Annotated in this window: 208 protein-coding genes, 1 tRNA gene and 1 pseudogene (2 of these 210 running past the window's edge); 133 read left to right on the forward strand and 77 right to left on the reverse strand. The window is 36.7% G+C overall.

Features of this window, described 5'->3' with window-relative positions; genetic code table 11:
• Both AB1278_RS08035 and AB1278_RS08040 read left to right on the forward strand, forming a co-directional pair.
• Positions 1 to 1,172, forward strand: partial view of an alginate export family protein gene (locus tag AB1278_RS08035; protein ID WP_429813576.1) — the 3' portion only. It extends 196 nt beyond the left edge of the window; only the last 1,172 of its 1,368 coding nucleotides appear in the window; its start codon lies off the left edge, out of view; the stop codon is at positions 1,170 to 1,172.
• Positions 1,173 to 1,444: 272 nt separating this feature from the next.
• Positions 1,445 to 2,173: a M17 family peptidase N-terminal domain-containing protein gene (locus AB1278_RS08040; RefSeq protein ID WP_343639191.1), complete on the forward strand. Its 729-nt coding sequence runs from the start codon at positions 1,445 to 1,447 to the stop codon at positions 2,171 to 2,173.
• A gap of 37 nt (positions 2,174 to 2,210) precedes the next feature.
• On the opposite strand, the gene AB1278_RS08045 is transcribed toward AB1278_RS08040, so the two are convergent.
• Complete coding sequence (locus tag AB1278_RS08045; protein ID WP_429813579.1) at positions 2,211 to 3,431, reverse strand: hypothetical protein; 1,221 nt, start codon at positions 3,429 to 3,431, stop codon at positions 2,211 to 2,213.
• A gap of 453 nt (positions 3,432 to 3,884) precedes the next feature.
• On the opposite strand from AB1278_RS08045, the gene AB1278_RS08050 reads away from it, so the two are divergent.
• From AB1278_RS08050 to AB1278_RS08060, 3 genes are all read left to right on the forward strand, one after another.
• Positions 3,885 to 5,498 carry a reverse transcriptase domain-containing protein gene (locus AB1278_RS08050; RefSeq protein WP_429813582.1) on the forward strand — a complete coding sequence of 538 codons (1,614 nt, stop codon included), beginning with the start codon at positions 3,885 to 3,887 and terminating at the stop codon, positions 5,496 to 5,498.
• Positions 5,499 to 5,615: 117 nt separating this feature from the next.
• Entirely contained in the window at positions 5,616 to 7,742 is a 2,127-nt protein-coding gene (locus tag AB1278_RS08055; protein ID WP_429813585.1) for a DNA topoisomerase 3, read from the forward strand.
• A gap of 270 nt (positions 7,743 to 8,012) precedes the next feature.
• Complete coding sequence (locus tag AB1278_RS08060) at positions 8,013 to 8,207, forward strand: hypothetical protein (protein ID WP_343639187.1); 195 nt, start codon at positions 8,013 to 8,015, stop codon at positions 8,205 to 8,207.
• A 7-nt stretch (positions 8,208 to 8,214) separates the two neighbouring features.
• Here AB1278_RS08060 and AB1278_RS08065 read toward each other — a convergent pair whose 3' ends face one another.
• The 4 genes from AB1278_RS08065 to AB1278_RS08080 form a co-directional block, all read right to left on the reverse strand.
• Complete coding sequence (locus AB1278_RS08065; RefSeq protein WP_429813588.1) at positions 8,215 to 8,706, reverse strand: hypothetical protein; 492 nt, start codon at positions 8,704 to 8,706, stop codon at positions 8,215 to 8,217.
• Positions 8,707 to 8,899: 193 nt separating this feature from the next.
• Positions 8,900 to 9,751 carry a helix-turn-helix transcriptional regulator gene (locus tag AB1278_RS08070; protein WP_411414036.1) on the reverse strand — a complete coding sequence of 284 codons (852 nt, stop codon included), beginning with the start codon at positions 9,749 to 9,751 and terminating at the stop codon, positions 8,900 to 8,902.
• Between the two features lie 259 nt (positions 9,752 to 10,010).
• Entirely contained in the window at positions 10,011 to 10,433 is a 423-nt protein-coding gene (locus AB1278_RS08075; protein WP_429813591.1) for a hypothetical protein, read from the reverse strand.
• A 94-nt stretch (positions 10,434 to 10,527) separates the two neighbouring features.
• Positions 10,528 to 11,397 (reverse strand): helix-turn-helix domain-containing protein, encoded by an 870-nt coding sequence (locus tag AB1278_RS08080; RefSeq protein WP_429813594.1) that lies wholly within the window; start codon positions 11,395 to 11,397, stop codon positions 10,528 to 10,530.
• Between the two features lie 102 nt (positions 11,398 to 11,499).
• On the opposite strand from AB1278_RS08080, the gene AB1278_RS08085 reads away from it, so the two are divergent.
• From AB1278_RS08085 to AB1278_RS08100, 4 genes are all read left to right on the forward strand, one after another.
• A complete protein-coding gene (locus AB1278_RS08085) occupies positions 11,500 to 12,906 on the forward strand; it encodes an aldehyde dehydrogenase family protein (RefSeq protein WP_429813597.1) in 1,407 nt (468 codons plus the stop codon).
• Between the two features lie 11 nt (positions 12,907 to 12,917).
• Positions 12,918 to 14,417 (forward strand): GMC family oxidoreductase, encoded by a 1,500-nt coding sequence (locus AB1278_RS08090; protein WP_429813600.1) that lies wholly within the window; start codon positions 12,918 to 12,920, stop codon positions 14,415 to 14,417.
• A gap of 122 nt (positions 14,418 to 14,539) precedes the next feature.
• On the forward strand, positions 14,540 to 14,962 hold the full coding sequence (locus tag AB1278_RS08095; protein ID WP_202839222.1) for a PaaI family thioesterase: 423 nt from the start codon (positions 14,540 to 14,542) through the stop codon (positions 14,960 to 14,962).
• Between the two features lie 117 nt (positions 14,963 to 15,079).
• A complete protein-coding gene (locus tag AB1278_RS08100; protein WP_114821738.1) occupies positions 15,080 to 15,424 on the forward strand; it encodes a phage holin family protein in 345 nt (114 codons plus the stop codon).
• Between the two features lie 49 nt (positions 15,425 to 15,473).
• Here AB1278_RS08100 and AB1278_RS08105 read toward each other — a convergent pair whose 3' ends face one another.
• Entirely contained in the window at positions 15,474 to 16,340 is an 867-nt protein-coding gene (locus tag AB1278_RS08105; RefSeq protein ID WP_120231785.1) for a chitobiase/beta-hexosaminidase C-terminal domain-containing protein, read from the reverse strand.
• A 205-nt stretch (positions 16,341 to 16,545) separates the two neighbouring features.
• Here AB1278_RS08105 and AB1278_RS08110 point away from each other — a divergent pair, with 205 nt between their 5' ends.
• Both AB1278_RS08110 and AB1278_RS08115 read left to right on the forward strand, forming a co-directional pair.
• Positions 16,546 to 18,540 carry a S9 family peptidase gene (locus AB1278_RS08110; protein WP_120231784.1) on the forward strand — a complete coding sequence of 665 codons (1,995 nt, stop codon included), beginning with the start codon at positions 16,546 to 16,548 and terminating at the stop codon, positions 18,538 to 18,540.
• Positions 18,541 to 18,689: 149 nt separating this feature from the next.
• On the forward strand, positions 18,690 to 19,184 hold the full coding sequence (locus AB1278_RS08115) for a DNA-deoxyinosine glycosylase (protein ID WP_202839224.1): 495 nt from the start codon (positions 18,690 to 18,692) through the stop codon (positions 19,182 to 19,184).
• A gap of 184 nt (positions 19,185 to 19,368) precedes the next feature.
• On the opposite strand, the gene AB1278_RS08120 is transcribed toward AB1278_RS08115, so the two are convergent.
• From AB1278_RS08120 to AB1278_RS08145, 6 genes are all read right to left on the reverse strand, one after another.
• A complete protein-coding gene (locus tag AB1278_RS08120) occupies positions 19,369 to 20,427 on the reverse strand; it encodes a phosphotransferase enzyme family protein (RefSeq protein WP_429813605.1) in 1,059 nt (352 codons plus the stop codon).
• The gene (locus AB1278_RS08125) at positions 20,418 to 21,332 is read right to left on the reverse strand and encodes a nucleotidyltransferase family protein (protein WP_202839227.1); all 915 of its coding nucleotides are present in this window, start codon (positions 21,330 to 21,332) and stop codon (positions 20,418 to 20,420) included. Before AB1278_RS08125 ends, AB1278_RS08120 begins: the two co-directional genes overlap by 10 nt.
• Positions 21,322 to 22,719: a Gfo/Idh/MocA family protein gene (locus AB1278_RS08130; RefSeq protein WP_202839230.1), complete on the reverse strand. Its 1,398-nt coding sequence runs from the start codon at positions 22,717 to 22,719 to the stop codon at positions 21,322 to 21,324. The genes AB1278_RS08125 and AB1278_RS08130 overlap by 11 nt, the downstream gene beginning before the upstream one ends.
• Positions 22,720 to 22,943: 224 nt before the next feature.
• Positions 22,944 to 23,126 carry a hypothetical protein gene (locus AB1278_RS08135; protein ID WP_202839232.1) on the reverse strand — a complete coding sequence of 61 codons (183 nt, stop codon included), beginning with the start codon at positions 23,124 to 23,126 and terminating at the stop codon, positions 22,944 to 22,946.
• Between the two features lie 71 nt (positions 23,127 to 23,197).
• Positions 23,198 to 23,890 (reverse strand): AIM24 family protein, encoded by a 693-nt coding sequence (locus tag AB1278_RS08140; protein ID WP_062672057.1) that lies wholly within the window; start codon positions 23,888 to 23,890, stop codon positions 23,198 to 23,200.
• Positions 23,891 to 23,926: 36 nt separating this feature from the next.
• Complete coding sequence (locus tag AB1278_RS08145) at positions 23,927 to 24,640, reverse strand: hypothetical protein (protein WP_202839234.1); 714 nt, start codon at positions 24,638 to 24,640, stop codon at positions 23,927 to 23,929.
• Positions 24,641 to 24,793: 153 nt separating this feature from the next.
• Here AB1278_RS08145 and queA point away from each other — a divergent pair, with 153 nt between their 5' ends.
• The 6 genes from queA (at position 24,794) to AB1278_RS08175 (ending at position 31,223) form a co-directional block, all read left to right on the forward strand.
• Positions 24,794 to 25,843, forward strand: coding sequence for a tRNA preQ1(34) S-adenosylmethionine ribosyltransferase-isomerase QueA (gene queA / locus AB1278_RS08150; RefSeq protein ID WP_034696367.1), 1,050 nt, complete (start codon positions 24,794 to 24,796; stop codon positions 25,841 to 25,843).
• Positions 25,844 to 25,913: 70 nt separating this feature from the next.
• Positions 25,914 to 26,948 carry a 23S rRNA (adenine(2503)-C(2))-methyltransferase RlmN gene (gene rlmN / locus AB1278_RS08155; RefSeq protein WP_202839242.1) on the forward strand — a complete coding sequence of 345 codons (1,035 nt, stop codon included), beginning with the start codon at positions 25,914 to 25,916 and terminating at the stop codon, positions 26,946 to 26,948.
• 74 nt (positions 26,949 to 27,022) lie between these two features.
• Entirely contained in the window at positions 27,023 to 27,973 is a 951-nt protein-coding gene (locus AB1278_RS08160; protein WP_411414040.1) for a sterol desaturase family protein, read from the forward strand.
• Positions 27,974 to 28,210: 237 nt separating this feature from the next.
• A complete protein-coding gene (locus tag AB1278_RS08165; protein WP_343639157.1) occupies positions 28,211 to 29,119 on the forward strand; it encodes a hypothetical protein in 909 nt (302 codons plus the stop codon).
• 72 nt (positions 29,120 to 29,191) lie between these two features.
• Positions 29,192 to 30,169, forward strand: coding sequence for a polyprenyl synthetase family protein (locus tag AB1278_RS08170; protein ID WP_429813609.1), 978 nt, complete (start codon positions 29,192 to 29,194; stop codon positions 30,167 to 30,169).
• A gap of 259 nt (positions 30,170 to 30,428) precedes the next feature.
• Complete coding sequence (locus AB1278_RS08175) at positions 30,429 to 31,223, forward strand: hypothetical protein (RefSeq protein ID WP_137904696.1); 795 nt, start codon at positions 30,429 to 30,431, stop codon at positions 31,221 to 31,223.
• A gap of 207 nt (positions 31,224 to 31,430) precedes the next feature.
• Here AB1278_RS08175 and AB1278_RS08180 read toward each other — a convergent pair whose 3' ends face one another.
• On the reverse strand, positions 31,431 to 31,724 hold the full coding sequence (locus tag AB1278_RS08180) for a hypothetical protein (RefSeq protein WP_227941821.1): 294 nt from the start codon (positions 31,722 to 31,724) through the stop codon (positions 31,431 to 31,433).
• A 137-nt stretch (positions 31,725 to 31,861) separates the two neighbouring features.
• On the opposite strand from AB1278_RS08180, the gene AB1278_RS08185 reads away from it, so the two are divergent.
• On the forward strand, positions 31,862 to 34,294 hold the full coding sequence (locus tag AB1278_RS08185) for an alpha-ketoacid dehydrogenase subunit alpha/beta (RefSeq protein WP_429813612.1): 2,433 nt from the start codon (positions 31,862 to 31,864) through the stop codon (positions 34,292 to 34,294).
• Between the two features lie 55 nt (positions 34,295 to 34,349).
• On the opposite strand, the gene AB1278_RS08190 is transcribed toward AB1278_RS08185, so the two are convergent.
• A complete protein-coding gene (locus AB1278_RS08190; RefSeq protein WP_202839251.1) occupies positions 34,350 to 34,766 on the reverse strand; it encodes a carboxymuconolactone decarboxylase family protein in 417 nt (138 codons plus the stop codon).
• Between the two features lie 108 nt (positions 34,767 to 34,874).
• Positions 34,875 to 35,267, reverse strand: coding sequence for a winged helix-turn-helix transcriptional regulator (locus AB1278_RS08195; protein ID WP_047388122.1), 393 nt, complete (start codon positions 35,265 to 35,267; stop codon positions 34,875 to 34,877).
• Positions 35,268 to 35,435: 168 nt separating this feature from the next.
• Between AB1278_RS08195 and AB1278_RS08200 the strand changes: the two genes are divergently transcribed.
• A complete protein-coding gene (locus tag AB1278_RS08200) occupies positions 35,436 to 36,497 on the forward strand; it encodes an NADH:flavin oxidoreductase (RefSeq protein WP_202839253.1) in 1,062 nt (353 codons plus the stop codon).
• A 183-nt stretch (positions 36,498 to 36,680) separates the two neighbouring features.
• Here AB1278_RS08200 and AB1278_RS08205 read toward each other — a convergent pair whose 3' ends face one another.
• Positions 36,681 to 36,839 carry a bacteriocin-like protein gene (locus AB1278_RS08205; RefSeq protein WP_429813616.1) on the reverse strand — a complete coding sequence of 53 codons (159 nt, stop codon included), beginning with the start codon at positions 36,837 to 36,839 and terminating at the stop codon, positions 36,681 to 36,683.
• A 200-nt stretch (positions 36,840 to 37,039) separates the two neighbouring features.
• On the reverse strand, positions 37,040 to 38,242 hold the full coding sequence (locus tag AB1278_RS08210) for an aminopeptidase C (protein WP_120231761.1): 1,203 nt from the start codon (positions 38,240 to 38,242) through the stop codon (positions 37,040 to 37,042).
• A 206-nt stretch (positions 38,243 to 38,448) separates the two neighbouring features.
• Between AB1278_RS08210 and AB1278_RS08215 the strand changes: the two genes are divergently transcribed.
• The 12 genes from AB1278_RS08215 (at position 38,449) to AB1278_RS08270 (ending at position 52,354) form a co-directional block, all read left to right on the forward strand.
• Positions 38,449 to 38,967, forward strand: a complete 519-nt coding sequence (locus tag AB1278_RS08215) for an RNA polymerase sigma factor (protein ID WP_429813619.1) — start codon at positions 38,449 to 38,451, stop codon at positions 38,965 to 38,967.
• A 12-nt stretch (positions 38,968 to 38,979) separates the two neighbouring features.
• A complete protein-coding gene (locus tag AB1278_RS08220; protein ID WP_429813622.1) occupies positions 38,980 to 41,295 on the forward strand; it encodes a T9SS type A sorting domain-containing protein in 2,316 nt (771 codons plus the stop codon).
• A gap of 90 nt (positions 41,296 to 41,385) precedes the next feature.
• The gene (locus tag AB1278_RS08225) at positions 41,386 to 43,293 is read left to right on the forward strand and encodes a vWA domain-containing protein (protein WP_343639134.1); all 1,908 of its coding nucleotides are present in this window, start codon (positions 41,386 to 41,388) and stop codon (positions 43,291 to 43,293) included.
• A gap of 115 nt (positions 43,294 to 43,408) precedes the next feature.
• Positions 43,409 to 43,912, forward strand: a complete 504-nt coding sequence (locus AB1278_RS08230) for a GbsR/MarR family transcriptional regulator (protein ID WP_034696386.1) — start codon at positions 43,409 to 43,411, stop codon at positions 43,910 to 43,912.
• Between the two features lie 71 nt (positions 43,913 to 43,983).
• The gene (locus AB1278_RS08235) at positions 43,984 to 44,619 is read left to right on the forward strand and encodes a hypothetical protein (RefSeq protein ID WP_429813625.1); all 636 of its coding nucleotides are present in this window, start codon (positions 43,984 to 43,986) and stop codon (positions 44,617 to 44,619) included.
• 154 nt (positions 44,620 to 44,773) lie between these two features.
• Positions 44,774 to 45,136: a hypothetical protein gene (locus AB1278_RS08240; RefSeq protein ID WP_202839270.1), complete on the forward strand. Its 363-nt coding sequence runs from the start codon at positions 44,774 to 44,776 to the stop codon at positions 45,134 to 45,136.
• The gene (locus AB1278_RS08245) at positions 45,133 to 45,957 is read left to right on the forward strand and encodes a DCC1-like thiol-disulfide oxidoreductase family protein (protein WP_395974374.1); all 825 of its coding nucleotides are present in this window, start codon (positions 45,133 to 45,135) and stop codon (positions 45,955 to 45,957) included. Before AB1278_RS08240 ends, AB1278_RS08245 begins: the two co-directional genes overlap by 4 nt.
• A 20-nt stretch (positions 45,958 to 45,977) precedes the next feature.
• A complete protein-coding gene (locus AB1278_RS08250; protein WP_202839272.1) occupies positions 45,978 to 46,454 on the forward strand; it encodes an SRPBCC family protein in 477 nt (158 codons plus the stop codon).
• Between the two features lie 16 nt (positions 46,455 to 46,470).
• On the forward strand, positions 46,471 to 47,175 hold the full coding sequence (locus AB1278_RS08255) for a YqjF family protein (protein WP_429813628.1): 705 nt from the start codon (positions 46,471 to 46,473) through the stop codon (positions 47,173 to 47,175).
• Between the two features lie 123 nt (positions 47,176 to 47,298).
• Complete coding sequence (locus tag AB1278_RS08260) at positions 47,299 to 48,198, forward strand: TIGR01777 family oxidoreductase (protein ID WP_429813631.1); 900 nt, start codon at positions 47,299 to 47,301, stop codon at positions 48,196 to 48,198.
• Positions 48,199 to 48,248: 50 nt separating this feature from the next.
• On the forward strand, positions 48,249 to 49,691 hold the full coding sequence (locus AB1278_RS08265; RefSeq protein WP_202839275.1) for an alpha-L-fucosidase: 1,443 nt from the start codon (positions 48,249 to 48,251) through the stop codon (positions 49,689 to 49,691).
• Positions 49,691 to 52,354, forward strand: coding sequence for a beta-glucosidase (locus AB1278_RS08270; protein WP_202839276.1), 2,664 nt, complete (start codon positions 49,691 to 49,693; stop codon positions 52,352 to 52,354). Before AB1278_RS08265 ends, AB1278_RS08270 begins: the two co-directional genes overlap by 1 nt.
• Positions 52,355 to 52,408: 54 nt before the next feature.
• Here AB1278_RS08270 and AB1278_RS08275 read toward each other — a convergent pair whose 3' ends face one another.
• The gene (locus tag AB1278_RS08275) at positions 52,409 to 53,296 is read right to left on the reverse strand and encodes a hypothetical protein (protein ID WP_202839281.1); all 888 of its coding nucleotides are present in this window, start codon (positions 53,294 to 53,296) and stop codon (positions 52,409 to 52,411) included.
• Between the two features lie 282 nt (positions 53,297 to 53,578).
• Here AB1278_RS08275 and AB1278_RS08280 point away from each other — a divergent pair, with 282 nt between their 5' ends.
• Together AB1278_RS08280 and lpdA are read left to right on the forward strand one after the other, a co-directional pair.
• On the forward strand, positions 53,579 to 53,842 hold the full coding sequence (locus tag AB1278_RS08280; RefSeq protein ID WP_238349598.1) for a hypothetical protein: 264 nt from the start codon (positions 53,579 to 53,581) through the stop codon (positions 53,840 to 53,842).
• 227 nt (positions 53,843 to 54,069) lie between these two features.
• Positions 54,070 to 55,458, forward strand: coding sequence for a dihydrolipoyl dehydrogenase (gene lpdA / locus AB1278_RS08285; protein WP_202839283.1), 1,389 nt, complete (start codon positions 54,070 to 54,072; stop codon positions 55,456 to 55,458).
• Between the two features lie 83 nt (positions 55,459 to 55,541).
• On the opposite strand, the gene AB1278_RS08290 is transcribed toward lpdA, so the two are convergent.
• From AB1278_RS08290 to chrA, 3 genes are all read right to left on the reverse strand, one after another.
• Positions 55,542 to 56,519, reverse strand: coding sequence for a nuclear transport factor 2 family protein (locus tag AB1278_RS08290; protein ID WP_343639111.1), 978 nt, complete (start codon positions 56,517 to 56,519; stop codon positions 55,542 to 55,544).
• 40 nt (positions 56,520 to 56,559) lie between these two features.
• The gene (locus tag AB1278_RS08295) at positions 56,560 to 57,138 is read right to left on the reverse strand and encodes a TetR/AcrR family transcriptional regulator (protein WP_343639109.1); all 579 of its coding nucleotides are present in this window, start codon (positions 57,136 to 57,138) and stop codon (positions 56,560 to 56,562) included.
• Between the two features lie 244 nt (positions 57,139 to 57,382).
• Positions 57,383 to 58,510: a chromate efflux transporter gene (chrA, locus tag AB1278_RS08300; protein WP_429813638.1), complete on the reverse strand. Its 1,128-nt coding sequence runs from the start codon at positions 58,508 to 58,510 to the stop codon at positions 57,383 to 57,385.
• A gap of 278 nt (positions 58,511 to 58,788) precedes the next feature.
• On the opposite strand from chrA, the gene AB1278_RS08305 reads away from it, so the two are divergent.
• A complete protein-coding gene (locus AB1278_RS08305; protein WP_110010461.1) occupies positions 58,789 to 59,589 on the forward strand; it encodes a patatin-like phospholipase family protein in 801 nt (266 codons plus the stop codon).
• A gap of 134 nt (positions 59,590 to 59,723) precedes the next feature.
• Here AB1278_RS08305 and AB1278_RS08310 read toward each other — a convergent pair whose 3' ends face one another.
• The 5 genes from AB1278_RS08310 to AB1278_RS08330 all read right to left on the reverse strand — a co-directional run bounded on the left by AB1278_RS08310 (position 59,724) and on the right by AB1278_RS08330 (position 63,567).
• Positions 59,724 to 60,161, reverse strand: a complete 438-nt coding sequence (locus AB1278_RS08310) for a hypothetical protein (RefSeq protein WP_429813641.1) — start codon at positions 60,159 to 60,161, stop codon at positions 59,724 to 59,726.
• A 152-nt stretch (positions 60,162 to 60,313) separates the two neighbouring features.
• Positions 60,314 to 60,799 carry a hypothetical protein gene (locus tag AB1278_RS08315; RefSeq protein ID WP_429813644.1) on the reverse strand — a complete coding sequence of 162 codons (486 nt, stop codon included), beginning with the start codon at positions 60,797 to 60,799 and terminating at the stop codon, positions 60,314 to 60,316.
• A gap of 24 nt (positions 60,800 to 60,823) precedes the next feature.
• On the reverse strand, positions 60,824 to 61,543 hold the full coding sequence (locus tag AB1278_RS08320; RefSeq protein ID WP_429813647.1) for an ABC transporter ATP-binding protein: 720 nt from the start codon (positions 61,541 to 61,543) through the stop codon (positions 60,824 to 60,826).
• Between the two features lie 80 nt (positions 61,544 to 61,623).
• On the reverse strand, positions 61,624 to 62,184 hold the full coding sequence (locus tag AB1278_RS08325) for a hypothetical protein (protein ID WP_429813650.1): 561 nt from the start codon (positions 62,182 to 62,184) through the stop codon (positions 61,624 to 61,626).
• A 345-nt stretch (positions 62,185 to 62,529) separates the two neighbouring features.
• Positions 62,530 to 63,567, reverse strand: coding sequence for a serine hydrolase domain-containing protein (locus AB1278_RS08330; protein WP_429813653.1), 1,038 nt, complete (start codon positions 63,565 to 63,567; stop codon positions 62,530 to 62,532).
• A gap of 256 nt (positions 63,568 to 63,823) precedes the next feature.
• Between AB1278_RS08330 and AB1278_RS08335 the strand changes: the two genes are divergently transcribed.
• On the forward strand, positions 63,824 to 64,345 hold the full coding sequence (locus AB1278_RS08335; RefSeq protein WP_202839300.1) for a DUF305 domain-containing protein: 522 nt from the start codon (positions 63,824 to 63,826) through the stop codon (positions 64,343 to 64,345).
• Between the two features lie 73 nt (positions 64,346 to 64,418).
• Positions 64,419 to 64,931 (forward strand): hypothetical protein, encoded by a 513-nt coding sequence (locus AB1278_RS08340; protein WP_429813656.1) that lies wholly within the window; start codon positions 64,419 to 64,421, stop codon positions 64,929 to 64,931.
• 326 nt (positions 64,932 to 65,257) lie between these two features.
• On the opposite strand, the gene AB1278_RS08345 is transcribed toward AB1278_RS08340, so the two are convergent.
• The 6 genes from AB1278_RS08345 to AB1278_RS08370 all read right to left on the reverse strand — a co-directional run bounded on the left by AB1278_RS08345 (position 65,258) and on the right by AB1278_RS08370 (position 76,846).
• Positions 65,258 to 66,721 carry a RagB/SusD family nutrient uptake outer membrane protein gene (locus AB1278_RS08345; RefSeq protein ID WP_429813658.1) on the reverse strand — a complete coding sequence of 488 codons (1,464 nt, stop codon included), beginning with the start codon at positions 66,719 to 66,721 and terminating at the stop codon, positions 65,258 to 65,260.
• 10 nt (positions 66,722 to 66,731) lie between these two features.
• On the reverse strand, positions 66,732 to 69,686 hold the full coding sequence (locus AB1278_RS08350) for a SusC/RagA family TonB-linked outer membrane protein (protein ID WP_395974349.1): 2,955 nt from the start codon (positions 69,684 to 69,686) through the stop codon (positions 66,732 to 66,734).
• Positions 69,687 to 70,581: 895 nt separating this feature from the next.
• Entirely contained in the window at positions 70,582 to 72,051 is a 1,470-nt protein-coding gene (locus AB1278_RS08355; RefSeq protein ID WP_429813662.1) for a TolC family protein, read from the reverse strand.
• Positions 72,044 to 75,205 carry an efflux RND transporter permease subunit gene (locus AB1278_RS08360; RefSeq protein WP_202839316.1) on the reverse strand — a complete coding sequence of 1,054 codons (3,162 nt, stop codon included), beginning with the start codon at positions 75,203 to 75,205 and terminating at the stop codon, positions 72,044 to 72,046. Before AB1278_RS08360 ends, AB1278_RS08355 begins: the two co-directional genes overlap by 8 nt.
• Positions 75,206 to 75,220: 15 nt before the next feature.
• Positions 75,221 to 76,306 (reverse strand): efflux RND transporter periplasmic adaptor subunit, encoded by a 1,086-nt coding sequence (locus AB1278_RS08365; protein ID WP_110010473.1) that lies wholly within the window; start codon positions 76,304 to 76,306, stop codon positions 75,221 to 75,223.
• A gap of 105 nt (positions 76,307 to 76,411) precedes the next feature.
• Positions 76,412 to 76,846 carry a hypothetical protein gene (locus AB1278_RS08370; RefSeq protein ID WP_202839318.1) on the reverse strand — a complete coding sequence of 145 codons (435 nt, stop codon included), beginning with the start codon at positions 76,844 to 76,846 and terminating at the stop codon, positions 76,412 to 76,414.
• A gap of 424 nt (positions 76,847 to 77,270) precedes the next feature.
• On the opposite strand from AB1278_RS08370, the gene AB1278_RS08375 reads away from it, so the two are divergent.
• The gene (locus AB1278_RS08375) at positions 77,271 to 78,779 is read left to right on the forward strand and encodes an adenosine kinase (protein ID WP_429813667.1); all 1,509 of its coding nucleotides are present in this window, start codon (positions 77,271 to 77,273) and stop codon (positions 78,777 to 78,779) included.
• A gap of 76 nt (positions 78,780 to 78,855) precedes the next feature.
• Here the strand turns inward: AB1278_RS08375 and AB1278_RS08380 are convergent, their stop codons facing one another.
• Together AB1278_RS08380 and AB1278_RS08385 are read right to left on the reverse strand one after the other, a co-directional pair.
• Entirely contained in the window at positions 78,856 to 80,067 is a 1,212-nt protein-coding gene (locus tag AB1278_RS08380) for a winged helix-turn-helix domain-containing protein (protein ID WP_202839321.1), read from the reverse strand.
• A gap of 106 nt (positions 80,068 to 80,173) precedes the next feature.
• On the reverse strand, positions 80,174 to 81,121 hold the full coding sequence (locus AB1278_RS08385; RefSeq protein WP_202839323.1) for a beta-1,6-N-acetylglucosaminyltransferase: 948 nt from the start codon (positions 81,119 to 81,121) through the stop codon (positions 80,174 to 80,176).
• 342 nt (positions 81,122 to 81,463) lie between these two features.
• On the opposite strand from AB1278_RS08385, the gene AB1278_RS08390 reads away from it, so the two are divergent.
• The 4 genes from AB1278_RS08390 (at position 81,464) to AB1278_RS08405 (ending at position 85,429) form a co-directional block, all read left to right on the forward strand.
• Positions 81,464 to 82,279, forward strand: coding sequence for a DEAD/DEAH box helicase (locus AB1278_RS08390; protein WP_202839325.1), 816 nt, complete (start codon positions 81,464 to 81,466; stop codon positions 82,277 to 82,279).
• A gap of 54 nt (positions 82,280 to 82,333) precedes the next feature.
• Positions 82,334 to 82,528, forward strand: coding sequence for a cold-shock protein (locus tag AB1278_RS08395; protein ID WP_110010479.1), 195 nt, complete (start codon positions 82,334 to 82,336; stop codon positions 82,526 to 82,528).
• A 343-nt stretch (positions 82,529 to 82,871) separates the two neighbouring features.
• Complete coding sequence (locus tag AB1278_RS08400) at positions 82,872 to 83,333, forward strand: MaoC family dehydratase (RefSeq protein ID WP_110010480.1); 462 nt, start codon at positions 82,872 to 82,874, stop codon at positions 83,331 to 83,333.
• 338 nt (positions 83,334 to 83,671) lie between these two features.
• Positions 83,672 to 85,429, forward strand: a complete 1,758-nt coding sequence (locus AB1278_RS08405) for a lamin tail domain-containing protein (RefSeq protein ID WP_429813672.1) — start codon at positions 83,672 to 83,674, stop codon at positions 85,427 to 85,429.
• A 148-nt stretch (positions 85,430 to 85,577) separates the two neighbouring features.
• Here AB1278_RS08405 and AB1278_RS08410 read toward each other — a convergent pair whose 3' ends face one another.
• Positions 85,578 to 86,042 (reverse strand): hypothetical protein, encoded by a 465-nt coding sequence (locus AB1278_RS08410; RefSeq protein ID WP_110010481.1) that lies wholly within the window; start codon positions 86,040 to 86,042, stop codon positions 85,578 to 85,580.
• 644 nt (positions 86,043 to 86,686) lie between these two features.
• Here AB1278_RS08410 and AB1278_RS08415 point away from each other — a divergent pair.
• The 3 genes from AB1278_RS08415 to AB1278_RS08425 all read left to right on the forward strand — a co-directional run bounded on the left by AB1278_RS08415 (position 86,687) and on the right by AB1278_RS08425 (position 90,758).
• Complete coding sequence (locus tag AB1278_RS08415; RefSeq protein ID WP_202839329.1) at positions 86,687 to 88,051, forward strand: hypothetical protein; 1,365 nt, start codon at positions 86,687 to 86,689, stop codon at positions 88,049 to 88,051.
• Between the two features lie 355 nt (positions 88,052 to 88,406).
• Positions 88,407 to 89,546 (forward strand): helix-turn-helix domain-containing protein, encoded by a 1,140-nt coding sequence (locus tag AB1278_RS08420; protein WP_202839330.1) that lies wholly within the window; start codon positions 88,407 to 88,409, stop codon positions 89,544 to 89,546.
• Positions 89,547 to 89,699: 153 nt separating this feature from the next.
• Entirely contained in the window at positions 89,700 to 90,758 is a 1,059-nt protein-coding gene (locus AB1278_RS08425; RefSeq protein WP_202839331.1) for a serine hydrolase domain-containing protein, read from the forward strand.
• A gap of 192 nt (positions 90,759 to 90,950) precedes the next feature.
• On the opposite strand, the gene AB1278_RS08430 is transcribed toward AB1278_RS08425, so the two are convergent.
• Positions 90,951 to 93,347, reverse strand: a complete 2,397-nt coding sequence (locus AB1278_RS08430) for a hypothetical protein (protein WP_343639076.1) — start codon at positions 93,345 to 93,347, stop codon at positions 90,951 to 90,953.
• Positions 93,348 to 93,706: 359 nt separating this feature from the next.
• On the opposite strand from AB1278_RS08430, the gene egtD reads away from it, so the two are divergent.
• The 4 genes from egtD to AB1278_RS08450 are packed head-to-tail and all read left to right on the forward strand — an operon-like array spanning position 93,707 to position 98,387.
• On the forward strand, positions 93,707 to 94,687 hold the full coding sequence (gene egtD, locus AB1278_RS08435) for an L-histidine N(alpha)-methyltransferase (RefSeq protein WP_343639074.1): 981 nt from the start codon (positions 93,707 to 93,709) through the stop codon (positions 94,685 to 94,687).
• Positions 94,688 to 94,705: 18 nt separating this feature from the next.
• Positions 94,706 to 95,896: an ergothioneine biosynthesis protein EgtB gene (gene egtB, locus AB1278_RS08440; protein ID WP_429813678.1), complete on the forward strand. Its 1,191-nt coding sequence runs from the start codon at positions 94,706 to 94,708 to the stop codon at positions 95,894 to 95,896.
• Positions 95,897 to 95,904: 8 nt separating this feature from the next.
• On the forward strand, positions 95,905 to 96,825 hold the full coding sequence (locus AB1278_RS08445; RefSeq protein ID WP_429813681.1) for an ABC transporter ATP-binding protein: 921 nt from the start codon (positions 95,905 to 95,907) through the stop codon (positions 96,823 to 96,825).
• Positions 96,822 to 98,387, forward strand: coding sequence for an ABC transporter permease/substrate-binding protein (locus tag AB1278_RS08450; RefSeq protein WP_429813684.1), 1,566 nt, complete (start codon positions 96,822 to 96,824; stop codon positions 98,385 to 98,387). Before AB1278_RS08445 ends, AB1278_RS08450 begins: the two co-directional genes overlap by 4 nt.
• 99 nt (positions 98,388 to 98,486) lie before the next feature.
• Here AB1278_RS08450 and AB1278_RS08455 read toward each other — a convergent pair whose 3' ends face one another.
• The 4 genes and pseudogenes from AB1278_RS08455 to AB1278_RS08470 all read right to left on the reverse strand — a co-directional run bounded on the left by AB1278_RS08455 (position 98,487) and on the right by AB1278_RS08470 (position 100,267).
• Entirely contained in the window at positions 98,487 to 98,657 is a 171-nt protein-coding gene (locus AB1278_RS08455) for a lmo0937 family membrane protein (RefSeq protein WP_047433678.1), read from the reverse strand.
• Between the two features lie 48 nt (positions 98,658 to 98,705).
• Complete coding sequence (locus tag AB1278_RS08460) at positions 98,706 to 99,023, reverse strand: hypothetical protein (RefSeq protein ID WP_346562881.1); 318 nt, start codon at positions 99,021 to 99,023, stop codon at positions 98,706 to 98,708.
• Between the two features lie 135 nt (positions 99,024 to 99,158).
• Positions 99,159 to 99,707, reverse strand: a pseudogene (locus AB1278_RS08465) (type 1 glutamine amidotransferase domain-containing protein).
• Between the two features lie 107 nt (positions 99,708 to 99,814).
• Positions 99,815 to 100,267 carry a PA2169 family four-helix-bundle protein gene (locus tag AB1278_RS08470; RefSeq protein WP_137904655.1) on the reverse strand — a complete coding sequence of 151 codons (453 nt, stop codon included), beginning with the start codon at positions 100,265 to 100,267 and terminating at the stop codon, positions 99,815 to 99,817.
• Positions 100,268 to 100,717: 450 nt separating this feature from the next.
• Between AB1278_RS08470 and AB1278_RS08475 the strand changes: the two genes are divergently transcribed.
• The gene (locus tag AB1278_RS08475; protein ID WP_429813688.1) at positions 100,718 to 101,389 is read left to right on the forward strand and encodes a hypothetical protein; all 672 of its coding nucleotides are present in this window, start codon (positions 100,718 to 100,720) and stop codon (positions 101,387 to 101,389) included.
• Between the two features lie 352 nt (positions 101,390 to 101,741).
• Here AB1278_RS08475 and AB1278_RS08480 read toward each other — a convergent pair whose 3' ends face one another.
• The 4 genes from AB1278_RS08480 to AB1278_RS08495 form a co-directional block, all read right to left on the reverse strand.
• A complete protein-coding gene (locus AB1278_RS08480) occupies positions 101,742 to 102,602 on the reverse strand; it encodes a hypothetical protein (protein WP_429813691.1) in 861 nt (286 codons plus the stop codon).
• 75 nt (positions 102,603 to 102,677) lie between these two features.
• Positions 102,678 to 103,490: a hypothetical protein gene (locus AB1278_RS08485; RefSeq protein WP_429813694.1), complete on the reverse strand. Its 813-nt coding sequence runs from the start codon at positions 103,488 to 103,490 to the stop codon at positions 102,678 to 102,680.
• A 12-nt stretch (positions 103,491 to 103,502) separates the two neighbouring features.
• Positions 103,503 to 104,024: a hypothetical protein gene (locus tag AB1278_RS08490; protein WP_429813697.1), complete on the reverse strand. Its 522-nt coding sequence runs from the start codon at positions 104,022 to 104,024 to the stop codon at positions 103,503 to 103,505.
• Positions 104,025 to 104,237: 213 nt separating this feature from the next.
• Positions 104,238 to 104,519, reverse strand: coding sequence for a hypothetical protein (locus tag AB1278_RS08495; protein WP_429813700.1), 282 nt, complete (start codon positions 104,517 to 104,519; stop codon positions 104,238 to 104,240).
• A gap of 156 nt (positions 104,520 to 104,675) precedes the next feature.
• On the opposite strand from AB1278_RS08495, the gene AB1278_RS08500 reads away from it, so the two are divergent.
• Complete coding sequence (locus AB1278_RS08500) at positions 104,676 to 105,215, forward strand: hypothetical protein (protein ID WP_202839352.1); 540 nt, start codon at positions 104,676 to 104,678, stop codon at positions 105,213 to 105,215.
• Positions 105,216 to 105,249: 34 nt separating this feature from the next.
• On the opposite strand, the gene AB1278_RS08505 is transcribed toward AB1278_RS08500, so the two are convergent.
• Entirely contained in the window at positions 105,250 to 106,467 is a 1,218-nt protein-coding gene (locus tag AB1278_RS08505) for a hypothetical protein (protein WP_429813703.1), read from the reverse strand.
• A gap of 370 nt (positions 106,468 to 106,837) precedes the next feature.
• Here AB1278_RS08505 and AB1278_RS08510 point away from each other — a divergent pair, with 370 nt between their 5' ends.
• The 3 genes from AB1278_RS08510 to AB1278_RS08520 all read left to right on the forward strand — a co-directional run bounded on the left by AB1278_RS08510 (position 106,838) and on the right by AB1278_RS08520 (position 111,688).
• Complete coding sequence (locus AB1278_RS08510) at positions 106,838 to 109,342, forward strand: PIG-L family deacetylase (protein WP_429813706.1); 2,505 nt, start codon at positions 106,838 to 106,840, stop codon at positions 109,340 to 109,342.
• Positions 109,343 to 109,442: 100 nt separating this feature from the next.
• Positions 109,443 to 111,134, forward strand: a complete 1,692-nt coding sequence (locus AB1278_RS08515; RefSeq protein ID WP_429813709.1) for a sodium:solute symporter — start codon at positions 109,443 to 109,445, stop codon at positions 111,132 to 111,134.
• Positions 111,135 to 111,169: 35 nt separating this feature from the next.
• Positions 111,170 to 111,688 (forward strand): DUF2911 domain-containing protein, encoded by a 519-nt coding sequence (locus AB1278_RS08520; protein WP_110010501.1) that lies wholly within the window; start codon positions 111,170 to 111,172, stop codon positions 111,686 to 111,688.
• 131 nt (positions 111,689 to 111,819) lie between these two features.
• Here AB1278_RS08520 and AB1278_RS08525 read toward each other — a convergent pair whose 3' ends face one another.
• From AB1278_RS08525 to AB1278_RS08535, 3 genes are all read right to left on the reverse strand, one after another.
• Positions 111,820 to 112,503: a hypothetical protein gene (locus tag AB1278_RS08525; protein WP_429813713.1), complete on the reverse strand. Its 684-nt coding sequence runs from the start codon at positions 112,501 to 112,503 to the stop codon at positions 111,820 to 111,822.
• A 223-nt stretch (positions 112,504 to 112,726) separates the two neighbouring features.
• Complete coding sequence (locus AB1278_RS08530) at positions 112,727 to 113,044, reverse strand: nuclear transport factor 2 family protein (protein ID WP_429813716.1); 318 nt, start codon at positions 113,042 to 113,044, stop codon at positions 112,727 to 112,729.
• Positions 113,045 to 113,064: 20 nt separating this feature from the next.
• Positions 113,065 to 113,928, reverse strand: a complete 864-nt coding sequence (locus AB1278_RS08535; RefSeq protein WP_429813719.1) for an SDR family oxidoreductase — start codon at positions 113,926 to 113,928, stop codon at positions 113,065 to 113,067.
• Positions 113,929 to 114,003: 75 nt separating this feature from the next.
• On the opposite strand from AB1278_RS08535, the gene AB1278_RS08540 reads away from it, so the two are divergent.
• The 6 genes from AB1278_RS08540 (at position 114,004) to AB1278_RS08565 (ending at position 121,385) form a co-directional block, all read left to right on the forward strand.
• Positions 114,004 to 114,348 (forward strand): winged helix-turn-helix transcriptional regulator, encoded by a 345-nt coding sequence (locus AB1278_RS08540; protein ID WP_228406526.1) that lies wholly within the window; start codon positions 114,004 to 114,006, stop codon positions 114,346 to 114,348.
• A 1,207-nt stretch (positions 114,349 to 115,555) separates the two neighbouring features.
• On the forward strand, positions 115,556 to 117,175 hold the full coding sequence (locus tag AB1278_RS08545) for a tetratricopeptide repeat protein (RefSeq protein ID WP_202839358.1): 1,620 nt from the start codon (positions 115,556 to 115,558) through the stop codon (positions 117,173 to 117,175).
• 853 nt (positions 117,176 to 118,028) lie between these two features.
• The gene (locus tag AB1278_RS08550) at positions 118,029 to 118,754 is read left to right on the forward strand and encodes a hypothetical protein (RefSeq protein WP_202839360.1); all 726 of its coding nucleotides are present in this window, start codon (positions 118,029 to 118,031) and stop codon (positions 118,752 to 118,754) included.
• Between the two features lie 11 nt (positions 118,755 to 118,765).
• Positions 118,766 to 119,530, forward strand: coding sequence for a hypothetical protein (locus AB1278_RS08555; RefSeq protein ID WP_202839361.1), 765 nt, complete (start codon positions 118,766 to 118,768; stop codon positions 119,528 to 119,530).
• A 5-nt stretch (positions 119,531 to 119,535) separates the two neighbouring features.
• The gene (locus AB1278_RS08560) at positions 119,536 to 120,348 is read left to right on the forward strand and encodes a hypothetical protein (protein ID WP_343639032.1); all 813 of its coding nucleotides are present in this window, start codon (positions 119,536 to 119,538) and stop codon (positions 120,346 to 120,348) included.
• A gap of 350 nt (positions 120,349 to 120,698) precedes the next feature.
• Positions 120,699 to 121,385 (forward strand): hypothetical protein, encoded by a 687-nt coding sequence (locus AB1278_RS08565; RefSeq protein WP_202839363.1) that lies wholly within the window; start codon positions 120,699 to 120,701, stop codon positions 121,383 to 121,385.
• A gap of 818 nt (positions 121,386 to 122,203) precedes the next feature.
• On the opposite strand, the gene AB1278_RS08570 is transcribed toward AB1278_RS08565, so the two are convergent.
• Positions 122,204 to 122,277 (reverse strand) — tRNA-Arg (locus tag AB1278_RS08570).
• A 59-nt stretch (positions 122,278 to 122,336) separates the two neighbouring features.
• Here AB1278_RS08570 and AB1278_RS08575 point away from each other — a divergent pair.
• From AB1278_RS08575 to AB1278_RS08585, 3 genes are read left to right on the forward strand one after another with little or no spacing between them, the layout of a single operon-like run.
• Complete coding sequence (locus AB1278_RS08575) at positions 122,337 to 123,383, forward strand: ABC transporter substrate-binding protein (protein WP_343639030.1); 1,047 nt, start codon at positions 122,337 to 122,339, stop codon at positions 123,381 to 123,383.
• 43 nt (positions 123,384 to 123,426) lie between these two features.
• Entirely contained in the window at positions 123,427 to 124,071 is a 645-nt protein-coding gene (gene mtgA / locus AB1278_RS08580; protein ID WP_110010517.1) for a monofunctional biosynthetic peptidoglycan transglycosylase, read from the forward strand.
• A 13-nt stretch (positions 124,072 to 124,084) separates the two neighbouring features.
• Positions 124,085 to 126,115 (forward strand): recombinase, encoded by a 2,031-nt coding sequence (locus AB1278_RS08585; RefSeq protein ID WP_202839364.1) that lies wholly within the window; start codon positions 124,085 to 124,087, stop codon positions 126,113 to 126,115.
• Positions 126,116 to 126,165: 50 nt separating this feature from the next.
• On the opposite strand, the gene AB1278_RS08590 is transcribed toward AB1278_RS08585, so the two are convergent.
• The 4 genes from AB1278_RS08590 to AB1278_RS08605 form a co-directional block, all read right to left on the reverse strand.
• On the reverse strand, positions 126,166 to 126,333 hold the full coding sequence (locus AB1278_RS08590; protein WP_157885754.1) for a hypothetical protein: 168 nt from the start codon (positions 126,331 to 126,333) through the stop codon (positions 126,166 to 126,168).
• A gap of 71 nt (positions 126,334 to 126,404) precedes the next feature.
• Positions 126,405 to 126,698: a hypothetical protein gene (locus AB1278_RS08595; RefSeq protein WP_202839365.1), complete on the reverse strand. Its 294-nt coding sequence runs from the start codon at positions 126,696 to 126,698 to the stop codon at positions 126,405 to 126,407.
• 122 nt (positions 126,699 to 126,820) lie between these two features.
• Positions 126,821 to 127,900, reverse strand: coding sequence for a DNA replication/repair protein RecF (gene recF, locus AB1278_RS08600; protein ID WP_110010520.1), 1,080 nt, complete (start codon positions 127,898 to 127,900; stop codon positions 126,821 to 126,823).
• 3 nt (positions 127,901 to 127,903) lie between these two features.
• Complete coding sequence (locus AB1278_RS08605; protein WP_202839367.1) at positions 127,904 to 128,659, reverse strand: hypothetical protein; 756 nt, start codon at positions 128,657 to 128,659, stop codon at positions 127,904 to 127,906.
• Positions 128,660 to 128,677: 18 nt separating this feature from the next.
• Between AB1278_RS08605 and AB1278_RS08610 the strand changes: the two genes are divergently transcribed.
• The 10 genes from AB1278_RS08610 (at position 128,678) to AB1278_RS08655 (ending at position 142,196) form a co-directional block, all read left to right on the forward strand.
• Positions 128,678 to 134,602 (forward strand): alpha-2-macroglobulin family protein, encoded by a 5,925-nt coding sequence (locus AB1278_RS08610; RefSeq protein WP_429813731.1) that lies wholly within the window; start codon positions 128,678 to 128,680, stop codon positions 134,600 to 134,602.
• Between the two features lie 145 nt (positions 134,603 to 134,747).
• Complete coding sequence (eco, locus tag AB1278_RS08615) at positions 134,748 to 135,236, forward strand: serine protease inhibitor ecotin (protein WP_110010523.1); 489 nt, start codon at positions 134,748 to 134,750, stop codon at positions 135,234 to 135,236.
• 583 nt (positions 135,237 to 135,819) lie between these two features.
• Positions 135,820 to 137,238, forward strand: a complete 1,419-nt coding sequence (locus AB1278_RS08620; protein WP_343639008.1) for a TolC family protein — start codon at positions 135,820 to 135,822, stop codon at positions 137,236 to 137,238.
• 11 nt (positions 137,239 to 137,249) lie between these two features.
• Entirely contained in the window at positions 137,250 to 138,206 is a 957-nt protein-coding gene (locus tag AB1278_RS08625; RefSeq protein ID WP_343639013.1) for an HlyD family secretion protein, read from the forward strand.
• A gap of 66 nt (positions 138,207 to 138,272) precedes the next feature.
• Positions 138,273 to 139,481, forward strand: coding sequence for an ABC transporter permease (locus tag AB1278_RS08630; protein ID WP_202839370.1), 1,209 nt, complete (start codon positions 138,273 to 138,275; stop codon positions 139,479 to 139,481).
• A gap of 291 nt (positions 139,482 to 139,772) precedes the next feature.
• Positions 139,773 to 140,228, forward strand: coding sequence for a DUF1569 domain-containing protein (locus AB1278_RS08635; RefSeq protein ID WP_110011016.1), 456 nt, complete (start codon positions 139,773 to 139,775; stop codon positions 140,226 to 140,228).
• A gap of 11 nt (positions 140,229 to 140,239) precedes the next feature.
• Positions 140,240 to 140,710 carry a hypothetical protein gene (locus AB1278_RS08640; protein ID WP_429813737.1) on the forward strand — a complete coding sequence of 157 codons (471 nt, stop codon included), beginning with the start codon at positions 140,240 to 140,242 and terminating at the stop codon, positions 140,708 to 140,710.
• Positions 140,711 to 140,779: 69 nt separating this feature from the next.
• Positions 140,780 to 141,151, forward strand: coding sequence for a VOC family protein (locus tag AB1278_RS08645; protein WP_202839374.1), 372 nt, complete (start codon positions 140,780 to 140,782; stop codon positions 141,149 to 141,151).
• Positions 141,152 to 141,168: 17 nt separating this feature from the next.
• On the forward strand, positions 141,169 to 141,717 hold the full coding sequence (locus AB1278_RS08650; protein WP_395974167.1) for an SRPBCC family protein: 549 nt from the start codon (positions 141,169 to 141,171) through the stop codon (positions 141,715 to 141,717).
• Positions 141,718 to 141,749: 32 nt separating this feature from the next.
• Entirely contained in the window at positions 141,750 to 142,196 is a 447-nt protein-coding gene (locus AB1278_RS08655; RefSeq protein WP_110011019.1) for a VOC family protein, read from the forward strand.
• Positions 142,197 to 142,273: 77 nt separating this feature from the next.
• Here AB1278_RS08655 and AB1278_RS08660 read toward each other — a convergent pair whose 3' ends face one another.
• Positions 142,274 to 143,119: a T9SS type A sorting domain-containing protein gene (locus AB1278_RS08660; RefSeq protein WP_202839376.1), complete on the reverse strand. Its 846-nt coding sequence runs from the start codon at positions 143,117 to 143,119 to the stop codon at positions 142,274 to 142,276.
• 315 nt (positions 143,120 to 143,434) lie between these two features.
• Between AB1278_RS08660 and AB1278_RS08665 the strand changes: the two genes are divergently transcribed.
• The 15 genes from AB1278_RS08665 to AB1278_RS08735 all read left to right on the forward strand — a co-directional run bounded on the left by AB1278_RS08665 (position 143,435) and on the right by AB1278_RS08735 (position 154,809).
• The gene (locus tag AB1278_RS08665) at positions 143,435 to 143,761 is read left to right on the forward strand and encodes a hypothetical protein (RefSeq protein WP_395974165.1); all 327 of its coding nucleotides are present in this window, start codon (positions 143,435 to 143,437) and stop codon (positions 143,759 to 143,761) included.
• A gap of 11 nt (positions 143,762 to 143,772) precedes the next feature.
• Complete coding sequence (locus AB1278_RS08670) at positions 143,773 to 144,405, forward strand: hypothetical protein (protein ID WP_429813742.1); 633 nt, start codon at positions 143,773 to 143,775, stop codon at positions 144,403 to 144,405.
• A 21-nt stretch (positions 144,406 to 144,426) separates the two neighbouring features.
• Positions 144,427 to 145,203, forward strand: a complete 777-nt coding sequence (locus tag AB1278_RS08675; RefSeq protein ID WP_202839382.1) for a sensor histidine kinase — start codon at positions 144,427 to 144,429, stop codon at positions 145,201 to 145,203.
• Positions 145,204 to 145,214: 11 nt separating this feature from the next.
• Entirely contained in the window at positions 145,215 to 145,904 is a 690-nt protein-coding gene (locus AB1278_RS08680; protein ID WP_062671771.1) for a response regulator transcription factor, read from the forward strand.
• Between the two features lie 138 nt (positions 145,905 to 146,042).
• Positions 146,043 to 146,435, forward strand: a complete 393-nt coding sequence (locus tag AB1278_RS08685) for a DUF1398 domain-containing protein (RefSeq protein ID WP_429813746.1) — start codon at positions 146,043 to 146,045, stop codon at positions 146,433 to 146,435.
• 131 nt (positions 146,436 to 146,566) lie between these two features.
• Positions 146,567 to 147,244: a DUF2490 domain-containing protein gene (locus tag AB1278_RS08690; RefSeq protein ID WP_202839387.1), complete on the forward strand. Its 678-nt coding sequence runs from the start codon at positions 146,567 to 146,569 to the stop codon at positions 147,242 to 147,244.
• Between the two features lie 70 nt (positions 147,245 to 147,314).
• Positions 147,315 to 148,319 carry a bestrophin family protein gene (locus AB1278_RS08695; RefSeq protein ID WP_429813749.1) on the forward strand — a complete coding sequence of 335 codons (1,005 nt, stop codon included), beginning with the start codon at positions 147,315 to 147,317 and terminating at the stop codon, positions 148,317 to 148,319.
• 153 nt (positions 148,320 to 148,472) lie between these two features.
• On the forward strand, positions 148,473 to 150,086 hold the full coding sequence (locus tag AB1278_RS08700) for a Na+/H+ antiporter (protein ID WP_429813752.1): 1,614 nt from the start codon (positions 148,473 to 148,475) through the stop codon (positions 150,084 to 150,086).
• Between the two features lie 218 nt (positions 150,087 to 150,304).
• A complete protein-coding gene (locus AB1278_RS08705) occupies positions 150,305 to 150,730 on the forward strand; it encodes an SRPBCC family protein (RefSeq protein WP_395974156.1) in 426 nt (141 codons plus the stop codon).
• Between the two features lie 3 nt (positions 150,731 to 150,733).
• The gene (locus AB1278_RS08710; protein ID WP_202839393.1) at positions 150,734 to 151,240 is read left to right on the forward strand and encodes a GNAT family N-acetyltransferase; all 507 of its coding nucleotides are present in this window, start codon (positions 150,734 to 150,736) and stop codon (positions 151,238 to 151,240) included.
• Entirely contained in the window at positions 151,237 to 151,620 is a 384-nt protein-coding gene (locus tag AB1278_RS08715) for a VOC family protein (protein WP_395974153.1), read from the forward strand. The genes AB1278_RS08710 and AB1278_RS08715 overlap by 4 nt, the downstream gene beginning before the upstream one ends.
• Positions 151,621 to 151,655: 35 nt before the next feature.
• Positions 151,656 to 152,678, forward strand: a complete 1,023-nt coding sequence (locus AB1278_RS08720; RefSeq protein WP_429813758.1) for a glutaminyl-peptide cyclotransferase — start codon at positions 151,656 to 151,658, stop codon at positions 152,676 to 152,678.
• Between the two features lie 89 nt (positions 152,679 to 152,767).
• The gene (locus AB1278_RS08725; protein WP_343638975.1) at positions 152,768 to 153,730 is read left to right on the forward strand and encodes a hypothetical protein; all 963 of its coding nucleotides are present in this window, start codon (positions 152,768 to 152,770) and stop codon (positions 153,728 to 153,730) included.
• A 27-nt stretch (positions 153,731 to 153,757) separates the two neighbouring features.
• A complete protein-coding gene (locus AB1278_RS08730) occupies positions 153,758 to 154,372 on the forward strand; it encodes a deoxynucleoside kinase (protein ID WP_002977952.1) in 615 nt (204 codons plus the stop codon).
• A gap of 86 nt (positions 154,373 to 154,458) precedes the next feature.
• Positions 154,459 to 154,809: an arsenate reductase family protein gene (locus AB1278_RS08735; RefSeq protein WP_110011032.1), complete on the forward strand. Its 351-nt coding sequence runs from the start codon at positions 154,459 to 154,461 to the stop codon at positions 154,807 to 154,809.
• A 100-nt stretch (positions 154,810 to 154,909) separates the two neighbouring features.
• Here AB1278_RS08735 and AB1278_RS08740 read toward each other — a convergent pair whose 3' ends face one another.
• The 3 genes from AB1278_RS08740 to AB1278_RS08750 form a co-directional block, all read right to left on the reverse strand.
• Positions 154,910 to 155,383 (reverse strand): hypothetical protein, encoded by a 474-nt coding sequence (locus tag AB1278_RS08740; RefSeq protein ID WP_411412879.1) that lies wholly within the window; start codon positions 155,381 to 155,383, stop codon positions 154,910 to 154,912.
• Between the two features lie 61 nt (positions 155,384 to 155,444).
• Complete coding sequence (locus tag AB1278_RS08745; protein ID WP_047433612.1) at positions 155,445 to 155,750, reverse strand: DUF493 family protein; 306 nt, start codon at positions 155,748 to 155,750, stop codon at positions 155,445 to 155,447.
• Between the two features lie 40 nt (positions 155,751 to 155,790).
• A complete protein-coding gene (locus AB1278_RS08750; protein ID WP_110011034.1) occupies positions 155,791 to 156,462 on the reverse strand; it encodes a DUF4197 family protein in 672 nt (223 codons plus the stop codon).
• Positions 156,463 to 156,828: 366 nt separating this feature from the next.
• Here AB1278_RS08750 and AB1278_RS08755 point away from each other — a divergent pair, with 366 nt between their 5' ends.
• The 20 genes from AB1278_RS08755 to AB1278_RS08850 all read left to right on the forward strand — a co-directional run bounded on the left by AB1278_RS08755 (position 156,829) and on the right by AB1278_RS08850 (position 186,854).
• Positions 156,829 to 159,678: a SusC/RagA family TonB-linked outer membrane protein gene (locus AB1278_RS08755; RefSeq protein WP_062671806.1), complete on the forward strand. Its 2,850-nt coding sequence runs from the start codon at positions 156,829 to 156,831 to the stop codon at positions 159,676 to 159,678.
• 4 nt (positions 159,679 to 159,682) lie between these two features.
• Positions 159,683 to 161,134, forward strand: coding sequence for a RagB/SusD family nutrient uptake outer membrane protein (locus AB1278_RS08760; RefSeq protein WP_411412881.1), 1,452 nt, complete (start codon positions 159,683 to 159,685; stop codon positions 161,132 to 161,134).
• Positions 161,135 to 161,212: 78 nt separating this feature from the next.
• Positions 161,213 to 162,604 (forward strand): glucoamylase family protein, encoded by a 1,392-nt coding sequence (locus AB1278_RS08765; RefSeq protein ID WP_411412882.1) that lies wholly within the window; start codon positions 161,213 to 161,215, stop codon positions 162,602 to 162,604.
• A 100-nt stretch (positions 162,605 to 162,704) separates the two neighbouring features.
• A complete protein-coding gene (locus AB1278_RS08770) occupies positions 162,705 to 163,412 on the forward strand; it encodes a prolyl oligopeptidase family serine peptidase (protein ID WP_429813768.1) in 708 nt (235 codons plus the stop codon).
• Positions 163,413 to 163,491: 79 nt separating this feature from the next.
• Positions 163,492 to 165,819, forward strand: a complete 2,328-nt coding sequence (bglX, locus tag AB1278_RS08775; protein WP_429813771.1) for a beta-glucosidase BglX — start codon at positions 163,492 to 163,494, stop codon at positions 165,817 to 165,819.
• A gap of 92 nt (positions 165,820 to 165,911) precedes the next feature.
• Entirely contained in the window at positions 165,912 to 166,310 is a 399-nt protein-coding gene (locus AB1278_RS08780) for a hypothetical protein (protein WP_110011040.1), read from the forward strand.
• A 113-nt stretch (positions 166,311 to 166,423) separates the two neighbouring features.
• Complete coding sequence (locus tag AB1278_RS08785) at positions 166,424 to 166,834, forward strand: hypothetical protein (protein WP_062671818.1); 411 nt, start codon at positions 166,424 to 166,426, stop codon at positions 166,832 to 166,834.
• Positions 166,835 to 167,098: 264 nt separating this feature from the next.
• Entirely contained in the window at positions 167,099 to 168,703 is a 1,605-nt protein-coding gene (locus tag AB1278_RS08790; protein ID WP_429813775.1) for a T9SS type A sorting domain-containing protein, read from the forward strand.
• 5 nt (positions 168,704 to 168,708) lie between these two features.
• Positions 168,709 to 171,549, forward strand: a complete 2,841-nt coding sequence (locus tag AB1278_RS08795) for a hypothetical protein (RefSeq protein WP_429813778.1) — start codon at positions 168,709 to 168,711, stop codon at positions 171,547 to 171,549.
• 5 nt (positions 171,550 to 171,554) lie between these two features.
• Entirely contained in the window at positions 171,555 to 175,028 is a 3,474-nt protein-coding gene (locus tag AB1278_RS08800; protein WP_429813781.1) for a DUF6443 domain-containing protein, read from the forward strand.
• A gap of 9 nt (positions 175,029 to 175,037) precedes the next feature.
• On the forward strand, positions 175,038 to 175,499 hold the full coding sequence (locus tag AB1278_RS08805; protein ID WP_395974135.1) for a hypothetical protein: 462 nt from the start codon (positions 175,038 to 175,040) through the stop codon (positions 175,497 to 175,499).
• Positions 175,500 to 175,770: 271 nt separating this feature from the next.
• Positions 175,771 to 175,914 (forward strand): bacteriocin-like protein, encoded by a 144-nt coding sequence (locus tag AB1278_RS08810; protein WP_395974133.1) that lies wholly within the window; start codon positions 175,771 to 175,773, stop codon positions 175,912 to 175,914.
• Positions 175,915 to 176,934: 1,020 nt separating this feature from the next.
• Entirely contained in the window at positions 176,935 to 178,362 is a 1,428-nt protein-coding gene (gene purB / locus AB1278_RS08815) for an adenylosuccinate lyase (protein WP_202839428.1), read from the forward strand.
• A 51-nt stretch (positions 178,363 to 178,413) separates the two neighbouring features.
• Complete coding sequence (locus AB1278_RS08820) at positions 178,414 to 179,385, forward strand: WG repeat-containing protein (protein ID WP_238349602.1); 972 nt, start codon at positions 178,414 to 178,416, stop codon at positions 179,383 to 179,385.
• A gap of 200 nt (positions 179,386 to 179,585) precedes the next feature.
• Complete coding sequence (locus AB1278_RS08825; protein WP_429813787.1) at positions 179,586 to 180,617, forward strand: PDDEXK nuclease domain-containing protein; 1,032 nt, start codon at positions 179,586 to 179,588, stop codon at positions 180,615 to 180,617.
• Between the two features lie 26 nt (positions 180,618 to 180,643).
• The gene (locus AB1278_RS08830) at positions 180,644 to 184,339 is read left to right on the forward strand and encodes a phosphoribosylformylglycinamidine synthase (RefSeq protein WP_429813790.1); all 3,696 of its coding nucleotides are present in this window, start codon (positions 180,644 to 180,646) and stop codon (positions 184,337 to 184,339) included.
• Complete coding sequence (locus AB1278_RS08835) at positions 184,320 to 184,733, forward strand: ribonuclease inhibitor (protein WP_429813792.1); 414 nt, start codon at positions 184,320 to 184,322, stop codon at positions 184,731 to 184,733. Before AB1278_RS08830 ends, AB1278_RS08835 begins: the two co-directional genes overlap by 20 nt.
• Positions 184,734 to 185,167: 434 nt before the next feature.
• Positions 185,168 to 185,797 (forward strand): SGNH/GDSL hydrolase family protein, encoded by a 630-nt coding sequence (locus tag AB1278_RS08840; protein ID WP_082798730.1) that lies wholly within the window; start codon positions 185,168 to 185,170, stop codon positions 185,795 to 185,797.
• On the forward strand, positions 185,797 to 186,129 hold the full coding sequence (locus AB1278_RS08845) for a gamma-glutamylcyclotransferase family protein (protein ID WP_123277756.1): 333 nt from the start codon (positions 185,797 to 185,799) through the stop codon (positions 186,127 to 186,129). Before AB1278_RS08840 ends, AB1278_RS08845 begins: the two co-directional genes overlap by 1 nt.
• A gap of 266 nt (positions 186,130 to 186,395) precedes the next feature.
• A complete protein-coding gene (locus tag AB1278_RS08850) occupies positions 186,396 to 186,854 on the forward strand; it encodes a GyrI-like domain-containing protein (protein ID WP_110011059.1) in 459 nt (152 codons plus the stop codon).
• 133 nt (positions 186,855 to 186,987) lie between these two features.
• On the opposite strand, the gene AB1278_RS08855 is transcribed toward AB1278_RS08850, so the two are convergent.
• Positions 186,988 to 187,344 carry a diacylglycerol kinase family protein gene (locus tag AB1278_RS08855; RefSeq protein WP_110011060.1) on the reverse strand — a complete coding sequence of 119 codons (357 nt, stop codon included), beginning with the start codon at positions 187,342 to 187,344 and terminating at the stop codon, positions 186,988 to 186,990.
• Between the two features lie 183 nt (positions 187,345 to 187,527).
• On the opposite strand from AB1278_RS08855, the gene dnaN reads away from it, so the two are divergent.
• The 5 genes from dnaN (at position 187,528) to AB1278_RS08880 (ending at position 194,064) form a co-directional block, all read left to right on the forward strand.
• Entirely contained in the window at positions 187,528 to 188,658 is a 1,131-nt protein-coding gene (dnaN, locus tag AB1278_RS08860; protein WP_034699704.1) for a DNA polymerase III subunit beta, read from the forward strand.
• Between the two features lie 350 nt (positions 188,659 to 189,008).
• Positions 189,009 to 189,839, forward strand: a complete 831-nt coding sequence (locus tag AB1278_RS08865; RefSeq protein ID WP_429813799.1) for a helix-turn-helix domain-containing protein — start codon at positions 189,009 to 189,011, stop codon at positions 189,837 to 189,839.
• A gap of 63 nt (positions 189,840 to 189,902) precedes the next feature.
• Complete coding sequence (locus AB1278_RS08870) at positions 189,903 to 190,520, forward strand: DUF417 family protein (RefSeq protein ID WP_429813802.1); 618 nt, start codon at positions 189,903 to 189,905, stop codon at positions 190,518 to 190,520.
• Positions 190,521 to 190,725: 205 nt separating this feature from the next.
• Positions 190,726 to 193,128 (forward strand): phenylalanine--tRNA ligase subunit beta, encoded by a 2,403-nt coding sequence (pheT, locus tag AB1278_RS08875; RefSeq protein ID WP_429813805.1) that lies wholly within the window; start codon positions 190,726 to 190,728, stop codon positions 193,126 to 193,128.
• 525 nt (positions 193,129 to 193,653) lie between these two features.
• Positions 193,654 to 194,064, forward strand: a complete 411-nt coding sequence (locus AB1278_RS08880) for an META domain-containing protein (protein ID WP_047433591.1) — start codon at positions 193,654 to 193,656, stop codon at positions 194,062 to 194,064.
• A gap of 49 nt (positions 194,065 to 194,113) precedes the next feature.
• Here AB1278_RS08880 and AB1278_RS08885 read toward each other — a convergent pair whose 3' ends face one another.
• The 7 genes from AB1278_RS08885 to AB1278_RS08915 form a co-directional block, all read right to left on the reverse strand.
• A complete protein-coding gene (locus tag AB1278_RS08885; protein ID WP_002977986.1) occupies positions 194,114 to 194,353 on the reverse strand; it encodes a hypothetical protein in 240 nt (79 codons plus the stop codon).
• 45 nt (positions 194,354 to 194,398) lie between these two features.
• Positions 194,399 to 195,295: a 3-hydroxybutyryl-CoA dehydrogenase gene (locus AB1278_RS08890; RefSeq protein WP_202844343.1), complete on the reverse strand. Its 897-nt coding sequence runs from the start codon at positions 195,293 to 195,295 to the stop codon at positions 194,399 to 194,401.
• Positions 195,296 to 195,305: 10 nt separating this feature from the next.
• Positions 195,306 to 195,716 carry a hypothetical protein gene (locus tag AB1278_RS08895; protein WP_202839451.1) on the reverse strand — a complete coding sequence of 137 codons (411 nt, stop codon included), beginning with the start codon at positions 195,714 to 195,716 and terminating at the stop codon, positions 195,306 to 195,308.
• A gap of 31 nt (positions 195,717 to 195,747) precedes the next feature.
• Positions 195,748 to 196,626, reverse strand: coding sequence for a CGA/CIA family class A beta-lactamase (gene bla-A / locus AB1278_RS08900; RefSeq protein ID WP_202839453.1), 879 nt, complete (start codon positions 196,624 to 196,626; stop codon positions 195,748 to 195,750).
• Positions 196,627 to 196,692: 66 nt separating this feature from the next.
• The gene (locus AB1278_RS08905) at positions 196,693 to 198,423 is read right to left on the reverse strand and encodes a cellulase family glycosylhydrolase (protein ID WP_429813814.1); all 1,731 of its coding nucleotides are present in this window, start codon (positions 198,421 to 198,423) and stop codon (positions 196,693 to 196,695) included.
• Positions 198,424 to 198,463: 40 nt separating this feature from the next.
• Positions 198,464 to 199,198 (reverse strand): hypothetical protein, encoded by a 735-nt coding sequence (locus AB1278_RS08910; RefSeq protein ID WP_202839457.1) that lies wholly within the window; start codon positions 199,196 to 199,198, stop codon positions 198,464 to 198,466.
• A 1-nt stretch (position 199,199) separates the two neighbouring features.
• The gene (locus AB1278_RS08915) at positions 199,200 to 200,162 is read right to left on the reverse strand and encodes a Gfo/Idh/MocA family protein (protein WP_034699728.1); all 963 of its coding nucleotides are present in this window, start codon (positions 200,160 to 200,162) and stop codon (positions 199,200 to 199,202) included.
• 134 nt (positions 200,163 to 200,296) lie between these two features.
• Between AB1278_RS08915 and AB1278_RS08920 the strand changes: the two genes are divergently transcribed.
• From AB1278_RS08920 to AB1278_RS08955, 8 genes are all read left to right on the forward strand, one after another.
• Positions 200,297 to 200,944, forward strand: a complete 648-nt coding sequence (locus AB1278_RS08920) for a hypothetical protein (protein WP_429813819.1) — start codon at positions 200,297 to 200,299, stop codon at positions 200,942 to 200,944.
• A gap of 98 nt (positions 200,945 to 201,042) precedes the next feature.
• A complete protein-coding gene (locus tag AB1278_RS08925; RefSeq protein ID WP_110011068.1) occupies positions 201,043 to 201,693 on the forward strand; it encodes a protein-L-isoaspartate(D-aspartate) O-methyltransferase in 651 nt (216 codons plus the stop codon).
• Between the two features lie 178 nt (positions 201,694 to 201,871).
• The gene (locus AB1278_RS08930) at positions 201,872 to 202,135 is read left to right on the forward strand and encodes a prevent-host-death protein (RefSeq protein WP_110011069.1); all 264 of its coding nucleotides are present in this window, start codon (positions 201,872 to 201,874) and stop codon (positions 202,133 to 202,135) included.
• 77 nt (positions 202,136 to 202,212) lie between these two features.
• Positions 202,213 to 203,199 (forward strand): 2-hydroxyacid dehydrogenase, encoded by a 987-nt coding sequence (locus tag AB1278_RS08935; RefSeq protein ID WP_429813823.1) that lies wholly within the window; start codon positions 202,213 to 202,215, stop codon positions 203,197 to 203,199.
• A 49-nt stretch (positions 203,200 to 203,248) separates the two neighbouring features.
• Complete coding sequence (locus AB1278_RS08940; RefSeq protein ID WP_114821005.1) at positions 203,249 to 203,542, forward strand: hypothetical protein; 294 nt, start codon at positions 203,249 to 203,251, stop codon at positions 203,540 to 203,542.
• A 295-nt stretch (positions 203,543 to 203,837) separates the two neighbouring features.
• The gene (locus tag AB1278_RS08945) at positions 203,838 to 205,823 is read left to right on the forward strand and encodes a urocanate hydratase (protein ID WP_429813826.1); all 1,986 of its coding nucleotides are present in this window, start codon (positions 203,838 to 203,840) and stop codon (positions 205,821 to 205,823) included.
• 15 nt (positions 205,824 to 205,838) lie between these two features.
• Positions 205,839 to 206,381, forward strand: coding sequence for a Crp/Fnr family transcriptional regulator (locus tag AB1278_RS08950; RefSeq protein ID WP_429813829.1), 543 nt, complete (start codon positions 205,839 to 205,841; stop codon positions 206,379 to 206,381).
• A 235-nt stretch (positions 206,382 to 206,616) separates the two neighbouring features.
• Positions 206,617 to 207,378 (forward strand): MBL fold metallo-hydrolase, encoded by a 762-nt coding sequence (locus AB1278_RS08955; protein WP_429813832.1) that lies wholly within the window; start codon positions 206,617 to 206,619, stop codon positions 207,376 to 207,378.
• A gap of 205 nt (positions 207,379 to 207,583) precedes the next feature.
• On the opposite strand, the gene AB1278_RS08960 is transcribed toward AB1278_RS08955, so the two are convergent.
• Positions 207,584 to 208,672, reverse strand: a complete 1,089-nt coding sequence (locus AB1278_RS08960; RefSeq protein WP_429813835.1) for an adenylate/guanylate cyclase domain-containing protein — start codon at positions 208,670 to 208,672, stop codon at positions 207,584 to 207,586.
• A gap of 314 nt (positions 208,673 to 208,986) precedes the next feature.
• Here AB1278_RS08960 and AB1278_RS08965 point away from each other — a divergent pair, with 314 nt between their 5' ends.
• Complete coding sequence (locus tag AB1278_RS08965) at positions 208,987 to 209,694, forward strand: DUF6261 family protein (protein ID WP_429813838.1); 708 nt, start codon at positions 208,987 to 208,989, stop codon at positions 209,692 to 209,694.
• A 536-nt stretch (positions 209,695 to 210,230) separates the two neighbouring features.
• Here the strand turns inward: AB1278_RS08965 and AB1278_RS08970 are convergent.
• Entirely contained in the window at positions 210,231 to 210,608 is a 378-nt protein-coding gene (locus tag AB1278_RS08970; protein ID WP_110010421.1) for a helix-turn-helix domain-containing protein, read from the reverse strand.
• 195 nt (positions 210,609 to 210,803) lie between these two features.
• Here AB1278_RS08970 and AB1278_RS08975 point away from each other — a divergent pair, with 195 nt between their 5' ends.
• Positions 210,804 to 211,511, forward strand: a complete 708-nt coding sequence (locus AB1278_RS08975; protein ID WP_343638880.1) for a TonB-dependent receptor plug domain-containing protein — start codon at positions 210,804 to 210,806, stop codon at positions 211,509 to 211,511.
• 262 nt (positions 211,512 to 211,773) lie between these two features.
• Here the strand turns inward: AB1278_RS08975 and tpx are convergent, their stop codons facing one another.
• Positions 211,774 to 212,343 (reverse strand): thiol peroxidase, encoded by a 570-nt coding sequence (gene tpx, locus AB1278_RS08980; protein ID WP_185097557.1) that lies wholly within the window; start codon positions 212,341 to 212,343, stop codon positions 211,774 to 211,776.
• A gap of 289 nt (positions 212,344 to 212,632) precedes the next feature.
• Here tpx and AB1278_RS08985 point away from each other — a divergent pair, with 289 nt between their 5' ends.
• From AB1278_RS08985 to AB1278_RS09010, 6 genes are all read left to right on the forward strand, one after another.
• Positions 212,633 to 214,264, forward strand: coding sequence for an NADP-dependent glyceraldehyde-3-phosphate dehydrogenase (locus AB1278_RS08985; protein WP_343638875.1), 1,632 nt, complete (start codon positions 212,633 to 212,635; stop codon positions 214,262 to 214,264).
• 154 nt (positions 214,265 to 214,418) lie between these two features.
• The gene (locus AB1278_RS08990; RefSeq protein ID WP_330746860.1) at positions 214,419 to 214,928 is read left to right on the forward strand and encodes an RNA polymerase sigma factor; all 510 of its coding nucleotides are present in this window, start codon (positions 214,419 to 214,421) and stop codon (positions 214,926 to 214,928) included.
• 11 nt (positions 214,929 to 214,939) lie between these two features.
• Positions 214,940 to 215,755, forward strand: a complete 816-nt coding sequence (locus tag AB1278_RS08995) for a hypothetical protein (protein ID WP_411412899.1) — start codon at positions 214,940 to 214,942, stop codon at positions 215,753 to 215,755.
• 62 nt (positions 215,756 to 215,817) lie between these two features.
• Entirely contained in the window at positions 215,818 to 216,177 is a 360-nt protein-coding gene (locus AB1278_RS09000) for a DUF7716 domain-containing protein (RefSeq protein WP_429813844.1), read from the forward strand.
• A 247-nt stretch (positions 216,178 to 216,424) separates the two neighbouring features.
• Positions 216,425 to 216,934, forward strand: coding sequence for an RNA polymerase sigma factor (locus tag AB1278_RS09005; RefSeq protein WP_202838567.1), 510 nt, complete (start codon positions 216,425 to 216,427; stop codon positions 216,932 to 216,934).
• A gap of 13 nt (positions 216,935 to 216,947) precedes the next feature.
• Positions 216,948 to 217,538, forward strand: coding sequence for a hypothetical protein (locus tag AB1278_RS09010; RefSeq protein WP_202838568.1), 591 nt, complete (start codon positions 216,948 to 216,950; stop codon positions 217,536 to 217,538).
• A 43-nt stretch (positions 217,539 to 217,581) separates the two neighbouring features.
• Here the strand turns inward: AB1278_RS09010 and AB1278_RS09015 are convergent, their stop codons facing one another.
• Positions 217,582 to 219,120 (reverse strand): S41 family peptidase, encoded by a 1,539-nt coding sequence (locus AB1278_RS09015; protein ID WP_429813847.1) that lies wholly within the window; start codon positions 219,118 to 219,120, stop codon positions 217,582 to 217,584.
• 172 nt (positions 219,121 to 219,292) lie between these two features.
• On the opposite strand from AB1278_RS09015, the gene AB1278_RS09020 reads away from it, so the two are divergent.
• On the forward strand, positions 219,293 to 220,390 hold the full coding sequence (locus tag AB1278_RS09020) for an MBL fold metallo-hydrolase (RefSeq protein ID WP_202838570.1): 1,098 nt from the start codon (positions 219,293 to 219,295) through the stop codon (positions 220,388 to 220,390).
• Here AB1278_RS09020 and AB1278_RS09025 read toward each other — a convergent pair whose 3' ends face one another.
• Positions 220,391 to 220,678: a GNAT family N-acetyltransferase gene (locus tag AB1278_RS09025; RefSeq protein ID WP_429813851.1), complete on the reverse strand. Its 288-nt coding sequence runs from the start codon at positions 220,676 to 220,678 to the stop codon at positions 220,391 to 220,393.
• Between the two features lie 537 nt (positions 220,679 to 221,215).
• Here AB1278_RS09025 and AB1278_RS09030 point away from each other — a divergent pair.
• From AB1278_RS09030 to AB1278_RS09045, 4 genes are all read left to right on the forward strand, one after another.
• A complete protein-coding gene (locus tag AB1278_RS09030; protein WP_202838571.1) occupies positions 221,216 to 221,674 on the forward strand; it encodes a hypothetical protein in 459 nt (152 codons plus the stop codon).
• Positions 221,675 to 221,781: 107 nt separating this feature from the next.
• Entirely contained in the window at positions 221,782 to 222,687 is a 906-nt protein-coding gene (locus AB1278_RS09035; protein WP_429813855.1) for a helix-turn-helix domain-containing protein, read from the forward strand.
• 86 nt (positions 222,688 to 222,773) lie between these two features.
• A complete protein-coding gene (locus tag AB1278_RS09040; RefSeq protein WP_343638862.1) occupies positions 222,774 to 223,775 on the forward strand; it encodes an aldo/keto reductase in 1,002 nt (333 codons plus the stop codon).
• 82 nt (positions 223,776 to 223,857) lie between these two features.
• Complete coding sequence (locus tag AB1278_RS09045; RefSeq protein WP_429813860.1) at positions 223,858 to 224,850, forward strand: MBL fold metallo-hydrolase; 993 nt, start codon at positions 223,858 to 223,860, stop codon at positions 224,848 to 224,850.
• 338 nt (positions 224,851 to 225,188) lie between these two features.
• Here AB1278_RS09045 and AB1278_RS09050 read toward each other — a convergent pair whose 3' ends face one another.
• From AB1278_RS09050 to AB1278_RS09080, 7 genes are all read right to left on the reverse strand, one after another.
• Positions 225,189 to 225,581, reverse strand: a complete 393-nt coding sequence (locus tag AB1278_RS09050) for a DoxX family protein (protein ID WP_202838575.1) — start codon at positions 225,579 to 225,581, stop codon at positions 225,189 to 225,191.
• A gap of 38 nt (positions 225,582 to 225,619) precedes the next feature.
• Complete coding sequence (locus AB1278_RS09055; protein ID WP_429813863.1) at positions 225,620 to 226,396, reverse strand: DUF1223 domain-containing protein; 777 nt, start codon at positions 226,394 to 226,396, stop codon at positions 225,620 to 225,622.
• Positions 226,397 to 226,720: 324 nt separating this feature from the next.
• A complete protein-coding gene (locus tag AB1278_RS09060; RefSeq protein WP_202838577.1) occupies positions 226,721 to 227,485 on the reverse strand; it encodes a LytR/AlgR family response regulator transcription factor in 765 nt (254 codons plus the stop codon).
• Entirely contained in the window at positions 227,466 to 228,479 is a 1,014-nt protein-coding gene (locus AB1278_RS09065) for a sensor histidine kinase (RefSeq protein WP_202838578.1), read from the reverse strand. The genes AB1278_RS09060 and AB1278_RS09065 overlap by 20 nt, the downstream gene beginning before the upstream one ends.
• An 80-nt stretch (positions 228,480 to 228,559) precedes the next feature.
• Positions 228,560 to 229,003, reverse strand: coding sequence for a hypothetical protein (locus tag AB1278_RS09070; RefSeq protein ID WP_395974082.1), 444 nt, complete (start codon positions 229,001 to 229,003; stop codon positions 228,560 to 228,562).
• The gene (locus tag AB1278_RS09075) at positions 229,000 to 229,983 is read right to left on the reverse strand and encodes a heme-binding domain-containing protein (protein ID WP_429813868.1); all 984 of its coding nucleotides are present in this window, start codon (positions 229,981 to 229,983) and stop codon (positions 229,000 to 229,002) included. Before AB1278_RS09075 ends, AB1278_RS09070 begins: the two co-directional genes overlap by 4 nt.
• 172 nt (positions 229,984 to 230,155) lie before the next feature.
• Positions 230,156 to 230,686, reverse strand: the 3' portion of a protein-coding gene (locus tag AB1278_RS09080; protein WP_238349570.1) for an SDR family oxidoreductase. 216 nt of this gene lie beyond the right edge of the window; only the last 531 of its 747 coding nucleotides appear in the window; the start codon falls outside the window, past its right edge; the stop codon is at positions 230,156 to 230,158.

A 230,686-nucleotide genomic window follows, 5' to 3' on the forward strand; every position in this document is an offset into this window, starting at 1 on the left:
GACTGGAATTTGTAGACTTTAATAATGAAGATTGGGGAAGAATGGGAATTGGAAGCAATCCTTTTCTGATTCAAAGATACAGTGTACATGCAGATCTGCATCTGGGCTCAAGAGTAAGAATTTTCGGACAGGTGAGAAGTGCATGGGAAAATGGAAGAAAGAACGGTCCGAGACCTATTGACGAAGACCATTTGAATATTCAGAATCTTTTCATTGATGTTGATATTTTGAAAAATGATAAAGAAAAGTTGACCGTACGTGCCGGAAGACAGGAACTTGATTATGGAAGCGGAAGACTGATCTCAGTAAGAGAAGGTCCGAATTTAAGACTTTATTTTGATGGATTAAAATTCATGTACAAAAGAGGGAACTTCAGATCTGATGCCTTTATGATGGCTGCCAGTGAAATAAGCCCGGGAGCATTTGATAACAAATCTTCAAAATCAATCAACCTTTGGGGAAGTTACAACACATGGATTATTCCCAGAAGCGGAAATCTGGAGCTCTATTATCTGGGGATTCACAGAAAGGATGTACGTTTTGAAGACGGGCTTTCCGATGAAAACAGACATACTTTTGGCGGAAGATTCTGGAAATATGGAGGAGGTTTTATTTACAATTTTGAAGCAGCCTACCAGTTCGGGAACTTTAATAAAGGAAATATCAGCGCGTGGACGGCTTCTGCAGATATCGGATATATGTTTGAAAATGTAAAAGGAAAACCGACCATCAACCTTAGAAACGATTATATTTCAGGAGACAGCAATAAAGGAGACGGAACATTGGGAACATTCAATCCATTGTATCCGAAAGGAGGTTATTTTGGATTTAATCCTCAGATTGGTCCGGTGAATTTAATTGATATTCATCCCTATGCAACTATTGATTTAGGTAAAAAAATAACCGTACAGGCAGACGTAGTTTTCAACTGGAGATACTCTACTCAAGACGGAATTTACAGACCCAGCGGAACACTAAACCTGGCGTCTTCCAACTCAAAAAAGAGATACATCGGAACCGCATTTTTAGGAAGCTTTAATTATAAGATCAATCCATTTTTAACCTTTAATACAGGAATACAGTATTTCAATACCGGAGCTTTCATTAACGATGTAATCGACAACCACAAAGACGGACTCTTCATCAATTCCAGAATTGTATTTAAATTTTAAAAAAACACAGGGAATTTGAAAATTTGAAAATGAGATCATTTGAAAATAAATTAAACAATTATCCCACATCAATGCACCTTTCCATCACAGAAACTACCTTTGAAAAACAAATAAAAATAGCCGGAGCGAAGCGACTCGCGCCTTAACAACATAAACCTTAAAAAAACTTTGCGTCCTTGCGTTATTCCAACAAACAAAAATTAAAACCCGCAACAAAAATAACCCGCAACTCGCATCCCGAACCCCTCAACAAACAACAAAAAATAAATCAAATGAAAAATACACTAAAACACTCACTGGTAATTGCAGCTTTAGCATTATCTACCTTAAACTTTGCACAAACTACAACCACAGCTCCTGCAAAAACAACAGCCATCGGAACTTCCAAAACCTGGGGAACCGTAGACGGAATCTCCATGATAGGATTGGTACAGGGCCCATCGTCTGCTGACGCCCAGCTTCAGGTAGCCTGTGTTTTCGAATATACAGAAGGTGACATCTTCAGTGCTCAGGCATTGCCGGCAAAACTGAACGGATTGGTTCATCTTGATGAAGCTTTAAAAGGAGAACTGACCAACCTTAGAAAAACAGGACAGTTTCAGGGGCATTCTTTGGAAACGATTTTAATTACGCCACCTGCAGGATCGATGTCTGCAAAGAAATTATTATTGATCGGTTTAGGTGACCGTAATAAATTTACTCCTGATTTAATGACTTCCGTAGGCGAAGTGGCAGCCCGTGAAGCCATGAGATTAGGCGTTACCAATTTTGCATTCGCCAGCGATCTGAAAGATGCCGGAATAGATTCACCCACCGCTTTGGTAGCCGGAAATGTAGTAAGAGGAATTGTACATGCCAACCGTTCTGAAAATTACCTGAAAGAACACAAATTATCCACCACCAAAAAATTAGAAAAAGTATATCTTCTGGCTGGTCCTGCCTTCTTTGAAACCGCAGGCGGAGGAATTTCCGATGCCATTTCAGAAGTAAAAAAGAAATAATGAACTAGTTTCATTACATTGTTGATCCGGCCCCTTTTTATAAGGGGGCTTTTTGATATAAACTATTCTTTATAGATTTATCAAAGTCATCCTTCATTTCTAGTCGTTCATTAATATTTTTTAATTTAAAGTGTCTGATTTCCCCTTGTCTTAATAAACAATTAGCAATAATAAATTTTACATTAGCCTCATCTTCTGTGTCAAATGTTTCTAGTTTAGAATTTGTTATATACCTTTCCGTATGTCTTCCATTCCTATCTGTATATCTAATTTTATAGAACTTATTTTCATTCCATTGTAATTCATCTCTTTTTTTATATAGTGCTTTTGTCGAATCAGGATATTTTTCTTCAACCAATTCATCCAATTTACTTTCTAAAGATTTAACATCAAGACTTTCTAAATTATCTGTTAAAATCCTATTTGAAAATATGTCTTTATAAAGAATCTTTACAATATGATTTAATATAATAACTTCTTTAAAAATAATAATTTTCTTTATTTTTATATTATTATCAAGCTTGATTTCTTTTTCTTTCGATTCTAATGTGAAAACTGTTTTATTGCTAATACCTTTTTTAATTTCTTCTAAAATTTCATTTGGAAAATTAACTTTTTGAATAATTTTATAAGGGAATAATTCTTCCGAAAAAGTTTGCTTTATATGGTTAAACCATTTGCATTTTAATAGATATTTACTACAATCTTTTTGTAATGAACCGTCCTTTGAATCTCTTCTGTTTTTTAAATAATTAGAATTTTCTACAATGCCAATAACTGTCATCACAGGAGGCAAAAATTCTAAATATGAATCAGTTTTGTAATTTTCTTCTTCCTTATTTTTTGACCAGCTAATTTTCTTTTTACTTAATTCTCTATCAGCAGTTAATAAAATAACTAGTTTATTTTTAAAATCTTTTTTTAAAGATAAAATGTCTACCGTTGTTTGATGCTTTACTTCATTATTTTCTTTCTGCTCCTGTTCATTATCTTTTTCTTGTAATTTTATTATCTCATCAAATTTAAACCAAGATTTTTCAAACGATGAATTTCTAGAATTAAAATACGTACAAAGTAGTTGGCCTGGTAAAAGCTCTATTTCTTCGGAATCAGGATCAAATTTTTTTGAGTTTAAGATTTCTGTTACCACCATTATTGGAGGAGTTAATAAAGCATTTGCTCCAATTTTAGAATTATAAACTATGCTGTAGGGATGATTTTTTAGAGATACTAGATCACCAATGGAAAACTTCTCCATGCTTAAACAATATTTTCAAGGTTATTGTACAAATATAGCAATTAAATGATTATTTTTGAAGTGCTTGCAAAAGGAAGTTTAATTACAACTAGAAATAAGATAAAAGATCTTTTACTACAATTTATAGAAAAAGATATACTTATAATAATTTGGATTATAAGGTATGAGGATTTCATCAGAGTCAATCCCCCGAAAGGGATGACCAATAGAAGCAATTTACAAATAAATATTGAAACTGCCAAAAGGATAAACTTATTTATTAATGTTATCATCTTTGCTTTCATGTTGTATTAATTTAATTATGACCTCTAAGCAGACAGTTTGAACTATACTTACTAGAGTTTCTATTACTAATTACGGAAATATCAATGACTCAGTAATTGGGTACTTATCTGAGCGTAAGCTGTATGTAATTTATAAAACGTTATTGTCTTTTTGCAAGCTTTTTTTATAATGGAAAAACCAGATTGGATAAAAGAAAAAGGTTATTTGCACCTGTCACCTTCTCTTAAAATAGGGGAGGATTGGAAGAGGTATTATTATAACATTAGTAATAAAGAGTATGTAGAACGATATGCATTTTATCCGCTTATACATACCGTTTTAAAGGATAGAAAATATAAGAAGGGAGATCCTGAAAAACATAAGCATAAAGATAGTCGAAGACATTGTCATTTTCATAAAGAAACTAATGAGCCTGAAAGAACATATAAGCTTCGTCCTTTACATTATGCCAGCCACATGGATGCACTTGTATATGGATACTATAAACATCTCCTTAATGAGCTTTACGAAAATAAATTAAAGGAAAATTCTATATTAAATGCTTCTGTAAATGCTTATCGCAAAATTCCAATTTCTAAAGAAAATGAAAAAGGTAAAAGTACAATTCACTTTGCAAAAGAAGCATTTGATGAAATAAAAGAAAGAGGTGAGAGTCAAGATGTTTGCGTTATGACTTTTGATTTAAAAAGCTTTTTTTCAAGTTTAGATCATCAATTTTTAAAACAGAAATGGAAGTGGCTTTTAGGAGTTGATGAGTTACCAAAAGATCATTATAATGTTTTTAAAGCATGTACAAAATTTAGATATGTACTTCTCGATGATCTAAGAATACAAAAGAAAAATAAGAAAGGGCGGAGATTAGGTTTTGATGAGTCAAAGCTAGCCAGAATAAGGAAAGAAAAAGGTTTCAAATGTTTCTTTGAGAGTAATAAGGAGTTTAGGAAAACTATTAAAGAAGGAAAACTTAGAATTTATAGTAATCCATTTTTTTCCAAAGAAAAAATAAATATTGGAATTCCACAAGGACTTCCAATTAGTGCGCTTCTTGCCAATCTATATTTGTATGATTTTGACTTGAAAATAATCAATGATATTGTAATTGAAAGAGGAGCTTATTATAAGAGATATTCGGATGATATTGTAATAATCTGTAAACCTCATCAAGCGGAGTTTATTGAAAAATTCATTTACAACCTTGTAGAAGAAAGTAAAGTTCAAATAAGTAAAAATAAGACTGAAAAATTTATTTTCAGAAATATTAATTATTCTCCGAAACATAATCAAAAAAGATTGACTTGTTTTAAAGTAAATAAAACAACACAGGAAGAAAAAGAAACTCCATTATTATATCTAGGATTTGAATTTAGAGGATATAAGACAGTGATAAAATCGGCTAACCTATCTTCCTATTATAGGAAAATCATTTCAATAACAAAGAGAAGATGTAAAAGAGCACGGACTTTAGTGGATAAGAATCCAGAAGCAAAGAAGGCGATATATATTAATCAAATAAAAAAGTTATATAATAGACCTTTAAAGGTTAAAGATTCTGAGAGTACTGAACTTAAAATACTGGATAGAAAACGGTATTCCTTAGTTAAGAATGATAGAGGATTTTATGAATTTTCACACTATTCTTCTAATAGCAAAAAAGAATCTAATTATTATTCTTATGTAAAACGTTGCTGTTCAATATTTGAAGAGGATCATTTTATGAATCAAATTAGAAAAAGAAAGCATGTAGTATTTACTGCTATTAATAGACATCTACATAAAAAATGAAGTGAATATTAATATATCTCCATATAAACGATCTCTTATATTAAAGTTGATATGTATCCCAATTTGCAAAGTCAAAAAAAATCCCGATTTTTGCACTCCTCCAATAAACCCGAGTTCATGAAATTATGTATTGCCGAGAAACCCAGTGTTGCCAGAGATATCGCCAAAGTATTGGGCGCTACCACGCCTAAACAAGGCTATATGGAAGGAAACGGCTATTGCGTAACATGGACGTTCGGACACCTTTGTACTTTAAAAGAACCACACGACTACGGTCCACAGTTCAAATCCTGGAACCTTTTTTCACTGCCGATTATTCCCAGCAGTTTTGGAATCAAGCTGATCCCTAATAAAGGTGTTGAAAATCAGTTTAAAGTCATTGAAAAATTAGTTGAAGAATGTGATGAGGTCATTAACTGCGGGGATGCCGGGCAGGAGGGAGAACTCATCCAGCGTTGGGTATTGCAGAAAGCAAAATGCAACAAACCGATTCAGCGTTTATGGATTTCTTCACTAACGGAAGATGCTATTAAAGAAGGATTTGCCAGTTTAAAACCGGCAGAAGATTATAAAAACCTTTATCTGGCCGGAAATGCCAGAGCCATAGGAGATTGGTTGTTAGGGATTAATGCAACTAGGCTTTTTACGAAAAAATTTGGAGGAAATAAAGCAGTTCTTTCTATCGGAAGAGTGCAAACTCCCACATTAGCAATGCTGGTGCAGCGTCAGAAAGAAATTGATGCTTTTACCACAGAAGAATATTGGGAACTGAAAACCAAATACCGTGACGTTATTTTCAACGCAGCCATTGACCGTTTAAAAACATTGGAACGTGCAGAAAAAGGACTGGAATACCTTAAAGTCAATCCATTTGAGATCGTTTCTTTCGAAATTAAAGAAGGAAAAGAAAAAAATCCACGACTTTTCGATTTGACCGGACTTCAGGTGGAAGCCAATAAAAAATACGGTTATTCGGCGGAAAATACGTTGAATTATGTGCAAAGTCTTTACGAAAAGAAGCACGTAACTTATCCCCGTGTTGATACCACCTACTTATCAGACAGTTTATATCCGAAAATTGCAGGAATTCTTCAGAAAATGTATCCGTATCAGGATCTGATTGCTCCGTTGCTGGAAGCTCCGATTCCAAAATCAAAGGCGGTTTTCGACGATACAAAAGTAACCGATCACCATGCGATCATTCCTACGGAAATTCCGCCTTCTCAGAATCTGAGCAGGGAAGAAAAACTGATTTATGATCTGATTGCAAAACGTTTTATAGCAGTATTCTATCCGGAATGTAAAATTTCCAATACTTTGGTAGAAGGAAAAGTAGGAACCATTCCTTTCAAAACCAGCGGAAGACAGGTTCTTGAAGCAGGATGGAGAGCCGTTTACGCCAAAGAACCGAAAGAGGAAACCACCGATAAGGAAAAAGAAAAAGAGGAAGAACAAACCATCCCTGAATTTACTGTAGGAGAAACCGGACTCCACGATCCGATGATTCATCAGGGAAAAACGACTCCTCCAAAACCTTACACCGAAGCAACACTGCTGAGAGCGATGGAAACTGCCGGAAAACAGGTAGAAGATGAAGAATTGCGTGAAATGCTGAAAAACAACGGGATCGGAAGACCATCCACGCGTGCCAACATCATAGAAACCCTTTTCAAAAGAAAATACATCGAGAAGAAAAGAAAAAATCTGATCGCTACCCAAACCGGAATCCAGCTGATCGATACCATCGAAGACGAACTGTTAAAAAGCCCGGAACTGACCGGAGAATGGGAATCCAAACTTCGTAAAATTGAAAAAGGAGAGTATGAAGCCAATCTTTTCAAAGAAGAACTGATTCAGATGGTGACAGAACTCACTGAAAAAGTGGTGTACGGAAAAGGAAAAGTAATTACCCTCCAGGAAGAAGAAAAAGAAGAAGTCAAGGAGAAGAAAAAAAGAGAACCTGCGCAGAAAAAAGAACTTCAGTCCTGGGAAGAAACGAAATGCCCGAAATGTAAAGAACATAATCTGATCAAAGGAAAAACCGCCGTAGGCTGCTCCGATTTCAAAAACTGCGGTTTTAAAATTACGTTCGAAATCTTCGGCAAGAAACTATCCGATAAACAACTTTTAGATTTGGTATTAAAAGGAAAAACTTCAAAATTAAAAGGCTTCTCTACCCACCCGGAAGCAATCACAGAAGGTGTTTTGACTTTAAGTGATGATTTCCAGGTACAATTGAGCTAATCAATAGTATACTTAATCTAAATTATCAGCTACCATTTGGAAAGAATAAACTAACTGGAATTATCAGGTGGAGAATACGGGATTCGAACCCGTGATTTTTCAATACCTGATTAAGCGTATCGGTTATTTTATATCGGGATTCCTGCACTTTTCTAGATATCATTCAGCAATAACCATTTTATCGGAGATAAAATCTTAGCGCCTTAAAAATATTTAGTATGGAAAGAACTTGTGTCTTTGCGTTTTCCAACCCATCTAGATTCCTATGGAATGACTAGGTGTACGGATAAACTAAGCGTTGTATTTGTTATTCCACAGGAATCCAATCTTATTCTTTTCTGCACAATCACAAGCCTTATCCTAGATACCAATACTCCAACTGAATATGTAAAAATTCCCATCTTCCCGAGGGTGGCAAAAATTCAAAGAATTTTTGACGGACTGGTTTTACAGTTTCTCGAATAACCTGTCATCATGAAATGCCAACATTCTCCCTTTTCTGTTTGATAAACTGAAAAACAGATCCAACAATAAAAAGCAGAAGAATAACAAGAAGAGTCTGCCCGATGATGGGATCTTTGATATCTTTAGCCAAAGGATGTCCAATCGGAACCCGTGTGAATGTCTCGTTAACAGTGGGAACCAGCGACAGGAAAAAGCTGAATGACAACAGGAAATTCTCAAAATACCTGGCTTTCTTACTTTCTTTTTTATTGGCAAAAAGAAAATAGGCCACAGTGATCAAAACAATGATAAATAATGAGAACACATGTCCTGCATTAAAACCTCCGTTTTTGGAGATACCTAATGCTGTAAGTGAAGTGACGGCCGTCGTATAAAAATAGACTTTTCCTGACGGCTGAGCCAGATTGATTTTACCATATCTGATAAATCCTATCACTGCGCCAACAAGAGCTGTTACGCCAATAATAGTGTGAAAAATTCCTAAACCTGATAGATTCATATTGATTGTATTTTAAAATTGATACTTATAAGCTGCAGGTATATTACTGTTCCCTGTAACTGACGGTACAAATTTGCGATAGAAATACAGAAATGATTTTGGGATTTAGTTCAAGAATTTGGGATTTTGGTTCAAAAAAGAACTCCTTATCAAAACAGGAAATACATTTATAATCTTTAAAAAGGTACGATTATCATCCTTTCCGTTCCTGGCGGTAATTGGAGGGCGTTATATGAAATTTATCGCTGAAGTTTTTGGTAAAAGTGGTCAGATCGTTGAATCCGCATTCGAACGCGATATCGGTAATGCGTTCATCGGATATTAAAAGTAATTCGGCGGCTTTTTCCAGTTTTTTGTTTCTTATATAATTGGCGGGGGTATCGTTGTAAAGTTTTGCAAATTCTCTTTTGAAAGATGATACACTTAAATTGCTTTGCTCAGCAAGCTGTTCGATTGTTAGCTGTGAAAATAAATTCGCTTCAATGATTTGCTTAAAAGAATAAGTGGTGGGAGAGAAAAGCTGTGACAGGATCAGCTGAACGGCCTTAGCATTCTGTGACTGAGCCAACAGCAAAATGATTTCCTTGAGTTTTAGAACCAATATATCTTCATTAACGAGGGAAGGGTTTTCAAAATAAAAAAGCAGCCCTTCTACGTACTTCTGAATCAGAAAGTCATTGTTTATTTTCTCATTGGATTTATTCGAAACGATATCGGAAGGTTTTTGCAGTAATAAAGGCAATTCTCTGTCATAGATTTTTTTCAGGATGTCAGGATAGAACGTAACGATCACAATCTCACAATGATCTTCTGACGCTGAGTTATGAATATGTTTTCCGGAGCTCATACAGTTCAGAAAAAGAGAATAATTTGCAGAAACATCAAACTCCTGTTCCTCTGTTTTGTACTGAAACTCACCTTTAAGCACATACAGAAAACAAGCTTGCTCCGAAACCGGAAAATCATACCTGAAGGACCCTGATATATCAATTTTCTGTATCAGGGTTTTCCCAAATAATTCGTGTTTTTTGTAATCATTCAGCATAATGGAGTACGTGAGTTTTTGAATTCAATAATAGGAAAGTTAAATAAATTTTTTTGTAAATGTAAAGCAATACTATATTTTATCGGAGATAAAATCTTAACGCCTCAAAAACAGATAGTTTGGCGACAATTGGCGACTTTGCGTTTTCCAACCCGTCTATCCAGAGATTCTTACGAAATGACATTATGTACGAATAAACTAAACGTCGTAAATTTCATTCCGAAGAAATCCGGCCTTACACTTTTTTTGACAGGTGGTTTTACCGGAATAACTTCTCATACCAGCCATCCACATCGCTTTTAATCTCCTCATGATGCTTACATAAAATCATAGCCAGCTCCAGTTCAGACCTGTCAGATTGATAAGGATTCAAAGTAAGAAACCCGAAGAAATTTCCATCCTGATCAACAATTGCAGGAGGATAAGAAGCATAAGCATTCCATGGTGAATAGGGGCCATAGGTACTTCCGTAGTTTCCATACGTATTCCAGATAGATTTTGAGCTGAAAACATTTCCGTAATCACCAAACTTATTCCATATCGAATTTTTATCAAAATTGTCACAGTTTAAACATCCCAGATATTCTTTTTGATCTGCACCGCCATACAAATGCAGGGTTTGCGCATAAAAGACACAGCATAAGAGAAGACTTACAACAATGAACACTTTTTTACAGTACATAGGATGATTACTTTATTCAATAATGACAACTGCCAGAAATAAAAAGACCGGTACTAACCTCCATTTTCTTGCTTCCATCTTCCAGCTTTATCTATCAATCTACCTTAAACTTCTTCGGAGACTTTCCGGTGATCTGGGTAAATTTTCTGTAAAAATACTCCAATGTATTAAAACCTGATTCAAAACAGATATTTTTAATCCCGATTTCAGGATTGCTGATCAGCAATTGCTTGGCGTGTTCTATTCTCAACTGAATAATATATTCTACCGGAGTACAATTGTAGGAATGCTTAAACTTTTTAAACAGATTGGCTTCGCTCATTCCTGCAAGCGCAGCAAGTCTCCTGATGGTAATTGGTTCTCTGTAATTGTTTTTGATGAAATGAACCACTTCCTGAAGTCCGTTCTGTATATTTTCTGCCTTTCCAGAATGGAGGAGGATATGCTTTGCATTGGTTTTCATCAGCTCATAAATCAGTTCTTTAAGACTTAAGCTTAAAAGAAAATCCGAGGTATTATGAAGATTTCCGTCAATTCTTCTGTTATAAAGATTGGTAAGGCTTCTCCATAAAGACTCATCCGAACTGATGAACTTTTTCACAGTGTTTTCTTTCATCATAATTCCTGTTCTGTCCCAGTCCGGATGCCAGTTTTCAATCACTTCGGAGAATACACTGTCAATATACTCCTGCTCAATATTCAATACCAGACATTTCGTAGGTTCTTTAAAAACGGGATGGATATCGATACTCAGTTCCTTGTTACAGGGCGGAATAAATACACTTCTCTCCTTGAATTCAAAAGTCTCATCATCACTGCGAATAATCTTATTGCCACTCAGCATAAGCGTGATAACAGGCTCTTTAAAAAAGAAAGGAAAATCATGACAAACTACATTTGTTTCAAATACATTCAATTCACCAAAAGGAATGCTGAAAACAGTTTTTTCTTCGATCTTTTCCATGATAGGGAGAGTTTAGGTTAAAAAAAATAGAGAATAAGTAAATAATTTATATCATGTTATTACCATTTTCGGATTACGTAAAATACAAAATAATTTAAAACAATGGAAAATACATCAGCAGCCAAACAAACCCATATCCCAGATACTCAGTTTTTATCCGTAAATCCTTCTACCTTAGAGGTTATAGGTGAAGTAACCAATACTTCTCGTGAGGAGATTGATGCTAAAATTGAGAAAGCAAAAAAAGCCCGGAAACTATGGGCCGCAAGACCGGATGCAGAAAGAAAAGAGATTTTATTAAAAGTAGCGGAAGCGTTGCAGCAAAATTCAAAACACCTTGCAGAATGGATCACCCGCGAGCAGGGAAAACCGTTGAATGGTCCTGGAGCTAATTTCGAAATGCAGGCTTGTGTAGGCTGGACACAGGTTCCCGCATCACTGGATTTACCCGAAGAAATTGTTTTCGAAGACGACACACGAAAAGATGTTGTATACAGAAACCCGATTGGAGTAGTAGCAGCCATTGCTCCCTGGAACTGGCCTTTGATGATTGCTATCTGGCAGATTATTCCTTCATTGAGAATGGGAAATGCTGTCATCATCAAACCTTCGGAATATACCACTTACTGCAGTCTGGAAATGATAAAAGTGATCAACAGTGTCCTTCCTGAGGATATTTTGCAGGTAGTTACCGGCAGAGGAGAAGTAGGTGGTTACCTTACCTCACATCCGGAAATTGGGAAAATTATGTTCACAGGCTCTATCGCAACGGGGAAGAAAGTCATTGAAGCTTCTGCTAAAAATATGGCCCGGTTAACCCTCGAATGTGGAGGAAATGATGCAGGAATTATTTTACCCGGACTTGATGTTTCCAAGTATATTGATGGGATTTTCTGGGGTGCTTTCCTGAATATGGGGCAAACCTGTGCCTGCTTAAAAAGACTATACGTTCATGAAAACGATTACGAAAAAGTCGTTAAAGCATTGGCAGACTATTCTTCCAATATTCCAATGGGGAACGGAGCGGATGAAGCCAGCGTTTTAGGGCCTATCCAGAATAAAATGCAGTACGATAAAATTCAGGATCTGATTCATGATTCCGAAAACATCGGGGCAGACTTCATATTCACAGGGCAAAAACCTGATCTGGAAGGCTATTTTATTCCCGTAACTCTGGTGGGAAATGTAGATAACGGAGACAGAATTGTAGACGAAGAACAGTTTGGTCCTGTGTTACCAATTATTAAGTATAAAACGTTGGAAGAAGCCATCAGTAAAGCCAATGATTCAGAAAACGGACTGGGAGCTTCCGTTTGGAGTGATGATCCTGACGAAGCTCAGAAAGTCGCTGTACAACTGGAAGCAGGAACTGTCTGGATCAATCAACATGGTGCTATTCACCCGTTTGTTCCCTTCGGAGGCGTAAAACAATCTGGTTATGGAGTAGAATTCGGAATAGAAGGATTAAAAGCAGTTACCGTTCCTAAAGTCATCAGCATTAAAAAATAAAGTTAGAACTCATGAAATACGATTTTATAATTGTCGGATCCGGTTCGGCAGGCGCTGTAATCGCTAATAGATTAAGTGAAAACGAAAATATAAATGTCCTTTTACTGGAGGCAGGTCCCGATGATAAAGTGGCTGAAGTGGAAGAACAGGCCGGCTGGCCCGCTATCTGGAATACGGAGAGAGACTGGGCGTATCATACCGTTGAGCAGGAGTATGCAGGAGGGAATACAAGATACTGGCCTCGTGGTAAAACTTTGGGTGGTTCAAGTTCCATCAATGGAATGATCTACATCAGAGGGCATCAGCAGGATTATGATAGTTGGGCTTATAAAGGATGTGTGGGCTGGGACTGGAAAAGTGTTCTGCCTTATTTTAAGAAATCAGAAACCCATGAAGAAGGTGAAGATGACATTCATGGAGGGGAAGGACCGCTTTTTGTAAGTCGTATCAAGCGCCCGAATGCCATTTCAGTTAGTGCTGTTGAAGCATGTAAGGAACTTGGTTATCCTTTAACGGATGATTTTAATAAAGAAATCTGGGGTGCAGGTCTTAACCACCTCAGTGTAGGAAAAGACGGTAAAAGATGTTCTACCGCGAAAGCATTCTTGGATCCTGTGAAATCGAGGCCCAATCTGTATATTCATACCAATGCACTGGCTCAGAAATTAATTTTTGAAGAAAATGAATGTGTTGGAGTTCAGTATTTGAAAGACGGTGAATTAGTAGAAGTGGAAGCAGAAAAAGAAGTCATTGTATCCTGTGGAACCATAGAATCTGCCAAACTTCTGATGCTTTCCGGAATTGGTGATCAACAGGAATTGGAATCAGTAGGAATTCCGGTAGTAAAAGATTTGAAAGGAGTTGGAAAAAACCTTCAGGATCATCTTTTGGCAAGTGTTATTTTTAAAGCTAAAAAAGATATTCCTGCTCCGGAAGCCAATCTGCTGGAAGCCCAGTTATTCTGGAAAAGCAAAGAAGAAATGGCTTTCCCTGATCTGCAGCCTTTGTTTATGGGACTTCCTTATTACAGTCCGGGATTCACAGGGCCGCAAAACGCATTTACATTTTGCGCCGGATTTATCAGACCTGCCAGTAAAGGGTATATCAAACTGACGTCTTCCGATCCTTTCGCTTCTCCGGAAATTAACCCGATGTATCTTTCTGAAGAATCCGATCTGGAAGCCCTTTATCAATGCGTTGAAATATGCCGTGAAATGGGAAAAACAAAAGAGGAAGTGATAGATCATATCAAAAAATCATGTTCCACCTATCATCATATGACCGGAACCTGTAAAATGGGAGTCGACAGCCTTTCTGTAGTAGATCCGAGACTGAAAGTATACGGAATAAAAGGATTAAGGGTAGCTGACGCATCCATCATGCCGGATGTGGTTTCCGGAAATACCAACGCACCTACCATTATGATTGGTGAAAAAGCAGCCGATATGATCAGAGAAGATCATCATATGAAAGCGTCAGGTTCATCCGAAAAGTTATCGTTTGTTGTGTAAGAAGGGTATAAAACCTTGAAAAGAAGCCGTTTCATGTTTATGGAGCGGCTTTTTAATGAAAAATTGAAAGATCATTGAGATCAAAAACTTTATAGCGCTTACCTTTGTTTAAAATAAAATTCATGACACCAGAAAAAAAGAAACTCATTACAGACAGCTTCAGCCGCTCGGAAACCTTGAAATTCTATAAAGCAGAACTGCTGGTAGTAGAAACTGATTTTATATCGATGAAGATCCCTAAGATGGAAATGATGACCCGAAAAGCAGGAATGTTCAATGGCGCAATGATCGCCTCTCTGGTGGATGTTTCATCAGGATATGCCGCTGTGAGCCACTATCCGGAAGATTGTTATGTAGTGACCGTTGAATTGAAAGTGAACTACCTTCGTCCGGCAATGGGTGATGCTTTGATTTCAAAATCCTATGTCATTAAAGGGGGTGGAAAAATTGTTGTGGTGAGAACGGAAATCTATGTCCAGACCGAAGGTTCTGCTTCTGAAAGTCATGTGGCGACCTCATTAGTTACCATGATGAAAATAAAATAAGAATTTAAAGGGAATAAAAGCTGGAATATTCCTTCAATAAAGGGTTTCAAAGCATTTTTTTTCCGGAATGGAATGGCTTTTGCTCAACAAACCCCATAAACATTAAAAAATATCACAATGAACTTAATTATCCGACTTTTTATTACAGCAATTGTTGCTTATCTTTTAACTAAAATTTTACCGGGAGTGCAGTTTGAAGGATTTTCTTCAGCCATCATCTTTGCGATTGTACTTGGGGTTCTTAACATATTTGTAAAGCCAATTTTAAGTCTGTTTGGCCTTCCGCTGACTATTCTTACCTTAGGATTCTTTGCGCTGGTAATTAATGCCGCAATAGTCCTGATTGCAGACTATTTCATAGACAGTATGGTTGTAGATGGGTTCTGGTGGGCATTTATCTTCAGTATATTATTATCAATCGTAACTTCTCTGGCGAATTCAATGTTCTCAGATGGAGATTAATTAAAATCATAAAGATCAAAATAGAAATCCGCTCAACGAGCGGATTTCTTTATTTTTTAATGAACTTCAGTAACACGAGGTCTCCTTTCGAATCTTTAAGCTTTAAAAAGTAATTTCCTGAGATAAGCTGACTAATTAAAATTTCTTTCATAAATTGATCTTTTAAAATCACCCTTCCATTCACATCTGTAATCTCATATTCGTTGAAGTTCCGGTCAGTATTTACTTTTAAAATATCTGAAACAGGGTTCGGATAAACTTTGATTAAAACGCTTTTATTTTTAGAGACTGATTCATTAGATATTAAAAATAAACATGAAGGCGGAGTGGTTATTACTCCATCTGTAAAATCATAATACAAAGTACTTCCCATCGGAATCAGATTGGTACTGATGGTAGCAGGAATATTCTCAAATAGAGTACAGTTATTAAAACGGACATTGGCACTTTCAAAATCTCTCGTAGTCTTATACCATGATTCACATCCGGCAGGTTGCATTACAACTCCGGGCCAGAATGTATCGATTGCAAATCCGTCTATAGAATTGGGACTGACCATATCAACCATTACACAGCTTCCTGATGCCCATGTGGAAGGTGCTTTAAAATAAATAGCAGCAGTAGGAATACTTCCTGTATAATACTTTTTACTGATTACAGGAGAAGAACTTCCTTGTCCGTTAACAAGAAATGCCTTGATCTCTTTATTCTGATCAATAGAAATCTGAACATTATTTACGGCAGAGGAAGAACTAATCGTCGGAGTGCTTCCGTCAGTGGTGTAATAAATAGTCCCGTTTCCATTAATTGTGACCTGATAAGGATTATAATAATGATTGGGAAAAGGACTCATCGTAAGCTGTGAAAAAAAAAATGAGGACACACAAAGTGAAGAAAAAAGTATAAATTTTTTCATATTAAATGGGTATTAGTTTAGTTTTTTGTAAAACTAATAAAATTTTTGCCATACATAAATCAATTATTTTTCAACTTTAAAAACTTAATGTTAATTCTTTCGTCCGTTTTTATTTTAAATATTAACTTTGGCAATCTTTGAATTTAATAAAAGGATGTAGGAAATCAACTGATTTTGTACATCCGTTAAAAATGAATATCAACATATGAAACTTAAGTACAGCCTGCTGGCTTTGGCAGCTCCGCTTTTAATGAATGCACAACAAGTAATGACGCCTGAAATTCTTTGGACTTTGAAAAAAGTTGGGGTACAGGCAGTTTCACCAGATCAGGGTTCTCTTATCTATAAAGTAGGGCAGGTAGACCTGAAAACAGAGAAAACGAAAAATGAAAACTATTTTCTGAATGTTCTTAATAACCAGTCTTCCAAAATCGATTTCGGGAAAAAAGCCCTTATTCAGTGGGATAAAAACGGAATCTATGCTCAGGAAGGAGATAAAATCTATCTTTCTAAAGATGCCGGAAAAACCTGGACAGAATTTTATACCATTGGTGAAGCAGATAATATCGTAATTTCTCCTGACGGAAAGAAAATTGCTTTCAGCAAGCAGGTATTGGTAGAAAAAGTAATGGGGAAAGATAAATTCAGCGATACTCCTAAAACAACGGCTCAGGTATACACAGACCTGAATCACAGACACTGGGATTATTTCAATGAAGGAAAATATAACCATGTATTTGTAGTGAATACAGCCGATAAAGTAGAAGGAGCGAAAGATCTTCTGGAAGGAAAAACCTGGGATTCTCCGCAAAGACCTTTCGGTGGTGCTGAAGATTTTATCTGGAGCCCGGATTCTGCACAGCTTTTATATGTTACAAAACCTAAAAGTGGTAAAGAATATGCTACAAGTACCAATACCGATATCTTTGCTTATGATCTGGCATCAGGTACTACCAAAAACCTTACAGAATCCAACAAAGGATATGATGTAAACCCAAAATTCAGCCCGGACGGAAAATCTCTGATCTGGCAGAGTATGGCCAGAGATGGATATGAAGCAGATAAAAATGATGTGAAAATCCTGGATTGGAAGTCAGGGAAGACCACTAACCTTACCTCAGGCTGGGATGAAAGTGTTTCAGGAGACGTTCTTTGGGGAGCAGATTCAAAAACGATCTACTTCACAGCGGCATTCAGAGGTACAAAACAGCTTTTCTCGCTGGATTCAAAATCAGCAAAAGTACAGCAAATCACTAAAGGAGATTTTGACGTAAACGAAATCTTTACAGACAATAAAACTTCACTTTTAGTAGGAAGAACAGACGTAAACCATGCTACAGAATTATTCTCTGTAAACGTTAAGAATGGAGAAATGAAGCAGGTAACTGAAGCGAACAAGGAAACTTATGCTAAGCTGGCTCAGGGGAAATCTGAACTTAAAATGGTGAAAACTTCAGATGGTAAAGAAATGGGAGTTTGGTTCCACTATCCACCGAACTTTGACCCGAACAAAAAATATCCGACTCTGGTATATTGCCAGGGAGGCCCACAGTCTGCACTTACTCAGTATTTCAGTGTAAGATGGAACTTTGCTTTAATGACAGCTAATGATTATATCGTGGTAGCTCCGAATAGAAGAGGTATGCCGGGCTGGGGAACAAAATGGAATGAAGAAATTTCAAAAGACTGGGGCGGACAGCCAATGAGAGATTATCTGGCAGCCACAGATTTTGCGAAAACTTTACCATATGTGGACGGTGACAGGGTAGCAGCTGTAGGAGCTAGTTACGGAGGATACAGTGTATTTATGCTGGCCGGAATCCATGAGAACAGATTCAAAACATTTATAGCTCATGATGGTTTATTTGATATGAAATCATGGTATCTGACTACCGAAGAACTATGGTTTGCCAACTGGGATCTTGGTTCTCCATGGGAAAAACCACTTCCAAAAGCGTACACAGAATTCAATCCAAGCAATTTTGTAGAAAAATGGAACAAACCTATTATGATTGTTCAGGGAGGAATCGATTTCCGTGTTCCCTACGAGCAGGGTCAGGAAGCTTTCCAGGCTGCAAAATTAAGAGGATTAAAATCTAAACTGGTGTACTTCCCGAACGAAAACCACTGGGTACTTCATCCACAAAACGGATTGGTATGGCAGAGAGAATTCTTTGACTGGCTGAAGGAAACTTTGTAGACAAACAATATAAAATATCAATAGAAACGGGCTTTAGCCCGTTTTTTTTAATTAAAAAACAATGACTTTAGCCAAAACCTCAATAACTTCCTTCTTCAGGCTCCCGGTTTCCTGCCTAATTAAAATAAATTAAATCTTTATATTTGAATATGCAAAAGCGTATTTCTTCATTTCCACCCATTATTGACGCTCAGTCTGAAATTCTGATTTTAGGATCAATTCCCGGAGTGAAATCACTGGAAAAACAGCAGTATTATGCCCATCCGCAAAATAAATTCTGGAAAATCATTTTTGAATTGCTGAACGAACAATTTACTGATGATTACACACAAAGAATTGAAACGATAAAGAAACATCATATTGCCCTGTGGGATGTCATTGATTCCTGCGAGAGAAAAGGAAGTCTGGATTCTGAAATCAGGAATGAAGAAGCCAATCAGATTGCAGAACTGTTAGAAGAACATCCGAACATCCAAGCTATTTTCTGCAACGGCGGAAAGTCATACAAGAACTTACAGAAACTGCTCGGGAAAGATTATAAGCTGCCCGTTTTTTTATTGCCTTCTACCAGCCCGCTTCATACGGTTTCTTTTGAAAAGAAGCTGGAAGAGTGGAAAAGAATTTTGGAATTTTTGGGTGATTAGGAGTTCTGGAATTCGAGGTGCGGGATTCGGGATATTGACTGGGAGAGTTTGAGAGTTTGGGAATGAGAGGGTTTGAGAGGGAGAAGATAAAGCTAGATTCTTACGGAATGGACAACTGGGACGCTTTATTTATCCGTACACTTTGTCTTTCAGTAGGAATCTATATACTTTATAAACCCAGCCCTCAAACCCTCAAACTCTCCGACTCTCCACCAGCTCCCAGATATTCTCTCAATCCTTTTAACAGTTCCAATTGATTTTTAGTTCTGTCCAGATTGTGTTCAGGATGCGCGATAGAATAATAGGTACTCCCATTCAGATAATCGGTTAAGAAACGAAGTTCCTGAATATAAATAGCGACCTGTGCTGCATAATCGAGATTCTCAGCTTCCAGTGGTGTCAGTTTTTCTTTTAAATGAAATAAAAATCCTTCTTTTACGACTTTATACATTTCAGGGTTGAAATTATCTATGGCACTTCCATCATCTTCCTGGGTGGTATTGGTATACGACTGGATCATCGTTCCAAAATCATATAAAATGGTAGAAATCATTATGGTATCCAGATCAATCACAGCCAGCGGCTTATGATTCTGATCAAAGAGAATATTACTGATCTTTACATCTGCATGAATAATTCTTTTTGGGATCTGATTGTTTTTCTCCATTTCAATCCATCGGTCCGGCAAGGATAAAAGCTGGTTGGTGATTTCAATTTCAGCCCGGGCATTTTCTTTTAAATGAGGATCTGCATTTTTGAGTGAGTTTTTATAATCTGCAACCCTCTTCTCAAAATTGAGGAAATTGGGAAGAGAATCTTCAATGGCAGGCAGTTTTTCAGTATTTACCGTATTGAGAAAATAACTGAAGGTTTTAGCAGCATCAAAAGCCGTCTGCAAAGAGGGAGCAGTAAGGAATGTTGTACTGTTTTCTACAAAACTTAACATACGCCATGGCTGACCATTTTTATCTTTTACCAGAATTTTACCGGTAAGAGAAGGAACAGGTTCTATAATTTCAAATTGATAATGATTTGACCTGAGCACTTCATTGATCATTAAATGGTTATTAACGACCACTTCCGGCTGTTTAAAAACATGATTGTTGATTTTCTGCAGAATAAACTTTTTCCCCTGACCTTTATCCTCCAGAAGATAGGTGGTATTGATCAACCCGTCAGTAATAGGAGTAAGGTCATAACTATCCGTACCGATAAATTCAGCAACAATATCATTTAGCTCCATAGATTTTCCGGGTATCTGTTGTTTTTAATCTCTGAAATCAGAAAATCTTTAACTTCCTTTTTATCATCAGCATATGTAACTCCCATCCATGGGGAAGGAGATACTTTCACCTTTACCTTTACTCTGTTTTCATCCATCATTCTTTGTACTGCAGAAGGAATATAAAATTCCTGATCAGGCAGTGGATCAGATTCTATGAAATCATAAAAATAGGTGTCCAGATAACAGAAAATGTGAGGGTGGAAAATAAAAAAATTCATGGATACCAGGGTGTCAGGATCCAGTTGTATACTTTCTCCGTTTTCAATGTAAACAATTGAGTTATTTATTCTTTGAATGGATGTTTGTTCCACTACTTTGATCAGGTAGTTTTCAGCATCCAGCGTACATATTCCTCTGGCTACAGTACCATTTCCACTCAATGTTGTACCCACAGGATAAGCAATCATCCCTAATTGTGTATCTGATATATGATGATGGTTAATTTCATGTGCAGCGAGCTGATACACTTCTTTTCCGTAGAAATCATCCGCGTTAATCATCACAAAAGGTTCCTGTATTGAATATTTGGCGCAAAGTACGGCATGAGCGGTTCCCCATGGCTTATTACGATCGGGATAATCAAAACCTTCCAGTGAAATAGGAATGCTGTCTATCTCCTGATATACCCAAAGCAATTCAAAATTTTTAGCTTTTGAAATGCCGTTGAGCCTTTCAATATAACTTTCAGGAATCAGTTTGTTGACAATAATAACTACTTTTTGGAAACCGGCTTCCAGTGCATCAAAGATGGAATACTCAAGAATTGGCGAGCCGTTATCGAGTATTCCGTCTACCTGTTTAAGCCCCTTGTATCTGCTTCCTAATCCGCCTGCCAGTATAAGTAATGTTTTCTTAGAACTCATCGGTCATTCCAAATACAGGTTTACGGGTTTTCCATTTTCCATTGGTGAAATCAGGAATATCAACTACCTGACCTCCTTTGGCAATAGACTCTTCGCTTAATGGTGTAATTGAATACCACAATGCAAGATCATACACATCCATCGGGAACTCTATATTCCGTTTGATACATTCAATAAAAGTATTCATTACAAAGAAATCCATTCCGCCATGTCCTGCGCCTGCAGCAGTAGCTTCAAACTTTTTCCACATCGGATGATCGTGTTCTTTCATCCATTTTTCAGTATTGTCCCAACGGTGGGTATGGTTCATGGTTTTTTCAAAATAAATATGTCCCTGGTTGAAATCTCCCCATCCGAAATCCTGCCACAATCCTTCAGTTCCCTGAACTCTGAAACCAAGATCATAAGGTCTTTGTAAACTTGTATCATGAGTAAGAAGAATGGTTTCTCCATTGGCACAGGCAATCTGAGTGGTTACAATATCTCCCTGGTTGAATTTTACTTTGGCATTAGGATGGTTTTCTCCCCCTTTGGGATGCTCAACAATATATTTATGAAGCCCTACAGATTTTGAAGAGAATGAAGAAAGCCTTGTTAAACGGTTCCCTCTGTTGATATCCATCATCATTGCAACCGGACCTAATCCATGAGTAGGATAAAGCTCGCCGTTACGCTTTACATAATGTTCGGTTCTCCATTTTGCCTCACTGAAGCCTTTTTCTCCAAACTCAGCACCGGAATTGTATGGATTAACCCCGTCATTGAAAAGAACACCTCTCAGATCATGCTGATAACCGCCTCTTCCATGTACCAGTTCTCCGAACATTCCTTTACGGACCATATTCAGGATGGCCATAATATCTCTTCGATAGCATACATTTTCCATCATAAAGATAGGAACTTTCGTTTCCTCATATACCTTTACAAATTCCCAGCAGTCCTGAAGCTTTATCGCTCCGGAAACTTCCATGCCTACAATCTTTTTAGCGCGCATGGCTTCCACACCCTGGGTAAGATGCCATTCCCATGGAGTAGCGATCACAACAGCATCTATCGTTTTTAATTTTAAAAGATTCCTATAATCATATTCCCCGTTGGAAAACTCCTGGGCAGCCGGTTTATTGTTGTCTTTTAAGATTTTTTGAGATGCGGCAAGCATCCTTTTTTCCGGATCTGCAAACGCCACAATTTCCACATCATTACGTTTTGCTAGTAATTTTACATGCTCCTGGCCACGAAGACCTACACCGATAAAACCGACGCGGACTTTTTTATCTGTTTTAAAATCATTGGAATAAGCAAATAAAGAATTGGGTAAAACCAATGCCCCAAAGCTTGCCAAAGCTGCAGTCTTAAGAAAGGTTCTGCGGGAGTTACTATTGTTCATCTATATATTTTTTTTAAATATATTAAAACTTTTGTAAATCCCGGTAAGGTGATAGATAATTAGAGAATGAAGTGATGAAGGTGGTTTGTAAGAATTTGAGGCTTATTGGATTTTAAAATTGAACAGTTTTGTAGTTATTAAAATATAGATTATTAATTTTCACTTTTTTAGCAGTTTTACTCATTTATATTTTTTTAAAAAATATTTGTTATATACGTGAAAATTTATTGATTGATCCAGTCTTTTCTTAATGCAATTTGTTTTGAATCAGGGTTGGAGTCATGAGTTACTTTTCCAGTGGCTTCATCATAACTAAAACTTGCTTTTTCCAGATATTCTTTTAAAGGAATGGGATGGCTGCCTTCAATATAGTCTCTGAAAAATGTTCGTATTTCAGAATAAGTCATTTTTGTAATCTCATCAAAAAGTTCATTATCATTAAAGTATTTACACTAAATCACTTCACAATTTGTCTCTTTTATTTTTCCATATAATATACCTCTTCATAAGGCTGAATCAGTACCCATCCATGACCTGAGAATTTCATCTGAAACTCTTCGCCGCTTCCTCTGCCGATAAGGCTTTTGAAAGAAACATTGGTTTTCAGTTCCGGGCTGAGGTTTCCGGACCATGCCACAGTAGCATTCGGATCTGTAAATACAGGTGTATCAGGAGTTACAAGTAAAGTTAAAGGATCTCCGTGAGTTGTAATAGCAATATGGCCCGTTCCTGAAAGTTTTGCCTGGAAAAGACCTCCGGACATCATTCCAGCAATGCTTTTCAGCATAGTAATATCACTTTTTACGCTTTGTTCGTGGGCAAGGATATCATTTCCGTTTACACAAACAGATTCATTGTTCAGATACAGAATACGGACTTTCTTCCCGGAATCTGCAACATATAGTTTTCCGGTTCCTTCTGCTTTCATCAGCCTGGCTCCTTCACCGCTGATAGCTTTCTTTAAAAGATTTCCAATTCCTCCGGACAGCATTCCCTGTCTTTCAAAATTGATATTTCCCACATAGCTTACCATGCTTCCTCTTTTCGTCCATACTGCCTGATTGTTAAGGTTGATTTCCAGAAGATGTTTCGTTTCCAGTTCAAAATAATCTCTTTGCTGCGGATTTTCTTTGGTTTCGTTGATAAATGCTTCAATTGAATATTTACTCATAATGATATTTTTTAATTGGCTGTTTTTAGAGTGTTATTACTTTAGTTTGTCGAGTTTATACTCCCTTTTGTTACTTTTAGGATTCAGATCTACAAATTCATACGCTTCAAAATGGGCAAGTCTGGTTTTGAACATCTCAGTTGCCTTTTCCAGTGACCAGGTTTTAGGGTAATGAAAACCTTCAAATTCTGTATTGAAAATTTCCGCTTTGAAATCATGTGAAAACTCATAATCGCCTGCGTAGGTCAATGCTATTTTGCCTGTCCATATAATATCATACCGGTGATTCTCTTTTTTTGAAAACCGGATCTGATGTCCGGCACAGCTGTCATGCCCCAGCAGGTAGATGTTGAAAGCAAGATCATCATCATCAGAATGTTGTTCAGACGGAAGATCATTACTGAAAAGATCATTTTGAACAACAGCATCGAAATCTAATTTTTCATCAAGGTTATTAATTCTGATTCCTCTCTGTTCACCCCAATAGTTGGACGAGAGTGTACAGGCATGATAGTTTCTCCATACGATTTTGGAGTCCCAGTCGGACAGATCTTCGTCGTCGTCTTCCCCGTTTTCATCGTCATTGGCGTAATAATTTTCAGTTTTTAAATGAAAATCAAACCAGATAAATCCAGATTCATCAATTCTTCCACTCCAGCTAAAGGTTTCAATTTTGTGGCCATTAGGATACGGATTATCAATGAAGTATATTTTACTTACAGGTTCCATATTGAATTTTAATTTTTCCAAAAATACTCTTTTATGTCTTGAAACTCCCCGTAAAATCACGGTTTTATATTTGATTGTAAATAATACTTGACAAAGGGGTGTTCAATGTCGTATATTTGCACTCCGAAAATTACACCTTGTAATTTCAATAATTTTTAAACCGTAATTTAAAAAATGAAAACATCAGATTTTAATTTTGATCTTCCTGCGGAATTATTAGCAGAACACCCATCAGAGCACAGAGACGAAGCGAGATTAATGGTACTTGATAGAAAAACACAGACTATCGAGCACAAATTATTCAAGGATGTTGTGGATTATTTTGATGAAGAAGATTTGTTCATCTTCAACAATACAAAAGTTTTCCCTGCACGTCTTTACGGAAATAAAGAAAAAACAGGTGCTAAAATTGAAGTTTTCTTATTAAGAGAGCTTGATAAAGAAACCAGAGTTTGGGATGTTTTGGTAGATCCTGCAAGAAAAATCAGAATTGGTAACAAATTATTCTTCACTGAAGATGAGTCTTTGGTAGCTGAGGTTATTGATAACACAACTTCAAGAGGAAGAACATTAAGATTCTTATTCGACGGATCTTACGACGAATTCAGAACAAAACTAAAAGAATTGGGAGAAACTCCACTTCCAAAATATATCAAAAGAGCTGTAGAACCTGAAGATGCAGAAAGATATCAGACAATCTATGCAAAAGTAGAAGGAGCAGTAGCTGCCCCTACAGCAGGTCTTCACTTCTCTAAGCATTTGATGAAGAGATTGGAGATCAAAGGGATCAATTTTGCTGAAGTTACCCTTCACGTGGGATTGGGAACATTCAACCCGATTGAGGTAGAAGATCTTTCCAAACATAAAATGGAGTCTGAAGAAATCATTATCGATGAGAAAAATGCTGCCATCATTAACAAAGCGGTAGAATCTCACAGAAGAGTATGTGCAGTAGGTACTACTACCATGAGAGCATTGGAAACTTCTGTTTCTTCAAACAAAAAAATCTCTGCTTTCAACGGATGGACAAACAAATTCATTTATCCTCCTCACGATTTCGGAGTAGCGAACTCAATGATTACGAACTTCCACACACCGAAGTCTACTTTAATCATGATGATTGCTGCATTTGCCGGAAGAGATTTTGTAATGCATGCTTATGAAGAAGCCGTAAAAGAAAAGTATAAATTCTATTCTTACGGTGATGCAATGTTAATTCTATAAAAAAGATAATAGGTAAAAGGTTGCAGGTAATAGTATCTGCAACCTGCCACCTAAAATCTACAACCTTACAATGAAAGATATCCGTACATTATCACTAGACCAGCTTAAAGAATACTTTGTGTCTTTAGGAGAAAAGCCGTTTCGTGCGAAACAGGTCTATGACTGGCTATGGAGTAAAAACCTCCATTCGATTGACGAAATGACGAATCTTTCAAAATCACTTCGTGAGAGAATTTCGGAAGAATATACCATTAATCCTGTTTCCGTAGACCTTCTTCAAAAAAGCTCTGACGGAACCATCAAAAACGGAGTGAAACTTCATGACGGACTGATGGTGGAATCTGTTCTTATTCCTACAGAAACAAGAACAACAGCCTGTGTATCTTCGCAGGTAGGATGCTCATTAAACTGCGAATTCTGTGCTACAGCAAGACTGAAAAGGATGAGAAACCTTGAAGTTGCTGAAATTGTGGATCAGGTAGCCCTGATTGACAGCCAGAGCAGAATGTATTTCGACAGACCGCTTTCCAATATCGTATTTATGGGAATGGGAGAGCCGATGATGAATTACAAAAACGTAGTGGAAGCCATCAAAAAAATTACCCAGCCGGAAGGATTGGGAATGTCTCCAAGAAGAATTACCGTTTCTACATCCGGTATCCCTAAGATGATCAAAATGCTTGCAGATGATGAACTGCGCGTGAAACTGGCTTTATCCCTTCATTCTGCTATCGAATCCAAGCGCAATGAAATTATGCCTTTCTCTGATAAGTTCCCATTGACGGATATTATGGATGCTCTTCAGTATTGGTATCAAAAAACAGGTTCTGTGATTACTTTTGAATACTGCGTATGGAAAGGAATCAATGACGGCGATGAAGACATTAAAGCTTTAATCAAATACTGCAAACAGGTTCCTTCAAAAGTAAACCTGATTCAATACAATCCGATCGGGGACGGAAAATATGACCAGTGTAACAAGCAGGCAGAAGAAAATTACATCCGTCAGCTTGAAAATGCAGGGATTACTGTAATGGTCAGAAGAAGCCGTGGAGGTGATATTGATGCCGCCTGCGGACAGTTGGCCAACAAAACAACAGATTAAAATTTCCTTAAAAAAAGCCTAAAACTTTCTTAAAAAATAGCTTAAAACCCTACCTTTGCACAAATTATTTTGTGATGATGGATTTTCTTATGAGCGAGGACGGGCTGGAAAATGTGTATGCATGGGCTATCCCATTGCATGCCACTGTTATTTTAGCGGAAATGATTTACAGCCACGTTTCAGAAGCTAAGTTATATAGCGGGAAAGATCTTGCCACCAATGTTTATCTTGCATTGATGAACTTTGGCCTTGACCTTATCATGAAGGCATTTGCTATGGGCGTAATGTTCTTCTTTTACCATCACAGGCTTTTCTCTTGGGACCTTAGCGTATGGTACTTGCTGGCATGTTTTATCATCACAGACTTTGCCTATTATGTGCTGCATTATGTGGACCACCGTTCCAGAGCATTCTGGGCAGTTCATATTACGCATCACAGCTCAGAATATTTTAACCTCACAACAGGATTCAGAAGCCCGGTATTACAGCCGCTTTACAGATATCTATATTTTTCGCCGCTGGCATTTTTAGGATTCAATCCCTGGCATATTATGGTGGCATACGCTATAGGACAAGTGTATGGAACATGGGTGCATACGCAGACTGTGAAGAGTATGGGATTTCTGGAATATATTCTGGTAACGCCTTCTCATCACCGTGTACACCATGCTTGTAACGTAAAATACCTGGATAAAAACATGGGAATGTGTCTCATTATCTGGGATAAAATATTTGGAACCTTCCAAAAAGAAGATCCGAATGTACCCGTGAAATATGGAATCTATCCAAAAATGCCGGATAACAGACCGGATACGGTATTATTTTATGAATGGAGAAAAATCTGGAAAGATCTGAAGCAGCCTGGATTAAAATTTACAGACAGAATCAATTATATTTTCAATTCACCGGGATGGAGACATGATGGAACGGGAAAAACGGTAAGGCAATATCAGAAAGAGTATTTTGCAAAACAGGCACAAAAGAAAGAACAACAGCAAAATCAGAAAGAGCAGAAAACGGCTTAACTTCTGATTTAAATCAATAGAAATCTAAGGGAAAAGCGGACTATTTTAGTCCGTTTTTCTATTTTTAGAATGGGCATTTTTCAAAGGCTATACAGTATTTATATTCCGTAGGAATCTCCACTCTTATCTCAAACCCGCATCCCGAAACCCGTACCTCGCATCGCATGCAAACGCTTTTAGCTCAAACCCTCCAAGTCTCCAAGTCTCTAACTCACAATAAAACCTTATTTTTGTCTTATGAAAAAACTCCTTCTGATTGTTGCACTTTTCGTTGGCCAATCTGCATTTTCCCAGCGGACTGATTTTCTGAAAATAAAAAAATACAGAGTTAATTACCTAGATGATAAAATTCAGGAAACTTCAGGACTGAATATTTTAAACGGAAGATTGTATACATTCAATGACAGTGGAAATCCTGCCGAACTTTTTGAATTGGATAAAAAGAGTGGAGAAATTATCAGGACACTGAAAACCAATTTGATCAATACAGATTGGGAAGCGTTAGCTAATGACGGAGAAAATTTTTATATCGGGGATTTCGGAAACAATACCGGAACAAGAAAAGATCTGATGATTTACAAAGTCCCATACCAACGTCTCAATGAGTCTAATGATATTAAAATTCCCGGCTCGGAAAGAGCCTTTGACGGAACAAAAATTCTGTTTTATTATCCCGAACAGATTGAGTTTATTTCTAAAAACACAAAAAACGATTTCGATGCGGAAGCCATGATTTATCTGAATGGAAAGCTGCATATATTTACCAAAGAGTGGGCTTCAAAAGCAACCTCACATTATATCGTAGATCCGGAAATTTCAGAACTGCAGAAAGCAGAGAAGATAGAAACCTATAAAACAGGTTTCGTGGTTACAGATGCCTCTTATTTTGATAAAAAGCTTTATTTAGTGGGATATACCAGGAAAACGGAGATCTTTTTAGATGTTTTTGCAGAAACGGAACCCGGCATATTTTTTAAAGAAAAACCCAGACATTATTACCTTGGAACTGCGCTTTCATTATCACAAATTGAAGGGATAAGCGCAGATGAAAACGGAATTTATATTTCAGGAGAAAAATTCAGGTCTCCGTTGGGAACTGCAAAACCTTCACTTTATTTTATCCCGAAAGAACAACTCAAAGATTAATTTTACCTTAAAATTGAGCGAAAAAAATTATCTTTGTGAGAATTAATAATTATTCACCCAGCATCGCAGATTGTGGCAAACATTGTAGAAGAGATTAAACGACCGATCAATGATGAAATGAAACTTTTTGAACAGAAGTTTTATGAGTCAATGCAGAGTAAAGTAGCTTTATTGGATAAAGTAACCCGTTTTATTGTTACCACCAAAGGAAAGCAGATGCGTCCTATGTTTGTGTTTCTTTGTGCCAAACTGGTGGGTGAGGTGACGGAAAAAACATACCGGGGTGCTTCGATGATTGAGCTGATCCACACCGCTACTCTGGTACATGATGATGTGGTGGATGAAAGTTTTAAACGTCGTAATTTCTTTTCAATCAATGCACTGTGGAAAAATAAGATTGCGGTTTTGGTTGGGGATTACCTTTTATCAAAATCAGTTTTACTATCTACAGACCACAAAGATTATGATCTTCTTGGAGTTATTTCCAGAACCATCCGCGAAATGTCTGAAGGAGAACTTCTTCAGCTGGAAAAGGCCAGAAAACTGGATATTACGGAAGAGGTTTATTATGAAATTATCCGGCAGAAAACAGCAACTCTGATTGCTGCATGCTGTGAAATAGGAGTTCTTTCCAATAATGCGGATGAAGCTTTAGCCAATAAGATGATGGATTTCGGAACCTTTACCGGAATGGCATTTCAGATTAAAGATGACCTTTTCGACTATTTGAGTTCAAACGTCATCGGAAAGCCTGTAGGAATTGATATTAAAGAACAGAAAATGACACTGCCTTTGATTCATACCTTAAAGATCACCAGTGAAAAAGACAGAAAGTACTATTTCGATACCATAAAACGATATAATAACAATCCTAAGCGTGTAAAAGAGCTTATAGAATTTGTTAAAAGTTCAGGTGGATTGGATTATGCCATTACAGTGATGAAAGAATTTCAGCAGAAAGCAAAAGATATTCTGAATGAGTTTCCGGATTCTGAAGCAAGAAAATCGCTGCATATTATGCTGGATTATGTCATTGAAAGAAAATTCTGATAGTAACACTTTTTGGTCAGTTTTAATTTTTTTATTCTCCTTTTTCCTGTAATCCCGCATGGTGTAACGGATCCTCATTATTGAAAGAAAAATAATCTTATCTTCCAATAATTCAATGAGTTGTGATTAGTTTGCTTTTTTATAAGATTAAATTACTGTAAATTAATATTTTGCATTACTTAAGCAAAATAATTACTAATAATTCATTGATTTTCAATATAATTTTTGTTTATTTGTGGTTAGAAAAAAACAACAAATAATGAGAAAAATTCAAACAATGATGATAGCGTGTGCTATCAGTTCAAGCTTCATCGCGTACGCACAAGTGGGAATAGGTACTCAAAATCCCCAGACAACTTTTCATATTGACGGTTCTAAAGACAATCCTGCAACAGGAATTCCTTCTGTGGCTCAACAGGATAATGATTTCAGTGTAACTTCAGGTGCTAAAGTAGGGATTGGTACGGTTTCACCCACTGAAAAATTAGATGTTGCGTCTGGAAATGCCCGTATCCGTAATATTAATTCGAATATTGGTATCGGAGGAACCGACAGGGTAGTTGTAGCTGATGCTACCGGAATTCTGAAGACCATAGATTTTACTGCTTATTCACTGTTTCATGCGCGTTTAGCAGCGAATCAGAACATCAGTTCTTCTACGATCACGACTTTATTATTCGCAGCACCGATAGCGACTTCCCCTTTCTATTCTTATAATACCGGAACTGGGGTGATGACTTTTAACCAGCCTGGAAATTATCTGGTAACGCTGCAGGCAAGTTTTACCAATATGCCCGCAGGAACACAGCTGCTCATCGGTATCAGACCTGTACCGGATGCGAATTATCTGGGAAGAGGAAGCCATTATAACGCAGTTGCTGCTTCGGGAACTGTCGGTGAACTGATGAATTATACAACCGTGGTTGTTGCGCCTACAGCTGGGTATCAGATCCGTTTTACGGCAGCGCCGAATCAAAATTCTACGATTATTTCGACAGAAACCGGATCTACAGGAAGTGGAAATGTTACCAATGTAACTGTTCAGAAGATCTGATTCTATTTTTACTTTAATTAAACTAAAGTGCTGTATATAGATTTTCGGGAAACTGAAAATGTATATACAGCACTTTTCTTATTAGATTCAGAATCTGATAGTGATTCAGTATAAAAATGAGAAAGAGCTGCTTAATAAATTTTTTTATCTTCCTATAATAATCCCTATTTATTACCTTTGATTGTTTAATTAAGCGAAAAATTTAAATTAAATAATTTTCAGGGTTACAATGATAACGGCTAGAACTATACAAAATAAAGCGATTAAAAATAAATAATCCGCAATGTTCTCAAACGTGTATTCCCGCTTACTATTCCTTGTTCTGATTGCCAGAAAGGAAAAGAAACAGCTGCAGGCAAAAAGAATACAGGCAAATCCTGCAAATTCGTCCAAATAGGTATGCTGACTAATTTTAGAGATTTTCAACGAGGTGATAATGAGTAGGGAAAATCCTAAAAGATTGCTGGAAGCATTCAAGATATGAGGTGATTTTTTTTCCATCTTTTACATTTTTTTTCAAAATAAAGCACAATTTTTTTTATTATCAAATTTTTAAAAAAGATTATTAAAAATTAAAATTAATTTAAAAAGTGTATATTAGCAAAATACTTGAAGATTAAAAACTTTTTTACTTAGCTATGCAAACAACCTATATTGAAACACAGCAAATATCCTTTCAAGATTTTAAAAATCAGATACTTGAAGACTACAGGTTAGGAAGGATCTCTCGTGAAATGTCTTATCTCGGAAGGAGAGAAGTACTCACTGGAAAAGCTAAATTTGGAATTTTTGGGGATGGAAAAGAACTTCCTCAGCTTGCAATGGCGAAAGTTTTCAGAAATGGAGACTTCCGTTCAGGATATTACAGGGATCAGACTTTTGCATTGGCAATAGATGCCTTGACGGTAGAAAGTTTCTTTGCGCAGATGTATGCAGATACCAGCGTGGAAAGGGAACCTGCTTCAGCCGGAAGACAGATGAACGGGCATTTCGCAACAAGAAGTTTACATGAAGACGGAAGCTGGAAAGATCTGACAGCTCAGAAAAATATTTCTTCCGATATTTCTCCTACAGCAGGGCAGATGCCAAGATTATTGGGATTGGCTCAGGCTTCAACTATTTATAAAAGCGTAAAATTTGACGGTTCAGAAAAATTCTCAAGAGAAGGGAACGAAATTGCTTTCGGAACCATTGGGGATGCTTCTACAGCAGAAGGACACTTCTGGGAAACCTTGAATGCTGCATGTGCTCTTCAGGTTCCAATGATTGTTTCTATCTGGGATGATGGGTATGGTATTTCAGTTCCTACAAAAAACCAGAGAGCAAAAGCGGATATCAGTGAAATGCTAAGTGGTTTCCAGAGAAAAGAGGGAGAAAACCAGGGGTGTGAAATTATCCAGGTGAGAGCCTGGGATTATCCTGCATTATTAGATGCATACGCTAAGGCAGAACATTTTGCAAGAACAGAAAGTGTACCGGTGGTAGTACACGTGGTAGACGTTACTCAGCCACAGGGACATTCTACATCCGGATCTCACGAAAGATATAAAAACGAAGAGCGCCTGGCATGGGAAGCTGAGTATGACGGGCTGGCGAAATTCAAAGAGTGGATCCTGAACTATTCTATCGAAATTGATGGAAAAGAAGAAGTAATTGCTACTGCTGAAGAACTGGAGGCTATCGACGACGAAGCGAAAAAAGCAGCAAAAGCCGGACAGAAGGCAGCCTGGGAAAATTATCAGAAAGCTATTTCAGAACTTATTCAGTCTGTTTTACCTTTAGTAGAAAACCTTAAAGGACAGAATGCTGAAGTTGAAAATTATATCGCTCATTTCAACAAATTGGTTTCAAAAGCGAAGAAAGATATCTTCCATCTGGTAAGACAGACTTTGCTGGCGACAAGAGGAACAAATTCTGCGGAAAGAAATCAATTGATGCAGAAATACAATGAAGTATCTGCTGTTGAAAAAGACAACTATTCTTCTCACTTATATTCTCAGTCCCAATGGAAAGCTGAGAATGTTCAGGAAATCAAACCTGTATATTCTGACAGTTCCGAAGAGGTAGACGGAAGAGTAGTGATCAGAAACAATTTTGACAAAATTTTTGAAAAATATCCTGAAACTTTAATCTTTGGAGAAGATACCGGAAACATCGGTGATGTCAACCAGGGATTGGAAGGAATGCAGGAAAAATATGGTGCTTTACGTATCGCTGATACAGGAATCCGTGAAGCAACGATCCTTGGACAGGGAATTGGTATGGCGATGAGAGGTTTAAGACCAATTGCTGAAATCCAGTACTTAGACTATGTTCTTTACTGTTTACAGGGAATGAGTGATGATCTGGCAACGGTACATTACAGAACAAAAGGAGGTCAGAAAGCTCCATTAATTATCAGAACGAGAGGTCACAGATTAGAAGGAATCTGGCATTCAGGTTCTCCAATGGCTGGTATTCTGAACCTTTCAAAAGGTATTTTGGTATTGGTTCCTAGAAACCTTACGAAAGCAGCAGGATTCTACAACACTATGCTTCAGGCTGACGAACCTGCTATCATCGTAGAATGTCTGAACGGATACAGATTAAAAGAAAAACAACCGGATAACTTAGGCGAATTTACTGTTCCTGTAGGGAAAATTGAAGTAACAAAAGAAGGAAAAGATGTTACTTTGGTCACTTATGGTTCTACATGGAGAATTGTAATGGAAGCCGCTAACGAATTGGAAAAATTAGGAATTTCTGCAGAAGTGATTGATATTCAGTCGTTGATTCCTTTCGATTTATCTCACGAAATTGCTGAAAGTGTTAAGAAAACCAACAGATTAGTAGTGATTGACGAAGATGTGGAAGGGGGAACTACAGGATTCATCTTACAGCAGATCCTTGAAAAGCAGAAAGCTTTCAGATATCTGGATTCAGATCCGTTGACGATCTCTGCCAATGATCACAGGCCAGCATATGCAAGTGATGGTGATTATTTCAGTAAGCCGTCTGCAGACGATATGGTAGAAAAGATCTACGCCATGTTTAATGAAACAAATCCTCAGAAATATCCAGCGATATTCTAATCGGGATTTTAGATAAATTTAAAACCGCTTCCTTTTTGGGAGCGGTTTTTGTTTGCTAATCCTCTTCTGCCAACGCAATCCTCAACTTATTCAAAGTATTCATCAAGGTAATACTTGCGGTAAGCTCTACAATCTCTCGTTCTGAAAATTGGTCTATCAGCTTTGCTTTGGTGCTTTCCAAATTATCTTTGCTGTAAATGACAGCTTCTGTCCATTCCAAAACAAGCTTTTGTTGATCATTGTAGACATTGGTATGCTTCCAGCCCGGAAGTCTGTTGATGAGATCCTGCTCAACGCCAAAATCAAAAAGTTCTTTAGCGTGATAACTACAGCAATAGGCACATCCATTGATTTGAGAAACACGCAGCTCCACCAAGGCAATTAGTTTTTCATCAATTCCGGATTTTCTAATGCTGTTGTGGGCTCTGTAGAGATTTCCAATGGTTTCTTTTGCAATTTCTTTGTAATTCATAATGAACATTTTTCTGCAAATTTGCATCAGAAACACTTTAGAAACTATATACTTACACTTTGGTGATATACTTACCTTTTTGAAAGTGTTATCCAAGATAAAAGGCTATCAAACATTGACAGCCTTTTTATTTTTTACATCTTCATTCAGAAAAGCACAATCTTTATCTTCATGCTGTCCTTTCACCTGATATTTTGCTTCCCACTCTTCCAGCAAATATAAAATCGGCAGTAGAGCCAATCCCTTTTCTGTAAGAGAATATTCCACTCTTGGAGGAAGTTCTTTAAACTCTTCACGAATAACCAATCCATCGGTTTCCATTTCTCTAAGCTGATCAGTTAATACCTTCCTGGAAATGACATTAATGCGTACTGCCAGTTCTCCAAAACGTAATTTTCTGTCTTTAATCACCAGAACAATAATAGGCTTCCATTTGCTTCCCAAAGCGGCCATGGCCTTACCCAGAGGGCAGCTGTATTGCATTAATTCATTCTTTTTCATAGAAAGATCTTTATTATTTTAATATCATATGAAACTGCAGTTTCATATGTTACTTTGATGTTACTAATGTAAGTTACTGCGAAGTTACCACTATTTTTTTAATAAAAGATACAAAAGTGAACTATTATTAGTTACTTTGTGTAACAATTATAAAATATAAATTTAAATATGAGCACATCATCATTATTTAAACCGTTTCAATATAAGAATTTACAGCTTAAAAATAGGATTGTAATGGCTCCAATGACCAGAGCACAGTCTGACAATGGAGTTCCCACTCAGAATATTGCAGATTATTATGGAAGAAGAGCTGCTTCAGAAGTAGGATTGATTCTATCCGAAGGAACTGTTATCAACAGACCTGGATCAAAAAATATGCAGAATATCCCGGATTTCTATGGAACAGAAGCTTTGAATGGCTGGAAAAACGTCATTGATACTGTACATCAGAATGGAGGTAAAATGGGTCCTCAGATCTGGCACGTTGGAGATACAAGAATGACAGAAGACTATCCGTTGGTTCCAATGGAAAAAGCTTCTACGATGACCATTGAAGATATCCAGGATACCATTGCACAGTTTGCTGCGTCTGCAAAGTCAGCGAAAGATCTTGGTTTTGACTGTATTGAAATTCATGGCGCTCACGGATACCTCATCGACCAGTTTTTCTGGGAAGTAACCAATACCAGAACCGATGAATATGGCGGTAAAACATTGAAAGAAAGAAGCAGATTTGCTGTAGAAGTAGTAAAAGCAATCAGAGCAGCAGTAGGAGAGGACTTTACCATTATTATCCGCCTTTCCCAATGGAAGCAGCAGGATTATAAAACCAGACTGGCATTCACTCCAAACGAAATGGAAGACTGGTTATTACCATTAAAAGAAGCTGGTGTGGATATTTTCCACTGCTCACAGCGTCGTTTCTGGGAGCCTGAATTTGAAGGTTCTGACTTAAACTTTGCAGGATGGGCAAAGAAAATTACCGGACAGCCAACCATTACAGTAGGTTCTGTAGGTTTAAATGGTGATTTCCTTAATGCTTTTGCAGGGCAGGGAACAGAAAAAAGAGACCTTACAGAATTGATCAGAAGACTTGACAATGAAGAATTTGACCTTGTTGCGGTAGGTAGAGCTATTCTTCAGGATTACCAGTGGGTACAGAAGATCAAAGACGGCAATACAGAAGCTCTTCTGGATTTTTCAGCAGAAAGTATGAGCGTCTTATTTTAATATCAACAAGGAATGGTGAATTCGCTTTGCTGTCGGTTAACAGCATAATTTTGGGGCTTGCGAAGTGGAATTGACTATCCTGACAGGTTTAGATCAGCATAATTCACTTTATTTTATATTTAATTTTCACCTATTTATTAAAGAACCGGCTTTCAGGATTTCCTGAAAGCCGGTTTTGTAAATTTATGGACACCCAACTGAATCCAGGACACATTTCCAGCGAGGAGGGATTCCATTGCTGCCAGGAATGTAGCAGGCTGTAGTCCCTTCCGGACAATCAGGAGCATTTCCACCATTGATTTTTTTTAGATCTGGTTTTAATAATTTTCTTAGATTTTTCATAGGTAATAATTTGTTGATTTACACAAATATAATATTTTTTGAAAACGCAACAATACTTTACGGATAATAATGTGAAATGTACTTTTTCAAAGATGGAATGATAAAATAAACCCGCTTCCGGAATTTCCAGAAGCGGGTTTTAACAGATTTAAATATCTAAAACTACCTTTTAATTAAATGGCAGAAATGATTTCTTTATCTTATAAACCAATATTCTTAGTTGGTTTCAATTGCTTTAAGATGCTTTTGGGAATTGCATTTTTGTGAACAAGTATTGCTGTTGATTTATATTCAACATAAGGTCTTGTTACATACAGATATCCGGCAAAGTCATTGGTTACTCCCCATGAGTTTTTCACCATATAATATTCTTTACCCGTTTGATCTTTTGCCAAACCTACGATGTGCATCCCATGGTCATCCGTTGTAGAAAGGTTGTTAAGTGCTTTCTGACGCATGTCTTCAGTGATGGTTTTATCTTTTTTAGGCTCTGTAAACAAAGTCTGCTTGTTCTCTGCAGTAATCTGGTCAAGATCCATGTCCGGAACGTATGCTACCCCGTTTTTGTAAGAGAAATAAGGCTCAGAAACATCCGTTGCCCAACCTACAGAATATCCTTTATTTACAGCGTTATCAATAATTGCAGTAAGATCTTTCATCGGAACATTCCAATCAGAATCGTGGCTCCAGTTATCAGGAATCGGAACTACAAATTTCTGAAAATATGGATAATCTTTATAAGAAGATAATTCCACATAATCTTCAGGATTGATTCCTACTACTTCTTTAGCAAATGTTTTCGGAGTGTAGTTTTTCCCTTCATATGTGAAGTTAGAAGGTACTTTGCCTAAATATTCATCAAGAATAGCATCTACAGAATCCATCCAGTTATCGGTCAGTTTTCCTTTTGAAGAAGCCTGAACAAGGCTGTCAAGAACTGGTTTCAGTTTGCCCTGCATTTCCTTGAAGTTATTGGTTGTTTGTCCTGCTTTTAATCCAGTGTAAACATCCTGAGGAACTGCTCCGTATTTTTTGTACATATTGATTACGTCGTGAAGTTCTCCTCCGTCACCCCAGCTGATAGCGCCATTATTCAAAACATATAATTTTGCTTTATCGTGGTAGGAATTTCTTGCTGTAAAGATTTCAGCAAGATCTACAGGTTTTTTGCCCATTCTCTGCATTTCAGATTCAAGGAAAGAGTTTCCGGAGTAGCTCCAGCAAGTTCCTGATGAACCCTGGTTCTTTACAGAAGTCGCACCTACGTCCTTTAACGTTGTGAACTGAAAATTAGCATTTTGTGATTGATTGTTTTTTAACTTGTTGATTAAGTCATCTTGGGCAAACATCATACTTCCTGCAGACAAAACAAAAAGTAATGATGCAATTTTGGCATTTTTCATTACTATAAAAAGATTATTTGTATTAATAGTCGTTGATAATAGAGATTTGTTACAAGGGGAAAAGTTAAATTTGAAATTAAAAAAAGACTCAAAAGAAGTAAGAAGTTGCTTTATAATTTTATTTTTTAATTATTTTCTTAAAAAAGTTGATCATGTTTCCAACCCTTTCAAAAGTTTCCGCATCTATCATAGTATAACTCCTGACTATGGAACAAGAATTATTATTGGAATGCCAGCGTAGCAACCGCAATGCCCAGCGGAAGGTTTACGAGAAAATGGCGGGCAGACTCTACGCAGTCTGCAGACGCTATCTGAAAAACGACGAAGATATAGAAGAAGTATTGGCAGATACGTTCTATAAAATCTTTACGAAAATTACTCAGCTTCAGAATCCCGAAACTTTTGAAGCATGGGCAAGAAAAATAGCGGTAAACGAATGCCTACAGAAGTTGAGATCGGATAAAGGACTGTTTATTTCCCTGGAAGAAAATTTTCCTGATCATCCTGAAGGAACTACAGAAAACCTTTCTCTGGAAAAAGATATTCTGAGCTTACTGAATTTTCTTCCTGAAGGCTGCAGAGCCATCTTTAATCTTTTTGCTATTGAAGGATATCCTCATAAAGAAATAGCGTCCATGCTTTCCATCAGTGAGGGAACATCAAAATCCCAGCTCAATTTTGCAAGGAAAAAGCTGCAGGAACTTCTCGTAAATCAAAACATTTAAACTTTTACAACAATGGAAAATAATCATATAGATCAACAATTCAATGAAGCTTCCAGGATTTCAAAAGAGCCAGCTGTTTTTCCTGGTTTTGAGAAAGTATGGGGAAAAATTGAAAAGAAATTAGATAAAAAAGAAGATAAAAAGAAGATTATTCCTCTTTGGCTGCCGTATGGTATTGCTGCAAGTTTGATGATTGGCCTTGGGGCTTTTTACTTTATGAATAAAAAAGAGACTGCAGAACCTTTACAACCTGTAATTGCAGAGAATACAAGTTCAAGTAGTCCGATTAACAAAATGGATATTGCAAAGATAGACAGGACTATCAAGGAGAATATCAGAAAAGAAGAATTGCCTGTAACGGTACCTCTTCCCACAGAACTTAAATCTTCATCAGTTGCAGGAATAGATCCGTATCAATCTCATCCTATCTGCAATATTCCGCCATTGGAAGTTTCTGAGAGAGTAACAGCATCTTTGCCTCAGATATACAGTGATACTTTAAAGACAAAAGAGATTGATGAAGTTGTTGTCACTGCTTATGGGATTAAAAAGAGTTATAAATCTGTTACCGCTTCCTCAACGGTTATGATTGCTTCTACAGATAAAATTCCTGTGCATGCTCCGGCTGCCGTTTCTTCACTGGCTGGAAGAGTTGCCGGGTTAGAAGTGTCAACCGGAATTAAAAAGCATGATGCAATATTAATAAGGGGTTCAAGAAGTATTGATGGTCGCTCGACGGCTCCTTTATATATTGTTGATGGAGTTGTTTTAGGCGGAGAATCTGGATTTTTAAATACTCTGGATCCAAAAAAAATAAAAGAATTAAAAGTACTGAAAGGGCTTGAAGCTACTGCCCTGTATGGAAGCAAAGCTAATAACGGAGTTGTTATAATTACCACAAAAGGTTTATCTAACGATGAAATAGAAAAACTCAAAAAGTTATCTTCAGACAATGCTGAGAAAATACTAAAAGAAGCTGAAGAACCTGAAAAAGAACTTCCCAAAGCAGGCCAGCTCACAGCGGGAGAAGTTAACGATTTTTCTAAGTGGGATTATTGGAAAGATATTGCAGTTCCTACACTGGATCAGTATAAAAATACATGGAAATTCTTTCCTGATAAAAGGGTTTCAGTTCAGTTGGTCAATAAAGACAGAAAACCGATAATAGGGGAGAAAATAAAACTATTGGATGATAAGAAAAATATTATCTGGGAAGCCGTTTCAGATAATCTGGGCAATGTGGAATTATGGATATCACCGATGACTGACGAGAAACCTGACTCAGAGAAATATTATTTATCTGATGGTTCAGGGCAGATCATCAGTAGTAATCTCAGAACCTTTAAAAATGGACAAAACCTGATTATTCTTGATAAACACTGTCTGCAAAAGCGTGTATTGGATCTTGCTTTTGTAGTTGATGCTACAGGTTCTATGGGGGATGAAATTTCTTATCTCCAGTCTGAACTTTTGGATGTATTGAAAAAGATTGAAGGACAGCTTAAAAATACAACGGTAAGATATGGATCAGTTTTTTACAGAGATCAGGGAGATGAATATGTGACCCGAAAATTTGACTTTTCTGATAATGCAGAAGATCTTGTTGGGTTTATTAAAAAACAGAACGCTGGGGGTGGCGGAGATACACCGGAAGCGGTTGTTGAAGCATTGGAAGTTTCTGTTGATGAGCTGAAGTGGAGTGATGAAAATTCAACGAAAATTATGTTTTTAATTCTGGATGCTCCTCCACACCATTCGGAGCAGAATATAAAGGATTTATACAGAACAATAAAGACTGCGACAAAGAAAGGGATTACCATTATACCATTGGCAGCCAGTGATACCGATAAACAAACAGAATATCTGATGCGTACATTTGCTTTACTCACCAATGGAACCTATACGTTCCTTACAGATGACAGTGGAATAGGAAACAGCCATATTAAACCTACCATAGATTCTTATGAAGTTGAAAAGTTGAATGATTTATTATTAAGATTAATCCTTCAGAGAGCTGTTTTGCCAGAATGTAGCGCAGGAATTTCAAATGATAACATCAACAAAAAAATGGAAAAAGAAATTGACAGTCAGATTGATATTAAAACTGTGCTATTTCCAAATCCTACAAAAGGTCAGCTGCAGATAAAAACAAGAAAACCAATTGAAGAACTGTTTGTGTATGATCTTGCCGGAAAGATTATTATGAGAAAAGAAAAACTGCCGGAAGGTAAAAATACAATTGATTTAACTTCTTATCCTCAAGGGATTTATCTTGTACGTATTCATACTAATGATCAATGGGAAACATTTAAGGTCATTAAAAATTAAGTGTCTTTTTTATTTAAAGAATAAGTTTTATTTAACAATTATTAACAGGTTTGAATTTATTTTAATAATTTCCTGTCGAAATTTTTAAAGATGAAAAAAATTGTAATAACCATGCTAGTGCTTGTTGCGTTGACAAGCTGTAAAACTCAAAAAAATACTGAAACAACTAATGAATCCAAGACTTACAGTGTCAGGAAAGATAAAGATCAGGATGGAATTCCTAATAAATTAGATAAATGTCCTGATATTGCCGGTCCGGTAGAAAATGAAGGTTGTCCGTGGGTAGAGTCGGATGGAGATGGTGTTATTGATAAAGATGACGCATGTCCTACAGTTGCGGGACCTCCTGAAAATAATGGCTGTCCATGGCCGGACACAGATGGAGATGGTGTTTTGGATAAAGACGATGCCTGTCCTACGGTTCCGGGATTACCGGAATATAATGGCTGCCCAAAACCGAAGTCAGTTACTGCAATGGAAGTAGAACGTTCTATAAAATTCCCTGAATCAGGAAGAGTGTATGACCATCAAGTTGGTGACAAAAAAAATGTTAAAAAGACTACAAAAAAAGCTGATCAGGATATTGATTATATCAATGAAGAATATGCAGCGTTAGTTGAAAATGCATTTGAATTAACCCGTAATCAACCTGTTTCTACCTTCTCTATTGATGTAGATAATGCTTCCTATTCCAATGTCAGAAGAATGATCAGTTACGGAGGTAAGGTTGATAAAAACTCAGTGAGAGTAGAAGAGATGATCAATTATTTTAAGTATGATTATCCCCAGCCTGAAACTGGTTATCCTTTCTCAATTAATACTGAATATGGTAATTCTCCATGGAATCCTAAACATAAATTGCTCAAAATAGGACTTCAGGGTAAAAATATTCCGATGGATCGTCTACCTGCTTCCAATATTGTTTTTCTTATTGATGTTTCAGGTTCGATGAGTGAGGAAAATAAACTGCCATTGCTGAAGTCTTCTCTTAAAGTTTTACTGAACCAGCTCAGACCTAAGGATAAGGTTGGGATTGTAGTATATGCGGGTAATGCAGGAATGGTACTACCTCCTACATCAGCAGGAGAAAAAGACAAAATCATTAAAGCTTTAGATAATCTTCAGGCAGGAGGAAGCACTGCAGGAGGAGCAGGAATTGAATTGGCTTATAAGCTGGCAAAGGAAAATTTTATCAAAGGGGGAAATAACAGAGTTGTTCTGGCAACAGATGGTGATTTTAATGTGGGAGCTTCTTCTACTACTGATATTGAAACTTTGATCACAGAAAAAAGGAAAACCGGAATTTTCCTTACCTGCCTTGGCTATGGAATGGGGAATTATAAAGACAATACCATGGAAATTCTGGCGGACAAAGGAAATGGAAATTATGCCTATATTGATAATATGCAGGAAGCCAATAAATTCCTGGGAAGAGAATTTGCAGGAAATATTTATACCATTGCCAAAGATGTAAAAGTGCAGATTGAGTTTAATCCTAAATATGTAAAATCATACCGACTGATCGGTTATGAAAACAGAAAACTGAGAAATGAAGACTTTGCCAATGATAAGATTGATGCAGGAGAACTGGGAAGCGGACATACAGTCACTGCTTTATATGAAGTTATCCCGGCCAACGTAGATTCTGGATTTACCCCAAAAGAAACAAAATTGAAATACTCTGAAATTTCCAAGAAGAAGAACTTTGGAGATGAAATGGCAACGATAAAGTTCAGGTACAAAAAACCTGATGGAGACAGAAGCATTGAGATGACTAAAGTGATTAAAAAAGAAGATAAATCTTCAGCAAGTCCGGATTTTAAATTTGCCTCTTCCGTGGCCTGGTTCGGTTTAGTCCTAAGAAACTCAGAACTGATTACTAAAAAAGATCTTTCCGATATTGAAAACCTTGCTAAACAGGGAAAAAGTAAGGATGAAGAAGGCTATCGTTCAGAATTTATAAGACTGATAGAGAGCTATAAAACAATTCAAAAGTAATTCATAAACAGACATTCTCAATGATGTCTGTTTTTTTTAAAAATTAATTTTCAAAAATTATTGAAAATTCAAAAAATATAATTACATTTGTTACAGAAATTAAAAAGGAAACAAGATGCAACTTTCAGAAGCCAAAGAAAAATACATTCAAACCTGGGGAACCTTTGCTACCAATTGGGGAATCAACCGTACGATGGCACAGGTGCATGCATTGCTTCTGGCGAGCGGAAAACCTCTTTCTACAGATGAAGTTATGGAACAGCTGGAGATTTCAAGAGGAAATGCCAATATGAATCTACGTGCTCTGATAGACTGGGGCATCGTAAAAAAGGAATTTGTAAAAGGCGACCGTAAAGAATATTTCGTAGCAGAAAAAGATGTATGGTATTTGTTCAAGCAAATTACCAAAGAAAGAAGAAAAAGAGAAATAGAGCCTGTCATTTCCTTTCTTGAAGAGTTAAAAAATATTGAGGATAAAGATTCAGAAGAAGCACAGGAATTTATCAAGCTGATGAATGATTTCAGTTCTGTCACCGGAAAAATCAATAACATCATGGATCTGGCGATAAAAAGTGATGACCACTGGCTGGTAGGGAAGATTACCAATCTGTTGAAATAAATTTTCAAAAAATGAGAAATCTTTTGTTACTATGTCTTTTAACTCTGATGATGAGCTGTCAGAAAAATGTAATGGCAAATTTCGATATTCATATAGAAAACTCTGATAAATATGATAATGGGCGTCACGATTTGTACAAAATTGAAATCTATAAGGATGAGAAGATTTTCAAAATTCTAGAACCTGAAGGGTCTGCTCTTTTCTTAAATTCCAATATAAAATTTGACAGTTTAAAAGAAGGAAAGTATTCATTTGTTTATGAAAATCTTTTTGGAGAAACCATAAAAAAAGAAATAAAAGTTGATGAATCTAAAACATACAGAGTTAGTATTAATCCTGATTATTTATTAAAAAAAAATAATAAAACTGTTTTTGAAAATCTAAAAGACTCGGAAGCAAAATTGGTATTTCAATCAATAGGATGTTTTCATCAGGGTAAAGATTCAATAATCATCATTAATAAGGGAAAGAATTACTTTCTCCGACTGAAAAATGGTAGTTTGAAGATTTTGGATAAAGAAGCATGGGCGTATTTGGTAAAAACGGAAAATATAATAAGAGAAATTCCTAAAGATGGAGAGTGTACCACAAGAGATGAATATATTTTCTGTCATAAAGGAAAATCCGATACCATTAATGACACTACATGTAGATTTTCTACTTGGTATACGCTAAAAGACTATTTAAAAAAGAATAAGCTACAATAAAATAAATCTGGATGAAAATCCTTTTTTATTTTAATTTAATTTTCAAAAATTACTGAAAATATAAAATTAATAATAATTATGAGAAATTTAATCATTCATTTATTCCTGATTATTTATTTCAGAAGAAAAGGATCACTTTAAAACCATTGCTGCCATGAAAACATTTGCAAAATATGATTATTACATTCAGTTATTCTTTATAATAATTGGGCCTCAGGTTTTTATATTTGGTGGTTTGTCTGGATTTGTTCTGTTTTATTTTATAGTAGGAATTCCTCAATTGGTAAGTTTCCTGATCAAACTGTTTTTCAAAACAAAAAAGTCAGCATTGTATATCGCGTATGGAATTGTAATAGTACCGGTCTGGATTATTGTAACCATCTTGTTTACAGAGAAACACATCAATGATTTTTTTGGATATGTTTTAATGGCTGTTCTTTTATATAGCCCTGTGATGGCAGCGGCGTATGTTTATGACTGTTACACTACTTATGAATCTTATAAATCACAATTATGAAAACGCTCAAAAACCACACATTAATCTACGACAATGAATGTCCTATGTGCAATCTCTACTCCAAAGGTTTTACTAAATGCGGAATGCTGGATGAAGATGGAAGAGAAGCCTTTACAGAAATCACATTGAGAAATAAAATCCTGATAGATTTCAACCGTGCGAAAAATGAAATTGCTCTGGTAGATCACAACAAAAATGAAGTCGTTTACGGATTAGACAGTCTGCTCCTCATCATTGGAAACTCTTTTCCATTGTTGGCAAAAATTGCACGGACAGAACCTCTGTATTGGTTTTTTCAAAAACTGTATTCTTTCGTTTCTTATAACAGGAAACAGATCATTCCTTCCTCAAAAGACTATACAGAACAATCCTGTGTTCCGGATTTTAATCTGAAATACAGAATTGCATACATCGGTTTTGTTGTTATTTTTTCAGCATATATCCTAAGTATATTTTCCGGTAAACTGAACTTGAATTTAGAGAGGAATTTCGTGAGAGAATTTGCCGTTTGCTTTGGCCAGATCCTTTGGCAGACTATCTTTTTAAAAGCTTATCTCAAAGATAAAATTTGGGATTATCTCGGAAATATGATGACTGTTTCTTTAATCGGAACTTTACTGTTAATTCCTGCGCTGATGACCAGTTTTACTCCTGTTTTTTATATGATATATTTTGGAATTGTAGTAGTGATCATGTTTCTGGAACATATCAGAAGGTGCAGAATACTAAGGCTGAATTATCTTCCTACCATTTCCTGGACATTATTTAGATTAATAGCGCTAACAATCATTATTCTGACCACTTTTGGAATTAAAATATAACAAGCTAAAATGTTTTAAAAATGTCAACCATCTATTTAAATACAATCATCAAAGCAGATATTCACTATGTTTTTGATCTGGCAAGAAATATTGATCTTCATCAACAGTCAACCTCAAAGTCTCATGAAAAAGCCATTGCAGGACGTACTTCTGGATTAATTGAAGAAAACGAAACCGTAACCTGGCGGGCAAAACATCTGGGAGTTTATCAAAATCTCACCACGAAAATTATCAGCATGGAAAAACCGTTTCAGTTTATTGATGTCATGCAGAAAGGAGCCTTCAAATCCATGCGCCACCGACATATTTTTAAATCCGTAAATGGAAATACCCTGATGACAGATATTTTCGAATTTGAATCTCCGCTGGGTATTTTAGGGAAATTATTTAACTCAATTTTTCTTAAAGGATATCTAAGGAAATTTTTACTCAGAAGAAATGAAATGATCAAAACTATTGCAGAATCTTCTGTCCGTGACGGGATTGCGATTTTTTAACCTTAAAAACAGTGTTATGAACTTTTTAAAAGCAGAATGGCGAAAGCTGGCCATCATCAATTACGAAATCAATCCTCAAGTTTTGCTGCCCTACCTTCCAGGAGGAACAGAACTCGATTTTTATAAAGGCAAATGCTATGTAAGTCTGGTAGGATTCATGTTTTTAAATACCAAATTATTGGGTATACCGGTCCCTTTTCACCGGAATTTTGAAGAAGTGAATCTAAGATTTTATGTAAAGAAAAAAGAAAACGGAATCTGGAAAAGAGGAGTGGTGTTTATTAAAGAAATTGTCCCCAAACCTGCATTAAGTCTGGTCGCCAATGCTGTTTACAAAGAAAATTATCATACCATGCCCATGAAAAATCAGATGGAAAAAGGAGAGGAAGAACTGCTGATCCGCTATTCATGGAAGGATAAAAACTGGTATTCCATTCAGATTATGGCTGAAAATACAGCAAAACCAATGGAGGAAAACTCAGAATTTGAATTTATCACAGAACACTATTTTGGCTTTACCAAAAAAGAAAACACAACTTCTGAATATGAAGTCTGTCATCCGAAATGGGAATGGTATACTGTAAAAGAATATCAGTTAGAAGTAGATTTTCAAAAGATCTATGGAAATAATTTTGAATGCCTGAATCATCAGCTGCCTCTTTCCATAATGCTGGCCGAAGGCTCCGAAATTCAGGTCAAAACCAAAAAATACATTCATTAAAAAGTACAAGAGTAAAGAACATCTTTCTCTATCCAGGATCATCTGTGCCAATCAGTGAAATCTGTGGGCAAACCATAAACCTTAAACTTTAAACTTTGAACCCAAAACATTAAATCTCAAACAATGAAAATAATCATAGCTGGTGGAACCGGATTCCTGGGCGAAAATTTAGAAAAATACTTTTCAGAAAAAGGATATCAGGTCTATATTTTGACCAGGAAGCCTCATCGTAAAAACGAAATCTATTGGGATGCCCGAACAATAGGAGAATGGAAAAACAGCCTTGAAAATGCCGATGTTCTGATCAATCTTACGGGGAAATCTGTGGATTGCCGGTATCATGAGAAAAATAAACAGGAGATCTATTCTTCAAGAATTGATAGTACAAGAATACTGCAGGAAGCGGTAGACCAATGTTCTGAAAAACCAAAAATATGGCTGAATGCAAGTTCTGCAACCATTTACGTTCATTCCGAAAACCACCTCAATACAGAAGAAAACGGAATTGTAGGAGATGATTTTTCCATGAATATATGCAAAAGCTGGGAGAACGAATTTTTTGCAGTTAAAAATGAAGAAATACGAAAAGTTGCTCTCCGAACTTCTATTGTTCTGGGAAATACTGGCGGTGCTTTTCCCAAACTGAAAATGATTACAAAACTGGGTTTAGGAGGAAAACAGGGAGGGGGAAATCAGATGGTAAGCTTGATTCATGTTGATGATTTCTGTAGAGCAGTAAACTGTATTATTCAGAATGAGAATCTTTCGGGAACAGTAAATATAACCGCTCCGAACCCTCTTTCCAATCAAAGCATGATGAGAAAACTGAGAAATAAAATAAGAATTCCTTTTGGACTTAATGCTCCTGTATGGCAGCTCGAAATAGCCTCCATATTTCTGAATACAGAAACGGAATTATTATTAAAAAGCAGAAACGTCTATCCGGAAAAACTTATAAAAAACGGATTTAAGTTTTCATATTCTACATTTGATGAAGCGATTCTTAATCTCCTGGAATCCTAATGTTTGCAGGTTTCCCTAAGGATAATTAAATTAGCGGAAAACTATTCCTTATGCTGGTTATATCCAAAATAAAACCCTTTTTCCTTTCATCCCTTTTTATAAGTTCAATTGCATTTTCACAGGCTCATAATGTATCAGATGGATATCAGAAGCCCACAGACCCTTTGGTGGTACAAAATCTGGAACAGTGGCAGGATATGAAATTCGGATTGTTTATGCACTGGGGAACCTACAGCCAGTGGGGAATTGTTGAAAGCTGGAGCATATGCCCGGAAGATGAATCATGGACACAGAGAAAACCCGAACACGGGAAGTCATATTACGAATATGTAAAAAATTATGAAAATCTTCAGACTACCTTCAATCCAACCCGATTCAATCCTCAGAAATGGTCAGACGCGGCGAAGAAGGCAGGAATGAAATATGTGGTTTTCACCACCAAACATCACGATGGTTTTGCCATGTTTGATACCCGGCAGTCGGATTATAAAATTACTTCTCCCCAAACCCCTTTTTCAAAAAATCCAAAATCTGATGTGACGAAAGAAATTTTCAATACGTTCAGAAAAGCAGGATTTAAAATTGGTGCTTATTTTTCAAAACCTGATTGGCATTCCGATGATTATTGGTGGTCTTATTTTCCGCCCAAAGACAGAAATGTCAATTATGACCCAAAGAAATATCCGGAAAGATGGGAGAACTTTAAAAAGTTGACCTTTAATCAGCTGAACGAAATTACTTCCAATTACGGGAAAGTTGATATTCTCTGGCTGGATGGAGGCTGGGTACGTCCTTTTCACACCATAGATCCAAAAGTAGAATGGCAGCGCACTATCAAAGTAGAGCAGGACATCGATATGGACAAAATAGGCACGATGGCTAGAAAAAATCAGCCGGGAATCATCATTGTAGACCGCACCGTTCCGGGAAAATGGGAAAACTATGTTACTCCTGAGCAGGCAATTCCGGAACATGCTCTTTCCATTCCGTGGGAAAGCTGCATCACCATGGGAGATTCCTTTTCTTATGTTCCCAATGACAACTATAAGACCTCCCAGAAGATCATTGAAACATTGGTTAAAATCATTTCAAGAGGAGGAAATTACCTTATGAATATTGCACCAGGACCTAACGGAGATTACGATCCCATTGTATATGAAAGGTTACAGCAAATTTCAGGCTGGATGGATAAAAATCAGTCTGCGGTTTTTGCAACAAGAAGTATTGCACCTTATCACGACGGAAATTTTTATTATACACAAAGCAAAGATGGAAAGACATTGAATATTTTTCACTTGGATGAAAAGACAAATTATGAGTCTCCATCAACATTAAGGTTTACCATTCCTGATCATTTTAAACCGAAATCTTTGAAAGTTTTAGGCTTATCAAACAAAATTCAATGGAAAAAATCAGGGAATTCAATTGAAATTAACTTGCCGAAAGAAAGAACTCAATTAAAATATTCAACTGTAATTCAAATCGTTCAATAATGAGATGTATTTGTTTTAAACTTGCCGGAGCCGCATTATTGTTGAATGTTGTGATTACTTTTGCTCAAAAACCTTTGTATAAAGATCCCAAGCAGCCCATTGAAACCAGAATTCAGGATCTGTTGAAGAGAATGACCCCAGAAGAAAAATTCTGGCAGTGTTTTATGATTCCCGGAGATTTGGATAACGTCCCGAAAGGACAATATTCACATGGAATTTTTGGACTTCAGGTGAGCGCAGGAAATCAGGGAGGCGGAGCAGCAGGACAACTGCTGAAATACAATGCCAGTGAAGATGCAGAAATACTGGTGAAAAAGATCAATGCCATTCAGAAATATTTTGTGGAAGAATCACGATTGGGAATTCCCATGATTCCTTTTGATGAAGCTTTACACGGATTGGTTCGGGATGGCGCTACTGCTTTTCCGCAGGCAATCGGCCTGGCTGCTACTTTCAATCCTGAATTAATGACAAGGGTTTCAACAGCGATTGCAAAAGAATCAAAACTGAGAGGAATCCGCCAGATTCTGACACCTGTAGTAAATCTTGCCAATGACGTCAGATGGGGAAGAACAGAGGAAACCTATGGTGAAGATCCATTTTTGACATCCGTAATGGGCGTAAGTTTTGTCACTTCCTTTGAAAAGATGGGAATTATTACCACTCCCAAACACTTTTTGGCCAATGTAGGAGAAGGAGGAAGAGATTCATACCCGATTCACTGGAGCAAAAGATATCTGGAGGAAACCCATTTAATTCCTTTTAACAATGCTTTTACAAAAGGAAAAAGCCGTTCTGTGATGACTTCCTATAATTTGCTTGATGGAAGACCTTCAACTGCAAACCATTGGCTGTTAAAGGAAAAATTGAAAAAAGACTGGAATTTCAAAGGCTTTGTCATCAGTGATGCCAGTGCAGTAGGAGGCGCCAATGTCCTGCATTTTACAGCAAAAGACTATGATGATGCTTCTGCACAGGCTATCAATGCAGGACTTGACGTGATTTTTCAAACCGAATATAAACATTATCAGCTCTTTATACCTCCGTTCCTGGATGGAAGGATTTCAAAAGAAAGAATAGACGATGCTGTATCAAGAGTATTGAGAGCCAAATTTGAGCTTGGATTATTCGAAAATCCCTATGTTTCTGTTAAGGAAATTGAAGAATTAAAAAAACTCAATCATAAACCTTTGGCAGAAAAAGCAGCAGCAGAGTCTTTTGTTTTGCTTCAGAATAATAACCGGACGCTTCCTGTTCCTGCGAATGTTAAAAAGATTCTGTTGGTAGGAACAGATGCTGTGGATGCAAGATTAGGAGGTTACTCAGGGCCCGGAAACAAAAAAATAAATATCCTGGATGGCCTTAAAAACTATGTGAACAATACAGAGACTGAAATTATGTATTCAAAAGGAATTGACTGGAATGTAAAAGATTTTACCACAATTCCAAATGAATATCTGTCCTCTGAAAATAAAAAAGGATTAACAGGATACTATTTTGCCAATACTGATTTAAAAGGTAATCCGGCTTTTGGAAGGCAGGATGAAAACCTCAGTTTCAAATGGACTTTATATTCTCCTGATCCGGAAAAATTGCAGTCTGACAATTATAGTATCCGGTGGACCGGAAAGCTGGAAGCTCCCAATTCCGGAAAATACCAGATCGGCCTGCGTGGAAATGATGGCTTCAGATTATACCTGGATGGAAAATTAGTGATTGATCAATGGGAAAAGCTGAGCTATTCCACAAAAACAACGGAGGTAGACTTCGTAAAGGGGAAAAAATATGACATTAAGATCGAATTCCATGAAAATCGTGGCGAAGCCAATCTGGAATTGATCTGGAACTATGGTTTATATGATTATCCGAAAGATTTTAAAGAAGCTTTGGACCTTGCCCAAAAAGCAGACTATATTCTTATTACGGCAGGAATTCATGAAGGCGAATTTCAGGACCGCTCATCACTGGGGCTGCCCGGAAATCAGGAAGCATTTATTCACGAAATTTCAAAATTAAATAAACCCACTGCCGTTGTTTTAGTAGGAGGGTCTGCCATAAAAACAACATCCTGGAAAGATAAAGTAGGAGCGATCCTGGATATTTGGTATCCGGGAGAAGAAGGGGGAAATGCGGTGGCAAAAACACTTTTCGGAGCTGAAAATCCATCCGGAAAACTGCCTGTCACTTTTCCGGTTCAGGAAGGTCAGTTACCTTTAACCTATAATCATCACCCGACAGGAAGAGGAAATGATTATCATGACCTGAGCGGAGAACCGTTATATCCCTTTGGTTTCGGATTAAGCTATACTACTTTTGAAATTTCTGACCTTCAGTTGAGCAAGACTCAGTATTTTGAAAATGAAACCATTGTTGCTGAAGTCAAGGTGAAAAATACAGGTTCAAAAGCCGGAAGTGAAGTCGTTCAGCTGTATGTGAAAGACCTGCTGGCTTCCGTTTCAAGACCAGTTATTGAACTGAAAGGATTTCAGAAAGTAGAACTAAAACCTGGAGAATCAAAATCAGTCACTATAGAAGTTCCTGTAAAACAATTACAGTTTTTAAATGAAAAAATGGAATGGGTGGTAGAAAAAGGAACGTACAGAGTTATGATCGGTAATTCATCGAAGAACCTTCCTTTAAAACAAAATATTGAAGTTTTATGACCATAAAAAAGAGCAGAAATTTCTGCTCTTTTTTGTATCTATTATTGAGATTGTCTAGTATTTTCTGGCCAGTAAAACGTTCAGTAAGAATGTTCCTGCCCAGTTACTGTTATTGGTTGTTACACCATTCGTACCGATAAAGTCTACACGGGCAACAGATACGGTAAGCCTGGTTTTACCGCCAGTACCGTTATTGGCCAGACTTACAAAAGATGCTGTAAACACATCCGGGAAACTTGAGTTGTTTCCTGCGGTAAGAATAGGATACATATTGGTAACATTGAAAGGAGTACCCTGATATTCATACACGAGGGTCATTCTGCTGGCATTGGAGTAGGAAGCAGTCTGGGCTCTGTCCACAGATGTTTTGCTCACAATCCACCACCTGTCTGTTGCAGCACCTGAATCATAGCCTGCATTAGCATGATTGGTCCAGTCAGCAAGGGCTGCTGTTCCAAGGGCATGAGGAGGAATGAAAAGCTGTGTACCATAAATTTCTACATTGCTTGGTTTTGGAAGAACTGTAAAAGATAAATCCCATGTTCCTCCGGAAGTATTACTGTTGTTTACTACTTCGGCATATGCTCCAGTAGGGATTACAAAAGAAGCAACAGGAGTATTGTCTATTCTTAAAGTATTTCCACTGGAAGCCTGTAATGTAATAGCATTGGGAGAAATGTTCTTAATCTTATAAATTCTTCCTGTAAAACTGGTTGTCCCGGTTCCGATCACAGGAAGGGTAAAGGTGGCATCTGCAGTTCCGTTATAGGTAATATAATGATCAGTAGCCAGAATATTATACGTTGTAGCAGTAATCTGAGTATAGCCAGCCCTTAAAGAACCGTTTACAGCAAGCGTACTGTTAGGTGTTGTTGTATTAATGCCTACTTGTGCAGTTAAGGGAATAGCAGCCAATAAAAGGATCGAAATGTATTTTCTCATATTGCATAATTTAATTAACACAAAAATATAAAAAAAACATATGAAAATTATTTGATAATGAATATTTTAAATGTTTTTTAAATAAACCATTAAGATTTTAATATCAATAAATGTTCGGCATTTCTCAATGTACACTATTTTAAGCGGAATTATCTCCTTGAGATACATACTATGCTTTCTTTAAAAAATCTTGGTATGATATATGTAAGATTTATCATGAACCGGAATGAATTTCATTAAATGATATTGGTTTAATTGAAAACATTCAAAAATATGAACATTATGAAAAAGTTATTAATTTCAACAGTATTGTTATTAGGTTTATCCATGAATGTTGCTGCCCAGAAACATCCGCCGGTACCTCCGCATCCTTCAAAAAGTGAGTTGGTCAATATTAAAATGCAAGAACTTACCAAAAAATACAATACTGAAAAAAAACTGATCCTTAATCACCCGCTTGCGACCAAAAAGATGAAGAGAGATCAGATGAAAGCTTTGAATGAAAGATATGCAGCTGAAAAACGATTGCTTAGACAGGCAAGATAATACAGTATTTTTGCAGTTTTTAAAATGGTAAAACCAGTTTTTTATCCGTAAAGTTTTGAAAAGTTTTCAACGTAAGGAAAGTTTATTGAAAGAGAATGCATTGTGTATTCTCTTTCTTTGTTGAAAATTGAATGAAAATAGCTTTATTGGTGCATTTTAAGATCAGTTTGAAGAAACATAAAACATCCAATATTTTTCCTTAAATTCGCATAAAAATTTTTAAAGTAATGAATTACGATATTATTGTCATTGGAAGTGGTCCTGGTGGATATGTTACTGCGATCAGAGCAGCGCAATTAGGTTTCAAAACCGCAATTATCGAGAAAGAAAATTTAGGAGGAATCTGCCTTAACTGGGGATGTATTCCAACTAAAGCTTTATTGAAATCTGCTCAGGTTTTTCATTATATCAACCATGCTGAAGATTATGGTTTGAATAAAGTGGAGGCAAGCTTTGAATTCCCGAATGTGATTCAGAGAAGCCGTGGTGTTGCCAGCAAAATGAGCAAAGGAATCGAATTCTTGATGAAAAAGAATAAGATTGACGTAATTCTTGGTACTGCAAAAGTACAGAAAGGTAAAAAAGTTTCTGTTACAGATAAAGAAGGAAAAGTAACTGAATATACAGGTACTCACATTATTATCGCTACAGGAGCTCGTTCAAGAGAATTACCAAACTTACCGCAGGATGGTAAAAAAGTAATCGGATACAGACAGGCATTATCTCTTCCTGAGCAGCCGAAATCTATGATCGTTGTAGGTTCCGGAGCTATCGGGGTAGAATTTGCTGATTTCTATAACACAATGGGAACTAAAGTAACCATTGTTGAATTCATGCCAAACATCGTACCGGTAGAAGATGAAGAAATCTCAAAACACTTGGAGAAATCTCTGAAGAAGACAGGAATCGAAATCATGACAAACGCTTCAGTGGAAAGTGTTGATACATCTGGTGAAGGAGTAAAAGCTACTGTGAAAACAGCTAACGGAAACATCACTCTTGAAGCTGATATCTTATTATCTGCTGTAGGTATTGCTGCTAATATCGAGAACATTGGGCTAGAAGAAGTAGGAATCCAGACAGATAAAGGAAGAGTATTGGTAAACGAGTGGTATGAAACTTCAGTACCTGGTTACTATGCGATCGGAGATATTATCCCAACTCAGGCATTGGCTCACGTAGCATCTGCAGAAGGAATTACTTGTGTGGAAAAAATCAAAGGAATGCATGTTGAGAAAATCGACTACGGCAATATTCCAGGATGTACATACTGCCACCCTGAAGTAGCGTCTGTAGGTCTTACTGAAAAGCAGGCTAAAGAAAAAGGATACGAAATCAAAGTTGGTAAATTCCCTCTTTCTGCAAGTGGTAAAGCTACTGCAAACGGAAACACAGACGGATTTATCAAAGTGATTTTCGATGCTAAATACGGAGAGTGGTTAGGATGCCATATGATCGGTGATGGAGTAACAGATATGGTTGCTGAAGCTGTTGTAGCGAGAAAATTAGAAACCACAGGTCACGAGATCATCAAATCTATCCACCCGCACCCAACAGTTTCTGAAGCGATTATGGAAGCTGCAGCTGCTGCTTACGGTGAGGTGATTCATATTTAATCTGAAATACAGAATCTTATATATAATTTAAACCCGGATTTTCCGGGTTTTTTTAGTGAAAGTAATAATAACTTTGTAAATCTCTATTGCACATTAATAGCTTTGGACTGCATTTCTTCATTAAGTTTATAGCTATCCTCCAGAAAATGATATTTCACAATTTTACCATTCACTACTTTAAAAATCACAACAAATTCAGTAGTAAATATCTTATTGAATTTTAAAATTTTTGAAGACAGATATCCAGTAGCAGTGGCATTTTCACCATTAACAGCTATAAAGTCGATTTCAAATTTTTCAGGTTTGACATTTGAGTATAATTCTTCAAAAAATTCTTCTATTTCCTTCTTAGTTTGCCTTTTACCTGTCCACGGAAATTTTTGTTTATTTCCAGGCAAGTCCCAGTCTGCATGATCAGAAAATAAATCTAAAATATTTCCTTCCTTTTTTCCGGATTGTAAAGCAAAAAATTCATCTATTACCTCTTTTGTTGTTTTTAGAGATTCTTTGTTGATAGGTAACGATGGATTTTTAAATATATTTATTCTATCTACATCTTCTGAAGTAAAATCAGGATCTACATACACATGTATACGTTTGATAAATTCATCTTCGAATTCAAAAACATTGCAGAATTTACCATAAGAAATCTTATTATCAGGCCACTCCTTTCCGGATTTTGTAATTCCCCTTTCTGTCCCTTCTACCACAATACTATGGTCAGAAATTACATATTTAAAATTATCAATATCATGGCTGAGGCTTTGAAGATGAGCACCCATTACTTTTCCAAAATTTGTGATTCCATTTTTTCCCTTTTCAAACCCGAATTTAGGATAATATATTTCTACATCATCTGTATAGAGATTAAAATATTCTTCGTCAAATTGCCCTTCATCCACTTTTTTGAAATACGTTTTCACTTTGTTTTTGCGAAGTGTCGCAAGATCTGTATTGTTCATATTTTTTTGTTGTTGTATTGCTGACCTGTCCTGAGCTTTCATATTGGTAATGTTTATGAATATCAGAAGAGTAGCTGTTATTATGATATTGTTCTTCATTTTTATTTAAACCGATCGTTCCAGAATTTGATAAAAAAAATTATTTCTTAATTTGATCTATTAAAAAATCAACCATTTCCATTACTTCCTTTTTATTTTGGGTCAGGTTATAATGGCTCCAGAAACTGCTGAAAGAAGATAATATATAGCGGGCAATAATCTGAGCTGAAGTTGTACTTTTGATATTTCCATCTTCCTGAGCCTGTAATATTGCTTTTTCTAAAATAGCCAGTAAAGATTTGCCACTTTTTAAAATAAGCTGCCTGGCTTCCTGATCTTCCGGAACAATTTCGAAAATGGTTTTCACCGTAAGGCATGCTTTATTATCAGTTACAGTTTGTTCAACAACATCACGGATAATGTTTTCAAGCGCGGTTATACCTTCATTTTTTGCTTGTAACGCCTGGTAATATTGATTTTCTTTGAAATCAGAATAATTGGATAAGCATTTTAAGAACAAATCATGTTTATTACCATAGGTATCATAAATACTGCTTCTGTTCAGCTTCATAGCATCTACAATATCGTGCATTGAGGTAGCGTGATATCCATTTTCCCAAAAGAGATTACGGGCTAATTCCAGTTTTTCCGTATAGTCGAATTCTTTATTTCTTGGCATACTGCAAATATACAATTTAAACCAATCGTTCCAAATTGAATTTATTATTATTTAGATTCTTTATTAGCGTGTAAGGCTGGCAATTGATTCTTTAAACATGTAAAAATAACCTAACAGGTTTTTAAAACCTGTTAGGTTTAATGCCCATCTAATTGATAAGAAAATCAATTCGCTCCAGGATTAATCATACAACCAAAGATTTTTATCTGTGGTTTTTTATAGAAAGTATACTCATTAGTGTTTTTCAGGATAAAAAGCTTAGTAAAAAACCTAATAGTGCTCCTCCGATAACTAAAAAAGCACTGTTTAGTTTTTTAAATCCGAATACAACAGCTATACTTATACAGGCGATAAGAGTTGTTTTCCAGTCGGTAATGCTGTCAATTCCCATAGTGATGCATACAGACAGAATGAGAGCTACAGAAGCCACATTTACACCGTTAAGAAAAGAAGAAAATGTTGCAGAATTTCTCATTTTATTTATGAAAGGACCGGACAAAGCAACAAATATAAAAGAAGGAAGGAATATGGCTAAAGTAGATACCAAAGTTCCCGAAAGTCCATTGATCTGATATCCGATAAATGTCACTGAAGAAAACACAGGCCCCGGAGTAAACTGGCCTACGGCGATAGCATCTATAAGTTCCTGACGGGTAATAATCCCTCTGGAAACAAGCTCTGTATCCAGAAAAGCGAATAAAACATATCCACTGCCATATAATATGACTCCGATTTTCAGAAAGATCCAGAATAATTTTAAATTGAGCAGAGAAGATGTGTTAGACAGTAAAAACTGAAGTGGACTAATAAAAATAAAATTGTTCAGCTTTTTATTTCTTTGCTGATACTCTATCATCAATATTAAAAATCCGGCTCCGAACATTAATACTATTTCACTGATTTTTAACAAAGAACATATGAGAACAATTCCTCCAACAGCCGCTAATGGGAAAGTTTTTACTGATTTTTTTGCCAGTGGGAATACGGCACCTATTATAATCGCTATAATGGCAGGCTTTATTCCATAAATAAAAGGAGATACTTCGGGAAGCCGGCCATATTCTTTGTATAGCCATGCAAAAATACCGGTAATAATAACCGCAGGAAATATAAAACAAAGCCCGGCAACTATAAGTCCTTTCCAGCCTGCTCTTTCACGTCCTATATGGATTGCCATTTCAGTACTGTTAGGACCGGGAATGAGATTGGTAGCTCCAATAAGATCCAGAAATTCCTGATCTGTCAGCCACTTTTTTTCAGCTACCACTTCTTTTTGCATCATTGCAATATGGGCTGCCGGGCCTCCAAATCCAATGATTCCGAGCTTCAGAAATAATTTGGCAAGGTCTTTTAAGTCATTATTATTGTTCACTTTAAACGATTTGTTTTACAAGAACCATTTATTAAAAATTGATTTGATAAAAGTAAAAAACTATAGGATATATTTTAATATCTGGATGATCATTTTTACATTAATTTTGAAAAGTATGGGCTTTAATAGCAGACTATAAGGTCAGGCCGCTTAAGGATTTAAAGCTGTTTGATTGAATTTTAATGTGATTACAACGATTTTTCTTAAAATAATTTTAAAATTAGCATATTTATAAAAATTAACTTAATTATTTCAGACTGTTTTCTTACATTTATTCAATGAATTTTGAGAGAGTAGGACTTGTTTTATCAGGAGGCGGTACCAAAGGAATCGCTCATGCAGGAGTATTAAAATTCTTACAGGAAAAAGGTATTGAGATAGATATTCTTTCCTGCTGCAGCGCAGGATCTATTGTAGGATGTCTTCATGCTGTCGGAAAAACTCCGGAAGAAATCCTGGAATTCTTCAATTCTGTCTATTTTTTCAATTGGAAACACTTTACGTTCAATCAGCCGGGACTGGTTTCTTCAGTGATCTTCAGAAACTACCTGAAACCTATTTTCCACGAAATGAAATTAGGTGATCTTGATATTGAAGTGAAAATCGTAGCTACAGAGTTGGTTGCAGGTACCCAGAAAATTTTTGATAAAGATTTTGAAATTGTTGATGCCATTATTGCCTCTTGCTCCATTCCGGGAATCACCACTCCTTACATCATTGGAGATGAAATGTATTGTGACGGAGGAGTACTGAATAACTTCCCCGCAGATATCATCAGGGAAGACTGTGATAAGCTGATCGGTGTATTTGTATCTCCGCCCAATGAAGCAAAGATCAAGGATCTGAACTCTATTAAAGCAATCGTTTCCCGCTCTTATGACCTTCTGTCCTACAGAATCGAAAAAATAAAATTTGATTACTGTGACTGGTTCATTTCTTCCCAAAAATTATCTTCCTACGGAACTTTCGAACGGAGAAAAGACAGACTGGAAGAGATTTTCAATATCGGTTACAAAGCAGCAAAAGAAAGCTATGAAGAAAGTACTTTTTTCACAGAATTAAAACAATCTGGAACATAAAAAAATCCTGCATTAATCAATACAGGACTTTTATTTTATAAGAAAGGAAAACAATCTTGGGTTCTAAAAGAGAAGTTATAGGCAGACTATAATAACTTTCAGCCTCATTCTTTCAGCTTCCCGCTTTTATAATTCTAATTTTTCACGACATATCCGTCCTGGTGAACAATTTCACGGTCATTCGCATCATTTACAACTAATGTATAAGGTGCTTTTTTCGGAGAATCTGTAAGATAATTTCTCCAGATCTGATAGCTGTGCCCTTCATTGTTGAATTCGATATAATAATTTCCTCCTGTACCGTCAGGAATCAGTTCACCATCGCTGATGATCATGCTTGGCTTAGCGGTGATCTTTGAATTGGCATTCCAGGACTGGTAAAGGTATTTTCCATTCGGTTGTTTGTCGATTCTGATCTTGAACTTTTTGGTTTTAATAATAACAGTCTTCGGTACCTGCTGAAGGGCAGAAGAAGTTATAAAACCATCTGTCTTCGGAGCGGGAACTTCTTTAGCCTGAACAAAAGAAAACTGGGCTAAACAGAAAGTCCCTAATAAAATATGCTTTATCATATTGAGTGGTTATTGGTTAACATTTCAGATTCTATCAAATATAAAGCCATATTTCAGCTGAATGTTCTTTTTAGGAACAAGTGCGTAAAGTTTATTACAATGATTTTTTAATTATAATAAATTTGTATGAACTAAAAATAGATTAAAAATAATTATTTAAATATTTCTTTGAACTCATCTGTGTAAGATAACTTTTCATAACCTAAGTGCTTAAAATTTCCTTGAATGTAATTTTTTACCTGAAAATAATTTTTATGATAGAATTGCGATATTTTTACAACTTTATTTCCATCTTTATACAAATAAAGGTATTCATAAGTTCCTCCTTTACCTGTCAAATAGCTAAATTTCCAACCTTCAATTTCAGAAATTTTATAAGTTTTAGTTAAAAGTCCAAAAAACCTTTTAGCAACAATATCATTTTTGTTAATTGTTATACTGATACATTTTGTTCTTACTTCTCCAAAGAGTACTACGAAAGAAAAAATAAGTATGCTTGGGATAAATATTCTTGGAAATAATGGGGTATTATAATTTTCTGTAATAAATATCCCGGGGATAACTAATATAATAACATAAAAAAAAGCAATTAACAATAAAGCTGGTAAAAAAACTTTAAAAGTAAATTTTGTCTTCATAATTACAAAAATGAAACTCTTAATTTAGTTTTCAACCTTAACCTTAAAATTCTGCGTATAACTTGCAAAAGCATCTTCCAGGCTTTCAAATTTACCTTTGAATTCATCAATAGGGCAGTCCTGAAGAATATTTCCTTTATGAATCAGAATGACTCTTGAGCACAGTGCTTCCACTTCCTGCATGATATGGGTAGACAGTAAAACAGTCTTTTGCTGTCCGATCTGTTTCACCACATTACGGATTTCAATAATCTGATTGGGATCCAGACCATTGGTAGGTTCATCCAGAATCAGCAGATCCGGCTGATGAATGATAGCTTGTGCCAATCCTACACGTTGCTTGTATCCCTTAGACAACTGTCCGATTTTTTTTGATTTTTCCGGAGTAATTCCTACGAGTTCAATCACTTCATCTACTCTGGATTCGGAAATTTTGTGGATATTGGCCACAAACTGAAGATATTCTTTCACATACATCTCCAGATACAGCGGATTATTCTCAGGAAGAAAACCGATTTTCTTTTTGCTTTCAATCTCATGGTCTGAGATATTCATTCCATTAAAAATAATTTCTCCCTGATCAATTTTCAGAGCCCCCACAATAGACTTCATCAGCGTAGATTTTCCGGCTCCGTTCGGACCAAGAAGACCGATGATCTCATTTTTATCAATAGAAATGTTGATGTTGTCAAGAGCAGTCTGTTCACCAAATTTTTTGGTTAAATTGATTATCTGAAGCGGCATAAATTGTAATGTCTTTCTGCAAAAATAAAATAAAAAAACTCATCCGATAGAATGAGTTTCGCAATATTTATAAAATATAATTATTTTCTTGATTTTTTCTTGGCTCCGCCAGATGCCGGAGCTGCTGTAGAAGCAGTATTGGTGGCTCCTTTTACTGCCGAAGGGTTTATGCTGGAAGGTTTGTCATACATGGCATACTTTCCGTTCGTTCTTCCAAAAATTTTCTCCACCTGTTTTTGGGTTAAAAACTGTGATTTTCCAATGTATTTCCGGTTCTTGTTGATCACCTGAATAAACTGCATGGTCTGCTGCCCATAGTTTTTTTCATAATGAAGCTCTATGATATCATTAGGCAGTTCCAATATAATATTTTCTTCTGGAGTGGAAATAAAACCATCCATAATCAGTTTATAGAGCCCGGCAACATCTCCATTAAGGTTCTGGAATGAAAAAGACCGGATTGTATTCAGGTTGCTGGTGTTCAGATCCTGGTAGTTCACTGTAAATTTATCTTCCTTTTTATATAGACCAACGGAATTATCTTTACCAATTTCCACCAAACTTTCATTTTTCAACACTTTGATCTGTGAGAAAACTGAAATACCGAACATACATGTAATAAGTAGAATTATTTTTCTCATGGAATGAATTTTAATGTTTTATAACTTGGTGCACATAAATTTACTCATAAAAAAGCTAAAAAGCAATTTTAATTCGTTAAAGCAAAAGTAACATTTTTTTTTAATACTTATAAGAGATCATCTGCTGATGTTATGGGCTCCATTGTTTATGTAAAGAGTTGTGATTCATAGGGTTTTAATCTCTTTTGTGACAGTGCTGTTATTTTTTTATATGCCAGGTTTATATTTCAAATCTGGTGTAAGGTGTTGAGAAACAGAGTGAAATTTACTCACGTGTTATGAAATTAAAAATTTATTAAAAATAAATGTTAAAAATGAGGTTTTGTGAATAATCAATAAAAAATATTAATGAGAAGCTATAGCTGTAAGAATCACATTCTTTATTGCAGCCTCTTTGAAACTCCAGTATTCGCTGTTTTCGGGCATCTGATTCTCAAGAATAATCAGGGTGGTATCAGTGGAAGGAAAATAAGTGTTAAGGCAAGTGAAACCATCACCAAGACCTGTGACTGCAAAATAATCCAGTCCTGCCTCTTTGATAAATCTTATATTATACCCGAATCCCATACTTTCTTTTCCAAACACATTATGCTGGGAAGTTGTAGAAGGTGTCAGCATCAGCTTTTGAAATTCAGGAGAGAGAAGTTTTCCTTTAAATAAAGCCTGATCCCATTTTGCAAGATCCTGCACCGTAGAAATGACGCCTGCAGCAGGAGCAATATCATCATTCAGAAAGGACTCTTTTACTTTTACAAACTGATTGTTTTCATTCATATAACCTGCAACCAGAGATTGATTATTCTTTGTATTGTAAACAAAAGTCTGATCCATTTTCAACCTTTTAAAAAGAGAACCGGCAAGTTCAGTAAAGCTTTTTCCTGTTGTATTTTTAAGGATTTCCCCCAGCATGATATAAGAAAGGTTGCCATATTTGAACTGGGTACCGGCTTTGAAAGCTGCAGGTTTCTCAAGATTGCTAATCCCGTGGGTATGGTTCAGAAGATGGTGTACGGTAACTGTGTCGGCCCAGGTTTGGGTAAGAGAAGGAAGGTATTTTCTGATAGGAGTATGAAGATTCAGTTTTCCCTGTTCGGCAGCCTGTAAAACCAATACTGCGGTAACCTGCTTAGAATTGGACATGATTTCAAACTGATCTCCTGTTTTCAAAAGAATTTTCTTATCAAAATCTTTGTAGCCATTGGATTTCAGATAGTGTACTTTTCCTTTCTGAGCCACCAAAACGACGCCATTGAAAGCTATCGGGCTGGGAGACGTTATAATACTGTCGATTTTATGAGTGTAAGCGTCTTGTTTCTGAGCTGCTGCGGCAACAGATAACAACGTAGAAAATATACCTGTGAAAAATAATTGTGTTTTGGTCATTACTTATTTTTTTGCTAAAAATTGAGATATAAGAAAATTCTTATTGAATCTTTTGTAAATGGTTGTTTTAAAGATTTGAGCTTCCAAATATATCTTTTTCCTCAGATTGTACAAGTAAATATTTTTGTCAATTAATATGAGTGAAAACATAAATCAGTAAGATAAAAGTCTGTATTTTTAAATTTGGTTTGAATTTATATGAGTAGTAATACTCAAAAATGCTGATGATACCCAATAATCAATTAAATTTCTTTTTATGGAAAATACAGAGCATAAGCATGGAGCATCTTCTTCCATGGAAGTTGAAAAGCATTCAAAACGTTCTTCCTCTACAATGTACGGACAATTTGTATTGATGGCTGTAGTGATGTTTTGTGCGATGTATATCATTATGTATGCTATGATAGACAGCCTGAAGAATCTTATTTCGAACATTAATAATCTATATATGGCTTTGTTGATGACTTCAGCGATGCTTCTCATTGAATTGTGGGTGATGCGAAAGATGTATACCAACAAAGCAATAAATTGGACTATAGTGATCATTGCCGTAATATCAGGTATTTTTTCCTGGTTCGGAATCAGAGAACAGATGAATGTTGATGACAGACAGTTTGTCAAAAGTATGATTCCTCATCATGCAGCAGCTATTTTAATGTCACAAAAGGCTCATCTTACCGATCCGCAGCTGATTACCCTGCAGAAAAATATTCTTAAAACCCAATCCGAAGAAATCAAGCTGATGAAGCACAAACTCAGAGAATTTGAAAAAAGGTAGGGCAGGAATCTGAAATAACACGAATATAGATATACTGTTATTTTAATCAGAATATTTTAATAATTTAGTTTCCATGAAAATTAAAACTATTAGCCTTTCTATCATTTTTTTCACTATTATTTCCTGTAAAAAGGATAAAGAATATCCTAAATATGTTGAATTGGAATCGGGAAATGGAAGCTATTCACTTTTTATAAAAGATGGAAATTTTGAATTTTTAAAAACAGAATTTGTAAGCTATGATCACATAGTAACAGCTCCTTTTTCAGAAGGTAAATATAAGATATCAGGTGATGAACTGATTTTGAATAGTGATAAAGGAAAAAAATATATTTTCAAAATAGGGAATGATTCAGAACTGATCCCTGCAAAAATGGATTCCCTGAAAGATCTGAAAGGATTGTATCCTGTTCAGATTCTTCATAATAATAAAATGCCGAAAGAAATGGGACGCCTGGATTCTTTAGGAAGAAAAAATGCATTGTGGCTTTATTTTAATGAAAAAGGAAAGGTGGTAAACCAGAGATTGTATAAAAATGGAGAACTGGTAAAAGATCATTACAAGTCTGATATTGTTATAAAATAAAGAATCAGCAAGAGACCTGGAAATAAACAGTATTCAATTTTATCGCAGATAAAATCCTTGCGCCTTATAGCAGCCTTTTTAATAGGATTTTGCGTCTTTGCGTTTTCCAATTATACCTTTCTTATTTGTGTGTTTTTGAAAACGAAAAACGCAAAGTCTTTTTAATTCCATAAATAATTTTAAGGTGAAAGAAGATCAAAGATTTTTAGCAAGTGAAAGTCAAAAAATATCAGCACCTAACCTTAGTCAATAAAAAAGGCACCACTTACAAGTAAATGGCGCCTCGTTACTGAATATATTTGAATGTAAAATTGTTTTTGGTTTATCTACTCATTCTGCTTGATTTGTGGGTTATTATTAATCTCTTTATTAGGAATCTGGAATCTGAATTTATCAGGAGTCAGGTTGAATCTTCCAAAAGTATGATTCGTTCCTGTGTATACCCTTTCTAAAGGGGTGTTTAATCTTTTCATATCAAACCAGGCGTAGCCTTCACCCCAAAGTTCTATTCTCTTTTGCAGGACAATTTCATTAATCAGCTCGCTGCCTGATTTCGTAGATAATGTGTAAGCCTGATCTCTTTTGGAGGTAATGTCAAATAATACCTGTCTTGCTTCGGCTTCTCTTCCTTGTCTGGCAAGAGCTTCCGCTTGTATATAATATAGTGAAGATGCTCTGATGTAAATATAATCTCCTTCAAAAAGCGTAGGATCCTTAAACTTCCAGCTTACGTAAGGCGGATAATTCTTCGTTTTTCCGTTGAATGTATATGCAGCATTCTGGTTTCCATTGAATACTTTTTTACGGTAATCCGTTGCCGGAATGGCTTCATAAAGACGCTTGTCAATCAGCTTACGGATCTGTGCGGCTCCGGCATATCCTTCATTCGTATTATCAAACATGGAGAAGAAAGAAGCATAATAATTTCCGATGCTCATTGTGGAAATGGTATTATGAAAACCCCATATTACCTCAGGATTATTGATATTGGAAAATCCGGTATTGGTATAATCATCCTCGGTCATCAGGGCAATTCCCTGCTTGCTTTCCTCAGCATATTTAGCCGCTTTGATATAATCTCCTGTTTCCAGAAATACTTCTGCGGCAATAGCTTTAGCAGTTCTTTCGTCTATCTGGGCTCTGGAAGGTCTGGTGTAAGTATCCAGAAGCGTTACAGATTCTTCTATATCTTTTTTGATTTGCGTATATACCTCAGCAACTGTTGATCTCGGAAGTCCCTGACTTGGATTAGCTGCGGTAAGAACCAATGGAAGGCCGGGCTCAGACTGATGTCCGTTATAATCATTGGCATAAAAACGCACCAGATAAAAGTAGGAATAAGCTCTTAAAGCGAGCAGCTGTCCTGCAATGGCTCTGTTTTTTGCATTGGCATTTTTATCCAGACCATCCAGCAGCTTGTTGATTACGAATATTCTTGCATAAAAAGTAGTCCATACAATCTCAGAAGCAATATTACTGGCATTAGTGGCTTCATAATTATAAAACATTCCTAAATGCTGGTTGGTAGACTGGATCACATCATTAGACATCAGATCAGCACCTGCTTTAATTCCCATGATTCCGAAATCTGAGTGAACGGTGGTACCGCCTGCACCATTGCTTCGAAGATCAAGATAGATTCCACCCAGAATTTTTTCCGGACTGTTTGCATCGTTATTGAGCTGCTCCCCGGAAATATCCCCTTCCGGTAACGTATTGAGGTCATTGGCACAGCTGGTAGCCAAAAAACTTAGGGTTACAGCTGTTATAAAGTATTGTATTGTGTTCATTCCTGTTCTTTTAAAAATTAAGTTTAAAGCCTAAAGAGACACTGGATAAAAGAGAATAGCGGTAAGCATCTGAAACTCCTGTCAGTGAAGCTCTCGGATCATAGCCTTTTCTCTTGGACCATAGGTACAGGTTGTTTCCTGTCACATAGATTTTCAGACCTGATAAGCCTGCCTGTTGTGCAAAACCATCGGGAAGCTGATAGGAGAGGGTTACGTCCTGAAGGCTGATATAATCCGATTTGATCAGATACAGTGTTGAATTTCCGTTCTGGTTCGTAGCCGTAAGATCTACTCTAGGTAAGGCAGCCGTTGGATTTTCCGGAGTCCAGGTTTTATCCAGATCTGTTGAATAGTTGGAACCATAGCTGTCAGAATGGAATAAGCTTCTGTAAATATCATCATATCCATAGCCTCCGAACTGGTAAGCAAAATTCACTGCCAGATTGAATCTTTTATAACTGAAATCTGTTCCGAACCCTCCATATACTTTTGGAATAGCAGACTTTCCGGTGTTATAGTCGGTGGCTTCCTTATAATTACTGGTCACCGTTCTTTCTTCCTGATGAGTGGTTGGATTGATGGTTGTACGATACCATAAAGCATCGCCATTCTCAGGATTTACTCCTGCAAATTCTTTCAGGAAATAGGTATATCGGTCACCGCCTTCGGTCAGAATAAATAAGCCCGAAACAAGCCCTGTATTTCTCTGCTCAGCCGGTAATCTGGTAATCTTGTTTTTGTAATGAGTAGCATTGGCATAAAAACTCCATTGAAATTCATCACCGCGAAGAATATCGACACTTACATTAGCCTGAACTCCTCTGTTGGTCATATCTCCGATATTTCCGTATTTCACATATGAACCCGCATTGGATGGAGGAAGAGGAAGAGCGTAAATCATATCCGAAACTTTTCTTTCAAAATAATCGGCATTCAGACTGATTCTGTTTTTTAAAAGTGAAATTTCAAAACCGGCATTCAGGTTTTTGGAGGTTTCCCATTTTAAATCCTTATTTCCTTGTTTTTTAAGCGACAGAACAGGTTTGTCGTCCCCGAAGTTGTTGATTCCGTAGATATCCTGATACGCATAATAATCTCTGCTGGAACCACTTAAAAGAATGTTGTCATTTCCCTGCTGTCCATAAGAAGCTTTTAATTTTAAAGCATTGATAATACGATTGTCTTTAAGAAAATCTTCCTTTGCGATATTCCATGCAAGTCCTAATCCATAGAAATTTCCCCATCTGCTTTCCGGAGAAAATACGGAAGAACCGTCTCTACGGATATTGGCATTAAAGAAATATTTTCCGTCATAATTATACAATAACCTCGTGAAATAACCTTCTACGGCATATTCATAACCGCTTCCGGATAAGTCGGTAATTTTTACGGCATTGTCAAATGACTGAGAGTCGGGTAGTAAAAGCTGCTGTTTTGATCCTGAGAATCCATCATCTTTTATTTTATTCAGTTCATGCCCTGCAAGGAGGTTGAAGCTGTGATTTCCCAGCTTTTTCTGGTAAGTAAGCAATTGCTGATGGTTCAGGGTATATTTAAAATTAGAACCTTGAGAAATTGTTCCTCCCACAGAAGATGAAGTTCCTCCTTCCGTATTTCCGAACTGCAGGTTTCTGGTATTTTCGAGATAAGCTCCGAAATTATAAGTGAAATCAAGTCCTTTGATGATTTCATAATTTAAACCCAGGTTCAGGTTGGTAATGTTACTGACAGTCTGTGACTTATCTTTCTGAAGGTTTCCTACAGGATTTTCAAACACCGCATAAGATCTTGTGGCACCGTTAGGTCCCTGGCCGTCTCCGTAGTCATATAGAGCATTTCCATAACTATCATAAAGCCTCTGGTAATTGTTATCTCTCAGGAAAACAGGATAGAAAGGAGCAATATTTCTGGCAAACTGGAAAGGGTTGGAAAAACCTCCGGTCTCCCCGAAATCCTGCTTACTGTAGGTATAAGATAAAGCACTGGTCAGCTTCAGTTTGGAAGTGATGGAATAGTCTACATTAGACCTGATCCCGAACCTTTCAAAACCTGACGAAATCAGATATCCTTTATCATCCAGATAATTAAGGGAAGTGTACGATTTTACCTGATCACCATTGGCATTGATTCCCACTGTTGCTTCCCTTCTCAAAGCCGGTCTGAAAAGCAGCTTTTTCCAGTTGTCCTGGTAGAGCAGCTTTGCGTCGGGATTGAAAGAACCGTCCTTTGAAATTAGTTGATTAAAAGGAACGTTATATACATTATATCCCAGTTTGGTAAGAGCAGCAAGTCCCACATCATGAGGAGAAGGGCCTGAAGGAACAGCTCCCGGCTGTTTCAGTCTTGCAATTTCGCCAATTCTTGCTCTGTTATAATAAGCGGTGTAATAATCCTGAGGAGAAGTAAAGACAGAATAATCCTCAATAGACCTGAAGTTAACCCCTGTTTTTACATCGGCCTCAATACTTACACCTTTACTTTTTCCTCTTTTGGTGTTCACAATAATAACACCATTAGCCCCTCTGGAACCGTATAAAGCATTCGAAGAAGCATCTTCAAGAAAAGAGATACTTTCAATATCCGATGCGGCAATACTGTTCAGGTTTCCGCTGTATGGAATGCCATCGAGTACAATTAACGGATCACTGGACGCGTTGATAGAGCCTATTCCTCTCATTCTGATGGTCGGCTGGGAGCCCGGCTGTCCTGAGGAAATCACCTGTACTCCCGCTACTTTTCCTCCAATTCCCTGAAGAATATTTCCGTTTTGAAGATTAGAAAGATCTTTAGCCTTCAGCGACTGTACAGATCCCGTAATTTCTTCTTTTTTCTGCTTCCCAAAAGCTACCACCACCACTTCTTTGATGGAAGTTTCTTTGGAAAGACTGTCTTTGCTTTGTGCAAAACCATATTCCGCGAACAGGAGTAAGGCCAATACACCAAGCTTGCATTGTTTCTTTTTCATTATATTAATCTAGGTTTAAAACTGAATTGTGTATTACTGCTGATCTCCCGGTAAAAAATGTGACTTTCCGCCTCCTTTTTTCAGGGAGGTTATAAAACGAATAGTAAAATTACAGGAGAGGTACCCGGATGAAAGAAGCCTTGAACTCTTTGGCTTTAATTCCTACAGTAATGAATGTATCTCTTAAAAAGTTAGCACATCATCATCATGCCCATCATATCAAAGCACATATCTTGAGAAATACATTGGTGCTGTGAAAGGGCAGACATTCCACAACAATTTTGCTGTGCAGGAGCTGCCACCGTAATGGTGCATAGGTAAGAATTAAAGGTATTCTTATTCATGAGAATAAAGTTTATGATTTTTTTTAACTGGGTCAAAATTATTTAATAAAAGGCGAACCCCTACAAAAAGGGAATATGAGATAAATCATACTAGTCTACCAAATTAGTAGGTTAATAGTTGGAATTTAGATTTTAATAAAATAATAAATTGATTATCAGTTCATTGGATGAAGTGTTGCAAATGTTGAAAAATAATAAAAAAGTTAATTTTCAAGTGTGAATTAAAATTAAAACAAGAAGTCTATTTATTTTGTAGACTTTTTATTTATTTTATAGCTGTATTCCATGAAAATGAGGATTAGAAGCTTTATCCTGCTATCCGCTCATACTCCTCGCACCTGGCTGAATCCACTTTCTGCTGCGGGGTAACCGCTGCTATCAGGGCTAAGGATGATTTGAATTATAAGTGATAAATGATCAATGATCAATGATCAATCATAATATAAAATTATCCCAAACCTCTGTGTCAATCTGTGAGATCTGCGGTGATAACAAAAAAAGAAGTCCATCTTTCGATAGACTTCTTATGAAAACAAGATTAAAATATGGATTTATTCTTTCTTAATATCCGGAACTGCCAACGGAGCCTGATCCCAACCACCGCCAAGCGCTCTGTAAACAGCAACACTCGCTTTAAGTTGGTTCACTTTCTTCTCTACCAGCTCAAACCTGGATTCCAGAGCATCCCTTTGAGTCAGTAAAACTTCCATGTAATCAGCACGGGCATATTTGAACAGGTCGTTGGAAATATCTATAGACTTTGTTAAAGCATCCACTTCCTTCGTTTTGATATTCACACTGCTTTCCAGATTATGAATCTTAGACAACTGATTCGCTACCTCAATATAAGCTCCCAAAACAGTCTGCTCATAATGATATACTGCCTGAATCTGTTTCGCATTGGCATTATAATAAGCCGCTTTAATCGCTCTTCTGTTGATCAATGGTGCTGTAAGTTCTCCCGCAAGAGAAAACAGAAACGACTGAGGTTTGATGATATACAGTGGATTAAAAGCTTGTAACCCGACTCCTGCAGAAAGATCAAGAGAAGGGTAGAACCTTGCTTTGGCCACTTTAATGTCAAGCTTGGCAGCAGCCAGTTCATATTCAGCCTGTTTGATATCCGGACGGTTTTCCAAAAGTTCAGAAGGAATTCCTCCATATACCGCTTGCGGAACAATAGAATCAAAAGAATCCTGACTTCTTTCCACGGGTCGTGGAAATCTTCCCACCAGATAATTAATCCTGTTCTCCGTTTCAACTATCTTCTGCTGGATGTCATACTGCATGCCCTGAGTTTTCAGAACCTGGGCTTCAAATCTCTGTACTGCCAGTTCATTGGATCGCGCATTCTTTTTTAACTCTTTGATAATATCCAGCGCATCATTCTGAATTTTGATATTCTGATTCAGGATTACCAGCTCATTATCCAATGCCAGCAGCTCATAATAAGAATCTGCAATCTCAGAAATAAGATGAGTCGTCATGAAGTTCTTTCCTTCAATGCTCGCGAGATACCTTTGTACCTGCGCTCTTGTGGCATTATGAAGTTTTCCCCAGATATCGGTTTCCCATTGTGCCTGGGCACCAACACCAAAGTCAAATAAAGGTTCCGGCATTTCTCTGCCGGGCTCTATTTCAGTATTGGCCTCCATGGCTCCGATATTGGTGTACCGGCTTACCTTGTCCACGCCAGCTCCGGCTTTTAAACCTACAGAAGGAAGATATTCCCCTTTCCTGGCTTTGATTTCATTTTTAGACATTTCAATTTCCTGAAGGACAATATTCAGTTCCTGATTATTCTGAAGGGCCTGACTGATCAGCTCCTGAAGATGAGGATCACTGAAATATTCATTCCACTTCATTTTTCCCGTATTGATGGTGTCATTTTCTGCTGAACCATATTTTTCAGGAACAGTTTTGTTCTCAGTACGTTGTGCTATTTCTATAGGTTTACAGGCAGTAAGACTTAATAAGAAGACTGCCAGACCTGCATATTGATATATTTTTCTTTTATTCATAATGGATCATGTCTTCGCTTAATGGAGATTCATCTTCGTCTTTAATCATTTTTTTACCATCAGACCACTTGGCAAATATGTAGTAGAGCCCAGGAATTACTATCACTCCGAATAAAGTTCCGATCAGCATTCCGCCCAGTGAGGAAGCACCGATAGTATGGTTTCCGATGGCCCCGGCGCCCCTTGCAAAAACAAGCGGAACCAATCCTGCAATAAAGGCAAAAGAAGTCATCAGGATCGGTCTGAAACGGGCTTTGGAACCTTCTACAGCAGCTTCAAGAATAGAATCTCCTGCCTGACGTCTTTTCACGGCAAATTCTACAATAAGCACTGCGTTTTTACCCAGTAATCCGATAATCATGATCAATCCAACCTGTGCGTAGATGTCATTTTCAAGTCCCATCGCTTTTAATAATAAGAAAGATCCGAAAACTCCGACTGGGAGTGAACAAAGTACCGCAAACGGAATAAGGAAACTTTCATATTGTGCCGCCAGAACCAGATACACAAATACCAAAACAACAAGGAATACATAGATCGCTTCATTACCACGTTGCGCCTCATCATAAGACAATCCTTCCCATGCCACTTTGTATCCGTGAGGAAGTGTTTTGGCCGCTGTTTCGTTGATAGCCTGAATAGCATCTGCCGTTGTATACCCTGCAGCCGGAAGTCCGCGGATTGCAGCAGAATTGTACATGTTGTAACGGGTGATTTCATTAGGTCCCTGTGTCTTTTTCATTGTCATGAATGCGGAATAAGGCACCATTTCATCACGGTCATTTTTCACATACAGATTCATGATATCTGTAGGAAGTCTTCTGAATTCCGGGGACGACTGTACATATACTTTAAAGAACTGTCCGAAACGGATAAAGCCCTGTTCATAGGTACTACCGATCAGAATGTTGAGGTTGTCCATCGCTTTTCCGATAGAAACTCCTTTCTGCATCGCTGCATTATTATCAAAAACCAGCTCGTACTGAGGATAATTAGCCGCAAAAAAGGTGAAGACTCCTGAAAGCTCCTTACGCTTTTTAAGCTGTGCGATGAAATCTTTATTGGCTTTATCAAATTCCTGATAATCGGTAGTTCTGTTCAGATCAAGCAATCTCATGGAGAAACCTCCCGAAGATCCGAATCCCGGTACAGCCGGTGGTTCAAAAAATTCAATGGTAGCTCCAAGGTCTTTTGATTTTTCTTCCAGTTCTTCCATGATCTCCTTCACAGAATGATCACGGTCGTTCCAGCTTTTAAGGTTGATCAGACATGTTCCTGCATTCGAACCACGGCCTTCAGTCATGATTTCATATCCTGCCAGGGACGATACAGATTCCACACCGTTTACTCCCATACAGATTTTCTGCAATGTTCTGGAAACCTTATTCGTCTGCTCCAAAGTAGAACCCGGAGGAGTCTGGATGATGGCATAGATAGTTCCCTGGTCTTCATTCGGGATAAACCCGCCCGGAAGAACCTTATTGATCATCACAATTCCGGCACAGAAAGCAATCAGAATTCCCCATGTTACCACCTTTCGGCTTACGATTTTTCTAAGGAATGAAGCATATTTTCCGGTTACTTTATCAAAACCGCTATTGAATGAGTCTAAAGCTTTGGTGAAAATATTGGCTTTTTTAGGCTTTCCATGGTGGTTTTTCAATAACATTGCGGCTAAAACAGGAGTCAGCGTAAGGGCTACTACCGCTGAAATAACAATAGAACTCGCCATAGTAATCGAAAACTGACGGTAGAAAGTTCCCACCGGACCCGTCATAAATGAAATAGGGATGAACACAGCTACCATCACGGCTGTAATGGCAATAATAGCACCCGCAATTTCACCCATCACTTCTTTTACTGCTTTATAAGGCGAAATATTACTGTCTTCCATTTTGGCGTGAACAGCCTCAATGACAACAATCGCGTTGTCAACCACAATACCGATCGCCAGTACCAAAGCAAAAAGGGTAACAAGGTTGATGGTTAACCCAAAGAATTGGATCACAAAGAAAGTTCCGATCAAAGAAACCGGCACGGCAATAATAGGAATCAGCGTAGAACGCCAGTCGCCAAGGAAAATGAAAACTACAATGGCCACCAGAATAAATGCATCTCTTAAGGTATGTATCACCTGTTCAATAGAAGCATCAAGGAACTGGGAAACGTCATAACTGATTTTATAATCAACACCCGGAGGAAAGTTCCCTTTCATTTCTGCCAGTTTCGCTTTCACATCTCTGATCACGTCATTGGCATTACTTCCGTAGTTTTGTTTCAATACAATGGAAGCAGAAGGATGCCCGTCAAGGTTGGAATAAATATCAAAGAATTCACTTCCAAGCTCTACCTTGGCAATATCTTTCAGTTTCACATTTTCACCTTCGGCATTGGAACGCACGATAATATTTTCATATTCTTCCGGTTTGTTGTATTGCCCTTTATAAGTCAGTACATATTCCAGTGACTGTGCTGCAATACCGGAACTTTGTCCGATTCTCCCCGGGCGTCCGATGATACTTTGTTCGCCGATAGCTTTCATCACCTCATCTACAGAGATGTCATAAGCACGCATACGGTCAGGGTTCAGCCAGATACGCATGGCATATCTTCGGCTACCCAGGATCTGCGATTTTGCAATCCCGTGGATACGGTTAATTTCCGGGATGATATTCACCATAGAGTAGTTGTACAGGAATTTTTCATCCATACTTTTATTCGTGCTGTAAAGGTTCACGTACATCAGCATACTGGGCTGAATCGGGTTGACAACAACTCCTTCTTTCTGTACCAGTTCCGGTAATAAAGGCATTACCTGGTCCACTCTGGTTTTTACCAGAACGACTGCCTCATTCGGATCGGTTCCGGGATCGAAGACAACGTTCACAGTAGCTTCTCCTGCACTGGTGGCATCGGTGGTGATGTAACGCATTCCCTGAACTCCATTGATGGCATTTTCAATCGTAATTAAAGATGATTTTACCAATACATCTGCACTCGCGCCGGGATAGGCAATAGAAACGGCTACTGTGGTAGGTGCAATTTTTGGAAACTGTTCCGTAGGAAGCTGCTTCATGGCGATACCTCCCATAAACAGGATCACAACCGATATCACAATGGCGAAAACCGGTCGGTGTATTACTTTTTTAAACATAATGCTGCTTTTGGGTTACTCGGCGTACAGATCCAGGTTCGACATTACTTTTTCAGGCTTTTGGTATTTTGAGCTGATCTTCTGGTTTTCCTGAACCATTCTAAGCCCTTCCAAAAGGATTCTGTCATCCTTTCCAAGCCCTGAAGCGACGACATAAATATGCGGTAATTCAGCAGCAACTTTTATTTCTCTTGCATGTACCTTACCATCTTTACCGATCACATAGACATATTTCTTTTCCAGCTCTTCGAAAGTGGCCTTCTGTGGAATCATCATTGCATTGGCATAAGGAGAGGTGATAACGATGTTTCCGGTTTCTCCGTATCTCAGCAGTCCCTTCGGGTTCGGAAAAGTAGCCCTGTAAGCGATATTTCCGGTTTCATTGTCAAAATCAGACTCTATGGTTTGTACAATACCATCTTGCGTAAACTCTTTGCCATTGGCCATTCTTAAACGTACATGCATTGGATTATTATCCTTTTTGGCATCCATCTGATTAAGATATTCAGCTTCCGGTACATTGAAATATACCCACATTTTGCTGTTGTCGGAAAGTTCAGTTACAAGCTCGCCTTCATCTACAAGGCTTCCTTTACGTACGTGTAGCTTTCCTACAATTCCATTGAAAGGAGCACGGATTTCGGTAAATTTTAAATGGGTATTCATTGAAGCAAGTTCGGCCAGTGCTTTTTCATACCTTGCTTTAGCCATAGCCATTTCCTGAGGGGCAACAATGTTTTTGTCAGAAAGGTTTTTGGTATTCTGATATTCGATTTGCGCGTATTTGGATTCCGCTTTGGCACGGTTTACATCAGATTCATAAAGATTAGGCATGATTTTGAACAGCAGCTGCCCTTTTTGTACAAACTGTCCTTCATCTACATAAATAGACTGGATGTATCCTTTTTCCTGGGCTCGAAGCTCAATATGATTAATAGAACGGATTTGCGCAACATAATCTTTGTTCACCAAAGTATCTTTGATAAGCGGGCTTGTTACGTTGAATGACGCTGCTTCTGTTTTTTCCTTTTTTTCAGATTGACAGCTTACAAACAAGAGAATAAGGCACAAGTTGATATACATGAGACTTTTCTTGACCATGATAATATATTGTTTTATAATAATTTATAATTGAAAAAATAGTGTCATCGGCTCTCATAACAGAGTATGAAAGCGGATAAGGTTTTCGAAAAAATTAGTATAAAATCACAGTCGGATGACCCTGTACTGGAGGTACAGATCATCATGTAAGGTCTTTAAAAGTTCTGATTGGGCAAGTGAAACAGCGATTTGTCTGTTGTGAAATGTAGTAACGAAACCTGAAATCAGATGCCAGAAACCATCTTTGAAAAGAGCAAGAAGCTCGGTAGAACCAGAGGTCTCTACGTTGTCATCATTTTCATTGTCGTTTTCAGAAAGATTAGCTCTGATTTTGTTGTACAGGGGATGGCTGACATTGTAAGTATCATGAGCTTCATTATTTCTAAGAAATGCAAAAGAGTCTTTGAAGCTCTTTTTTTCGTGAACAAGAAGATCAGTGGTAAAATGAAGATCGGAAGAGATATCCGTTGAAATATACTGCTGAATTTGCCCGTAATACCATCCTAAAACGGTAAGCATCGCAAATAACAAGCTGTACAAATATTGATAAAATCTTTTCCGCATCCCAGAGACAAAGGTAATTAAACTTAAAAATAGGTGCAACGGCTAAAGATTAAAAAAGTGTTAAAAATTAGGCTGTTTCATTGAAAAAATAAATGAAATTGCGATGAACTAGGTTGTGAGCATCCATAATCCTTCACCAAACTGTTTAAAAATAACACCAGTCTTTCTCCTCTGCATTTCAGAACCTCTTTCCCGTAAAGGATGATAAATAATCTTTGATCAATATAAGCCTGCAGTATTGATGTTGCATACTTTTTATTTCATTATAATTACCTGGAGATTTTAAAAATTTTAATATTATTTTTGAATTAGCTTTATTTTGCACAATTTTTGCTGTAAAAAGCTACTTTTAACGGTTAAAGCATAGCCGATAGTACAAAAAATTCCTCCAATATTTATTATGATGAAAAAATACCTTATATATATATCACTTTTTGGAGCACCCTTATTTTGGGGGCAAGGTAAAGTGACCGAAAAATCTGCATACCAACAGAAACTGGCATTATCAGAGACAGAAAATGCATTAATGGCATTTGATGCTGATATAAAATTGTCCGATGAAGAAATCGCTTTGGATAAAAAACTATTCCAGATTCGTAAACAGTTTCTCAGTGATTCGGAAGCAAAGAAAATATCTTTATATAACAGCTCTTTTAATGAATTAAAACCATTAATAGAAAGCAGCAAGCTGTTTGAAATTCTTCAGGCAATGCCGAAAGGAGGTTTGCTGCATACCCATAGCGGTGGAATAACAGACGTAAAATGGATTATTTCAACGGCCAGAAAATACCAGGAATGTTATGTTTACGATCAGAAAGATAATGATCAGTACATTTTCGGACAGCTGGCTTTTTTTGAAAAAGGAAAAGTCCCGGCCGGATTTGTAAACCTTGATAAAAAGCTTACTTCGAACCCTGGTTTTGAAAAAGAACTGCAGGATCTTCTTACGCTGAAACGTGATAGCCTTTGCTCTTATACAGATTATTGGATTGAATTTGAAAAACGTTTTAAACGTATCAGTTTACTGCTTCCATACCGTCCTTTCTTTAAAGCATATTATCTGAAAGGATTTCAGGATTTGATCAAAGACAACGTACAGCACGTAGAAATCAGATATATCTTTGATGAGCTTTATGATTTTCAGCATGGAAAATATCCTTTGAAAACTTCTGTCACAGATCTGCAGGACATTCTTAAAGAAGTACACCAGTCAGATCCGCAGTTTACCCTGAAACTGATCTATTCAAGCTTTAAATTCCTCGATAATGAAAGTATCGGGAAACAGCTGGAAACGGCATTTAAAATGAAGAAAGAATTTCCGGATATGATCTCAGGCTTTGACCTTGTAGCGGATGAAGCAGCAGGTCATCATATCAGTTTTTTTGAAAAAAGCTGGGCAAAAATGAATGAACTTAGTACAAAGTATAAGGTAGAGCTGCCTCTTTTCCTTCATGCCGGAGAAAGCAATTCTATGTTGAATACAAATGTTCTGGATGTAGCACCGCTCAATAATAAAAGAATCGGTCATGGACTGAATCTCATCTATTTTCCAAAAACCATGGATCAGATCAGAAAACAGGATAAATTGGTGGAAGTGAGCCCGATCAGTAATCAGATCTTAGGATATGTAAGTGATCTGAGGAATCATCCGGCAAGAGTTTTATTAAGTAACGGAGTACAGTGTTCCATCAGCAGTGATGACCCTTCTGTCTATGGATATACCGGTCTCAGCTATGATTTCTGGGTAACACAGGTGTATTGGGAGCTGGATGTGAAAGCCCTGAAAAAACTGGTTTTCAATTCTATTAATTATTCTTCTATGAATGATAATGAGAAAACGAAAGCTGCAGCTTACCTGAACCAGCAGTGGAATGATTTTGTTCAGAAAACAAATCAGAAATTAAATTAATAGGATTCTTCCTGTAAAAATAAAATCGCATTATTGACCTCAATAATGCGATTTATCCTTTTAACAGATACATCTGTTACTTTTTAAACTTTGCTTTGGATAATTCTTTTTTTACAGATGTACTCAACTTTGGCGGACTTACTTTAGTCAGAGCCAAAGACTCACAGCCATTGAAAACAGCAAAACGTTTTACGGTTTCTACGAAAGGTTTTAGCCATAACCCTATGTCTACAGTATTGTTTTCAATATGCAGATGAATAAGCTCCAGTTTTTTTTCCTTTCTATGCGCTTTACAGTCAACCCTTCCGATAAACTGATCCCCAAACAGTATGGGTAAACAGAAATAGCCGTATTGTCTTTTTTCTTTTGGAGTATAGCATTCCAGGCGGAAATCAAAATCAAAGATCTGTTTGATTCTGTCCCGATGGATAATAGCGTTATCAAACGGAGACAAAAGCCAGATATTGGAATTTCCGGGATCAAATGTCTTTTCAAGAACATGGTTCAGCATAAAGACAGAAGATAATCCTTCTGTTTTCACCTGAGATATCAATCCTTCTTCAAGCATTGTCTGCAAGACCTTATTGACATCTTTCTTTACATCATTTCCCTTCCGAAGGTGTGTGATCTGCTTTAATGTAGTAAATCCATAAGCTCTCAGATTGGTTTTTACCAGATATTCTGCAAACTCAAGTGGAGTAGGTTCTGTAGTATCAATAGAAGAAGGTAAAACCCTCTCGGTGAGATCATATGTTTTCTGCATTCCCACACGTCCGCTTATCATCAGGTCTCCCTGCATGAAAAGTCTTTCAAGAGCCAGCTTGGCAGGTTTCCAGTTCCACCAGCTTCCTGTCTTATGGCTTTCATTTTCAAAATCTCTCGCTCTTTTAGGGCCTTCGTTACGAATGGTGTCTCTCACATATTCCATTACCCTGTGATCAGCATTGTAGTAACGGGATTCTCCTCTTTTAATCATCAGCATCTGAGGCAAAACATACCGGAAATCCTGCATAGGAAGATAAGACGCAGCATGAAACCAGTACTCAAATACCTTACGTTCTTCTACCAGTTCCTCCAGATAATCTGCATGAAAATCAGGGATTCTTGTCCAGAGAGTATGATGATGAGCACGCTCCACCATAGATAAAGTATCGATCTGTATATATCCAAGGTGCTCCAAAGCCTTAAGAACCGCATCTTTTCCGGTTCCGAAAGGCGCGTGTTGCGTTAATCCCTGGCTATCCAGTGTTGCAAGTTTCAATTGTCCTGATGCCAACTTCTTTTCCATATTTGAAATTCGGAGAAACAGCTTTTAAGATGTTTCTATCAAATATAGTGATTTAAGGGAAAAGCACTGAACAGGATCTGTTAATACTCGGGGCGGCTGGTTAAAATCAGTTGTTTTGACGATTATCTCTTTTCAGCTCCCTTTCAATTTCATTCACATAGGGAAGGGGAGTAAGGTAACTTTCTTCAATATATTGTCTGATACTTTCATCCGTTTTTTTGTTAACCTTCCTGATGAAAAGCTGATTACCGGATTTTAATGATTGAATATAATTGAATGTATTCTGTGTATTTTGAAAAAAGGAGGTCTCAAGTACTGCTCTTTTATCATCATTGACGATAATATCATTGAATGATGTGTTCATAAGAACAGTCTGAAAAAATGAATCTGCAGGTAAAAAAGTATGAAGATAATAGTCTTCAAAATCCATTACCATTTTGTTGTTGGTTAAAAATAAGCAGGTTTCTCTTGTAAACATAAACCATTTACCACCTATATAAGGAATCACATCTTTCATAAAAGATCGTTTGTAGATGAAAGACGAGATCATATAAGCCAATTCCGTAAAGTGATTTTGTATTCTTTTCAGCGTGTCGGGTCTGTAAAACTTCTGATCATAATAAAAAAGATAATTCCTGCCTTTATTGATGGTAAGAAATTTACGGATAATATTTTGTGATTTCAGTGGATAATCTTCACCGCTCAGATTGATAAAATAATCCCATTCTTTACTTGCATTCAGGAGAAATTCCATAGCGTTCAATTCTGCCTGAACGATGTTGAAACCTCCCGAAACTATATTCATACTGTCCAGAATATAGACATTGGGAAAATGAACGATATAAAGTTGTATTTCTTCAATGAACTCTTGTTTCGCTTTTTTATCAATATGGATAAGATAAAACTGATCCCTTGTATAGATTTTCTCAAACATGTTTTTAAATACTTCAGGTTTATGATGTATCATAATGAAATAAGCAATTCTTACATGTGGGCCAGAATGGGATTCTAATATTCTGGGAGAAGGTTGGGGGATGGGGGAAGAAGTTTGCATATTCCGGAGTTTAAAATCATCCGCGTCAGCAAACAATTTGGTTAATTGGCAGAAGGTACGAATAAATTTTTGATAATCAATTAATTAAATAAAGTTATGTTCGTTTTTTTTATTGTAGGTTTGCAGTACATTTATAAAAAACAGGTCACTGCCTTTGCTATTCTGTCATAGTTTAAATCACTTTTTTCTTTCAGTTTTGCTTTTTCAGCTACCAATTTATAGTGTTTGTTTTCATAACGGGAATAAGAGATTATAAAGTTCTATTGTAGATAAGAGCGACACGTTATTGCCGGTTAACCATAATATATTTAAGGATATTATGATAGCTGAAGCAAGAAAAAGATGAGCAGAAAAGAATTCTCTTTTGTGTATCATTATAATACTCCAATTCAAATTCTGTTCAGCAGGTTTGTTTGTAAAATACCGGAATCCGGAATTATAATGAATTTTAAAAATTTAAATCTGATCAATCCTATTATCCGTGCGGTGACAGAAGCAGGATATTCCAGGCCTACTGAGATACAGTATACTGTGATTCCTCATATTTTAGCAGGAAGAGACATTATAGGATCTGCACAAAAAGGTGCCGGGAAAACAGGTGCTTTTGCTATGCCTATTCTGCAGCTGCTGAAAAGACAAACTCCGGATCATAAAGAAATACGGACTTTAATCCTTACTCCAACAAGAGAATTGGCAATACAGATAGAAGAAAATTTAAAAATTTACAGTAAGTACCTGCCATTATCCCAGCTTTCTATTTATGAGGGCGTTTCCATTGGAAGCCAGCTTGCAGCACTCCGAAAAAGGGTAGATATTCTTGTAGCAACACCTGGAGGACTGCTTGATGTAGAAAATCAGAGACATATCGATCTTTCTAAAATTGAGTTATTTGTTTTGGATGATGCAGATAGGATGCTTGAAATGGGATTCATTAATGATATAAAAAAAATATTGAATCTGGTTTCCCATAAAAGACAAAACATGCTTTTTTCTGCAACAATGCCGGGAAGTTTAAAATATTTTGCCAAAACAATTCTGAATAATCCCGTAGAGATTATTACAGATCCGGCTTCTTCAATACCCCAGATGGTAAAGCGCCCGGACCTTAAAAATATTCAACCAATGATGGGAAATACAATACCTGTCAGAATATCTTAAATAAAATCTGTAGCGTTTACAGATCATAATACACAATTTTTAATAACAATTACAATGCAAGAAGGCACCGTAAAATTTTTCAATGAAGCAAAGGGCTTCGGTTTTATTACTCCGGCAGACGGAAGTAAAGATATATTTGTACATTCTTCAGGATTAAACACAAGAATGATTTGCGAAAACGATAAAGTAGTTTTTGATGTACAAAAAAGCGATAAAGGTTTAAATGCTGTTAACGTAAAGTTAGCATAATAAAAATCTTGCTTGCAGATAGGTTAGAATAACATTCTTTGCCATATCAGGGTTCGTATTTACATTTTTCTCATTCAAAATTCATGAAACTTCAGGATCTGGATATTGTTTGAAAGAACATTGATGTAATGTAGATTATTTTTTATTTTCATTATGTTCATTTGCCTCTTGCTTATATGTGAGAGGTTTTTCTGGGATATGAAAATAAGAGCGCAATTGGTCTGAATATTGACACACTAAAACCGGACGCCTGGAAAATAAATAGACAGACTTGATTTACACTTACCAAAGTAATAATAGACGAGCTGTACATATTTAATCCCTCAAAAGGTTCAGAAAAGATATGATTATTATTAATAATTTTAATGAGTATAAGTCCCTTGAAGGGCAGATGTTAGGTGATTCTGACTGGCATACAATAAGTCAGGATCAGATCAATAGATTTGCCGATGCAACACAGGATCACCAGTGGATTCATACGGATCAGGAAAAGGCAGAAAAAGAAGGCCCTTTTCAATCAACCATTGCTCACGGGTATTTAACATTATCCCTGATTCCCTATCTCTGGAAACAGATTGCAGATGTGAGAAATGTAAAAATGGAAATCAATTACGGAATAGAAAACCTTAAGTTTGGAGAAGCTGTCCCTGTAAATAGTGAAGTAAAACTGCAGGCAACCGTAAAATCTGTGGTTAACCTCAGGGGAACTGTGAAAGCAATTGTGGAGGCCAGACTCCTGATCAAAGATCACATAAAACCAGCTTATACAGGGGATGTTATTTTTCTTTATCACTTTAAGGATTGATTTGTTTTTGAGTGTGTAAAAGGTTGGTATTTAATGTTTTCTTAGTTAATGAGCCACCATCTGGTCGAGTCTGTAAATAAATTCTTCAATTTCTATTTGCCTGGCATTGGCAAAACCTTTATCGGTACCGATTTTTATAAACCCACATTTTTCCAGAACTTTTTGTGAACCTAGATTATCAAAAGCAACACGGCCAAAAACAGGTCTTGTGGTTTCCGTGCTTGATGGTCACTATTATGTCGTACGTACAAATGCCTATAGGCTACAGTAAAAATACCCGGCTTCAAAATCGGAAATTTATACCCTAAAATCCGTTCTTTTTTCACCGTTACTTTGGTATGTTCAAAAGAAGCTTCGAAACCCTGAACAACGGCAGTATCCGAAAAGCCAGCAAAAGAGTAGGAACCATACCCAATATTATTATCATGAAAAATCCAGAAAATGTTGCTCCCTTTGTAGAAGCATCACAAATTATTACAGAACTGAAAGACAGAGCCAATGATATTCTTGCCAGTGTTTTAAGTACAGAACTGTCTGCGATCACCATCAATGGAAAAGGAAATTTCCCTTACTACTGGCAGGATCCGTCTAACCTGAAGTTTAATAAAAAAACTTACGACTGGATATCTTCCAATCTCAGAGCCAATACTGAGCCGGTACAGCTGGATCAGGTATTTACCAATTACTTTATTGATGCTTTCTCAAAAGTCAACTATTCTCTATCTGTAGAAGATACAGCTGTGCTGAATGACGCCCATACAAGAGCTACAGATCAGCAAATGGCCTTGCTCAATGCCTGGGTGGCCGCTTATAATACGCTTCCTCCTGCTACTGACACCATGCAGCCTATTGATATTATTATGGATAAAATCGCTACAGAATGGGCGAATCCCGCTACTACTTTGTACCAGATTCAGAAAAGCGATAACCTTGATGCTTTACTGAATAAGACACCGGCGAGCGGAAAACCTATTATCCCGGTATTAGCCAGTTATCTGGATGCGCTGGGGGCTACCATATCCTTGCAGAACAATGTGACAATGAATAATGGATACTTATCCAAAGCCTTAAAGAATGTACAGAATCCTAAAAAGGAAAATGGCGGACTGCTGCTGAATGACGACAGTATCTTACCGGCTTTTGAGGTGACCACTCCGCTTGACCAGATTTTAAATGGTCTTAAAAATACGTCTCAGACCGCTCAGATCGATATGGAAGTAAGCCGTGAATCTGATAGCCGTTTCCGTGTTTCCGTAGAGGGAAAAACGGGTTTTTCTATTCCTATCTTTGATTTCTTTACTTTAGGAATTGGAGGCAATGCGAACTATTTCAGTGAAAATATTGCCACAAGCAAAAACTCCATCAAAATATCAATGATGTTTATAGGAGTTACCCTGGTAAACTTTGGACCAAAAGATTTTAATATTGCCGGCAATATGTACTGGGCATGGTTTGACCCTATCCGTAAAGCACAGATCAACAGCAGAGACAAAGAGGACGAAAAACATATCTCGGGATACAAATTTTCTCCGGATCCGGGAATGAAATTCGGACCTGAAGGACCTTTCGGTTTACTGAACGGGGTGGCCATTTCCAATTATCCTACGGTAGAAATCACTGTAACAGGTGAAGATTATAAAAGTATTCAGAAAACCTTTGAACAGTCTTCTTCTGCTACGCTTTCTTTCTTGGGAATTCCTTTGGCAAGTGTTAAAGAATCTACCTATTCTTCTTCCTTCTCTGTGGATCAGTCAAAATCTACGATCAAGATCACACTCAGCCCTCCGCCAAGTCTGGTAGCCGGTAATAATAGAGATTCCATAGCGTGGGTTCTTGGTGCTATTGTGGATTATCCTGCGGAAGTGAGTGATGATGTTGAGCTTCTTAATAATGAAGAGTTAGTAGCTAAAGGTGCGTATCCTAACTACCAGCTGTATAAAGATAACTTCGGAACGACCTATTGTTCTGTGAAAAAAGTAAAATCACATGCGGTAGGTGCTACATGGGTAAGTGAATGTCTTGCCGCCCATCCGGGTACAAGTCCTGCAGGAAAACCATGGACAAGCCCTAAACAATCCGGGGTGATCTGGCCATAATCAACCAAAAATAAATAATAAAAACAGACTGTCTCAACAAGACAGTCTGTTTTGTTAGATTTTATAGTAAGGTCTTCTTACTCTGTCAATTTTCAAAATTTTTGCTGTTCGGAGCCAGGGAGAATTTAAAGAATAGGGAAATTAAAAACTATTTGACCAGAAGATAGATTCCAACACCAATAGCGGCATAAGCCGTAACGGTAAGAATATCAGCAATAGGCTGTGAAAAGCGTTTTTCTGCAATTCTTTCGCTGTTGATCTGATTCTTATGGAACTTCAGACTTTTTTTAGCGTTACGAACCGGATGTACTACCAGACTGTCTCCTTCCCATCGGTCAACGATTACCTTATAGCTTTTGTTGTCAACTTCAATTTTAACATTTTTACCGGCGGCCAGTTTCTCCTGAATATTCACAGGTGCAGGTTGGGCAATCAGACTTTGGGATGCAGGGTTTGAACCTGTCATTTCTGCAGAAGTATTATTCGCTGCAGCGGTATTTTTTTTAGGAGCCTGATTATTGTCAGCAGCCGGAACCGCTGGTTTTTTTACCTGATAGGTATAGCAGCTGGTAAGAGTACATAATATAAGGATGAAATAAAAATTCTTTCGCATAAGCCAAATTTAAGAATTAAACGGAATATTTGGGAGTTTCTTTTGAAAGATGATGTTTTTTTTGAAGATTCCTATTGTTTACTATGCAAAAGGCTTCTTTATAGTAGCAAGCTCAAGTAAAAAAGACAAAGTACAGTTTTTCCTGTGCAGTATAATTCCGACACAAAAGGCACAAAAGTTTAAACACTTTAGCTTTTTCAAAACCAACCTTATTTGTGATAAGTACACCTGAGTTTTGTGAAAATCTTTGGTTTTCATCTTATGTAGGCTTTTCTGCGGTATTATTTTAAACTAACCTAAGTGAATGTAAGTGTTTTAAATAAAACCTTTTTATGACTTTTTTGGTTTTATAAAGTGTAAACAGCTTTGTTTTTAGAATGTTGGCTTTTTACTACTAAAAACCAGATCAAGGTCGTGAGAAAAAACTCAACAAGAAAACAAAAACAGATCTGTCACTTTTTAGATCAATAGTTAGAACAATTTTAAAACGGACGAAAAATATATCCCATTTATATCGCATATATACTGGATAAATGCATAATTGATGTATGTAAAATTTGTTGAAAGTGTATCATTGATGTATATAGATATTGTTGGTGTACCCTCTTATCTCATTACTTTTGCGCCAACAAAATGATCAAATAATGAAAAAAAAACTTCTATTACTTGGAGGCTTAATAATTAGCCTTCAGGTGTTCTCTCAAGTAGGTATCAACACGCCAGACCCTCAGGCCAGCCTGGATGTAGTAGGTAAGCCCACATCTACAAATGTATTCGACGGTATTATCGCGCCCAGAATTACTGGAGCACAACTCAGAGCAAAGACATATACTCAAAAACAACAGGGAGCATTGGTATATGTAACAGCTGCAGATACAGCTCCCGGCGGGCAGACAGCAGAAGTAACCAGCACCGGGTATTTTTATTTTGACAGCAAACTGAACCGCTGGCAAAAACTGAACTCGGGAACTATCGCCGCAGGGGATCCTACAACCGATGCTTTCATAGATGATCCCGCCAATACAATGGTGAAATTAGGAGCATCTTCTACCGGAACTGCCAGATCTTCAAACACCGATTTCGTTATTAAAGACAACGGAAAAGTGGGAATAGGGACGCAATTACCTGAGGCAGGCCTGCATATAAAAGAAAACGGCAATACTGACAGTAACCAGTTGAAAGTTCAGTCAACGAATAGCTCTCCATTAATTAATCTGGAAAGAACAGGAACTAATAACTTATCTGCCGGAGCAGAGCTTGGAAAATTATCCTTTAATGGAAAGATTTCAGGAGCTAACTTCCCATTAGCAGGGATAAAAGCCAATTACTGGGGTAATGGGGCAACCAATTCTTCATCTCTTACATTTTCTACCAGCGACCGACCAGCTGTCTTAATTAATGAGAACGGAAATATGGGAATAGGACGTATTGATGCCAATTATGCAATGTCTCCTACACAAAAACTGGATGTAGACGGAAATGTAAGATTCAGAGGTGTTCCATCATCCACAATGAACAGCACAGACATGTTGATGGCATTGGATGCTAATGGAGTTGCTAAAAAAGTAGACATCACAACACCGGCCAGTGTTTTGGTTGCGACAAGAACCGGACCTTCTGTAAAATCGGGAGATGGCTCCTCCGCCATCATGTGGTTTGAAAATACCCGTCTTTCTGATAATACCTATCTGACAAGAGTTGATAACGGTACCTTTCAGGCAGTCAAAACAGGATTATACACAATAAGTATCACAGCCCACTTTGACCAGGTTCCTGACGGAACGTTAGCACAAAACCACTACAGAGGAGTAACGGTTGGGGTAAGAACTACAGCAAATAAACTTACCCAGCATTATGGATCCAATTATATGGGAAATGGATACACCAATATTACTGCTGTTTTTGTATTAAATGCAGGTGAACAATTTCATGCATACAGCCAATGTGATAAAGGTGGGTCATACAGACAGATGGAAGCTACGATGTCTGTAGTTTACACTCCTTTATGATAATAAACCTCAATTTTTGTTTAAAAAAAGACAAAGAACTGTTTTTGCCTGCATGGTAGATGTTTCGGGCAAAGGAACTTATGTTTTGGCATCCTTGACAAGGTTTTAAACCTTGACAAGGATATTTTTATTGTTTTTTGGGATATTTAATTTACAATACCATGAGCAACAAGAAAGGATTCTTTAATCTCCCGACATTCAATCTCCAACCTCTCACATACAATAGATAAAAAACTCAGTCGGTGTCAATCTAATTTTTATATTTGCATGGGTAGGATTGGTATTCTCAGAATACCTACGGAATACCTGTAAAAACTTAAAAATATAATAACCCCCAAAAAAAGAAGAGTAAGGAATGGATAAGATTAATTTATTAATTATTGTGGCTTCAGTTTCCATATTCATTTCCGTACTTCTTGCTATTTTCCTCTTTACTGTAAAGACAAAAAACAGGGTAAGCAATGTTTTATTTGCTGTTTTTCTCATCATCAACGCTATAGATATTAGCGATCCTTTGTTTAATATGGTGTCTGATGGACCATCCAACCTTGAGATATTCAAAAATATGCTTGTCTTTTTGCAAATACCGGTTTTTTATCTCTATGTGTTGTCTGTTTGTTACTCGGATTTCAAACTGAAACCTCAATATCTGCTGCATGCATTTCCTTTTTTAATTGCCAATCTGGCTTTGCTGCCTCATTTTTATGGAGTAGATACGACATCGAAAATTCACTTTATTGAAAACCGTCAGAACATGATAGAATTGAAGTTTAATCATATTCTGTTACATGTCCAGATGGTTATTTATTTTGTTGCGGTTTTCAGAGTATTAAGAAAATCAAAGACACTTTATCTTGAAAATTATGCCGGGAAAAACATCAGTTCTTACCACTGGTTGTTCCAGCTTACGGTTGTATTGTGTATGGTTTATGCCATTGCTCTTTTAAAAAATATCCTTAAATTTTCAGATTATGTCTACATTTCGGAAGAGATAAAGGCTGGACTTCTATTATTATCCCTTTTTATTATTTGCTGGTATCTTTTCAAAGCACTGAATCATCCTGAGCTTTTCAGAAATGTTGATTCAAAATTGAAACTGGTTTCCGAGATGGTTTCGGAAGAGAAAAACAGTGAAGACCCGGTAACCAGTGACAGGGCATATAATGAGGATCTTTTGAAATTAAAAAATTATATGGTGGAGAAAAAGCCGTTTCTTAATTCCTCACTTACCATTCAGGAGGTTTCGGATGAAATTGGAATTCCTGTCAGAGAACTGTCTCTTTTAATCAATCATCAATTGGGGCAGCATTTCTATGATTTTGTAAATACCTATCGTATAGAAAATGCAATGAATATGTTAAAAGATGAAACCAAAAGTAAGGTGACCATATTAGAAATTCTCTATGAAGTGGGATTCAATTCAAAATCTTCTTTTAATACGGCCTTCAAAAAACATACGGGAACTACACCTACGCTTTATCGTAAAAGTCTGTAATACAGTTTTTTGTAATTACCTGTACGCTTTTTCAGAATGATTCGTACTTTTTTTTCTAAGCAAATGTGGACGATTATTTTTATTCGGTCGTTTATTTTCAGGTGCTATCACATCTTTGTATCGAAATAAATTTTTAATATTAAAAACGATACAATGAAAACATCATTTCAATTTTTAGCAGTACTGTTATTCTTAAGCAGCTTTTCTTTCGGACAAAAATTTTCCGCAAAAATCGATTCTATCATTCAGGATAATTATAAAAAAAATCCGGAGGTAGGAATCAGCGTTGGCTTTATCAGTAATAATGAAGAATATTATACTGCATATGGTAATGTAAATAAGGAAAGTAAAAGCAGAATTGATGAAAATTCTCTGTTCGAAATTGCCTCCATTACTAAAATTTTAACTGCAAATTTAATTGCCCAGGCAGTGATAGAACACAAAATAAAACTGAATGATTATATAGATGATTATCTTCCCAAAGAGTATATTTTGCATGAAAGTCTTAAAAATAAAATCAGAATTGCTGATCTCGCCTCGCATCAATCCGGTTTACCGGATATCGACTTTGCAAAATTAATAGAATTGAATCCACAGCAGCCTATAAGCAATGTCACCCAAAATAACTTGACAGCTTTAATCAATACCTGCAATGAGCTGAAAGATTATGGCAAGTACAGGTATTCTACTATTGGATACACTTTACTGGGGCAGATTCTGGAAAAAGTGTATGGAAAGAGTTATGATACCATTATCAGAGAAAAGCTGACAAATCCATTGAAAATGACTACCACATTAATGAAGAATTTTAACGTGAAAAACAAAACGACAGGCCACAATCAGGATGGCGGAATTCAGGAATTTTTTAATTGGAATGTTATTGCTCCCTCCGGATTGGTAAAATCTAATTCAGCCGATATGATCAGATTTTTAAAGGTAGTATTAAATGATAAAACAAAAGTAGGACAGGCTGCTGTAATAGGGGAAAAAATCTTTTACAAAGATGACAAAAGAGAAATAGGATTAGGTTTACATATCTCAACGGATGATCAAAATACGCTCTATTTAAAATCCGGAGATTCTATGGGGCAGTCTTCTGTCATATGTTACAACAGGGCTAAAAAGTGGGGAATTATTATCCTTCTTGATCATAGAAACTCAAAGATGAGACAGGATCTTCTGAATACAATTTATGATACCGTCCTGAAATAAATGTAAAATGAATCTTTCGCAATCAAAGAGAGTTTAACGATTCTCCGTGGAAAATTACTAACCGGAATTTTCTTTTTCAAAGCTCTTGTCCCACGCAAAGAAAGCGGATAAAGCAATGGTCATTAATTAAAAAGGGACAAGCCTAAAATACAGACTTGTCCCCTATAATGATCTTCAGAATCATCTTGAAGATTATTTTAAGATTTGCTGATCATACAGGATATTATCATCTTCATCAAAGCTTATGATCAGAACTTTATATTGCTTGGCGCTGTCGTTATTAAAGAATTTAATTCTTGGAGGAACGTAGTCGCTGTCAAACAAATCAGGGTTCCAGTAGAGGGTTTCGCGGGTATCATTTTCAATTTTTTCCGGAGCATCGTCATCGATCATTTCAATAGGGAACTCTGAAGGTTTATCATATCCTTTGATGATTGATACATTGTTCTTCTTCAATTCTTTTTCATTACTTTTAGATTTCATATTCCCCTTCATGGTATAGATGGCTACGGCATCGCCTATTAATCCGGATCCTTTAATGATCTTTACCATCGCAATATTATTAACCGGAAGACTGGTAATCATGGTAGGATCGGTCTGTATTTCATCCAAATAGAGCTTAGCCTGCTGCCCGCGGATATAAGGAACGCTTGCTCCTGAGTTATTTTTCTGAAATGTCAGGCCGGCAGCTCTTCCCTGCAGCCAGTCTAAAATATTGCTTGATCCTGAAATATGCTGGTCTTCATTAACGAAATCAAATACTGTAGAATTGACAGAACTGAACATGCCGCTGGACAGTTGTTTATCCAGCTCTGCTTTCGGATCTTTCTTTTTTCCTACCAAAGCTACTGCCTGGATTTGTATATCATTACTCTCTTTCTTTTTAGTATTTTTCTGAGTGTTGATCGCTCTGGAAATGGTTGGAGGCAGGCTTTTATTTTTGTCGGTTTTTACCAATGTGTATGGGGTTGCCGGGAAATTACCTGTAAATGGGGAAGGAGTCACTAACGGTTCTATGGTAACAAACAAATCATCATTTCCCGATTCTTTATTTTCTGAATTCACAAAGGCCGAGATCTCAAGCGGTTCATCATTATTGAGGTTGTTTAAATAGATATACCCATTCTGATCTGTTTTGAACTGACCGAATACTGGCTGATTTTCACCCGATTTTGATAATAAATTGACCGCCGAATTGATCATCAGGGCATTGTTTTTAATAGGTTTCACCCTGTAAGACAGATATTGCTGAGACTGTGTTTTAATGGTGGGTGCCGCGCCGCTGAGTACAGAATTCCAGTCGAATCTTTTCCAGTTTTCTGAAATAAGCAGGGCGTCCAGCGCTTCAGTGTTGGCATTTTTAGAAAAATATTGCGCCGGGCTGTCTATTCTTGTTGTAAAATCTCCCGTCAGCCAAAGTCTGCTCAGAATATTTTCCTCTTCAGGAGTCTGGCTGCCGTCGTCTTCACTCACCAAAACCGTGTAATGTTTAAAATAAGACTCGGGGGAAAGATCAATACTATTGAATGCTCTTGGCGTTGGTTTTAAGCTTTGTCCTATTATTTCTGCTTTCTCAATTTTTAGATCAGCAGGTTTTATAAAGCAAAGCCTTTTTGCCACGATATTGTCCTGTTCATCAAAAATAACCAACTGTAAAATACCATTCGCACCATTACTTACTTTTGTAGGAATGAGACTTGATACATCACTGGTCAGATGGTTGATATTGGCTCTGTAAGCAAGATGGTTATTGATGAGTCCTACAACTTTATAACCCTGAAGCTGTTGTTTCAGATGAATACCCTTTATGTTGTATTTTATCCCTTCTTTGGCACTTACAACCTCTATACTAAGACCGCTGTCTGCAGCTTGAGGCAGATCAATGGTCTGGCTTTTTCCTTTATTGTCCTGAATAATGGCCTGGTATTTTTTTCCTGATGCCGGAGTTATTGTAAAGGAAGCCACATTTTTATCAAAAGATTTGAAGGTAGTAACAGGAGTATTGGGAGCTTGAATATCAATTATTTTTCCGGACCAGCTCTCCGGAAGGGATGAATTGCCGGATAACCTTACAGCAAATTTGGTAGAGGTACCATTAATGAAAGTTCCGCCTTCCGGAAATACTTTGGCAGACCAGTCGGAATTTTTTGCAATAACCAATGATTCCGCAGAGTTCGGATTGTAAACCGGAATGGTTTTGACGATCTGGAAGTCTTCATTGAAATTAGTCATATAAGGAGTGTAGGCTCTCACAAAGTAAACCTGTTCCGGGAGATCTTCTTTCAGTTGAAAATCCCCGCTGCCTTCCCCGTTCGTAAGAAGTACAGTTTTCCAGTCGATTAATTTTTTATCAGCATTGTAAAGCTCTACAAATAGGGTAGTAGAGAGTGGCGACCGGTTGTAACCGTTAAATACAAAACTTTTAAACCAGATTTTATCACCAGCTGCATATTGTGATTTGTCGGTAAGTATATATACTTTCTCCTGCTCGTAATGATCCTCAAGATTGGTAATTGCTTTTTCCAGTCTGGTTTGTGCCAGTATAGGCTGTACCATTGAAAGAAGCATTACACAGAATATATTTTTCATAGAAATCTCAGCACATTTTAATTCTTTGCTAATGTAATCATTTAAAGACTTCCGGAAAGGTTAAAAACTTATAATTATCCGATTTATACCGTGTTTTTTCAGACTTTGATGCAAAGGCTTTAATGGGAAAACTGTTGGCCGTTTTAAAAAAAATAATGCTGATAAAACGGGCTGATCCAAGAAAAGTTATCCGGCATCTGCTCCGTATTTTATCAATAAAGTGAGATGTGGTACCTTAAAACCACAAATAAAGCCTATCTTTAATTAGATGAATTGGAGAAGCTTACAGATATGCGGAAAGTAATTCCGGTGTCGGCAAGATAGTTGTACTCAATGAACGACCAAACAGAATATAAACTATGAATGTACAGTTAAAACAGAATTGTCATTTTAAAAATGACGGTGCCGATAATTTCGGTTCGGACATTTTAAAAGGATTGTCCGCTCATCCGAAAAAATTATCTTCAAAATATTTTTACGACAAAACAGGCGATCATCTCTTCCAGCAGATCATGGCGATGCCGGAATATTATCTTACCAATTGTGAACTGGATATATTTCAAAATAAAACAGAGGAACTTGTAAAAGCAATTTCCAATATCAATGAATCTTTTGATCTGATAGAACTGGGAGCTGGCGATGCGATGAAATCATCATACCTTCTCAGAAATTTAGTGGAGAAAGGAACAAACTTCACCTATATGCCTATTGATATTTCAGGAAATATTCTTTCTGTTTTGCAGGAAAACCTCAAAAAGAGCCTGCCTGAACTGAAAGTTTTACCGTTGGAAGGAGAGTATTTTGATATGCTTGATAAAGCCACCGGAATTTCGAAAAGAAAAAAGGTAGTTCTTTTCTTAGGTGGAAATATAGGGAATATGGAAAGCGAAGAAGCCGCCCATTTCTGCAGTGAAGTGAAAAGAAAACTGAATTCCGGGGATTTGTTTCTTGTAGGGTTTGACCTCAAGAAAAATCCGCACACCATTCTTTCTGCTTACAATGATCCTGCGGGAATTACCGCTTCATTCAATCTAAATCTTCTTACAAGAATCAACCGCGAACTGCAAGGAGATTTCAAGGTGGAAAATTTCCAGCATTATCAAAATTATGACCCGGTTTCAGGAGATTGCAGAAGTTTCCTGGTAAGTCTTTGTGATCAGGAAGTTCATATAGGAAACTGTTTGTTTACCTTCAAAAAAGATGAATTGATTGATATGGAGATCTCCCGGAAATTTTCTGAACAGGATATCAGAAAACTTGCCGGAGACTCGGGTTTTCATATTCTTGCTGAGATTAAAGATTCTAAAAACTGGTTTGTAGATTCTATCTGGATGGTATAATTTAAAAATGATTTTTTTATGAAAAAAGATGTATTGTCTGTAAAAGCGAATACTCATAAAAACTGGACAAAAAAGTACTTTGAAGTTAGAAATCGTTCCGTTGAGATTTGCAGCCCTCTGGAAATTGAAGACTATGTAGTTCAGCCCGTAGTAGATGTGAGCCCTCCGAAATGGCATCTGGGCCATACCACCTGGTTTTTTGAAACCTTTATTTTACAGTCCAATTTTCCAGGATATGAAGTTTTTGATCCTCAGTATAATTTTGTGTTCAACAGTTATTACGAAACCATCGGTGCCCGTGTTATCCGCACCGACAGGGGAAACCTGAGCCGTCCATCTGTTTCGGATGTCTTTAAATACCGCGAATACGTGGATCAAAAGATGGATGAATTTCTTCAAAGCGGATATCTTACACAGCCATTGGAATCTCTGCTGGAATTAGGGTTAAACCACGAACAGCAGCATCAGGAATTGTTACTTACAGATATCAAATACATTTTAGGACATAATCCTTTATTTCCTGCTTATAAAAAAGAAAATATTTCAAAAAAAGAATCTGCCGGAAACTCAGAAATGATCAGTTTTTCAGAAGGAATTTATGAAATCGGTTTTAAAGGTGAAGGGTTCTGTTTTGATAATGAGCTGGGAAGGCATAGGGTATATCTGAATGATTTTAAAATTAGCAGTCAATTGGTGACCAATAAAGAATATGTAGAATTTATGGAAGCCGGAGGCTATAAAGATTTCAGACACTGGCACGCCGAGGGTTGGGACTGGGTAAAGCAAAATAATGTTAAATCCCCTTTATACTGGCATTTCATTGATGGGAAGTGGATGAACTATACTTTAAACGGCTTGCGGGAAATCGATTTAGAGGAAGCGGTCTGTCATATCAGTTTTTTCGAAGCATCTGCCTTTGCTTCGTGGAAAGGAAAACGCCTGCCAACCGAAGCTGAATGGGAAGCTGCATCATCCTGTTTCAACTGGGGAAGCCGCTGGGAATGGACGAATTCCGCTTATCTTCCGTATCCGGGATATACAAAAGAAGCTGGAGCAGTAGGAGAGTATAACGGAAAATTCATGGTGAATCAGATGGTGCTTCGTGGTGCTTCTGTGGCCACTCCACCGGGACACAGCAGAAATACCTACCGGAACTTTTTCCCGACTCATTTACAGTGGCAGTTCACAGGAATCAGACTTGCACAATAATTTTGCCTATGATTACAGTTCAATCGGTTTCAAAAAGTTTTAATGGAAAAAAAGCAGTTGATGATATTTCCTTTCAGGCCAATGATAAGGAAATTCTGGTGCTTCTGGGAACAAGCGGCTGCGGAAAAACCACCATGCTGAAAATGATAAACCGCCTCATCGAAGTAGATTCCGGAACTATTTTGATTGATGGCAAGAATATTCTTTCCCAAAAAGTGGAAGAGCTTCGCATGGGAATTGGATTTGTCATGCAGTATTCCGGGTTGTTCCCCCATTATACCATACAACAGAATATAGCTGTCATTCCCGATTTGCTGAAATGGGATAAAAAAAAGACAGCCGGAAAAACCCTTGAATTATTACACAAACTCCATCTCTCTGAAGACGTACTTACACGGTTTCCCAACGAATTAAGCGGCGGACAGCAGCAAAGAGTGGGAATTGCCAGGGCTTTGATTGCCGATGCCCCTGTCTTGCTGATGGACGAGCCGTTCGGAGCGCTGGACAATATCACCAAAAGTGATATTCATTCAGAATTCAAATCACTCGAAGAACTTAAAAATAAAACCATTATTCTGGTGACCCACGATGTTCAGGAAGCCTTCGATTTAGGTCATAAAATCTGCCTGATGGATCAGGGGAAAATTATTCAGACAGGAACTCCGGGAGAAATGTTGTATCAGCCCAAAAATGATTTTGTTAAGAATTTTTTTGCTAAAAACCGGCTTTTACTGGAATACAAAGTAGGCAGATTGAAAGATCTGAGCTCTCTGATTGAAGGCAGCCGTTTCTATGAAGAACTTCAGTTTTCTGATAATACCAATGTTTGGGACGCTTTGCAACATCTGAGTACAGATACTTTCCTTTCCGAAGATTACGAAAATCTGGTTAAAGCATTTAATGAATACCGAAAATTCCAGACTGTATGAGCGAGCAAAGTTTTTGGCAGTTTATCACGGAGCAGCATGAAAAACTGCTTACTCAGGTTGTACAGCATCTGGGACTCACTTTTTTATCTCTGTTTCTGGCGATCATGATCGGGGTGCCTTTAGGAATTCTCATTGCCCGAAAAAGAAAATTATCAGGTTCTGTTTTAGGAATGGCAGGAATTTTACAGACCATTCCCAGTATTGCGCTGCTTGGTTTTATGATTCCTGTTTTCGGGATTGGAGCAGCTCCGGCCATTGTTGCATTGCTGATCTATGCTCTTTTACCGATCATCAGGAATACATACACCGGAATAACGGAAGTAGATCCGGCGGTAACAGAAGCTGCAAAAGCAATGGGAATGAATGGAAAACAGCTGCTTTTCAAAGTTCAGCTTCCTTTGGCGATGCCTGTTATTATTGCAGGAATCAGGACGGCAGCGGTGATCAATGTGGGGGTGGCAACTTTAGCTTCATTTGTGGCGGCAGGCGGTTTGGGTGAATTTATTTTTGGTGGAATTTCCCTTAATAATACCCATATGATTCTGGCCGGTGCAATTCCCGCAGCTTTACTGGCTGTTCTCTTAGATCAGACCATTGCCGTTTTACAGAAATTAAGCTATCAGTCTGTAAAGAAATTAAAATATATAATTCCGGCTGTTTTGGCATTTATCGGGATTATTTATCTTTTAAATTCGGTTTCAAACCATAAGATTAAGGCAGGTTTTACCCCTGAATTTATGGGCCGGCAGGACGGAAATCTGGGACTTCGTTCGGTATATGGGCTTGATGCACATCCACTGGTTGTAAGTGATGCCATTATGTACAAAGCAGCCTACGAAAAAGAGCTGGATCTCATCAGCGGATATTCAACAGACGGCAGGATCAAAGCTTTTGATTTGTATGTTCTGGAAGATGACAGGAAGATTTTTCCTCCTTATTTTGCGGCTCCGGTGATCAAAACAAAAACATTGGAAAAGTTTCCCGGACTGGAAAAAACACTGAACCTTTTGGCAGGTAAATTCAATGATTCTATCATGACTGAACTGAATTACAAAGCCGATTATCTTAAACAGACTCCCGAAAAAATTGCTAAAAATTTTTTAATGAAAACAAATTTATATAAAGATCCACGCAAAGGAAATTCCCAAACCATAAAAATCGGATCCAAAATTTTTGGTGAGCAATATATTCTGGCCGAAATGTACAAAATGCTCATTGAAGGCTACACAGATTATAAAGTAGAAACAAAAACAGGGCTCGGCGGAACGAAAATCTGCTTTGATGCTCTGATGAATGACGCCATTGATGTATATCCTGAATACACAGGAACCGGACTGTTGGTCTTGCTGAAACCTTCGACAAAAACGATAGAAGAAGTGTCTAAGAGCCCGGAAAAAACGCTGGAGTATGTTAACCGGGAATTCCGGAAACAGTACGGAATTGAATGGCTGCAGCCACTTGGTTTTAACAATGCATATGCTTTGATGATGCGGAGGAAACAGGCTGATGAACTTAAAATTAAAACTATTTCAGACCTGAAAAAATATATGGATTCCCAATGATGACGCACAGTTTTCAACAAAAAGAATTCTAACCTTATCTTATATAGCTTATTAAAATTAATCAGAGTAGATGGTGTTCTACTCTGATTTTTTTTGTTTTTAATTAAGAGGCTTTCTGCCGGTAAAAATATTGATCAGAACGACAATAATGGCAACCACCAGAAGGGTGTGGATTAAACTTCCTGTGTCCATACCGGGAATGATTCCAAGCATTCCGAGTAGCCAGACTGCGATGCAGATGACTGCAACAAGCCATAATAAATTTCTCATACTATTATCTTTTTGTGGTTAGTGTTGTGGTGTAGTGGCGGCTTCACTTTATTGATGTCTTAAACCTTTATGGTGGTATTGTGTGCTTTTATGATCAGTTTTATAATTTGAATAAATGGTATCAGTGGTAGTGCTGTAATTTTTATTGAAAGACTGATCATTCTCTAACTTGGGCATGGGATAATGAAACTCCTTGCCGTTCTTATAAAGCTTATTATCGTAAGTCCGGTAAATCTGGTTTTCTTTATAAGTGTTTCCGTCAGGGGCAAGATATACTTTGCTTTTCTTGCCTTTCTTTCGCAGGCCCATATAAAGCAAAGAACTTCCTGCTGCAAGAGCCAATGTAATTTTTACTATATTGTTCATACGATTGTGATTTGGATTTAAATAGGTACAAATTTTTTGCCATAGGAGAGAAATGTGGTACTTTTTAAGTATTTACATAGCTCTTATCAAATTTGGAGAGAAGAAAAAAGTCTGGCAGAGCCAGACTTTTTAGTTTCAGAGCGTTTGTTCCTCATGTTTTCCTTCCCTGATCTCTTCTACCATTTTGGCATTAAAGGCAGGAAGATCTTTTGGTGTTCTGCTCGTCACGAGTCCGGCATCTACTACCACCTCGCTGTCTTCCCAGTGTGCACCGGCATTTTTTAGATCCTGGCTGATGGAGTTAACGGAAGTCAGATTCCTTCCTTCTACCACACCCGCGTTGATCAGTACCTGCGGTCCGTGGCAAATGGCTGCTACAGGTTTATGCTGGGCAAAAAAATCTTTTACAAAGGTGAGTGCTTTTTCATTGGTTCTCAGCTGATCGGGATTAATAACGCCTCCCGGTAATACCAGCGCATCATAATCTGAAGCGGCTGCATTGTCCAGCGTTTGATCTACAGGATATTGCTTACCCTAGTCTTTTTCTGCCCAGGCTTTAATGCTTCCCGCTTCAGGACTTACGATATGGGCGGTCCATCCCTGTTGTTCAAGATATTCTTTTGGTGAGCTTAATTCACTCTCTTCAAAGCCATGTGTGGCCAGTATTGCGATTTTCTTTGACATAGTACTGTTTTTTGTGTTAAGTATCGGAAGGTCTTTGACCTCCGATTACAACGTTCGATTGTTGTGTGATGATTAAATAAAAACTTACCTCGTGAGAAAGAGGATATCTACTTTTTTAAATCTTCAAGAACTTCAAATTTATCATGAGAAGCCTTAAGCTGATGAAGCTGATCCAGTACCACTCTGGAACTTTCCGGACAAAGATCACCGCTGTCTAAAGCATCCTGATAAGCATCTATAGCCGCATTTTCACCATATACAACATTTCCTAACGTAGAGCCGGCTGTATCTGTGGCAAAAGAATTTTTAACATCAATCCATGCTCTGTGGATGGCTCCTGCAGTAGATCCTGATTGATCCGGTGTGCCTCCTCTTTCTGTAATCAGATTGCTCAATTCGTTTTTCATCTTGTGAGACTGGGCCACCATCGTATCATAATCTGCTCTCAGCTGTGGATACTCATCCCATACTTTGTCTTCCACTTTTGAAAATCCCTGAATTCTGTCGTTGGTAATGTTCAGTAAATCATTTAATACTGAAACTGTTTTCTCGTTGTTCATATTTTTATATTTTAAATTGGTACTATGAACTTTGCAAGCGCCGTGCCTCAAACACCATATCTGCAAAGATGTGGTATTTAAAAAAAACTTAAAATTTTGAAAACAAATCTTAATTAAAAATACCTGATGAACTGCAAAGAACTCCATAATCAAAAGCACCACAGAGGTTTATTCGTTTTTGTACTACGAATAAATGCTTCCCTGAAAAAGCGTTTACCGGTAGCTATTTTATCAGCAAAAAAGAATTGATAACGGTTTCAGGTTTGGCTCCTTTTGATGGAGTAGAAGACTGCTGCAATAAAATATAATCGGGCATACAGGTAGATGATGCCATAATTTTTTCTATATTAGAAGAAGTAAGTGTATGATTTACTCATGTTTAGAAAAAAATGGCTTGTGTTTGTATTTTACATTCCAAAACAGGCCTTTCAATATAATATAAAAAAGAGAATGCCGATAAACCCGATACCTCCGGATGGAGGCCTGTTATATAAAGAAACAGATATGACTCAGTTGTTCCCTGAGCCTTTCAATGCATTAACAGCCTTATTGTTTTTAGCCATAGCCATTTTCTGGACCATTAAGCTGAAAGGTAACTTCAAAGAATATCCTTTTTTAACCTACTGCCTGGTTTTATTATATATTGGTGCCATTGGGGGAACGGTTTACCATTCTTTCAGACAATGGCCGGTATTTATTATGATGGACTGGCTTCCGATTATGCTATTATGCCTGTCTGCAGGGTTTTATTTTGTAGCGCAGAGCACCCGATGGTACTATGCTGCTGTAATGGTTCTGGGATATGTCGCTCTGATGTTTGCTTTAAGAAACTTGATTCTGATCGATAATCCTTCCCTTTTTATCAACGTCAATTATGCCATCATGGCCTCATTGGTAGTTTTCTCGGTACTAAGGTATTTGATCTATACCCAATGGAAGGCTGGCAAATGGGTAGGCTTTGCTGTATTGTCATTTGTTTTTGCACTGACTTTCCGTATCGCTGATAAATGGGAATGGTTCAGCTTCGGAACACACTTTTTGTGGCATACGTTTGGAGCGGTGGCGACGTTTTGTATGTTTAATTATATTAGTCTTACGGGGAATGTGATTAGAAAGACATAAGTAGCTTTTATTACTACTTTACTTTCTGTTTCTCCCAGAAATTCTCAAATTAATGTCAAAATTCATTTTGATTTTTCGAAACATTTTGAAAACTAAGTATAATGCTGCTATGATTTGTATTTCAGAAGTATTTTTGAAAATACCATTGGTTGGGTATTCTTGATAAGAATTTATTAAGACTTCTTCATTAAATTTTGTTTGACTTTTTTCAATAGTTTTAATTGTACTCATTTGCAATATTTGTTAATTGATACTGCAAAGATTAATTATTGTTGAATATGAGTGTTATCCAAATTATTATCCAGTTTATCCAGAAACGATAATAATTGATTACAAACTAGATTGTTACGTTTTAATCAGTATTGATAATTTTACTCTGAGGAATTTTAAACTGATTTTGTTTTTCTGTTGAAAGTTTATTTTCTGTAAAAAGAGTTTTGCGTATATCTTCAGGCTGTGGTTGCTCTTCTTTATCTATAAATTCAAAATGATCTAAAATCATTCGAGATATGGCACTGGTATTATCCTTACCATTTCTTTTTGGAGCTTCAATGAACCCTTTTTCGATTAATTCAGAAAATAAATAACCAATAGATTGAAGACTGCCTTTAATTTTTATTTTTTGTGATGTAGGGAAAATATCTTTGTCTTCAACCAATACTTTTTTAAATTTGATTTTTGAGGTAATTAATTGAGACTTTTTATCTAAAAGTTCTAAAATTTTCTTTATTGCAAATTTAGAATTTGTGAATTTTTTACTGTCAAAATCTAATTGATGTGTATGATTGTTAAAAACAAAAAGTTTTTTTAAATATTTGTGTTTTTCGTCGTCAATGATTGCATTATTTTTTCTGGTTCTAATATTGCAATCGTCCCAAAAATCCATTACATCAGTATCAAACGGAATTTCTAAAAAATCTCCATCAAAATTTGAAAATCCATTACTATACAAATAATCTATTAGTTTCCCTTGCATAAATTCATGGTATGCTATAATTGATAATTCAAAATATTCAGGATATTCATTAGGAATCCAATTTGAACTTATTATGAAATCAGAATTATTTTCATATAGAAATAATTGGTATATATTTTTTAGTTCATTTAAATAAGCAGTTTCATCAGCATCAGGATAATTGTCACTCCAGTTTTTTAAATCAATATTATAATTTTTTTCAAATTCTTTGAAAGAATAATAAAATGCTATTTCCATATCCTGAACATTTGTAATTGACTATTGTTACAAATTTATAAAATAAAATGATTTTATAAGAATTAACGAAATCAACTAAATACTAATTATAGAGTTTGCAATTCTTTTTTCACCTCCTATTGGAGTTGTATAAAATCTTTGTTCGATTCCCCATAAAACAAATTTAAGATCTTCATCTGTTTCAATTTTAAACTTACCACCTCGAAATTCTATTTGACTATATTGACTAATATATGAATACACAGCTTGTTTTTCGGTATAAGATAAATTATTTAGTGTTCCCATTACTAATGCAATCCTTTTTCTGTTAGGTACTGTAACGTTTCTACTACTAAAATTAGAATCAACCTGCAGGAAATCATTTTGTAAAAAGGACTCAGTTTCTAAAGCAGTTGCTTCTTTATATAGTTGATCCATTCCTTTAAATATTTTTTGTGCCGCAGCTAATTTTTTGAAGTATAGTATGTCAGAGTTTTTATCATATATTGCATCAGCAAATGGATTTACTGTAATAATTGGTTTTTCAGTTTCTATTCTTAACTCATCAATAGAAAACCATTTTTTACTAATAAAAAAACTTGAATTAATAATTTGAAAAAAATATAAATTATCCTGTACTGTACAAATAAATGATAGTTTTGTGAGATCGTTTCTAGTTATTTGATCATGATTGACCGAGTTCAAATCATTAGTTATAAAATCAAATGAAAAACCAGATTGAGAAAATTGCGAAACTTTATAAAGTTCTTCATTTTCAATGAGCGTATTTGGATTATAATCAACACCGACTAAATTTAATTGTGAAGTATTGTAAACTTCTTCTTCTGTCTCAATTACTCTGAAAATATTATGTTTTCTTTTCACTTTCCCATAAATAAAGGTTGCCATATGTTATAAGTTTTAAAGTTCTATAAATGTATAATCATTGATTCTCCTCAAATTATTAAAATTATCATTTCCAGGAGTTTTTAGTTTTCTTTTAGTAATTAAAAATATTTTAATATTTGCTGATGTTTTTACAAAATAAAAATGATAGCCAAAAAGTAAAAAAATAGGATTGAAATAAAGTGTTTGTGATAAAAATGTAAAGATGTAAATGATTAAAAAAACTACAACAAGAGTAGGAATATCGTTTACACCTAAAGACACAAAAAAATACCCTAAATAAGTTGGTAAAAAATTGTTATTTGCTAGCTCAATTTCCATAACTGAATTTCTTTGTAAATTATCCTTTGGTAATTTCATGGCAATTAGAAAACTCAAAATAGTTAAGATGATTGGGATTAAAATAAATATAATCCAAGAGTAATACATGGAAAATTTTTCAATAAAATTTAATTCATACTTTTCTTTTACAAGAAATACTACGGCAATTAACCAAGTCGAGTTAAAAGCTAAAAATAATTGATATAAATATTTCATTCTCTTAATTTTTTCTTTTTTAAGTTTTTGAAAAATTATAGTTTTACAAAAATATTATGATATATAATTAAAAAAAAAAAGGCTTTCCGTAAAAAGCGAAAATAAAAATCATCTTAAAATATTGACTCAGTATTTCCACGGAATTTTTTAAAATTTCATCACAAAAAAATCCCAACTTTCGTCAGGATTTATCAATTATATTGTTTTCGTAATCTATATTCCAACCATTTTAAAAAAGCTGGCAAGAGTTAAATTTCTAGCATGGCAGATTCGCATTATTGTAAGAAGAGCAATTTGATAATCTTTGTCGTCTTTTATTCTTCGAACGGTCTTTTCATCAATGTTATGATCTACTGCAAATTTGCTGTTATTGTTCATCGGGATAACCCATTCATCCCTTATAAATTCAACAATTTTTCTATTTGCTTCAGTCATAGAAACAAATAAATTACATATTCTTATAAAAATCTCGGACTCAAATCCGAATGTTTGCAATTTTTTCTTACATTTATAAAAAATAAGCCATTAAGAAAATTGAAGAAAAATAAAACGGTTCGCTTAAAAAATAGCTTCAGCTATAGCTTAACGATTCTTCACCCCTTAAAAGCTCTTAATGGTTAAGAAAAATTTCAACACTAAAAAACACAAACAATGAAAAAAAGCAGAACAAACTTAGATTCCCGGTTTCGGGCAGAAAAGAAGAACGCCGGCTTGCAGCTGATAGAAACATTCTTTCAGTTCAATGAGCTGGATGTTTCCAAAGAAAGGCTCAGCAACATTATGAATTATGCAGTAAAGAGAAACAGCTGGATCCATGAAGATCCGGCGGTGATCTTCCAGTTTCATCAGTCGATGAGGTCATTGATCCGGGCGGGCTATCTCATGATGCTGAAGGACAGAAAATGGACGGTCGATACACAATCGGAAAAAATTTCCCCTTGGGTTCTTGGTCTGCTTTCGGAGAAAGAATACCGGAATCCTCTGCTGGTTTTCAAAAAAGCATTCAGAGCCTACACCCTCAAAGAATTTGATTATTTTATGTCCGGAATCGTCTATTTTTCAATGGGTGTTTATGAAAATCTACCGGAAAGGAATATCGTTATGCCCTATATTCATACGGTGAAAATGCTGGATGCTGCACACCTTATTCTTCAGAGAAGAAGAGAAAAGAAGATAGCTGAAACCCATTAAAAATAAAAAATGCCCCTTTTTCAGGGGCATTATATTATTGAGCTTTTACTTGCTCTATCTTTATGTAAATTTTAGAAAGGTTGGGTTGGGCACTCCCTGAGGTGGGGGCTCCTGCCATAATGGTTGCGGTATAAGCAGTTTTTGAAGAAGCGTTGCTGTCTATCCAGGTATATCTTCTATGCTCAGGTCCGCCACTGGAACCATCTATAATCCCTGCGTTCCCCCAGTAAGCGCTTCCTACTGCTCCGGTGCCTTGAGGAAACCAGGTAGCTGTTGCATCTCCCATACCGCCCCATACTCCTGAAGTAATATTGTTGGTAGTTTGAGCTGCTCCAATATAACCGCCATATTCGGTATTGTAATTCCAATATAGATTCACGGTAGCCCCTGTATTATTAAATAACTGTACATTTGGAACTGCAGCGGTTGTACCACTGGTGGTGTCAAATATTACTCTGATAGAATACTTACCATCCGGGGTAGCAAGAGGAAAAGTATAGGCTTGTTTCCCGTTGGAATCGGTTGTTAGGGTGGGATATCCCATCACAGCAACAGGAGTAATGTCTGCACGGCTGCTATTTCCCACTGTAGCGGTACAGTTTTGCGCTGCTGTTAGGAAAGAAACCGTACTGTTGGTCATCGGAATAGTCATGTCATTAGCGGTGGTGGGAGTTCCGCTTACTGAGAATACCAGTTCGCCATCACCAAACTCTAAAGTTCCCGGTCTTAGCTGGAAAGTTAATCCGTTGATCGTAAAAGGAGTTCCTGAATTATATGCTCCGCCGTTTCCTCCGCTATAAGTAACTCTCAGGTTTCCGGTGTAAGGAGTACCGGGAGTATAATTAGAAGGACTTAAGTAAGCTGTAGTACATTGTAATGCAGAAATCGCCGGAGCTACGGCATTGGTTGCCTGTGTCAGTCTTTGCCATACTGTTCCGTCAAAATAATAATAGCCCATAGCAGTAACATTGATACGTTGGCCTGTGGCATCTCCGCCGGTGACGTCCGTAATATAAATCAATGCGCCGGTCTGATTGATACCATAGGTAGCGGTATTGGCTGTAAGCTCAGCTCTGGTGAGTCTTGGGGCCTGTAATCCGAATGTTTGTGAGTTATTCGTAATCAGCCCCGAAGTATCTCTTGTAGCAGATACATCCAATGTTGTTTTAGGTGAGGCAGTATTAATCCCTACTTGGGCGAAGTAAACTCCTGAAATAAGAATAGCAGTGAGGTGTGTAAATTTTGTTTTCATATGAGGGTGTTATTTTGTGTGTACCAAATATAATTCTTTTTTTTGTGAAAAATGAAAAAAAAACCTTTGTGATTGATAAAAATTAACTAATTGGTAATATTCAGTTTCATTATGATATGTTTTTTAAGATAAAAATTTCATTTTTTTAACCGTTTAATTTTTGTTTTTTACGAGCAATAAAAGCCACAAAAGCTTTTTAAGCTAAGCTATCTACTTTGTGTATAGAAGTATACCAAGGGTGTTTAAGCAATAAAAACTTTTGGGACTTTGTGGTTAATTTTGAAAAACCTTTCTGTAAAATTCACAGTCTGATTCTTTTAATGTTGAAAGAAGGATGATTTACTTATATTTGCCTGCAAAGCAAATTCAAATGTTCAAAAAAGTAAGCACTGTATTTATCCTTGGATTTTATACTGTTTTTTGTTCGGCCCAGCAGGTCCGGCCTTCAAAATCATCTGAAATTTACCGTGAAATCAAAACGCTGAAAAATCTTCCTAAAGTTTTATACCTTGCAGCTCATCCCGATGATGAGAATACGGGATTGCTCTCCTGGTTAATCAACAGTCAAAATGTAGAAACAGGGTATTTATCTTTAACCAGAGGTGATGGCGGTCAGAATTTATTAGGCACGGAGCAGGGGGCTGCATTGGGATTGATCAGAACACATGAGCTTTTGGAAGCAAGAAAGTTAGACGGTGCCCAACAGTTTTTTACCCGCGCTATTGATTTCGGATTTTCTAAAAATACAACAGATACTTTTAAACAATGGGATGAAGACAGCATTACAGCGGATGTGGTTTGGGTAATCCGCCAATTCCGGCCTGATGTTATCATTTGCCGTTTTCCTCCTACGGCAGCAGCTGGCCATGGACAGCATGCGGCTTCGGCGGTAGTTGCGGAAAAAGCTTTTAAGCTGGCAGGAGATAAAAATGCTTTCCCGGATCAGCTGAAATATGTGAATATATGGCAGCCAAAACGCGTGTTGTGGAATACCTTCCGGTTTGGCGGAGTCAATACTACAGCTGAAAATCAACTGAAAGTTACCGTCGGGCAATATGACGCTCAACTGGGAATGGGCTATGGGGAACTGGCAGGATTAAGCAGAAGTTTACATAAAAGCCAGGGCGCGGGAACACAGTCTGTAGCCGGCATCAGAACGGAATATTTTGCCCATGTTGCCGGTGAGCCTGCAAAAGCGACTCTTTTTGACGGAGTTACTAAAACATGGACTTCACAGGGAAATGCTGATATTGACCAGTCATTAGATCAGATTATTTCAGCTTTCAATTTCAATAACCCCGATCAGAGCCTGCCTGCTTTGCTTGCATTAAGAAAAAAGGTCATGGCGTTGCGGGATTCGGACCAGAAAAAGGATAAAATTAAATCTCTTGACAACATTATTTTAAGCTGTGCCGGGTTTATGGGCGAGGTGGTTACCAATCAGGGTGAAGCGGTTGCCGGAGATCATTATAATTTCAGGTTAAATCTGATTTCAAGAACTGTAAATCCTGTCGTTTTAGAGAATGTAAAATGGTTAACCCAATCAGAAAGTTTCAACAGGGAACTGTCAAAAGATTCTTTAATTACCATTCAGCATGATATTCAGATTCCTGCAGATGCAGCACTTACAGAACCTTACTGGCTGGCAATACCACCTGTGAACGCAGCAACTTTCGCTGTTACGGATCAAACTTTAGTTGGTCTGCCTGAAGCAGAAGCACCATTGAATGTTCTGGTCAGTTTAAAAATCGGCCCGGAAAAGTTTCAGGTTAAGCTTCCTTTATCTTTCAAGAAATTGGACCCTGTGCGTGGCGATGTGGTTGAAGCCTTGCGTATTGTTCCTGCTGTGGAGCTGAAATTTATCCAACCACTTTATCTGGTCAAAGAAAATGAAGACCTGCAGGTAAGTTTAAATTTTAAGGTTAATTCTAACAAACCGTTCAATAAAGGTATTCTAAACCTGATGTACAACGGAGAACGATTAGGAAGCGCTGATGTAAGAGCTGTAAAAGAGAAAGATTTCACTTTCGATTATGTTATTCCAAAAGCTAAGCTTGCCTCCATAAACTCAAACCGTTTGCAGCTGGACGCTAATTATGTTTCAGATGGGGCTACCTATCATAAAAAACAAATATTAATTCAGTATCCACATTTACCTTCCCTGCAATATTTTGCGCCTGCCACTGTGACGGTGATGAAAGGCGATATTCAGGCGAAAGTAAAAAAAGTAGGTTATATACAAGGTGCGGGTGATTTTATTCCTGAGTTTCTGCGCATTGCAGGTGTTCAGGTAGATATCCTGAAAGACGGAGATTTTTATGGTAACTTAGATGAATCCGGTGGAAACGGCAGTCAAAACAAGCTGTCGCAATATGATGCCATCGTGCTTGGTGTCCGTGCCAACAATACGGAGAAAAAGCTTGGGCGCTGGATGCCTTTTTTATGGTCTTATGCAAAGGCTGGTGGCAATCTGGTGATGCAGTATAACACCAACCAGGATACCACCGTTGATCAATTGGGAATGTACAATTTCAGTATTGCCAATAAACGGGTTACGGAAGAAAATGCTGCGGTAAAGTTTTTAAATCCCAGTCATAAATTACTGAACTTTCCGAATAAAATCACTGCGGATGACTTTAAGGGCTGGGTACAGGAACGCGGTGCCTATTTCCCTGCTCAATGGGATGCAGCATATGAACCGCTTTTTGAAATGCACGATACAGATGAAGAGCCTCTTCAGGGTTCAACTTTATACGCGAAGTACGGGAAAGGTAATTTTATTTATACGCCACTGGCATTTTTCAGACAGCTGCCTGCAGGAAATGCCGGAGCAGCACGTTTATTTCTAAACTTTTTATCTGCACAGAAAAACTAATGAACAAAAAACTTAAAAATTGGAATACCTGGTATCTGTTATTAACAGCTGCATTAATCTTGCAGATTGCATTTTATTATTGGTTTACTAAATTCTGGTCATGAGTACTATAGATTGGACCGTTCTCGTTATTACACTTGTTGCAGTGGTGGTTTACGGCGTATTCATCGGCCGTGGCCAGAAAAGCAACGAATCCTACCTGAAAGCAGATAATAAAATGCCCTGGTATATTGTGCTGATCGGCATTATGGCCACCCAGGCGAGTGCTATTACATTTCTTTCAGCTCCGGGCCAGGCTTATACAGACGGAATGCGCTTTGTGCAGTATTATTTTGGTTTGCCTTTGGCGATGATTGTGATCTGTATTACTTTCATCCCGATATTTCAGCGCTTAAATGTTTACACCGCCTACGAATATTTAGAAAACCGTTTTGATAAAAAAACAAGGGTACTTACGTCACTGCTTTTCCTTTTTTCGAGGGGTTTGTCAACGGGGATCAGCATTTATGCTCCGAGTATCATCTTATCAAGTGTTTTAAACTGGAATATTTATGTAACCAATGTTTTAACAGGTGGTATTTTGTTGATTTATACCTACGTTGGCGGGGCAAAAGCTATTGCTCATACCCAGAAATTACAGTTTCTTATTATTCTGGGAACCATGGCTTTTGCAGGGTATCTCCTTATTCAGAATATGCCGGATGGAATTGGTTTTAGTGATGCGCTGTATCTGGCGGGAAAATCCGGGAAACTCAATGTCATCACCACAGAATTCGACTGGAAAGATAAATACAATATCTGGAGTGGCTTGATTGGCGGTTTTTTTCTGGCGCTTTCTTACTTCGGTACGGACCAGAGCCAGGTCGGTAGATATATCACTGCGAAAGACAATACCAATGCAAAAATGGGCTTGCTGTTGAACGGACTGGTTAAAATTCCCATGCAGTTTGCTATTCTTCTGATTGGTGCTTTGCTTTTCGCATTCTTTTCTCTGAAACCGGCCCCGATTTATTTTAACGAACGCTCCTATGAGTATTTAAAGGAAAAACAACCTGAGCAGGCTGCAGTTTTTGAAAAAGAGCATCAGGATTTACAACTAAAATTTAATGCAGAATCGAAAGAAATTTTAAAGCTGAAAGAACAAAATTCTCCTCAGCTTGCCAAAACGATTCAGGATTTTAAAGATACGCAATCGCAAGTAAAAGCATTGCATGGAAGGGTAGAGGAAGCTATTAATAATTCAAACTATAATGCAGAGAAAACGGACACGAATTATATTTTCCTGTATTTCGTGAAAAATACCCTGCCTGCAGGAATGATCGGGCTGCTGTTTGCCGTCATTTTTCTGGCAAGCTGGGGCTCCATTTCGGCAGCACTGAATTCCCTTGCCGCCTGCTCATTAAAAGATGTTCATTTACTATACAGCAAAGAAATTCCTGATGATAAAACCGAATTGAAATACAGCCGCCTGCACACCTTAGCCTGGGGTATTTTTTCAATCGGTGTAGCTATGTTTGCTACGCAAATGGGTTCACTTATTGAAGCGGTTAACGTATTAGGTTCTCTTTTCTACGGACCTATATTGGGGATTTTCCTTGTTGCATTTTACTATAAAAGGATCAACGGTCCGAATGTATTTATTGCTGCCATTGTATCGGAAATTACGGTTATTGCCGTGTATCAGTTCGATATCGTTTCTTTCCTCTGGCTTAATGTAATCGGGGCAGCAGCAGTCATTATATTTTCTGCAATCGGTTTGCTGTTTTATAAGCAGAAAACAGTAAATTCGTAAACGAACAATATTAAAAACAAACAAATAAAAATATTATGAAAACGATTCTTAAATCTGCAACTGTACTTGTTGCTACCATGACGATCTCAATGAATGCCTTTGCACAGGAGGCTAAAAAACCTGCCAGCCCTCCGGCTACGGCTACGGGAAAAATTAAAGATGCCAACATTACAATAAACTATAGCAGCCCTTCTGTGAAAGGACGTACAATCTGGGGCGGTCTGGAAGCTTATGATAAAGTTTGGCGGGCGGGAGCGAATGAAGCAACTACCTTCGAAACGGATAAAGATATTACCGTTCAGGGTAAAAAACTGCCTGCCGGAAAATACAGCTTTTTCTTAATCCCTAAACAAAGCGGAACCTGGACAGCCATTTTTAACAAAGAACCAAAACAATGGGGAGCTTATAAATATGAACAAGCTAAAGATGCTTTACGTGTTGATGTAAAAACAAAAGCTTTGCCAGCAACACAGGAAACTTTAGTTTATAAAATAAACAGTAATGGATTTACAATGGATTGGGACAAAATCTCAGTTCCTGTAGAGATAAAATAATTTGAATTACAAATTAAAATCCCGGTTTATCCGGGATTTTTTGTTTACAATTTTGATATTGTATAAGGCTGCTGTTGCAGTTCTAATCATTTCCTGTTTAAGTTTTAAAATGCAGAACAGTCTCAATTACATTATAATACAGCCTCTGACCATTCCTCAGCCATCTTTTCAACATAATCTACAAAATTGTCAACATCTTGTATTGTGTAAAAAGTGTATTCAGGCTGATCTTCAAGGGGATCAACATTCTCAAACCAATGATCATGTGCAAATAAAAGTACCTTCCCTGAATTCTTTTCATACATTGTCATATTGCCATTAGCTTCCAGGGCAAAGCAAATGAAGTCATTATATTGTATCGGTTGTTTGTGTTCTTCTTCACAAAGATTTTCATAATATTCTTCCCATTCGCCGATTCCCGTCATGCAGGCAGATTTTAAGAATAAATAGTCCTGATTATTAGTCAGGGCCGGTTCGGGCTGATGATAAGATTCTGAAATCCCGCCTATCTCTTTAAGTAATAATTCATGTTCTTTTGCTAACACAATATTATCCGTATCTTCTAACTCAATTTTGGTTAACCATCCACAGCTTTTATTGTACTTATTGGTCCATGAGAACAATCGGTAGGGATTATTGTTTACACTAAATTCCAGTTTTCTGGCCCTTTGAATAAGTTGAGATAATTTAGGGAATGTTGATGTAAAATTATCGGAAAGATTCAGAACTGATTCTGTATCATACAATGTAACAAGATCATTTGGCCTGATAAACCAATTGATGTCTTTTTTAAATGTTTCAAAGTCTAAATTCATTTGATTTTGATTGAATAAACAATAAATATAGGGAAGAAAATAATAATTGAGTTACTTACATCGAAATTAGAGTATATCAACTGGAAATGAAACGGTCAAAAGTAGATTTTACAGAAAGCCGTGCTTACGCTTCAAAGGGATTCTGAAATACGGTAATAATCTGTAAATCATTAAGATGTAGTACTTTGAAATATAACCCAGTACATTCAGGTTTATTGAAATATTAACCCGTTATTTTCAGAGATTGAATGAGTCCGTCAGACAATTGAAAATGATATTTTAAAACAATTGGGCTGCCCGGAAATGTTCCCGAAGCTTCCGCCGATAAGATGTTTTCACTTTCGTTATAATCTAATGGTTTCATACTGGCTTTGTAATCTTTGTTGGCTTTGTCAATCCAGCTTTCAATTTCTGCTTTTCCGGTGTGGGTTTTGCCTTCATCAAATACCTCTGCATTTTCAGCAAAACAATTTGCATAGGCTGCACTGTTAAATTCGTTTTGGGCTTTCACCAATTCTGAAATAATGTTTGGTAAATTCATTGTATGGTATTTTAAGATGATTAAATTGTCGGCACTGTACCGCCATCGATTATAAATTCAGTTCCGGTTAAATAACTGGCTCTTGGTGAAACAAGAAAACCAACTAATTCAGCTACTTCTTTCGGTTCGGCAGGTCTTCCGAAAGGTATTCCGCCCAATGCATCCATAACGCTGTTTTGCGCTTCTTCTATAGTACTGTTTGCGTTTCTCGCAATTTCACCCAGCCAGGCTTCCGAAGCTGTTGTATTGATCCACCCTGGTGAAACAGCCAATACCCGAACACCTTTTGGGGTAACTTCGTTCGATAAACTTTTACTATAGTTTCTCAGTCCTGCTTTTGCAGCCGCATAGGGTAAGGTTGAATCATAAAGGGGTAATTTACCCTGGATGGAAGCGATGTGAATAATTACACCATTTTTTCGTTCTATCATTTGTGGTAAAAACCCTCTGTCTAAACGAACCGGAGCAAGCAAATTAGCTTGTAAGGTTGATACCCAATCTTCATCGGTTAATGCTGCAAATCCACCAGCGGGTGTTGATGAAGAACCCAGGTTGTTCACAAGAATGTCCAGTCTCCCATAAGCCGACAGCACTTCGCTGATGACTTGTTGGGTTCCTTCTGCTTTACTCAAATCGGCAGGAATGAAATGCAGGTTGCTGTTTTCTTTTTCAGGCGCGTTTCTCGCAGTTATTATAACCGTTGCACCAGCTTGCAGCAGTCTTTCTGCGATTGCTTTGCCGGTTCCTTTTGTTCCGCCTGTTACTAAGGCAATTTTACCTTGAAGTTCGTTGTTGTAATTAAATAGATTTTCCATTGTTAAATTCTTTGATACAAATTTCCGAAGTATCACTTTTTCAGGCAATAACGGAAAACCGAATTGCATAGGGATAATTTTTTCCCCTATTGTGCAATTTGGCACATTGGATTAAATTTGTGTATGCATGAAAGAAAAATACCCTTGAATTTAAACTGTGGTCTTGACCTTATCGGTGAAGTCCTTTACGGTAAATGGAAAATCCGTCTGCTGTGGTTTATCAATGAGGGTCATCTGCGCCCAAGTGAATTACAGCGTAAAATTCCGGATGCTTCGAGACGCGTTTTAAATATCCAGTTAAAAGAACTTGAAGAGCACGAACTTGTTACAAAGAAAATTTATGCTCAGGTTCCACCAAAAGTTGAATATTCTCTCACAGATTTTGGAAAGACATTGATTCCGATAATTTCTGCACTGGGATATTGGGGTGATGAAAATGAAGAGAGGCTGAGAAGAGTGATTTTGAACAGGATGGGTGAGAAGGGTTGAAATGAAGATTTAAAAATTTTTGTTACTACTTCTATCAATTTATAAATAAAATGCGGTTAATTGTTCTTTTAATTACACGAATTAATTTCATCAATTATTATTTAGCCCCTTCAAAATATTTATACAATCATGATTAAATATACTAAAAATTTTAAACGAATAGTCTGAAATAAAAATGGCTCAATTTGGATTAAGTTGAAGCTGTTTTAATCTTTATGACCCCAACAGGATTATCTTTGAACACTTATAAGGTGATTGAGTTCGTTTAAACCAAATTAAGTAAGAACTGAAAAGTTCATTTTTATAACGTCGTTTTCCTTAAAATAAAACTTCTGCAATTTAATTATAAGAACCTAAAACTGGCAAACTAAGTACGGCTAGTCTTCAGGTGGTTTTTGTAAATCTTATATAGAACTTGAATAAATATCCAAAGAGTATTATTTAACGAATTCAAGGTATGTATCGAACAGATAAGAGTCGGATTATTTAATTATCAGTCCATTGCTTTAGTACAATTGCATTAGTTATTTCAAATAAATTGTCTCAATTTTAGATGTATTTAGTTGTTTTTTTTATAATAAAGAGCTGATAATTTGATGATTGTGTTAATTTTTGCGCTTGCTTTGTTTTGTGTAATTATCTATTATGTTGTTGTTTTTTTTAAATATTATTTATTATTTTTTATCATTTAACATTTATTTAATTGTATTTTTGGATTATTTTATTATTTTTGAATGTGTGAGTTTTTTGTTGACTTTTTTAAAATTTTGATTATTTTCTAATATATGTAGCAGGGTTGTTAGATTCTGTTAATGATGAAGCTGGTTAAAGTTTTATATTCATTATTTTTAATTACAAAAGACACAAAGGTTTTAAATACTTACGTTTTAAGAGTCAGATTTTATGTATAATAAGTACACTTAAATTTTGTGAAAATCTTTGGTTTTCATTTTATGTGCACTTTTATGCATTTTTATTTTAAGCTTACTTAAGTGAACTCAAGTGTTTTAAAATGAAACCTTTTGTGGTTTTGTAAAGGTTATTTTAGAAAACAAGTGTTTTATCTTCAATGAATTTGGATTGAAACTCTTCTAATTGCCCAGTTAAATGTAATGATACTTCCTAAGCTACTATAAAAGGAACTATAGCAGTAAGGACTTTATACAAATCAGAAGCTGACCAACTGTAGTAAATTATAATTATGTCTATGCAAAAGATAACTTTATTTTTTTTATCCCTTATCAAAATTATTTTCGCACAGGAAGGGATAGGTGTAATTAATAATAATTTATATGTTTCAATGGATGTAGGGGCAAAAAGTATTTCTTTTCAGGAAAATAAGAAGGGTATATTATTCCTGGCAGTGAAGAGGATATTATTAATCTTTTTTTTGTTTTTGTCCGGTATATTCTATACTCAGAAATGGTCTCCTGAACAAATAGACCGTTTACAAAACAAAATAGGAAGCCAATACATTCAGAAAGGCAGAATTCATGATGGGATTGAACAAACTAAAAAGTCAATAGAATTGTCAGAGGAAATAAATTATACAAAAGGCAAGGCAAGAGGATATATTCATATGGTAAATTTTCTTCATTCCTTGGGAAAGTACAATGAAGAACAGCTATACCTGCAAAAGGCGGAAGCTTTGTATAATACATTTGAAGACGATCCTGCATTACTCTCAGCATTTTTTGCTGCTTACGGAAAAAACTACCAGGAATTAGGATTAATAGCAAAATCCAACGAAAGCTTTGATAAAGCACTTCAAGAAGCTGTGAAAATAAAAGATAAACAGCGAAAGAGAAAACGTCTTCATTATATTTATGGGTGTAAAGCTATAAACTTCGGACTGATTGAATATAATGATTCCATGTACTATTATATACACAAAGCTTATAAAATTTTACCAAGAGTAGTGGAAGCAACTAATCTTACAAGCTATTTTCTCGAAAATAAGAAAAATCCTGATTCTGCAAAATTTTATCTTGACGAGGCTGAAGGTTTACTTAAAAACTCTACGGAGACATTTGACTTTTTGGTATTTAATTATATGTCCGGACAGTATTATGAAAGTATAAAAAACTACAATAAGGCTTTGGAGTTCTACGAAAAATCTCTCGCTTTATCAATTAAGATGAACAGACCCAAAAACATGATGAAGAATTACAAAGAAATAGCTGAAATATATAATCTTCAGAATAATCTTTATAAAGCCAATGAATATCTGAAAAAATATACAAAAATTAGGGATAGCTTTGAGAAAGGTAATTTGATTGCTTTACAGACCTCTGGAAAAAAAATCATAGATGATGAAAAGAAACAGATCCAAGATTCGAATAAGAAATGGTATTACATAATTACAGGATTATTTTCAGGGATAACTATTCTAATAGTTTTACGATGCTTTGGATATTACAACAAAATACAGAAAAAGGATCTGTTGTTGAAAGAGAGTACAACAACTATTTGGCAAAAAGATTTACAGGTGAAAGTATTAGAGCAAAAAGTAAATGAAACTTTTGATGAAATAATACAATTGGCAAAAGAAAACCATCCCGAATTCTGGGGACGTTTTCAAGAAGTATATCCTGATTTTCGTAGTAAAATTCTCAGTATTAATCCTACTTTAAAAGTTTCCGAACTCGTCTTATCGGCTTATATTTATTTAGGGTTTAATACAAAAGATATTGCTAATTATACCTTTAAGGCTGTCCAGACGATAAAAAATAATAAATATAATCTAAGAAAAAGATTAAATATCCCTGCACAGGAAGATATAGTAGTTTGGATAAGAAATAAGACGGATAAAGAAATTAATATTTAGAAAGGATTTCAAATACTTCTGAAAAGAGAATATGACTCTTGGGTTAAATAGTGTTTTCTGATAATATATTTTCTACGCTAATTTTATTAAGGTACTTTGTGGGTGCCTTATTTCTTTTGATTTAATCGATGAATTGTTTTGCTTCGTCCCTTTAAAACTTGGAGCTTTAGATTCTTTCATATAAAAAAGCGCAAATGAAAAATAACGGATATTCTGGTCTTAGTAAAACTTATGATTACAGCAAGATAAAAGTATAGAGATACAATATATAAAGATTATATCAGCGACTTTATATTGTATCGTAATGAATATTGTCTTGAAGTAGTACTATTAAGCTGTCTATTGGCACGAGTTGGAACCAGATATTCAACTTGCAAAGAATAACAGTCCAGAATTTTGGGTGCTTTGTTAGGAACAGTTCCCTGACTTTCGGAAAAAGACCCTGGAACTACATGCCAATCTTAAAGTTTCTTAACTTATCTTCTGTGCATATATTTTTCAAGCCTTACAACGAAATATATAGCAAGCATATATTTAGAGCAATACAGATCATCAGGAACAAAAAAATAATTTAAGAAAGAGGATTAAAGTTCCTGATGGGGATGATTCAACTCTATGGTTCGGGAAAATTAGAATAAAAGGTTTTGTGTTTGATTATCAGTGTTTTGTAATGTTAAGTACTTCGTTGGTACCTGGCTTTTTTTGCATATATAAAGTAATTTCATGTGATTTGCATTAAGTAACACTGTAATTATTTGCACGGTTACGAATACAGTTTAAGATGAAAAATTATAATTATATCCTTCTTAGTAAGGTATAATTAAAGGTAAAACACAATTCTAAAAACATACACATGCAAAAAAAATTTATTATGTATGGAGCTATATTAGTTCCAATGTTCCACCTAGCTCAAGTGGGGATTAGAACAACTTCTCCCATTGCAAGCCTTCATATGGAGCCGACAAGTATTTCGGCTCCTACGGGGATGGATGGGATCTTGATTCCCAGAGTAAAATCATTTCCTATTGCTCAGTCGAAGGGGCATACTATTTTTTTATTTCAGAACGCTACACTTCCGGATGGTTTTTATTATTGGGATGGCATAAGCTGGGTTTCCTTTCTTAGTAGTTATAACCGGCTGTATGATGATAGTATTTATGCAGTAACAGGAGTTGGTTATTCTGCTTCCGGAAATACAGAGAATAATGTATTATTTAATACATTAAAGGCATATAATACCACAGGTTTTTCTGTTTCAGGTAATCAGATTACTGTAGGAAAAAGCGGAACCTATCTGGTCAGTTTTAATTCAGCATTAAAAAAAAACGTCGGTACAGTTAATGAGAATAGAGCAATTTATACTTATAGAATAAAAAAGAACGGATTAACAGTTTTGACAACTTCCAATTCGATAACTAATGAAGGTACAACAGCAACCAGCGTGGCGCTTAGTGGAATTTTAAATCTGGCTCAGAATGATGTTATAATAGTGACAGTACAAAAAACTACTGAGACGGGAAGTACATCATACACAGGTTATGGAACCAACTGTATTACAATGACATATCTGAATGATTAATCTTTAATGTAATGAAAAAGATAACTTTATTTTTCTTAATGCTTGCTGTAGAATGTTTGTCTGCTCAGAATGGGATAGGTATAAACACCAGTGCTCCGCAGGCTCTGCTGGATATACAGGCAAAAAATACTGATACTCCGGAAAACTCTGCAGGTATGTTATTCCCAACTGTAAGTCGATTTTCATCTGTGGATCCTGCTCAGATTCAGAATGGAATGCTGGTTTTTTTGGATAACGCAATTACGGCAGGTTTTGAGGGGTACTATTTCTGGGATGATCCCAAAAAACTATGGCAGTATTTATTCCAGACTAAGATTTTAGGAAAGAATCTATTTAAGACGATTGCTTCAGGAAATGGATTTCCTGTAATTTCCAATAGTGACACAAATACTAATGCTTGGTTTAAAACCTCCTTTACAGGTTTGAAAGCTCCGGATGCAAATTACACATTACAGAATGGCGATGTAGTTGTAGGGAAAACTGGAAATTATTCAGTATTCTTTACCGGTGGTGTATATAAAAATACAGGTGATACTGGGGCAACGGTAACAGAAGTGGGAATTTTTATAGATAACGGGGCTTCTCCTGTTCTTATAGCTAAATCACCATTACCGTCAGCAGATAATGCTAAAAGAAGTACCAATCATACGATTTCAAATATTATAACATTAACTAAAGGGCAGAGAATATCAGTACAGACACGGAGAACCAGTTCATGTACTACGGAAGTTGGGCCGGAGTCTGTTTATACACTAACCTTGTCTTATTTGGATTAATAATTATGAAAAATATATCAACTTTACTTATACTTGCTAACTTTTTTTGTTTTAGCTTTCTAAGCTCCCAGGTTGGGATCAATACCAATGCTGCTAAAACCACATTAGAAGTTAAAACAAGAGATAAAGATAATCCTTTAAGTAACGAAGGAGTAATCGTACCAAGGGTAACATCACTGAATGTAACAAGTGCCAAACCACATGGATTATTGGTTTTCCTTGACTTTGAAGATCCGCTCACTGAGGCTATTGAAAGAGGGTTTTATTGGTGGAATAATACAAGTAATACATGGATTCCCATTCTTTCTATGAATAAAATGACCAAGGACAAAACCATTACCTATGTAAGCTGTAAAAATGTATTTGATGAAGGACCCTTAACTTCTGTTTCAACCAATGTAAGAACTCTTGGTTTTGACGGTACTACACTTATTGCTAATGATACAGGTAACTTTGCAGTCAATACAGCCGGAGAACTGGTTGTGCAAAAAGCAGGTACTTATCATGTTCAGGGTGTAATTTCTCTTCATAGCATTACAAATGGTAATAATCCTGCCAGAGATGCCTATGAGGGAATCATTTTGGTAAATGGTGCAGAGCCTGTACCTAATCTGCGCACTGCATACGGGTTTCCCAGCGGGCCAAATGTTCTTGACAGCAACACAGCCATTTCCGGGTTTGTGACTTTAAATGTAAATGACAGGATCCGATTTTCCATAAACAGATATTATAAAGACCCTACTTTTACAGATGCTGCTACAATCACCCCCAATGGTACGCTTTCTAATCTTACGTTGCGCTATATGGGCAATTTTTAAAAAAAATATTAATAAAGTGTAAAAGCTGGATAATAAAAAATACACAATAAAAAAATACAATTATTGGTAAACTGTTTTGATTCCTGCTTTTTATTTTGGTCAAGTCTTACTGGTAAACGGAACCATTATATAACACGGGATTCAATATAGATAAAAATAGTGTTCTTAACTTTCATATTACCGCCAAAAATTTCTTTAGAGGTTATTTCATAATGCCTATGCATCGATAAAACACGTAAAATTTATTTAAACACATGAAAAATTTATTCTTATTCTGTACAATCCTGATTCTTGGATTTTACAAATCTCAAGTAGGTATTAATACTCCAATACCTAAAGCTACATTAGATGTGGAAGGACAAGCCGCAAGTCCAACCGTAACAGATGGTTTTATACCTCCCAGATTAACAGGAGATCAGTTAAAAGCAAAAGATAACGTTTATTCAACTAATCAAACAGGTTCTATTGTTTATGTTACAGCAGCAACAAATTCACCTTCGGCGAAAACAATCAATGTAACAGCTGTAGGATATTACTTTTTTGATGGCACTATATGGAAATCCCTTGTTACCCCGGCTTCTGGTGGTACACTACTAGGATATAGTGCATTAGTATATGGTAATAGTGTTCCATGGACTGTTGACAATGTTATTACTACCTTTGATATAAGTCAGGGAAGTGGTAATCTTTCATCATGGAGAACAAATAATACCACACTTACTGTTCCTGCTAATCAAGGGGGAACATATATAATCTCATATACTGCAGGGCTGTTAATAAATGGGAATGTTCCCACCACTTATTCTTTCATGGCTTTTCCAACTAAGAACGGCGTTCAGATAGGCAATCGTTCCACGACCGCAGTACCTGGAGGGGCAGGAACAAATTATGCAAATGAAACCGTTTCCAATACCTGGAGTGTAATAGTAGATTTAGTACCTGGGGATCAGATTCAAATGAGAGGATTTACTTATACTGCTTCTGGTACTCCTGTTTCTTTCAGAGTAGTACGTTTATCATTAGAAAGAGTAAATTAGTTTTAGTAAAAAAATAAAAAAATACGAAATATAAAGCCTAATAAATATTATTGATTTTAATTTCATATCATTTACATTACAGATAAAACACTAGAATGAAAAAAAATTACCTATTGTTGTTTTGTTTTTAAACTGCATAGTACATGCATAAGTGGAAATAAATACTTCCTGTACATGTGAAATTACAATATTCAGCTATTGTAACCGGAATGGTTTCTTTAAACGCTGGCAATCCATTTAATTTGGTAGTGTTTCTAAGTTACATAATACTCTAGTTACGGCCATCGGAGGATACTCATTTACCTATACAATAGTCTGGGCTAAAGTTATTATTCAGTGTCACTGGATTGTAGAAATTAGGATTCTTTCATAAAGCTTGTAAATGCTTTTTTTAATTAGTTGCAACCTGATCTACAAACACAGTAATGCTATATATTGAATAGATTGTTCTTTTGGACAATCTATTTTTTATAATAAAATATTCAAACATATGATCTGCAAATATTGCTTTAATATTCCGTTAAGTAATTAAAAATCGTTTGTTGCTTTGATAAATAGGCTGCCGGCTTATTAGTAAAGTCAATATCATAATCTTTTTTGACTTCGTTTTTATCTTTTGAATTATTGATCTTTAATAATCAGAATTTACAATGGGAACTATAGTGTGTTTGATATTTCCCCAAAAAGTAGAATTTGACGGAAAAAGTTTTCAAACACCTAAAATGAATATCGTTGCTCAGTATATACACCACTATAACAACGGATTAGGAATAAAAAAAACCGACATCAAAGAATGAAATCTTCAAATGTCGGTCTTGTGACCTCGACAGGATTCAAACCTGTAACCTTCTGAGCCGTAATCAGATGCGCTATTCAGTTGCGCCACGAGGCCTTTTGTTATCTTGTTGTTTAACGGTTGCAAATATACCACTTTTTTCCGTTCTTTGAAACATGAAACAGAAAATTTTACTTTTATTTACGGTCTTCTCGCTAATTGCCTGTAAAAGAGAATCAAAAATTTCGTCCTCAGATTGGACAAATATCTCAAACCGCACCCAATTTAAGGAACATAATGGTACCCTGGAGCTAAAATCGGGTAATTTTACTTACAATTTTAAGCAAAATCAAACTCCATTCAAAAAAATAATCCTGCTGAATGCAAGTATGGCCGGATATATTTCGGAGCTTGGAGCGGAAAATGTAATCATAGGAGTTTCCAGTCCGGAGTATATTTATTCAGAAAAAATTCAGAATCTGATTAAAGAAGGAAAAATTCAGAATGTAGGAAGCGAACAAAAGTATGATGTGGAAAAGATCATCTCTATGAAACCGGATGCTATTTTTACCAATCATATTGCCAGTTTTGATAATACTTATGAGCTTTTAAAGAATAACGGTATCCAGGTAATATTTCTGGATGAATATATGGAACAGAAACCTTTGGAAAAAACGGCTTACATCAAGATTTTCGGAGAGTTTTTAGGAAAAGAAAAAGAAGCAGCAACCAAATATCAGGAAGTGGAGAAAAACTATAACGATCTGAAGCAGCTTGCATCAAAAGCAAAAGAAAAACCTGTTGTACTTGCCAATGAGATGTATGGAGATGTCTGGTATCTTCCGGGAGGAAATACTTCCGTGGCTCATTATATTTCAGATGCCCATGCGAATTATATCATGAAGGATAATAAAGACGAAAAAGCATTGACAATGAGTTTTGAGGAAGTATATGCCAAAGCCGGTGGTGTTCAGTACTGGGTAAATGCAGGAAGCCATGCTTCGAAAAAAGAAATGCTTGGCATGAATCCTTTCTATGGGAAACTGGATGTATTCAATAAAGGGAAAATATATACCATTGCCGGAAAAGAAAAACTGAAAGCCAATGATTTTTTTGAAAGCGGTGTGATAAGGGCAGATCTGATCCTTAAAGATTATATTAAGATCTTCCATCCGGAACTTTTACCGGATTATCAGCTTACTTATATGAAAGAATTGCAGTAACTCGTACTATTTGCTTATTTTTGCCTTTCCTTTTTATCAAGTTATGTGGAAAAAAATTAAACAGCTTATCTTCATCATTCTTGTTCTGAATGTAGTTTTTATCATCTGGGGTAGATTTTTTAATCCTCCCATCACTCTTACCCAGATTGGAGGACTTTTTGAATATGGAAAACTGCACAGGGATTACATTTCCTATGACGAAATGGGAAACAATGTGAAAAAAGCCGTAATTGCCTCAGAAGATCAGAAATTTTTTGTTCATGACGGTTTCGATTATACAGCCATTGAAAAGGCGATGAAATATAATGAGAAAGGCAAAAAAATAAGAGGTGGAAGCACCATTTCCCAGCAGACGGCAAAGAATGTATTTCTCTGGCAGGGCAGAAGCTGGGTAAGAAAAGGACTGGAAGCGGTGTATACTTTCATCATCGAAAAAGTATGGACAAAAGATATTATCCTTGAAAGATACCTGAATTCCATAGAAATGGGGCAGGGAGTATTTGGAGTGGAAGCTGCGGCACAATATTATTTTGGCAAATCATCCAAAGATTTAAGTGTCTCAGATGCAGCGTGGATTGCTGCTGTATTGCCTAATCCAAAGAAGTATGATCCTAAAAATCCATCCCCATATCTGAGAAAGAAACATAATTGGATTATGAGACAGATGAGGAATGTGAGTTTGAAATAGTATCTTTGTACTAATGAAATTCTTTAATTCCAGCACAAATTTTGAGTCAGTTCTTAAAAAATATTTTTCTTTTAAGAACGAAACTCTTTCTTTAGAACCCTTTGCAGAGTTTCTGGAGACCATAAAAGAGGCGGACTTTACAGATGTGCTTAATTTCTTCAGAAGCAATCCTGATTTTGCTCAGAACTTTAAATATTACATTCATAATATTTTTAGAGGAAGACCTTTCAACCTTTCCCTTACAGAAGCGAATATTCTTTCAGAAAATGCCTTTTTACCTGAGCTTAAAAAAAGAATACTGAACAAGGTTCTGCCACCCGTTGAAAACGAAAATACGGTTTGGTACATGATCGATAATGTCAGTATGTGGCCGAAAAAAGATTTGAAATATCTCCATAATCTTCCTGAAAACGAGATCAATGAATTTTTACATTTATTGGGAGCATCGGATTTTATTATCCGTCCTAATGTGAAAAAAGAACTTATATTCTCTATGAACATCCTTTCCTGGAGGGTAACCGGAATGGCGATGGAAGTGGAAGTAGTGAGAATGGCACCTCAATACAGAAATTTAGACAATCCCTTTCTGGCTCTACAGAATGAGCTGGAGACATTGGCAGATGATCTTGTAAAAGATCCGGAAGTACAGCTGCATTCAAAAGACAGCAGATATAAGCAGATAAAAATCTACGCAGAACAATGCCAGGAGTTTGTGAATATTGCTTTTAAAAATTCCGCTAAATATGGTATTTCAGGAAAGATTAATCAATCCCTGTTAAAAATCCGTCAGCAGACAGAAAGAATTTATGAGATCGTACAATTACTGGTAATTGATTCCGAAGAAGATGTTCAGATCAAATCAAAACAGCTGATCTTTAATATCCTGAGCTATAAATCCCATAAAAATAACATTTCAGATCTTATCAACGACAGTACAAGGCTGATCTCCCATCTTATTACCAACCATACTGCAGAAGCCGGAACTCACTATATAACTTCTAACCGGAAAGAGTATATGACCATGTTCTACAAGGCAAGCGGCGGTGGAATAATTGTAGGAGCGCTCTGTGTTCTGAAAATGCTGTATGGATATATTCCCGGAAGTGATTTTTCACACGCTTTCCTATACTCCATGAACTATGCAATGGGATTCGTGATGATCTATCTGATGGGTTTTACCCTTGCTACAAAACAGCCGGCCATGACTGCCGCTACGATGACAAAAGTATTATCCGAAGAGGGGAATGCCCAAAGAAATAATACAGAATTTGCCCATTTGGTATCTAAATTATTCAGAAGTCAGTTCATTGCCTTTGTAGGGAATGTGTTGCTTGCTTTTCCGGTAGCGCTTGCCATTATTTATGGACTGGATGTCTTTTTCTCACAAAATCTTGCCGTTGAACGTTCTGATAAATTGTTAAAAGACCTCGATCCTTTTAAATCAAAAGCTATCCTGCACGCAAGTATTGCCGGATTCTATCTCTTTATTTCCGGAATTATTTCGGGAAATATCGGGAACAACTCGGTATTTTATCAGATCCCGGAAAGAATTGCCAAAAACCTTTCAATCAGAAGCTTTTTCGGAAAGAAATTCGCAAAAGGACTTTCAAAATATTATGCTAAAAACTGGCCGGGAATTATTTCCAATTTCTGGTTTGGAGTTTTCCTTGGAGCAACTGCACCTGTCGGAATGTTTTTCGGGCTGGATCTGGATATCAGACACATTACCTTTGCCGCCGGAAACTTTGCATTAGGACTGTACGGAAAAGATTTTTCAGTAGATTCCTATACATTCTGGATATCCTTTTTTACCGTCTTTTTAATCGGATTCTTCAACTTCCTGGTAAGTTTTAGTTTATCCATGTTTTTGGCCTTCAGGTCAAGAAAAATGAACTTTGGGCAGGTAAGTGAAATCTATAAAGAGATTTTCAGATACTTTACGAAACATCCGCTGAAATTCTTCCTGCCGCTTAGCTCAGGTCTGGACAAGAAAGCAGACGATTTGATGAGCAGTACCATTTCTAATAAATCAGAAGAACATTAATATCATAAAAAATGCTACCCCAGGGTAGCATTTTTCTATTGTTATAGCTATTAAAGACAAATAGGAAGTAATGGGCATTTTGTCGGCAATGTTGTCCAATAAGCACATTCGTTTTCATTAGCGCAGCTTACAGCACAGCAGATCTGTCCAACGCCTCCTCCCTGTATTGTTTTTAAAGTTTTTCTTGTCAGTTTTTTTGATGCAATTGATTTTTTCATGAGATTAATTTTTTTTGTATGATAAATATATCAATAATATTGAATGATAATGTAAAACGATATCAAAAAAACTATAAAATCTGTAAATCTTTAAATTTATCTGCCCCAAATTTGTCCTGGAACTTTTTAAGATAAAAGCTTTTACGCATCGTAAAATCATGTTTCAGTAAAGGAGAATCAATTTTAATGATAATACATTCTTTTTCTATATTGACACTTCTGATTTCATTGAAAAGACTTTCATCAAGATACTCTTCAAGGAAGTCCTTGATGTCAAAAGCAACAAGTTTATGTTCAAAACCATAAATCCTGGCAAAAGATTTTACCAGTTCGGAGGATTGATATTCACGTTTTTTCTTCTTCATAGTTGGGGCTCGGGATTGCGTGATTCGGGTTTGGTGTTTCGGGATTCAGGATGGAGTTTAGAATGATAAGTTAAGATAAAAAATACTATGATATATATAAATCGGCTTAAATATTTTTTTAACTAAACTTCAAAAATGATACTTTCCTCATTAATTTTCTTCACAACACTTTCCGTACGCTCTCTGTGAGTATCTGTAATGAAAATCTGTCCGAAACTTTCCTTGTTGACAAGTTCAATCAATTGCGAAACTCTGGTATCATCAAGCTTATCGAAAATATCATCAAGCAACAGGATAGGAGTCTTTTTGGTGAGCTCTTTTACAAGACTCATCTGAGCCAGTTTTAAAGAGATCAGGAACGATTTCTGCTGTCCCTGAGATCCGATTTTTTTGATTAACACATCATCCATTTCAAAAAGAAGATCATCCTTATGGATTCCTTTTGAAGTATACGTGAGCATACGGTCTCTCTCAAGGCTTTCCCTTAAAAGATTGTCAAAAGAATCCTCCAATAGGTGAGATTCGTAAATAACAGATACCGTTTCTTTGCCACCGGAAATAATACGATAGAAATTCTGAACAATTGGATTGAGCTGTTCTACAAATTCTTTTCTTTTCTTAAATATTTTTGTTCCGGATCTGGTGATCGGATCATCATAGATTTCCAGAGAATCTTTGTCCCAGGTTCTGTTTTTTGCAAAATATTTCAGTAACGCATTTCGCTGCTGAATGGTCTTCTGATACTGAATAAGATCAAAAAGATATTCAGAATCCGTCTGAGAGATCATTGCATCCAGAAACTTTCGTCTGCTTTCCCCGGAATCCGAAATAAGATTAGAATCATAAGGCGAGATCATAACACTTGGAAGATAACCGATATGATCAGCAAGCCTGTCGTAGTTTTTATCATTCTTTTTGATGACCTTTTTAGCTTCCTTAGGCTGGGTAATTCTGATGATATCTTCGCTGTCGTCATTCTGAATTTCCGCGTCAATGGTAAAAAAGTCTTCCTCCTGTTTAATATTGTTAAGGTCCGTATTTCCTAAAAAGCTTTTTCCTACGGATAAATAATGCAAAGCATCCAGAATATTAGTTTTCCCAACGCCGTTATTACCTACAAAACAGTTGATTTGCGGAGAGAATTCAAATTTTTTCTCAGAGTGGTTTTTGAAATTATAGAGGGAAAGCTTTTTGATAATCATTCGTCAAAAATACTTCATTATTAGTAAAAATAAAAAGGGAAGTGCCGAACAAGTTTCCACCCCGAAAGAATAATAAGCGTCATCTCTTTTATTTTCAGAGAAATAGATGAGAATATAAGTTGTGATACTGGCCATAAAAAAAGCAAGCGCATATTCCAAATCAAGATAAAAAGCAGAAATGATACTGCTGATGAAAACAAGTGCATAAGCAATGTACTTGGTATTTTGTACCCCAATCAGCATAGGAAAGGTTTTTACGGTATCGCTGTTCATATCACGGATATCAAAAGGAAGAACAAGTGCGGTGATAAAGAAAAAGCTGATCAGAAAAATAGGAATACTAAATTCAGGAAGGGTAAGCCAGCAATTAACCAATGCCCATACTAATCCTACGTAAAAAACTTTCAGTAAGGGAATTTTCCGGATATAAACATCAAGAAAAAAACTATTGTAAAGCAATCCCAATATGACAATGATAAACCATTTAAGCAGTCTTATTTCATTGTGATTATGAATGATTAAAAAAGCACAGACAATTCCTGCTGCTGCATTGAGAACAAGTATTTTTAAAAAGTGCCTGGTATATTGGTATTTAGTATACAGATAACCACTGAAATAAGTGATGAAAATAAGTGCAAAGGTAGGGAAACGGAATGTGTTTTGCTCTTTCATGAAAAATACTGCAAAAAGAGTTCCCATAAGAGAGACATAAAGCTGGCTGTCTATAACGGTTTTTTTCAGTATTTTTAAGATGTTCATTTATCAAAATTAATATATATGAAAAGATTTTCCAAGATTTTTCTGCTTTTGCTTGTAATGCTGAGCTTTTCAACGGTATCCGCACAGAAATATTACGATACCCAATGGAAAAAAGTGGCTGAAAATAGTTCAAAAGGAGCTTATAAATCTAATCTTCCCATTATTTTAGACATACAAAAACAAGCCATGAAAGAAAATAATGCCTTCGAGCTGATCCGTTCTCTGAAAGCGGAATTCAGTATTGTAAACCAAACTGTTGACGATGACCAGAATGATGCTGCTTCTCAGTTTTTTAAAAAACTTAAAGAGGCAGAAGGAAAAATAAACGGAGAAGGTAAACTGGTGTACAAAGTTCTGCTGAATGGCTTTTTTATGGATTATTATCAACAGAATTCATGGAAAATAAACGGAAGAACCAATATCAACTCTCAGGATGTTTCGCAGATTGAAACCTGGAGTAAACTTGATTTTAAAAATTACCTGACTAAAAATTTTCAGGAGCTTGATCAGGAAAAACCTGAAATGAGAAAGATCTCGTTGGAAAAGTATAAGAATATCTTTTCAGAGACAGGAGACTTTGCCTATTTTCCGACATTGGCGGATTGGTATGCCGTTAAAAAAATAACGTTTCTATCTGAAAACAACATTTTTACCAAAAATGAGTTGACAGCCAACCGTACAGCAATCAATGCAATGTATGATGAACTGATCGAACAGAATACGGGAAATCCAAAGTTGTATTTCATGAAAGAAAAGATAACGGAAAACTGTAATTTCAATCATTGCAAGGATAAACTTCAGCAGCTTCAGAATCTTTTGAAATCCAATGTAGAGGGAGATTATAAAGTGGTTATTATGGGAGACATCATGGATGAGCTTGTGGGTAAGAAGCCTAAAGAAGCTCTTGCATTAGCGGCACAGGCAAAAAGTGATTATCCGAAATCTGCTTTCCTGGAGAATATTAAAAGTAAAGAAGCCCAGATTGTCAATCCTTATCTGACTTTAAAATATGAATCCCAGACCCAGAATGATCTGCCGGTTCATTTTGTTGCGCAGTATAAGAATGTATCAGAATTTACCCTGAATATTTACGAAGTAAAGGATGATTTTACATCACTCCTTCAATACGTTCAGAATTCTTATTCCAATACTTTCGGAAATCTGAAAAAGAATCTGGTAAGAAAAGAAACATTCCAGCTTCCGGATCCAAAGGATTATCAGAATCATACCACTTCACTCGAAGTAAAACCTTTTCCATCAGGAATATATGTAGCAGAATTTACGGTGGCGGGAGCAGATATGAAAGATACAGACTCCAGACATAATTTATATTTTCTGGTTTCCGGAAACAGAATTATTTATCAGTCCAAAACAGACAGAAACCCTCTTTCGGATGAATTGAAACTGGTTAATAGCGAGAATGGTAAGCCTTTGGCTAATGAAAGTCTTCGGTTTTATGAATTTGTTTCTAATACAACATTAAATAAGATTGAAGGAACAACCAATGCCAACGGAGTATTTAAGTTTCCTTCCACAGACAGTAAAGAATATTACAGAACTTTCCTGATCCAGCAGCCTAAAACCAATGATTTCCAGATCATGCAGGTGTATGGAAACAGAGGATTTGTTGAAGATTACAATCCTAACAAACAAACCCGTTCAACTGCCCAGATCTTTATTGACCGAGGAATCTACCGTCCCGGACAGACTGTTTATTTTAAGGTGGTGAATACCAGAATGAATAAGGAAGTTGAAGCTGTTCTTTCAGGATTGAAACAAAAAATAACGTTATTGAACACCAATAGTGAAGAGGTTTCTTCCCAGGAATTTACCACCAATGAATTCGGTTCTTATCACGGAAGTTTCATTCTTCCGAAAGGAAAACTGAACGGTAACTTTTATCTGAGAATAGAAGGGGAAAGCACGGGATATAAAAATTTCAGGGTAGAAGAATACAAAAGACCAAAATTTGAAGTAACCTTTGCTCCTGTTAAAGAGGAATACAAATATGGCCAGACAATAGAACTGAAAGGAAAAGCTGTTATGTTTTCCGGTGTTCCGCTGAGTAATACGGCCGTAAACTATGAAATCAAAAAACAGAATATCCGATGGAGATATTTCAGCTGGTATCCGCAGAATGATGATAATGAAAACTCGATTCTGGGCGAAGCAAAAACCAATGAAAAAGGAGAGTTTACGATTCGTTTGGAACTTAAAAAAGATGAAAAGCTGGAAGGAATACAGATTGATAACTATGCAGTGAATGCATCTGTTACAGATATCAATGGAGAAACACAGACGGCTGATACCCAATTGAAAGTGGCTTCTGTTTCTCATTACATTCAGGCAGAAAATATCAGCAATACTTTTACAGACGAAAATGTAAAAGTAAAGGTGGAAACCAAAAATTATAACGATCAGAATCTAAAGAAACCTTATCAGGTTAAGTTATCGAAGCTGACTGCTCCGGACAGGATCTTCAGAGATAATTTCAAATCTGATATTCAGAATCTTCCGAAATATTCAAAAGAAGAATTTATCAGCAAATTTCCACATGATCTTTTTGATAAAAACGATGAGATGAAAAACTGGAAAACCGAAAAAGTACTGATTGAAAGACAGCAGCAGCCTTCCGCTGATAATTCTCAGGCAGCAACCAGTCTTGATTTAGGAAAACTGGAAGCAGGGGATTATCAACTTGAACTTTTCAATATTGAAGGAAAAGATACTATCAAAACTTCACAGTATTTCAGTGTCTGGGATAAAACAGCTTTAAAACCCAATCAGAAAACTTTCCTTACAGTGATTGCTCCGAAAGAAGAATTGCCAAGAGGTGAAAAAGCTAAAGTTTATGTGTTCTCGGCAATTCCTGATGCACTGGTGAATGTTTTTGTGCAGGATGGATCCGGAAAAACCGTTTCCGAAGTTCATCAGATGAAAAAGGGAATATTAGAATACACGGCTGAAATTCCTAAAGATAAAAGTGTTTCGGATCTTAACCTTCAGTTTCAGCTGGTAGCATTTAATGATGTGAATACACAATCTGTTTCTTTAAAAATAAAAGACACAGAAAAACCTTTGAAAATAGAAACCATTACTTTCAGAGATAAGCTGGAACCTAACGTTAAAGAAAAATGGACGGTAAAAGTAACCGGAAATGACAAGGAAAAGATCAATGCTGAAGTATTGGCCAATATGTATGACATGTCTCTGGATCAGTTTGCAGCGAACAGTTACAGCTGGAGGAAATTGTATACACCATTTGTAATGGTAACTTCTTATGGAATAAGAAATTTTCTGGAACAGCAAAGCTATTATAAAAGATTAAGATATTTTGAAGACAGATATGTGCAGATGCCACAGTTTAATTGGTTTGATGGAAATTATTATTCAATTTCAAGAGAAACCATTGTAGGAGTTAGCAATCAGGAAGGAATTGCACTACCCCCATCACCAATTGCTGGTGCCAAATTTAAAACAGCAAGATCTGCCGTGGCAAAAGAAGCTGTGGTATTGAATGATAGTGCGATTGATCTCCTTGATTCAGGAAGACAATTGACGGAAGAGGAGAGAAAAAGATATACAGACGTTCCTGGCTCTGTTGATGTAGAGAAAGACTTGGATAAAGTAGCTGTCCGCCAGAATCTGAATGAAACTGCATTCTTCTATCCGGATTTGAAAACCGATTCAGAAGGAAATGTCAACTTCGTGTTCACCTCTCCGGAAGCATTGACCAAGTGGAAACTGATGTTCCTTGCCCACACCAAAGATGCAAGAGCAGCTACGTTGGAAAAAGAAGTGGTAACGCAGAAAGAATTCTCAGTAACGCCAAACTATCCTAGATTCCTGAGAGAAGGAGACGAGTTGAATCTACAGTCGAAGTTATCCAATCTTACCGATAAAAAATTGAATGGTTCTGCCGAATTACAGATTCTGGATGCCTTTACCAATGAAAATATTTCTTCGAAGTTTGGGGTCACTTCCGGAGTACAAAACTTCAATCTTAATGAAAACGGAAGCAGTGCGTTAACATGGAAATTAAAGGTTCCGGATGATGTTTCTTCTGTTATTTTCAAAGTGGTGGCCAAAGCGGGAGCTTATTCTGACGGAGAACAGCAAGCCATTGCTGTATTGCCTAACAGAATGCTTGTGACGGATGCTGTTCCGGTTTTTGTGAAAGAAGGCGAAACCAAAACATTTGTATTAGATAATCTTAAAAATAATAGATCCACAACGGCTTCCAATGTTTCCAATACGTTGGAACTGACAACCAATCCGATCTGGGAGATCATGTTTGCCCTTCCAAGTCTGAAAAATGACCAGAATAACTCTGCAGACGTAATCTTTAACAAATGGTTTGCAGATGTTTTGGCTTCGGAAATTTTCAAAGCCAATCCGAAAATGAAAACAGTTTTTGAAGAATATCAGAACAAAGGGCTATTACAATCAAATCTGGAAAAAAATCAGGAGTTGAAACAGTTGCTGCTTGAAGAAACTCCGTGGGTGCTGGAAAGTAAAAATGAGGGTGAGCAGATGCAGAAATTAGCGTTGTTATTTGATGTCAATACGATGAAAAATTCTATCAATCAGGATTGGGATGATTTCAAAAAACTACAGAATCCTGATGGTGGCTTCTCATGGTATCCCGGCTATCCAAGTTCTTACGGAACGTCATTGTATATCCTTAAAAACTTAGGAAAAATTAATTCATGGTTAAAAGATAATGTGAAGGATTATCAAAATGTAGATCAAAAAGTACTTGTTGCTAAATTGATCCAGTATGTAGATAATGAGGTGAATAAATATTTTGATGCAAAAAAAGGAAATGTCTGGAACAACTGGACGATGGATTATCTTGATACCAGAAACTACTGGGAGCAGCAATATCCTTTAAAAGGAAAAGGAGCTACCCTGAAAACGCTGGTAAAGCAAAAAGCCAAGACAGCTAAGATCACAGATTTTACATTCTTCGGACTTCACCGTGCGGCATTATTGATGAACGATTATGGTCTGAAAGAGGTGTCAGATAAGTTAATGACTTACTTTAAAGAAACTTCCACAGATACCAAAACACAAGGAGTCTACTGGAAACAAAACCTGAATGATTGGGGATGGTTTGGTTCAAAAGTAGTTAACCATGCCGGAGCACTGGAAGCTTTCAACAAATTGAAAGCTAATGATCAATCTTTTATTGAAGATATCAAGATATGGCTGGTAACCCAAAAAGAAGTCAACTCATGGGGAAGCTCAAGAGGAACAGCTGAGGTGATCTTTACCATTTTGAATTCAGGAAAATCATGGACTGGGGCTGAAAGTGATAAAGCAACAATTGTTTGGGGAGGAAAAGAACTGGCTCCTCAGACACAGGCAACTGGTTATGTAAAATCAACCGTGAAACCGGAAGCTATAGATAAAAATTTAGCGACCGTAACGGTTACAAAACCTGGTCCCGGAATTGTTCAGGGAGGATTGTTCTGGCAGTATTACGAAGATCTCGATAAAATCAAATCTTCTGAAAATTATATTTCTGTAACGAAAGAACTGTATAAAAAAGTGAAAACGGTAAACGGAGAAGAGCTTCAGAAAATTTCAACAGAAACCCCACTGAAAGTAGGAGATAAAGTAACCGTAAGGATGATTCTGAATACAGACAGAGCCATGGAATTTATTCATATTAAAGATATGCGTGCAGCAGGGTTCGAACCTGCAGATGTATTATCCGGATATCAATGGAAAAATAATGTGGGCTACTATCAGTCAACCAAAGATGCTTCTACCAATTTCTATATTCAGTATATGCCGAAAGGAAAATATGTATTTGAATATGACGTCGTTGCCAATGCATCTGGTAGGTTCTCCAACGGAATTACCACCATGCAGAATTATTACGCACCACAGATGAATGCCCATACAAAAGGAACTAATGTGGCGATTTCAGACTAAATTATAAAAAACTGCAGTAATTGTTACTGCAGTTTTTTGTTTATAATTTCAAGCAAAATAGAATAAAATCGAAAAATCAAACAATTGTTTAATTTGGAATGGTTTTTGGAATTAAGGTAATATCAATTAAAAAAATTATTAAAAGATGAAATTCTCTAAAACTTTAATTACAGGATTGGTATTGATGGCCGGAGTAAATGCTTTTGCACAAAAGAAAGCAGAAAAGTTTGAAAAACTACAGATTGAAATGTTCCCGAAAGCAAAAGAAGGTTATAAACAAGTATATATTCAGCTTCCTGTAGCAAAAAACGAAAACGATTTAAAAGTTGAGCTTTTTGTAGGTGCTGAAAAAATGTTAGACTGTAACAATTATTTCTTAATGGGAGAAATGAAAACCCAGGATCTTCAGGGATGGGGATACAACTATTATGAAGTAGAATCCAAAGGAGAAACAGCGGGAACGCTGATGGCTTGTCTGGATAAAAAACTGACTAAAAAGTTTGTTACCCTAAAGCCTGAAATTGTAAGATACAACAGTAAACTTCCATTGGTATTCTATGTACCGAAAGACATTGAAGTCCGTTACAGAATTTTACGTCCTGATGCTGCCATGAAAAAAGCAGTTCAAAAATAAATCAGCTTATTATAATTATATAGAAAACTCCTCACAGCGATGTGGGGAGTTTTCGTTTTTTTCAGGGTAAAATAATTCGTCATGTCTTTGCTAAGTGAAACGCCCTTGCGAACGAATTCAAAGCTATCAACAATGCTTTTGCGAAGACTGCGTTGTACTTTTGGTTTCGGCTGAAGCCAATTGAAGTTTTGTTTTTTATTAAACGGGCTAAAGCCCGTTCCTATTAAATATTGTTTTTCACAGATTTTATAGATTAAGAAATTTATTATACAAGCCTATCCATCCAGTTTGTCATTCCGAAGGAATCCAAATTCCAAATTCAGAATGATTTTTTTCAGAAAATGTTCTTTTCTTCCTTTGTTTCCTGAAAAAAGTGTCGTAAAAATAATACAGAAAAAGTAGAGTTAAAATTTTTTTCAGGTTTTCTAGTATTTAATTAATATTTAAACGACTCCGACAAAACTTTATTTTATAAGGTTTTAAACTTAAACATATTTTAAACTTACTTTAAATTCACCATCTTGTAGAATTATCTTTAAAGATTTTAATAATTTTTGCATTATATTTGTTGTAAACATAAACCATGAAAAACAATTTATTGATTTTTACGTTTAGTTTTTTTGCTTTCCCCGCTTTTGGCTGGGCACAGTCTGCGCCGGATTTTAAAGAACTTCTGGATAGTGCTATGGTTCGGGACTCGAACCTTAAAATGCAGATTACCCAAAATAAGCTTACCGATCTTGACGAGCACAAACTGAAGGATATCTTTCTTCCAACCCTGGAATTGAGCGGTCAGGCCGGTTATCTTAACGGAACAGCAAGACTGACGTCCCCGGAATTCAATCTCGCTCCCTTTATCAATATTCCCGAAGGGACTTTCAACAATAATTTCAATGTATCCGGATTTTCAGGTATTGCCAAGGCAGATGCCAAAATGCTGCTGTATTCAGGAGGAAAGGTGAAGTACATGAAAAAAGCGGTGGAAGAAAAGAAAAAGTCTGAAGATATCCTTCTGGAAAAAACAAAAGATGAGGTGATTGCCACCATTTCCAAAGCCTATGATCAGTTAGCATTGATTCATCAGTCTAAAAAGGTTCTGGATGAAAGTAAAAAAAGATTGGATATCAACCGAAAAACAGCTGATAAAGCGCTTGGCTATGGTTTGATAACGCCTTATGACCATAAGAAAATTGAACTCGCCCAGGCTACTCTGGATGCTAAAATGGTAGAATATGAAGGGAAAAAAGAACTTCTTCTTACCCAGCTTTATATTTTGACAGGGATTCAAAGAGAAAGGCTCAGAATGATTGATCCTGTATTATCTCCTGTAGAATTGCTGGCTGCAGAAAAAGGGATTGAACAGAGAGCAGAAATCCGTGCACTGGAACATGGAATCAGTGCGGCAGACTATAAAATAAAAGCAGAAAGAACGTGGATGATTCCTAAAGTACAACTGATGGCTTCCGCCTATTATATCGGATTGTACGGGAATAGAATAAAATCTTCGGAAAATGTAATCCCTGCTGTGCCAATTCTTGGATATGAAGGGAAAAAGCTGGACTGGAGACCTAATAACATCAATGTATTTCCATTGATTACTGCAGGGGTTGGTTTTAAATGGGAAATTTTTGACGGGAAAGAAGGAAAACATGCTGAAGAAACCGCCAAAGTCGGAAAAGAAGTATTGCAAAATCAGAAAGATGACGCTTTGAAAAAGCTGACATTGAATCTTGCCAATAATCAAACCAATTATGATATTGCTTCTGCACAAATTGCCCTGAAAGCCAAAGAAAAAGAACTGGCAAAAAATGCACTCGTACAGGCAGAAAAAGAATTCAGGTACGGAATGAGCAAATCTTCACAGCTTATTGATGCCGAAAATGATCTTGAAGTTGCAGAACTGGAATATCAGAATGCCATTTTCAACCAGAGAAGAGCGGGGATAGAACTGATGAGATCTACCCAGGAACTGGATATCACCAAATTTTATTTAATCCCTTAAAAATTTAAATGATGCATAAAAATATATCTATACTCTTCGCTGCTCTGTTTTTATTGGGGAGCTGTGACAAAAAAAACGAGAAAATCAAAGAACCGGAAGGAAAAACCAAAAAGGATGTGATCTCTTTTGCCCCTAAAGTTACCGGAAGGATTCTGAAAATATATGTTTCCGAAGGTCAGACTGTGAAAAAAGGAGATACCCTGGCACAGCTTGATGTACCGGAAGTTTCTGCAAAAATTGCACAGGCGCAAGGAGCAGTAAGTGCGGCTACGGCTCAGGAGCAAATGGCAAAAAACGGAGCAACAGCCGATCAGATGAGACAGCTTCAGGCCAAATATAAAGGATTGAAGGAACAATATGAATTTGCTCAGAAATCATACAGAAGAGCCAATAATATGTTCCGCGACAGTTTAATGTCTCCACAGGCCCATGACGAAATCTACGCAAAATTACAGGGCGCAAAGGCACAATATGATGCTGTAGTGGCAGAACTGGATGATGTGAAAAGAGGAACCCGTTTCGAAAAAGTAGAAATGGCAGCCGGACAGGCATCACAGGCTAAAGGCGCTTTACAGGAAGCAAATGTAGCCTATTCCGAAAGGTATATCATTGCCACCAATGATATGGAAATTGAGACCATCAGCCTGAATACAGGCGAGTTGGCAACCGCTGGTTTTGCTCTGTTCAACGGATATATTCCTGAGAGTACTTTTTTCAGATTTACCATCCCGGAAAGTGCTATTTCAAAATATAAAAAAGGACAGGAGGTCACCATGCAGGTAGTCTATAACAAAGAAAACCTTACGGGAACTATCGTGTATATTAAACAGCTGACAAAGTATGCGGATATCACCACGGCTTACCCGGACTATCAGTTACAAGACGCTATCTACGAGATCAAAGTAAAACCCAAAGACATGAATAAGGCTAAAAATATTTTAGTCAATGCCAACGTAATCCTGAAATAAATTGAAAAGGACAGATGAAGCTTCTATAAAATTTCATTTCGTTCTTCCACTTATAAAAATATACAGATGAAAGAATTTTTCCGTCTTTTGAAACGTGAGTTCAAACTTTTTATCGGCAATTCCACCTTAAGGACGGTGTTCTTTTTGGCACCGGTTTTCTATGCCACCTTGCTGGGGTTTGTCTACAAAAGCGGAAAAGTTGAAAATACTCCTGTTTTGGTTGTTGATAGAGACAATACACCGTTATCCAACCAACTGACGGAAATGTTGGATGATAATAAAAGCATCAAAATTATCAGATATCTGCAGGAACCTTTAAGCATAAAAGATGAGGTAATCAGGCATGAGGCAGCTGCTGTGGTTATTATTCCCTCAAGATTTGAAGGAGATATGCTGCAGAAAAAATATCCTGAACTGAATGTGTATATCAATACAGGAAATGTTTTAACGGCAAATTTTGCATCAAAAGCACTTCAGCTGACCATAGGAACGTTTTCTGCCGGAGCTTCCATTAAAGCACTTCAGAAAGCAGGAATGCCTGCTGCAAAGGCTGCAACACAATATGAACCTTTCAAAGCCAATTATATCACCCTCTTTAACACTACCGGAAATTATCTGATTTTCATGTGGCCCGCAATGCTGGCAGTGGTATTACAGCAGGTCATTCTGCTGGCAATGGCAGTGAGTTTTGCCTCTGAATTTGAAAGAGGATCTTTTGTGAAAGAATATCTTAAAATGAAAAAATGGGCTTTCCCGACCATGTTGATAAAAGTCATTCCGATCTGGGTGTTTTCTGTTCTTATTGTAGGTATTTATTACTTTATGCACATGATTTTCCATGTTCCGATGCCGGAAGGAATTTTTAATTTTATTCTTTTGACCGCTGTTTTTGTAGGATCGGTTTCATTTCTGGGAGTATTCATCAGTATTCTGATTCCGGATGCTTTGAAGGCGACACAAATCCTGATGGTCATTGCTTCGCCGGCTTTCATTATCAGTGGTTTTACATGGCCTTTGAATGCAATGCCTGCTTTTGTACAGTTTATCGCGAATATTATTCCGTTGACTCCCTTTTTACAGGCTTTCAAGATCTTATTGATTCAAAAAGGTTCGGTAGAGCTTACTTTCCCGTATCTGAAACATCTAAGTATCCTTTTAGTAATATATGCTGTTATCGGCTGGATTGCTTTAAAGATCAAACTATGGTTTATTTTCAAAAAATCTGCACCCCAGGAAATTACAATTGAGGATACTTCTCGGGAAGAGATAGAGTAGTTTTTGGTTAATTTGTTGCTGGTTTTTAAGTTAGAGGTTGATATGATGCTGGTTTGCTGGTTACTTTTGTAGTATATAGGCTGGCAGATGATCAGTATCTATACCCGACGACAAATTAAAGAGCAGGGAAAAATACGTAAAAAATAATCGAAAAATAGCCGAAAAACTTTCGAACTCGAATCCCGTACCCCGTAACTCGTATCTCATAACAAGCACCCCTCAATTTTTTCAGCCAACGATAAAATCAAACAAAAAAACTGATATATTTGTCCATAGTAAAATAGAAATTATATGGAAAATGTATTTGATGCAAAAGATGCTCAAAACTATATTGATAGAATAAATAAGTTGGTGGAAGATACACACGGTCTGTGGGGAAAAATGACAGTAGACCAGATGCTGGCACACTGCTGTATTACCTATGAAATGGTATATGAACCGGAAAAACACAAAAAACCGGGAGCGATTGCAAAATTTATATTAAAAACTTTTGTAAAACCTAAAGTAGTGGGAGAAAAAGCATATCCAAGAGATTCACCTACCGCTCCACAGTTTTTGATTACCACCAGAAAGAATTTTCATGAAGAAAAAACAAGACTGATTGGTTTTATCCAGAAGACTCAGCAGCTGGGAGCAGATGCATTCGATGGTAAAGAATCTTTTTCTTTTGGTAAACTGAATTCCCAGGAATGGAACAATATGTTTGCCAAGCACCTGAACCATCACCTGGCACAATTTGGCGTTTAAACACACTTTGTATGAAAAAACTTTTATTACTTTTCATTCTGGCTGCCAATTTTGTATGGGGTCAGATGCCTGATATTTCCAATACATGGCTGAATAACAGTAAACCTTATATAGGAACCATTGGAAATAAAGGTCAGGAACTGAAACTGAAGATCAATATCTCTGAGCAGAATAAAAAAAATGATCAGGAATATTTTGTTTCAGGATATTCCCTTGTGGATACCAATTACACGAAATTTGAAGGCAAAATTACCATTTTAAAATATAAAGATTCCAAAAAACATGGAACCGTATACGGGGAGTATGAGCTGGCGGAAGAGAATAAAGGAAAACATTCCGGACTTTTCAAAGGGAAGTTTGTCTACAATTTCAAATGGAATAGAAAGACAGAGAAAATTGAAGAGCAGCACATCGAACTTACAGGCGATTGGAAAAGTTATGACGGAACCATTGAATTTAAGACCCATCTTAAAAATCAGTAAAACAACCTCATTATTCGACTTAACAATACCCCAGACCTCGGGGGCTTACTTTAAAAACTTACCAACATTATGAAACTAGGCGCATTTTCAATCAGCTTAAGCGTAAAAGATCTTCAGAAATCAAAAGACTTTTATGAGAAGCTTGGGTTTACAACTATGGCAGGAACAGAAGCACAAAACTACCTGATCATGAAAAACGGTTCTACGCTGATAGGACTTTTTCAGGCAATGTTTGATGGGAATATGCTTACCTTCAATCCGGGATGGGACGAAAATGCACAGAATCTGGAATCTTTTGATGATGTGCGTGAAATTCAGAAAAGATTAAAAGAAAACGGAGTTGAAATCAGTAGAGAAGCCGATGAAACCACCTCCGGGCCAGAACATATCTATCTGAAAGATCCGGATGGAAATATGATTCTTATAGATCAACACAGATAATAATTAAAAACACATTGATGATGAGAACATTTAAACGTATTTTTTTACTATTAGCCACATTACTAATCATTTTGCTGATTTGGGCTGCTTTTATTCCGGGTGACTGTCAATATGAAAAATCGATTTCCATTAATGCACCGGTGGAAAAAGTATGGCAGAATACCAATACCCTCAAAGCAATGGATCAATGGAGTCCATGGAATGATCTTGATCCGGGTATGAAAAAAGAGTGGACGGGAACAACTGGCCAGCACGGAGAAAAAGTTTGCTGGGATAGTAAAAATAAACAGGCAGGAAAAGGCTGCCAGGAATTGGAAAAAGTAGATGAAGCTGGTAAAAGAATAGATACGGCAATCAAATTTCTTACCCCTTATGAAAGTGAAGCAAATGCTTACGTAACAGTAGTTCCGGCAGGAAACGGAAGTAGGGCAACATGGGGATTTACTTCTGAGATTCCTTATCCGTTTACCTTGATGAAGTTATTTATGAATATGGAGAATGCTATCGGAAAAGATTATCAGAAAGGGCTTTCACGATTAAAAGCACTGTCTGAAAAACCTCAATAAAAACAAATTGAACTTAAAAAAACAAAACAATTATGGCAACAGTAAACGTTTACCTGACATTCAACGGAAACTGCAGAGAAGCATTCGATTTTTATAAATCTGTTTTCGGAGGAGAATATCCTTATATCGGAACATTTGGAGAAATGCCTCCAATGGAAGGAAAAGAAATGCCTGAAGAAGACAAAAACAAAATCATGCACGTTTCTCTTCCGATCTCTAAAGAAACGATTTTGATGGGAAGCGATACAGGAGGAGAGTGGTCTTCCAACTTCAAGGCAGGAAACAACTTCTCTATTTCTGTGAACGCTGAATCTAAAGAAGAAGCAGACAAATTATTCGGTGGTCTTTCTGCAGGCGGACAGGTAACAATGCCAATGGCTGATACCTTCTGGGGAGCTTATTTCGGAATGTTCAGCGATAAATTCGGAATCAACTGGATGGTAAATTATGACGATCCAGCTAAAATGCAGCACTCATAAAATTTATCTTTGCACTCAAAATAATAAAAAAACCGACAGGAGCCTGTCGGTTTTTTTACTGATAAGTTGCTGAGCTATTATTTCTTTTTAATGATTTTGTAGCTTCCTGATGCTGTTGTGATAAGGTAGATACCATCAGGGAACTCACTTATATCAAACTTATTTTTATCTTTTTCAGCTGTTGTGGATTTCATAAGTTTTCCGGACTGATCATATAAAGAAACATTTTCATTTTTCTTCAGGTCATCCATATAGAAGATACCGGAAGTTGGGTTAGGATAAATATTCTTTTTGTCTTTGATAGATTTTTCTGAAGTGCCCAGCGTAGAAATTTTTGTCCATGTAAATGCGTCCAGGCACATATAGACATATCCTCCGGTGGATTGCAGCTGGATTTCATCAATGGTAGTATTGCTGTTATTCTGATTATTTAGGGAGGAAAGATCAATCAGGGTAAATCCGTTGTTGATACCTGTCGTTCCCGTAGTTGCATTAAATGTAGTATTAAATCCGGATGTTTTTGTGGTGGTGAACTTTGTAACTCCCCCTAATTTTCCCGTAATAATAAGTGTTCCTGATGAGGTAGACTGGTTTAAAGCAGTATTGCTTAAAAATACCCAAAACTTTGATACAGTGAATGCAGAATTGCTTTTAACACTGAAAGAGGGAGAGCTGATATTGGTTGTACCTGTATTGTCGATATAGAAATTATCATTAGCTGTTCCGTTCCAGCCGGTGTTTGGATAATTGCCCTGAATTCTGAAAGTTCCGGCCTGTGATATGATATTGAAAGTATATCCGTTGCTGGTAAAGCTTGTGCTGCCGCCAGATGAAGTTTCAAAAGTCACAGTAGTTGTCTGTGCACTGGTCATTGTAATATTGCTTAAGAAAGCAAAGATTCCAAAAAAGATAATTTTTTTCATGATACAGATTTTTTAATGTTTAAAGAAGATCATAAGCTTCCCGTACTGTTGATGTGCTCATGAGTTTTTTCTGTAAAGGATACCACAAAGTAACCGAGAAATACAAAGTGACAACAGCGTATTAAATGCCGAATTGAAAAACAGGTAGAAATACGCAATTTTGGTGGTTTTTATTATTATAATTTTGAAAAAAGGATATTATGTTAATTAAAATGAATGTATTTCACAGTATGGTTAGTTTTTTTTCATAACTTGTAATGTGTAGCTGAAGTCACTTATTCTAAACCTATTATATAATTTAAAACGAGAAAAACTATGGAATTACCTAAACATGCAGTCTTATTAGATGACGCTAAAAAATGGATCAGCAATTGGCAGAATACAAAAATTATCGATGGAACATCTATCCGGGCCCACCTTATCCCGGCAAAGGACGTTCATGATATTTTTATTAATGACAAAGGATTTGAGAGATACCGGGGTTATAATGCCATTACCGATGAAGGAGAATTTAAATTTCTTCTGGTAGGAGTAGATGCAGATAACAATGATATTGTGGATTATGATAAAGGGTATTATGTATATGACATGACAACACCCTGCCCGAGCGTATGCTCTGCTGCAAAATGGTGGAACCTGTAAACTAGAGATCATTGGATCACTGGATTGAAATATTGTCATTAATTGGAAAAGGCATTCTGCTGATTAACCTGGCAGTATACTGTATAGGTTTTTCCGGAGCCGGAAAAGCCTATACATTCTTCATTGGTTATTTGGCCTGGATATTACTGTGTGAAATTGTTTTTTATGTATTGAACTCACAGAAGATCAATAATCTGTTTTTCTCACATTATTATCTGATAGGCCAATTCATGTTACTGGGATTATTCTTCCATGAAATTGTAACGGAAAAATACCAGAAAAAAACAGCACGTACACTTTTAATTATCATTCCCGTAGTTCTTGTTATACAGTATATCATATACCCCGAAAAGTATTATGTTTTTAATCTTTTTGAAATTTTTGTCACGTCTTATTCAATCATAATTCTGGCATTATTTCATTTATATAATATACTGGATACCCATAAGAAATACAATTATATAAGCCTGGGACTTTTACTTTATCTGATAAGCAGTACCGTAATATTTTTGTCGGGAAACCTGTATACGGTGATGAACAGAAAACTGCATAAAGAGATATGGGTTTTCAATGTTGTTATGTTTATTGTGTATCAGATTTTTATTCTGACAGACTATCTGTCTTCCCGCAAAAAAAATGTGTAATCACTGTTATGACTTTACAAAATGAATGAGAATACAATTATTTCCACTATCGTTTATACCTTTCTGGCATTTACCTTACTGGCCGTTACCCTGATTATATTTTATTATTTTTCTAATAAGAAGATAACAAGAAACCTTATTCAGAAAAAGGAGCTGGAGGTCAGATACGAGAAAGAGCTTACCCACGCCATTATCAGTGCCCAGGAAAAAGAAAGACTGAGAATTGCCCAGGATCTGCATGATGACATCAGTTCAAAACTCAGTGTGGTTTCTTTAAATATCCACCTTCTGGATTTTGATAATCTGGCCAGGGAAGAATACAACGATCTGAAAAATAAAATCATACATCTGGTTAATAAAACTGCAGAAAGTGCCAGACAAATCTCGCACGATCTCCTTCCTCCGATTTTAGAAAAATTTGGACTCCATGCTGCAATAGATGCATTGTGCTCAGAAATTAACTTATCCAAAACCCTACAGGTTACTTATTCCAACAGCTTATACTTTGCAAAAGCAGAAGAAGAAAAAAATTTGCATATCTTTAGAATACTACAAGAGCTCATTAACAATTCCATAAAACACGGGGAAAGTACGCATATTGATATAGAATTTTTGGGAAAAGCCGGAAAAAATACCTGTATCTATAAAGATGATGGGAAAGGATTTGATCTTAATGAAAATACATTGAAAGGTGGATTAGGCTTAAGAAATATCAGAAGCCGGGTAGAACTGATCAATGGAACACTGAAAATTGAAAGTGAAAACAATAAAGGAATTACCGTAGAATTTACATTTTAAATCATTATAAAATGGAAAAGGATATCATTCGTGTCATAATTGTAGACGATGAAGCACTCTTTCGTCAGGGAATTTCATTGTTGATACAGAGAGAAAAAGATATTGAACTGGTAAGTGACTTCAGCAACGGCAAAGAGCTGCTGGATGAGCTTGTAACCCTGGAAAAACTGCCTGATATTATCCTGATGGACCTCAATATGCCGGAAATTAACGGAGTAGAAGCTACCAAACAGATCCACATCAAATATCCCCAGATTAAAATTATTGCCTTAACGAGCTATAACACGAAAGCATTTATTGTCAATATGATACAGTCCGGGGCTTGTTCCTTTCTTAAAAAAAACTCAAGCCCTGCAGAATTGCTCACGGCAATCCGGGAAGTGCACAGCAAAGGTTTCTTTTATAACAATGAGGTAATGGAAGCTTTACATCAAAACCTTACAGAACCTAAGAAAAAGGTTTCCAGTATTTTTGATGCCAATCATATTTCCAAAAGAGAAAAAGAGGTATTGGAACTCATCTGCAAACAATACAACACTTCTGAGATTGCGGATCAGCTTTTTATAAGCTCCAGAACGGTTGAAGGTCATCGCAACAGCCTTCTGTTGAAAACCGGAGCCAAAAATACCGCAGGTTTAGTGGTATATGCCATAGAAAGTAAAATTGCAGATATGAATTATTTAAAAGACAGATTTGAATAATGCTATAGATCTGTTTCATAAAAAAATTAAATAAAATTTATATTTTCTGATTAAATTAGCCTTTGTTTTGATAAGCAGAGCCCAATGGTTTGCTTGTGAGAAACAATAATTTATAGTTAAAAACAGAAAATACAAAAGATGAAATTTACTATTGAAAACATTAAAGCAGAGCACCAAAAAGTAAAAAGCGGAGCTGATTTTCCGCAATATATTCAGGCTATAAAAGCATTAGGTGTCTCTCACTACAAAGCATATGTTTCAGACGGAAATACTGAGTACTTTAATACTGACAACCAATCTGTGCAGACCGGAAGCAAATATGATTTTCTTCCTGTTTCCGATGTTTTGAACCTCGAAAATTTTAAAATAAAACTGAAGCTTCACCAGCAGGGAGGAACAGATTATATAACTTTCTGTAAAGACTGCGCAGAAAACGGAATCACAGGCTGGACAATGGATCTTCATGCCATGACCTGTACTTATTTTGATTACAATGAAACAGATGTTCTTACCGAACAGGTTCCAGGATAATCTTTTACAAAAAAACGGATGCAGACCATTGCATCCGTACTTCTTTAAACTAACTTATAAAATATTGTTTGCTATTATTGATTTAAAATATTAATTTTGTTTAAAACGATAGATAATAGTAATTGGTAAATATGAGAAAGGTTTTTACGAAGTTGGCGTTCACAGTTTTAGGTTTGGGATCCATTTTGACATTTGCTCAAAAAAACGATCTGGGAGCATGGTATATGTATTTTGGAAATAACAAAATCAGTAAGAAGCTGAACTGGCACAATGAAATTCAGTACCGTAATTTCGATGCAGTTGGAGATCTCGAGCAGTTACTGATCCGTACAGGGATCGGATATGATCTTACAGAGAACAATAACAATGTTTTATTGGGTTACGGTTTCATTCTCAGTCAGCCTTACATCAACGGTGAAAAAAAAGAAAATATTGAACACAGGATTTTCCAGCAGTATATTACCAAACAGAAATTCGGACGTTTCTATCTCCAGCACCGCTATCGTTTGGAAGAACGTTTTCTTCAGGATGATTTCAGAATGAGATTCCGTTATATGCTGGGAGTCAATATTCCGATTACTCAAAAAGAATTACTTCCGAAAACCTTTTACGCATCAGTATATAACGAAATTTTTCTGCATTTTGACAATCCGGTTTTCGACAGAAACAGAGTCTATGGAGCCTTAGGATATGTCATCAACAAAAATATGAGGATTGAAGCAGGCTATATGAACCAGATTCAGGAGAACAGAAACCGCGGACAGATTCAGATTGGTTTTTATAATAATATCCCGTTCACCAAAAACTAATAAAACTGTTGCTGAATGCTTCTGGAAATCATTATTTGAAAATTTAATAAACCCTATAAAATAAACACTTATGCATTCAGGAAAAAGATTCGGAGCCCGGGAGTTCATTATCTGGACCAGACGGAGCATTTACGCTTTGGTTATATTATCAGCTATTCCTACAGTCCTGTACTTTTTAGGCTGGAAGTTCCTTTCCGTTCCATGGCAGCCGATTGCGATCATGGGAACAGCGGTTGCCTTTATTGTTGGATTTAAAAACAATGCCAGCTACAGCAGACTCTGGGAAGCAAGACAGATTTACGGAGCCATTATTAATGACAGCCGCAGTTTTGGGTATATTCTGAGAGATGCACTTCTTTCCAAAGACTCCGGTAAAGTAAAAGAAATGTTCCTTCGTCATTATGCATGGCTTACTGCATTGAGATTTCAGCTTCGTGAACCGCGAGCATGGGAAAATATGGGGTCAGATCAGTTTGATGAATATGCTAAAAAATATGACATTCCGGAAAGACTGATTACACTGGACGAAGAACTGAAAAAATATCTTTCTGAATCTGAGCTCCAGTACATTGTAAGCAAAAAAAACAGAGCGACTCAACTCATAGCCAGCCAGAGTAAAGTTTTATCCGAAGCTTACGAAAAAGGAGAAATCAATGATTTTCAATGGACACAGATCAACCAGCAATTGGTGAAGTTTACCGATAATCAGGGAAAAGCTGAAAGAATTAAAAACTTTCCCTATCCGAGAAATTTCTCTTCAATTACAACATATCTATTGCTTTTATTCATTGTTTTTGTGCCTTTTGGATTATTGAAGGAGTTTGATAAATTAGGTGAAGGAACATCGGTAGAAGGCTGGACATTGTGGTTCAATATTCCGTTTTCTTTACTGGTAACATGGTGCTTCCATACCTTGGACAGCGTGGGGGAGGCTTCGGTAAATCCTTTTGAAGGAAGTCCCAATGACGTTCCCATCACCCAGATCAGCCGTACAATTGAAATCGATATGAGAGATATGCTGGATGAATCTGATCTTCCGCCAGCCATTACTCCGAAGAATAATATCGTGCTTTAGATTGATCTTTTTATGATCTCAGATATTGATTAATGACAGACTTCGAATATATCTAAACCTGATAGGTTTCTGAAACCTATCAGGTTTGGGTAATAATAAATATTTGATATCCCATAAAAAATAACACTTAAACTTAAAAAAACTTATTTAAAAATGATTCACAGCTATGTTATAATATCCATTGCAGTCCTGCTGTCTGTGATGATATTGGTGATGATCGGCCAGAAATTAAAAGTAGCTTACCCGATTTTTCTTGTCATTGCAGGATTACTGATAAGCTTTGTGCCGGGAATGCCGCGTATTGAAATAGAACCTGACCTTGTCTTTCTGATTTTCCTTCCGCCAATTTTGTTTGAGGCCGCATGGTTTACTTCATGGCAGGATTTTCATAAATGGAGAAAACAGATTTTTTCAATGGCCTTTGGATTGGTATTCTTAACCTCCATAGTCGTTGCTTATCTTTCATCTTCTATCATTCCCGGACTTACAGTCGCAATGGGTTTCCTGTTGGGAGGCGTCAATTCACCGCCGGATGCGGTAGCTGCTACTTCGGTTCTGAAGCATATGAAAATTCCTAAAAAGATCACTAATATTCTGGAAGGAGAAAGTTTGATCAACGATGCTTCCAGTTTAATTGTATTTAAATTTGCACTGGCCGCCGTTATCTCAGGACAGTTTATCTGGAGAGATGCCGTTCAGGATTTCTTCACGATGGCGATCGGTGGAATTGCTGTGGGAGTGGCAGTAGGCTTCCTGTTTGGAGCTTTATTAAAAGTTATCCCGACCAATTCCAATATCGATACCATTATTACCCTGATCGTACCTTATATTATGTATGTGGGAGCGGAACATTTCCATTTTTCGGGAGTATTGGCTGTAGTTGCCGGAGGTTTATTGATGTCTTATAATTCACATTGCTATTTAAGCCATACCTCCAGGATTCAGTCGGGGAATGTATGGAGTGTACTGATATTCCTGATGAATACCATCATCTTTATCCTGATTGGTCTTGAACTTCCTATTGTAGTGGAAGGGATGAAAGAATATACCATTTCTGAAGGTATTTTCTACAGTGTAGTGATTGGTGGAGCGATTATCGGAACAAGAATTTTGTATAGTTACGCATTAATGTACTTCCCAAGAATCTGCTCTAAAGAATTAAGGTTAAAAGTTCCCAAACCGGATTGGAGAGAGCCTTTTATCATCAGTTTTGCAGCAATGAGAGGAGTGGTTTCACTGGCTGCAGCATTATCGATCCCTGCTTTTTTACCTAACGGAGAAGCGTTTCCACACAGGAATATTATTTTGTTTGTAACATTCGTGATCATATTGATCACCCTGGTAGGGCAAGGTTTATTGTTGGCGCCCATCTTGAAATTATTAAATATTCAGGATGCCGGAAGCGAATTGCCGGAAGAAAAACAGGAGGTAATCCTTATGCGTAAACTGAAAGAAACAGCTTTGCACAAACTGGATAATGACTTTTCTGAATTAGCCGTAACGAACAGCCTCGTACGTCATCAAAAGCACAAGCTGGAAAATGAAATGATGCTGATAGCAGATAAAGCCCAATGCATGGCTTCCACAGGAGATTATGTGTCCGCAATCAACGAAAACAAAGATGTCTTACGCCAGATCATTCAGGCACAGAGAAACGAATTGCACAGAATGAAAAGAGAAAAGATCTTTGATGATCATGTGATGAGAACCATTGAAATGCAGCTGGATTTTGACGAAGCCAAGATCACAGGTTTTTCACATGGGTAATTACAAAATAAACCACAAAAGTCACAAAAGATAAAAGTTAAAATGAACTTGCAGGAATAAAAAGTTCACAAAAGGAAAATTCTGAAATTTTGAAGGCTTACGTGTACTTCTCATGAGTAGAAATTTAAACTTAATAATTTAGTAGATAAAACTTTGTGACTTTTGTGGTTAAAGATTATAGGTAAAATGTGTACATTTAAACATATTAAACCTATAATATGAGTACACCCATCACTGTTCAGTACACCATAAATGCTCCGGCTGAAAAAGTCTGGAAAGCATTAACCGATAAAAATGAGATGAAATCCTGGTATTTTGATATCCAGGATTTTGTTTTGGAAACAGGTAAGGAATTCAACTTCTATGAACCGGGAGGTGAGAATAAATACCATCACCACGCACAGATTTTAGAAATAATACCCAATGAAAAATTAAAGCATACATGGTCTTATCCTGATTTTTCAGCCATGAAGACCATTGTAACCTGGGAACTGCTGCCAGAAGACGGTCAAACTTTAGTAAAGCTGACCCATGAAGATATTGAAAACTTTAAAGACTTAGGAGAAGGCTTTTCAAGAGAAAATTTTGTAAAGGGCTGGAATACGATTTTGGGACAAAGCTTAAAAGAATATTTAGAAAAATAAATCATGATCACATTACACCCTTTTACGATAGAAGATGCTCCACAACTGATTTCAAAGATAAAAGACGAAAGAATGCTTCTTCAGTTTGCCGGTCCGGCATATCGTTTTCCTCTCACAGAAGAACAGCTGGAAACTGATCTGTTCAATGAAAACAGAACTCTTTTTAAAATTACAGATGAGACAGGACGTACAATCGGGCATGCCCAGATATTTCTGAAAGAAAAAACATTCCTGTTGGGAAGAATTCTGATCTGGGATGAGAACAACAGGGGAAAAGGTTATGGAAAGAAGGTGATGCAGGAGCTTTTGAAATATGGCTTCAGTCATTTTGATAAAGAAACAGCAGAGCTGAATGTCTACGACTGGAATACCGGAGCTATTGAATGTTACAGAAAAGTAGGTTTTGCTTTTGACCCATACGTTAAAAGCGAAGCAAAGATTGATCAGGAAACATGGGTTTCCCTGAATATGAAAATTCACAGAAATAGTTTTGAATTACAGGAATCATGACACAATTTACCGCACTTCGCCCTGTTTTATGGACTGAAAATCTTGATGAAACCATAGGATTCTATATGCGTGTTCTTGGGTTTAGCCTTATGGACAGGAATAACGAATGGCAATGGGCTTCCCTTCGTAAAGATGACATATACATCATGCTGTCTCAGCCTAACGAACATGAAAAAAATACTTCCATTGGTTTTTCCGGTTCGTTTTATTTCAATGTAAATAAAGTGAATGATCTTTGGGAAGACCTTAAAACGAAAGCCAAAGTCTGCTATGAAATCGAAACTTTTGAGTGGGGAATGAGAGAATTTGCGATATATGACAATAATGGTTACCTATTACAATTTGGTGAACCTGCAGATAATATTGGGAATACGGAATAAAATTTGCTATTTTTGGAGAAATATTTAGAAATTCAATGAAAAAAAGTATAATAGCGGGTTTCGCAGCGATTTTATTATTGGCGTCTTGTAATAAGGATAAAGAAATTCTTAATACATTAAACACTTATAATACTTCAATGGAGGCGAAGGGATACCATTTCGGAGATAAGCTTGAGCTTCCGAAAGAGGTAACGGAAAATGCAGAAAGCGTAACAATCAGCTTTGGAGATAAAGAAACAACAGATTTAACAATTGATCCTAAATTTTTCACATTAGGTGACAATGCCGTTACATTCAATATTAAAACTAAGGGAGGTGAAGTTCTGAACCAGGATGCAACGATCAATGTATTTGCAAAAAATCCTGAAAAGAATATTCCTTATCAGATTGTAGCCGAATATCCTCACGATCCTAAAAACTTTGTACAGGGCTTCCAGATTGAAGGAAACACGATTTATGAAAGTGACGGGCAGAACGGATCTTCACAGATTTTAAAATATACGCTGGGAACAACAACTCCGCTGGCTTCTACGAAACAGGCTCAGGAAGATTTTTCTGAAGGGAGCACCATCGTAGGTGATAAAGTTTATCAGTTGACGTGGCAGAGTAAAAAAGGATATGTTTATGATAAAAGTTCTTTAAAGCTGCTTTCAGAATTTGCTTATCCAAATGTATTAGGTGAAGGTTGGGGATTAACGTATGACGGGAAGAACCTGATCGCTTCTGACGGAAGTAAACTTTTATATTTCCTTGATGTCAACGATCCTTCAAAACTGATTAAGTATATTGCGGTTGCAGGAAGTTCACAGGCATATGATCAGTTGAACGAACTGGAATACCACAACGGATTTATTTATGCCAACGTATGGCAGAAGCCGATTATTTTAAAGATCAATCCAGCCAATGGAGAAGTTGTGGGAACTTTTGACTTTACTGAAATCGCAAAACAGAATACCAAAGGAAGTGATGATGTACTGAACGGAATTGCCTTCAAAGGGGATAATATGCTGGTGACAGGAAAAAACTGGTCGAAGATTTATGAAGTTGTTATTAAATAAGAAAAGTTAATAACAATTTCTTTCTGAATAAAATAAAGTATGTAAATTGGTAGCGTTCCCTCAGGAGCGCTATCTTAGTAAAAAAGAATTTGAGATTATTATATCTGATACTGCTTTTAGTTTTCTGCTCAGTCTCTGCGCAGGATGTGCTTCCTTTAGATACTTTAAAACTGAAGGAGGCAAAAGATATGCTTGCCGATGACTACGGAAATCTGTATATCTATAAAAACAAAGATTTTAGTTTTACCAAATATGATTCCCTTGGAAAACAGATCGGAAAAATGATGCTCACTGTTCCGTACAAAGTACAGACCGTACAAAATCCTCTGAATGTGCCATTATTTTCAGAAAATGCCCAGGAAATGAAATTTGTAGACCAGAATATGAATGAGATTCAACGATTGGATTTTAAACAAAAATTTGGTTTTATCAGAATGGCTTATGCAGAAGATCTGCAGCAGCTCTGGCTTTTGGACGACAGTACAAAACGTTTGATACAGTATAATTTCAGGAATGATACCACCATCAATTCATATCCTTTTGACATCAGTTTTGAAGATTTAATGGACATGCTGGTCTATGAAAATAAGGTCTATATTTTAACGAGAAAACATATCAGAATCTATAGTCTGAAATTTGAAAAACTTTTTGAAGCCCCGTTGGAAAACGGAAAACGGTTTCGAAGAGAAAATGATGTGATCATGGTTATCGCGGGTAATTTCATTTCACAATACATCCCTGAAAAAGGTATGGCAACTGTTTTCGAAGATCAGGAAGCGCAAATTGTGGATAAAAACATCCTCTCTTATTTTGCAATCAAAGGGAACAAACTCTATCTTTACAGCCTTGAAAAAGTAAAGAAAGCCCAACAGCAAAAACAGCTCGAAGCTCAGCCGGAATCTCCTCCGCCATCTACAGAAAAACCAGTAGAAAAGACGGAAGAAAAGCCAGATGAGAATACAGTAGAGAAACCTTCAGACAATACTTTACAGAAATTGATTGAAGATATTTCTCAGGTTCAGACTGAGGCTGTCGAAAAACTTATCAACTAATCGGTAAATACAAGGAAAAAGAATATTATGCATATTGCAGTTACAGGAAACATCGGAGCCGGAAAAACAACTTTGACAACGATGCTTTCCAAGCATTACGGATGGGATGCACAATTTGAAGATGTAGATCATAATCCTTATCTGGAAGATTTTTATTCAGACATGAGCAAGTGGAGTTTCGCACTGCAGGTGTATTTCCTGGGGAGCAGATTCCGTCAGGTAAAGGAGATCAGGGAAAGCGGGAAAAACATTATTCAGGATCGTACGATCTATGAAGATGCCCATATTTTTGCGGAAAACCTGAATGATATGAACCTTCTTTCAGACAGGGATTTTAATAACTACTCATCAGTATTTGATCTGATGAAGTCTTTCGTATCTGCTCCGGATCTTTTAATCTATTTGAAATCTGATGTTCCTAACCTGGTTAAAAAAATCTATAAAAGAGGCCGTGAATATGAAGCATCCATCAGTATTGAATACCTTTCCAAACTGAATCAGAAATATGAAAAATGGATCTCCAACTATACAGAAGGAAAACTTCTGATTGTAGAAGTGGATGATCTTGATTTCGTTGAAAAACCTGAAGATTTCGGGTTTATTCTGGAGAAGATTGAAGCAGAGCTACACGGATTGTTTTAACATATTTTTATCAGAACATTAAGACAGACTCAGGGTAAATCTTTTTAAATTTGTTAAGACCAAGTTTAATTTTTGAAAAATATATCATGGTAGTTAAAGTTTTACATAACGGAAACTGTTCAAAGTCAAACGCTGTACTGGAGTATCTTGACGAAAACGGAGTGCCTTTTGAGATCATTAATATTGTTGAAGATCCTTTAAGTCCTCTTGAAATAAGAACGGTGCTGAAGAAACTGAATCAGAGTGTTTTTCATATTATCCGTAAAACCGATAAGCTTTACGTTGAGAACTATGCAGATAAAAACTATTCGGAAGAGGAATGGATAAAGATCCTTTCCGAAAACCCATCTTTAATACAAAGACCCATTCTGGTAAAAGGTTCAGTAGCAATGCTGGGAAGACCTATTGAAAATGTAAAATTCTTTATTGAAAAATAAACGAAATTTAATAAATAAAAAAGATCCGTTCTGTTGTAGACTACACCCAAAAGTTTAGACACTTTTTAGGGGCAGTCCATGAAAGAGCGGATCTTTTATGTTATGGGGTTTTTGTAGTAACCGGGCCATTTATCGCCTTATATAAAGCTTCCAGTTCTTTTGGAGGACGTCCGGAATCAAATTCTGAGGAGGTATACTCTTTTCCGCCAGCGGTAATGATCATAGATGATATCATTGCCTGGTCAGAATATCTGCCTGTAGTTGGAGATTTGAGTTCAGATATCTTCGGTAGGTCAATGTTCTGAGCCAGCCTGGAAACTGCCAGCCATTCGGCGGTGGAGATTTTGGTATTTATAATCTCTTCATTGATATTGGATTCTTTTGAGGAAGGAGTGAAAACAATATCTCTGCTGAACCCTCTTGTTCTTTCTGTTAACCGGATCTGTTCAATCTTTTGTTGCTGAACTGCAGAAGAGATATTTGGGGTATTATTTTCGCTGTTATTTTTGTGCATACAGTTTGTAGCAGAGGTTGCTAAAATGACATTAAATAGGATCAGTTGGATGTTCATCATATTCTGTTTTTATGTATTAATAATAAAAAACCGCTTCATCATGATGAAACGGCCTTTGTTTTTACAATAGAATAACGCCTTCTATTTTTGCTACTTCTTTATAAATATTCACTACCTGATTGGCATCCAGAACAAATGCATTGATATTGCAGGCCGTGTATTTTCCATTTTTACTTTCGCGGTTTCCCAGTGTAAATTTAATACCATCAAAAACTCTGTAAATTTCAGTAAGTTTTGCCTGGTCTGTAGGAATAATAAATTTAAATAAATAATCCTCCGGAAAATCATGATGATCCTCCAGTTTCTCCCTCAAAGACTGATAAAAGTCTTCAGGGCTTGCGTGTTGATTTCCTTGTAATATATCCATCTGCAATTGTTAATATAATATAAAAATAGCGAAAATTTTCCTATTTTCCAAACGGTCCCAGCAGGGACTTGGAGTTCTGATGTTCATAATCTTCAATGATATTGAATAATCCATTCACCAGCTGTTCAGAAGCAAGTTTACTCAATCCTCCTGAATTGACAGTGTTGTTATTTCCCCCTAAAAGACTGCCCAGAAAATTACTGCCTGATAGCGCTGTATTAATGGTTTTTACAATTCCATATTCATTCAGTTTTTCATCTACTTTAGGAGCAATGGCCGCAATAAGCTGTTGGGATGTTTTTTCCTTCAGAATCTGTGTAGCAGTGGTTCCCTGCATAATTCTCGTTACATCCTGAGCATTCAGGCTGTTTACTGCATCCTGCAAAATAGGTTTTGATGTGTTCACTGTGTAAGCCGCTGCCTGTGCTATATAATCTCTTTCTTTGGCTACCAGTGAAGGAGCAATTTTCTCCAGTGTGGAATTGATGTCTCTCAGTTCTTTTGGAAGGGCTTTATCAACCATATTATTCTGCAGGAACGCTTCTTTGTTGCCATAGATACTCATTCCCTTATCAATACCATTGAGCAGAATTCTTTTGATAATAGAAAGCCCCATGTCTGATGTTGCCAATGAAGTGCAGGATTGTACAGTGGTGGTAATAACAGCACCGGTTCCAATCAAAAGAGCGGCTGCAATGATATATTTTTTCATTGATCTTTTTATTATTTATTTCTAAGATGCATTTGTCAAAAACTGCACCAAAGGTAATTACTATTCTCAATTTAACAAAATATTAAATTGAGTACATGTTTTGGTGAATATTGTGTCAAAAATGTTAAAATTTCATTTGTAAATATGATGAATAAAGGATCTTGATTTTAAATAAAAAATTATAAAATTTATTTTTTTGGCATTTTCAATGTAATAAAATACAGCAATTTTTAAATATTTAAGATAGTTTAACAGTGTTGGATATTTTTTATATTTTTGGCTAATGTCTTTTTTTGAGATTTTAAATAACTCCACTATTTAGAGACAGGTGCAAATTTGAATTTATTTGAATAAAATTGAAACTATATGAAACAAAGTAATTTAAAGTATTCAGGTCTCATTGCCGTGTTATATTTCGGGATGAACGTGAATGCACAGGTTACGCAGGATTCTGCTAAAGTCCAGAAGATTGACGAAGTCGTTATGATTGGATATGGTAGCCGTAAAAAAGTAGACAACACTACTTCTATTAGTTCTATCAGTGCGGAAGAAGTAACTAAAACTAAAGTGTTGAATGCATCACAAGCCATTCAGGGTAAAGCAGCCGGTGTACAGGTAATAGCTTCCGATGCACCAGGATCTACTCCGACAGTGATGATCAGGGGACTTGGTACTGTATTGGGTGGAAGAACACCTTTATATGTAGTTGATGGAATGTTTACTGATAACATTAATAATATCAACTCTAATGATATTCTGACCTATGATGTATTGAAAGATGCTGCAGCATTGGCTATCTATGGTAACAGAGCTGCTAATGGAGTAATCATCATTACGACAAAGTCAGGTAGAGGAAAATTAAGCGTTTCCTATGATGGACTGGTTGGATTTAGAACCCCTTTAAAAACCATTAAAATGGCTAACGGGTCTGAATTTGCAAATTATAATAATGCTGGTAAAGCAAGTAATTATTTGAATCCTAATCAACCTTATAATACAGATTGGTTCAAAGAAATTACAAGAACGGGAATTTACAACCAGCATAACTTATCAATTTCAGGATCTTCAGAAGCTGCAAAGTACTTTTTAAGTTTAAGTAATTATGATGAGCAGTCTATCCTTAAAGGAACAAATTATAACAGGACTACAGTAAGAACCAATAACGAGTTCAGAATTACCAAAGGAATCAGATTGGCGCAGACTTTAAGCGCAACATTTACTAATGATACTCCTAAATCGTATGGTGCTTTTACAAATGCTTATAAACAATCACCATTAGTCCCTGTATATTATCCGAATGGAAAATATGGTCAGCCTATTTATAATAAGACCAACGGGAATATCGATTATGAAGGAGGACGATTTAATAACGTAGGCAACCCGGTGATGCAGCTTGCTTATGACAATCAAAGAGGTAGAAATTTCTTATTACAAGGTGGATTAAAATTGGATATAGATATCTATAAAGATTTAAAGTTTACCTCTCAATTTAGTGGAGAATATGGTAACTATAAATACTATAATTTCGTAAATTCAAAATCTTTCTGGTTAGATAGTGATCCTATGAGAACGGAAAACCAATACTCAGCTACGTCACCACTAACAAGGTTAACCAATAAAAGTCAGAACTATTTCAACTGGTTACTTAATAATTATTTAACCTATACAAAGAAAATTGAAAACCATGATATTGAAGTTGTTGTAGGTACAGAAGCTTCAGTAAAGAATGGGCTTGAGACTTTAATTATTAACAGGAAAGATGTTCCTATTGCAAAAGATTACTGGAATCTTAGCGGAGTTGATTACTATGGTAACCTGTATAGTGATAGTGATACAAAAGCTCTTGAATCAATAAAAGGAAACAGAAATACTACAATTTCCTATTTCGGAAGATTCCAATATAAATTTATGAATCGTTACTTATTAAGTGGAACGATCAGAAGAGACGGTTCTTCTCAGTTTGCTGCTGGTAATAAGTGGGGTACATTCCCATCTTTTGGTGCAGGTTGGATTATTTCCGAAGAAAACTTCATGAAAGATGGTTTCTTTGACCTTTTGAAGCTTAGAGGTGGATGGGGTAAAATCGGAAACCAGAATGTTCCTTTGAATTATCTACCACTTTCAATGGGAGCAACTTATAATTATGCGTTTGGAAGTTCACCAGTAAGCAATGGAGTTACTGTTAATAAAGGTTACGATCCGGACTTAGGATGGGAAGTTACAGAAGAATCCTCTTTAGGATTAGATTTTGGAATCCTGAATAAAAGATTGACAGGTACGTTTGATATTTATAACAGAAAGACCAAAAATCTTATTTTGGGAGTTGTTCCATATATGGCAACTGGAATTTCTGATTTGAATTATTCTCATATGGGAAGTGTTGTTAATAAAGGTGCTGAGGTAAGCCTAAACTGGGCTGATAAAGTAGGCGAGGATTTTACCTATTCAATTGGTGCCAATTATTCTTATAATAAGAACAAGCTTGCCAGCATTAATCTTTCTAAGCCTGTTTCTCAAATTGTTGGAGGAAATCTTGGAAACGGACAAGATACAAAACTTTTTAACGCTAATGCAGTTGGTTATGCATTAGGAAGTTTCTATTTATGGGAAGCTGATGGTTATGATGCAAATGGTAACCTGAAGTTTAAAGACTTGAATGGTAACGGAATTACAGGAAGTGCAGATCCGGGAGACAGAAGATTCTTTGACTCTTACATACCAAAGTCAACATTAGGTGTTAATGTTTCAATGTCCTATAAAAATTGGGATTTTGCCCTAAGTGGTTATGGAGCTTTCGGATTCAAAGTGTATAACGGTAAAAAAGCACAAAGGAATGGTGGAGAAAATGTCGAAGCTTCTGTAGCGAATGATTTTTGGACTCCTACAAACACTAATGCAGCAAATCCTGTAAATCCTGCAAATATTCCAATTGCATCTACATTCTATCTGGAAAGCGGGGATTATTTCAGAATCAATAATATTTCAGTAGGATATACATTTAAAAATGTAACGGATTATATGAAATCAATTAAGCTTTATGTAAGTGCAATTAATCCTTTTGTTTTCCAGAAATACTCAGGATATTCCTCAGAATTATCAGGATATAATCCTGCGGATCCTACTGCAGAAGGAGATCCTTACAAACGTGCAGGGGTAGAATTAGATGCTTACCCTACATTAAGATCTTTTGTATTTGGTGTTAACCTAAATTTTTAAAAAAATGAACAAAAAATATATCATAGCAGCGGCATTTTTGATTTTAGGAGCTGTTAACCAAAGTTGTAGTAATGACTTTATCGACGTGTCACCTACGGAAGCAATTCCTGAGAGCGCATTGGGTGAAATATACAATAATGATGCAGGAGCCAATAGTTTAGTTACAGCTATTTATGCTAAGTTTTTAGACTGGAATATGAGTACATTTGCATGGATCGGGGTTACATCAATTGTTTCTGATGATGCTGATAAAGGTTCAAGTGCAAGTGATTCAGGTTCAGATAAAGACATTTTGGATGCTTTGACATTTACAGCATCAACACCATCATTCAAAGAATTGTTTGCTTCTAATTATCAGGGGATTAACAGGTGTAATCAAGCGTTGAAATACCTTCCTCAGTTGGATAAGGCAGACCCGCAATTACGTGAGAGATTAGCGGGAGAGGCAAAGTTCCTAAGAGCATTTATGTACTTTACTTTAGTTAGGTCTTTTGGGGGAGTTCCGTTAGTAGATCATGTTCCCGTTACAGGGGTTGAAGCTGATAAGCAAATGACGCTAACCAGAAAAAGCAAGGAAGAAATTTACGCATTTATAGAAAAAGACCTTAAAGACGCCGCAGCAGTTTTGCCTTCTGGAACCGGTGGACAAAGAGCTACAAAAGGCGCTGCCCATGCGCTTTTAGCTAAGGTATATTTATATCAGAAGAAATGGCAGCTGGCAGTAGATGAGACTAATTTGGTTACAGGTTATTCGTTGACAACTAATTTCCAGGATATTTATAAAGTTTCCGGAGAAAATAATGCTGAATCTATCTTCGAAATTAATGGTAGTGGAGGAACAGCAGGAAGAGCAATCCAGCAGTATAGCCAGGTTCAGGGAGCAAGAGGTACTACAGGCTGGGGCTGGGGATTTGCAACGCCTACCCAAGGATTATATGACGCCTACTCTGCAACGGATTCCAGAAGAGATGCTACGATTATCCATAGAGATATGACTTTATATGATGGATATTATGTAGGTCCAAATACAGAAAATAAATTCTATAATTATAAAGCTTATTCTTCCAATTATAGAGATCAGGCTTCAACAGATGTAAACATTCGTTATCTGAGATATGCTGAAGTACTATTAATCAGAGCTGAAGCAATGAATGAGCTTGGGCAAACATCTGCAGCTATTCCTTTCCTGAATCAGGTAAGAAACAGGGCTAACATCGGAAACACGACTGCTTCTTCTCAGGCAGACGTAAGATTGGATATCTGGAAACAAAGAAGATTAGAGCTTGCTTTCGAACATGACAGATGGTTTGATCTTGTAAGAACCGGACAAGCCCAGGCAGCCATGGCGGCTGATGGTGGTAAAAAATTCATCGTTGGAAAACATGAACTATTCCCACTTCCACAAGATTTTATAATGGAAGCAGGTGGATTGTCAGCACAAAACCCCGGCTATTAAAATTTAATCAATAAAAACTTTAGAGGAGAATGAAAGTTCTCCTCTTCTTTTAGTAAGAAACCCTAAAAAAGAGATCTCATGAAAAGGAACGTATTATCAATGGCTATTACTTCATTATTCTTTGTGTATTCCTGTAAAAATGCGCCCGTTGCCAAACAGGAAACCGGAAAAACTGAAGCGGTAAAAAGCAATATCACGGATGAACAACTGATGGACAGAGTGCAAAAGGATGCTTTAAAATACTTCTGGGACTATGCAGAACCTAACTCAATGCTGGGAAGAGAACGTTACCATGAAGATAATATCTATCCGGATAACGATAAGCACGTAATCACTACAGGAGGCTCAGGCTTCGGGTTGGCAACTATTCTGGTAGGGGTAGAAAGAGGATTTGTTCCAAGAAAAGAAGCGGTGAAAAGACTTACTCACATCATGGACTTTCTGGCTAAGGCAGACCGCCACAAAGGAGCATGGTCACATTGGATCAATGGGGAAACCGGAAAAACCGTACCATTCGGGAAAAAAGATAATGGTGGTGACCTTGTGGAAACCGCTTTCCTTACCTCAGGAATACTGATGGTTCGTGAATACTTTAAAAACGGAAATGCAGAAGAAAAAAAACTGGCAGCAAAATGTGATGAACTGTGGAAAGGAATCCAATGGAACTGGTATACCAAAGGAGGACAGAAAGTCCTATACTGGCACTGGTCACCGGATTACCAATGGGAGATGAATTTTCCTCTTGAAGGATATAATGAATGCCTGATCACTTATATTTTAGCAGCCTCTTCACCTACTTATTCCATTGATGCAGAAACCTATTATAAAGGCTGGACCAGAAACGGAACTTACCTTACAGATAAAACAAAGTACGGACTACCTCTGTATGTAAAACACAACTATGCCGAAGAATACGGCGGCCCGCTTTTCTGGGCACAATATTCATATATCGGGCTTGATCCGACTGGATTATCCGATAAACTTGTCAAAAATTACTTTGACGTCAATAAAAATCAAACCCTTATCGACTATCAATATTGTGTCGAAAATCCAAAACAATGGAAAGGGTATGGTCCCAACTATTGGGGGCTTACAGCCGGATATACAAGAAATGAAGATGGAAGCACTGGATACACCGCTCACATGCCTGGCAATGATAATGGAGTGATTACTCCTACAGCTGCCTTGAGCAGTTTTCCCTATACACCAAAAGAATCAATGGCTTTCCTGAGATTCATGTATACCCAAAAACCTGAATTCATAGGATCTGCAGGACCTTATGATGCGACCTCCATTAATTATAATAATTGGTTTACCCCAAGATATCTGGCGATAGATCAGGGAACGATAGCACCAATGATTGAAAATTACAGATCAGGATTCCTGTGGAAATTATTTATGAATGCCCCGGAAATTCAGCAGGGATTAAAAAAGCTAAGCTTCCGGTCAGCCAAATATGGAATAAAATAACTCAACAGGAACGGGCCATTATCCTGAGCTTATCCGAAGGCAGCCCGTTTACATAAAAATGATCAAATCCGTTGGCTCTAGCTAAAATCTAAATAACAATATGAAACTAAAACTGAAACATATTCCTCTTTTATTGCTGCCGTTTTCAATACCAATGAATGCGCAGGAGATAAAAGGGGAACTCAATAAAGAAATTAAAAGACAGGAGAAAATGTCATACATTCTGGATTACCCACAGGATGTTAAAGGAAATGTACCATTAATTGTTTTCCTTCATGGTTCAGGAGAGCGTGGAACTAATCTTGATCTGGTAAAGGCACACAGTCCGTTTACCTATAAAAACCTGATCAAAGAACCTGTAGCTATTCTCGCACCCCAATGCCCGGAAGGAACATGGTGGGATACGGTTACCGTATATAATCTGATCAAGGAAATTCAGAAGAAATATAAAATTGATGCTTCCCGTATTTATCTTACAGGACTTTCTATGGGAGGATGGGGAACCTTAAAGCTGGCCATGGAGCATCCGGAAATGTTTGCTGCAGTGGCTTCAGTTTGTGCTCCTACAGATCAGGTAATGACCGCCAATATTCATCGGTTTAAAGATCTGAACATGAAAATTTTCCATGGCGGAATGGACGATATTGTACTACCTGCCAATGCTTTTAATTTTTATCAAAAGCTGCATCCTGTAAACCCTTCAGCAGAATTGGTTATTTTCCCGAATGATAATCATAATTCATGGGATTCGGCATACTCCAATCCCGCTTTGTATGAATGGATGCTGTCCAAAAGGAAAGAAAAGTAATCCAAGACACCAATGATTGAAAAATAAACCCATCAAATTAAAGCAAAAATATAAAACAATAATTTAAGAAGATAGATTTATGAAAAAGTTAATTGTAATCGCCACTTTAGCATTGGCACCTGTATTTTCCGCACAGGAAATGGTAACGAAGCCCGTTCAGTCTTACCAGACAGCTCAGTATCAGGCTAAGAAGAAAGCTTTTGTAGACAATCTTTTATCTAAAATGACATTGGATGAAAAAATTGGCCAGATGAACCTTCCGACTTCCGGAGATTTCACTACAGGACAGGCACAGAGCTCTGATATCGGAAAGAAAGTAGAGCAGGGATTAGTCGGCGGATTATTCAATATAAAAGGAGCAGATAAGATCAAGGCTGTTCAGAAAGTGGCCGTAGAAAAAAGCCGTCTGAAGATTCCTATGATTTTCGGGATGGATGTTATTCACGGCTATGAAACTACTTTCCCGATTCCTTTAGGGCTGGCTGCCTCATGGGATATGAACCTCATCCAGCAGTCTGCAAAAGTAGCTGCGAGAGAAGCTGCTTCCGACGGGATCAACTGGACATTCTCTCCCATGGTAGATATTTCCCGTGAACCAAGATGGGGAAGGGTATCAGAAGGTTCAGGAGAAGATCCTTATTTGGGAAGTGAAATTTCCAAAAACATGGTATATGGCTATCAGGGGAAAGACCTTGCGAACGGAACCAATATTTTAGCATGTGTAAAGCACTTTGCCCTATATGGAGCAGGGGAATCCGGAAGAGATTACAATACGGTTGATATGAGCCATGTAAGGATGTTCAACGAATATTTTCCTCCTTACAAAGCTGCAGTGGATGCTGGTGTGGCTTCTGTAATGGCCTCTTTCAATGAAGTGGACGGAGTACCGGCGACAGGAAACAGATGGCTTCAGACGGAAGTATTAAGAAATCTATGGAAATTTAAAGGATTTGTAGTAACAGACTATACCGGTATCAATGAAATGGTAGACCACGGTATGGGAGATCTTCAGCAGGTATCTGCTTTGGCTTTAAAAGCTGGAGTTGATATGGATATGGTGGGAGAAGGTTTTTTAACAACTTTAAAAAAATCCCTTCAGGAAGGAAAAGTTACGCAAGCTGAAATTGATATGGCAGCAAGAAGAATTCTTGAAGCAAAATATGATCTTGGTTTATTTGATAATCCATACAAACATGGAGATGCGAAGTTAGCGGCAAAAGAAGTCTACAATATGGAAAACCGTAATATAGCAAGAAATGCAGCTGCCCAATCCATGGTGTTATTGAAAAATGACAATCAGGTATTGCCTTTAAAGAAATCAGGAACAGTGGCTGTAATCGGCCCATTGGTGAATAACTCAATGAATATGGCCGGAACATGGAGTGTTGCGACAAAACATGCTGCTTCAGTTTCTTTGATGCAGGGATTACAGTCGAACTACGGAAAAGAAGTTAAGTTTTTATCAGCAAAAGGTGCGAATATTGACTATGATGCCAAATTAGAAGAAATCTATGCTGCTCATGGTAAAAAAACAGACAGAGACAACCGTTCCAAAGAAGAATTGCTAAAAGAGGCCGTAGATATTGCCAACAAAGCCGATGTGATTGTTCTGGCTATCGGAGAATCTGCTGAAATGAGTGGAGAATCTTCTTCAAGAACAGAAATTACGATTCCTCAGTCTCAGGTTGATCTGCTAAACGAGTTAAAGAAGACGGGAAAACCAATTGCAATGGTTCTTTTCACAGGACGTCCATTAGCTTTAACCAATGTAAAAGATACTCCGGATTCTATTTTGAATGCCTGGTTTGCTGGATCTGAAGCAGGTAATGCGATTGCGGATGTTCTGTTCGGAAAAGTAAACCCGTCCGGAAAACTTCCGATGACTTTCCCAAGAAGCCTTGGACAGGTGCCAATCTATTATAATGCTAAAAATACAGGCCGTCCGCTGAGTCAGGATAAAGTAGACAAATGTACTTATGAAAGATTCCGTTCAAACTATATGGACGAATGTAATACGCCATTATACGCTTTCGGATATGGATTGAGCTATACGAAATTCAATTATTCTGATATGGCAGTTTCCACTGCTACCGCGAAAGGAAATCAGACGGTTCAGGCATCCGTTACAGTAACGAATACAGGAAATTATGACGGAGCTGAGGTTGTTCAGTTGTATATCAGAGATATGGTGGGAAGTATTACAAGACCGGTAAAAGAATTAAAAGGTTTCCATAAAATATTTCTGAAAAAAGGAGAATCTAAAAAAGTAACTTTCGATATCACTCCTGAAAGCCTGAAATTCTATAACGGAGATTTGAAATATGACTGGGAATCAGGTGAATTTGATATTATGATCGGAACCAGTTCTGACAATGTTCAGCATTCAAAAATCAATTGGACTAAGTAATATCCGGAAAAGTAATTCACCGGATTGTGTTATGAAGTTTTTTGGCACGATTTTTAATAATACCTCGGGTAATTATTAGTATACAAATCGACATGAAAAAAACAATTTTATTAAGCACAATGTTCCTGGGTTCTTTACTATTTGCACAAAAAGGAACAATAAAAGGTGGAGACAAAGATGCACACGGATGTATTGGTTCTGCAGGATATACTTATTCTCAAATTAAGAAAGACTGTATAAGAACGTTTGAACAGAAAATCAAGTTAACAGAAGTAGCTCCGAAAGACAGCTATACTTCGATAGCTGCAGTTATTTTCAGTAAAGACATGAAACAAGCTGAGGTTTTTGTAAAAGATGCCGGTGAAAGAAGCATTATCCTTACCAGAGCAGGAGGTAAAGCCAAAGCATGGAAAAAGGATGGTTATGTATTGGTTCCTTACAAAAAGCACGGATATCAGCTTAAAAAGGATAATATCGTGATCTATCAGTAAGATCCGGTTAAAAAAAACCGCTCGGAAGAGTGGTTTTTTTGTACCTTAGAGAAATTAATTAATATCACATTTTTGGGATATTTTTAATCCATCAGAAAACAAAAATTTTACCTATGAAAAAAATAATTTTACTCAGTACCATGTTCCTTGGATCATTCGTTTTTGCACAAAAAAGTACTCCTGTTCTCGGAGGCGACAGAGATGTTCACGGTTGTATCGGCTCCGCAGGATATACGTATTCACAATTAAGAAATAATTGCATACAGACTTTCAATCAGAAAATAAAACTCAAAGAAGTAAACTCAGACAAAAGCTATACTTCAATGACGGCAGTTATTTTTAATAAAAGCATGACTAAAGCCGAAGTATTCATTCCGGATGGAGCTGCAAAAAGCATTATTTTGGATAAGCAGGGAAAAGCAAAAATATGGAAAAGCGGAGCTCACGTGAAAGACAGCTATGTTTTAACTCCCTATAAAAAAAGCTATCAGATCAAGAAGAATGATGAAGTCATTTATCAGTAAAATAAAACCACAAATAACAGACCACTCGCAAGAGTGGTTTTTTTATGTCAATAATTAAAATTAATTCGGTTTAATACGACATGTTTTGACGTTGTGGATAAATATTTTTACATCATAATAAAATAAAAACTGGTATAAATAGAGAGAATCTAATTAAAAATAGTATGATTTACAGGATACCACACAAAAATGATTTCCATATCTTAAAAAGTGTTAAATTCGCGAAGTTTTAAGAAACTAATTACTAACTCAAAAAAACATAGGATGAAAAAATTCTACTTCGGTGCATTTACTTTATGCACAGCCCTGGGTGTATCTGCTCAGGAAGTGATATGGCAGAAAGATATACAATCTTCTACCCAGGATTTTCTAAGCCAGGTCACCACAACCATTGATCAGCAATACCTGATCTCGGGAAGCTCTATACAGTCTAAAAGCCAGTCGCCAGCAGCCAGCGGCCAAAAGCAGAATAACGGCTACGATTTTCACTTAATTAAACTTGACCAGCAAGGGAAAGAATCATGGGAGAAATATTTCTCAGGACAAAACCACGATTATCTGTCTGCTACTGTTACCACGCAGGATGGCGGATTTCTTTTGGCAGGAACTTCTTATTCAGGAAAGGGATTGGATAAAAAAGAGGATTCCAAAGGAGGTTCAGATATCTGGCTGATCAGAATCAATGAATTCGGAGATGAACTATGGCAAAAAAACTTGGGAAGTTCTTCCGATGAAGAAGCAAGAGCTGTTATCCAAACTACAGATTTAGGATTCTTTGTTGCAGGAAATGTCCAAAACTCATCAAAAGGCTATGGTTCCAAAGATGTTTTAATCACGAGACTTGATAAAGACGGAAAAGAAATCTCCCAATTGATCTTAGGTGGAAAAGGTTTAGACGAAGTAGAGAAGATGATTCCAACTAGAGACGGTGGGGCATTACTGGGAATGTATTCGAGGAGTTCTGAAGTAAAGGCTGGAAGTGGTGTGAAAATCGACTCTTATTCCAAAGCCAGCAGCAATTATGGTGAAGGCGACTACTGGATTGTCAAGCTGGACAAAAACGGAAAAGTAGAATGGGAAAAGAACTTTGGAGGTAAAGGAGATGATCATATCAGAACGCTGGCATTAACTTCAAATGGTTTTATTATTGGCGGAGAATCCAGATCAGAAAGGTCAGGAAACAAAACCGTCGGATTAGAGGAAGGAACAGATCTTTGGCTGATTTCTTTAAATGAAAGAGGAGATGAACAGTGGCAGAAATCTTACAATTTTAAAAACCGCGATATCCTGATGGGAATGAGCGTTCTTCATTCAGCAGATGATAAATCATCCAAAGGAATCTTATTGGGAGGCTATACCCAGGCAGAAGGAAGAATAGAAACAGATGATGAAACTTTCTGGATGTTATACCTTGACCAGAATGGAAACGAGCAGTGGAGAAAACATGTCAAAGGAGAATCCGGAAAGAAGGAAGAAAGGCTTTCCGATGTAAAGCTGAACAGAGACGGTTCTATTATTCTGGCAGGAACCAGTGCAGAGGAACTAGGTAAAGAAAATTGGAAGATTGTGAAAGTGGGAGACAAACAGGTTGATCAGCTGATTGAAAAATATGATATTAAGATCTATCCAAACCCTGTTTCGGATTATGCTTATGTGGAAATAGGTTTTGATCCTTCGACAGGCTCAGGACAGGGTTTTAAGGATGCAGATATTCTGTTGTATGATATGAGTGGAAGACAGCTTCAGAGTATAAAGACTAAGAATAGAGTGACTAAGATTAATACCCAGGCTTTAGTTCAGGGAGCTTATCTGGTGACGATAAAAACGGATACCTACAAAACAGCGAATGCTAAATTGATTAAGAAATAAATGCAATGAAAAAAGATATATTCAATAAACTCATCGCTTTGGGTTTACTATCCATGAGCTTACTGTACTACGGGCAAGCTTCAAATTCAAACTCTAGTACAGGTGTAACACGACCCGTACCTACTATTTCTTCACTTGCAACCTATAATAATATCCCTGTTTCGATACAAACAGGAATACCGGATATATCCTACAACTTATTCAGTGTTCCTTCAAATAGTAAAAGCTTTGGTATCGATATGGGAATCAGCTATCATCCGGTGAATGCAACTGATGAGTGGATTGGTGATTTGGGACGGGGTTGGTCCTTATTTGGACAGGGAGTAATTTCCAGAGAAATAATAGGTGAGTTTGACGAACATTTCACACTAGGAGATAGTTATTTAAAGAATTATTTTGATGATGTTTATAATTATACCATTCCGGGGGAATCAGGAAAATTCAGATTTATAAGGGATACTTCTAACAACACTTTTAAATTGGTAAAACTTACTTCAACTTCTTCAACAATTAATTATCAGCGTGCAGCAAGTAATACTTCCACTCTGGTTGTGGATTCTTTTACCATTATAACAGATAAAGGTATAAAGTATAAATTCGAAATTTATGGACTTTCCAGAGCAAGAGTAATGGTACATCAATATCCCAATGGAGGTATATTATATGGTAATCAAAATTATCGCAGTGCATTCTTTCTGACCTCTGTTGAAGACGAAAGCGGGAATATTCTGGCTTCTTATAACTACCTCAAGGATGTTACAAATCCCATTGGAGAACCAGATGTAATTGAATCTGAACAATATAAGCTTACAGATATTGAAGTGAAAAATCAAGGACTCATCAAATTTGAATATGATAAGCTAAATGCAACAGATCTGGGAAATATAAAAGCAGATAAATTCAGATTAAAAAGTGCTTCATTAAAAACAGTTACGGGTCAATTAATTTCTAAATATACTTTTCAGACAGGTCTTGAGTCTTTTACTAAAATAGATGTCAATAATAACGAAATAGAAAAAACGAAATTCCAATACGGAAGTATTACTTTTACTCAGGAGCCAAATACAGATCCGAATCCAGAGCTTTTTATTCCAACAACTTTAAGAGAAGTTCAGCTGCCTTCTGGCGGAACCATTAGATACACATATGATTTTATTCCTTTTCATTATACAGAAGAGCCTAAAATAGTAGTACCGGAGGAAAATCTGGGAAATGTTTCATTCACAACAATCAATAGTATTGCCAAAAAGTATTTTTTTACTGTACCCGTCAACAATGGTGGCGCTCCATTTCCTAATAAACCTTATTATGTTGCGATCGATATTAATGCAGGGCAGCTTGCCAACAATTATTGGTCTCTGGTATTTTATAAAAAAGTAGGTAGTTCTTATCAGCCTGTACCTATGTCATTAGGACCTGCTGTAGAACCTGATCCGGACTATCCTACCAGACAGCTTTTTCCTTTTTATAATACCGATGCCGGTGATTATTATGTTTCATTAGTGAGTGCAGAACCAGGTATTACCATACCTTTTGGTCAAGTTTACTTTGAAGCAAAACATTTGGGAGAGCCGGTTGAAACTATCGTTCGCAAGCCTTCTTCAACCGGACAGGCGAGAATATCAACCATAAAATATTATAATGAAATATCATCATCTATCCAAATAGGAACTATTCCTGCAAAAGTAGAGGAATATAATTATAACAAGTTTGATAATCCTGCAGAATCTAGTGGTCGCTATGTAGAAGGAGGAGCCGCAGAAGATGGCGTAACAGCCCTTAATCCTGTCATAATATATCAAAATGTAAAAATCTCAGGAGGAACTGAAGGCTATACAAAATATTATTTCAAAACACCTTACGATTACCCTCGTACAGAACTGAATTCTCGTCCTTTTTGGCCCAATTTCAGTATTATGCGCAGTGGGCTGCTTGCTAAAAAAGAAATTTACAACGCTCTCAATGCAAAAGTAGCAGACGAGGCATTTGATTATACTTTTATGGAATATGATGCTCCTGAATATTTACCCGTTTCCAGTGGTGTAGTAGGTAATTCCTATGTAAAAACAGTTTGGGTAAAAGATCAGACTGCGATATCACATAGTTATTTTAATTCAGGTATTACTGAAATAAAGAAAGCGGTTTTTAATAACACGAATAATTATAGACCTAACTTAGAAAAAGTTACTTTGTTTGACGGAAGTATCCAAGAAGTAAAATATAAATATGCGCAAGATAAAAACAATCAAAAATTAATTGCAGCCAATATGATTGGTATTCCTTTAGAAACTGAAACAACTAAAACTATTGGAGTTGTCTGCAAAACACTTTCAAAGATCGAAACCAAATATGACAACCCATTGAATTTACTTCCAAGCTCTGTTGTCTCCACTGATTTACAGAATGTTGTTTCTACCGAAGTGACTTATGATAAATACGATTCCAAAGGAAACCTTCAGCAGTACACTACAAAAGCAGGTGTTTCCACAGTCATCATCTGGGGCTATAACTTTACCCAGCCCATTGCCAAAATAGAAGGTGCCAAATTAACAGACATCCAGCAGTCACTGATTGATTCCATTATTAATGCTTCTAATACAGATGCTTCTGCTGCAGCTAATAATGATGAAACTTCATTTTTATCTGTACTAAATACCTTCAGAAGTAGTTTGCCAAACTATCAGATTACCACCTATACCTATGATCCTTTAATTGGGGTAAGAAGCATCACACCACCATCAGGAATCAGAGAAAGCTATGTTTATGATTCCGCAAACAGACTTCAGAAAGTGATCGATGTGAATGGTAAAGTGTTGAAGGAAATGAAATACAACTATAGAAACTAAAACTGATGAAAAAGATAATAATACCAATAGGAGCGTTGCTCTTATCCAATATAGCCTATGCGCAGCTTTCCACGATTTCAAGCAATGAAAACTATATTCAGTCCAAAACGTATCTGGATTATAATGGAACATCTGCTACCAAATCCTCAGAAACCGTACAGTATTTTGACGGGTTGGGAAGACCAAAACAGGTAGTGAATGTCAAAGCATCACCACTGGGACGTGATGTAGTTACTCATATAGAATATGATCCTTTCGGAAGACAGGTAAAAGATTATTTACCTGTTCCCCAGCTTTCTACCAGCAATGGAAACTATTATTCAGGACCCTTGGGTGTTTATCCTAACACGTATGGTAATGAAAAGATCTATTCTGAAAAAGTTTTGGAAAGCTCACCATTGGACAGGGTTCTGGAACAGAAACAGGTAGGTAATGACTGGAACGGAAAATCTGTAAAGTTCAGCTATGACACCAACGGACTGAATGAAGTCTATCAGTACATTAGTACCACGAGCTGGATAAATGGAGCTACTAAAAGTGCACTGAGCTTATCCTCTGCCACGGTTTATGCCCCAAACCAGCTTTATAAAAACTCTGTCAAAGATGAGGATGGTAATGAAACCATAGAATTTAAAAACGGTAAAGGTCAGGTTGTTTTGGTAAGGAAAGTCATGAGCCCCGCAGAAAATGTGGATACCTATTATGTTTACAATGAATATGACCAGCTGGCTTTTGTCATTCCTCCTCTGGCTGTTCATAAGCCTATTACGGATGATCTTCTCAATACCTTATGCTATCAGTACCATTATGATGGTAGGGGAAGACTGGTGGAAAAAAAGCTTCCCGGAAAAGGCTGGGAGTTTATGGTATATGATAAAGCCGACAGGCTGATGCTTACCCAGGATGCCAATATGAAAGGATCTGGAAAATGGCTGATGACCAAGTATGACCAGTTTGGAAGAGTTGCCTATACAGGAATATTCAGTTCAAATGACAGTAGGGCGACAATACAGGATCAGATCAAGGATTTGGTTATTTATGATGCGCGCCATTCTACAGGTATTGTAAGAAATGGAATGAATATTTATTATACGGCTGTCTATTTTATCCCTGAAAGTATTTTGTCGGTTAATTATTACGACTCTTATCCTGCTTACAGTTTTAATCCGGCCTTCCCTTCAACAATTCAGGGAGAACCTGTATTGACTGAAACTCCTGTAGCTGACGGAAGAAGTACCAAAGGACTACCTGTAATGAGTTTTGTAAAAAACATTGAGGATGACAACTGGACCAGGAACTATACCTATTATGATACTAAGGGAAGAGCTATTGGAAGTCACTCCATTAATCATCTGGGAGGATATACCCACACAGAATCCAAACTGGATTTTGCAGGAATCACGAAACAGACTGTAACAAGGCATAAGAGACTGAGTACGGATACCGAAAGGGTCATCACAGAAACCTTTGATTATGACAGTCAGAACCGCTTGGTTACCCATAAACATAAGATTGATAATAATGCTGAAGAAATCCTGGCTCAGAATACCTATAATGAAATTTCCCAGGTTACGAATAAAAAAGTGGGAGGAGTTACAGCTTCTTCTCCGCTTCAGCAGATAGATTACCAATATAATATCCGTGGGTGGCTGACCCAGATTAACGATCCTGCCAACCTTGGAAATGACCTGTTTGGATATAAAATAAAATATAATGAAGTACAAGGTCTGGAAGTCCCCAATACCAATTACCCAAACCACAAAGTAAAACCGAAATACAACGGCAATATCGCTGAAGTTGATTGGAAAACCTCTACAGGAGCGAATGATAATGTGAGAAGATACGGATATGTTTATGACCCGTTGAACAGGCTTACAGCAGGTTTCTATCAAAAAGACACCAATCCTTCCGGGAAAGAATACAATGAACTCTTTGCTTATGACCTGAACGGGAATATTCTGAATCTGGTAAGAACCCAGGGACTTCTCCCGGGAAGTACTGAGGCCATGGTGATCGATAATCTGATCTACAGCTACACGGGAAACAGGCTTACCAAAGTATCCGATGCCTATCTTAACAGTTTAGGATATCCTGTAGGAGGAAATGAAATAGGCTATGACGATAACGGAAATATGACGACCCAATTGGATAAAGGAATTTCCTCCATTCAATATAATTATCTAAATTTACCACGAAAGATTACCCAGAACTCAAAAGTAATGGATTATATTTACAGAGCAGACGGAGTGAAACAAAAAAAGGTTTTCGGAACAGAAACAACCGATTATCTGGATGGTTTTCAGTATACCAATTCGATATTAAAGTTTTTCCCAACCGCAGAAGGATATTTTAATGTTGAAACCGGAAAGTACGTGTATAATTATACTGACCACCTTGGAAATACAAGATTAAGCTATGCTAAAAATGGAGCAGGAACAGAGATCATTGAAGAAAGTAACTATTACCCGTTTGGATTGAAACATGAGGGATATAATGTATTAACTGGAAATCCATCATATAAGTATAAGTACAATGGAAAGGAATTGCAAGAGACTGGTATGTATGATTATGGGGCCAGAATGTATATGCCGGATATTGGAAGATGGGGTGTTGTAGATCCACTGGGAGAAATGTATAGAAGACACTCTCCGTATAACTATACGGTAAATAATCCTATAAATTTTACAGATCCTGATGGTAGATGGGTTAGAGGAGCAGGTTTTTTTAATAATCTTTTCAAATCGGATGCTAGAATTCATGCTGAGCAGTGGGCTGATAAATTAGGTTCAGGCTCTTATGGTATAGCTGTTAATAAAGGAAGTAATGGAACATGGAATGTAAGTTCTCATACTACTAACTTAAGTATTACAGATACTTTTAATTCAAAAGGTCATGTTAGTACATTTTATGTTGGAAGTGCTGGAGGAGGAGGTATAGGTACCCCACCATCATCTGGTGATCCTTGGGGCGCTACAATTAGTTCTATTCCTGAATCACGTGGTAAAACGGAATTGCAGATGCAAGTTTCTGAGAATCCATTAGTGCAAGGTACAGCTATTGATTTGCTTACTGGGGGTACAGGAGCCGCTATATCTTCACTACGAACTGCTATTAGGATCAGGAGATTGAGTTCTCGAGTTGAAAAGACAGCATCTGATATCTATGCTTCTGGAAGCGCACCATCGGTAGTGGTGGGAGCAGAACTAAATGGACAAACAGTGATTGGAATTAGCGCAAAGGCTCCGACTGAAATTGCACCACAATTACAAGATGTAGTAGAAATGTTAGGTGGTGCTGGAACAAAAAATATCAATAAAACATCAGTAGCATGTTGTGCGGAATTTCATGCTGGAAATGAATTGCTCCTAAAAAATCCACAGGCCTTTCCATCGCAAATTAATTTTACAGAAGCTATAAGACCTAGGACAGGAAAGGTTGTTCAGATGTGTGGTAATTGTAAAGCAACTTTTGGAAAATAATTATATTTTATGTATACAGAAATAGAACAACAAACATTAGACATTGACTGGTTTTTTACGGATGGTAAATATATTAGTTTTGTTGCTTCTGGAGGGGGAAAACTACCTGAAACAGTTGCAAATTCAGAAGTAAACAATAAAAAATTAGTATCTTATTTTAAGGGTTTGCCAAAAATATCCGATCCAATAGTAAATCCTTTATTAAATGAATTATTAACTAGAATATTTGGAAGTGGTGCTAATGAAAGATATTTAAGAGATTTTATCTATTTTACTCAAAGAGGTCTTTACTCTTTTGATAAAACAAATTTAAATGATTTTATAGATAATCAGTATCATTTGGTTACTACTCCTATAAACCCCTTAGAAATAATTGATTTACCTCCGGATATTTTAGATATTTTGATGCAAACCAAAATTGAAGATAATATAAATTTGATAAGTAATTTGGATGTTAGTAAAATAATATAAGCAAATATTCCCCTGCTGGCGCGAGCGTCTCGCTCGTGTCCACAAATAAAACGAAGCCTCTGCAATAGCAGAGGTTTTTTATTTTCCCTGTTTTGAAAAACTATATTGATATATAATGATCATCAAAAGTTAATAAACAAATTGTCTTTGTAAATTGTATAAAATGAATAGTTTATATTTTTTTATCTGAAAAATTTCTATATTGTATTACCAAATTAAAGCGTAATCCGAAAAGCATATAGAGTAGGAGAAAAATCAAAAAAATGTTACTATGAAAAACTTAAGAAAACTTTCAAAAAGAGAATTGAAAATTGTTCAGGGAGGTATCCCGATGTGTCTGGCAGGATACTTCTGGTGCTCACTGGAAAGAAAATGTATTCCTGTTGGATCACCATGCGGACTTATTATCGATTAACTAATTAAAAATAGTAAAAACAGGCTGTCTCAGAAATGGGACAGCTTTTTATGTGCTCTCACCAATTGACCTAGGAATCAGTAGCGTAAAGAAAATTTGAATGTAATCCGTTAAAAAATTTCCACTGTCTGAGCATGGGACTTACTCAGAACCGAAGCAGAACCGGATAATCCATGCGAGTTTGGAAATTTTAGGAGTACATTCAAATTTTTAGCGGATGATTCCCGTCTTGAACTTTTGCATACTTTTGTTTCAAGACAAAAGTATAAATGAAAATCATAATAAATATTTTACAAGTTATTGTTTTACTTCTTTTTTGTATATGTCACTTATTTATTCATGGTATTAACCGCCAGTCATTTAAAAAGTAGTATGTACTAATGTACGACTTAGGAATCAGGAGCGTTAAGAAAATTTCAATGTAATCCATTAAAAAATTTCCACTGTCTGAGCATGGGACTTACTCAGAACCGAAGCAGAACCGAATGATCCATGCGAGTTTGGAAATTTTAGGATTCCATTTAAATTTTTAGCGGATGATTCCCCATCTTGAACTTTTGCATACTTTTGTTTCAAGACAAAAGTATAAATGAAAATCATATTAAATATTTCCCAAGTTATTGTTTTACTTCTTTTTTGTATATGTCACTTATTTATTCATGGTATTAACCGCCAGTCAATTAAAAAGTAGTATGTACTAATGTACGACTTAGGAATCAGGAGCGTTAAGAAAATTTGAATGTAATCCGTTAAAAAATTTCCACTGTCTGAGCATGGGACTTGCTCAGAACCGAAGCAGAACCGGATGATCCATGCGAGTTTGGAAATTTTAGGATTCCATTTAAATTTTTAGCGGATAATTCCAGTCTTGAACTTTTGTATACTTTTGTTTGGCTATGTCGAATCTTCGATTTCAAGACAAAAGTATAAGTATAAATTATGAATGAAAATCATCAGATCTGGATTTTCAACTCTCAATGAAAAACCGTATTTTTGTACATCTAAAAAGTAAAAGAACGAATGAATTCCTACAAAAATCCATTGGAAGAGCGCTACTCCAGTGAAGAAATGTTATTTAACTTCTCACACAATAACAAATTCCAGAATTGGAGAAAGCTTTGGATAGCTCTTGCTGAAATCGAAAAAGACCTTGGACTTGAAATTACAGACGAGCAGATCGCTGAGTTAAAAGCTAATGCTGAAAACATCGATTATGAGAAAGCAGCAGAGTATGAAAAAAAATTCCGTCATGATGTAATGGCTCACGTTCACGCTTATGGGGATGTGGCGCCTTCAGCAAAAGGAATTATCCACCTGGGAGCTACTTCAGCTTTTGTAGGAGACAATACAGACTTAATTCAGATCCGTGACGGACTTTTAATCTTAAAGAAAAAGTTGGTTAACGTAATGAAGAACTTAGCAGACTTTGCTATTCAGTATAAAGACCTTCCCACTTTAGGGTTTACACACTTCCAGCCGGCTCAGCTGACAACAGTTGGGAAAAGAGCTACACTTTGGTTACAGAGTTTGGTTCTTGACATCGAAGAACTGGATTTCTTCCTTGAAACCCTTCGTTTCAGAGGAGTAAAAGGAACAACAGGAACAGCTGCCAGTTTCCTTGAGCTTTTCAACGGTGATTATTCCAAAGTAAAACACCTAGATAAAGAACTTTCAAAAAGATTCGGCTTCGATAAAGTGTTCGGAGTTTCCGGACAGACTTACGATAGAAAAATCGATGCGAAAGTAGTTGCTTTATTAGGAAATATTGCACAATCTGCGCATAAATTCACAAACGATTTACGTCTACTTCAAAACCTTAAGGAAATTGAAGAACCATTCGAGAAAAACCAGATTGGTTCATCGGCGATGGCTTACAAGCGTAATCCAATGAGAAGCGAAAGAATCGGAGCATTGGCAAAATATGTAATGTCTCTGACGACAAGTTCTGCAATGGTGGCCTCTACACAATGGTTTGAAAGAACATTGGATGACTCTGCCAACAAGAGATTAACCATTCCTCAGGCGTTTTTAGCCGTGGATGCTATTCTTTTGATCTGGAACAACATTCTGAACGGAATTGTAGTATATCCAAACAGAATCAACAAGCACATTATGGAAGAGCTTCCTTTCATGGCGACAGAATATATCATCATGGAAGAAGTAAAAGCAGGTGGTGACCGTCAGGAAATCCACGAGGTGATCAGAGTTCACTCTATGGAAGCTTCAAAGAAAGTGAAAGAAGAAGGAAAAGAAAACGACCTTATCGAAAGAATCTTAAATGATGATTCTTTAAAACTAGACAAATCAAAACTGAAAGAAGTTTTAGATCCTAAAAACTTTATTGGTTTCGCGCCGATCCAGACGGAAGAATTCGTCAAGAACGAGGTACAGCCGATTATAGACCAAAACAAAGACTTAATAGGATTGGAAGCTGATCTTAAAGTATAAAACAATATGCAGTCTTTTCGGCTGCATATTTTATTTCCCACTCCAACTAATATGAAAAAACTACTACTAACCATTATATTAACACCAGTCATTTCTTTTTCTCAGACTAAAGAAGATTTACATTATTTCAAATCCAAAGATTCTTTAGTAGGAGTAAAAGATAAAGCAGGAAAAATAATTGTTCCTGCACAGTTCAAAATCTTTTCATTTCTAAAAGATGGAGATCCTGTAGAAGGGGAAACCATTCTTTTTGATGGCAGTAAAGAAGGTGAAAAACCGGAGAAAAATGCATGGGGCTATGTGTATGACAGAAATGGGAAATTCCTGTATCAGCCTTTCCTTTTTGACAATGGGGCAGATTATTTCTCTGAAGGACTGAGAAGATTGGTTAAAAATGGTAAAGTAGGATTTGCAGACCGAAACGGGAATACTGTTATTGTAGCTAAGCACGATTTTGCATTTCCTTTTAATTATGGATATGCTGCATTTTGTGACGGCTGTGACTGGGAAAAAACAAATGACGAGCACAGATCCATTGTAGGAGGAAAATGGGGCGTGATGAATGTCAAAGGAGAAACGGTTCAGCCATTGGCAAAACCATCAGAAAAGGATGTTGAAATAGATGGTAAATATTATCCTAATCAGTTTCAGTATAATGAAAAGGAGAAGAATATCCTTCAGTTCTTTGAAAAGCAGAAGAAAAAATTATCAGATCTTTATTATGTAAATTTTTACAGTAAACTGTCTGAAAAAGAAAAGAATCTTTTTTTTGAAATCGTAGAAAGACCAAAAGAAAACTTTCCGTATTATCAGGTGAATACCTATAATCACAAGAAGAAAGATTTGGATATGCTGTACCGTTTCAAATTCCTGGTTTCAGAAGATGGAAAAACATTTTATGCCATTGAGGATTTTAATGAAAAGAAAGTTCCTTTTGAAAACTGGCTGAAAGAAGAAATAAAAAATGCAGAAGACTTTCAGAAAGAACATAAGGATAATCCGAATAAATTTATCAATAAATAATATAAAATTGGAAATTCGGCAGTTCAAATTTGAAGAACATATGACTTATTCCTTTAAATTTGTACAGAATAATGATTGGGAAGAAAATCTCTTTCAAAAATTTCCAATATAGATGGGTTTAAAGAAAAAAACTTTAACTCAGAAAAAGTAAAAAAGAAAAATAAATCTAATATTAAAAATCTGACATCTAATTTTTAATAATGTTACAGAATCAAAATCATCAACAATTAATGACCGATCTTAAGGAGCTGGTAGACAAGACAAGAAGTCAGGTCGCTGCTCAGGTAAACTCGGCAATGGTGGTTTTGTACTGGGAGATAGGAAAAAGAATAAATGAAGATGTTTTAGATAATAAGAGAGCAGAGTATGGTAAAGAAGTTATTGTACAAATCTCTCAACAACTTACGTTAGAATTTGGAAATTCATTTTCTGAGAAAAATATCCGAAAAATGATGCAGTTTGCGTCTGTTTTTAGTGATTTTAATATTGTCGCATCAGCGATGCGACAATTATCATGGACTCACTTTCTGCTTCTTATTCCTATTTCGCAAGATACTAAAAGAAACTTTTATCTTGAAGTTTGTAAAATTGAAAATTGGAGTGTCAGAGTCTTGAGAGAAAAAATCAATTCTCTGCTTTTTGAACGAACAGCAATAAGCAAAAAGCCTGAGGAAATAATAGATAAAGAACTGAAAAAATGGTCTGAAAATAATATTTTAAACCCTGATTTGGTTTTTAAAGATCCCTATTTTCTTGATTTTTTGGAATTGAAAGATACATTTTCTGAAAAAGATTTAGAAGAAGCCATTATCGTGGAACTTCAAAAATTCATTTCTGAGTTGGGAAGTGATTTTGCATTTCTTTCAAGACAAAAAAGAATCACAATAGATAATAGAGACTACTACCTGGATTTGCTTTTCTATCATAGGAAACTAAAATCTTTAGTCGTTATCGAACTGAAATTAGGTGAATTTGAAGCCAGCCATAAAGGGCAGATGGAGCTTTATCTCTCATACCTTAATAAATATGAAAAAGTAGAAGGTGAAAACCCTCCCATTGGTTTAATACTTTGTTCCGGGAAAAATTCCGAACATATAGAACTCATGAATCTGGAAGGGGATAATATAAAAGTAGCAGAATATTTACTTATCTTACCTTCAGAAAAAGTTTTGCTTGAAAAATTGCATCGTTCAATAGAGATAGCAAGAAATAAATTTGAAAATAAAAAATAAATCTAATATTAAAAATCTGACATCTAATGTCTAATAACAAAAGAATTTTCGTAGAAAAAAGAGGAATTTTCGATGTTGAAAGTCCAAAAATTTTTGATGAAGTAAAAGCGGTTGTCCCGGCAGTCCAAAGCGTGAAAGTATACAATGTATATGATATTTTCAACCTGAACGACGGAGAATTTGAAAAAGTGGTAAACAACACTTTCGTAGACCCTGTTACTGATATTTTACATACAGAAAACCCTGCAAAGGCTATTCATTTCGGAATGGAATTTTTGCCGGGACAGTATGATCAGAGAGCAGACTCTGCGCAGCAGTGTATCGCTTTGCTGACTGAAAATGAAAAATCAAAAGTAAGAAGTGGAAAATTAATCGAATTTGAAGGAGTTTCTGAAGCGGATTTGATTAAAATCAAAGACCTTCTGATCAACAAAGTGGAATCTCAGGAAAAAGACTTATCCATTCTGGATATTCCTGCAGATGAAACCCCGTCAAAAGTAATCATCCACGAAAATTTTATCAATTTCAATGATGCAGAACTTGAGAACTTCTATAACAACCACGGCTTTGCATTAGGGTTGGATGACCTGAAATTCATTCAGGAATACTTCAAAACTGAAGAAAGAAATCCTACGGAAACAGAATTAAAAGTATTAGACACGTATTGGAGCGACCACTGTCGTCACACTACTTTCGAGACAGAATTGTCAGACATTCAGTTTGAAGGTCAGTTCAAACACACATTGGAAACTATTTTCAATGATTATATCGAAAAAAGAAAATTCTTAGGCCGTGAGCTGAAGCCAATTTCCTTAATGGACCTGGCAACAGTATGCGGTAAATATTTCCATAAAACAGGGAATCTTGATAACCTTGTTATTTCTGATGAGATCAATGCATGTACCATTCAGATCGAAGCAGAATACGACGGTAAAAAAGAACCTTGGTATTTACTATTCAAAAACGAAACGCACAATCACCCAACTGAAATTGAACCTTTCGGTGGGGCATCTACTTGTTTGGGAGGGGCAATCAGAGATCCGTTATCCGGAAGATCTTTTGTTTTCCAGGCCATGAGATTAACGGGTGCTGCAGATGTTTTGGAATCTGTAGATAAGACATTACCAGGAAAATTACCTCAGAAAACGATTACAAAGCAGGCTGCCAACGGATATTCTTCTTACGGTAACCAGATTGGTCTTGCTACCACAATGGTTTCTGAAATCTATGACGAAGGCTATAAAGCTAAAAGAATGGAAGTTGGTTTCGTAACCGGAGCCGTTCCTGTAGATTGGGTAAGACGTGAGAAACCTGCTAACGGTGATTCAATCATCATTTTAGGAGGAGCAACAGGTCGTGACGGAGTAGGAGGAGCAAGCGGAAGTTCAAAAGAGCAGGACGAAACTTCTATCCACACGATGAGTTCGGAAGTTCAGAAAGGAAATGCTGTAGAAGAGCGTAAAATCCAGAGATTATTCAGAAATCCTGAGGTAACAAAGCTGATCAAAAAATCAAACGACTTCGGAGCAGGAGGAGTTTCTGTAGCAATCGGTGAAATTGCAGACTCTTTAGAAGTAAACCTTGATGTATTACCATTAAAATATGAAGGATTAAACGGAACCGAGCTGGCTATTTCCGAATCTCAGGAAAGAATGGCGGTAGTTGTGGATCCTCAGGATAAAGAAAAATTCATTAAATTCTGTGAAGCTGAAAACATTGTTGCGGTAGAAGTAGCAAAAGTGACAGATTCAGGAAGAATGCAGATGTTCTGGAAAGGAGATAAAATTGTGGACCTTTCAAGAGCTTTCTTAGATACCAATGGATGTTCAAAATCTCAGGAAGTGAAAATCACTCACCTTGAAGAAGTAAAAGAAGAAACAAAAGCTTTCACAGCAGAAAACTTCCTGAACATCTTAAAAGATAAAAATGTAGCTTCCCAGAAAGGACTGCTTGAAATGTTCGACTCTTCAATTGGAGCAACCACGGTAGCAATGCCTTTAGGTGGTAAATACCAGCAGACCCTTATGGAAGGAAGTGTACAGACACTACCGATCTTAGGTGCAAAAGATATTAAAACCGTTTCTTTGGCAAGCTGGGGATTCGATGCTGAAATCTCAAAACAAAACTCACTGTTAGGAGCATCTTATGCTGTCGTAGAGAGTGTGGCGAAGATTGTGGCGATGGGAGGTGATTATAAAAACATCAGACTAAGCTTTCAGGAATACTTCGAAAAATTAGGGCAAAATCCTGAAAAATGGGGTAAACCTCTAGCTTCACTTTTAGGAGCTTACAATGCGCAGATCAATTTAGGTCTTGCAGCGATTGGAGGAAAAGATTCCATGAGTGGAACCTACCAGGATCTGAATGTTCCGCCGACCTTGATTTCTTTTGCATGTGCCAACGGAGATAAAGAAAATATCATCTCTCCTGAATTGAAAAGTGCAGGGAACAAACTGTATTTCTTCAATCACGTTGCTCAGGAAAGCGGACTTCCAAACTATGATGCTTTAAAAGAAGCTTTTGAATTCATTTTCGAAAACATCAAAGCAGGAAAAATTGTTTCTGTAAAAACAGTGAAAGAAGGAGGTTTGGCAGTAGCTTTAGCAAAAATGAGCTTCGGTAACAGATTAGGAGCTGAAATCAATGCTGACGAAGCTGTTTTATTAGCTAAAAATATCGGTAGCCTGATCATTGAAGCCAAAGAAGAATTAAGCTCGGCTGCTCTTCAATTTATCGGAGAAGTAAAAGATTCAGGGATTTTAAAGATTAATAATTTCGAAACCCGAATCACGAACCTCGAAGCCGCATATACCAATACATTCGAGAACCTTTTCCCTACTGTAGAAAAAGAAAAGATCACGGTTGAAATTGATGAAAAATCAAACTCAATCCATCCAAGAAATATCATCATCAAAAAACACGGAATCGCACAGCCGAAAGTATTTGCTCCTGTATTCCCGGGAACTAACTGTGAGTATGACACGCTGAATGCATTCCAGAAAGAAGGTGCTGTAGTAAGCAGCTTGCCTTTAATCAATATCAATCATCAGTTACTGGATGAAAGCATTGATGCATGGGTAGAAGAGATCAGAACTTCTCAGATTCTTGCCTTCTCGGGAGGTTTCTCTGCAGGGGATGAGCCGGATGGTTCTGCAAAATTCATTGTCAACGTTCTGAAAAACGAAAAAATGAAAAATGCAGTACACGAATTATTAGACAGAGACGGGATGATTATCGGGATCTGTAACGGATTCCAGGCATTGGTGAAATCAGGATTGTTACCTTACGGAAGAATCAAAGATCTGGATGAAAACTCTCCAACATTAGCTCATAATGCCATCAGAAGACACATCTCTCAGATGGTTACAGTACAAGTAGTGAATGACGAAAGCCCTTGGTTAAAAGGAATGAAAGGACAAACTTTCACAATTCCGATTTCCCACGGAGAAGGACGTTTCATGGCTTCAGAAGAAGAGATTAAGAAATTGTATGAAAACGGGCAGATTGCTACTCAATATATTGATCTTGATGGAAACATTGCTCACGGAATGCCATTCAATCCTAATAACTCTTTATTCGGAATCGAAGGAATCACCAGTCCATGTGGAAAAATCTACGGAAGAATGGGGCACCCGGAACGTTTTGCAGAAGGTCTCATGAAGAATATACCAACCGCGAATTATCACAATATATTCAAAAACGGTGTTGAATACTTCAAATAACAATACAAGAAAAATGATCGTCATCCATGGCGGTCATTTTTCGTCTTTAGGAGGTTTCTACGAAGAAGCTTCCAACGTTCTCATGAAGGATACAGACTGGAAAGTAGGAACACTGGATGGCTTTGATGATATTCTCTACGGAGGTTTCGGAGTGATTGAAGGCAAAGAAAAAATTGAAATCATCTGGAAAGAAGCAGAAAAGTCAAAAGAAGACTTAGGCTTTAAGGCTACCCGTGAATTCTATGAAAACAAGATCAGGCAGGGAAAACCCTTCAACACAGAGCTCATTCAGCAGAAATTAAATGAATTGACTGAAGGGAAAGGGCAGACGCTTTTTGAAATACTGGTGGAAATTATAGAATCACATACGAATATTACGCTGACAATAGAATGATGTAATGAGTAATAAGTAATTTTGTTATATCAGCTTCATCCAATCAACTTGTTGATTCATTCTTTGCTTCCTTGGATAAACATACTCACAATAAAACCTTTGCGTCAAAAATTTAACCATTAAGAATAATAAAGATTGTAAGAAAAGTTAAGATTCATTGCTGATGAATAGGGAATTCTGCTTCATAATAGCTTTAGCTGTTGCCTTAATAATTCTTTATTCCTTCAAAAATCTTAATGGTTCAAATAAGTTTATTCAACCAGGGTACAAATTGGTCTATAGCTAAGTGAAACGCCCTTGCGAACGAAAACATAAAAGTTAAACCATGAGCGTCTTTTGCGTTAAAAATCACACAAAATTGAGGAGAATTATTTCCCTTAAACGATTTTTTCTTAATACTTTTACTTCAACAAAACAGGAAACAATAAAGTTCAATGAAGAAAATTATGTACGGGCTGTTCTTCGGTGACAGCATTACCTACGGAGAATATGACGGAGTTTTTGGCGGCTGGGTAGATATTCTGAAAAGATATGCCCTGCAGAAATTTCATGAAGGAAATGGAGATGAATTGATCCTGTTCAATCTCGGAATAGGAGGAGAAACCACAGAAGGATTGCTCAAAAGAATTCCTCATGAATTGGCTGCAAGAAATTCTGCTGATGGAAATATCGTTTTTCTAAGCTATGGAGCCAATGATCTTGCAGTAAAAGATGGAGTACAGATTGTAGATCCTGAAAAATTTAAAACCAATATCAAAGAAGCTGTCGCACATGCCAGGCAGTTTTCCAATACCATTTATCTTGTAAGCATTCTTCCTTTCTCTCAAAAAATAGATGGAGTAGTAGTCAGCTCCGGGAAGAAAAGAATCAATGAAGATGTGGTTGTTTACAATCAAATTTTGAAAAATATTGCAGCAGAAGACTCATTGGGATATATAGATTTTTATTCTGCTTTCCTGGATGATAAAGAAATTCTGCTTTCTGCAGACGGTGTGCATCCTAATGAAAAAGGCTATGGAATGATGGCCGAAATCGCAATTCCAATCATTGAAAAGTATCTGTAATGCCTAATTTATTTTCTTATGGAACCCTGCAGAAAGAGCAGGTACAGCTTGAAACTTTTGGAAGAATTTTACAAGGTGAAAAAGATATCTTATCAGGCTATAAATTAAGTATGCTTGAAATTACAGATCCTGAAGTACTTCGGAAAAGCGGTCAGAAATACCATCCTGTACTTGAATTTTCAGGAAACAATGAGGATGAGATAGAAGGAGTACTTTTTGACGTGACAGATGAAGAAATCCTCCAGGCAGATGAATACGAAGTGGATGATTACAAAAGAATCAAAACCGTTTTTAAATCTGGAAAAGAAGGGTTTATCTATGTCGGAAAATAGTCATTGCAAGCAACGCGAAGCAATCTCACTATCTCCTATGAAATTCCAACAGTCTCTTTGTCATTCCGGGCAAAGCAAGAAATCTAAGCTTGAGTGTTCTCTCGCAGATTTCGCTAATATGAGCAATTTAATATTCAATAGAAGTGGGCTTTAGCCCACTTATCCTATAAAAATAAATTCACTGGCTTCAGCCCAAACTTAAAAAAACTGCTGACATACCCTTGTCACAACCTGTTTTTATCTTTGTGCTAACAAAAAATCAATAAATGAATAACGTAAAAATAGAACCTTTTAAGGTGATCGGGATCTCTGTAAGAACAACCAATGAAAATGGACAGGCAGGAAAAGATATTCCGGTATTATGGGAGAAAATGATCAGCGAGAATATTGTCAATTCAATTCCAAATAAAATAGACAATACCATTTATTCCATCTATACAGATTACGAAAAAGACCATACAAAACCTTATACAACGGTTCTTGGATGTAAAGTCGAAAACCTTGATAACATCCCGGAAGGAATGGTTGGCTATTCTTTTGATGGTGGAGACTATCTGAAATTTGTCCCAAAAGGAGACCTTTCAAAAGGGTTGGTTATCAACGAATGGATAAAAATCTGGCAAATGGGTTTGAACAGAACATTTACCGCCGATTTTGAAGTGTATGGAGAAAAAGCACAAAATCCTTCAGATGCCGAAGTAGATATTTTCATCGCTGTAAAATAACAAAAAGTGAAAAAACTTGCCTTCACAACCTTTGAACTGAAGACGTGATATTCCCCTCCTTCGGAGGGGTGTCAAAAATTCAAAGAATTTTTGACGGGGTGGTTAAACAATATTTGTCAACAATTCCCTAATTTTAATTGAAAACATATTTCCCATACACCAAGACTCCGACAATCACAGATGCAATGGCTGTCAGCAATACAGCTCCGGCTGCAATGTCCTTAATAAAGCCAATTCTTTTGTCGAAATCAGGTTGAATGATATCACAGATCTTTTCAATAGCGGTATTAAAAATTTCAGCACTTAAAACAGCGAATGAGGCAATAAGAACCAAAGCGGTGTCTGTGTTGCTCAGGTTGAAATAAAAAATAAGGAAGAGATTGACAAAGAATACCAGAAGTTCAATCTGGAAATTTCTTTCTGTTTTAATCATCATAAAAACACCCCGGAAAGCATTGAGAAAACTTTTATGGATGGGAGGTTTTTGCATAAATTTAAACTTTTGAGACAAAGATAGTCTTTGTATTTTGATAAAATAGAGTTCCCCGAAGAAATATAAGCATAATATCAAGGCTCAAAACAAATTAAGGATCTTTGTTAAAAACTCCTCCATATTATTCTTTTCTTTGTTGTATGTATTTATTATATTTGTAGAAACTTATTTTATAAATCTATGAAATTTATTATTTCAAGTGGTGAACTGCAGAAGGCTTTGCAAACTGTAAGTGGCGTAATATCAAGCTCTCAATCGAGACCGATTTTAGAAAACTATCTTTTTGAATTAGACGGAAATAATGTTACCATTACAGCATCTGACGGCGAGACAACTCTTGTTACTTCCCTGGAAGTAAAGTCTGATGATACAGGTAAATTTGCTGTTCCTGCTAAAATTTTTCAGGATTTTATCAAGACATATGGTGAACAGCCTCTGACATTTGTTGTAAAAGACAATGCTGAAGGTACCGGAAGCCAGCTTGAGATTTTAGATGAAAAAGATAATTTCGCAGTAGCATTAGACAATGCTGATGACTATCCTGAATTACCGGAATTCGACGCTTCCCAAAGTGTAACAATGCCGGCAGGAGTATTGTCTGAAGCATTGACAAACACACTATTCGCTACAAGTAACGACTCTCTTCGTCCGGTAATGACAGGAGTGCTTTTCCAGTTTGGAGAAAATGAAACCAATTTCGTTTCTACAGACTCCCACAGATTGGTGGTGTACAAAAGAGCAGACCTGATGAATGCTGAGCCGATGGAGTTTATCATGCCTAAAAAGCCTCTTAACATTTTCAAAAATATCCTGGCTAGTTCCAATGAAGACGTTACCATCGACTTCAATGAGAATATGGCTAAGTTTACTTTTGGTAAGCATATCTGGATCTGTAGACTGATTGACGGAAAATATCCGAACTATACTGCGGTAATTCCAAAAGAAAATCCAAATGTATTGACCATCAACAGAAATCTGTTGTTAGGAGCTATCAAAAGAGCGTCTATCATGTCTAATAAATCTACCAACCAGGTAAGATTCAAGCTTTCCGGAAATATTCTTCACCTTCATGCAGAAGATACTGAATATGCCAATAAAGCTGACATGCAGATTCCTTGCGACTACAACGGAGAAGATATCAATATCGGATTCAGTTCAAAATTCTTAACAGAAATGCTTACGATTTTAGGATCTGATGATATTACCATGAAAATGTCCCAGCCTAACAGACCAGGAATCATTGAACCTCTTGATGGTCTTGAAGAAAATGAAAATATCTTAATGTTATCAATGCCGGTAATCGGATTGTAATATTGATTTAGTATACAAATAAAAAGCCGGAATTTTCCGGCTTTTTTTGTAGGGTCTAATCGACTTAGGAATCAGGAGCGTTAAGAAAATTTAAATGTAATCCGCCAAAAAATTTCCATTGTCTGAGCATGGGATATACTATTGAACCGAAGAAGAACCAGATGATCCATGCGAGTTTGGAAATTTTAGGAGTACATTCAAATTTTTAGCGGATGATTCCCGTCTTGAACTTTTGTATACTTTTGCTTCAAGGCAAAAGTATAATAAGAGAAAGGCGTATTCAAAAGAATATTAAATCAATAGTGTTATTTGTGAATCATTAGCGTCATTAGTGTTTAAATCAACTCATCATGGAAATAAAAATACAGTCTTCCCAAACCTCAGATTTTTCCGCAGAGTTCACAACTGAAAATTACAGCGTGTTTCTATGGAAAGGTTCCGGTGTTTTCTCAGTAGATGGTATTAATTATTCTTACAGCGGATACAATATTCTCTTTCTTTCTCCTTATCAAAAGGTGAAACTGGTTTCGGAATCTGATGAAAATATCCACGTGCTTTTCTTTCACGGAGATTATTACTGTATAGAATATCATAAAAAAGAAGTGGCTTGTAACGGACTTCTTTTCAATAATATTTATCTGAATCCGAGTGTTGAGCTTTCGGAAGAGAGTTATCATTATATTCTTGAGCTTTTTAATCATATTAAAAAAGAAGGACGTGAAAAGCATCCGTTTTCGGAATCCATTATCAAAACCTATATCCAGCTCATTCTTGCCATTGGAAGCAAACAGAAAAGCAGTATTGAAAACAGCATAATTTCTAATGAAAAGCTTTCTAATAAAAATGCTGCAGAATTTCAGAAACTTCTGGAAACGTATTTTAAAACAGAAAAAGAACTGTCATTTTACAGCGATAAACTGAACATTACCAATAGTACATTAAGCAAGGCAGTAAAGAAAGAATTCTCCAAAACACCCACTCAGCTTATCAATGAGAGAATTATTCTGGAAGCCAAAAAATTGTTGCATTTAACTTACAGATCTGTAAAGGAGATTGCTTCTGAACTGGGATTTGAAGATGAATTTTATTTCAGCAGGTATTTCAAAAAGTCAGTAGGCTGCTCTCCTAAAAATTACAGAGAAAAAGTGGGGATCTCCGTGGTGGCGAAAATGTCCATGTAATGTCCTGAAATGTCTATGTTGGTGCTGCAGGCATGTGAATACCTTTGGTAAAAAATAAATCACATGAAAAACAGCAGACTTTATCACCAATTATTACAATGGGATACGTACTTTTTCAATTTTCTCAGAATTTCAATTTTCATCGTTATGGCCTGGATTGGAGGCTTGAAAGCCTTTCATTATGAAGCTGATGGAATTGTGCCTTTCGTTGCCAACAGCCCTTTGATGAGTTTTTTCTACAAAAATGCAGACCATAAAGTTATTAAGGAAGATAAAAAACGGGTTGCAGAATACACTTTGTATAAAAATCCTGAAGGAAAAGTGGTTCAGAAAAATATTGACTGGCATCAGGAAAACGGAACATATGCCTTTTCCTACGGTTTAGGGACAATGATCGTTGTAATAGGAGTTATGGTATTACTGGGGATTTGGTTTCCTAAAATTGGAACAATTGGAGGTGCTTTAACATTTTTAATGTCATTGGTTACCCTGTCATTCCTGATCACTACTCCTGAAGTTTACGTCCCCAATCTGGGCGGAGATGGAGTGACATCTCAATATGGATTTCCGTATCTGTCAGGAGCAGGACGTCTCGTATTGAAAGATATTATCATGATGGCTGCAGGCCTGGTATTATTTTCTGACAGCCTGAAGAAGCTGGTAAGACCGTCGGATCAATAGATTCCCGAATCAGCACATGAAAGATTAACGAAAATTTATTATCTTAAAATTACTTCTAAATTTCTCTATTTCTCAAAAAAACACGACATTTGTAGCTCGAAAAATCACACCGGAAAAGGGGTGGGATTTCAAATAAAAGTTTCAAAATAGAGCAGGTGGAATCTAGAACTCATCTGACGAATTAAATAAGTAGATAGATTAACAAATGAAAATATCAAACAACTGGCTGAAGGACTTTGTAAAAACGGAATCAAAAACTGAAAGAATCGGTGAATTCCTTACAGATATAGGTCTAGAGGTTGAAGGGATAGATAAATTTGAAAGTGTAAGAGGCAGCCTGGAAGGAATTGTTGTAGGTAAAGTACTTACCTGCGAAAAGCATCCTAATGCTGACAAACTGAAGAAGACAACTGTAGACGTAGGAAACGGAAAAGTGTTGAACATTGTTTGCGGAGCTCCTAACGTAGAAGCGGGGCAAACTGTTCCTGTAGCCGTTGTCGGAACAAAAATCTATGACAAGACCGGAAACTTTTTTGAAATTAAAGAAGCAAAAATCAGAGGTGAGGTTTCTCAGGGGATGATCTGCGCAGAAGACGAATTAGGTCTTAGCGATGATCACGGAGGAATTATGGTGCTGGATGAAACAAAATATGAAGTAGGGAAAAACTTTGCAGACTATTTTGAGTTGACCAATGATGAGGTTTTTGAAATCGGATTGACACCGAACAGAACAGATGCTATGTCTCACTATGGTGTTGCCAGAGATTTACACGCTTATCTTTCTACGAACCAACTGAAGTCACAATTTAATAAAGTAGCCTCTGAAGTTTTGAATAATGAAGGAACTCATGATTTCAAACTGGAAATTGAAGATGCAGAATTGTGTCCAAGATATATCGGAGCAGTTATTGAAGATGTAAAAGTTGCAGAATCACCATCGTGGTTGAAAGACAGACTGAAAGCGATCGGACTAAGCCCGATCAATAACGTTGTAGATATTACCAACTATATTCTTCACGGATACGGACAGCCGCTTCACGCATTTGATGCAGATAAAATTGCAGATAAAAAAGTGAAAGTGGGAGTGGTAAAACCGGGAACAAAATTTACAACTTTAGATGGTGTTGAAAGAACATTGAATGGTTCTGAAATCATGATCAAAGACGGTAAAGATAAACCGATGTGTATTGCCGGAGTATTCGGAGGTGAGAATTCAGGAGTATCTGAAACTACAAAAACAATATTCCTTGAAAGTGCTTACTTCAACCCGATTGCAGTGAGAAAAGGAGCAAAAGCGCACAGCTTGAATACAGATGCTTCTTTCAGATTTGAGAGAGGAGTAGACCCGAATCTTACCAGAACAGCCATCACTCACGCAATTAAAATGATTCAGGAAATTGCTGAAGGTAAATTGGTAGGTGACTTATTGGAAGAATATCCTAAGAAAATAGAGGACAATTACGTGATCCTTAGATTCTCTAAAATTGAGCAGATTTTAGGAACAAAAATCCACAGAGAAAAAGTAAAGGAAATCTTAAAAGCATTGGAAATTCAGGTTTTAAATGAAATTCCAAACGGTTTCGAAATCTCAGTTCCTGCATACAGAGCAGATGTAACAAGAGAAATTGACGTGATTGAAGAGATTTTAAGAATCTACGGATACAATAAAATTGATGCTCCACAGAAGATTTCATTTACTCCTGTTAAGCTAAGTGCTAACGATCAGGATGAACTGGAAAACAGCTGGGCAAGAACTTTACAAGGCCTTGGTTTCAATGAAGTAATGAACAACTCTTTAACTTCTGTAAAAGATGAAACAGATGCTGTAAAACTATTGAATCCTTTAAGCGGAGATTTAGCATTTATGAGAAAGTCTTTATTGGAAGGACTTCTTCAGAATACAGTATACAATATCAACAGAAAAAATCAGGATATCAAATTCTTCGAATTAGGAAAAATTTATCACAAAAAAGATAAATACGAAGAAAGAAAACAACTGGCATTACTGGTTTCCGGAAGAGACGTTGCAGAAAACTGGCTTCAGCCAAAATCTGCGGTAAGCTTCTATAACCTTAAAGCGTATGTAAAAGTTTTATTGGAAAGATTGGCTGTAGATTACAAAGAAGTAGCTCTAACTGATGACAGATTCTCTGATGCATTGGTATATGAAGCGGATGGTAAAGCATTGGTAAGAATCGGAAAAGTAGCGCCTGCCTTATTGAAAGACTTTGATATTGATCAGGAATGTTTCTATGCAGAAATTGAACTGGAATTTGCTCAGGAGTTACGTTCTAAAAATGAATTGAAATTCAAAGATATTCCGAAGTTTAACAAAATCAGAAGAGACTTAGCTTTATTGATTGATAAAACAGTTAACTATCAGGATCTATATCAGACGGCTAAGAAGAACAAATCTCCATTCATTAAAAACATTAATCTGTTCGATGTGTATGAAGGTAAAAATCTTCCTGAAGGTAAGAAGTCTTATGCCATGAGCTTCGAACTGTTAAACGAAGAAAAAACACTGGAAGAAAAAGAGATTACAGAGGTAATGGATTCTCTGATCAAAGCTTTCCAGAAAGAATTCAACGCTGAGTTGAGATCTTAATATTTGAAAATATATTTCACAATAAAAGAAACGGACTTTTTTAAGTCCGTTTTTTGTTTTATTCCATTGTTGTTAGGCTTGGGCTAAAGCCAAATGAATTTTTGTGGATAGAAAAACGGGCTAAAGCCCGTTCCTATTGAATTGCATTAGTGATATTAGTGAAAATATTAATGTTATTCGTGTTTAAAATGGAAATTTTGTATAAAAACAATCTATCCACAGTCTTTATCACTCCGTAAGAGTCTCAATATATTTTATAAACCAATTATTGTATAGATTCCTTGCTTTGCTCGGAATGACACGGGTATAGTATTAAAATTTTATCGGAGATAAAATCTTTGCGCCTTAAACTCTTTGCATATTAACAAATTTGCGTCTTTGCGTTTTCCAACTTATGACCGCATAATAAGATCTTTTGCTCGGAAAAATATTCAAAATATCAAATGTTAAAGAATAATAAAATTTACGGCAGCCCGTTTAAATAATATAATTTCCGTAAATTTGGGTTAATTCAAAAAGAAAAAAATGAAAAATCTTTTTTTAAGTATATGTACAGCTGCAGTATTGGCTTCATGTGGATCTATGACAAGCCCGTCTGCATCTAAAGTAGGAAAAGCTCAGCCTGCTCTTGCCAGCACAAAATGGACATTGGCTGAAACGGTAAAAGGTAAAGTTCCGACATTGAATATTGAAGGAGAAAAGATCACCGGAAATGCGGGATGTAACAACTATTTCGGAACGGCTACCATAGATCCGTCTACAGGAAGTTTTACAGCCGGACAGATGGGATCTACAAAAATGATGTGCAGCAACATCGGGGTAGAACAGAACTTTATGGATATGATGGGGAAAGCTAACAAATATGTGGTTTCCGGAAATACTTTAGAATTGTACAAAGACAATCTTTTGCTATTAAAATTCACTAAATCAGAATAAAAAAACAAAAGGAACTCAATTGAGTTCCTTTTTTATGTTTAGAGTGTTATTAATCTTCCTCTTCTTCGTCGTACTTAGCCAACTCTTCATCGCACCATTTGAATGCTGCTTCTACTACTTTAGTAGCCTCGTCTGCCATCGTTTCTTCATCATCACCTTCAAGATCATCTAACCACTCAACTTCTTCTTCCTCAACGTTTAAGATAAATCTTGGATATTCTGTATGAACCACGAATAGATCCTCTGGAAATTCCGAATTATCTGCTAATAAAAACTTTGGTAATTTCATTTTTTTAATGTTTTAACTTTCTCAAAGATAATTAAAATTATTGATTTAAGATGACTTCAAAAACATTTTTGAAACTTTTTCAGCTTTTTTGCTTTCAGAATAATCGTAGAACCCTTCTCCTGATTTTACACCCAGTTTTCCGGCTGTCACCATATTCACAAGCAGTGGGTTCGGAGCGTACTTAGGATTTTTGAAACCGTCATACATAACGTTCAGAATAGCAAGGCATACATCAAGACCAATAAAGTCTGCCAGCTGAAGCGGACCCATCGGATGAGCCATTCCCAGTTTCATTACCGTATCAATTTCTTCTACACCAGCCACTCCGTTGTAAAGAGTCTCGATAGACTCATTGATCATTGGCATTAGAATTCTGTTCGCTACAAAACCAGGATAATCATTTACCTCTACAGGAACTTTACCCAATGTTTTACTCATTTCATAAATGGCATCAAAAGTCTCCTTGGAAGTTGAATATCCTTTGATAATTTCTACCAGTTTCATAATAGGAACCGGGTTCATAAAGTGCATCCCGATTACTTTATCAGCTCTTTTGGTAGCCGCAGCAATTTTTGTGATAGAAATAGAAGAAGTATTGGTTGCAAGGATACAATTGGCAGGAGCCAGCTCATCCATCTGGCCGAAGATCTTCAGTTTAAGATCAAGATTTTCAGTAGCAGCCTCTACAATAAGATCAGCAGATCCTGCAGCCTCATTCAATGCTGTAAAAGTAGTGATGTTACCTAATGTTTCAGCTTTTTGCTCCTCTGTAAGGTTTCCTTTTGCAATGATTCTGTCAAGATTCGTAGTAATGGTTTTTAAACCTCTGTCCAAAGCTTCCTGGGATACATCTACAAGATTTACTTTAAAACCGCTTTGTGCGAAAGTATGTGCAATACCATTTCCCATGGTTCCCGCTCCGATAACTACAATGTTTTTGATCATTTTTCCTTTATTTTTTATAGATAGTTAAATTTTTTGCGTCTGTAAGGTCAGATTGTGTGACAACAGCTGTTGAATCAAAGGTAACATTTCCTACACTCTGGCTTTTTTTACTGTTATTCTGATTGGAAACAGTAGCCGTTAAACCTCTTATCAATCGTTTTTTCTGATTCTTTGTAAGAAAATCGGTGCCAACATACAATGTATATTCGCCTTCTCTTCCCATCCCTTTTTGGATCAGGACTTCCAGGCTTTTGATCTGGCTTTTGTTCTTAAATTCTTTCAGAAAGCTCATCACAGGCTTATCAGAGGCAGGGCCACAGCATACACTTCCGTAGCTGATCTCTAAATAATTCTGATTCTTCTGAGCGTAAAAGAATGTGAAAGCAAACAGAGCCGTTGTTAGTATTATTTTTTTCATGTTAAATCGCTTTAAAAATAAGCTTAAAATTTTACTTATTAAAATATTCCCAAACCTCTCTGGAAATATCTGAAATCATCCTGCAGTTGACTGCATCCGTTTCCGTTGAATTACTGACAAATACGGCTAATGCATAATGTTTTCCATTCGGTAAAGTAATGATTCCTATTTCATTTTCCGCACCTGTCAAACCTGCTTTATTTTTCCCGGAAGCTCCCGTTTTTCTTGCCACGGGAGTGTTTTTGGGAAGTTGTTCCACCATTTTATTCAATCCTGTGGAAGTAGACCATAGTACTTTCATCAGATAATCTGTAGATTTTTTGGAAAGTATTTTCCCGTCATAGAATTTTTTAAGGATATCGACTGCTGATTTTGTAGTACTGTAATTTTCATATTGAACATTCCAGTCTTTATGCATGTCTTCTTCATTATATTTGATCTGAAAACCTTGTACCCCTTTGGAATCCATGAATTTCTGAACAGTCTGGGTACCTCCCAATAACCTGAGAAGAATATCACAGCCGTTGTTATCACTTTTGGCAACCGTATATTCAATCACTTCACTTAACGGAACTTCAACATCTTTTCCTGCATATTGATCACGAAGCGGCGACCACGTATTCTCTAGTAAATTTGACTGATCCAGTTTAATTTTCTGATCCAGAGAAAGCTTTCCCTGGTCTATGGCATTCAGAACCGCTGCGGCAATGTGAAACTTGAATACGCTTTGCATTGGCAGCTTTTTGTCTGCGTTTTTATTGTATGTAAAACCATTTTCAAAACCTAGGACAGAAACGCCCACAGTAGCTTTTTTGTTCTTAAGGATTGAGTTTATTTTCTGTTCTAATAAAGAAGTCTGGGCAAAGGTAAATGCTGAAATCAAAAGGAAAAAGAATGCTGTTTTTTTCATAATATGATCATTAAAAAAGCCCTCTTCTGAAGACCGGAAGAGAGCTGCAATTTAAGACAATTATTACTATTTTAATTCAAAATAATTCAGATTTACTCCATCATTTTCAAAGACGATTCTGATCTTGTTTTCCCCTTTCTGAAGGCTGATGTTTTTTGCAGTAACCGTTTTCCAGTTTTCATTTCCACCCGTAGATGACAATGATACTGTAGCTAAAACTTTTCCGGAAGCCGTTTCAATTCTTATTTTAGCATCGTTGGCAGCAGAATATCTGATGTCCAGAGTATAATTTGCATCTCCTTTTGATCGAAGCGTATACTGAAGCCATTCTCCGGTTTCTGTTTTTCCTACATAATACTGATTGGTAACTTTATCATTACATTTATAAATATCCACCCCGTCATTTCTCATCTGCTGTCCGGAGTTCCACTCCGATCTTTTTGCCGGATCACTTACCCAGAGATTGATAAAATCCTTATCCAGATAGGCAGCACCCATTCTTCCCAAATCATATTCTGAAGCAAATATTCTTCCCGGAGCCTGGTGATTTCTGAAAGGTTTTGTAGAAGCATCTGTAATCTGTCTGAACATCGCATCAATCACATCCCTTTTAATTTCCGTGTTGTTCAGCTTATAATTGTCGGCAATCTGTAATAGAGCTTTTCTTGCATACTCTTTAGAAGGCTTTTCACCTCCGTTTTTCCAGTAATCCAACAGCTTTTCATATTCAGGAGTGATTTTTACATTGGTAATTCCCGCGATATTATCAATCTTTTTCATCGGCCAGAAGGCGTATCCTATATTATGCTTGCCTAAAAGCTGAATCAACTCAGTAAACCATACATTAGAGTTTTCTCCCGTTTCTCCAAGCCATATCGGCATATTGTGTTTCTCTCTGAGATCCAACGCGAATTGAATGGTTTGATCATCATTGTAATTCCAGTATTTATGAAAGCTGAAAGCCATATTGTTATCCCAGATTGCTGGTAATCCGTTATAATTATTTCCCCAGCCGTTTCCTTCAATAAAAATAATATGTTTTTTATCAACTTCTCTAATAGCTGCAGTGATGTCTTTCTGAAGTTTCCAGAGCGGAGCATTGGATATTTCATCTGTACCATTCGGGTTTTTACCTGTGAAGTTGATGTTAGGTTCATTAATCAGATCATAGCCTCCAATCCATGGATTATCTTTATACCGCTCAGCTAGTTTTTTCCAAAGCGCAATCGTTTTTCTCTGGTTTTCTTCATTAGCCCAAAGTGAAGGCTTGGATTTGTCATTATCAGAGATGTTCGCATCATTTCCCTGACCTCCCGGAGCTGCATGCAGATCCAGAATAAGGTATATTTTATTATCGGTGCACCATTGAAGAAGATCATCAGTCATTTTAAAACCTTCCTCCAGCCATGTATCTTTTCCTTTTGCAGGTTCTTTTTCAATAGGAAGGGTGTAAAGGTTGTAATGCATCGGCAACCTTATCGAATTGAATCCTGCTTTGGCTAAAAAGTCGATATCTTGCTTTGTGATTCCATTTTTCAGGTAAGCTTTGTAGAACTCATTCATTCCGTCTTCACCAATCAGTTCAGCAATTTTCTCCTTAATCTTATACTGTGGGCCGGCGAAATCAGCAGTTTTCAGCATATATCCTTCCTGTAGCATCCAACCGCCGAGCCCAAGGCCTTTCAATTGAATATTTTCACCTTTATCATTAACGATTTTTTGTCCTGAAGTCTTCAGTAATTGTGATGTCCCAAATTGAGACAATAAAAGTACGGATAATAGAATGGCTCTTTTCATAGTAGTTTCAATGATTTAAATAATAGGAATTTTTTAGAAATTAGTCATAATGAATGGTGGCATCATAGTAAGAATCTACATTCAGACCATTTATTCTGCCAGGAATCCATTGCGTGTGTAAAACAAAATCTTTCAATTGTTTATTGAATTGTTTTTCAAATATATTGTTTTTTTTGTTTTGAAATTCACTTTTTACTGATAAATCCTTAATTTTTCCGTTTTTAGTAATAATAAAAGAAGCTGAAGTGTAGGAATAAAACTTTTCCTTTTTTGATTTATATCCTTGGGGAGTAGGAAATTTTTTTAGATAATCAGTTTGTAGTTTTTCAAACTGATTGTCTGCGGTAGAGTTAGGATAGCGCGAAATATCATCACATTCTTCATATGAAAATATTTCATCGGGATGATTTTTTATAAACAGTTGCTTTGCGGTAAAGCGCAATGAGTCTATAAATTTCTTTCCGAATCTTTTTAAAATAAGTCTGTTCATCTCGATTTCCCGGCAGTTTTCATACTGATCATTCGGAAACCTTACACAAGATATGGGAATTTGCTGTGTTTTTATATGATTCTGATTCAGAAGCTCTATAAATTCCTTTTCACCCAGATAATCATAGCCTAAGCCAGAGAAATTGGTCCAGGTATAATTTTTATAATTGAAATCATTTTGTGCCTGCTTTTTTTGATCATCACAATCTATCTCGTAACCATTTTTTTTCTGATGACAAGATAGCATTGTGATTGCTGCCAAAAATAGTGCAGACTTTATTTTCATGTTAACTGATCAGTTTCATAATCTCTAAAGCCACTTTCAATGCTTCAGTTCCATCTTCAAGAGAAACTTCTACATTTTTGTCGCCAGTAATCGCATCAGCGAAAGAATTTAATTCGTCCAGAATAGCATTGTTAGGCTGGATATTTGGATATTCAAACAGAATCTGGTTCTTTTCTCCCTCTGCATTTTCAATGATCATATCAAATGGAGTAGGGTTTTCAGGAGCATCTTTCATTCTGATCACTTCAGCCTTTTTCTCAAGGAAGTCAACGGAAATATAAGCATCTTTCTGGAAGAATCTGCTCTTTCTCATCGCCTTCATAGAAATTCTGGAAGTCGTAAGGTTGGCCACACATCCGTTCTCGAACTCTATTCTTGCGTTGGCAATATCCGGAGTTTTGCTGACTACACAAACACCACTTGCGTGGATATTTTTCACTTTGGATTTCGCAATGCTTAATAAGATATCAAGATCGTGAATCATAAGATCCAATACCACAGAAACATCTGTACCACGGGGATTAAATTCAGCCAGTCTGTGGATTTCAATAAACATCGGAGTACTGATGTATTCCTTGGTAGCAATAAAAGCCGGGTTGTATCGCTCAACGTGTCCTACCTGTGCTTTGATTCCTTTTTCCTGGCACAAACGAAGAATTTCTTCTGCCTGCTCAAGAGTTTGGGTTACCGGCTTTTCAATAAAGAAATGAAGGCCTTTTTCAATAGCTTTTAAAGCATAATCATAATGATAAACAGTTGGAGTGACAATATCAAGCATGTCAATCTGCTCAAGCAATTCATCAAAATTTTCAAAATATTTATATCCGAATTCGGCTTCTAATTTCTTTCCGTTTTCAATATCTTTATCATGGAAACCTACAAATTCATATCTATCTGACTGATTAAGAAGTTTTAAATGTATTTTTCCCAAGTGTCCGGCACCTACCAAACCTGCTTTTAACATAGCTGTATTAAATTTTTGTAAAGATAGTGAATGTACATTTATAAAATACATGACTTTTCACTTGGTGATAGTCAGGAATGAACGCCTTCATTCATTAAAGAAATTATACTAAATTCACGGTCAGAAAAATAGCTATGAAAAGAATAATTTCGATTGTAATCATCTCTGGATTATGCACTGCCGGATGTATAGGAGATAGTCCATATGACCCGCAGGCCAAATGTGGTACTCCTACAAATCTGATATTTGAAAAAACAAATAATCGGCTTTCCTGGAGCTTTATCAGTATGGGAGAAGGCTATTATGAAGTACAGTATGGGGAACAGGGTTTCTCTTTGGGAAAGGGAACTACAGTGGTCACCAATAAGAACTTCTATAATCTCCCTCTATATAAAGATAACAAATATGACCTTTACGTAAGAAAAAACTGCGGAATAGACAACGGCCGGAGCAGCTGGGCAGGACCTGTTACCGTATTGGCAGGCACTACTACCACCTGCGTAAAACCAGAATATGCAACCTATTCAAAAACAACCTCTTCTGCGAATTCTTCTGTTTTTGATGCTACAGTATCCTGGGAAAATGATGGAGTTTCTGCATATGAAACGGTTTTGACAACAAGTTTTGCTCCTCCTGCAAGTGGAGATTTGGTGTTTGCAGGCCAAAAAGCTGTTTATGTAGGATTAAGTAAAACAATGAATTATAACTTTTTTGTGAGAAAAAGATGTGCTGATAATACCTTCAGCGATTTTTACGGGCCTTATCCGATAAAATGGAATTAAAAATAAAAATACAGCAGTCAAGAAAAATGGCTGCTTTATTTTTGGGATATTCTTTGTTCCGATTTGAAATCTAATTTCTAATTTCTTACTTTTGTCAAATGCAGGATTCGTTTGTACATAAAGGAAAAAGAAAGATTTTAGTAGACTACCTTCGAAACAGAATTGGTATTTCGGATGAAAATGTACTTTCGGCAATGAATGAAGTTCCAAGACACCTTTTTATCGAAAGTATTTTTGAAGATTTTGCCTATGAAGACAGGGCATTTCCTATTCTCGCCCATCAGACCATTTCCCATCCGTCCACGGTAGCGGAACAGTCTGAATTGCTGAAGGTAAAACCAGGTGAAAAAGTTTTGGAGATCGGAACAGGATGTGGATACCAGACCGCAGTTTTAATGGCGATGAAAGCCCATGTATATACGGTGGAAAGGCAGAAAGACCTTTTTGATTTTTCCAAAAAGAAACTCAGAGAACTTCATCTGTTTCCAAAATTTCAGAGTTTTGGAGATGGTTTTGCCGGGCTTCCAACTTTTGCTCCTTTTGACAAAATTATCGTAACCTGTGGCGCTTCTACATTACCCACAGAGCTTTTAAAACAACTGAACATCGGAGGAATAATGGTGATCCCATTAGGACCAACGGATGAACAGGTTTTATACAGATTTACCAAAGTAGGCCCTACAGAATTTGAAAAAGAAGAATTCGGAGCTTATAAATTTGTTCCGATGCTTGGAAATACAAATCAATAATGTATTACAGATAAGGAATTAGCAGACATCCTGGTCTCAAATACCTGTTCTTAGCCATAGTTTGTGTTTTTGAAATTCGATAATTAATAAGATTTAATCTTTTTTTAATACATTTTAAATCTGTTTCGGAATAAAAATTGGATTCACATGAGAACCCAATCACTAAAATCTTAATATTATGGACACGAACAGATTCAAGGCGTCACATGATTTTAGTAATCTTCAGAAAAATCTGCATAATAACCCGGGATACAGTATAGAAAGCTATTCCCAGCAGGTGAAAGATTACCTTCATGACATGAAAAGCAGGAATCAGGAAGCTACCAAACAAGGATTTATGGCGCAGGCTCAGAAATCTGCAAAAGAAGTTTGGACAGAAATTCAGGAAATTGCTTCTGAAGCCTGGGAGAAGAACAAAGACCATTCGGATGAAGAGAAATAATTTTTTAATATTAAAGTTCAATAACCTTACTTTTTGCGAGTGAGGTTTTTTATTTAAAATAACCAAACCACAGTATTATGAAAGTTTTTATCAATAAAAGAATTCCAGAAACAGGAATAAAAATGCTGGAAGAAGCAGGCCTGGAGATTGTAATCCCGGAAAAAGAAAACCTTTCTTACGAAGAATGGCTTAATTACTGTAAAAATACAGATACGATGTTAAGTATTGGCACAGACTTTACCTATGATAAGAACTTTTTTGAAGCCTGCCCGAATGTGAAAGCTATTGCTCTTTATTCCGTAGGATTTGATCACGTTGACATTAAAGAAGCTACACAACGACACATTCCGGTGGGAAATACGCCCGATGTTCTGAGCAGGGCTACTTCAGATGTGGCCTTTTTACTCATGCAGTCTGTGGCGAGGCGGGCAAGCTATAATTTCCAAAAAGTAAAAGATGATAACTGGGGAGCATTTGATCCTCTACATGCCCTGGGCCAGGAATTATATGGAAAAACACTGGGAATTTTTGGATTGGGTCGAATCGGGTATGAAATGGCTGAAAAATCAAAAAAAGCTTTTGGTATGAACATCATTTATCACAACCGCCATCAGAATAAGGAAGCAGAAAACGAGCTGGGGGCAGCTTATGTTTCTTTCGAAGAACTGATCAGAAACTCAGATGTATTGAGTGTACACGCTAATTTTACCCCTGAACAGAAAGAATTGTTTAATTATTCGATATTTGAACAAATGAAGCCGGACTCGATTTTCATCAATACAGCCAGAGGAGGTTTTCATAACCAAAAAGATTTGTATCAGGCGCTTGTAGATAAAAAAATCTGGGGAGCAGGCCTGGATGTAACCAATCCGGAACCAATGTCTGCAGATGATCCTATTCTTGGGCTTTCCAGTGTCTGTATACTGCCTCACATTGGTTCTGCTACTGTTGAAGCCCGAAATGGAATGGCCAGACTGGCAGCAGGAAATATCATCGCTTTTTCACGAAATGAGAAAATGCCGCATTGTGCAAATCCTGACGTTTATTCTGATTATTCAGCATAACTTGGAATTATTTTTGTTTTAAATATGTAAACCTTTAAATACAACTATCATGATACCGGAAGACAATATTAATGAACAGAACAGAAAGCTGGAACAAATGGATTATAATCCCAATGAAGATATTTTCCAGAAAGAAAAACATATTCCGCTTGATGGAGATGGAAATCCTATTCTGGATGAAGATTTTGATGAAGATAAAATCGATAAAGGACTGGATATTCCGGGAGCCGAAGACGATGATGAAATGGAAGAAATAGGAGCAGAAGATGAAGAAAACAATTACTGGAGTCTCAGCGATAATGAAGATGACCATGAAGAGGAAAACGATGATGTTTTAACCTAAACTTTAACGATACAAAAAACCGCCTTATTGAATTTCAGTAAGGTTTTTTTATATGAAATAACAACTAATATGGGGGAGGGGAATTGAGGTGTGTTTATTCAAATATAGTATTTAATATTAAATGATAGTCGATTTACAGTTTTCATAATTTTGCTTAAACCTTAAACCTTAAACCTTAAACCTTAAACCTTAAACCTTAAACCATTCTTTCCTTCCCCTCTTGCCTATATTTCCTATTTTGAATATCTTTAAAACTTCAAACATTGTTTAAAAACATAGACCTTTAAATAGTAATATGACATTTCAAGAACAGATACAGCAGGGGATTCCTAGTCAGCTGCCACAACCAAAACCATACGAGACCAATATCAACCATGCTCCGAAGCGTAAAGAAATTTTAGGGGAAGAAGAGAAAAAACTGGCATTGAAGAATGCTTTACGTTATTTCGAACCTAAGTTTCATGCAGAACTGATTCCTGAATTCAAGCAGGAACTTGAAGATTACGGAAGGATTTATATGTATCGTTTCCGTCCGGATTATGAAATGAAGGCAAGGCCTATTACAGACTATCCCGGAAAATCTGAGCAGGCGAAAGCGATCATGCTGATGATTCAGAATAACCTGGATTATGCAGTAGCACAGCATCCACACGAACTGATTACGTATGGTGGAAACGGAGCGGTTTTCTCCAACTGGGCGCAGTATCTGCTGACCATGAAATATTTGTCTGAAATGAGTAATGAACAGACCTTGGTAATGTATTCAGGACATCCGATGGGATTGTTCCCTTCTCATAAAGACGCACCAAGAGTTGTTGTAACGAATGGTATGATGATCCCGAACTATTCAAAACCGGATGACTGGGAGAAATTCAATGCATTAGGCGTTACCCAGTATGGGCAGATGACAGCGGGAAGTTATATGTATATCGGCCCGCAGGGGATTGTTCACGGCACAACGATTACGGTGTTAAATGCTTTCAGAAAAATCAAAAAAGAACCTAAAGGAGGTCTTTTCGTTACTTCAGGATTAGGAGGAATGAGTGGTGCTCAGCCCAAAGCAGGGAATATTGCAGGCTGCGTTACCGTATGTGCAGAAGTGAATCCTAAGATCACGAAAATCCGCCACGATCAGAAATGGGTGAATGAAATCCATGAAGATCTTGATGCATTGGTAAAAAGAGTAAGAGAAGCACAGGCGAACAAAGAAACGGTGTCTTTGGCTTACCTTGGAAATATTGTAGAGGTTTGGGAGAAATTTGATCAGGAAGATTTAAGAATCGATATCGGATCAGATCAGACTTCCCTTCACAATCCATGGGCGGGTGGTTATTATCCTGTAGGACAAAGTTTTGAAGAATCCAATACCATGATGGCTGAAAACCCTGAGTTGTTCAAAGAAAAAGTTCAGGAAACATTGAGAAGACATGCTGCAGCCATCAACAAACATACAGAAAAAGGAACCTATTTCTTTGATTACGGAAATGCCTTCTTACTGGAAGCTTCCAGAGCGGGAGCTGATGTAATGGCAGAAAACCCGACATTAGGAAGAGAATTCAAATATCCGAGCTATGTACAGGATATCATGGGACCTATGTGTTTCGATTATGGTTTCGGACCGTTCCGTTGGGTATGTACCAGCGGTAATCCGGAAGATCTGAAAAAAACAGATGATATTGCATGTGCAGTATTGGAGGAAATGGTGAAAAACTCTCCTGAAGAGATCCAGCAGCAGATGAAAGACAATATCCAGTGGATCAAGGGTGCACAGGAAAACAAACTGGTGGTAGGTTCTCAGGCAAGAATCCTTTATGCAGACGCAGAAGGAAGAATGAAAATTGCCGAAGCCTTCAACAAAGCCATTAAAAATGGGGAAATAGGACCCGTTGTATTGGGTAGAGATCATCACGATGTTTCAGGAACAGATTCTCCTTACAGAGAGACTTCCAATATCTATGACGGATCAAGATTTACAGCAGATATGGCCATTCACAACGTGATTGGGGACAGTTTCCGTGGAGCTACCTGGGTTTCCATTCACAATGGTGGTGGAGTAGGCTGGGGAGAAGTAATCAACGGAGGTTTCGGAATGCTCCTTGACGGAAGCGATGATGCCGACAGAAGATTAAAATCCATGCTTTTCTGGGATGTAAACAACGGAATCTCAAGAAGAAGCTGGGCAAGAAATGAAGGCGCTGTTTTTGCCATTAAAAGAGCGATGGAAGCAGAACCAAACTTAAAAGTAACACTTCCGAACCTTGTAGACGAAAACTTATTGTAATATAAAAATTCAACATTGGCAACCATCAACAAAAAACTGTTTTCACACCTGAACGTAGAGGATAGTGATCCTGTATGGGAGAAGTTTGCTGAAGTTGAGTTTTCAAAGAAAAACATATTTACTGACAACAAAGCCTATCTTGTAGAAGATGGGCTTGTCCGTAAATACTACATCAACAGCACCTCAGATATCGATACCGAGATCTGTGCAGAATTCTACTTTCCCGGTGATATTTTTACTGTGGAAGAAAAAAGTTCTGATGCCATTTACGAGTCCATCAACAAAGGACTGGCCTGGGAAATCACCCTGGATGAGGTGAAAAACCTGTTTGCTGTCAATCCGCACTGCCGTTTCGTACAGAACTACTATCTGAGCAGAAAGCTCAATGCTGCGATGAAAAGGGAAATGCTTCTGCTGAAAAACACTCCACAGGATCTTTATGAATATCTGCTGAAGAACAAACCCCATTATATTCAGAATATCCCTCTGAAATACCTGGCTTCTTATATCGGGATTACACCTATTTCTTTAAGCCGGATCAGGAAGCGTATTCTGTAAGAAGCTGGAAGCTGGATGAGGGGAGCTGGAAGTTATTTCCAGTCTTCATATTTTCTGTAGGTTTTAAAAATTAATTGGAAAATTATTGTAAATAAAAAAAGTCACATAGTTGTTCTTTCACCTCAATAACTTCCATCTTCCATCCCCCATCTCCCATCCTCAAAACACCCCCATTAATTATCTTTTGTTTATTGACTGGCCTTCCGTAAGTTTCTTCCTTTGCTGAAAAAAGAATATGGAAATACAAAAATTAAACTGGGCAGGTGTAAAACTCACTTCACATAACAAAACCATCTTAATAGATGCTGTAGAAGATTTCTCTTATTACAAACCCGTTTTGGGAGATGCTGTTGAAAACCTCATGGAATTTTCAGACCATGTACAGGCAGATTATATCCTGTTTACGCATATGCACCTTGATCATTTTGATAAAGGAGTAATCCAAAAATGCTTAAAGCAAGACGGAAAACTGATCATCTACGCAGGACTGGAGCCTATTGTAAGAAAACTTGTACCTGATGTTGAAATGATCGTTCTTGATCTTGATGAAACCTTCACAGAAAACAATATCACCTTCAAACCGGTATTTGCGATGGATGGTGTGGGAGAAATACAATCTTCCTGGATTGTAGATGATGGTGATACTAAAATCTTTCACGGAGGAGATACCATCTGGCACAACCAGTTCTGGAAGCTTGGAAGAGAAAACCCCAATATAGATTACTCTTTCTTACCCGTAAACGGAGTAGTAGTGAATTTCGAGATCATTGGATTAGAATACAGCCCGGTTCCCGCTTCCCTTAATCTGAAAGAAGCTTTTGCTGCAGCCCACCTTCTGCATGCCAAAAAGCTGGTGCCTATCCATTACGGATTGTTTGCCCACGAGAAATGCTATATTCCTCAGGTGTTTGATGATCAGGATTTGAAAAATATTTCTGAGGAAGTAGGACAAGAGTATTTAATTTTGAAAGATGGTTCGATACTGGTAGAATCTTAACTGATATTTGTAAGGAAAACTGTCATTCTGAGTGAAATGTAATGGAATGAAGAATCTCAATATCAATAGGAACAGGCTATTATCCTGAGAATTGACGAAGGAAGCCCATTTTTTATGAATAATATTAAAATGAAAACCTGCCGTGAGACAGGTTTTTGTTAATCGTAAATGTATAAAGTCACATTTCTATTAAAATCTGAAAGATCTAAGAACTTATGTCATTTTTCCATACAAAATCATCATTAAGTATTATTTCTGATATAAATTCTGCTTTATATGCAAGAGCAGTTCCTTCATTTTTTATCTGAATTTCAGTTTCAGATATTTTTAAATTTGTTGTACAATGTGTTAAAAGTTCTTCTTTAGCTGGTTGATTTAGCAAAGTGTCACCAGCTTTTGCTCCAGACATTCTACAAGCATAAACTACCGGAATTCCAACAACTGTTAATTCATTACGTGTATTAACCAAAGTTACATTTCCATAATCTATGCCAATACCAAGACCTACGTCTTTTATAAATATATTAAAGCAATCTCTTGAAATATAATAATGCTCGGTAAAGATACTATGACATTCTTGTGCTGCTTTTAAAGATCTAATTATTGCATCCTCACCACTATAAAACTTTGGAAAAAATGCTAAAATTCCATCCCCAGTAAATTTATCAAATATTCCAAAGTTATTTATGATGATTTGCGAAAGTTTTTCACTTAATTCAGTAATAAATTTAGAGAATAATTCAGGTTTTCTAGCTTTTAGCATTAATTCAGTAGAACGCCTTATATCAATAGACACTACAACAGTGTCATATGATTTTCCATTTTCAAACTTCGATTTAAATTCTTCACTTGAAAATAACTTTTCTCGTGCATCTTCACAAATTCTCGGAATAATATGATTAATTGCTTCCTTTGAGCTTAATTCCTCAAATAATTTTTTTAGCTCTTCTTCTTTCTCTTTTGATTTATCTTTTTCTTCATCTAATTCTTTTAGGGCTTTATTAAGTTTAGACTTAATTATATTTATATCTTGTTCAAGCTTAATTTGTTTTTCAAAATTATCAGATCTTAAACTATTTGGAAAGGTTGAAATTGGATTATTTATAATATCAATTAACCGTGGTATAGAAGATATTGAATTTTGATTGGAAAGTGATCCTAAAGAATCTGTTCCTCTATTTACACCATACATTTTGTCAAACGAATTGCCTAGGGATGTGAAATCGCTTAGTGATGAACTTGTTAATTTGGAGGATTCTAAATCTTTTCCTTTTTCTTCATTTTTTTTTGCCATGTTTAGTTTTAATTTAATATTGTAATTATAAATGTATTAAAAAGGATTTACTCATATTTATGGGAAACCGTAAAACATCCCATTTATAACCTCCCCAACCCCTCCAGAACTCCAAAACAATACTAAAACACCCCTCCCAAGTCCTCCGTTTATTACAAACAAGTCTGTTTGAAACTTCCCAAGAACTTTGGAACTCTCCTGCAGGTTGGGGTAAAGCTCCCAAGACCTTGGGAGGTTTGTTGCAGGTATGTTTGTAACAAAACAAATTTTTCTATATTTGAGTGTTAATTTATTAATCCCAAAAACACAAAAAAATGAAAATTGCCCTCACACAGCTGAGTACTAAAGATCTTGCGACTTTAGCTCAAAGAATTATTTCCAATGCCCAATCCGGAAAATACCCTGTTATTAACAATCATCCTCTTGTGGGCGCTTTGGCATCTTCCTATACGGAATATGACAAGGTCTATACAAAGCAGGTCTACAGTGGAAAAGGAAAAGATGTAGCCACTGCCGATCACGAAAGAGATACCGCGTATGCCAATCTGAAATCTTTCCTGAACGGCTATCGTAAGCTGCCTTCTGCGGCCAACTATCAGCTGGCAGAGGATCTCTACGGAGTATTCAAAACTTTTGGGCTGAACCTGGACAGGCTGAGTTATTCTTCACAAACGGCTCAGATGAAGAAGCTTATAGAAGCATTAGAAACGACAGAAAACAAACAGAAGATCACACTTCTTTCTCTGGACGCAGCCTTTGCAGAGATGAAAGCTAAGCAGGATGCTTTTGAAATAGTATTTGCAGAGCAGGCGGGAGCTAATGCCGATCTTCGTCAAATGACGAGTGCCAGTGCTATCCGTAAAGATCTGGAGAAAACAGTGAAATCTTATCTTAATCTGCTTACGGTAATGAAAGAGGTATCAGGCTGGGAATTGCTGTACAGTGATACCAATGAGTTGGTGAAGGCAGCAAAGAACTCTACATCAGAGAAGAAAGAGAGTGGTGAAACTCCACAGAAATAAGTTTTGTTTTTTTTGTTGGAGAACCGCGAAGACGCTAGTTTTTAAGCTTAAGTATTTTTTAGCGCAAGAACATTTCGACTTCGCTCAATATGAGATTTTCAGCAGGTAATACGTGATTATTTTCCCACAGATTTCACTGTTCTTTTCCTATTTATCTGCTTAATCCGCCTAATCTGCATAATCTGTGGGAGAATATTGAGATTGCTTCACCTGCGGTTCGCAATGACAGTGGTGGTGTGAAATTTTATCGGAGATAAAATCCTTGCGCCTTAAAGCAGTCTTTTTGAATATCATTTTGCGCTCTGCGTTTACCAACAAAATACGTTTTTTTGACGCAAAGCTTTTAATTATTATTCTTTTTAAAATAAGGAAGCAAAGGGATGTGGCTGCGCCACTGATGAAGCGGGATGTAAAACGGCAGTTTCATAAAATCAATCCTGATTGATTCTTCTTTGCCCGCTTGAGTATCGTATTTCTTTAATTTGATCTTTGTGTTTTCAACTACGGTAAAAAAACTCAGCAATTTGCTGAGTTTTTTATTTTTTCTTAAGGGCATTTAGCTCCTCTTGTAATCTCTGGTTTTCTTTTTTCAAGATTTCTATATAATCTCTTTGGCTTTCTAGAAGGAACTCTGGAACGTTACAATAAAGATTACCATTTATGTTATTTCCAAAACCACTACTTCCAGTAATATTATCAAAATGATTGATCTGCTTTGCTTCCTCTTCTTCAAAGATTTCCTCTACGGGAACTTCCAGAAAACGGGCAATTTTTTCCCATTCATCATTGAAAATCCTTACATCTCCACTTTCTTTTCTGCTGTAGTTAGAGACATCTGTGGCGATGATATCTGCAATCTGTTGTTGCGTGATGCCTTTTACTTTTCTTGCATTGCGTAGTTTTTCTTTTTGCATGACCCGTATTTTCTACAAATATGCAAAATTTTTGTTGGAGAATTGCAAGGGTATAAAGTTTTTATCTTGATGTGTTTTGTAAGATGAAAGAGAATCTGATATTTTCAGCAAGTGGTGCGGTATTATTTTCCAAAAAAATTAATAGTAATTCCAACCTATTCTTTCACTAATGCATCTTTATAAGAAAAAAATCCTATGAAAATAACCATACCCAAACCCTGTCATGAAAATTGGAATGCCATGACACCAGATGAAAAAGGAAGATTTTGTGCGGTCTGTTCCAAAACCGTGCGAGATTTCAGAAGAGCCTCGGATGATGAGATTATAGATGTTTTTGCTGATGCTTCGCAGGAAATCTGTGGAGCTTTTAATCCATCACAGCTCAACAGGGATTTGCATTATTCTTATATTAATTCTCTTTTTGTGAAGTTTGCCGTGGGCTTTATGCTGACAACAGGAGGGATTGTAAGTGCTAACGCACAGCAAAATAAAACCTGTGATACCCTAAAGACTGAAGATGAACATGAAATTGTTTTCAGTACTCAAAGAGACAGAAAATGGCTTGGTTCTGTTGCAGTAATGCCTGCCAGTGCTTTATTAGAAGACAAAGAAAAGGAAAATAAAGAAATTGTATCAAAATTATCAGGAGTAATTGGGAAGGCTCCTAAAGATAATAGCAATATACGTATTGGTGGAGCTCCTTCAAGCGGAGCAGTCTATAAACCTATGTATATTGTAGATGGGAAAATAAGTGATTTTGAGGCAATAAATGCACTGGATCCTAATCTGATAAAAACAATGAATGTTCTGAAAGGAACTTCTGCTGTAGTAAAGTATGGCGAAAAAGCCAAAGATGGGGTAATCGTAATTACTACAAAAAGAAAAAAATATAAAACAAATTAAGACTCTTTATTTTCCCACAGATCTCACAGATCTTTTTCATATTTATCTGCTTAATCCGCCTAATCTGCGGGAGAATATTGAGATTGCTTCACCTGCGGTTCGCAATGACAGTGGTGGTGTGAAATTTTATCTCCGATAAAATCCTTGCGCCTTACAACAGAAAGTTTTTAATGTCATTTTGCGTCTTAGCGTTTTTACAACAAAACAATTATAACATAAAAAAACTCAGCAATTCGCTGAGTTTTATTTTTTAAGCCATTTATTATTTCACAGCCGCAATAGCCGCTTCATAATTCGGTTCCTGAGAAATATCCGGCACTTGTTCTTCATAGATAATATTACCTGAAGGATCTATCACCACAACCGCTCTGCTCAGAAGACCTTTCATTGGAGAATCTACCAGTTCCACCCCGTAGTTCCATCCGAAATCGGAACGGAAATCGGAAAGCATAACTACATTTTTAATTCCTTCCGCACCACAGAATCTTTTCTGGGCAAACGGCAGATCTTTGGAAATACAAAGTACTACCGTATTGGGAAGATTTCCTGCTTCTTCATTGAAATGATGTACAGAAGCAGAACAAACACCAGTGTCTACGCTCGGAAAGATATTCAGAATAACGTATCTTCCTTTGAAGGAATCCAGTGTCTGGTCATTCATATTCACATCGGTAAGGGTAAATTTAGGAGCCGGTTTATTCAGTGCCGGCAATTTGGCATAAGTGTGAACTTCTTTTCCTCCCATTAAAACAGTATTGATCGCTTTAGATTTTTGAGCAAACCCCACTGCAGAGAAGAATAACAGTGTGCTGCAAACTAATTTTGAAAACATGAAATTTATTTTTAAGCTAAATTATTCTTTTTTCAGGAGCTGAGATTAATTTTAATTCAAATAGATCGAATCTATTGTCAGATTATTTTTTTCAACACAATTTCCTTTTACCTTTATATTATAAAATGTAGAAGTTTCAAAGGTGTCATTCTGAATGGAATAAAATGTAATGAAGAATCTCATATAGTAGATTATCATTAAGATTCTTCCTTCGTCAGAATGACAAAAGTCAGATAGTCTGACTTTTGAAACAATTTCAATCTTATCACATAAAAAAATAGAAAGATTTATGAGTTCAGAAAATACAGCATCATTTCATCACAACATTTTTAAAGGAGAAAACGAAATTCCGGAAGAATATAAAGTTCCGGTTATCCATCAGAGAACCTATCTTTTGAATGGAGAACTGGTGGAATGGAACGGCGAAGTTACCGAAATCTATTCCCCGGTATGCATTCCTACAGAAAACGGATTGGAAAGGAAACTTCTGGGAAGCATCCCGAATATTGGTCCGAATGAAGCCATGGAAGTCCTTGAAGCCTGTGTAAAAGCCTATGATAATGGTCTTGGTGAATGGCCTACCATGTCAGTGGAAGGTCGTATCAAATGCATGCAGAAATTCGTGTACCTGATGATCCAGCAGAGAGAGCTGGTTATCAAACTGCTGATGTGGGAAATCGGAAAAACGCTGGCCGATTCTACCAAAGAATTTGACCGTACGGTAGATTATATCAATCAGACCATTGATGCATTAAAAGATCTTGACAGGGAATCTTCACGCTTTCAACAGGCTGAGGGAACAATAGCCCAGATCAGAAGAGCACCGTTGGGTGTAGTGTTAAGTATGGGGCCTTTCAATTATCCTCTGAATGAAATTTTTACCACATTGATTCCGGCTTTGATCATGGGAAATACCATCCTGTTTAAACTTCCAAAGCATGGTGTATTAGCTCATTATCCTTTATTAAACGCATTCAAGGAAGCATTCCCGAAAGGAACGGTGAATACATTATATGGAAAAGGATCAGAAATCATCACTCCGATTATGGAAAGCGGGAAAGTAAATGTTCTGGCTTTTATCGGATCCAGTAAAGTGGCTAACGGATTGAAAAAACTGCACCCGAAAGTGAACCGTTTAAGAGCTATTCTGAGTCTGGATGCTAAAAATGCAGCCATCGTTACCAAAAATGCAAATCTTGATGTAGCGGTGAGTGAGTGTATTTTAGGAGCGCTTTCTTTTAATGGACAGCGTTGTACAGCATTGAAACTGATATTCGTTCAGAAAGAAGTAGCTCTGGAATTTACAGAGAAATTAACCGCAGCGGTTTCTGCGCTGAAGGCTGGGCTGCCATGGGAAAAAGACGTTAAAGTAACACCGCTTCCGGAAGTGAACAAACCTGCTTACCTGAAAGAATGTATTGATGATGCCGTGCAGAAAGGAGCAGCAGTCTTGAATAAAGATGGAGGTTACACCGATGAATCTTTTGTTTTTCCGGCTGTAGTATATCCTGTAAACAGTGATATGAAACTATATCATGAAGAACAGTTTGGTCCTGTGATTCCTGTTGTTCCTTTCGAAGATATAGAAGAGCCTATAGAATATCAGGTGAATGCCTCCCACGGAATGCAGGTAAGTATTTTCAGTGAAGATCCGCATGAGGTAGCAAGACTGATTGATCCGTTTGTGAATCTTGTAAGCCGTGTCAATATCAACTGTCAGGCACAAAGAGGTCCCGATGTTTTTCCATTTACCGGAAGAAAAGACAGTGCGGAAGGAACGCTTTCTGTTTTTGATGCGCTCCGTTCATTCTCCATCCGGTCTCTGGTGGCGGCAAAGCTGACAGATTCCAACAAAGAGCTGCTGAATACGATTGTAAGGGAACATGATTCTAACTTTTTAAGCACAGACTATATTTTCTGATTCTGACCAGTATTATATTTAACATAAAATAAAATCCTCAATAAACACCTTGATTTGTTGAGGATTTTTTTAACTTAATACCGGAAATTAAAGTTTTGTGTTATAATAGGATGGTGTTTTTTAGAGATGTCATCTAATGATCAGTGTGTAAATCATGTCTTCACCCGAAAAAGAATTTTTAGAGAAAATTGAAAAACACAAAGGTGTTATTTTCAAGATCTCTAAAATGTATATGGATAATAAGGACGACCAGAATGACCTCTACCAGGAGATCATTTACCAGGCCTGGAAATCATACGCTGATTTTCAAAAGAGAAGTGATTTCTCCACATGGCTGTACAGAACTGCGCTCAACACAGCCATTGTTTTTTTGAGAAGTGAAAAAAAACGTAGTTTTATACAAAATCAGAATGTGGATGGGCTGAGTGCCAGGCAGGAACCTTATAATGATACTGATGATATGAATATGAAGAGGATGTATGAAGCCATCCATCAGTTGAGCCCCATTGATAAAGCCCTTATATTTTTCTTTTTAGAGGGTTTTTCGGGAAAAGAAATTGCTGTACAACTGGGAATTACTGAAGTGAATACACGCGTAAAGCTGAAGAGGGCAAAAGAAAAGCTGAAAGAGATTATTGCCGGACAAGGTGCAGATTCCCATTAAAAAATGACACTATGGAGTTAGAAAACTTTAAAGAACTTTGGAATAAAGATACTGGACACGGATCCCCTGAAATTTCTCTGGAAAAACAGAAGGAAATACATTCCCCGTTGGAGATGCTGAAAGTGAATATGCAAACTGAATTCTGGCTGATGATTATAACACTGCCTTTGCTCTTAACAGGTGTTCCATTGGCTTCTGCTGATTCTAATATTAAAACCATTTCAATATTTGTCACGATTCTGACAGTTGCTGTTATTATTTATTTTTATTCCCGCTTCCTGAAATTGTATAAGCTGCTTGGAAAAAACAGCATCAATACCAATTATGATTTGTTTAATCTGAGAACGCAGCTCCTCATATCAAAAGAAATTTATATTTCCTATTATATTGCTTATATTCCTCTTGGGTTTCTTTTGTCTCTGATCAAAATTAATTTTCATTTTGATAGGGAATATAACCTGGCTATTTTCGGTATCAGTCTTCTCATTACCCTTCTGTTGATTGCATTTATTATCAAATACTGGATCTATTATATGTACGGAAGATATATTGATGATGTAGTGCGTCTGGTAGATGAGCTTAACGGAATTGAAGTAAGGCCAAAACCTGAAAAGAAAATGACCTGGTTTGAACGTTCACAGAGACTTTTTATGAATAAAATGGGGATTAAAGGAAACATTCTGAATACCGTGATATGGTTTGTATCCATGTATTTTTTGATCATATTATTGCTGACCGTTGTTCTTCTGATCATTATTATAGTGGGAGCAAAATTTGATTTTCTGGATATCGGTTCATTACAGAGAGCTTTAAATAAACTGAATTAGAAATGACTGTATCTTCTGTAAAATTTCTATCTTTAGAACATTGAGTTGTAAAAAAATATTACATGGATGATTTTAAAAATCAGATGTATTCTATAGAAGAATTTCTGGAGCTTGTAAAGAACAAGCAGGACAGGAAAGCAGCCTTCGACCCGGAATATAATTATGCAGTTTATTCTTCAGCAGACGAATTTAAGCCCGGAATGAAAATTTTTATCGGAGATCCTTTGGATATTGGTGGGGATGATAATGAAATCTTACCTGATTTCGTTTTTCATAACAAGCTCCATTATATGTGTTCAGATGAAAATATTCAGGATGTGGTAGATCTTGCTTTCAGACAGCGTGCTGGTATTAGCTCTTCTCAGCTTATCACAGCTCTGAACCATTATCTGGAAAAAGATGATTTCTTTGATTTTAAATAATAAAAGAATTAAATACACAAAAAACAATCACCTGATATGAAAAAATATCAGGTGATTATTTTTTTCTCCTAACTGGTCAGGTCAGAAAAAATTATTTCGACTCATGCTATTCCGGGGAAATAGTAAAAAGCTTAAAACACACACACAATGAGACCTGGCAGTATTTCTCGGTCAGGTTTTTTATTTCTTTTGTAAAAATCTGTAACAATTTTTTTAAACGAAAACTAACTCTATAGAGTAAATGCCCATGACCTCATTAGAACAAGAGTTTATAAGTCAGATTGAACAGCATAAAGGAATCCTGTTTAAGATTTCTAAAATGTATATGACTGAAAAGGATGACCGCGATGATCTTTTTCAGGAGATTACCTATCAGCTTTGGAAAGCATTTCCGGGTTTCAGAGGTGAAAGTGAATTTTCAACATGGCTATACAGAATTGCTTTGAATACAGCTATTATTTTCCTGAGATCAGAAAAGAGAAGAAGCTTTATCGCCCATGAAGACTTTTCTAACCAAATTATTATTCAGGAAGACTATGATTACCGTAAAGAAGAGCGCCTGGCTGAAATGTATCAGGCTATTCATCAGCTTAATCCTATCGACAAGGCCTTTATTTTTTATTATCTGGAGGATTTTTCAGGAAAACAGATTGCAGAACAGATGGGAATTTCAGAGGGCAATGCAAGAGTGAAAATGAACCGGGCAAAAAATAAACTTAAAGATATCTTAAGCCAAATAAAAACCAACCAACATTAAAATCAGTAATCCAATGAATATCGATGAATTGAAAAATACCTGGAACGAAGATATTGTGGAGGAAACTCCTGAAATAAGTATAGAACAGAGGAATAAATTACATCTCCCCCTGGAAAAGATACGTAAAAACATGCGTGTGGAATTCTGGTGGATGATAGGAATCTTTGTCTTTGCTTTTCTGGTGTGCTCTGTGTGCAGACCATTTAAACTTCAGTTGTATATAACAGTTTTGATTGCCTCCATGCTTTTGGTTACCGTTTTCTTTTTCAGTAAGTTCTTTACATTGTACAATGAAATCAGTAATCCCGCTCCAAAAACCTATGATTCTTTGAAAGATCTCGTGATGCAGCTCAATCTTAACAAACAGTATTACCTCTCATACTACATCAGTTTTGCGCCGTTTCTCGTATGCGAGATCCTGATTGTTCTTGAATTTATCCCGTGGCCAAAACCTTTGAGTGAATTGAAGATTGCGGTGATCTTAATTAGTACAGTAACCGTAGGATTATTTTTGCTTTATATTGTAGGAAGGTTCTGGTATAAACGCTACTATGGAAGATATATCCAATATATTGAAGATCTTTTAGAAGAATTAAAAAGATAGAAAAGGTTTCGGCGGGCTGAAAGCCCGCCGAAACCTATATTCATTACTGTCCTTTATGTTCTTTTTCTTTGGCAATTTCGTTTTTTATCCAATCCAGCTGTGGGTCTTTTTTATCAATAATATCCTGCATGTTTTCAGTAACAGTCACATCAGGAACAACACCTTTTCGTGAATCTGAAAAACTGATATTAGGTTGTACCAAAAGTAATCCTATGGGAAATCTGATTTCAGAATTGGGAAGCTTTTGGTAGGAATAAAAACCGGCCACAGTTCCGTCATTGGCACCACCTGTTTCTTCTCCCACAAGCGTTGCTCTTTTATCATTTTTAAGTTTGGCGGTAATAATAGACGATGCCGAGAAACTTCCTCCGTTAATCAGTACAAAAATTTTTCCATGGAAGGCATCCTTTTTGGGTTTTGTAGGTTTGTCAGCTTTCATCTTGTAGAATACTTTTCCATCCTTTTTATAGGTACTGAAAGTCTGCGCAAGAAAAAAACTCGGATAAGCGATACTTTTAAGAGCATACTCTAAAGGAGTACTTTTTCTGAAATAATTGGTACGCAGAGGGGCATTTCTTGAAGTTAACTGAGAAGGCTTGATCAGCGTAAACGGCTCATCAGCTAAATAAGAATACAGGTTGTTGATTTCATACAAGGAGCCGCCATAATTATTTCGGACATCTATGATGAGGTAAGGAGATTTCGCAAGGTTGATCTTGGCAAAAGTCTTTTTATAAAACTCATCCGAATAATCCCTTGAAAAGCTTTTCACCTTAATATAAGCAATAGTACTGTCTTTGTCCAGAAACTTAAAACTTCTGTTATAAGAATTACTGGAAGCTACATAGTCGTTCAGTTTCTTTTCCGGGGTCTTTTTCTGCATTTCCTTATCCTTTTCAAGATCAGCGTCAGATTTTGTTTCTCTGGTTAAGGTATACGTCTTTTTTTCTCCCTGGTATAGGGTTTCAAGAGTAGCTTTGCTGTCAAATCCATTTTCGGCAGTATAAAAATTAAAGAACAGATCTTTTAAAAAATACGGGTGGAAAGTGGTATTATCACCATCACTGCTGATCAGACTTCTGTACTTCTTGATATAATCGGATACAGGAATATTATTGATGGATAAAATTTCAGTTCCTGGCTTTATGTGCTCAATGGAATCTTTGTTTTGGATGATATACATTCGGTCTCCCGATATATAATATTCAAAACGGCTGAACATTCCTTTTTGATGTTCCAGTCTTTTAATTTCTTCTTTCGTAAATTTCTTTCTGGGAATTCTCAATGAAAGATGGCCTTCACGAATTCCGGCGATGACAGGCTGAAGTTTGAAATAAAACTGAAGTGGGGTAAGAGGTTCGGTGATCGTTTGCTTGAGACTGTCAAATTTACGTTCCAGTTCCTTTCTGGGAATATACCAGTATAATTGAGGGTGCATTTGCTGTAATTTTGAATACGCAAAGTCCACATCCTCTTTAAGTTGCTCCGGTGGAATACATGAAGCCCGCTGTTCGTTGTGTTTTTTTACAGAGGCACAGGACGAAAAAATAGCGAGAAGTAATATTACCGAATAATTTTTCAATGTATCTGAGTTTTTTTAGGGTGCTAAAATAAAAAGTTTAAAATTAATCCCGACTTAAATGAATAATAAATTTTTAAAAATACATGATAAATTTAGTTAAAAAATGCAGTAAAATGGAATAAACTTTCATGTAAAGACAAAAGTCAATACATTTGATATTTATTTCGTACAGATGATTTACTGGATTATTACGTGTATAGTTGTTTTGACGGTAACTTTTTTTATCGTGATCAATATGAAGGCGTTTGGTGGCGTGCCAAAAGGGAAAAGGCTGAAGCGCATCAGGCAGTCGAAACTCTATAAAAACAGACAATTCCAGAATATCAGCCATACACCTTCCCTTACAGAAGGCTACAAAATGTCAAAAGTGACTTATGATTTCTTTTTAGGAAAAAAAGATCCGCTGCTGAAACCTTTGAAAGAAATTCCAGCTCTTCATACCGATTTGAAAAATTTTGATAAAAATCAGGATGTATTGATCTGGCTGGGACATTCATCTTATTACCTGCAGACAGATGGCGTTTCCTTTCTGATAGATCCTGTTCTAAGCCTTTATGGCTCACCTTTCAAATACTTTAATAAAGCTTTCAAAGGCTCAGATATTTTTAAACCTGAAGACATTCCCGGCATAGATTATCTGGTCATCACGCATGATCATTTTGATCACCTGGATTACCCAACGGTAAAATCGATTGAAGAAAGAACAGACATGGCCATTATACCTTTGGGAGTAGGAGCGCACCTGGAGAGATGGGGATATGCTGAAAACAAGCTTATTGAAGAAGAATGGGGAACAGAAGTTGCCCTGAAAAATGATATAAAAATTGTTTTCACTCCTGCCAGACACTTTTCCGGCAGAAGAGTGAGACAGAATGATACGCTTTGGAGTTCGTATGTTCTGGCAACCCCAACAAAAAGAATTTTTCTGGGAGGAGACAGCGGCTATGATTCCCACTTTAAAACAATAGGCGAGCAATACGGACCTTTCGATTATGCTGTTCTTGAAAACGGACAATATGGAGAGGCATGGCGGTATATCCATACCTTACCGGAAGATTTTGTTCAGGCTGCTATTGATCTTAAAGCACAGCGTATTATCCCGGTTCATGCTGCCAAATTTGCACTGGCACTTCATCCGTGGAATGAGCCTTTACAAAAGATAACCGCCCTTGGAAAAGAAAAACAGTTGAATATCCTCACCCCGATGATAGGTGAGGTTGTACATCTGAATCAGTCAGACCAGAAATTTACAGCCTGGTGGGAAAGCTGATCAGGCATGCCAGATTTCTTTATACCTTGCAGGATGATTTTCAAACTGCTGTCTTACAAAATCGCATTCCGGGTCTACAAGCAAATCTTTTTCTTCCGCATAGCGTACCAGCTCGTCCAGCAATAGTTTGGCGTATCCTTTTCCCTCACGCTCTTCATCAAGTTTCGTATAAAATACAATAAGCAGTCTTCCGTCAACCTCTATAGACATATAACCTGCCTTTTTTTCATCGATAAGTAGCTGCAATTCGTCCTGATATTGAGATACCTGAAACTTTATATTTTCCATAACAATGTAAGATTTGGTTGATCAAAAATAATTTGAGAAAATTTCTTTAAAAACATTCTCTTCATTAAAATTACGAAATTAAATGATATCAGATAATAGTTTTTAATAATCTTAACGAATTTTATAACATAAATGGATAAAAGATAAAAGATAAAAGATAAAAGATAAAAGATAAAAGATATTACCATTAAATATCCGTATGTCAGGATCAATAGAGCTGGGCTTTAGCCCGCCATACAATATATAATTTCTCCTACGGCTTCAGCCAAAACTTCAAATAGATCTCTTTTTTTATATTGAAAATAATCTACAATTCATTGATTATTAATATTTCATAAGTTTTCGTTGGATGTAATTATTTGCGTTCTGAGGATGACTTTGGATTGGTTAATGTTTATAAATTTCATAAAAAACGCAGAAAATATTTCAAAGATAATCAGTGGTTTATGATTTTTATTAACAAATATTAGTATTTATATTTAAGAATTGGCACTTTAATTGACTATCCCTTCATGTTTAATTTTAAAGTGGTGTGAAATGAAAAAATTAATATTAACAGCATTATTGGTTGGGACATTTAGTCTTAGTTATGCCCAGTCCGATTATTATAATGATTATAGAAGAAGTATCTCGGACATCAACTGGCAAAGAGTAATTACTGATCTTGTGCTTTCAACAACACAGGCCAATCAGATTTATGTGTTGAATGACAGATACCGTGATTATGATACGTGGAACAGAGTTTACGTAGTAGAACCGGGAAGATGGAGGAATGACCGTTATTCAGAGCTGGAAAGAATTCTGGGTAGAGAAAAGTATATCCTCTTTAAAAAGAAATATTACAGAGGTCAGAATCCGGTAATCGTCTATGGAAGAAACAAAAACGATTATAAAAAATACCGTAAACAACAGGAAAAGTATTATAAAGATCAGGAGAAATACTATAAAAAACAAAATAAACACCGCGGTCACGGACATGACGGTGATTGGGATTAAACCCATTATCAACTCTATCACTTATAACGGCTGACATTTTTTGTCAGCCATTTTATTTTTCAATATCTGATGTGATTTAATTTGTTTGATTTTTATAACTTTGATCTATGGAATCACACGAGTCACTCAAAGGTTTTTATGAAAGAAATGCTCCCAATCTGGCATCGCAGTGTATCGGGGTCAGAAAAATAGGACACTTCAATGTATTTTCACGGGAATACTGTTCTCCTCTTACCCCATACAGCAGGAGAGATTATTATAAAATTTCATTAATTATAGGAAAAGGAAAGCTTCATTATGCTGATAAATGGATCAAAGTGGACCGTCCCGCATTATTGTTTTCCAATCCTATTATTCCCTATTCCTGGGAAGCGGATGATGAGGACCAGAAAGGCTGGTTCTGCCTGTTTACAGATCAGTTTCTGCATAACGGAAGCCGTATGGGAAACCTTCAGGATTCTCCGCTGTTCAAGATCGGAGGAACTCCTGTTTTCTTTGTAAATGAAGAACAACAGAAAATACTTGCTGAGATCTATACCAAAATGATGACGGAGATCCAGTCAGATTATATTCACAAATATGATATGTTGAGAGCATATCTTCATCTGATGATTCATGAGACGATGAGAATGCAGCCGGCAGAAAATTTCGAACCTTATCAGAATGCTTCACAAAGAGTAGCTTCATTATTTATGGAACTGTTGGAAAGGCAGTTTCCTATCGACAGCCCTGAGGCCTTTTTGAAATTAAAAACGCCGAATGATTATGCCCGGAGTCTTTCCATTCATGTGAATTCTTTGAACCGTTCGGTAAAAGAGATTACAGGAAAAACAACCAGCCAGCAGATCACCGCAAGGATTATTCAGGAAGCCAATGCCTTACTGACACATACGGATTGGAATATTGCTGAGATTGCCTACGGATTAGGTTTTGAAGAACCCGCTTATTTCACCAATTATTTTAAAAAACAAACCGGAATTACTCCCAATGCCTTAAGAATGGATGTTGTTTGAATTTTATAATTCTTAGTTTGAATTCTATATCAGGGTTGACTTCCTGATGTTCTAATTTTGTCATGTAAAATTAAATCATACCTATCATGAAATTTAAAAAATTAGGAAACACAGAAGAACAGTTATCAGCAATTGGTTTAGGATGTATGGGAATGAGTTTCGCATATGGTCCTACCGACGAGCAGGAAAGTATCAATACCCTGCACAGAGCTTTGGATTTAGGAGTTAACTTTTGGGATACGGCAGATATGTATGCCAATGGAGAAAATGAAAAACTGATTTCTAAAGTTTTAGTACCGAACAGGGATAAGATTTTCATTGCTACCAAATTCGGATTCAGGTTTAAAGATGGTAAGGCAAGCCACAGCGGTGCTCCGGGAACTTATTTCGACGGCTCTCCGGAATGGATAAGACAGGCCGTGGATTTAAGCCTTCAAAGATTAAAGATTGATACAATCGACTTGTATTATGCACATAGAGTAGATCCGAATGTTCCTGTAGAAGAAACGGTAGGAGCAATGGCAGAATTGGTAAAGGCAGGAAAAGTGAAATATCTTGGATTGTCTGAAGCTTCGGCAGAATCTATCAGAAAAGCCAATAAAATTCACCCTATTGCAGCATTGCAGTCAGAATACTCTATCCTTACGAAAGATGTTGAAAATGAGATTTTACCAACCATCAGAGAACTGGGAATTTCTTTGGTTCCTTATTCGCCGTTAGCAAGAGGACTCTTTACCAATATCTATGATGCACAAAATCTGGGTGATGACGATTTCAGAAAATCATTACCGCGTTATCAGCAGGAATATCTTGAAAATAATACTAAGCTGGCTAACGAAATCAACGAATTTGCAGCTTCCAAAGGAGTGAAAGGAACCCAGCTTGCCTTAGCCTGGGTATTGAACCAGGGAGATGATATCATTCCGATTCCGGGTACAAAACGAATCAAATATCTGGAAGAAAATATTGCAGCCGTCAATATAGAACTTTCTCAATCAGATCTGGATACCATTGATGCCATCCTGAAAAAATACCCTAATGTAGGAGAAAGATACAATGAAGGTTCAATGAAACTGGTGAACAATTAAAAACTATGTTAGATAAAAACTGAGCTTCTTACAATAAAAAGAGCTCAGTTTTTTTGTTTTTATATTTAAAAGGAGTTCGACTATGAACAGAAGAGAATTATTAAAGAACGGATTATTGGCAGGAACATTGAGCATGATTCCTTTCTCCGGCTTAATGGCACAGTCTCAAACAACTGTTGAAAAAACAGGAGACGATCTTTCCGGATTTAAAAAACTGCAGCTTGGTGAGCTTGAACTATTTGTTCTTACGGACGGATATATCCATGAAGAAAACCTGAATTCATTTGCACCAAGAGGCACTGTTTCAGAATTGAAATCAATCCTTAAAGATAATTTCAGACCGGAGAATTATATTGATATGGCGATGAATATTCTATTGGTTAAGACAAAGAATAAACTCATCTTATTGGATACCGGAATGGGAATTTTTGCCGATGAAAGAAGCGGATTTTTATTGAAAAGCCTTCAAAAAGCAGGATTTTCTCCAAAAGATGTTACCGATGTCTTTATCTCTCACGCCCATCCGGATCACATCGGCGGAGTAGTGGATAAACAAAATCAGTTTATTTTCTCCAATGCCGATATTTTCATCTCTAAAACAGAACATGATTTCTGGATGAAAGCTTCCATCAAAGATTTCAGTAACAGTGCACTGAAAACACAACCTGAATTTCTTAATCAGATTATTCCTGCAATTCAGAATATTTTGAAAACGATTCAGCCCAAACTGAAGTTTTATGACCTTAATAATACATTGTATGATTATTTTAGTTTCCAGTTAGCTCCTGGCCATACACCAGGCTTAACCGTTACCACCATCTCTTCAGGAAACGAAAAGCTGATCTATATTGCAGACCTTATCCATTCTGATGTTATCTTGTTTCCACACTCTGAATGGGGCTATTTCGGAGATACAGATCTGGATATCGCAACAGCTTCAAGAAAAAAATTCCTTCAACAACTGGCAGATACCAGAATCAGAGCGTTTGCTTACCATTTACCCTGGCCGGGCCTTGGTTACACAAAAAAGAAAACATCCGGCTTTGAATGGTTTCCGGAAGGTTTTATGAATTAGGGAATAGGTTGCAGATAGCAGATCGTAGGTTGCAGGTGAGAGAAAAAGAGGATTAGGGATAAGGAATACGTTACCTGGATTAATAAATAGGTGCTCAGTATTCCCCTCCTCCGGAGGGGGTGGCAAAAATTCAAAGAATTTTTGACGGGGTGGTTAACTAAACAGCATAATCAATCCCACATATAAATCATCCATAGCAGCGGACTTTAGTCCGCTTTCATAATCAACATTTATTTATTCGGTTTTAACCAAAATTTATTGATCATATATAAACAACAGATCCTCCCAAGCAATGGAAGGATCTGTTTCAAACATAAGAAAAAATTAGAGTTTTATCATTAAGCCTCTCCAAATACCACCTCAGGAGAATACAGCTTTCTGAACATGATGTAAGTTGCCGTTAACACAGAAAAGGCAACAATTGCATCTACCGTAGACGGAAAACCCAGTACCGCAATTTTTGAAAAGAAAGCAAACAGAATATCAAAGAACATTCCTGCAAACACCCATTCTTTTAGTCTCAATAATTTATTGGGAAGCAAAAGAACCATAACTCCGGAGATTTTAAAAATACCTAATATATAAATAAAATGAGGCGGATATCCAAGCTGTCGCGTAATATCCCATACAACCGGATTTTTTGTCAGTTCAAAGAAACCGCTGGCTCCAAACCATAATGACATAAAAATAGCACCTGACCAATAGATAATTTTTGTAGTTTTTGTTTTCATTGTTGTAATTTTTAGTGATAATTAAATTGTATAGTATTTTATTTAAAAGCTGTTTTTGCTGATCCTGAGATTTCTCCCGTTCTCCTATTCTGAATAAAAGCGATGACTTCCCAGTTTTCCGGAGAAAATCCTTCCGGAAGTTTAAATTTTGTTGTTCCTTCCTGCTGTTTATTTAATGAGATGAGGTTTTGCTTGTAGACAATCTGCCAGTGATGCAGATGGCGTCCTTCATTTTCGCCTTTCCCTACCTCTGTGGAAGAATGTTTTTCAACCAGATTAATGAGCAGCATATTCTGAGGATCTGCGGAAGGTGTTTTATACTGAACATCAATTTTATGCTGAGAAATGGCGGCAGATAATTCTACATTTGTTTTTTTAGAAGCAAACAAGGCTTTCTGAATGGCACTTCTGATATTGTTTTCATCAGAGCCTACAAATTCTGTTTTTCCGTTGACTACCAGCTGTGGAGTATAAACCTGTGAATTCAATATTCGGCTGTACTGCTGTTGTCGTTGAGAGTTTTCAGAACTACTGAATCGGTCTTTCCATCCAAGGCGGTTCCAGTAATCAACATGGTAGGAGAGTAGATACACAGGTTCATCCTTATATTCTTTTTCAATTTTTCCCATCAGCTCATCAGCAGGAGGACAGCTTGAGCAACCTTCTGAAGTAAAAAGTTCCAAAACAGCAAATCCGTTATTCTCAGAAGCTTGAGATTGTGATGTCTTTTGTTCTTTATTTTGATGGATAAATGCTGAGGTAGCAAATAGTAATGCGGTGAAAGCGCTTACTGTGATTAAGTTTTTTAGTATCATGCCTTTTAATTTGATTCAAAAGTAGATACTCTTCAAAGGCAAAAGAATGCAAAAAAGGGTAAACCGGACAAATTAAGAGGTGAATCCGGAAATTGTAGGGGGAAGTATTTAAAGGCTGTATGCCGGAAGAGAGAGGAAGGAAGTTTTTGGAGTGCAAAAAGGAATTGGTGGTTATATTTTTTGATAATAAAAATACGAGTAATGAATCTTAAAAAAATTAAAGCAAAAGAAAACCCTGATCATCTCAATCAGGGCTATAATTTATTTAAATAAGACTTTGTCTTCAAGTACTTCCATCCTCCATCCTCCATCTTCCTTACTGCTTTATCTATCCTCCAGCCAAGTAAAAAAACTATGGGTCTTTTCTTTGTTAATCAAAAGTTTTTCAGGGGTTTCAATAGTGAGTTTTACCAGTATTTTACGCTGAAAATAATGTTCCATCTCCTTAATCGCTTTAAAATTAACGAGATATTGCCTGTTGACTCTGAAGAATTGTTTGTCGGAAACCTGTTCCGCCACTTGTCCTAAAGGCTGGGTAAGAGGAAACTGTTCCTTTGTGAATGTAACCAGATGGGTGATCTCATTATGAATATAAAAATAAGCAATGTCTTCGGTAGGAATGGTGGTGTATTTCTGATTTTTAAAAACCAGAAAACTACTCTTACCTGCAGTAGCAGGCTGGCTGATTTTCTGTATCAGAGACTCCAGGTCCGGAAGTTCATTTTTCTGGAAGAATTTTTTCAGTTCATCAACTTTTCGCAGGGCTTCGGCAATATCTTCCCTGGAAAATGGTTTCAAAACATAATCAACTCCTTTACTTTTAAAAGCATCCAGCATATACTGATCAAAGGCAGTACAGAAAACCACAGGGCAGGTAATCTCCACTGATTTGAAAATTTCAAAGGAGAGTCCGTCCGAAAGATGGATATCCATAAAAATAAGATCAGGTTTGATTTCCTTTAAGCCTTCAATACTTGTTTCAATACTGTCGTAAACACCTAGTATCTTTGATTCAGGTTTTAAGTCTGAAATTAAATTCTGCAGGGATTTTGCCGCCCTGAATTCATCTTCAATAATGATTATATTCATGGATTAATGGTAGTTTTATCTGAAATGTTTTTTCGCCTGAATGAATGGTAATATCCTTTTCCAATAAATGTTTGTAGCGCATTTTAATATTGTCCAGTCCAACTCCCAAAGAATCTTCAGGGGTTACTTTTCGCTGTATAGGATTTTCGATCACGATATTATCGTCAGCGGTATAAATTGTAATGTGCAGAGGTTTGCTTTGAGAAACAATATTATGTTTGATGCAGTTCTCTACCAATAGCTGAAGGGTAAAAGGAGGAATAAGCGTTTGAGCGGTTTCTTTTCCTAACTCGTTGGTAAACTTAATCCCTTCTCCAAAACGGGCTTTCTGAAGAAAAAGATAAGAATCCACGATTTTCATTTCTTCCTGAACGCTGATCAGATCCAGCTTACGGCTTTCCAGCGTAAAACGGTAAAAATCAGAAAGCTTGACAATAAAATCAACGGTTTCTTCGTCATGAGTCTCTGCCATTAATTTTAACGTATTCAAACTGTTGAAAAGAAAATGCGGATTGATCTGCTGCTTTAATAATTCATACTGAGCACCCAGATTATCACTCTTTACCTTTTCCAGTTCAAGCTGTATCTGCTGCCCTGTATAGTTGTTCTGAAGCAGCGTAAGAAACATATAGCAAACCAGGTTAATCAGAATTCCCCTTACTTCCACCATCAGCATTACAGGACCAAAATTGATATGAGACAGAATCAGCTGCTGAATCCATGCCAGTCCAAACATAATCACCATCCCGAAAGCCAGTACCACCATCAATCTGGAATACGAGATATGCTGTCTGCGTTTTGTGGTGCGGTTCAGCATATAAATATTGACGTACCACATGATCACCGAAAATGCTGCCGTAATAGCTGAGTTGACCACGGCTTCTTTCCAGTTGAACTCATTAGACGCCAGCTGGGGTACAGAAGATAGAACTCCCAGGAAAATGGAGCTTATCCAGATAATAGCTTGTGAGATTTTTATTTTTTGCTGTTGCATGAAATCTGCTGATTTGAAAAGGTTAAATTAACCTTTTTTATTTAAAATATTATGATAAAAAGTGAAACTGTAGTTTTTTATTAAGGCCTGTTTACAGGGCGGTAACTCATAAAATACTGTATTCTTTCTTCTTTATTGGGTGAGCTGTTTTGTGGTAGACTATTTTTTATATCATAGGAAACCTTTCCAGAATGATCAGCCTGAACAGTTTCAATACTTACCAATTCTCCGGTGATGGTTCCTCCGATATATTGAGGATTATCATGATACTTCCAGGTTACCAGTTTCATCACAGAACCTGCTTCAGGGGTTTGGATTTCTTTTGTTAAAGATACCAGTGCTTTTTCGTTCCCATATAAGGCAGACATAGTTTCTTTTTTAGGATTTAAAGAATTAGAGATAAATTTGAGAGGTCCCGGGTCAAAAACAACCCTTGAAAGGCCATTATTCATATCACTGTTTTCTTTACTGCAGGCGGTAAGAGAAACAAGGCTTACCAATAAGATCAGGATGGTATTTTTCATTTTTTCTGTAAATTTTGAATGAGTCTTTGGGTATTTACTTTCATGGGAACATCAAACAGATATCCTGTTTTTTCAGCGAGTTGTCTGTGGCAGGCAATGCAGGATTCTTTGGCGAAGGAAGCGGTTTTTCCTGTCGGATAAAGATCATCTCCGGAAAATTTTGCAAATCCCCAACCCTCTGTATCTTTATATTGTCTGGGATCTTTTACCATAAACTGCGCATTGATAAACTTTCCGGGTCTGATTTCTCCATCCGGAAGCTCTTCTTGTTTCCATACGGATTTTACTACCACACTTCCGTCCGGCCACGGATGAAAGTTCTCAGTTTCCACAGCCTTTACCGCAATATCATTTCCATAAATTACACGGATAGAGTTATCAAACAGCGTACTCATGCTGATGACTTTCCAGTTTTTAAAATCATCGGTGTATCGAACACCGTTGGGAGAAACCGGGAAATTGGTTGATGCCGGATCTAGTACAGAGGATGATACCTGAGGTGTCTCAATCTTTTTTTGAACAGAAGGACCTGCTGAGGATAATGAAAGTGTATATTTTTTGATCGTTTCAATATCTTTTGCTGTAATCCTGGCTGAGGGATGCAGAAGGGTGTACTCATGGAGAGGCATTTTACCACTTTGCATCATATTGAGAATAGCGTACATTTTTCCCTGATGTTCTGCAGGAGATAACTTTTCCCATTCTGAGAAGTTCAGGACTTCTCTGGCTCTTTTGATATCTTTGTTCACAGCCCAGGAAACAGGAGCAAGTTTATCATACCAGCTTAAATTCTGCTGATTGGAATGACAGCTGAAACATGAGTTTTCAAGAATACTGATCACTTCCTTTGGGGCTTCAATTTTTCCTGTAACCGGTTTTCCTTCCAAAGGTTTACTGAATAGCTGCAACCCTCCGAAAACACCTAGTATAGCCAGAAATACGATGGCAATGGGATTTCTTTTTTTCTTTACGGTATCCATAATGAGTATTGTTTTATTTTTCTGGATCAAAAGTAGGCGGGTAGTACATGCTGTGAAACGGAAAACTGTCCGAGCTGGACAAATCAAAAGGCGAATCCGGAATTTTTAACCCCGAAAATCTACAAGAAAAATCCCGGTAACACAATTACCGGGATTTGATTAAATCTGTTGTTTATAAAGTAATACCACCATCTATCACAATTTCAGTTCCGGTGACATACCCGGAAGAATCGTTGTCGGCTAAATAAGTAACCAGTTTGGCAATCTCTTCAGCGGTTCCCATTTTCTTCATTGGAATCTGTTCTATGAGATGGTTTTGGATATTTTTCAAAGTTTCTTCATCCAGGCCTGCTTTACTCATGATTTCTGTTTTTATCGGACCCGGACTTATCATATTCACTCTGATTTTTCTTGGAGCTAATTCTGCGGCGGCTGTTTTTGCAATGGAGTTCAATGCTGCCTTGCTTGCCTGATAAGCGGAACTGTTGGGTTTATAGGTAGAAGCCACAATAGAAGATAAAAAGATGACAGAAGCACCATCGTTTAATAATGGAATGAATTTGCTTAATGTAAAGTAAGCTCCCCTGAAATTGATGTTCATGACCTGATCAAAATTTTCGGTATCCATATCTTCAATCGGAGTCAACGTACCTGTAATTCCTGCATTGATAAAAAGGATGTCTATTTTCCCGAATTGTTTCTC

It is taken from the genome of Chryseobacterium sp. NRRL B-14798 (assembly GCF_050470705.1).
Lineage (GTDB): Bacteria > Bacteroidota > Bacteroidia > Flavobacteriales > Weeksellaceae > Chryseobacterium > Chryseobacterium cupriresistens.

Excerpts from the sequence above, each read along its gene's own strand:
- AB1278_RS08970 (WP_110010421.1), bottom strand. The coding sequence starts at position 210,608 with ATGCAAAAAGAAAAACTACGCAATGCAAGAAAAGTAAAAGGCATCACG.
- AB1278_RS08240 (WP_202839270.1), top strand. The coding sequence starts at position 44,774 with ATGAAAACATTTGCAAAATATGATTATTACATTCAGTTATTCTTTATA.
- AB1278_RS08200 (WP_202839253.1), top strand. The coding sequence starts at position 35,436 with ATGAGCACATCATCATTATTTAAACCGTTTCAATATAAGAATTTACAG.
- AB1278_RS08675 (WP_202839382.1), top strand. The coding sequence starts at position 144,427 with ATGAATGAGAATACAATTATTTCCACTATCGTTTATACCTTTCTGGCA.
- AB1278_RS08920 (WP_429813819.1), top strand. The coding sequence starts at position 200,297 with ATGAAAAGAATAATTTCGATTGTAATCATCTCTGGATTATGCACTGCC.
- AB1278_RS08810 (WP_395974133.1), top strand. The coding sequence starts at position 175,771 with ATGAAAAACTTAAGAAAACTTTCAAAAAGAGAATTGAAAATTGTTCAG.
- AB1278_RS08915 (WP_034699728.1), bottom strand. The coding sequence starts at position 200,162 with ATGTTAAAAGCAGGTTTGGTAGGTGCCGGACACTTGGGAAAAATACAT.
- AB1278_RS08640 (WP_429813737.1), top strand. The coding sequence starts at position 140,240 with ATGAAAAAACTTTTATTACTTTTCATTCTGGCTGCCAATTTTGTATGG.
- purB (WP_202839428.1), top strand. The coding sequence starts at position 176,935 with ATGAATTCCTACAAAAATCCATTGGAAGAGCGCTACTCCAGTGAAGAA.
- AB1278_RS08925 (WP_110011068.1), top strand. The coding sequence starts at position 201,043 with ATGCAGGATTCGTTTGTACATAAAGGAAAAAGAAAGATTTTAGTAGAC.
- AB1278_RS08340 (WP_429813656.1), top strand. The coding sequence starts at position 64,419 with ATGAAAATTAAAACTATTAGCCTTTCTATCATTTTTTTCACTATTATT.
- AB1278_RS08595 (WP_202839365.1), bottom strand. The coding sequence starts at position 126,698 with ATGAAGAAGAAAAAACGTGAATATCAATCCTCCGAACTGGTAAAATCT.
- AB1278_RS09030 (WP_202838571.1), top strand. The coding sequence starts at position 221,216 with ATGAAAAAATTAATATTAACAGCATTATTGGTTGGGACATTTAGTCTT.
- AB1278_RS08215 (WP_429813619.1), top strand. The coding sequence starts at position 38,449 with ATGGAACAAGAATTATTATTGGAATGCCAGCGTAGCAACCGCAATGCC.
- AB1278_RS08500 (WP_202839352.1), top strand. The coding sequence starts at position 104,676 with ATGAAAAAAAGCAGAACAAACTTAGATTCCCGGTTTCGGGCAGAAAAG.
- tpx (WP_185097557.1), bottom strand. The coding sequence starts at position 212,343 with ATGTTTTCAAAATTAGTTTGCAGCACACTGTTATTCTTCTCTGCAGTG.
- AB1278_RS08045 (WP_429813579.1), bottom strand. The coding sequence starts at position 3,431 with ATGGAGAAGTTTTCCATTGGTGATCTAGTATCTCTAAAAAATCATCCC.
- AB1278_RS08245 (WP_395974374.1), top strand. The coding sequence starts at position 45,133 with ATGAAAACGCTCAAAAACCACACATTAATCTACGACAATGAATGTCCT.
- AB1278_RS09050 (WP_202838575.1), bottom strand. The coding sequence starts at position 225,581 with ATGAAAACAAAAACTACAAAAATTATCTATTGGTCAGGTGCTATTTTT.
- AB1278_RS08060 (WP_343639187.1), top strand. The coding sequence starts at position 8,013 with ATGACTAGGTGTACGGATAAACTAAGCGTTGTATTTGTTATTCCACAG.
- AB1278_RS08645 (WP_202839374.1), top strand. The coding sequence starts at position 140,780 with ATGAAACTAGGCGCATTTTCAATCAGCTTAAGCGTAAAAGATCTTCAG.
- AB1278_RS08425 (WP_202839331.1), top strand. The coding sequence starts at position 89,700 with ATGAAAACATCATTTCAATTTTTAGCAGTACTGTTATTCTTAAGCAGC.
- AB1278_RS08965 (WP_429813838.1), top strand. The coding sequence starts at position 208,987 with ATGAAAATTGCCCTCACACAGCTGAGTACTAAAGATCTTGCGACTTTA.
- AB1278_RS08220 (WP_429813622.1), top strand. The coding sequence starts at position 38,980 with ATGGAAAATAATCATATAGATCAACAATTCAATGAAGCTTCCAGGATT.
- AB1278_RS08310 (WP_429813641.1), bottom strand. The coding sequence starts at position 60,161 with ATGATAAAGCATATTTTATTAGGGACTTTCTGTTTAGCCCAGTTTTCT.
- AB1278_RS08470 (WP_137904655.1), bottom strand. The coding sequence starts at position 100,267 with ATGAACAACGAGAAAACAGTTTCAGTATTAAATGATTTACTGAACATT.
- AB1278_RS08125 (WP_202839227.1), bottom strand. The coding sequence starts at position 21,332 with ATGAGTTCTAAGAAAACATTACTTATACTGGCAGGCGGATTAGGAAGC.
- AB1278_RS08575 (WP_343639030.1), top strand. The coding sequence starts at position 122,337 with ATGAAACAGAAAATTTTACTTTTATTTACGGTCTTCTCGCTAATTGCC.
- AB1278_RS08655 (WP_110011019.1), top strand. The coding sequence starts at position 141,750 with ATGGCAACAGTAAACGTTTACCTGACATTCAACGGAAACTGCAGAGAA.
- AB1278_RS08765 (WP_411412882.1), top strand. The coding sequence starts at position 161,213 with ATGAAAAGGAACGTATTATCAATGGCTATTACTTCATTATTCTTTGTG.
- AB1278_RS08820 (WP_238349602.1), top strand. The coding sequence starts at position 178,414 with ATGAAAAAACTACTACTAACCATTATATTAACACCAGTCATTTCTTTT.
- AB1278_RS08805 (WP_395974135.1), top strand. The coding sequence starts at position 175,038 with ATGTATACAGAAATAGAACAACAAACATTAGACATTGACTGGTTTTTT.
- recF (WP_110010520.1), bottom strand. The coding sequence starts at position 127,900 with ATGATTATCAAAAAGCTTTCCCTCTATAATTTCAAAAACCACTCTGAG.
- AB1278_RS08910 (WP_202839457.1), bottom strand. The coding sequence starts at position 199,198 with ATGAAAATAAAGTCTGCACTATTTTTGGCAGCAATCACAATGCTATCT.
- AB1278_RS08415 (WP_202839329.1), top strand. The coding sequence starts at position 86,687 with ATGAAAAAAAAACTTCTATTACTTGGAGGCTTAATAATTAGCCTTCAG.
- AB1278_RS08195 (WP_047388122.1), bottom strand. The coding sequence starts at position 35,267 with ATGAAAAAGAATGAATTAATGCAATACAGCTGCCCTCTGGGTAAGGCC.
- AB1278_RS08620 (WP_343639008.1), top strand. The coding sequence starts at position 135,820 with ATGAAAAACAATTTATTGATTTTTACGTTTAGTTTTTTTGCTTTCCCC.
- AB1278_RS08320 (WP_429813647.1), bottom strand. The coding sequence starts at position 61,543 with ATGCCGCTTCAGATAATCAATTTAACCAAAAAATTTGGTGAACAGACT.
- AB1278_RS08255 (WP_429813628.1), top strand. The coding sequence starts at position 46,471 with ATGAACTTTTTAAAAGCAGAATGGCGAAAGCTGGCCATCATCAATTAC.
- AB1278_RS09055 (WP_429813863.1), bottom strand. The coding sequence starts at position 226,396 with ATGATACTAAAAAACTTAATCACAGTAAGCGCTTTCACCGCATTACTA.
- AB1278_RS08745 (WP_047433612.1), bottom strand. The coding sequence starts at position 155,750 with ATGGATATATTACAAGGAAATCAACACGCAAGCCCTGAAGACTTTTAT.
- AB1278_RS08445 (WP_429813681.1), top strand. The coding sequence starts at position 95,905 with ATGATTACAGTTCAATCGGTTTCAAAAAGTTTTAATGGAAAAAAAGCA.
- AB1278_RS08275 (WP_202839281.1), bottom strand. The coding sequence starts at position 53,296 with ATGAGAAAATACATTTCGATCCTTTTATTGGCTGCTATTCCCTTAACT.
- AB1278_RS09065 (WP_202838578.1), bottom strand. The coding sequence starts at position 228,479 with ATGCAACAGCAAAAAATAAAAATCTCACAAGCTATTATCTGGATAAGC.
- AB1278_RS08535 (WP_429813719.1), bottom strand. The coding sequence starts at position 113,928 with ATGCAATTCGGTTTTCCGTTATTGCCTGAAAAAGTGATACTTCGGAAA.
- egtD (WP_343639074.1), top strand. The coding sequence starts at position 93,707 with ATGAATGTACAGTTAAAACAGAATTGTCATTTTAAAAATGACGGTGCC.
- AB1278_RS08210 (WP_120231761.1), bottom strand. The coding sequence starts at position 38,242 with ATGAAAAATGCCAAAATTGCATCATTACTTTTTGTTTTGTCTGCAGGA.
- AB1278_RS08690 (WP_202839387.1), top strand. The coding sequence starts at position 146,567 with ATGAGAAAGGTTTTTACGAAGTTGGCGTTCACAGTTTTAGGTTTGGGA.
- AB1278_RS09070 (WP_395974082.1), bottom strand. The coding sequence starts at position 229,003 with ATGAAAAATACCATCCTGATCTTATTGGTAAGCCTTGTTTCTCTTACC.
- AB1278_RS08205 (WP_429813616.1), bottom strand. The coding sequence starts at position 36,839 with ATGAAAAATCTAAGAAAATTATTAAAACCAGATCTAAAAAAAATCAAT.
- AB1278_RS08280 (WP_238349598.1), top strand. The coding sequence starts at position 53,579 with ATGAAAAAGTTATTAATTTCAACAGTATTGTTATTAGGTTTATCCATG.
- AB1278_RS08485 (WP_429813694.1), bottom strand. The coding sequence starts at position 103,490 with ATGGCAACCTTTATTTATGGGAAAGTGAAAAGAAAACATAATATTTTC.
- AB1278_RS08930 (WP_110011069.1), top strand. The coding sequence starts at position 201,872 with ATGGACACGAACAGATTCAAGGCGTCACATGATTTTAGTAATCTTCAG.
- AB1278_RS08175 (WP_137904696.1), top strand. The coding sequence starts at position 30,429 with ATGAGAAAAATTCAAACAATGATGATAGCGTGTGCTATCAGTTCAAGC.
- AB1278_RS08990 (WP_330746860.1), top strand. The coding sequence starts at position 214,419 with ATGTCTTCACCCGAAAAAGAATTTTTAGAGAAAATTGAAAAACACAAA.
- AB1278_RS08365 (WP_110010473.1), bottom strand. The coding sequence starts at position 76,306 with ATGGTCAAGAAAAGTCTCATGTATATCAACTTGTGCCTTATTCTCTTG.
- AB1278_RS08055 (WP_429813585.1), top strand. The coding sequence starts at position 5,616 with ATGAAATTATGTATTGCCGAGAAACCCAGTGTTGCCAGAGATATCGCC.
- AB1278_RS09035 (WP_429813855.1), top strand. The coding sequence starts at position 221,782 with ATGGAATCACACGAGTCACTCAAAGGTTTTTATGAAAGAAATGCTCCC.
- AB1278_RS08780 (WP_110011040.1), top strand. The coding sequence starts at position 165,912 with ATGAAAAAAACAATTTTATTAAGCACAATGTTCCTGGGTTCTTTACTA.
- AB1278_RS08235 (WP_429813625.1), top strand. The coding sequence starts at position 43,984 with ATGGCAAATTTCGATATTCATATAGAAAACTCTGATAAATATGATAAT.
- AB1278_RS08715 (WP_395974153.1), top strand. The coding sequence starts at position 151,237 with ATGACACAATTTACCGCACTTCGCCCTGTTTTATGGACTGAAAATCTT.
- AB1278_RS08475 (WP_429813688.1), top strand. The coding sequence starts at position 100,718 with ATGCCGATAAACCCGATACCTCCGGATGGAGGCCTGTTATATAAAGAA.
- AB1278_RS08095 (WP_202839222.1), top strand. The coding sequence starts at position 14,540 with ATGACACCAGAAAAAAAGAAACTCATTACAGACAGCTTCAGCCGCTCG.
- AB1278_RS08955 (WP_429813832.1), top strand. The coding sequence starts at position 206,617 with ATGGAAATACAAAAATTAAACTGGGCAGGTGTAAAACTCACTTCACAT.
- AB1278_RS09020 (WP_202838570.1), top strand. The coding sequence starts at position 219,293 with ATGATTTACTGGATTATTACGTGTATAGTTGTTTTGACGGTAACTTTT.
- AB1278_RS08625 (WP_343639013.1), top strand. The coding sequence starts at position 137,250 with ATGCATAAAAATATATCTATACTCTTCGCTGCTCTGTTTTTATTGGGG.
- lpdA (WP_202839283.1), top strand. The coding sequence starts at position 54,070 with ATGAATTACGATATTATTGTCATTGGAAGTGGTCCTGGTGGATATGTT.
- egtB (WP_429813678.1), top strand. The coding sequence starts at position 94,706 with ATGAAAAAAGATGTATTGTCTGTAAAAGCGAATACTCATAAAAACTGG.
- AB1278_RS08090 (WP_429813600.1), top strand. The coding sequence starts at position 12,918 with ATGAAATACGATTTTATAATTGTCGGATCCGGTTCGGCAGGCGCTGTA.
- AB1278_RS08995 (WP_411412899.1), top strand. The coding sequence starts at position 214,940 with ATGGAGTTAGAAAACTTTAAAGAACTTTGGAATAAAGATACTGGACAC.
- AB1278_RS08960 (WP_429813835.1), bottom strand. The coding sequence starts at position 208,672 with ATGGCAAAAAAAAATGAAGAAAAAGGAAAAGATTTAGAATCCTCCAAA.
- rlmN (WP_202839242.1), top strand. The coding sequence starts at position 25,914 with ATGAAAGATATCCGTACATTATCACTAGACCAGCTTAAAGAATACTTT.
- AB1278_RS08305 (WP_110010461.1), top strand. The coding sequence starts at position 58,789 with ATGAATTTTGAGAGAGTAGGACTTGTTTTATCAGGAGGCGGTACCAAA.
- AB1278_RS08230 (WP_034696386.1), top strand. The coding sequence starts at position 43,409 with ATGCAACTTTCAGAAGCCAAAGAAAAATACATTCAAACCTGGGGAACC.
- AB1278_RS09060 (WP_202838577.1), bottom strand. The coding sequence starts at position 227,485 with ATGAATATAATCATTATTGAAGATGAATTCAGGGCGGCAAAATCCCTG.
- AB1278_RS08290 (WP_343639111.1), bottom strand. The coding sequence starts at position 56,519 with ATGAAGAACAATATCATAATAACAGCTACTCTTCTGATATTCATAAAC.
- AB1278_RS08590 (WP_157885754.1), bottom strand. The coding sequence starts at position 126,333 with ATGAAAAAATCAATTGCATCAAAAAAACTGACAAGAAAAACTTTAAAA.
- mtgA (WP_110010517.1), top strand. The coding sequence starts at position 123,427 with ATGTGGAAAAAAATTAAACAGCTTATCTTCATCATTCTTGTTCTGAAT.
- AB1278_RS08530 (WP_429813716.1), bottom strand. The coding sequence starts at position 113,044 with ATGAATTTACCAAACATTATTTCAGAATTGGTGAAAGCCCAAAACGAA.
- AB1278_RS08070 (WP_411414036.1), bottom strand. The coding sequence starts at position 9,751 with ATGCTGAATGATTACAAAAAACACGAATTATTTGGGAAAACCCTGATA.
- AB1278_RS09040 (WP_343638862.1), top strand. The coding sequence starts at position 222,774 with ATGAAATTTAAAAAATTAGGAAACACAGAAGAACAGTTATCAGCAATT.
- AB1278_RS08335 (WP_202839300.1), top strand. The coding sequence starts at position 63,824 with ATGGAAAATACAGAGCATAAGCATGGAGCATCTTCTTCCATGGAAGTT.
- AB1278_RS08630 (WP_202839370.1), top strand. The coding sequence starts at position 138,273 with ATGAAAGAATTTTTCCGTCTTTTGAAACGTGAGTTCAAACTTTTTATC.
- AB1278_RS08895 (WP_202839451.1), bottom strand. The coding sequence starts at position 195,716 with ATGAAAAAAATAATACTAACAACGGCTCTGTTTGCTTTCACATTCTTT.
- AB1278_RS08375 (WP_429813667.1), top strand. The coding sequence starts at position 77,271 with ATGATGAAAAAATACCTTATATATATATCACTTTTTGGAGCACCCTTA.
- AB1278_RS08525 (WP_429813713.1), bottom strand. The coding sequence starts at position 112,503 with ATGAATTTAGACTTTGAAACATTTAAAAAAGACATCAATTGGTTTATC.
- AB1278_RS08455 (WP_047433678.1), bottom strand. The coding sequence starts at position 98,657 with ATGAGAAATTTATTATGGCTTGTTGCAGTCATCTGCATCGCAGTCTGG.
- AB1278_RS08885 (WP_002977986.1), bottom strand. The coding sequence starts at position 194,353 with ATGAAATTACCAAAGTTTTTATTAGCAGATAATTCGGAATTTCCAGAG.
- AB1278_RS08870 (WP_429813802.1), top strand. The coding sequence starts at position 189,903 with ATGAAAAACAGCAGACTTTATCACCAATTATTACAATGGGATACGTAC.
- AB1278_RS08695 (WP_429813749.1), top strand. The coding sequence starts at position 147,315 with ATGCATTCAGGAAAAAGATTCGGAGCCCGGGAGTTCATTATCTGGACC.
- bglX (WP_429813771.1), top strand. The coding sequence starts at position 163,492 with ATGAAAAAGTTAATTGTAATCGCCACTTTAGCATTGGCACCTGTATTT.
- AB1278_RS08260 (WP_429813631.1), top strand. The coding sequence starts at position 47,299 with ATGAAAATAATCATAGCTGGTGGAACCGGATTCCTGGGCGAAAATTTA.
- AB1278_RS08865 (WP_429813799.1), top strand. The coding sequence starts at position 189,009 with ATGGAAATAAAAATACAGTCTTCCCAAACCTCAGATTTTTCCGCAGAG.
- AB1278_RS08605 (WP_202839367.1), bottom strand. The coding sequence starts at position 128,659 with ATGAACATCTTAAAAATACTGAAAAAAACCGTTATAGACAGCCAGCTT.
- AB1278_RS08330 (WP_429813653.1), bottom strand. The coding sequence starts at position 63,567 with ATGACCAAAACACAATTATTTTTCACAGGTATATTTTCTACGTTGTTA.
- AB1278_RS08555 (WP_202839361.1), top strand. The coding sequence starts at position 118,766 with ATGAAAAAGATAACTTTATTTTTCTTAATGCTTGCTGTAGAATGTTTG.
- AB1278_RS08345 (WP_429813658.1), bottom strand. The coding sequence starts at position 66,721 with ATGAACACAATACAATACTTTATAACAGCTGTAACCCTAAGTTTTTTG.
- AB1278_RS08880 (WP_047433591.1), top strand. The coding sequence starts at position 193,654 with ATGAAAAATCTTTTTTTAAGTATATGTACAGCTGCAGTATTGGCTTCA.
- AB1278_RS08385 (WP_202839323.1), bottom strand. The coding sequence starts at position 81,121 with ATGCAAACTTCTTCCCCCATCCCCCAACCTTCTCCCAGAATATTAGAA.
- AB1278_RS08755 (WP_062671806.1), top strand. The coding sequence starts at position 156,829 with ATGAAACAAAGTAATTTAAAGTATTCAGGTCTCATTGCCGTGTTATAT.
- AB1278_RS08800 (WP_429813781.1), top strand. The coding sequence starts at position 171,555 with ATGAAAAAGATAATAATACCAATAGGAGCGTTGCTCTTATCCAATATA.
- AB1278_RS08430 (WP_343639076.1), bottom strand. The coding sequence starts at position 93,347 with ATGAAAAATATATTCTGTGTAATGCTTCTTTCAATGGTACAGCCTATA.
- AB1278_RS09045 (WP_429813860.1), top strand. The coding sequence starts at position 223,858 with ATGAACAGAAGAGAATTATTAAAGAACGGATTATTGGCAGGAACATTG.
- AB1278_RS08710 (WP_202839393.1), top strand. The coding sequence starts at position 150,734 with ATGATCACATTACACCCTTTTACGATAGAAGATGCTCCACAACTGATT.
- AB1278_RS08830 (WP_429813790.1), top strand. The coding sequence starts at position 180,644 with ATGTCTAATAACAAAAGAATTTTCGTAGAAAAAAGAGGAATTTTCGAT.
- AB1278_RS08740 (WP_411412879.1), bottom strand. The coding sequence starts at position 155,383 with ATGATGAACATCCAACTGATCCTATTTAATGTCATTTTAGCAACCTCT.
- AB1278_RS08080 (WP_429813594.1), bottom strand. The coding sequence starts at position 11,397 with ATGGAAAAGATCGAAGAAAAAACTGTTTTCAGCATTCCTTTTGGTGAA.
- AB1278_RS08135 (WP_202839232.1), bottom strand. The coding sequence starts at position 23,126 with ATGACTTATTCTGAAATACGAACATTTTTCAGAGACTATATTGAAGGC.
- AB1278_RS08160 (WP_411414040.1), top strand. The coding sequence starts at position 27,023 with ATGATGGATTTTCTTATGAGCGAGGACGGGCTGGAAAATGTGTATGCA.
- AB1278_RS08165 (WP_343639157.1), top strand. The coding sequence starts at position 28,211 with ATGAAAAAACTCCTTCTGATTGTTGCACTTTTCGTTGGCCAATCTGCA.
- AB1278_RS08420 (WP_202839330.1), top strand. The coding sequence starts at position 88,407 with ATGGATAAGATTAATTTATTAATTATTGTGGCTTCAGTTTCCATATTC.
- dnaN (WP_034699704.1), top strand. The coding sequence starts at position 187,528 with ATGAAATTTATTATTTCAAGTGGTGAACTGCAGAAGGCTTTGCAAACT.
- AB1278_RS09000 (WP_429813844.1), top strand. The coding sequence starts at position 215,818 with ATGGATGATTTTAAAAATCAGATGTATTCTATAGAAGAATTTCTGGAG.
- AB1278_RS08120 (WP_429813605.1), bottom strand. The coding sequence starts at position 20,427 with ATGGAGCTAAATGATATTGTTGCTGAATTTATCGGTACGGATAGTTAT.
- AB1278_RS08400 (WP_110010480.1), top strand. The coding sequence starts at position 82,872 with ATGATTATTATTAATAATTTTAATGAGTATAAGTCCCTTGAAGGGCAG.
- AB1278_RS08940 (WP_114821005.1), top strand. The coding sequence starts at position 203,249 with ATGATACCGGAAGACAATATTAATGAACAGAACAGAAAGCTGGAACAA.
- eco (WP_110010523.1), top strand. The coding sequence starts at position 134,748 with ATGAAATTCTCTAAAACTTTAATTACAGGATTGGTATTGATGGCCGGA.
- AB1278_RS08935 (WP_429813823.1), top strand. The coding sequence starts at position 202,213 with ATGAAAGTTTTTATCAATAAAAGAATTCCAGAAACAGGAATAAAAATG.
- AB1278_RS08450 (WP_429813684.1), top strand. The coding sequence starts at position 96,822 with ATGAGCGAGCAAAGTTTTTGGCAGTTTATCACGGAGCAGCATGAAAAA.
- AB1278_RS08985 (WP_343638875.1), top strand. The coding sequence starts at position 212,633 with ATGAGTTCAGAAAATACAGCATCATTTCATCACAACATTTTTAAAGGA.
- AB1278_RS08665 (WP_395974165.1), top strand. The coding sequence starts at position 143,435 with ATGGAATTACCTAAACATGCAGTCTTATTAGATGACGCTAAAAAATGG.
- AB1278_RS09010 (WP_202838568.1), top strand. The coding sequence starts at position 216,948 with ATGAATATCGATGAATTGAAAAATACCTGGAACGAAGATATTGTGGAG.
- AB1278_RS08140 (WP_062672057.1), bottom strand. The coding sequence starts at position 23,890 with ATGAGTAAATATTCAATTGAAGCATTTATCAACGAAACCAAAGAAAAT.
- AB1278_RS08520 (WP_110010501.1), top strand. The coding sequence starts at position 111,170 with ATGAAAACGATTCTTAAATCTGCAACTGTACTTGTTGCTACCATGACG.
- AB1278_RS08705 (WP_395974156.1), top strand. The coding sequence starts at position 150,305 with ATGAGTACACCCATCACTGTTCAGTACACCATAAATGCTCCGGCTGAA.
- bla-A (WP_202839453.1), bottom strand. The coding sequence starts at position 196,626 with ATGAAAAAAACAGCATTCTTTTTCCTTTTGATTTCAGCATTTACCTTT.
- AB1278_RS08660 (WP_202839376.1), bottom strand. The coding sequence starts at position 143,119 with ATGAAAAAAATTATCTTTTTTGGAATCTTTGCTTTCTTAAGCAATATT.
- AB1278_RS08790 (WP_429813775.1), top strand. The coding sequence starts at position 167,099 with ATGAAAAAATTCTACTTCGGTGCATTTACTTTATGCACAGCCCTGGGT.
- AB1278_RS08190 (WP_202839251.1), bottom strand. The coding sequence starts at position 34,766 with ATGAATTACAAAGAAATTGCAAAAGAAACCATTGGAAATCTCTACAGA.
- AB1278_RS08550 (WP_202839360.1), top strand. The coding sequence starts at position 118,029 with ATGCAAAAAAAATTTATTATGTATGGAGCTATATTAGTTCCAATGTTC.
- AB1278_RS08845 (WP_123277756.1), top strand. The coding sequence starts at position 185,797 with ATGCCTAATTTATTTTCTTATGGAACCCTGCAGAAAGAGCAGGTACAG.
- pheT (WP_429813805.1), top strand. The coding sequence starts at position 190,726 with ATGAAAATATCAAACAACTGGCTGAAGGACTTTGTAAAAACGGAATCA.
- AB1278_RS08380 (WP_202839321.1), bottom strand. The coding sequence starts at position 80,067 with ATGGAAAAGAAGTTGGCATCAGGACAATTGAAACTTGCAACACTGGAT.
- AB1278_RS08855 (WP_110011060.1), bottom strand. The coding sequence starts at position 187,344 with ATGCAAAAACCTCCCATCCATAAAAGTTTTCTCAATGCTTTCCGGGGT.
- AB1278_RS08905 (WP_429813814.1), bottom strand. The coding sequence starts at position 198,423 with ATGAAAAGAGCCATTCTATTATCCGTACTTTTATTGTCTCAATTTGGG.
- AB1278_RS08065 (WP_429813588.1), bottom strand. The coding sequence starts at position 8,706 with ATGAATCTATCAGGTTTAGGAATTTTTCACACTATTATTGGCGTAACA.
- AB1278_RS08720 (WP_429813758.1), top strand. The coding sequence starts at position 151,656 with ATGAAAAAAAGTATAATAGCGGGTTTCGCAGCGATTTTATTATTGGCG.
- AB1278_RS08545 (WP_202839358.1), top strand. The coding sequence starts at position 115,556 with ATGCAAAAGATAACTTTATTTTTTTTATCCCTTATCAAAATTATTTTC.
- AB1278_RS08085 (WP_429813597.1), top strand. The coding sequence starts at position 11,500 with ATGGAAAATACATCAGCAGCCAAACAAACCCATATCCCAGATACTCAG.
- AB1278_RS08040 (WP_343639191.1), top strand. The coding sequence starts at position 1,445 with ATGAAAAATACACTAAAACACTCACTGGTAATTGCAGCTTTAGCATTA.
- AB1278_RS08270 (WP_202839276.1), top strand. The coding sequence starts at position 49,691 with ATGAGATGTATTTGTTTTAAACTTGCCGGAGCCGCATTATTGTTGAAT.
- AB1278_RS08840 (WP_082798730.1), top strand. The coding sequence starts at position 185,168 with ATGAAGAAAATTATGTACGGGCTGTTCTTCGGTGACAGCATTACCTAC.
- AB1278_RS08560 (WP_343639032.1), top strand. The coding sequence starts at position 119,536 with ATGAAAAATATATCAACTTTACTTATACTTGCTAACTTTTTTTGTTTT.
- AB1278_RS08735 (WP_110011032.1), top strand. The coding sequence starts at position 154,459 with ATGGTAGTTAAAGTTTTACATAACGGAAACTGTTCAAAGTCAAACGCT.
- AB1278_RS08510 (WP_429813706.1), top strand. The coding sequence starts at position 106,838 with ATGTTCAAAAAAGTAAGCACTGTATTTATCCTTGGATTTTATACTGTT.
- AB1278_RS08405 (WP_429813672.1), top strand. The coding sequence starts at position 83,672 with ATGTTCAAAAGAAGCTTCGAAACCCTGAACAACGGCAGTATCCGAAAA.
- AB1278_RS08410 (WP_110010481.1), bottom strand. The coding sequence starts at position 86,042 with ATGCGAAAGAATTTTTATTTCATCCTTATATTATGTACTCTTACCAGC.
- AB1278_RS09075 (WP_429813868.1), bottom strand. The coding sequence starts at position 229,983 with ATGGATACCGTAAAGAAAAAAAGAAATCCCATTGCCATCGTATTTCTG.
- AB1278_RS08390 (WP_202839325.1), top strand. The coding sequence starts at position 81,464 with ATGAGCAGAAAAGAATTCTCTTTTGTGTATCATTATAATACTCCAATT.
- AB1278_RS08050 (WP_429813582.1), top strand. The coding sequence starts at position 3,885 with ATGGAAAAACCAGATTGGATAAAAGAAAAAGGTTATTTGCACCTGTCA.
- AB1278_RS08250 (WP_202839272.1), top strand. The coding sequence starts at position 45,978 with ATGTCAACCATCTATTTAAATACAATCATCAAAGCAGATATTCACTAT.
- AB1278_RS08770 (WP_429813768.1), top strand. The coding sequence starts at position 162,705 with ATGAAACTAAAACTGAAACATATTCCTCTTTTATTGCTGCCGTTTTCA.
- AB1278_RS09005 (WP_202838567.1), top strand. The coding sequence starts at position 216,425 with ATGACCTCATTAGAACAAGAGTTTATAAGTCAGATTGAACAGCATAAA.
- AB1278_RS08315 (WP_429813644.1), bottom strand. The coding sequence starts at position 60,799 with ATGAAGACAAAATTTACTTTTAAAGTTTTTTTACCAGCTTTATTGTTA.
- AB1278_RS08650 (WP_395974167.1), top strand. The coding sequence starts at position 141,169 with ATGATGAGAACATTTAAACGTATTTTTTTACTATTAGCCACATTACTA.
- AB1278_RS08130 (WP_202839230.1), bottom strand. The coding sequence starts at position 22,719 with ATGAACAATAGTAACTCCCGCAGAACCTTTCTTAAGACTGCAGCTTTG.
- AB1278_RS09025 (WP_429813851.1), bottom strand. The coding sequence starts at position 220,678 with ATGGAAAATATAAAGTTTCAGGTATCTCAATATCAGGACGAATTGCAG.
- AB1278_RS08180 (WP_227941821.1), bottom strand. The coding sequence starts at position 31,724 with ATGGAAAAAAAATCACCTCATATCTTGAATGCTTCCAGCAATCTTTTA.
- AB1278_RS08945 (WP_429813826.1), top strand. The coding sequence starts at position 203,838 with ATGACATTTCAAGAACAGATACAGCAGGGGATTCCTAGTCAGCTGCCA.
- AB1278_RS08700 (WP_429813752.1), top strand. The coding sequence starts at position 148,473 with ATGATTCACAGCTATGTTATAATATCCATTGCAGTCCTGCTGTCTGTG.
- AB1278_RS08265 (WP_202839275.1), top strand. The coding sequence starts at position 48,249 with ATGCTGGTTATATCCAAAATAAAACCCTTTTTCCTTTCATCCCTTTTT.
- AB1278_RS08975 (WP_343638880.1), top strand. The coding sequence starts at position 210,804 with ATGAAAATAACCATACCCAAACCCTGTCATGAAAATTGGAATGCCATG.
- AB1278_RS08635 (WP_110011016.1), top strand. The coding sequence starts at position 139,773 with ATGGAAAATGTATTTGATGCAAAAGATGCTCAAAACTATATTGATAGA.
- AB1278_RS08105 (WP_120231785.1), bottom strand. The coding sequence starts at position 16,340 with ATGAAAAAATTTATACTTTTTTCTTCACTTTGTGTGTCCTCATTTTTT.
- AB1278_RS08610 (WP_429813731.1), top strand. The coding sequence starts at position 128,678 with ATGAAAAGATTTTCCAAGATTTTTCTGCTTTTGCTTGTAATGCTGAGC.
- AB1278_RS08730 (WP_002977952.1), top strand. The coding sequence starts at position 153,758 with ATGCATATTGCAGTTACAGGAAACATCGGAGCCGGAAAAACAACTTTG.
- AB1278_RS08100 (WP_114821738.1), top strand. The coding sequence starts at position 15,080 with ATGAACTTAATTATCCGACTTTTTATTACAGCAATTGTTGCTTATCTT.
- AB1278_RS08490 (WP_429813697.1), bottom strand. The coding sequence starts at position 104,024 with ATGAAATATTTATATCAATTATTTTTAGCTTTTAACTCGACTTGGTTA.
- AB1278_RS08515 (WP_429813709.1), top strand. The coding sequence starts at position 109,443 with ATGAGTACTATAGATTGGACCGTTCTCGTTATTACACTTGTTGCAGTG.
- AB1278_RS08850 (WP_110011059.1), top strand. The coding sequence starts at position 186,396 with ATGAATAACGTAAAAATAGAACCTTTTAAGGTGATCGGGATCTCTGTA.
- AB1278_RS08325 (WP_429813650.1), bottom strand. The coding sequence starts at position 62,184 with ATGAGAAAAATAATTCTACTTATTACATGTATGTTCGGTATTTCAGTT.
- AB1278_RS08355 (WP_429813662.1), bottom strand. The coding sequence starts at position 72,051 with ATGAATAAAAGAAAAATATATCAATATGCAGGTCTGGCAGTCTTCTTA.
- AB1278_RS08115 (WP_202839224.1), top strand. The coding sequence starts at position 18,690 with ATGCAAAAGCGTATTTCTTCATTTCCACCCATTATTGACGCTCAGTCT.
- AB1278_RS08225 (WP_343639134.1), top strand. The coding sequence starts at position 41,386 with ATGAAAAAAATTGTAATAACCATGCTAGTGCTTGTTGCGTTGACAAGC.
- AB1278_RS08395 (WP_110010479.1), top strand. The coding sequence starts at position 82,334 with ATGCAAGAAGGCACCGTAAAATTTTTCAATGAAGCAAAGGGCTTCGGT.
- AB1278_RS08460 (WP_346562881.1), bottom strand. The coding sequence starts at position 99,023 with ATGAACAATATAGTAAAAATTACATTGGCTCTTGCAGCAGGAAGTTCT.
- AB1278_RS08685 (WP_429813746.1), top strand. The coding sequence starts at position 146,043 with ATGAAATTTACTATTGAAAACATTAAAGCAGAGCACCAAAAAGTAAAA.
- AB1278_RS08185 (WP_429813612.1), top strand. The coding sequence starts at position 31,862 with ATGCAAACAACCTATATTGAAACACAGCAAATATCCTTTCAAGATTTT.
- AB1278_RS08585 (WP_202839364.1), top strand. The coding sequence starts at position 124,085 with ATGAAATTCTTTAATTCCAGCACAAATTTTGAGTCAGTTCTTAAAAAA.
- AB1278_RS08350 (WP_395974349.1), bottom strand. The coding sequence starts at position 69,686 with ATGAAAAAGAAACAATGCAAGCTTGGTGTATTGGCCTTACTCCTGTTC.
- AB1278_RS08825 (WP_429813787.1), top strand. The coding sequence starts at position 179,586 with ATGTTACAGAATCAAAATCATCAACAATTAATGACCGATCTTAAGGAG.
- AB1278_RS08785 (WP_062671818.1), top strand. The coding sequence starts at position 166,424 with ATGAAAAAAATAATTTTACTCAGTACCATGTTCCTTGGATCATTCGTT.
- AB1278_RS08505 (WP_429813703.1), bottom strand. The coding sequence starts at position 106,467 with ATGAAAACAAAATTTACACACCTCACTGCTATTCTTATTTCAGGAGTT.
- AB1278_RS08480 (WP_429813691.1), bottom strand. The coding sequence starts at position 102,602 with ATGGAAATAGCATTTTATTATTCTTTCAAAGAATTTGAAAAAAATTAT.
- AB1278_RS08680 (WP_062671771.1), top strand. The coding sequence starts at position 145,215 with ATGGAAAAGGATATCATTCGTGTCATAATTGTAGACGATGAAGCACTC.
- AB1278_RS08795 (WP_429813778.1), top strand. The coding sequence starts at position 168,709 with ATGAAAAAAGATATATTCAATAAACTCATCGCTTTGGGTTTACTATCC.
- AB1278_RS08360 (WP_202839316.1), bottom strand. The coding sequence starts at position 75,205 with ATGTTTAAAAAAGTAATACACCGACCGGTTTTCGCCATTGTGATATCG.
- AB1278_RS08750 (WP_110011034.1), bottom strand. The coding sequence starts at position 156,462 with ATGAAAAAATATATCATTGCAGCCGCTCTTTTGATTGGAACCGGTGCT.
- AB1278_RS08075 (WP_429813591.1), bottom strand. The coding sequence starts at position 10,433 with ATGTACTGTAAAAAAGTGTTCATTGTTGTAAGTCTTCTCTTATGCTGT.
- AB1278_RS08760 (WP_411412881.1), top strand. The coding sequence starts at position 159,683 with ATGAACAAAAAATATATCATAGCAGCGGCATTTTTGATTTTAGGAGCT.
- AB1278_RS08295 (WP_343639109.1), bottom strand. The coding sequence starts at position 57,138 with ATGCCAAGAAATAAAGAATTCGACTATACGGAAAAACTGGAATTAGCC.
- AB1278_RS08110 (WP_120231784.1), top strand. The coding sequence starts at position 16,546 with ATGAAACTTAAGTACAGCCTGCTGGCTTTGGCAGCTCCGCTTTTAATG.
- queA (WP_034696367.1), top strand. The coding sequence starts at position 24,794 with ATGAAAACATCAGATTTTAATTTTGATCTTCCTGCGGAATTATTAGCA.